The 230,686-nt window shown below is 40.9% G+C and carries 239 protein-coding genes, 5 pseudogenes, 2 riboswitches and 1 other annotated feature (2 of these 247 running past the window's edge); of the genes and pseudogenes, 189 read left to right on the top strand and 55 right to left on the bottom strand.

Features of this window, described 5'->3' with window-relative positions; all coding sequences use genetic code 11:
- The 15 genes from alaS to RCG24_RS01535 all read left to right on the top strand — a co-directional run.
- On the top strand, positions 1 to 1,000 hold the end of the coding sequence (gene alaS, locus RCG24_RS01465) for an alanine--tRNA ligase (protein ID WP_308078141.1). 1,640 nt of this gene lie to the left of the window's left edge; 1,000 of the gene's 2,640 nt are visible here — the last part of the coding sequence; its start codon lies off the left edge, out of view; the stop codon is at positions 998 to 1,000.
- A gap of 54 nt (positions 1,001 to 1,054) precedes the next feature.
- Positions 1,055 to 1,321, top strand: a complete 267-nt coding sequence (locus RCG24_RS01470) for an IreB family regulatory phosphoprotein (RefSeq protein WP_202652399.1) — start codon at positions 1,055 to 1,057, stop codon at positions 1,319 to 1,321.
- A 4-nt stretch (positions 1,322 to 1,325) separates the two neighbouring features.
- Positions 1,326 to 1,742, top strand: coding sequence for a Holliday junction resolvase RuvX (gene ruvX, locus RCG24_RS01475; protein ID WP_308078142.1), 417 nt, complete (start codon positions 1,326 to 1,328; stop codon positions 1,740 to 1,742).
- Between the two features lie 12 nt (positions 1,743 to 1,754).
- The gene (locus RCG24_RS01480; protein WP_308078143.1) at positions 1,755 to 2,063 is read left to right on the top strand and encodes a DUF1292 domain-containing protein; all 309 of its coding nucleotides are present in this window, start codon (positions 1,755 to 1,757) and stop codon (positions 2,061 to 2,063) included.
- Between the two features lie 206 nt (positions 2,064 to 2,269).
- Positions 2,270 to 3,394 (top strand): endolytic transglycosylase MltG, encoded by a 1,125-nt coding sequence (gene mltG / locus RCG24_RS01485; RefSeq protein ID WP_308078144.1) that lies wholly within the window; start codon positions 2,270 to 2,272, stop codon positions 3,392 to 3,394.
- Between the two features lie 217 nt (positions 3,395 to 3,611).
- Positions 3,612 to 4,262, top strand: a complete 651-nt coding sequence (locus RCG24_RS01490) for an O-methyltransferase (RefSeq protein WP_202652407.1) — start codon at positions 3,612 to 3,614, stop codon at positions 4,260 to 4,262.
- Positions 4,259 to 5,188 carry a peptidase U32 family protein gene (locus tag RCG24_RS01495; protein ID WP_202652409.1) on the top strand — a complete coding sequence of 310 codons (930 nt, stop codon included), beginning with the start codon at positions 4,259 to 4,261 and terminating at the stop codon, positions 5,186 to 5,188. The genes RCG24_RS01490 and RCG24_RS01495 overlap by 4 nt, the downstream gene beginning before the upstream one ends.
- 16 nt (positions 5,189 to 5,204) lie before the next feature.
- Entirely contained in the window at positions 5,205 to 6,476 is a 1,272-nt protein-coding gene (locus RCG24_RS01500; protein ID WP_202652411.1) for a peptidase U32 family protein, read from the top strand.
- Positions 6,476 to 7,111, top strand: coding sequence for a uridine kinase (udk, locus tag RCG24_RS01505; RefSeq protein ID WP_202652413.1), 636 nt, complete (start codon positions 6,476 to 6,478; stop codon positions 7,109 to 7,111). Before RCG24_RS01500 ends, udk begins: the two co-directional genes overlap by 1 nt.
- Before the next feature lie 162 nt (positions 7,112 to 7,273).
- Positions 7,274 to 7,750, top strand: coding sequence for a transcription elongation factor GreA (greA, locus tag RCG24_RS01510; RefSeq protein WP_202652415.1), 477 nt, complete (start codon positions 7,274 to 7,276; stop codon positions 7,748 to 7,750).
- Positions 7,751 to 7,806: 56 nt separating this feature from the next.
- On the top strand, positions 7,807 to 9,558 hold the full coding sequence (locus tag RCG24_RS01515; protein WP_202652417.1) for a peptidoglycan D,D-transpeptidase FtsI family protein: 1,752 nt from the start codon (positions 7,807 to 7,809) through the stop codon (positions 9,556 to 9,558).
- Positions 9,559 to 9,705: 147 nt separating this feature from the next.
- Positions 9,706 to 10,407: a YrrS family protein gene (locus tag RCG24_RS01520; protein ID WP_202652419.1), complete on the top strand. Its 702-nt coding sequence runs from the start codon at positions 9,706 to 9,708 to the stop codon at positions 10,405 to 10,407.
- A gap of 15 nt (positions 10,408 to 10,422) precedes the next feature.
- Positions 10,423 to 11,118 (top strand): 5'-methylthioadenosine/S-adenosylhomocysteine nucleosidase, encoded by a 696-nt coding sequence (gene mtnN, locus RCG24_RS01525; protein ID WP_202652421.1) that lies wholly within the window; start codon positions 10,423 to 10,425, stop codon positions 11,116 to 11,118.
- A gap of 488 nt (positions 11,119 to 11,606) precedes the next feature.
- Positions 11,607 to 11,747, top strand: a complete 141-nt coding sequence (locus RCG24_RS01530) for a YrzI family small protein (RefSeq protein ID WP_202652423.1) — start codon at positions 11,607 to 11,609, stop codon at positions 11,745 to 11,747.
- A gap of 28 nt (positions 11,748 to 11,775) precedes the next feature.
- Positions 11,776 to 11,916 (top strand): YrzI family small protein, encoded by a 141-nt coding sequence (locus RCG24_RS01535; protein ID WP_202652425.1) that lies wholly within the window; start codon positions 11,776 to 11,778, stop codon positions 11,914 to 11,916.
- Between the two features lie 604 nt (positions 11,917 to 12,520).
- Here the strand turns inward: RCG24_RS01535 and RCG24_RS01540 are convergent.
- Complete coding sequence (locus RCG24_RS01540) at positions 12,521 to 12,670, bottom strand: sporulation protein YjcZ (RefSeq protein ID WP_202652427.1); 150 nt, start codon at positions 12,668 to 12,670, stop codon at positions 12,521 to 12,523.
- Between the two features lie 154 nt (positions 12,671 to 12,824).
- Between RCG24_RS01540 and RCG24_RS01545 the strand changes: the two genes are divergently transcribed.
- Positions 12,825 to 13,793, top strand: coding sequence for a F510_1955 family glycosylhydrolase (locus RCG24_RS01545; RefSeq protein ID WP_308078145.1), 969 nt, complete (start codon positions 12,825 to 12,827; stop codon positions 13,791 to 13,793).
- 72 nt (positions 13,794 to 13,865) lie between these two features.
- Here the strand turns inward: RCG24_RS01545 and sigK are convergent, their stop codons facing one another.
- Together sigK and pssA are read right to left on the bottom strand one after the other, a co-directional pair.
- Positions 13,866 to 14,579: an RNA polymerase sporulation sigma factor SigK gene (gene sigK, locus RCG24_RS01550; protein WP_308078146.1), complete on the bottom strand. Its 714-nt coding sequence runs from the start codon at positions 14,577 to 14,579 to the stop codon at positions 13,866 to 13,868.
- Between the two features lie 178 nt (positions 14,580 to 14,757).
- Entirely contained in the window at positions 14,758 to 15,297 is a 540-nt protein-coding gene (gene pssA / locus RCG24_RS01555; RefSeq protein ID WP_202652442.1) for a CDP-diacylglycerol--serine O-phosphatidyltransferase, read from the bottom strand.
- 131 nt (positions 15,298 to 15,428) lie between these two features.
- Between pssA and RCG24_RS01560 the strand changes: the two genes are divergently transcribed.
- A complete protein-coding gene (locus RCG24_RS01560) occupies positions 15,429 to 16,226 on the top strand; it encodes a phosphatidylserine decarboxylase (RefSeq protein ID WP_308078147.1) in 798 nt (265 codons plus the stop codon).
- Positions 16,227 to 16,296: 70 nt separating this feature from the next.
- Here the strand turns inward: RCG24_RS01560 and RCG24_RS01565 are convergent, their stop codons facing one another.
- On the bottom strand, positions 16,297 to 16,437 hold the full coding sequence (locus tag RCG24_RS01565; RefSeq protein ID WP_202652446.1) for a sporulation histidine kinase inhibitor Sda: 141 nt from the start codon (positions 16,435 to 16,437) through the stop codon (positions 16,297 to 16,299).
- A gap of 432 nt (positions 16,438 to 16,869) precedes the next feature.
- Here RCG24_RS01565 and RCG24_RS01570 point away from each other — a divergent pair.
- From RCG24_RS01570 to RCG24_RS01605, 8 genes and pseudogenes are all read left to right on the top strand, one after another.
- Positions 16,870 to 17,384: pseudogene (locus RCG24_RS01570) on the top strand (YqeG family HAD IIIA-type phosphatase).
- Positions 17,385 to 17,387: 3 nt separating this feature from the next.
- Positions 17,388 to 18,497 carry a ribosome biogenesis GTPase YqeH gene (gene yqeH, locus RCG24_RS01575; RefSeq protein WP_202652450.1) on the top strand — a complete coding sequence of 370 codons (1,110 nt, stop codon included), beginning with the start codon at positions 17,388 to 17,390 and terminating at the stop codon, positions 18,495 to 18,497.
- An 18-nt stretch (positions 18,498 to 18,515) separates the two neighbouring features.
- Positions 18,516 to 19,355, top strand: coding sequence for a shikimate dehydrogenase (gene aroE / locus RCG24_RS01580; protein WP_308078148.1), 840 nt, complete (start codon positions 18,516 to 18,518; stop codon positions 19,353 to 19,355).
- Complete coding sequence (gene yhbY / locus RCG24_RS01585) at positions 19,349 to 19,639, top strand: ribosome assembly RNA-binding protein YhbY (protein ID WP_202652454.1); 291 nt, start codon at positions 19,349 to 19,351, stop codon at positions 19,637 to 19,639. Before aroE ends, yhbY begins: the two co-directional genes overlap by 7 nt.
- Positions 19,640 to 19,651: 12 nt before the next feature.
- The gene (locus RCG24_RS01590; RefSeq protein ID WP_308078149.1) at positions 19,652 to 20,221 is read left to right on the top strand and encodes a nicotinate-nucleotide adenylyltransferase; all 570 of its coding nucleotides are present in this window, start codon (positions 19,652 to 19,654) and stop codon (positions 20,219 to 20,221) included.
- Entirely contained in the window at positions 20,211 to 20,777 is a 567-nt protein-coding gene (gene yqeK / locus RCG24_RS01595; protein ID WP_308078150.1) for a bis(5'-nucleosyl)-tetraphosphatase (symmetrical) YqeK, read from the top strand. The genes RCG24_RS01590 and yqeK overlap by 11 nt, the downstream gene beginning before the upstream one ends.
- Positions 20,778 to 20,780: 3 nt before the next feature.
- A complete protein-coding gene (gene rsfS / locus RCG24_RS01600) occupies positions 20,781 to 21,137 on the top strand; it encodes a ribosome silencing factor (protein WP_202652460.1) in 357 nt (118 codons plus the stop codon).
- Complete coding sequence (locus RCG24_RS01605) at positions 21,134 to 21,901, top strand: class I SAM-dependent DNA methyltransferase (RefSeq protein WP_202652462.1); 768 nt, start codon at positions 21,134 to 21,136, stop codon at positions 21,899 to 21,901. Before rsfS ends, RCG24_RS01605 begins: the two co-directional genes overlap by 4 nt.
- A 70-nt stretch (positions 21,902 to 21,971) precedes the next feature.
- On the opposite strand, the gene comER is transcribed toward RCG24_RS01605, so the two are convergent.
- On the bottom strand, positions 21,972 to 22,796 hold the full coding sequence (comER, locus tag RCG24_RS01610) for a late competence protein ComER (protein ID WP_202652464.1): 825 nt from the start codon (positions 22,794 to 22,796) through the stop codon (positions 21,972 to 21,974).
- Between the two features lie 87 nt (positions 22,797 to 22,883).
- Between comER and RCG24_RS01615 the strand changes: the two genes are divergently transcribed.
- The 3 genes and pseudogenes from RCG24_RS01615 (at position 22,884) to RCG24_RS01625 (ending at position 26,530) form a co-directional block, all read left to right on the top strand.
- Entirely contained in the window at positions 22,884 to 23,531 is a 648-nt protein-coding gene (locus RCG24_RS01615) for a helix-hairpin-helix domain-containing protein (RefSeq protein WP_202652466.1), read from the top strand.
- Between the two features lie 132 nt (positions 23,532 to 23,663).
- A pseudogene (locus RCG24_RS01620) lies at positions 23,664 to 24,110 on the top strand (ComE operon protein 2); the annotation flags it as partial.
- Between the two features lie 92 nt (positions 24,111 to 24,202).
- Complete coding sequence (locus RCG24_RS01625; RefSeq protein ID WP_308078151.1) at positions 24,203 to 26,530, top strand: DNA internalization-related competence protein ComEC/Rec2; 2,328 nt, start codon at positions 24,203 to 24,205, stop codon at positions 26,528 to 26,530.
- Between the two features lie 80 nt (positions 26,531 to 26,610).
- Here the strand turns inward: RCG24_RS01625 and RCG24_RS01630 are convergent, their stop codons facing one another.
- The gene (locus RCG24_RS01630; protein WP_202652472.1) at positions 26,611 to 26,745 is read right to left on the bottom strand and encodes a YqzM family protein; all 135 of its coding nucleotides are present in this window, start codon (positions 26,743 to 26,745) and stop codon (positions 26,611 to 26,613) included.
- Between the two features lie 348 nt (positions 26,746 to 27,093).
- On the opposite strand from RCG24_RS01630, the gene holA reads away from it, so the two are divergent.
- Positions 27,094 to 28,110, top strand: coding sequence for a DNA polymerase III subunit delta (gene holA / locus RCG24_RS01635; protein WP_202652474.1), 1,017 nt, complete (start codon positions 27,094 to 27,096; stop codon positions 28,108 to 28,110).
- Positions 28,111 to 28,206: 96 nt separating this feature from the next.
- On the opposite strand, the gene rpsT is transcribed toward holA, so the two are convergent.
- Positions 28,207 to 28,467: a 30S ribosomal protein S20 gene (gene rpsT / locus RCG24_RS01640; RefSeq protein ID WP_202652476.1), complete on the bottom strand. Its 261-nt coding sequence runs from the start codon at positions 28,465 to 28,467 to the stop codon at positions 28,207 to 28,209.
- A 202-nt stretch (positions 28,468 to 28,669) separates the two neighbouring features.
- On the opposite strand from rpsT, the gene gpr reads away from it, so the two are divergent.
- From gpr to RCG24_RS01815, 35 genes are all read left to right on the top strand, one after another.
- Positions 28,670 to 29,788: a GPR endopeptidase gene (gpr, locus tag RCG24_RS01645; protein WP_202652478.1), complete on the top strand. Its 1,119-nt coding sequence runs from the start codon at positions 28,670 to 28,672 to the stop codon at positions 29,786 to 29,788.
- Between the two features lie 102 nt (positions 29,789 to 29,890).
- Positions 29,891 to 31,084, top strand: a complete 1,194-nt coding sequence (gene spoIIP, locus RCG24_RS01650) for a stage II sporulation protein P (protein WP_308078152.1) — start codon at positions 29,891 to 29,893, stop codon at positions 31,082 to 31,084.
- Positions 31,085 to 31,102: 18 nt separating this feature from the next.
- Positions 31,103 to 31,429 (top strand): DUF3679 domain-containing protein, encoded by a 327-nt coding sequence (locus RCG24_RS01655; protein ID WP_308078153.1) that lies wholly within the window; start codon positions 31,103 to 31,105, stop codon positions 31,427 to 31,429.
- 107 nt (positions 31,430 to 31,536) lie between these two features.
- Positions 31,537 to 33,372 carry a translation elongation factor 4 gene (gene lepA / locus RCG24_RS01660; RefSeq protein ID WP_308078154.1) on the top strand — a complete coding sequence of 612 codons (1,836 nt, stop codon included), beginning with the start codon at positions 31,537 to 31,539 and terminating at the stop codon, positions 33,370 to 33,372.
- Positions 33,373 to 33,455: 83 nt separating this feature from the next.
- Positions 33,456 to 34,598 (top strand): radical SAM family heme chaperone HemW, encoded by a 1,143-nt coding sequence (gene hemW / locus RCG24_RS01665; protein WP_308079082.1) that lies wholly within the window; start codon positions 33,456 to 33,458, stop codon positions 34,596 to 34,598.
- Positions 34,599 to 34,676: 78 nt separating this feature from the next.
- Complete coding sequence (hrcA, locus tag RCG24_RS01670) at positions 34,677 to 35,708, top strand: heat-inducible transcriptional repressor HrcA (protein WP_308078155.1); 1,032 nt, start codon at positions 34,677 to 34,679, stop codon at positions 35,706 to 35,708.
- 109 nt (positions 35,709 to 35,817) lie between these two features.
- The gene (gene grpE, locus RCG24_RS01675; protein ID WP_308079084.1) at positions 35,818 to 36,432 is read left to right on the top strand and encodes a nucleotide exchange factor GrpE; all 615 of its coding nucleotides are present in this window, start codon (positions 35,818 to 35,820) and stop codon (positions 36,430 to 36,432) included.
- A 30-nt stretch (positions 36,433 to 36,462) separates the two neighbouring features.
- On the top strand, positions 36,463 to 38,298 hold the full coding sequence (gene dnaK, locus RCG24_RS01680) for a molecular chaperone DnaK (protein WP_308078156.1): 1,836 nt from the start codon (positions 36,463 to 36,465) through the stop codon (positions 38,296 to 38,298).
- A 239-nt stretch (positions 38,299 to 38,537) separates the two neighbouring features.
- The gene (gene dnaJ, locus RCG24_RS01685; RefSeq protein WP_202652491.1) at positions 38,538 to 39,674 is read left to right on the top strand and encodes a molecular chaperone DnaJ; all 1,137 of its coding nucleotides are present in this window, start codon (positions 38,538 to 38,540) and stop codon (positions 39,672 to 39,674) included.
- A gap of 17 nt (positions 39,675 to 39,691) precedes the next feature.
- Positions 39,692 to 40,633, top strand: coding sequence for a 50S ribosomal protein L11 methyltransferase (gene prmA / locus RCG24_RS01690; protein WP_202652493.1), 942 nt, complete (start codon positions 39,692 to 39,694; stop codon positions 40,631 to 40,633).
- Positions 40,634 to 40,822: 189 nt separating this feature from the next.
- Positions 40,823 to 41,572, top strand: coding sequence for a 16S rRNA (uracil(1498)-N(3))-methyltransferase (locus RCG24_RS01695; RefSeq protein WP_202652495.1), 750 nt, complete (start codon positions 40,823 to 40,825; stop codon positions 41,570 to 41,572).
- Positions 41,573 to 41,581: 9 nt separating this feature from the next.
- Entirely contained in the window at positions 41,582 to 42,955 is a 1,374-nt protein-coding gene (gene mtaB / locus RCG24_RS01700; RefSeq protein WP_202652497.1) for a tRNA (N(6)-L-threonylcarbamoyladenosine(37)-C(2))-methylthiotransferase MtaB, read from the top strand.
- A gap of 142 nt (positions 42,956 to 43,097) precedes the next feature.
- The gene (gene rpsU, locus RCG24_RS01705; RefSeq protein WP_202652499.1) at positions 43,098 to 43,271 is read left to right on the top strand and encodes a 30S ribosomal protein S21; all 174 of its coding nucleotides are present in this window, start codon (positions 43,098 to 43,100) and stop codon (positions 43,269 to 43,271) included.
- A gap of 13 nt (positions 43,272 to 43,284) precedes the next feature.
- Positions 43,285 to 43,731: a GatB/YqeY domain-containing protein gene (locus RCG24_RS01710; protein ID WP_202652500.1), complete on the top strand. Its 447-nt coding sequence runs from the start codon at positions 43,285 to 43,287 to the stop codon at positions 43,729 to 43,731.
- Between the two features lie 125 nt (positions 43,732 to 43,856).
- The gene (locus RCG24_RS01715) at positions 43,857 to 44,492 is read left to right on the top strand and encodes an NfeD family protein (RefSeq protein ID WP_202652502.1); all 636 of its coding nucleotides are present in this window, start codon (positions 43,857 to 43,859) and stop codon (positions 44,490 to 44,492) included.
- A gap of 21 nt (positions 44,493 to 44,513) precedes the next feature.
- Positions 44,514 to 45,509 carry a flotillin-like protein FloA gene (floA, locus tag RCG24_RS01720; RefSeq protein WP_235887854.1) on the top strand — a complete coding sequence of 332 codons (996 nt, stop codon included), beginning with the start codon at positions 44,514 to 44,516 and terminating at the stop codon, positions 45,507 to 45,509.
- Positions 45,510 to 45,545: 36 nt separating this feature from the next.
- A complete protein-coding gene (locus RCG24_RS01725; RefSeq protein ID WP_308078157.1) occupies positions 45,546 to 45,989 on the top strand; it encodes a hypothetical protein in 444 nt (147 codons plus the stop codon).
- A 96-nt stretch (positions 45,990 to 46,085) separates the two neighbouring features.
- The gene (gene yqfC, locus RCG24_RS01730; protein ID WP_202652506.1) at positions 46,086 to 46,391 is read left to right on the top strand and encodes a sporulation protein YqfC; all 306 of its coding nucleotides are present in this window, start codon (positions 46,086 to 46,088) and stop codon (positions 46,389 to 46,391) included.
- Positions 46,388 to 47,584 carry a sporulation protein YqfD gene (gene yqfD, locus RCG24_RS01735; RefSeq protein WP_202652507.1) on the top strand — a complete coding sequence of 399 codons (1,197 nt, stop codon included), beginning with the start codon at positions 46,388 to 46,390 and terminating at the stop codon, positions 47,582 to 47,584. Before yqfC ends, yqfD begins: the two co-directional genes overlap by 4 nt.
- Positions 47,581 to 48,549, top strand: a complete 969-nt coding sequence (locus tag RCG24_RS01740) for a PhoH family protein (protein ID WP_202652509.1) — start codon at positions 47,581 to 47,583, stop codon at positions 48,547 to 48,549. The genes yqfD and RCG24_RS01740 overlap by 4 nt, the downstream gene beginning before the upstream one ends.
- A 365-nt stretch (positions 48,550 to 48,914) precedes the next feature.
- Positions 48,915 to 51,056: an HD family phosphohydrolase gene (locus RCG24_RS01745; protein ID WP_202652511.1), complete on the top strand. Its 2,142-nt coding sequence runs from the start codon at positions 48,915 to 48,917 to the stop codon at positions 51,054 to 51,056.
- Positions 51,053 to 51,523, top strand: a complete 471-nt coding sequence (gene ybeY, locus RCG24_RS01750) for an rRNA maturation RNase YbeY (protein ID WP_308078158.1) — start codon at positions 51,053 to 51,055, stop codon at positions 51,521 to 51,523. The genes RCG24_RS01745 and ybeY overlap by 4 nt, the downstream gene beginning before the upstream one ends.
- On the top strand, positions 51,507 to 51,896 hold the full coding sequence (locus RCG24_RS01755; protein WP_202652515.1) for a diacylglycerol kinase family protein: 390 nt from the start codon (positions 51,507 to 51,509) through the stop codon (positions 51,894 to 51,896). Before ybeY ends, RCG24_RS01755 begins: the two co-directional genes overlap by 17 nt.
- A 214-nt stretch (positions 51,897 to 52,110) precedes the next feature.
- Positions 52,111 to 52,512 (top strand): cytidine deaminase, encoded by a 402-nt coding sequence (locus RCG24_RS01760; protein WP_308078159.1) that lies wholly within the window; start codon positions 52,111 to 52,113, stop codon positions 52,510 to 52,512.
- Positions 52,502 to 53,425 (top strand): GTPase Era, encoded by a 924-nt coding sequence (gene era / locus RCG24_RS01765; RefSeq protein ID WP_202652518.1) that lies wholly within the window; start codon positions 52,502 to 52,504, stop codon positions 53,423 to 53,425. Before RCG24_RS01760 ends, era begins: the two co-directional genes overlap by 11 nt.
- A gap of 160 nt (positions 53,426 to 53,585) precedes the next feature.
- On the top strand, positions 53,586 to 53,729 hold the full coding sequence (locus tag RCG24_RS01770) for a YqzL family protein (protein ID WP_202652520.1): 144 nt from the start codon (positions 53,586 to 53,588) through the stop codon (positions 53,727 to 53,729).
- Positions 53,730 to 53,940: 211 nt separating this feature from the next.
- Positions 53,941 to 54,693: a DNA repair protein RecO gene (gene recO / locus RCG24_RS01775; protein WP_202652522.1), complete on the top strand. Its 753-nt coding sequence runs from the start codon at positions 53,941 to 53,943 to the stop codon at positions 54,691 to 54,693.
- Positions 54,694 to 54,742: 49 nt separating this feature from the next.
- Positions 54,743 to 54,919, top strand: a binding site (T-box leader).
- A gap of 63 nt (positions 54,920 to 54,982) precedes the next feature.
- The gene (locus tag RCG24_RS01780) at positions 54,983 to 56,365 is read left to right on the top strand and encodes a glycine--tRNA ligase (protein WP_202652721.1); all 1,383 of its coding nucleotides are present in this window, start codon (positions 54,983 to 54,985) and stop codon (positions 56,363 to 56,365) included.
- 25 nt (positions 56,366 to 56,390) lie between these two features.
- Positions 56,391 to 57,023: a transcriptional regulator CcpN gene (locus RCG24_RS01785; protein WP_308078160.1), complete on the top strand. Its 633-nt coding sequence runs from the start codon at positions 56,391 to 56,393 to the stop codon at positions 57,021 to 57,023.
- A gap of 33 nt (positions 57,024 to 57,056) precedes the next feature.
- Positions 57,057 to 57,866, top strand: a complete 810-nt coding sequence (locus tag RCG24_RS01790; protein WP_202652525.1) for a pyruvate, water dikinase regulatory protein — start codon at positions 57,057 to 57,059, stop codon at positions 57,864 to 57,866.
- Between the two features lie 633 nt (positions 57,867 to 58,499).
- Positions 58,500 to 60,308 carry a DNA primase gene (gene dnaG, locus RCG24_RS01795; protein ID WP_202652527.1) on the top strand — a complete coding sequence of 603 codons (1,809 nt, stop codon included), beginning with the start codon at positions 58,500 to 58,502 and terminating at the stop codon, positions 60,306 to 60,308.
- 40 nt (positions 60,309 to 60,348) lie between these two features.
- On the top strand, positions 60,349 to 61,482 hold the full coding sequence (gene rpoD / locus RCG24_RS01800) for an RNA polymerase sigma factor RpoD (protein ID WP_202652529.1): 1,134 nt from the start codon (positions 60,349 to 60,351) through the stop codon (positions 61,480 to 61,482).
- A 287-nt stretch (positions 61,483 to 61,769) separates the two neighbouring features.
- Complete coding sequence (cccA, locus tag RCG24_RS01805) at positions 61,770 to 62,135, top strand: cytochrome c550 (RefSeq protein WP_308078161.1); 366 nt, start codon at positions 61,770 to 61,772, stop codon at positions 62,133 to 62,135.
- 92 nt (positions 62,136 to 62,227) lie between these two features.
- Positions 62,228 to 62,950, top strand: coding sequence for a tRNA (adenine(22)-N(1))-methyltransferase (locus tag RCG24_RS01810; RefSeq protein WP_202652533.1), 723 nt, complete (start codon positions 62,228 to 62,230; stop codon positions 62,948 to 62,950).
- Positions 62,937 to 64,052: a Nif3-like dinuclear metal center hexameric protein gene (locus tag RCG24_RS01815; RefSeq protein WP_308078162.1), complete on the top strand. Its 1,116-nt coding sequence runs from the start codon at positions 62,937 to 62,939 to the stop codon at positions 64,050 to 64,052. Before RCG24_RS01810 ends, RCG24_RS01815 begins: the two co-directional genes overlap by 14 nt.
- A gap of 32 nt (positions 64,053 to 64,084) precedes the next feature.
- On the opposite strand, the gene RCG24_RS01820 is transcribed toward RCG24_RS01815, so the two are convergent.
- Positions 64,085 to 65,029: a 4-hydroxy-3-methylbut-2-enyl diphosphate reductase gene (locus tag RCG24_RS01820; protein ID WP_202652537.1), complete on the bottom strand. Its 945-nt coding sequence runs from the start codon at positions 65,027 to 65,029 to the stop codon at positions 64,085 to 64,087.
- Between the two features lie 186 nt (positions 65,030 to 65,215).
- Positions 65,216 to 65,908: a VrrA/YqfQ family protein gene (gene vrrA / locus RCG24_RS01825; protein ID WP_308078163.1), complete on the bottom strand. Its 693-nt coding sequence runs from the start codon at positions 65,906 to 65,908 to the stop codon at positions 65,216 to 65,218.
- A 333-nt stretch (positions 65,909 to 66,241) separates the two neighbouring features.
- Here vrrA and RCG24_RS01830 point away from each other — a divergent pair, with 333 nt between their 5' ends.
- Both RCG24_RS01830 and RCG24_RS01835 read left to right on the top strand, forming a co-directional pair.
- Positions 66,242 to 67,555, top strand: coding sequence for a DEAD/DEAH box helicase (locus tag RCG24_RS01830; RefSeq protein ID WP_308078164.1), 1,314 nt, complete (start codon positions 66,242 to 66,244; stop codon positions 67,553 to 67,555).
- 20 nt (positions 67,556 to 67,575) lie between these two features.
- Positions 67,576 to 68,469: a deoxyribonuclease IV gene (locus tag RCG24_RS01835; RefSeq protein ID WP_202652543.1), complete on the top strand. Its 894-nt coding sequence runs from the start codon at positions 67,576 to 67,578 to the stop codon at positions 68,467 to 68,469.
- A gap of 47 nt (positions 68,470 to 68,516) precedes the next feature.
- Here the strand turns inward: RCG24_RS01835 and RCG24_RS01840 are convergent, their stop codons facing one another.
- Positions 68,517 to 68,774, bottom strand: a complete 258-nt coding sequence (locus tag RCG24_RS01840) for a DUF2624 domain-containing protein (RefSeq protein ID WP_308078165.1) — start codon at positions 68,772 to 68,774, stop codon at positions 68,517 to 68,519.
- 160 nt (positions 68,775 to 68,934) lie between these two features.
- Between RCG24_RS01840 and RCG24_RS01845 the strand changes: the two genes are divergently transcribed.
- Genes RCG24_RS01845 through RCG24_RS01855 form a run of 3 tightly spaced genes read left to right on the top strand, consistent with a single transcriptional unit; the run spans position 68,935 to position 70,992 of the window.
- Positions 68,935 to 69,705, top strand: coding sequence for a metal ABC transporter ATP-binding protein (locus RCG24_RS01845; protein ID WP_308078166.1), 771 nt, complete (start codon positions 68,935 to 68,937; stop codon positions 69,703 to 69,705).
- Positions 69,705 to 70,574, top strand: a complete 870-nt coding sequence (locus tag RCG24_RS01850; RefSeq protein ID WP_308078167.1) for a metal ABC transporter permease — start codon at positions 69,705 to 69,707, stop codon at positions 70,572 to 70,574. The genes RCG24_RS01845 and RCG24_RS01850 overlap by 1 nt, the downstream gene beginning before the upstream one ends.
- Positions 70,564 to 70,992, top strand: coding sequence for a zinc uptake transcriptional repressor Zur (locus tag RCG24_RS01855; protein ID WP_202652551.1), 429 nt, complete (start codon positions 70,564 to 70,566; stop codon positions 70,990 to 70,992). The genes RCG24_RS01850 and RCG24_RS01855 overlap by 11 nt, the downstream gene beginning before the upstream one ends.
- 26 nt (positions 70,993 to 71,018) lie before the next feature.
- On the opposite strand, the gene RCG24_RS01860 is transcribed toward RCG24_RS01855, so the two are convergent.
- A complete protein-coding gene (locus tag RCG24_RS01860) occupies positions 71,019 to 71,609 on the bottom strand; it encodes a hypothetical protein (RefSeq protein ID WP_308078168.1) in 591 nt (196 codons plus the stop codon).
- Positions 71,610 to 72,016: 407 nt separating this feature from the next.
- On the opposite strand from RCG24_RS01860, the gene RCG24_RS21240 reads away from it, so the two are divergent.
- On the top strand, positions 72,017 to 72,340 hold the full coding sequence (locus RCG24_RS21240; protein ID WP_235887873.1) for a hypothetical protein: 324 nt from the start codon (positions 72,017 to 72,019) through the stop codon (positions 72,338 to 72,340).
- A 59-nt stretch (positions 72,341 to 72,399) separates the two neighbouring features.
- Here the strand turns inward: RCG24_RS21240 and ispG are convergent, their stop codons facing one another.
- The 6 genes from ispG to RCG24_RS01895 form a co-directional block, all read right to left on the bottom strand.
- Entirely contained in the window at positions 72,400 to 73,500 is a 1,101-nt protein-coding gene (ispG, locus tag RCG24_RS01870; RefSeq protein ID WP_308079085.1) for a flavodoxin-dependent (E)-4-hydroxy-3-methylbut-2-enyl-diphosphate synthase, read from the bottom strand.
- Between the two features lie 116 nt (positions 73,501 to 73,616).
- Positions 73,617 to 73,943, bottom strand: a complete 327-nt coding sequence (locus tag RCG24_RS01875) for a hypothetical protein (protein WP_308078169.1) — start codon at positions 73,941 to 73,943, stop codon at positions 73,617 to 73,619.
- Positions 73,944 to 74,027: 84 nt separating this feature from the next.
- A complete protein-coding gene (locus RCG24_RS01880) occupies positions 74,028 to 74,576 on the bottom strand; it encodes a DUF1189 domain-containing protein (protein ID WP_308078170.1) in 549 nt (182 codons plus the stop codon).
- A gap of 31 nt (positions 74,577 to 74,607) precedes the next feature.
- The gene (locus tag RCG24_RS01885) at positions 74,608 to 74,802 is read right to left on the bottom strand and encodes a DUF1189 family protein (protein WP_308078171.1); all 195 of its coding nucleotides are present in this window, start codon (positions 74,800 to 74,802) and stop codon (positions 74,608 to 74,610) included.
- A gap of 173 nt (positions 74,803 to 74,975) precedes the next feature.
- Positions 74,976 to 76,319, bottom strand: a complete 1,344-nt coding sequence (locus RCG24_RS01890) for an ISLre2 family transposase (RefSeq protein WP_308077453.1) — start codon at positions 76,317 to 76,319, stop codon at positions 74,976 to 74,978.
- A gap of 261 nt (positions 76,320 to 76,580) precedes the next feature.
- Positions 76,581 to 77,276, bottom strand: coding sequence for a Crp/Fnr family transcriptional regulator (locus RCG24_RS01895; RefSeq protein ID WP_202652726.1), 696 nt, complete (start codon positions 77,274 to 77,276; stop codon positions 76,581 to 76,583).
- 348 nt (positions 77,277 to 77,624) lie between these two features.
- Here RCG24_RS01895 and RCG24_RS01900 point away from each other — a divergent pair, with 348 nt between their 5' ends.
- Together RCG24_RS01900 and RCG24_RS01905 are read left to right on the top strand one after the other, a co-directional pair.
- Positions 77,625 to 78,233, top strand: coding sequence for a superoxide dismutase (locus RCG24_RS01900; protein WP_235887858.1), 609 nt, complete (start codon positions 77,625 to 77,627; stop codon positions 78,231 to 78,233).
- Positions 78,234 to 78,341: 108 nt separating this feature from the next.
- A pseudogene (locus tag RCG24_RS01905) lies at positions 78,342 to 79,564 on the top strand (MFS transporter).
- A gap of 157 nt (positions 79,565 to 79,721) precedes the next feature.
- Here the strand turns inward: RCG24_RS01905 and RCG24_RS01910 are convergent.
- Positions 79,722 to 82,136: an ABC transporter permease gene (locus RCG24_RS01910; protein ID WP_202652559.1), complete on the bottom strand. Its 2,415-nt coding sequence runs from the start codon at positions 82,134 to 82,136 to the stop codon at positions 79,722 to 79,724.
- Complete coding sequence (locus RCG24_RS01915) at positions 82,133 to 82,810, bottom strand: ABC transporter ATP-binding protein (RefSeq protein ID WP_202652561.1); 678 nt, start codon at positions 82,808 to 82,810, stop codon at positions 82,133 to 82,135. The genes RCG24_RS01910 and RCG24_RS01915 overlap by 4 nt, the downstream gene beginning before the upstream one ends.
- 491 nt (positions 82,811 to 83,301) lie before the next feature.
- Here RCG24_RS01915 and RCG24_RS01920 point away from each other — a divergent pair, with 491 nt between their 5' ends.
- The 18 genes from RCG24_RS01920 to RCG24_RS02005 all read left to right on the top strand — a co-directional run bounded on the left by RCG24_RS01920 (position 83,302) and on the right by RCG24_RS02005 (position 99,850).
- On the top strand, positions 83,302 to 85,344 hold the full coding sequence (locus RCG24_RS01920) for a peptidoglycan D,D-transpeptidase FtsI family protein (protein WP_308078172.1): 2,043 nt from the start codon (positions 83,302 to 83,304) through the stop codon (positions 85,342 to 85,344).
- A gap of 184 nt (positions 85,345 to 85,528) precedes the next feature.
- Positions 85,529 to 85,966, top strand: a complete 438-nt coding sequence (locus RCG24_RS01925) for a hypothetical protein (protein WP_308078173.1) — start codon at positions 85,529 to 85,531, stop codon at positions 85,964 to 85,966.
- A gap of 428 nt (positions 85,967 to 86,394) precedes the next feature.
- Positions 86,395 to 86,898 carry a penicillin-binding transpeptidase domain-containing protein gene (locus tag RCG24_RS01930; protein ID WP_308078174.1) on the top strand — a complete coding sequence of 168 codons (504 nt, stop codon included), beginning with the start codon at positions 86,395 to 86,397 and terminating at the stop codon, positions 86,896 to 86,898.
- Positions 86,899 to 87,436: 538 nt separating this feature from the next.
- Positions 87,437 to 88,363, top strand: a complete 927-nt coding sequence (locus RCG24_RS01935) for a phosphate ABC transporter substrate-binding protein (RefSeq protein WP_308078175.1) — start codon at positions 87,437 to 87,439, stop codon at positions 88,361 to 88,363.
- 79 nt (positions 88,364 to 88,442) lie between these two features.
- On the top strand, positions 88,443 to 89,366 hold the full coding sequence (pstC, locus tag RCG24_RS01940) for a phosphate ABC transporter permease subunit PstC (protein ID WP_308078176.1): 924 nt from the start codon (positions 88,443 to 88,445) through the stop codon (positions 89,364 to 89,366).
- A complete protein-coding gene (pstA, locus tag RCG24_RS01945) occupies positions 89,363 to 90,250 on the top strand; it encodes a phosphate ABC transporter permease PstA (RefSeq protein WP_202652569.1) in 888 nt (295 codons plus the stop codon). Before pstC ends, pstA begins: the two co-directional genes overlap by 4 nt.
- Before the next feature lie 15 nt (positions 90,251 to 90,265).
- Positions 90,266 to 91,087 carry a phosphate ABC transporter ATP-binding protein PstB gene (gene pstB / locus RCG24_RS01950; protein ID WP_374049114.1) on the top strand — a complete coding sequence of 274 codons (822 nt, stop codon included), beginning with the start codon at positions 90,266 to 90,268 and terminating at the stop codon, positions 91,085 to 91,087.
- A 12-nt stretch (positions 91,088 to 91,099) separates the two neighbouring features.
- Complete coding sequence (gene pstB / locus RCG24_RS01955) at positions 91,100 to 91,873, top strand: phosphate ABC transporter ATP-binding protein PstB (RefSeq protein WP_308078177.1); 774 nt, start codon at positions 91,100 to 91,102, stop codon at positions 91,871 to 91,873.
- Positions 91,874 to 91,878: 5 nt separating this feature from the next.
- The gene (phoU, locus tag RCG24_RS01960; protein ID WP_308078178.1) at positions 91,879 to 92,538 is read left to right on the top strand and encodes a phosphate signaling complex protein PhoU; all 660 of its coding nucleotides are present in this window, start codon (positions 91,879 to 91,881) and stop codon (positions 92,536 to 92,538) included.
- Positions 92,539 to 92,805: 267 nt separating this feature from the next.
- A complete protein-coding gene (locus RCG24_RS01965) occupies positions 92,806 to 93,285 on the top strand; it encodes a DUF4912 domain-containing protein (RefSeq protein ID WP_308078179.1) in 480 nt (159 codons plus the stop codon).
- Positions 93,286 to 93,305: 20 nt separating this feature from the next.
- A complete protein-coding gene (locus RCG24_RS01970; RefSeq protein ID WP_308078180.1) occupies positions 93,306 to 94,532 on the top strand; it encodes a glycosyltransferase family 4 protein in 1,227 nt (408 codons plus the stop codon).
- 43 nt (positions 94,533 to 94,575) lie between these two features.
- The gene (locus RCG24_RS01975; protein WP_308078181.1) at positions 94,576 to 95,211 is read left to right on the top strand and encodes a hypothetical protein; all 636 of its coding nucleotides are present in this window, start codon (positions 94,576 to 94,578) and stop codon (positions 95,209 to 95,211) included.
- A gap of 55 nt (positions 95,212 to 95,266) precedes the next feature.
- Entirely contained in the window at positions 95,267 to 95,416 is a 150-nt protein-coding gene (rpmG, locus tag RCG24_RS01980; RefSeq protein ID WP_004435679.1) for a 50S ribosomal protein L33, read from the top strand.
- A gap of 54 nt (positions 95,417 to 95,470) precedes the next feature.
- On the top strand, positions 95,471 to 96,037 hold the full coding sequence (locus tag RCG24_RS01985; protein WP_308078182.1) for a 5-formyltetrahydrofolate cyclo-ligase: 567 nt from the start codon (positions 95,471 to 95,473) through the stop codon (positions 96,035 to 96,037).
- Positions 96,034 to 96,822: a DUF92 domain-containing protein gene (locus RCG24_RS01990; RefSeq protein WP_308078183.1), complete on the top strand. Its 789-nt coding sequence runs from the start codon at positions 96,034 to 96,036 to the stop codon at positions 96,820 to 96,822. The genes RCG24_RS01985 and RCG24_RS01990 overlap by 4 nt, the downstream gene beginning before the upstream one ends.
- A gap of 98 nt (positions 96,823 to 96,920) precedes the next feature.
- Positions 96,921 to 97,874 carry an L-lactate dehydrogenase gene (locus tag RCG24_RS01995; protein WP_308079087.1) on the top strand — a complete coding sequence of 318 codons (954 nt, stop codon included), beginning with the start codon at positions 96,921 to 96,923 and terminating at the stop codon, positions 97,872 to 97,874.
- 105 nt (positions 97,875 to 97,979) lie between these two features.
- Complete coding sequence (locus RCG24_RS02000; RefSeq protein WP_308078184.1) at positions 97,980 to 98,174, top strand: hypothetical protein; 195 nt, start codon at positions 97,980 to 97,982, stop codon at positions 98,172 to 98,174.
- 113 nt (positions 98,175 to 98,287) lie between these two features.
- Positions 98,288 to 99,850, top strand: a complete 1,563-nt coding sequence (locus RCG24_RS02005; protein ID WP_308078185.1) for a rhomboid family intramembrane serine protease — start codon at positions 98,288 to 98,290, stop codon at positions 99,848 to 99,850.
- On the opposite strand, the gene RCG24_RS02010 is transcribed toward RCG24_RS02005, so the two are convergent.
- Positions 99,813 to 100,676, bottom strand: coding sequence for a hypothetical protein (locus tag RCG24_RS02010; protein ID WP_308078186.1), 864 nt, complete (start codon positions 100,674 to 100,676; stop codon positions 99,813 to 99,815). The genes RCG24_RS02005 and RCG24_RS02010 overlap by 38 nt on opposite strands.
- A gap of 367 nt (positions 100,677 to 101,043) precedes the next feature.
- Between RCG24_RS02010 and RCG24_RS02015 the strand changes: the two genes are divergently transcribed.
- The 3 genes from RCG24_RS02015 to RCG24_RS02025 all read left to right on the top strand — a co-directional run bounded on the left by RCG24_RS02015 (position 101,044) and on the right by RCG24_RS02025 (position 103,510).
- On the top strand, positions 101,044 to 101,253 hold the full coding sequence (locus RCG24_RS02015; RefSeq protein WP_308078187.1) for a YqgQ family protein: 210 nt from the start codon (positions 101,044 to 101,046) through the stop codon (positions 101,251 to 101,253).
- Between the two features lies 1 nt (position 101,254).
- On the top strand, positions 101,255 to 102,229 hold the full coding sequence (locus tag RCG24_RS02020; protein WP_308078188.1) for an ROK family glucokinase: 975 nt from the start codon (positions 101,255 to 101,257) through the stop codon (positions 102,227 to 102,229).
- Between the two features lie 144 nt (positions 102,230 to 102,373).
- A complete protein-coding gene (locus RCG24_RS02025) occupies positions 102,374 to 103,510 on the top strand; it encodes a YqgU-like beta propeller domain-containing protein (protein WP_308078189.1) in 1,137 nt (378 codons plus the stop codon).
- Between the two features lie 154 nt (positions 103,511 to 103,664).
- Here the strand turns inward: RCG24_RS02025 and RCG24_RS02030 are convergent, their stop codons facing one another.
- The gene (locus RCG24_RS02030) at positions 103,665 to 103,841 is read right to left on the bottom strand and encodes a DUF2759 domain-containing protein (protein ID WP_202652595.1); all 177 of its coding nucleotides are present in this window, start codon (positions 103,839 to 103,841) and stop codon (positions 103,665 to 103,667) included.
- A gap of 220 nt (positions 103,842 to 104,061) precedes the next feature.
- Here RCG24_RS02030 and RCG24_RS02035 point away from each other — a divergent pair, with 220 nt between their 5' ends.
- Both RCG24_RS02035 and RCG24_RS02040 read left to right on the top strand, forming a co-directional pair.
- Positions 104,062 to 104,700: an MBL fold metallo-hydrolase gene (locus RCG24_RS02035; protein ID WP_202652597.1), complete on the top strand. Its 639-nt coding sequence runs from the start codon at positions 104,062 to 104,064 to the stop codon at positions 104,698 to 104,700.
- Between the two features lie 187 nt (positions 104,701 to 104,887).
- A complete protein-coding gene (locus tag RCG24_RS02040) occupies positions 104,888 to 105,979 on the top strand; it encodes a class I SAM-dependent methyltransferase (RefSeq protein WP_308078190.1) in 1,092 nt (363 codons plus the stop codon).
- A gap of 219 nt (positions 105,980 to 106,198) precedes the next feature.
- On the opposite strand, the gene RCG24_RS02045 is transcribed toward RCG24_RS02040, so the two are convergent.
- The 12 genes from RCG24_RS02045 to RCG24_RS02100 all read right to left on the bottom strand — a co-directional run bounded on the left by RCG24_RS02045 (position 106,199) and on the right by RCG24_RS02100 (position 114,409).
- Positions 106,199 to 106,438 carry a DUF2626 domain-containing protein gene (locus RCG24_RS02045; protein ID WP_202652601.1) on the bottom strand — a complete coding sequence of 80 codons (240 nt, stop codon included), beginning with the start codon at positions 106,436 to 106,438 and terminating at the stop codon, positions 106,199 to 106,201.
- An 84-nt stretch (positions 106,439 to 106,522) separates the two neighbouring features.
- The gene (locus tag RCG24_RS02050; protein WP_202652736.1) at positions 106,523 to 107,218 is read right to left on the bottom strand and encodes a helix-turn-helix transcriptional regulator; all 696 of its coding nucleotides are present in this window, start codon (positions 107,216 to 107,218) and stop codon (positions 106,523 to 106,525) included.
- A gap of 305 nt (positions 107,219 to 107,523) precedes the next feature.
- Positions 107,524 to 107,712 carry a YqzE family protein gene (locus tag RCG24_RS02055; protein WP_202652603.1) on the bottom strand — a complete coding sequence of 63 codons (189 nt, stop codon included), beginning with the start codon at positions 107,710 to 107,712 and terminating at the stop codon, positions 107,524 to 107,526.
- A gap of 63 nt (positions 107,713 to 107,775) precedes the next feature.
- Positions 107,776 to 108,084: a competence type IV pilus minor pilin ComGG gene (gene comGG, locus RCG24_RS02060; RefSeq protein ID WP_308078191.1), complete on the bottom strand. Its 309-nt coding sequence runs from the start codon at positions 108,082 to 108,084 to the stop codon at positions 107,776 to 107,778.
- Between the two features lie 71 nt (positions 108,085 to 108,155).
- Complete coding sequence (gene comGF / locus RCG24_RS02065) at positions 108,156 to 108,629, bottom strand: competence type IV pilus minor pilin ComGF (RefSeq protein WP_308078192.1); 474 nt, start codon at positions 108,627 to 108,629, stop codon at positions 108,156 to 108,158.
- Positions 108,580 to 108,918 carry a hypothetical protein gene (locus tag RCG24_RS02070; RefSeq protein WP_308078193.1) on the bottom strand — a complete coding sequence of 113 codons (339 nt, stop codon included), beginning with the start codon at positions 108,916 to 108,918 and terminating at the stop codon, positions 108,580 to 108,582. Before RCG24_RS02070 ends, comGF begins: the two co-directional genes overlap by 50 nt.
- Positions 108,902 to 109,339, bottom strand: a complete 438-nt coding sequence (gene comGD, locus RCG24_RS02075) for a competence type IV pilus minor pilin ComGD (protein WP_308078194.1) — start codon at positions 109,337 to 109,339, stop codon at positions 108,902 to 108,904. Before comGD ends, RCG24_RS02070 begins: the two co-directional genes overlap by 17 nt.
- A gap of 1 nt (position 109,340) precedes the next feature.
- Complete coding sequence (comGC, locus tag RCG24_RS02080; RefSeq protein WP_308078195.1) at positions 109,341 to 109,670, bottom strand: competence type IV pilus major pilin ComGC; 330 nt, start codon at positions 109,668 to 109,670, stop codon at positions 109,341 to 109,343.
- A gap of 18 nt (positions 109,671 to 109,688) precedes the next feature.
- Positions 109,689 to 110,726, bottom strand: coding sequence for a competence type IV pilus assembly protein ComGB (gene comGB / locus RCG24_RS02085; protein WP_308078196.1), 1,038 nt, complete (start codon positions 110,724 to 110,726; stop codon positions 109,689 to 109,691).
- On the bottom strand, positions 110,707 to 111,762 hold the full coding sequence (gene comGA, locus RCG24_RS02090; protein ID WP_308079088.1) for a competence type IV pilus ATPase ComGA: 1,056 nt from the start codon (positions 111,760 to 111,762) through the stop codon (positions 110,707 to 110,709). Before comGA ends, comGB begins: the two co-directional genes overlap by 20 nt.
- A 186-nt stretch (positions 111,763 to 111,948) precedes the next feature.
- Entirely contained in the window at positions 111,949 to 112,740 is a 792-nt protein-coding gene (locus RCG24_RS02095; protein WP_308078197.1) for a YqhG family protein, read from the bottom strand.
- Positions 112,718 to 114,409 (bottom strand): DEAD/DEAH box helicase, encoded by a 1,692-nt coding sequence (locus tag RCG24_RS02100; protein ID WP_308078198.1) that lies wholly within the window; start codon positions 114,407 to 114,409, stop codon positions 112,718 to 112,720. Before RCG24_RS02100 ends, RCG24_RS02095 begins: the two co-directional genes overlap by 23 nt.
- A 154-nt stretch (positions 114,410 to 114,563) precedes the next feature.
- A riboswitch (glycine riboswitch) is annotated at positions 114,564 to 114,652 on the top strand.
- Positions 114,653 to 114,859: 207 nt separating this feature from the next.
- Between RCG24_RS02100 and gcvT the strand changes: the two genes are divergently transcribed.
- The 3 genes from gcvT to gcvPB are packed head-to-tail and all read left to right on the top strand — an operon-like array spanning position 114,860 to position 118,777.
- Positions 114,860 to 115,963 carry a glycine cleavage system aminomethyltransferase GcvT gene (gene gcvT / locus RCG24_RS02105; RefSeq protein ID WP_308078199.1) on the top strand — a complete coding sequence of 368 codons (1,104 nt, stop codon included), beginning with the start codon at positions 114,860 to 114,862 and terminating at the stop codon, positions 115,961 to 115,963.
- Between the two features lie 17 nt (positions 115,964 to 115,980).
- Positions 115,981 to 117,327, top strand: coding sequence for an aminomethyl-transferring glycine dehydrogenase subunit GcvPA (gene gcvPA / locus RCG24_RS02110; RefSeq protein ID WP_308078200.1), 1,347 nt, complete (start codon positions 115,981 to 115,983; stop codon positions 117,325 to 117,327).
- Complete coding sequence (gcvPB, locus tag RCG24_RS02115) at positions 117,320 to 118,777, top strand: aminomethyl-transferring glycine dehydrogenase subunit GcvPB (RefSeq protein WP_308078201.1); 1,458 nt, start codon at positions 117,320 to 117,322, stop codon at positions 118,775 to 118,777. Before gcvPA ends, gcvPB begins: the two co-directional genes overlap by 8 nt.
- Positions 118,778 to 118,866: 89 nt before the next feature.
- On the opposite strand, the gene RCG24_RS02120 is transcribed toward gcvPB, so the two are convergent.
- Positions 118,867 to 119,250, bottom strand: a complete 384-nt coding sequence (locus RCG24_RS02120; RefSeq protein ID WP_308078202.1) for a rhodanese-like domain-containing protein — start codon at positions 119,248 to 119,250, stop codon at positions 118,867 to 118,869.
- Between the two features lie 183 nt (positions 119,251 to 119,433).
- Here RCG24_RS02120 and RCG24_RS02125 point away from each other — a divergent pair, with 183 nt between their 5' ends.
- From RCG24_RS02125 to RCG24_RS02150, 6 genes are all read left to right on the top strand, one after another.
- Complete coding sequence (locus tag RCG24_RS02125; protein ID WP_202652629.1) at positions 119,434 to 120,270, top strand: lipoate--protein ligase family protein; 837 nt, start codon at positions 119,434 to 119,436, stop codon at positions 120,268 to 120,270.
- Positions 120,271 to 120,604: 334 nt separating this feature from the next.
- Positions 120,605 to 123,163 carry a vitamin B12-dependent ribonucleotide reductase gene (locus RCG24_RS02130; RefSeq protein ID WP_308078203.1) on the top strand — a complete coding sequence of 853 codons (2,559 nt, stop codon included), beginning with the start codon at positions 120,605 to 120,607 and terminating at the stop codon, positions 123,161 to 123,163.
- A gap of 189 nt (positions 123,164 to 123,352) precedes the next feature.
- Positions 123,353 to 123,799: a hypothetical protein gene (locus tag RCG24_RS02135; RefSeq protein WP_308078204.1), complete on the top strand. Its 447-nt coding sequence runs from the start codon at positions 123,353 to 123,355 to the stop codon at positions 123,797 to 123,799.
- A 134-nt stretch (positions 123,800 to 123,933) separates the two neighbouring features.
- On the top strand, positions 123,934 to 125,049 hold the full coding sequence (locus RCG24_RS02140; protein ID WP_308077077.1) for an IS4 family transposase: 1,116 nt from the start codon (positions 123,934 to 123,936) through the stop codon (positions 125,047 to 125,049).
- A 427-nt stretch (positions 125,050 to 125,476) separates the two neighbouring features.
- Positions 125,477 to 125,926, top strand: a complete 450-nt coding sequence (locus RCG24_RS02145; protein WP_235887859.1) for a C40 family peptidase — start codon at positions 125,477 to 125,479, stop codon at positions 125,924 to 125,926.
- Positions 125,927 to 126,113: 187 nt separating this feature from the next.
- On the top strand, positions 126,114 to 126,998 hold the full coding sequence (locus RCG24_RS02150) for a patatin-like phospholipase family protein (RefSeq protein WP_308078205.1): 885 nt from the start codon (positions 126,114 to 126,116) through the stop codon (positions 126,996 to 126,998).
- An 18-nt stretch (positions 126,999 to 127,016) separates the two neighbouring features.
- Here RCG24_RS02150 and RCG24_RS02155 read toward each other — a convergent pair whose 3' ends face one another.
- Both RCG24_RS02155 and RCG24_RS02160 read right to left on the bottom strand, forming a co-directional pair.
- The gene (locus RCG24_RS02155) at positions 127,017 to 127,406 is read right to left on the bottom strand and encodes an SA1362 family protein (RefSeq protein ID WP_308078206.1); all 390 of its coding nucleotides are present in this window, start codon (positions 127,404 to 127,406) and stop codon (positions 127,017 to 127,019) included.
- Positions 127,407 to 127,465: 59 nt separating this feature from the next.
- Entirely contained in the window at positions 127,466 to 128,410 is a 945-nt protein-coding gene (locus RCG24_RS02160; protein WP_308078207.1) for a DUF1385 domain-containing protein, read from the bottom strand.
- A gap of 208 nt (positions 128,411 to 128,618) precedes the next feature.
- On the opposite strand from RCG24_RS02160, the gene RCG24_RS02165 reads away from it, so the two are divergent.
- The 28 genes and pseudogenes from RCG24_RS02165 (at position 128,619) to RCG24_RS02300 (ending at position 154,697) form a co-directional block, all read left to right on the top strand.
- Entirely contained in the window at positions 128,619 to 129,116 is a 498-nt protein-coding gene (locus tag RCG24_RS02165; RefSeq protein ID WP_308078208.1) for a YqhR family membrane protein, read from the top strand.
- 79 nt (positions 129,117 to 129,195) lie between these two features.
- Entirely contained in the window at positions 129,196 to 130,257 is a 1,062-nt protein-coding gene (locus tag RCG24_RS02170; protein WP_202652745.1) for a M24 family metallopeptidase, read from the top strand.
- 21 nt (positions 130,258 to 130,278) lie between these two features.
- The gene (efp, locus tag RCG24_RS02175) at positions 130,279 to 130,836 is read left to right on the top strand and encodes an elongation factor P (protein ID WP_202652642.1); all 558 of its coding nucleotides are present in this window, start codon (positions 130,279 to 130,281) and stop codon (positions 130,834 to 130,836) included.
- A 167-nt stretch (positions 130,837 to 131,003) separates the two neighbouring features.
- Complete coding sequence (spoIIIAA, locus tag RCG24_RS02180; protein WP_308078209.1) at positions 131,004 to 131,927, top strand: stage III sporulation protein AA; 924 nt, start codon at positions 131,004 to 131,006, stop codon at positions 131,925 to 131,927.
- Positions 131,928 to 132,443 carry a stage III sporulation protein SpoIIIAB gene (gene spoIIIAB, locus RCG24_RS02185; protein ID WP_202652645.1) on the top strand — a complete coding sequence of 172 codons (516 nt, stop codon included), beginning with the start codon at positions 131,928 to 131,930 and terminating at the stop codon, positions 132,441 to 132,443. It begins immediately after the preceding gene.
- A gap of 11 nt (positions 132,444 to 132,454) precedes the next feature.
- A complete protein-coding gene (spoIIIAC, locus tag RCG24_RS02190) occupies positions 132,455 to 132,658 on the top strand; it encodes a stage III sporulation protein AC (RefSeq protein ID WP_007084610.1) in 204 nt (67 codons plus the stop codon).
- Positions 132,615 to 133,064: a stage III sporulation protein AD gene (spoIIIAD, locus tag RCG24_RS02195; protein WP_202652647.1), complete on the top strand. Its 450-nt coding sequence runs from the start codon at positions 132,615 to 132,617 to the stop codon at positions 133,062 to 133,064. The genes spoIIIAC and spoIIIAD overlap by 44 nt, the downstream gene beginning before the upstream one ends.
- 26 nt (positions 133,065 to 133,090) lie before the next feature.
- Positions 133,091 to 134,296: a stage III sporulation protein AE gene (spoIIIAE, locus tag RCG24_RS02200; protein WP_202652649.1), complete on the top strand. Its 1,206-nt coding sequence runs from the start codon at positions 133,091 to 133,093 to the stop codon at positions 134,294 to 134,296.
- A gap of 11 nt (positions 134,297 to 134,307) precedes the next feature.
- Positions 134,308 to 134,937, top strand: coding sequence for a stage III sporulation protein AF (spoIIIAF, locus tag RCG24_RS02205; protein ID WP_308078210.1), 630 nt, complete (start codon positions 134,308 to 134,310; stop codon positions 134,935 to 134,937).
- Positions 134,930 to 135,580: a stage III sporulation protein AG gene (gene spoIIIAG, locus RCG24_RS02210; RefSeq protein WP_202652653.1), complete on the top strand. Its 651-nt coding sequence runs from the start codon at positions 134,930 to 134,932 to the stop codon at positions 135,578 to 135,580. Before spoIIIAF ends, spoIIIAG begins: the two co-directional genes overlap by 8 nt.
- Before the next feature lie 15 nt (positions 135,581 to 135,595).
- A complete protein-coding gene (locus tag RCG24_RS02215) occupies positions 135,596 to 136,156 on the top strand; it encodes a SpoIIIAH-like family protein (RefSeq protein ID WP_202652655.1) in 561 nt (186 codons plus the stop codon).
- A 123-nt stretch (positions 136,157 to 136,279) separates the two neighbouring features.
- Positions 136,280 to 136,789: an acetyl-CoA carboxylase biotin carboxyl carrier protein gene (gene accB, locus RCG24_RS02220; protein WP_308078211.1), complete on the top strand. Its 510-nt coding sequence runs from the start codon at positions 136,280 to 136,282 to the stop codon at positions 136,787 to 136,789.
- Positions 136,790 to 136,804: 15 nt separating this feature from the next.
- Complete coding sequence (accC, locus tag RCG24_RS02225) at positions 136,805 to 138,160, top strand: acetyl-CoA carboxylase biotin carboxylase subunit (protein WP_202652659.1); 1,356 nt, start codon at positions 136,805 to 136,807, stop codon at positions 138,158 to 138,160.
- Positions 138,161 to 138,180: 20 nt separating this feature from the next.
- Positions 138,181 to 138,588, top strand: a complete 408-nt coding sequence (locus RCG24_RS02230) for an Asp23/Gls24 family envelope stress response protein (RefSeq protein WP_308078212.1) — start codon at positions 138,181 to 138,183, stop codon at positions 138,586 to 138,588.
- A gap of 162 nt (positions 138,589 to 138,750) precedes the next feature.
- On the top strand, positions 138,751 to 139,140 hold the full coding sequence (gene nusB, locus RCG24_RS02235) for a transcription antitermination factor NusB (protein ID WP_202652663.1): 390 nt from the start codon (positions 138,751 to 138,753) through the stop codon (positions 139,138 to 139,140).
- A 31-nt stretch (positions 139,141 to 139,171) separates the two neighbouring features.
- A complete protein-coding gene (gene folD, locus RCG24_RS02240; RefSeq protein ID WP_308078213.1) occupies positions 139,172 to 140,026 on the top strand; it encodes a bifunctional methylenetetrahydrofolate dehydrogenase/methenyltetrahydrofolate cyclohydrolase FolD in 855 nt (284 codons plus the stop codon).
- An 84-nt stretch (positions 140,027 to 140,110) separates the two neighbouring features.
- The gene (gene xseA, locus RCG24_RS02245) at positions 140,111 to 141,469 is read left to right on the top strand and encodes an exodeoxyribonuclease VII large subunit (RefSeq protein ID WP_308078214.1); all 1,359 of its coding nucleotides are present in this window, start codon (positions 140,111 to 140,113) and stop codon (positions 141,467 to 141,469) included.
- The gene (locus RCG24_RS02250) at positions 141,459 to 141,692 is read left to right on the top strand and encodes an exodeoxyribonuclease VII small subunit (protein WP_202652669.1); all 234 of its coding nucleotides are present in this window, start codon (positions 141,459 to 141,461) and stop codon (positions 141,690 to 141,692) included. Before xseA ends, RCG24_RS02250 begins: the two co-directional genes overlap by 11 nt.
- Before the next feature lie 2 nt (positions 141,693 to 141,694).
- Positions 141,695 to 142,588, top strand: a complete 894-nt coding sequence (locus RCG24_RS02255; protein WP_308078215.1) for a polyprenyl synthetase family protein — start codon at positions 141,695 to 141,697, stop codon at positions 142,586 to 142,588.
- A gap of 207 nt (positions 142,589 to 142,795) precedes the next feature.
- Entirely contained in the window at positions 142,796 to 144,691 is a 1,896-nt protein-coding gene (gene dxs / locus RCG24_RS02260; protein WP_202655284.1) for a 1-deoxy-D-xylulose-5-phosphate synthase, read from the top strand.
- Between the two features lie 3 nt (positions 144,692 to 144,694).
- Positions 144,695 to 145,528 carry a TlyA family RNA methyltransferase gene (locus tag RCG24_RS02265; protein ID WP_308078216.1) on the top strand — a complete coding sequence of 278 codons (834 nt, stop codon included), beginning with the start codon at positions 144,695 to 144,697 and terminating at the stop codon, positions 145,526 to 145,528.
- 211 nt (positions 145,529 to 145,739) lie between these two features.
- Positions 145,740 to 147,056, top strand: a complete 1,317-nt coding sequence (locus RCG24_RS02270; RefSeq protein WP_308077762.1) for an IS1380 family transposase — start codon at positions 145,740 to 145,742, stop codon at positions 147,054 to 147,056.
- Positions 147,057 to 147,538: 482 nt separating this feature from the next.
- Positions 147,539 to 147,988, top strand: coding sequence for a transcriptional regulator AhrC/ArgR (ahrC, locus tag RCG24_RS02275; RefSeq protein WP_308078217.1), 450 nt, complete (start codon positions 147,539 to 147,541; stop codon positions 147,986 to 147,988).
- A gap of 15 nt (positions 147,989 to 148,003) precedes the next feature.
- On the top strand, positions 148,004 to 149,692 hold the full coding sequence (gene recN / locus RCG24_RS02280) for a DNA repair protein RecN (RefSeq protein ID WP_308078218.1): 1,689 nt from the start codon (positions 148,004 to 148,006) through the stop codon (positions 149,690 to 149,692).
- A 113-nt stretch (positions 149,693 to 149,805) separates the two neighbouring features.
- The gene (gene spoIVB / locus RCG24_RS02285; RefSeq protein ID WP_374049115.1) at positions 149,806 to 151,101 is read left to right on the top strand and encodes a SpoIVB peptidase; all 1,296 of its coding nucleotides are present in this window, start codon (positions 149,806 to 149,808) and stop codon (positions 151,099 to 151,101) included.
- 286 nt (positions 151,102 to 151,387) lie between these two features.
- Positions 151,388 to 152,183: pseudogene (gene spo0A / locus RCG24_RS02290) on the top strand (sporulation transcription factor Spo0A).
- Between the two features lie 209 nt (positions 152,184 to 152,392).
- A complete protein-coding gene (locus RCG24_RS02295) occupies positions 152,393 to 153,736 on the top strand; it encodes an ISLre2 family transposase (RefSeq protein WP_308077365.1) in 1,344 nt (447 codons plus the stop codon).
- A 232-nt stretch (positions 153,737 to 153,968) separates the two neighbouring features.
- Entirely contained in the window at positions 153,969 to 154,697 is a 729-nt protein-coding gene (locus tag RCG24_RS02300) for a glycerophosphodiester phosphodiesterase (RefSeq protein ID WP_308078220.1), read from the top strand.
- A gap of 12 nt (positions 154,698 to 154,709) precedes the next feature.
- On the opposite strand, the gene RCG24_RS02305 is transcribed toward RCG24_RS02300, so the two are convergent.
- Positions 154,710 to 154,949 (bottom strand): DUF2627 domain-containing protein, encoded by a 240-nt coding sequence (locus RCG24_RS02305; RefSeq protein WP_308078221.1) that lies wholly within the window; start codon positions 154,947 to 154,949, stop codon positions 154,710 to 154,712.
- A 162-nt stretch (positions 154,950 to 155,111) separates the two neighbouring features.
- On the opposite strand from RCG24_RS02305, the gene RCG24_RS02310 reads away from it, so the two are divergent.
- From RCG24_RS02310 to RCG24_RS02365, 12 genes are all read left to right on the top strand, one after another.
- Entirely contained in the window at positions 155,112 to 157,184 is a 2,073-nt protein-coding gene (locus RCG24_RS02310; RefSeq protein ID WP_308079089.1) for a sigma-54-dependent Fis family transcriptional regulator, read from the top strand.
- A 130-nt stretch (positions 157,185 to 157,314) separates the two neighbouring features.
- On the top strand, positions 157,315 to 158,202 hold the full coding sequence (gene yqiS / locus RCG24_RS02315; protein WP_374049116.1) for a phosphate butyryltransferase: 888 nt from the start codon (positions 157,315 to 157,317) through the stop codon (positions 158,200 to 158,202).
- An 80-nt stretch (positions 158,203 to 158,282) separates the two neighbouring features.
- Positions 158,283 to 159,386 (top strand): branched-chain amino acid dehydrogenase, encoded by a 1,104-nt coding sequence (gene bcd, locus RCG24_RS02320; RefSeq protein WP_308078222.1) that lies wholly within the window; start codon positions 158,283 to 158,285, stop codon positions 159,384 to 159,386.
- 89 nt (positions 159,387 to 159,475) lie between these two features.
- Positions 159,476 to 160,609: a butyrate kinase gene (gene buk / locus RCG24_RS02325; RefSeq protein ID WP_308078223.1), complete on the top strand. Its 1,134-nt coding sequence runs from the start codon at positions 159,476 to 159,478 to the stop codon at positions 160,607 to 160,609.
- Positions 160,599 to 162,020 carry a dihydrolipoyl dehydrogenase gene (gene lpdA / locus RCG24_RS02330; protein ID WP_308078224.1) on the top strand — a complete coding sequence of 474 codons (1,422 nt, stop codon included), beginning with the start codon at positions 160,599 to 160,601 and terminating at the stop codon, positions 162,018 to 162,020. Before buk ends, lpdA begins: the two co-directional genes overlap by 11 nt.
- 127 nt (positions 162,021 to 162,147) lie before the next feature.
- Positions 162,148 to 163,140 carry a thiamine pyrophosphate-dependent dehydrogenase E1 component subunit alpha gene (locus tag RCG24_RS02335; RefSeq protein ID WP_308078225.1) on the top strand — a complete coding sequence of 331 codons (993 nt, stop codon included), beginning with the start codon at positions 162,148 to 162,150 and terminating at the stop codon, positions 163,138 to 163,140.
- Between the two features lie 14 nt (positions 163,141 to 163,154).
- The gene (locus tag RCG24_RS02340; RefSeq protein ID WP_308078226.1) at positions 163,155 to 164,138 is read left to right on the top strand and encodes an alpha-ketoacid dehydrogenase subunit beta; all 984 of its coding nucleotides are present in this window, start codon (positions 163,155 to 163,157) and stop codon (positions 164,136 to 164,138) included.
- Between the two features lie 39 nt (positions 164,139 to 164,177).
- Complete coding sequence (locus RCG24_RS02345; protein WP_308078227.1) at positions 164,178 to 165,485, top strand: dihydrolipoamide acetyltransferase family protein; 1,308 nt, start codon at positions 164,178 to 164,180, stop codon at positions 165,483 to 165,485.
- Between the two features lie 207 nt (positions 165,486 to 165,692).
- Positions 165,693 to 167,540 carry a methylmalonyl-CoA mutase subunit beta gene (locus RCG24_RS02350; protein WP_308078228.1) on the top strand — a complete coding sequence of 616 codons (1,848 nt, stop codon included), beginning with the start codon at positions 165,693 to 165,695 and terminating at the stop codon, positions 167,538 to 167,540.
- A complete protein-coding gene (gene scpA, locus RCG24_RS02355) occupies positions 167,521 to 169,719 on the top strand; it encodes a methylmalonyl-CoA mutase (protein WP_308078229.1) in 2,199 nt (732 codons plus the stop codon). The genes RCG24_RS02350 and scpA overlap by 20 nt, the downstream gene beginning before the upstream one ends.
- Positions 169,720 to 170,832 (top strand): methylmalonyl Co-A mutase-associated GTPase MeaB, encoded by a 1,113-nt coding sequence (meaB, locus tag RCG24_RS02360; RefSeq protein WP_308078230.1) that lies wholly within the window; start codon positions 169,720 to 169,722, stop codon positions 170,830 to 170,832.
- A gap of 183 nt (positions 170,833 to 171,015) precedes the next feature.
- On the top strand, positions 171,016 to 171,453 hold the full coding sequence (locus tag RCG24_RS02365) for a BrxA/BrxB family bacilliredoxin (RefSeq protein WP_308078231.1): 438 nt from the start codon (positions 171,016 to 171,018) through the stop codon (positions 171,451 to 171,453).
- 58 nt (positions 171,454 to 171,511) lie between these two features.
- Here RCG24_RS02365 and prli42 read toward each other — a convergent pair whose 3' ends face one another.
- Positions 171,512 to 171,610 carry a stressosome-associated protein Prli42 gene (gene prli42 / locus RCG24_RS02370; protein ID WP_202655302.1) on the bottom strand — a complete coding sequence of 33 codons (99 nt, stop codon included), beginning with the start codon at positions 171,608 to 171,610 and terminating at the stop codon, positions 171,512 to 171,514.
- 163 nt (positions 171,611 to 171,773) lie between these two features.
- Between prli42 and mce the strand changes: the two genes are divergently transcribed.
- The 4 genes and pseudogenes from mce to RCG24_RS02390 all read left to right on the top strand — a co-directional run bounded on the left by mce (position 171,774) and on the right by RCG24_RS02390 (position 176,409).
- The gene (mce, locus tag RCG24_RS02375; RefSeq protein WP_202655303.1) at positions 171,774 to 172,187 is read left to right on the top strand and encodes a methylmalonyl-CoA epimerase; all 414 of its coding nucleotides are present in this window, start codon (positions 171,774 to 171,776) and stop codon (positions 172,185 to 172,187) included.
- 5 nt (positions 172,188 to 172,192) lie between these two features.
- A pseudogene (locus RCG24_RS02380) lies at positions 172,193 to 173,741 on the top strand (acyl-CoA carboxylase subunit beta).
- A gap of 81 nt (positions 173,742 to 173,822) precedes the next feature.
- The gene (locus tag RCG24_RS02385) at positions 173,823 to 174,944 is read left to right on the top strand and encodes a M20/M25/M40 family metallo-hydrolase (RefSeq protein ID WP_202655305.1); all 1,122 of its coding nucleotides are present in this window, start codon (positions 173,823 to 173,825) and stop codon (positions 174,942 to 174,944) included.
- Between the two features lie 196 nt (positions 174,945 to 175,140).
- Positions 175,141 to 176,409 (top strand): DNA polymerase IV, encoded by a 1,269-nt coding sequence (locus tag RCG24_RS02390; RefSeq protein WP_202655306.1) that lies wholly within the window; start codon positions 175,141 to 175,143, stop codon positions 176,407 to 176,409.
- 39 nt (positions 176,410 to 176,448) lie between these two features.
- Here the strand turns inward: RCG24_RS02390 and zwf are convergent, their stop codons facing one another.
- A complete protein-coding gene (zwf, locus tag RCG24_RS02395; protein WP_308079091.1) occupies positions 176,449 to 177,918 on the bottom strand; it encodes a glucose-6-phosphate dehydrogenase in 1,470 nt (489 codons plus the stop codon).
- A gap of 213 nt (positions 177,919 to 178,131) precedes the next feature.
- On the opposite strand from zwf, the gene rnz reads away from it, so the two are divergent.
- Positions 178,132 to 179,055, top strand: a complete 924-nt coding sequence (rnz, locus tag RCG24_RS02400) for a ribonuclease Z (protein WP_308079092.1) — start codon at positions 178,132 to 178,134, stop codon at positions 179,053 to 179,055.
- Positions 179,056 to 179,403: 348 nt separating this feature from the next.
- Here the strand turns inward: rnz and namA are convergent, their stop codons facing one another.
- From namA to proC, 3 genes are all read right to left on the bottom strand, one after another.
- The gene (gene namA / locus RCG24_RS02405; RefSeq protein WP_308078232.1) at positions 179,404 to 180,423 is read right to left on the bottom strand and encodes an NADPH dehydrogenase NamA; all 1,020 of its coding nucleotides are present in this window, start codon (positions 180,421 to 180,423) and stop codon (positions 179,404 to 179,406) included.
- A gap of 66 nt (positions 180,424 to 180,489) precedes the next feature.
- A complete protein-coding gene (locus tag RCG24_RS02410; protein WP_308078233.1) occupies positions 180,490 to 181,644 on the bottom strand; it encodes a glycosyltransferase family 2 protein in 1,155 nt (384 codons plus the stop codon).
- Between the two features lie 73 nt (positions 181,645 to 181,717).
- Complete coding sequence (gene proC, locus RCG24_RS02415) at positions 181,718 to 182,551, bottom strand: pyrroline-5-carboxylate reductase (RefSeq protein ID WP_202655309.1); 834 nt, start codon at positions 182,549 to 182,551, stop codon at positions 181,718 to 181,720.
- Between the two features lie 464 nt (positions 182,552 to 183,015).
- Between proC and RCG24_RS02420 the strand changes: the two genes are divergently transcribed.
- On the top strand, positions 183,016 to 183,975 hold the full coding sequence (locus RCG24_RS02420) for an MBL fold metallo-hydrolase (RefSeq protein ID WP_308078234.1): 960 nt from the start codon (positions 183,016 to 183,018) through the stop codon (positions 183,973 to 183,975).
- Between the two features lie 18 nt (positions 183,976 to 183,993).
- A complete protein-coding gene (locus tag RCG24_RS02425) occupies positions 183,994 to 184,791 on the top strand; it encodes an SDR family NAD(P)-dependent oxidoreductase (RefSeq protein WP_308078235.1) in 798 nt (265 codons plus the stop codon).
- A 104-nt stretch (positions 184,792 to 184,895) separates the two neighbouring features.
- Here RCG24_RS02425 and RCG24_RS02430 read toward each other — a convergent pair whose 3' ends face one another.
- From RCG24_RS02430 to RCG24_RS02460, 7 genes are all read right to left on the bottom strand, one after another.
- Positions 184,896 to 186,017: an aminotransferase gene (locus RCG24_RS02430; protein WP_202655312.1), complete on the bottom strand. Its 1,122-nt coding sequence runs from the start codon at positions 186,015 to 186,017 to the stop codon at positions 184,896 to 184,898.
- A gap of 31 nt (positions 186,018 to 186,048) precedes the next feature.
- Positions 186,049 to 187,521 carry an arginine-ornithine antiporter gene (gene arcD / locus RCG24_RS02435; RefSeq protein WP_308078236.1) on the bottom strand — a complete coding sequence of 491 codons (1,473 nt, stop codon included), beginning with the start codon at positions 187,519 to 187,521 and terminating at the stop codon, positions 186,049 to 186,051.
- Between the two features lie 328 nt (positions 187,522 to 187,849).
- Positions 187,850 to 188,041 (bottom strand): YqzH family protein, encoded by a 192-nt coding sequence (locus RCG24_RS02440; protein WP_308078237.1) that lies wholly within the window; start codon positions 188,039 to 188,041, stop codon positions 187,850 to 187,852.
- 201 nt (positions 188,042 to 188,242) lie between these two features.
- The gene (locus RCG24_RS02445; protein ID WP_308079093.1) at positions 188,243 to 188,449 is read right to left on the bottom strand and encodes a CDGSH iron-sulfur domain-containing protein; all 207 of its coding nucleotides are present in this window, start codon (positions 188,447 to 188,449) and stop codon (positions 188,243 to 188,245) included.
- Positions 188,450 to 188,564: 115 nt separating this feature from the next.
- Positions 188,565 to 189,485, bottom strand: coding sequence for an alpha/beta hydrolase (locus RCG24_RS02450; protein ID WP_308078238.1), 921 nt, complete (start codon positions 189,483 to 189,485; stop codon positions 188,565 to 188,567).
- Positions 189,486 to 189,587: 102 nt separating this feature from the next.
- Positions 189,588 to 189,728 carry a hypothetical protein gene (locus RCG24_RS02455; protein WP_202655316.1) on the bottom strand — a complete coding sequence of 47 codons (141 nt, stop codon included), beginning with the start codon at positions 189,726 to 189,728 and terminating at the stop codon, positions 189,588 to 189,590.
- A 58-nt stretch (positions 189,729 to 189,786) separates the two neighbouring features.
- Positions 189,787 to 190,698: a hydroxymethylglutaryl-CoA lyase gene (locus RCG24_RS02460; RefSeq protein WP_374049117.1), complete on the bottom strand. Its 912-nt coding sequence runs from the start codon at positions 190,696 to 190,698 to the stop codon at positions 189,787 to 189,789.
- Positions 190,699 to 190,999: 301 nt separating this feature from the next.
- Here RCG24_RS02460 and RCG24_RS02465 point away from each other — a divergent pair, with 301 nt between their 5' ends.
- Entirely contained in the window at positions 191,000 to 191,245 is a 246-nt protein-coding gene (locus RCG24_RS02465; protein ID WP_202655318.1) for a YqkE family protein, read from the top strand.
- 23 nt (positions 191,246 to 191,268) lie between these two features.
- Here the strand turns inward: RCG24_RS02465 and RCG24_RS02470 are convergent, their stop codons facing one another.
- On the bottom strand, positions 191,269 to 192,180 hold the full coding sequence (locus RCG24_RS02470) for an aldo/keto reductase (RefSeq protein WP_308078240.1): 912 nt from the start codon (positions 192,178 to 192,180) through the stop codon (positions 191,269 to 191,271).
- A 65-nt stretch (positions 192,181 to 192,245) separates the two neighbouring features.
- Positions 192,246 to 192,377, bottom strand: coding sequence for a Z-ring formation inhibitor MciZ (mciZ, locus tag RCG24_RS02475; protein ID WP_308078241.1), 132 nt, complete (start codon positions 192,375 to 192,377; stop codon positions 192,246 to 192,248).
- A gap of 72 nt (positions 192,378 to 192,449) precedes the next feature.
- Here mciZ and RCG24_RS02480 point away from each other — a divergent pair, with 72 nt between their 5' ends.
- From RCG24_RS02480 to lysA, 17 genes are all read left to right on the top strand, one after another.
- Positions 192,450 to 193,004 carry an NUDIX hydrolase gene (locus RCG24_RS02480; protein ID WP_308078242.1) on the top strand — a complete coding sequence of 185 codons (555 nt, stop codon included), beginning with the start codon at positions 192,450 to 192,452 and terminating at the stop codon, positions 193,002 to 193,004.
- Complete coding sequence (locus RCG24_RS02485; RefSeq protein ID WP_308078243.1) at positions 193,001 to 194,167, top strand: endonuclease Q family protein; 1,167 nt, start codon at positions 193,001 to 193,003, stop codon at positions 194,165 to 194,167. Before RCG24_RS02480 ends, RCG24_RS02485 begins: the two co-directional genes overlap by 4 nt.
- 199 nt (positions 194,168 to 194,366) lie before the next feature.
- The gene (gene spoIIM, locus RCG24_RS02490) at positions 194,367 to 195,005 is read left to right on the top strand and encodes a stage II sporulation protein M (protein ID WP_202655323.1); all 639 of its coding nucleotides are present in this window, start codon (positions 194,367 to 194,369) and stop codon (positions 195,003 to 195,005) included.
- Positions 195,006 to 195,118: 113 nt separating this feature from the next.
- Complete coding sequence (locus tag RCG24_RS02495) at positions 195,119 to 195,580, top strand: ferric iron uptake transcriptional regulator (RefSeq protein WP_202655324.1); 462 nt, start codon at positions 195,119 to 195,121, stop codon at positions 195,578 to 195,580.
- 170 nt (positions 195,581 to 195,750) lie between these two features.
- Positions 195,751 to 195,981, top strand: a complete 231-nt coding sequence (locus RCG24_RS02500; RefSeq protein WP_308078244.1) for a YqzK family protein — start codon at positions 195,751 to 195,753, stop codon at positions 195,979 to 195,981.
- A 4-nt stretch (positions 195,982 to 195,985) separates the two neighbouring features.
- Entirely contained in the window at positions 195,986 to 196,879 is an 894-nt protein-coding gene (xerD, locus tag RCG24_RS02505; protein WP_308078245.1) for a site-specific tyrosine recombinase XerD, read from the top strand.
- A gap of 264 nt (positions 196,880 to 197,143) precedes the next feature.
- Entirely contained in the window at positions 197,144 to 198,328 is a 1,185-nt protein-coding gene (deoB, locus tag RCG24_RS02510; protein ID WP_308078246.1) for a phosphopentomutase, read from the top strand.
- Between the two features lie 39 nt (positions 198,329 to 198,367).
- Entirely contained in the window at positions 198,368 to 199,186 is an 819-nt protein-coding gene (locus RCG24_RS02515) for a purine-nucleoside phosphorylase (protein WP_308079094.1), read from the top strand.
- 25 nt (positions 199,187 to 199,211) lie between these two features.
- Complete coding sequence (locus RCG24_RS02520; RefSeq protein WP_202655328.1) at positions 199,212 to 200,516, top strand: pyrimidine-nucleoside phosphorylase; 1,305 nt, start codon at positions 199,212 to 199,214, stop codon at positions 200,514 to 200,516.
- 132 nt (positions 200,517 to 200,648) lie between these two features.
- Positions 200,649 to 201,821, top strand: a complete 1,173-nt coding sequence (locus RCG24_RS02525) for a D-alanyl-D-alanine carboxypeptidase family protein (RefSeq protein ID WP_202655329.1) — start codon at positions 200,649 to 200,651, stop codon at positions 201,819 to 201,821.
- Positions 201,822 to 201,957: 136 nt separating this feature from the next.
- A complete protein-coding gene (gene spoIIAA, locus RCG24_RS02530) occupies positions 201,958 to 202,308 on the top strand; it encodes an anti-sigma F factor antagonist (protein WP_202655330.1) in 351 nt (116 codons plus the stop codon).
- Entirely contained in the window at positions 202,309 to 202,749 is a 441-nt protein-coding gene (gene spoIIAB, locus RCG24_RS02535) for an anti-sigma F factor (protein ID WP_202655331.1), read from the top strand.
- Positions 202,750 to 202,761: 12 nt separating this feature from the next.
- The gene (gene sigF, locus RCG24_RS02540) at positions 202,762 to 203,520 is read left to right on the top strand and encodes an RNA polymerase sporulation sigma factor SigF (protein WP_308078247.1); all 759 of its coding nucleotides are present in this window, start codon (positions 202,762 to 202,764) and stop codon (positions 203,518 to 203,520) included.
- A 107-nt stretch (positions 203,521 to 203,627) separates the two neighbouring features.
- On the top strand, positions 203,628 to 204,248 hold the full coding sequence (locus RCG24_RS02545; protein WP_202655333.1) for a stage V sporulation protein AA: 621 nt from the start codon (positions 203,628 to 203,630) through the stop codon (positions 204,246 to 204,248).
- Complete coding sequence (locus RCG24_RS02550) at positions 204,238 to 204,660, top strand: stage V sporulation protein AB (protein ID WP_202655334.1); 423 nt, start codon at positions 204,238 to 204,240, stop codon at positions 204,658 to 204,660. Before RCG24_RS02545 ends, RCG24_RS02550 begins: the two co-directional genes overlap by 11 nt.
- 44 nt (positions 204,661 to 204,704) lie before the next feature.
- Entirely contained in the window at positions 204,705 to 206,186 is a 1,482-nt protein-coding gene (locus RCG24_RS02555; protein ID WP_308078248.1) for a spore germination protein, read from the top strand.
- A 174-nt stretch (positions 206,187 to 206,360) separates the two neighbouring features.
- A complete protein-coding gene (gene lysA, locus RCG24_RS02560) occupies positions 206,361 to 207,665 on the top strand; it encodes a diaminopimelate decarboxylase (RefSeq protein WP_308078249.1) in 1,305 nt (434 codons plus the stop codon).
- Positions 207,666 to 207,699: 34 nt separating this feature from the next.
- Here the strand turns inward: lysA and RCG24_RS02565 are convergent, their stop codons facing one another.
- Positions 207,700 to 208,563: a DUF1002 domain-containing protein gene (locus RCG24_RS02565; RefSeq protein ID WP_308078250.1), complete on the bottom strand. Its 864-nt coding sequence runs from the start codon at positions 208,561 to 208,563 to the stop codon at positions 207,700 to 207,702.
- Positions 208,564 to 209,025: 462 nt separating this feature from the next.
- On the opposite strand from RCG24_RS02565, the gene RCG24_RS02570 reads away from it, so the two are divergent.
- A complete protein-coding gene (locus tag RCG24_RS02570; protein WP_308078251.1) occupies positions 209,026 to 209,376 on the top strand; it encodes a GNAT family N-acetyltransferase in 351 nt (116 codons plus the stop codon).
- Between the two features lie 19 nt (positions 209,377 to 209,395).
- Here the strand turns inward: RCG24_RS02570 and RCG24_RS02575 are convergent, their stop codons facing one another.
- A complete protein-coding gene (locus tag RCG24_RS02575; protein ID WP_308078252.1) occupies positions 209,396 to 209,917 on the bottom strand; it encodes a DUF309 domain-containing protein in 522 nt (173 codons plus the stop codon).
- Between the two features lie 155 nt (positions 209,918 to 210,072).
- On the bottom strand, positions 210,073 to 210,174 hold the full coding sequence (locus tag RCG24_RS02580) for a YjcZ family sporulation protein (protein WP_202655340.1): 102 nt from the start codon (positions 210,172 to 210,174) through the stop codon (positions 210,073 to 210,075).
- A gap of 381 nt (positions 210,175 to 210,555) precedes the next feature.
- Between RCG24_RS02580 and RCG24_RS02585 the strand changes: the two genes are divergently transcribed.
- The 19 genes from RCG24_RS02585 to RCG24_RS02675 all read left to right on the top strand — a co-directional run bounded on the left by RCG24_RS02585 (position 210,556) and on the right by RCG24_RS02675 (position 230,375).
- The gene (locus RCG24_RS02585) at positions 210,556 to 211,326 is read left to right on the top strand and encodes a segregation/condensation protein A (RefSeq protein ID WP_308078253.1); all 771 of its coding nucleotides are present in this window, start codon (positions 210,556 to 210,558) and stop codon (positions 211,324 to 211,326) included.
- Positions 211,313 to 211,900, top strand: a complete 588-nt coding sequence (gene scpB / locus RCG24_RS02590) for an SMC-Scp complex subunit ScpB (RefSeq protein WP_308078254.1) — start codon at positions 211,313 to 211,315, stop codon at positions 211,898 to 211,900. Before RCG24_RS02585 ends, scpB begins: the two co-directional genes overlap by 14 nt.
- Before the next feature lie 79 nt (positions 211,901 to 211,979).
- Positions 211,980 to 212,405: a hypothetical protein gene (locus RCG24_RS02595; protein ID WP_308078255.1), complete on the top strand. Its 426-nt coding sequence runs from the start codon at positions 211,980 to 211,982 to the stop codon at positions 212,403 to 212,405.
- 117 nt (positions 212,406 to 212,522) lie between these two features.
- Complete coding sequence (locus tag RCG24_RS02600) at positions 212,523 to 213,419, top strand: superoxide dismutase (protein ID WP_308078256.1); 897 nt, start codon at positions 212,523 to 212,525, stop codon at positions 213,417 to 213,419.
- Positions 213,420 to 213,569: 150 nt separating this feature from the next.
- Positions 213,570 to 214,715, top strand: coding sequence for a D-alanyl-D-alanine carboxypeptidase family protein (locus RCG24_RS02605; RefSeq protein ID WP_308078257.1), 1,146 nt, complete (start codon positions 213,570 to 213,572; stop codon positions 214,713 to 214,715).
- Positions 214,708 to 215,298 (top strand): nucleoside recognition domain-containing protein, encoded by a 591-nt coding sequence (locus RCG24_RS02610; RefSeq protein WP_308078258.1) that lies wholly within the window; start codon positions 214,708 to 214,710, stop codon positions 215,296 to 215,298. Before RCG24_RS02605 ends, RCG24_RS02610 begins: the two co-directional genes overlap by 8 nt.
- A gap of 3 nt (positions 215,299 to 215,301) precedes the next feature.
- Positions 215,302 to 215,835: a spore maturation protein gene (locus tag RCG24_RS02615; protein ID WP_202655347.1), complete on the top strand. Its 534-nt coding sequence runs from the start codon at positions 215,302 to 215,304 to the stop codon at positions 215,833 to 215,835.
- A gap of 130 nt (positions 215,836 to 215,965) precedes the next feature.
- Positions 215,966 to 219,412: a S8 family peptidase gene (locus RCG24_RS02620; RefSeq protein WP_308078259.1), complete on the top strand. Its 3,447-nt coding sequence runs from the start codon at positions 215,966 to 215,968 to the stop codon at positions 219,410 to 219,412.
- Positions 219,413 to 219,634: 222 nt separating this feature from the next.
- Complete coding sequence (rluB, locus tag RCG24_RS02625) at positions 219,635 to 220,381, top strand: 23S rRNA pseudouridine(2605) synthase RluB (protein ID WP_308078260.1); 747 nt, start codon at positions 219,635 to 219,637, stop codon at positions 220,379 to 220,381.
- 137 nt (positions 220,382 to 220,518) lie between these two features.
- Positions 220,519 to 221,043 (top strand): thiol-disulfide oxidoreductase ResA, encoded by a 525-nt coding sequence (gene resA / locus RCG24_RS02630; RefSeq protein WP_202655350.1) that lies wholly within the window; start codon positions 220,519 to 220,521, stop codon positions 221,041 to 221,043.
- A 21-nt stretch (positions 221,044 to 221,064) separates the two neighbouring features.
- Positions 221,065 to 222,687, top strand: a complete 1,623-nt coding sequence (locus RCG24_RS02635) for a cytochrome c biogenesis protein ResB (RefSeq protein WP_308078261.1) — start codon at positions 221,065 to 221,067, stop codon at positions 222,685 to 222,687.
- The gene (ccsB, locus tag RCG24_RS02640; RefSeq protein ID WP_308078262.1) at positions 222,688 to 223,875 is read left to right on the top strand and encodes a c-type cytochrome biogenesis protein CcsB; all 1,188 of its coding nucleotides are present in this window, start codon (positions 222,688 to 222,690) and stop codon (positions 223,873 to 223,875) included.
- A 162-nt stretch (positions 223,876 to 224,037) separates the two neighbouring features.
- Positions 224,038 to 224,754, top strand: coding sequence for a response regulator transcription factor (locus RCG24_RS02645; RefSeq protein WP_202655353.1), 717 nt, complete (start codon positions 224,038 to 224,040; stop codon positions 224,752 to 224,754).
- On the top strand, positions 224,751 to 226,538 hold the full coding sequence (locus RCG24_RS02650; protein WP_308078263.1) for an ATP-binding protein: 1,788 nt from the start codon (positions 224,751 to 224,753) through the stop codon (positions 226,536 to 226,538). Before RCG24_RS02645 ends, RCG24_RS02650 begins: the two co-directional genes overlap by 4 nt.
- Positions 226,539 to 226,751: 213 nt before the next feature.
- Entirely contained in the window at positions 226,752 to 227,303 is a 552-nt protein-coding gene (sigX, locus tag RCG24_RS02655) for an RNA polymerase sigma factor SigX (protein ID WP_308079095.1), read from the top strand.
- Entirely contained in the window at positions 227,278 to 227,544 is a 267-nt protein-coding gene (locus tag RCG24_RS02660; protein WP_308078264.1) for a hypothetical protein, read from the top strand. The genes sigX and RCG24_RS02660 overlap by 26 nt, the downstream gene beginning before the upstream one ends.
- Positions 227,544 to 228,446, top strand: coding sequence for a hypothetical protein (locus RCG24_RS02665; protein WP_308078265.1), 903 nt, complete (start codon positions 227,544 to 227,546; stop codon positions 228,444 to 228,446). The genes RCG24_RS02660 and RCG24_RS02665 overlap by 1 nt, the downstream gene beginning before the upstream one ends.
- A 181-nt stretch (positions 228,447 to 228,627) precedes the next feature.
- Entirely contained in the window at positions 228,628 to 229,374 is a 747-nt protein-coding gene (locus RCG24_RS02670) for a peptidoglycan DD-metalloendopeptidase family protein (protein WP_308078266.1), read from the top strand.
- Positions 229,375 to 229,514: 140 nt separating this feature from the next.
- Positions 229,515 to 229,646: riboswitch (FMN riboswitch) on the top strand.
- 156 nt (positions 229,647 to 229,802) lie between these two features.
- On the top strand, positions 229,803 to 230,375 hold the full coding sequence (locus RCG24_RS02675; RefSeq protein WP_308078267.1) for an ECF transporter S component: 573 nt from the start codon (positions 229,803 to 229,805) through the stop codon (positions 230,373 to 230,375).
- A 111-nt stretch (positions 230,376 to 230,486) separates the two neighbouring features.
- On the opposite strand, the gene RCG24_RS02680 is transcribed toward RCG24_RS02675, so the two are convergent.
- Positions 230,487 to 230,686 carry the 3' portion of a 4Fe-4S domain-containing protein gene (locus RCG24_RS02680; protein ID WP_202655358.1) on the bottom strand. It continues 49 nt past the right edge of the window, so the window shows 200 of its 249 coding nt (coding positions 50-249); the start codon falls outside the window, past its right edge; it ends in the stop codon at positions 230,487 to 230,489.

Below are 230,686 nucleotides of genomic sequence, written 5' to 3' on the forward strand. Positions count from 1 at the left end.
GAATCAAAAGGTTACCGCTGCCGTTGATGCGGACAACCGTGCAAAAATCACCAAAAACCATACTGCCACACACTTGCTGCATCGCGCCTTAAAGGATGTGCTCGGAGAACATGTAAATCAGGCTGGATCTCTCGTTGAACCGGAACGGCTTCGTTTTGACTTTTCCCATTTTGGCCAAATTAAGCCGGAGGAACTGGAACAAATCGAAAGAATTGTCAATGAAAAGATTTGGAGCAGCCTTGAGGTGAACATCAGCCAAAAACCAATTGCAGAGGCGAGAGCAATGGGAGCAATGGCCCTCTTCGGTGAAAAATATGGGGAAATCGTTCGCGTTGTCAAGGTTGGCGATTACAGCCTTGAATTATGCGGCGGCTGCCATGTTCCTAACACAGCTGTGATCGGTTTGTTTAAAATTGTCTCCGAGGGTGGTATTGGTGCCGGTACCAGAAGGATTGAAGCGGTAACAGGCGAGGCGGCCTACAAAGCATTAAATGAACAGGTTGGCACATTAAAGGAGGCTGCTGAAAAGCTAAAAACAAGCCCGAAAGAAGTGCTGGGACGGATTGACGGGTTATTGGCTGAAATCAAGCAGCTGCAAAGGGAAAATGAATCTCTTGCCGCAAAACTTGGAAACATTGAAGCCGGCAATCTGGTATCAAAGGCTAAGAGCATAAATGGGGTAACGGTGCTTGCGGCAAAGGTTCAGGCGGCCGATATGAATAACTTAAGAAATATGGCCGACGACTTAAAGCAGAAGCTGGATTCTGCAGTGATTGTACTTGGCAGTGTTCATAATGAAAAGGTCAATTTAATTGCTGCGGTAACAAAGGATTTAAATGAAAAAGGGTTCCATGCCGGAAAATTAATTAAAGAAGTCGCAGCTAAATGCGGCGGTGGCGGCGGTGGACGCCCTGATATGGCCCAGGCCGGCGGAAAAGATCCGGAAAAACTTGATGCAGCGCTTGCATTTGTCGAGGAATGGGTAAAAACTAGTTTGTAATATGGACAAAGTAGTGTAAAATAAAGGTAACTATTCCATTCGAGGTGTACTTTTATGAGCTCATTTGACAAAACAATGAGATTTAATTTTCCTGAAGAACCTTTTGAACATGACGTTAATGATGTTCTTTTGCAGGTTTACGAAGCGTTAAAGGAAAAAGGGTACAATCCGATTAATCAAATTGTCGGTTACCTTTTATCGGGAGATCCGGCGTACATTCCTCGACATCGTGATGCCCGTAATATTATTCGAAAACTGGAACGGGATGAAATTATAGAGGAGCTAGTCAAATCCTATCTTAGACAACAACGAGAGGTTTAATAATATGCGTGTAATGGGTCTGGATGTCGGCTCAAAAACGGTTGGTATTGCCCTGAGCGATGAACTAGGGTGGACGGCACAAGGCCTTAAAACCCTTCATATCAACGAAGAAAAACAGGAGTTTGGTTTTAAGGAAATCGGTCAATTAATTAAAGAGTATCAAGTTAGTCAAGTTGTTGTTGGCCTTCCCAAAAATATGAACGGTACAATTGGCCCCCGGGGTGAGGCTAGTAAACAATATGCTGCAGAAATTGAACGGCGTTTTGGAGTTTCGGCAATTTTGTGGGATGAGCGGTTAACAACAATGGCTGCAGAACGGGTATTGCTGGAAGCCGATCTAAGTCGAAAGAAGCGAAAGAAAGTCATTGATAAAATGGCCGCAGTGATGATCCTGCAGGGTTATCTTGACAGTATAAAATAATGAGGTGAAGGAATGGGACACGAACATAAGTCTAATCATGAGGAAGAAGATCGTTATATTACCCTTATCAATGATAATGGCGACGAAGAATTATTTGAAATCCTGTTAACCTTTGATTCAGAGGATTTTGAAAAATCATATGTCCTATTTTATCCGGTCGGAGCATCCGAGGACGGAGAAGAAGGCGAAGTTCATGCATATGCCTATATTCCCACCGAGGACGGCGGCTTTGGCGAATTAATGCCAATTGAGACCGACGAGGAATGGGATATGGTTGAAGAAGTATTTAATACTTTTTTAGAAGACGAGGACGAAGACTAAAATGAAAGGAACCGGCTGCAAATGGCTGGTTCTTTTTTTGCTATTTGGACAAATTCATTGAGAAATTGACAATTTTCTATCAATATGCTGAAATAATTACATGCCAATTATACAGTGGAATGATATTAAGTTTTTTTTATTTAAGCAGAATACAGATGATTAAAAATGTTTTTTAATGTATGAATATCAAGGGAGGGGGGAATAAAATGACGACGGAAAAAAAGGACATTATTCGCCATAAATTGCTGGAATCTCAAAAAGAAGCAAAGGTTGTAAGAAAAATTGTAACAATTATATCACTAATCCTGGTCTTATTGATTCTTATTGTTGGCGGCGGAGGTTATCTCTACATAAAATCGGCATTAAATCCGATTGATCCAAACAGTAAAATTCATACAAAAGTTGCGATTCCAATTGGTTCCTCGGTCACAAGCATTGGTGAAACACTTGAAGATCATGGAATCATTAAGAATGCCAGGGTATTCAAATATTATGTAAAATTCAAAAATGAAGCCGGCTTCATGGCCGGCGAATACGAACTGAGTCCTTCTATGGATATTCCCGAAATTGTCAGCCGTTTGAAAACAGGAAAGGTTCTTGCGCAGCCAGCCGTTAAAATGACGATTCCTGAAGGAAAACAATTAAAAGAAATTGCTGCGATTATGGCAAAAGCGACGAAACAAAAAGAGGCAGATGTCTTTAAGCAAATCAATGATGCCTCGTTTGTAAAGAGTTTAATGACGAAATATCCCAATCTATTAACAAATGAAATCTTAAATACAGCAGTAAAGTATCCGCTTGAAGGATATCTATACCCGGCAACCTATTCATTTTATAAGAAAAATCCCACTGTCGAAGAAATGGTAGATGCCATGCTTGAAAAAACACAGTCAGTCCTGGCAAATTATTCAGAGGAAAGCAAAGAAAAGAAGCTGACTTTTCATCGATTATTAACGATGGCTTCCCTTATTGAAGAGGAGGCGACCAAAAAGGCCGATCGAAAAGCGATTTCGAGTGTGTTTTATAACAGATTGAAAAAAGGGATGCCGCTGCAAACTGATCCAACGGTCCTTTATGCCCAAGGGAAACATAAACAAAGAGTATATTATAAGGATTTAAAGGTAAATTCACCGTACAATACCTATAAACATCAAGGGCTGCCGCCGGGGCCAATTGCCAATGCCGGGAAAATTTCGATTGAAGCAGCGCTTGAGCCGGAGAATACTAACTATTATTATTTCTTGGCTGCCCCAGACGGCAAGATCATTTTTTCAAAAACATTAGAAGAACATAACATAGAGAAAGCAAAGCATATTTCCAACAAAAAGTAGCGGTTATTTAAGGGGGAATTGATAGCATTCCCTCTTATTTTGTGGTAAAATTGTTCAAGTGTTTAATAAGTAAACGATAGCGTTACTCACAGCAAATTTGTCTTAACGAGACGAACCGTGATTGAACGGTTGTACGTTTTTTCTGTGAACGCTTTTTTTCATGTCTAAAGAGCGGTGTTTTGGCAAGAATTGATTTAAGGATTGAGGTGAAGGCAGCTTGTTAAATGAGAAGCTGCATTTATATATTAACGGGTTAATTCCTGAACGCAATCCATTATTTATGGAAATGGAGCAGTTCGCCCAATTACATGGCATCCCTATTATGGAGCTGGCCGGAATCGAAACGATGCTGCAGCTGCTTCGGATTCAGCAAGCTAAGAACATCCTTGAGATAGGCACGGCGATCGGCTATTCGGCCCTTCGAATGGCAGAGACTCTTCCTAATGCTCGGATTGTGACGATTGAGCGGGATATCGAGCGGATTGGGCAGGCTCGAGAATTTATCCAACGTTCTAAGCATAGTCAGCAAATCAGCTTGATTGAAGGAGATGCGCTTGAAGTTGAACAGGAAATCAGTGGACATGCCCCATTTGATGCCATTTTTATTGATGCGGCTAAAGGACAATATAAAAAGTTTTTTCAGTTATATGCCAAGTATTTAAACAAGGACGGATTAATGATTACCGATAATGTATTGTTTAAGGGACTTGTGGCAGAACCAAAGATTGAAAACAAAAGAACGCGGAATCTTGTCAAGAAGATTGCTGAATTTAACCGTTGGTTGATGAACCATCCTGATTATGATTCCGTTATTCTGCCCGTGGGGGACGGTGTAACTGTAAGCAAAAGGAGAGGTGAGAGAAATTGACGAAACCGGAATTACTCGTGACACCCATTTCTGTTGATGATATAGTGCCATTAGTGGAGGCGGGTGCAGATGCTTTTGTTATCGGTGAACAAAGATATGGTTTAAGACTTGCCGGAGAATTTAACCGGGAAGATGTGGCAAAAGCGATTGCTCTTGCTCACGCTAACGGAAAAAAAGTCTATGTTGCCATGAATGCCATTTTTCATAACGAAAAAGTGGAGGAATTAGCTGAGTACTTACGATTTGTTTCCAGTGTAAACGCGGATGCCGTCATTTTTGGCGATCCTGCCGTATTAATGACGGCCCGGGAAGTTGCTCCGGAAATGAAGCTTCATTGGAGCACAGAAACAACAGGAACAAACTGGTATACGTGTAATTATTGGGGGCGTAAAGGTGCTAAACGTGCGGTACTAGCCCGAGAAATTAACATGGATGCCATTATCGAAACGAAAGAACAGGCAGAAGTGGAGATTGAGGTCCAAGTCCACGGAATGAGCTGTATGTTCCAATCAAAACGATCTTTGCTTGGCAATTATTTTGAATACCAAGGGAAAGTAATGGAAGTCGAAAATCATAAACAGCAAAAAGATATGTTTTTACATGATAAGGAACGGGGAAATAAATATCCGATTTTTGAAGATGACAATGGAACCCATATCATGAGCCCGAATGATATATGCATAATTGATGAACTTCAAGACATGCTCGAAGCAGGTGTTGATTCGTTTAAGATTGATGGAATTTTAAAGAGTCCGGGATATATTCTAGCTGTCACAAAGATTTATCGGGAAGCCATTGATTTATATTTCGAGAACCCCGATTTATATGAAGATAAAAAGGACGAGCTGCTTGAAAAAATTGAAGAAATTCAACCGGCTAACCGTCCGTTGGATACAGGATTCTTTTTCAAAGAAACAGTCTATTAAAAGGAGGGGCTCAACGATGAATACAGTGAAAGATCGGATTTCTGAAATGATTGATGGAAAGCGTGTGATTGTAAAGAAGCCGGAACTCCTTGCTCCAGCAGGCAATCTGGAAAAATTAAAAATTGCCGTTCATTATGGAGCCGATGCTGTCTTTATTGGCGGGCAGGAATATGGTCTCAGGTCCAACGCAGATAACTTCACATTAGAAGAAATCAAAGAAGGCGTAGAGTTTGCGAAACAATACGGGGCAAAGATTTATGTGACGACAAACATATATGCCCATAATGAGAATATTCCCGGCTTGGAAGAATACATGCTTGGCTTAAAAGAGGCAGGCGTGGCCGGAATTATTGTGGCGGACCCTCTTATTATTGAAACATGCCGCCGGGTGGCACCTGAAATTGAAGTTCACTTGAGTACACAACAATCGCTTTCCAATTGGAAGGCAATCCAATTCTGGCAGCAAGAGGGCTTGGAGCGGGTGGTGTTAGCTCGTGAAACAAGTGCTGATGAGATACGTGAAATGAAGGAAAAGGTAGACATTGAGATCGAAACCTTTATTCATGGTGCCATGTGTATAGCCTATTCCGGCCGTTGTGTCTTGAGTAACCATATGACTGCACGGGATTCCAACCGCGGCGGCTGCTGCCAGTCCTGCCGTTGGGATTATGATCTTTATCGTCTCGAAGGCAGTGATCAGGAGGTGCCTCTGTTTGCCGAAGGTGATGCGCCATTTGCGATGAGCCCGAAGGATCTGAATCTGATTCAGTCGATTCCGAAAATGATTGAGCTTGGTATTGACAGCTTGAAAATCGAGGGCCGGATGAAGTCGATTCATTATATTGCAACGGTTGTCAGTGTATACCGAAAAGTGATTGATACGTACTGTGCGGACCCCGACAATTTTGAGATTAAACAAGAATGGCTGAAGGAACTGGATAAGTGTGCTAATCGGGAGACGGCCCCGGCGTTTTTCGAAGGTGTCCCAGGGTATAAAGAGCAGATGTTTGGTAATCATAGCAAGAAGACTAGTTACGAATTTGTCGGTCTTGTGTTGGATTATAATCAAGAAACGCAAATGGTGACCTTACAGCAGCGAAATCATTTCAGACCGGGGGATGAAGTGGAATTCTTTGGACCGGAAATTGAAAACTTCACCCATGTTATCGAAAAAATTTGGGATGAAAAAGGTCAGGAACTGGATGCCGCCAGACATCCACTGCAAATCGTTCAATTTAAGTTAGATAAACCGGTTTATCCTAACAACATGATGCGAAAGGGGAACTAGTGATGCGTAAACCGGTGGTTATCGGTGTTTCCGGCGGCTCCGGCTCAGGAAAAACCAGCGTAACAAAGGCCATTTATGAAAGCTTTAAAGATCATTCGATTTTAGTGATTGAACAGGATTATTATTATAAGGATCAAAGTCATTTGCCGTTTGAGGAGCGGTTAAAAACAAATTATGATCATCCGCTGGCGTTTGATAATGATTTGCTGATAGCGCATATTAAGAAGCTGTTGCGTTATGAACCGATTGAAAAGCCAGTTTATGACTATGCCCTTCATACTCGTTCTAATCAAGTCATCCATGTGGAACCAAAGGAAGTTATCATTATTGAAGGGATTTTAGTTCTTGAGGATGAGCGGCTAAGAAATTTAATGGATATAAAACTATTTGTTGATACGGATGCTGATATTCGAATTATCCGCCGCTTAACCCGCGATATTAAAGAGCGCGGGCGCAGCTTTGATTCAGTGATCGACCAATATACGAATGTAGTAAGACCGATGCATAATCAGTTTGTGGAACCAACAAAACGATATGCAGATATTATTATCCCTGAGGGCGGTCAGAATCATGTTGCGATCGATTTGATGGTGACAAAAATTCAAACAATTCTTGAACAAAAGTCATTTTTGTGAAACAATAGCAAAAGATAAGAAAAAAGAATCCTTGAATGGATGATAAGCTTGCGCGCCCTGATGAAAAGGACGCGCACTATGTATTATGCTGATAAGCAAATAAATTCAGATTGATACCACAATTCTAATGGGGGATTGTGAAGACTAGAAGGAGTGAGGATTTTGGCTGCAGAAAAAGAATTTCCAATGACACAGGCTGGAAAAGAAAAACTTGAACAAGAACTTGAATATTTAAAAACAGTGAAGCGTAAAGAAGTAGTTGAAAGAATAAAAATTGCCCGGAGTTTTGGTGACCTATCTGAAAACTCCGAGTACGACTCTGCGAAAGAAGAACAAGCATTTGTTGAAGGCAGAATTACGACAATAGAAAACATGATTCGCAACGCCAAAATTATCGCTGAAGGTGAACTTGCCGGCGATTCGGTTACATTGGGCAGTTCTGTGACGTTTGTAGAGCTTCCGGATGGCGAAGAAGAGACTTATATCATTGTCGGAAGTGCCGAAGCGGATCCATTTGAGGGGAAAATCTCCAACGATTCGCCCATTGCCAAAAGCCTGTTGGGCAGAAAAGTAGGCGAAGAAGTTACCGTGCAAACTCCTGGGGGAGAAATGACTGTTAAAATTGTATCGATTAAATAAGGGAAGTTGTTTGAAAACAGGAAACCTCGTCAAAACTTTTGACGAGGTGTTTTTTTATGTGGCGAAGACGAACGCTGGGCTTGCTTTTTATCTTCAGCTTTATTTTTTTTCTATTCTTGGCTCGATTAATGCAAATTCAATTGTTCAAGACAGAAAATTTTTCGCAACATCATCTAAATTTACTTGAGGAAAGTGTCAAACAGCGGACCCAGGAATTGATGCTTGACAATGGCAGGGGAAATTTCTCTGATCGAAATGGTCAGCCGCTGACTCATAAACAGGCAAATGTGCTAGTTTTGTTTCCTTTTTTAAAAAAAATGGATTGGCAGGTGGAAAAGGTTGCTGAGATTACTAAAATCCCGGCAGATTCACTGTTGTCGGCTGTTAATTCAGCGAAAAAGCCGTTTGCTTACGGTGAACCGGATCCAATGGAGCTAACAAGTAGGCAAATGGATCAAGTGAACGCGTTAATGATCCCCGGCGTCTTTGCGGTTGAAAAAAAATATGAACGGACAAAGGTACCATCCGAACAGCTAATAGGACTTACAGGAGAAAATGCTGAGGAATTAAAAAAACGCTATCCTGATAAAGAACTTTCAGAGAAAACGTTAATCGGGATTTCAGGACTTGAAGAAAGCTTTGATGAATTTCTTCTTCCCGAAGGAAAATCGAAGCTGATTTTTCATGTGGATGGCGTTGGCGCACCGTTATTTGGGATCAATGTCAAGTATGTCGATCCGGCCAACCCCTTCTATCCGGTCAATATCCGCACCACTATTGATAAAACCATCCAGCAAAAAGCCGAGGAGCTAGTTGATCGATATCAGATAAAAAAGGGTGGTTTAGTCCTTCTCAATATAGAAGATAACAGTGTGCTGGCACTGGTTTCGCGGCCGGCAATCAACAAAAAGGATCCCTATAATGGTTCTGGATTAACGAATCAAATGTTAAAGCAGCAAATCCTCGGATCGGTATTTAAGACAGTGGTCGCCGCGGCAGCGCTCGAACATAATGTAGACAACCCCAACCGCCTTTTTAATTGCAGCCAAAAAATCAATGGCAAACCAGAGCGGAAATATCATTACGGACTATTGAATTTTACTGATAGCTTTGCCAGAAGCTGTAACCGGACCTTTGGAGAATTGGCCAAAGAACTGCAAAAAAAGGATCCGAATATATTAGAGGAATTTGCAACTAAGTTGTCCTTAACCGGATCAGTCGGATGGCGAGGAGATATTTATCATACAAGTGATTTTAAACAGTTGACGGATGAGGATAAGGGGCGTGTATTTTTGTCTGACGAGGCGAGAAAGGATGCCAACCTTGCAGCCATGTCGGGAATCGGCCAGCATGAAGTACGGGCTACTCCGTTGGCCGCTGCCAATATGATGGCCACGATTGCCAGAGGTGGTCAAAAAGAAATGGTGCGGGTTGTCTCCAAAATTGAATACAAAAACGGTACGACGATGGTGGATTTTTCAGAGAAAGATCTGGAAGGAGAAACCATCTCACCCTATACGGCAATGAAATTACAAAAATTATTACGTGAGGTGGTCGTTAATCCCAATGGTACCGGCAAATGGTTTAAAGGTCTGCCCTATGATGTAGCGGGGAAGTCGGGAACCGCTGAAACTGGGAAATATAAGGACGGAAAACAGCTCCATAACAAGTGGTTCGCCGGTTATTTTCCCTACCAACACCCGAAATACGCTTTAGTAACGGTTAATTTGGATGTAGCAGATAGTGAAGGTGGAGTCAATCTTTTGTTCGCTGATATGGTAAAAGCTCTATATGAAAAAGACAATTAAAACAAAGTTTAGTTGATAAAAAATGCTGCCGTTATGCTAACAAGCTTACGGCTTTTTCCATTTTCAGGACAAATGAAGGATATTCCTTCAAGTTCTGTGCAATTCATGTTAGAATATTCACAGCCTAGTTTTTAGGAGGAGAGTTACATGAATAATGATTTAAATCAACATTCACGTTCTGGCTACAGGGCTAAACGAAGAAAAACAAATCTTATTTTAAATAGCCTGATCATCATAGTACTCGCATTAATCATCTTTGTTGCTTATAATATTTTTGCTTCTGGTGATAGTGACAACACTTCCCAGCCAAAACAAAAACCAAAAACGGAACAAGTAAAAAATGAAAAAAAGACTGATGATACAGCGTTAAATCAAGAGTCTGCTAAAACAGAAGAGGCAGCGAAAGAAGATACCGGCGATGAAAATGAGACTACGCAAAATGATCAACAACAAAATAATGAACAAGCAGAAGAGGCCTCAACCGAGGGGACAGATTCTTCGCAGGCAGTTGTTTCTGACGGGGGCAGTTCCGCAAATGTCATCCGGACCATTGAAAATCCTGCATGGAAACCAGTTGGAACCTCGCAAACAGGTCAACATACGCCAGTGTACAATTCCAACTCAGTAGATTGGCAGGAAATGTTAAATGCAATTACTTATGCAACGGGTTTAGATCAAAACAATATGATTGTTTGGTTTTTAGGGAGAGATCGTAGTACGACAAATGCCTCAATCGGGACGGTCTCCTCTAAAGACAAGCAGCAAAAGTATAGGGTCTACATTAAATGGGTTGACGGGGAAGGCTGGGTCCCAACAAAAGTTGAAGAATTAGCCAAGATTGATAGATAACAGCGGAGGGTAACAATGAAAATTGCAATCATCGGAGCAATGGAAGAAGAAGTGAGCTTATTAAGAGATCATATCAAGGGACGATCTGAAGAAACGATAGCGGGCTGTGAATTTACCTTTGGAAAATTACATGAAACAGATGTCATTCTTTTGCGTTCAGGTATTGGCAAGGTAAACGCTGCCATGTCCACCACCATTTTACTTGAAAAATATAAGCCTGACTTAATTATCAATACTGGTTCGGCCGGTGGGACGAATCCGGAACTCAATGTCGGAGATGCAGTAATATCAACTGAGGTTCGCCATCATGATGTCGATGTAACTGCATTTGATTATGAATATGGTCAGGTTCCTCAGCTCCCTGCTGCCTTTTTGGCAGACGAGAAATTAATTTCGATCGCTGAAGCTGCAGCAAAGGAACTGGATCATTTTCAAGTCGTTAGAGGTTTAATTGCCTCGGGTGACTCCTTTATGGACGATCCTGAACGCGTAAAATTTATTCAAACGAAATTTGAGCATGTCCTGGCAGTTGAGATGGAGGCTGCAGCCATTGCCCAAGTAGCCCACTGCTTTGCTGTTCCATTTGTGATCATTCGCTCGCTATCAGATATTGCCGGCAAACAATCCGAGATCTCATTTGATCAATTTATTGATAAAGCAGCAACCAATTCCGCCACATTGGTGATGAAAATGGTCGCTGCGCTAAAATAGAAAACTAGTGGGTGTCAGGCACCAGAAAAATGTGCCTGACACCCCTTTTTTTAAGTTCACAAAAATACTTTTAAAAAAATGGTTTACAATGAGGTAAAAAGTGGTTATACTTACCGTAGTAAGTAAAAAATTCCAAAAGGAGGTCGAAGAAGATGATTTTAGTAAATGGCGTAACTGGAACTAATGGAACTGGTAAAACTTTATATTCGAAGATCACTCATTCGACCGGATTGGAATGGATTGCCTAAGCTTTTAGTTATTTTACATATCCATGCCGCAGGGAGAATGACGCCTTGCGGTATTTTTGTGTCTAAAAAACTGCCGCAGGGAGTGACTTCTTGCGGCTTTTTTGTGCCCTTTTGTTGGGAAAAGGGGGAGTATTGCTAAAAAGCAAATGATAGCTTACCAACTGGGGGGCTCAAAGGGATCCGCCTTGCATAAGCTGGCAATTGTAAATAAGTTGAAAGAATTTAAGGAGGTGATTCTAAATGACTCTGAACATTTTATTTTTCTCGATTACAATCAGAAAACGTAAAGTAAGTTATGAGGAAGCTATTCAGCAGGAAATGGTTGATAAGCTCTATGAGCAATACAGAGACCGTCAAATGTCCATTCATCATATTATGTAATGGCTTTGATTTAAAGGAAGTGATAAAAATGACCTTGAATATTTTATTTATGACGATCACAATTACAAAACGTAAAATAAGTCAAGAAGAAGCAATCCATCAGGAAATGGTGGAGAAACTCTATGAAGCGCATAAAGAGCGTCAAATGACCATGTATCGAATCATGTAATGTCCAACAAAATAAACGAAAGAAAGGTGGTTTTTATAATGATGTTTAAGTTGAAAGGCCGTGGAGATAGCATATGGGGTATGAAAGATACCACCTAGCCTAAGGAGAACTTACTGGGGGTGAATAAATAATGCCATTGCATATTTTATTATTATCCCTGATTTTTAAAGGGAAGAAAAAATACTAATACTATCATAAATTGTTCGGTTTGCTAAGAAATAAGACACTATGTTAACAAAATGTTCACATCTCCAAAAGGTAGATACTGTGAATATATGATAAATTTAAGGTACACAGGATCTGTCAAAGGGGTGGAGATATATGTTCTTAGTAGTGATGGCTTTCGTCATTACCGGAGTGATTGGATGTGTCATTTCGGCTGAGATCAGTGCAGAGGCATAGAAAGCACCCGTATTTTTATTGAAAATATGATCTGGAATAAGTAAAAGAGGCTGTCCGAAAGGTCATGGTGTCAGGCACCAATCAGGACAGTCTCTTTCCATTTATTCTTCAGTAAGTGTTACATGTAGGAATGATCAAAAAAATCTACAGCTAAATTTTGCCAAAATAATAGCTTATGCATACCGCATAAGCAGTAATGATGTTAATAAAAGGATGCATACCACCACCAGGCTCCAAAAATTACTAAAAGGATAAACAGAACGATGACGACTGCAATCCATATACCGCCCCACCCGCAGCCTCTATATGGTGCAAAGTAACCGTAGGAAGGGTACGGATATCCATAGGCCATGTGGAAACCCCCTCTCCCCCTTTCTTATTTCATAATATATGTAACTGGATATTAATTGCATAGGCTTAAGCGGAGAAAATGATTCGGATTATTTGACATCTGCAGCAATACTACGGTATAAGTGGAAGGATGAGGATTACCGGAGGGATTACAGGTGAAAAAGAGTTTACTGTTTAGTTTAATATCGATAGTCTTACTAATCGCTGCCGGCTGTACGAATAAAAGCGGGCAAGATTCTAAACCCGCTGGCGGCAATCATGCAAAAGCCAAAGTGAATTATGAAATAAAAGAAACGAAAGCGTTTAAGCTAAGCCGAATCTATGGCATCGGCTATCCCGGAAATGATGCAGGGCTTTATCTTGCCTCAAATGAAGGTTTAATCATATACAGGGCAGGAAAGTGGTTTGAATCAACGGCTAATCGACACCAGTATATTGGTTTTCAAGCGGTAAATACCGGGTTTATCGCAAGCGGCCACCCACAAAAGGGAACAGGCTATAAAGACCCGTTGGGCATTATGAAAAGCAATAATAAAGGAAAAAGCATGGAGCCAGTTGCATTTTATGGGAAGGCAAATTTTCACTTTTTAGCTGCTGGTTATGCAGGTCCTGATATTTATATGATAAATGAAAAACCGCTTGAACAGTTAAGCCAAGGGGTGAATTATTCCAAGGATAATGGTCAAAATTGGCAAGTGAGTAAGCTCAAAGGGTTTCAAGCGGATTCATTGGGAATGATTGCCGTCCACCCGGAAAAGGGGGATATAATCGCAATGGCTACGAGGTCAGGAATTTATTATTCAACCGACAATGGCAATACAATGAAACTTGTTACTGATCCATTTATGGTTACAGCTGTCACCTTTCTCGGCGATTCCCTGTTATTCTCCAGTGTCGAAGAGAATAAAATCCTGTTAAAAAGGTTAGATCCGGTAACAGGTAATCAAACAACGCTTAGCTTTCCATTTCTCGATTACGATAATCCGATTACTTATTTAGCAGTGAATCCGAAAAATAAAAAACAAATAGCCTTTTCAACTTATAAAAATGATGTCTATGAGTCAGTCGATGGTGGCGAAAAATGGATCAATCTTTTGAGCAATGGTAAAAAGGAGCTAGAATAATCTGGCTCCTTTTAATTCGAATCCAGCTCCACAAGGAATGCTTCGTCAGTGTAACCAAGGCGCTTGCGCTTTTTATTTTTTCTTTCGCTCTTTTTCAGCCCGGTAAAATTCATGGAACATTTTCATAAGAGCCCGCTTTTCAATTCTCGAAACATAGCTGCGGGAAATACCCAGTTCTTTGGCAATTTCCCGCTGTGTTTTTTCTTTTTGCAGGTCAAGACCAAAACGGCCAATAATTACTTCCTTCTCCCGATTATCGAGCACTTCGATATATTTTTTTATTTTTTCAAGCTCCATATTTAACTGAATCGTATCAATAACGTCCTCTGATTCCGATTTTAGCACGTCAATTAAGGAAATTTCGTTGCCCTCTTTATCCTGTCCGATTGGATCATGTAATGAAACATCTTTTTTTGTTTTCTTCAGCGCTCGTAAATGCATCAAAATTTCATTTTCAATACAGCGGGCAGCGTATGTGGCCAGCTTTGTCCCTTTACCTTCAGAATAGCTTTCAATCGCTTTAATCAGACCAATTGTCCCAATAGAGATCAGGTCTTCTGAATCTTCCCCGGTATTTTCAAACTTTTTGACAATATGCGCTACGAGGCGTAAATTATGTTCAATTAACATATTGCGGGCGTGCGGGTCCCCTTCTGCCATTAACCGTAAATACTTTCTTTCTTCTGCGGCGGATAGGGGCTGCGGAAAGGCATTATTCTTAACATACGATACAAGAAATAAAAACTCTTTCATTAAATAGCCAAGCGCCGTTAAGATTCCTGACATCCGTATCCCCCCCGTAACTTAGGTATTAGCCTAATATTAATTCCTATGAAAAAAACGGAAAATTGTGTCTGTCCCAGTAATTTTATTTAGGCAACTGTTTTAAAATAAAATAAAAGACCTACCAGGCACTGAAACCCAGTAAGTCTTTTTCAGGATAAGATTGAATAGCTGATTAAAATTAAACTTTTTTTAGCCTAAAGGTACTAACCATTAAGAAAGATAAAATGATAATCGTAAATAAGAACGTTTGGGGCGGAAGATAAGGTATCGCTAAAAAACTAAGGGTGGCAAGGCAGCCGGCAGCCGTGATTGGCAGCCCGGTAAAGTAACCATTACTTTCCGTAATATTAAATCTTGCCAGGCGAAAGGCACCGCAGCCAATGTAAAAAACAGTAAAGAATGAACCAGGTCCGCCGAATTCATGTAAAATTCCTTGGTAAAGTAATAGTGCAGGAGCTACTCCAAATGATATAATATCACTCATGGAATCCAGCTGCTTGCCAAGCTCGGATTCAATATTAAATTTGCGGGCAATCATTCCGTCGAATCGGTCAGCCAAGGCAGCAATAAAAATGAGCAACAAGCTTAACCGTAAGTTCCCATGTAAACCAAACACAATGGCAAATCCGCCTAACGATAAATTAATCAAGGTCATGACATTGGCCGTTTGTGATTTCAATTTTTTAATCGTTTGGTCCAATACATCCAATAAAAACACTTCTCCTAACCACTCCTTTCTTTACAGGGAGGGAAATATTTGGCAGTTTTGCTTTATTCTATATTATTTAATTCTAAAACTTTTATGTCTATTCGTAAAGAGTATTTTTACACTTTTTGGAGGGTCATTTCATGCTTCAGTTTTTTTATCGTCTTCTAATTGAATTAACCAATGGCAGGTGGTCATCGGCAATTTTAAAGAAATTCACCCGTTCTCGAATCAGCCGGGTGGTGGTACCGTCATTTGCGAAAGTATATCATCTGAATCAAGCGGAAATGGTGAAAGGTTTACGAGATTACCCTACACTCCATGATTTATTTATTAGACAGTTGAAAAAGGATGCCAGAGCGATTGATCAAACGATGGATTCAGTAGTCAGCCCCGTCGATGCCGTGATCGAAGATTTTGGGCGGATTACAGAAACAAACGAAATGATTGTCAAGGGAAAACCCTATTCTATCGAAGAAATGCTTAGTGACCGTGACGTGGTATCAAAATATCTAAATGGGACATATATGATCCTCTATTTAAGCCCGAGTCATTATCATCGGATTCATAGTCCTGTTGATGGTATTGTGACTAAGCAATGGACGCTAGGCAGAAAATCTTATCCGGTAAATAAATGGGGGATAAAATATGGCGTTCGTACACTGGCCAAGAATTATCGGGTAATTACCGAAGTTAAAACGTCGGCCGGCCATGTTGCCATTGTCAAAGTGGGGGCGATGTTTGTTAATTCTATTGAAACAACCTTTCGGGGTACTGAATTGCAAAAGGGTGAAGAAATAGCTTATTTTAGTTTTGGGTCAACGGTAGTTTTATTATTTGAGCCAGGAATCTTTCAGGTGGACCCATCCATTCGCACACCAAAAGAAATTAAAGTGGGCGAAAAAATGGGTACGTTACAGTTAAAGAAAGTGGAGCATTAAGACATGTATTAGTTTTTTCTTATAACATTGAAAGATGCGCCCAAAAAAAGAAGCGCCCTTTACGGGCAGCTTAGGAAGTTAGTTTTATTTTATGATATAAGGACCGGCGGCGAATTTCAGATTCAATCAGTTGAATAAAATCTTGGCTTAATTTTAGTTCTTTCGCTTTATAATAAGACTCGATTAATAATTCATCCGACAGTCTCTGCATGTCGGGGTTCACCTCCATTCATAAATTAAAGGTTCTAAAAATCGGAAAAGATTCATAAAATAGTACATTCCATTGGTGTACCCTTAATCTACCAAATTTATTCAACTAGAACAATCGTTCTAGTTATCCACAAAAGAAGGTGGATAACTTGTGGTTAAATTGTTTATAAACGGGTGAGATCTGTATGATTCAATGGGTATAATGTTAATAACTTTATCCACAGGTGATGAAAAGGATGATTTTTGTCGAAAAATTTTTTACAAAAATTCATAGAAATGCCATAATTAATTGGAATCCCGATTGCAAAGACAAATCGGGTGATGAAAAAAATTACACTGTTGATTAAAATGAACTATATCCTTTGAAACAGAGGATAAAATTGGATAGAATGGTACAAGAAATGTTTGACTTACATAATGAGGTGTAAACTTAGTGCTAAAACAATTTTTACCGAATGAACATTTTAAAAGTGTTCTTGATATATCACCAGAAAAATTAAAAGCAAGAGGAATAAAAGGAATCATTACTGATTTGGATAATACCCTGGTGGAATGGGACCGTCCAAGTGCGACACCACAGTTAGTGAAATGGTTCGATGAGATAAAGCAAAATAATATCATGGTTACAATTGTTTCCAATAATCATGAAGATCGGGTCAAGGCATTTGCTGATCCACTGCAAATTCCCTTTATCTTTCAAGCACGCAAACCTTTAGGAAGAGCGTTTAAGCAAGCCCTGGCTCAGATGGGGATGCAGAAGGATGAGGTCGTAGTTATCGGCGATCAATTGTTAACCGATGTTTTGGGCGGGAATCGGAGCGGTTTTCATACCATCCTGGTGGTGCCGGTTGCCCAGACCGATGGCTTGGCGACTAAATTTAACCGTTTTGTTGAACGCAGAATTATGAATTGGTTCCGAAAAAAGGTATGTTACGGTGGGAGGATTAAGCAGTGAGTAACCAGCAACATATTTGTATTGGCTGCGGCGTTACGATCCAGTCAGAAAATCCGGAAGAAATCGGCTATGCTCCAGCATCTGCGCTTGAAAAGGAAATGATTATTTGCCAACGCTGCTATCGCTTGAAGCATTATAATGAGATTCAAGACGTTCATTTAACCGATGATGATTTTTTAAAAATTTTACATGAACTAGGCAATAGGGAAGCACTTATTGTCATGATCGTCGATATATTTGATTTTAACGGCAGCTGGCTGCCTGGCTTACATCGCTTTGTCGGCAAAAATAAAGTCGTCCTGGTTGGAAATAAACTTGATCTATTGCCCAAATCGGTAAAGCATAACAAGTTAATTCAGTGGTTGAAGCATGAGTCAAGAGAACTTGGCTTAAGACCTGACGAAGTCTTCCTGGTAAGCGCCGGAAAAGGTTGGATGATGAAGGAAACGGCAGCATCCATCGATGAACTGCGCAATGGCAAAGATGTCTATGTGGTAGGCTGCACCAATGTGGGGAAATCGACGTTCATTAACCGTATCATAAAAGAGGTTACAGGTGAAGGGGATGTGATTACTACTTCTCATTTTCCGGGAACGACATTGGATATGATTCGAATTCCACTTGATGACGGCAGAGCCCTAATCGATACACCAGGGATTATTAACCATCATCAAATGGCCCACTTTGTCACAAAACAAGATTTAAAAGTGATAACACCTAAAAAAGAAATTAAACCTAAGGTGTATCAATTAAATGAAGGACAGACGTTGTTTTTTGGGGGATTGGCCCGGTTTGATTATATCAGTGGCGGTCCAAAAAGGTCCTTCGTTTGTTATTTGGCCAATGAATTAACGATTCATCGAACAAAAACAGACAAAGCAGCGGAGCTTTATAAAAATCATGTTGGGGAAATGTTAACACCTCCAGGGCGGGAACAAATGGATTCGTTTCCGGATCTGGTGAGGCAGGAATACATGATTAAAGAGGCAAAGACAGATATTGTCTTCTCCGGTCTAGGCTGGATCACGGTGAATGAACCGGGAACAAAGGTGGCTGCCTACGTTCCAAGAGGTGTGCAAACGGTATTACGGCGGTCATTAATCTAAAAATGGGATGGAGAATAAATGAAAAAACTATTTGCTGTTATCGGCGATCCAATTGGGCACTCAATGTCTCCTGTAATGCATAATGATTTATTTTCATTTTATCAAATAGATGCCACCTACGTCCCCTTTCAGGTCAAATCAGAAGATTTACAGGATGTCATGAAAGGACTGAAGGCAATGGGAGTGGGCGGCTTTAATGTGACCGTACCGCATAAGAGTGCAATCATTCCCTTCCTCGACGAGGTGGACGAATTAGCCGCCCGCATCGGTGCCGTAAATACAGTGGTCAATGAAAATGGCAGGCTAAAAGGTTATAATACGGATGGTCCCGGTTTTCTGGAGGGGTTAAAGACCCACATCTCTACAGTAGCTGGAAAAAAAGTTTTAATCATCGGGGCAGGCGGTGCTGCGCGGGCCATCTATTTTACATTGGCAAAAGAAAAACCTTTGGCGATAGATATGGCCAACAGGACAATTGAAAAGGCCGAACAGCTCATCGCAGATTGCCCATACACCGTTTCTTCAGCGGCCCTTAGCTTAGCAGAAGCAGGAAAAAATTCAGGGGAATATGATTTGATCGTTCAAACAACATTGATTGGTATGGCCCCAAAAACGGCAGAACAGCCGCTGCAATTAAGCAGTATAAAGAATCAATCGTTGATTTGTGATATAATATACAATCCGTTGGCGACTAAATTTTTAACGGCAGCCAAGGAAAAAGGAGCAAGTATCCAAAACGGAATTGATATGTTTGTTTATCAGGGAGCACTGGCTTTTGAAAAATGGACAGGAGTTTTCCCTGATGTACAAAGAATGCGAGCAAATGTTTTAAAACAACTAGGAGGTAATCCATGTTAACGGGTAAGCAAAAAAGATTTTTACGATCGAAGGCGCACCATTTAGATCCCATTTTTCAAGTGGGCAAAGGCGGAGTGAACGAAAATATGGTCAAACAGATTGCAGAGGCCCTTGAGGCAAGAGAGCTTATTAAAGTCAGTGTGCTGCAAAACTGTGAAGAAGATAAAACGATCGTTGCTGATGAACTGGCTGAAGGTTCGGGTGCAGAAATTGTCCAAATTATCGGGAATACGATTGTGCTATATAAGGAATCGGCCGAAAATAAACAAATTACTCTTCCATAAAGGGGGGCTGACATGAAGAAGGTTGGGATATTGGGCGGCACCTTTAACCCGCCACATTATGGGCATTTGTTAATCGCGAGTGAGGTCCAAGAAAGCCTCCACCTTGATAAAATCTGGTTTATGCCCAATCATGAGCCGCCGCATAAGCAAAAGCCGGAATCTGCCAATGATCAGAACCGACTGCAAATGTTGAAACTTGCTGTCAGCGGAAATCCTGGTTTTCAAATTCAAACGATTGAGCTCGAACGAGAAGGACCGTCTTATACGATTGATACGATGAAATTGCTCAATGAAAAGTATCGCGATCATCAATTTTACTTCATCATTGGCGCTGATATGATTGAATATTTGCCGAAATGGTATAAAATTGATGAACTTGTGAAGCTTGTGCAGTTTGTCGGTGTCGCACGGCCATCCTATAGCCGCCAAACAGATTATCCGGTTCAATATGTCGATGTTCCGGTAATCGATATATCGTCAAGTATGATTAGAGAGCGGCTTCATAACGGGAAATCCGTAAAATACTTATTGCCTGACAATGTTATTGCCTATATTAAGGAGAATCATTTATATGGAACGTGAAAAGGCTTTAAAGCTTGTAAAGGAACAATTAACTGAACATCGGTATCAGCATACGCTGGGGGTAATGGAAACGGCCATCTCCTTGGCGCGGCACTATCGGGCTGATGAAAAGAAGGCAGAGCTGGCGGCGATATTTCACGATTACGCCAAATTTCGTCCGAAAGAAGAAATGAAACGAATCATCATTGACCAAGGATTTCCCAGCGATTTACTTGAATATAATCCTGAACTATGGCATGCACCTGTTGGCGCTTATTTGACAAAAACAGAAGCGGGAATCACTGACCGGGAGATTCTTGACGCCATTCGCTACCATACATCTGGGAGACCGGGAATGACACTGCTGGAAAAAATCATTTACCTCGCTGACTATATTGAGCCGGGCAGGCATTTTCCCGGAGTTGACGAGGTCCGGAAATTGGCGCAGGAAAGCTTAAATCAGGCATTAATAAAATCACTCCAAAATACGATTATCTTTTTATTGAAAAAGAACCAAATGGTCTATCCGGAAACATTTCACACGTATAATGATTTGCTCAAAAAACAGGAGGCTTGATGAATGGAAAAACAGGAATTGCTTAAACTGACTGTAAAAGCTGCGGATGATAAACGCGCGGAAAATATTGTCGCTCTGGACATGCAAGGGATCTCCCTAATTGCCGACTATTTTATTATTTGCCACGGTAATTCCGATAAACAAGTACAGGCAATCGCCAGAGAAATCCGGGAAAAAGCGTTGGAAAAAGGTTATCAGGTAAACAGAATTGAGGGGTTTGAAGAAGCCCGCTGGGTGTTGATCGATTTAGGCGATGTAGTGGCCCATGTGTTCCATCGTGAGGAACGAATTTATTATAATTTGGAACGGCTTTGGGGAGATGCCCCCAGGGTAGATGTTCTTAGTGAGTTAAATTCATGAGCTATCAACAGTTTGCCTATCTTTATGATGAACTGATGAAAGAAGCCCCATATGATCAGTGGGTACAGTTTGTCAAAGAAAAACTTGCAAACTGCAATAATCTGGGATTTTCCAGCACTACAAGCCAACTGCGTTTACTTGATGTAGCCTGCGGTACCGGTGAGCTTTCCGTCCGCTTCGCTAAAGAGGGATTTCAGGTTACAGGTGTTGATTTGTCTGAGGATATGCTGGCGGTTGCCCAAGCAAAGGCAGCAGCAAATGGCATAGAGATTCCGTTTTACCAACAGAATATGGCGGAGCTTGAAGGTTTGGGGCAGTTTGATGTAGTTGGTATCTTTTGTGATTCGCTCAATTATCTGGAAACAGAAGAGCAGGTAAAGGACACCTTTTTACATGTTGCCGAGCATTTAAAATCTGGTGGGTTATTTATTTTTGATGTCCATTCCATTTATAAAATGACTAAAGTTTTTATTCGGCAAACCTTTGCCTTAAGTGACGAGCCGATATCTTATATTTGGAACAGCTTTCCTGGTGAATACGAGAATAGTGTGGAACATGAGCTAAGCTTTTTTGTTTTGGATGAATCCAGCGGTAAATATGACCGCTACGATGAACTCCATTTTCAGCGAACTTTTTCGCTTGAACAATACTCCTCCTGGCTCATGGAAGCTGGCTTTGAACTTTTGGATATTAACGCTGATTTTGAACATATCGCACCGCACGCTCAGTCAGAAAGAATATTCTTTGTTTCGGTAAAAAAATAAAAACCATCTTTTTTCGAAAAAGATGGTTTTTTGTCGTAGATCTTGCAGGAATTTCTCAAAAAAAGTCGAATTATAAGTTTGAGAATTGCATCTCAACTTTTTCAAGCTCTTCTTTAAACTTTTCCTGAGTTGCCTTGAAAAGGTGTTCAAAAACGTCTCCAAGCTCCTTCTCCAATACCTTTATACCTTCACCGGTGATACCGCCTTTAACACATACCTTTTCCTGCAGGGATGGCAAGGTGTAATGACCTTGTTTTAATAATTCCCCGAGACCGATCGTCATTTCACTTGCCAAAGTGGTTGCTGTATTTTCATCGATTTCCGTTACATTTACCGCAGCAATAATAAAGCGTTGCAGCAAATAGCTAAAGAAAGCAGGACCGCAGCTGACAATATCGGAGGCAACTCTGGTAATATTTTCATCAATCATTAATGGGACTGATATTTTCGATACTAAATCTGTAATTGTGGTCTTCCAATGTTCATGACAATTTTCCCCATATGTGATCAATGATATTCCCGCCAAAGCCCGATTGGTAATACTCGGAATGACTCTCGCCACTGAACAGGGTACTTTTGATTCGATTTGACTTGTATTGATAGGACTGGTAATCGAGACAAGACATTTTTCTTTCGTCAAAAAAGGCAGTATCTCATCAATTATTTTAAATACATCTAATGGCTTGACACAAATAAATAGTAAATCGGATTCTGCTGCAACCTCTATGGCATTTGCCCCGACTTGGATCTCTTCATATTTATCTTTAAGCACCATCGCTTTTGCAATCGTCCTATTTGTGATCATCATGGAAGAAGGGGAAATGGCTTTTCCATCCAATAAGGCCTCCACCAATATCCTTCCCATATTACCAGTACCGATGATCCCTATATTCATGATTCCCACCCTCCCTTACGTGCAGGTTTCTTTTATAACCATATGATTCTTAAGAATGAAATATACCTTTTGAAAGGATGGATTCCAATGAAGGACTGGATAATGGGGCACAAGAATTATTTATTTGCCGCCGTTTTGCTGCTTATTGGCGGTATTTATTACTTTACTAACAATAGTAATAAGGAGGATCAGCTGCTTTCGACTACTTCCACTGCCGAAGCGGAACTTGGTTCGGCCAATCAAGAATCAGGAAAGGAAAAACAAAAAGATGAATTGGAACAACCCGAATCCATTATGGTTGATGTAAAAGGACAAATCCATAAACCGGGGGTTTATCAAGCACATAACGGGGAGCGGGTCATTGATGTCATTAACCGGGCCGGCGGGGTAACCGAAAAAGCTGACAAAACCCAAGTGAATTTTGCCGAACATATTCAAGATGAAATGGTGATTTACATACCGGCAAAAGGAGAGGAAGGGCTAATGACACCTGCTCCATCAGCGGGTAGCGGAGTGACAGCAAATGGGTCCGCTAGTCAAGCAAAAATAAACCTGAATCAGGCAGATGCGACTGAACTGCAAAATCTTCCGGGAATTGGGCCGGCGAAAGCGGCGGCAATTATTGAGTACCGGGAAACAAGCGGTGCTTTTCAAACAGTTGAAGATTTAAAAAACGTCAGTGGAATTGGCGATAAAACATTTGAAAAGCTAAAGGATTTGGTGGATACTCGTTAATGCTTTCGATTGACCATCCACGCCGGGAACATTACACTAAAAGAAAAGTCCGCTTCTGCTTCGGTGAAGTATGCTATTGTTTAAACGCGGGTATTGGACAAACCATTTACATTTTTTCAGGGAGTGGGAATCATGGATCGAATATCATGGGATCAATATTTTATGGCTCAAAGCCATTTGCTTGCATTAAGAAGCACTTGTACAAGGCTGACAGTAGGGGCAACTATCGTTAGAGACAAGCGGATTATTGCGGGAGGCTATAACGGCTCCATAGCTGGCGGTGATCATTGTATTGATAAAGGCTGCTATGTGATTGATAATCATTGTGTCAGAACGATTCACGCTGAAATGAACGCCCTATTACAGTGCGCCAAGTTTGGGGTGCCAACGGATGGTGCCGAAATTTATGTCACCCATTTCCCGTGTCTCCAGTGCTGCAAGGCCTTAATTCAAGCGGGGATTAAAACGGTTTACTATGCACAGGATTATAAGAATCACCCTTACGCGATTGAATTATTTGAGCAGGCAAACGTTAAAGTGGAAAAAGTTGAATTGACCGAGCAGGTCATTGATTTTCGAAAAATAAGTCAATAACATCCCCTTATTTGCGCCGGTGCCATCACCGGCGTCCCCAATGCAAGTGCAAATAACTTAAATGGGAGAAGAGAATCATGACTGGAAAATATTTTTATTTTGCGTTGGCAGCATTATTAGCTGTTTTGGCTGCCGAAGTTAAATTCCTTCCCTTCTTTTTGTTAACCCTTCTTTATTTTTTTATGTTACATAGATATAAACATTTTAATTCTCCCCAATTATTGCTGGTTGCCGGGATTTCCATTATTTATTTGTTCTTGGGCCAAGCGGCAGCTTTACAACATAAAACCAACATCCCCGAGTCAACAACTACATTTATGATTGAATACCTTCAGCCTCCTAAAATCGATGGTGACCTGTTACAAGTAGAAGCGAGGGAGTTACACTATAAGGAAAAGTTAATCATTCGTTATAAAATAAAGTCAGAAGCAGAGAAAAAAGCACTGAAGCAGCAAAATTATTTTCAATATGTGTCCAAGGTGACAGGCACCATATCAAAGCCGAAAACAGCCAAAAACCCCAATAGCTTTGATTATCGAAAATATCTGGCAGCAAGAAGCATTTATTGGATTGTTGAACTGCAAGAATCCCCCTTTCAAGATTGCCTCAAAATTAAGCCTTCGCCTTTGACCATATTAAAACAGCTTCGGCATGATGGGATCCGTTATTTAGAGGGTCATTTTCCAGCGGAAGTTGCAGGACTATCCGCCGCATTAATTTTTGGCGACAGAAGTATGCTGGACCCTGGTTTATTGGGGGCATATCAAAGTACGGGAATTGTTCACCTGCTGGCAATATCAGGGCTCCATGTGTCACTGTTAGTCGGGATGTTTTTCGTCCTCGGAATTCGCTGCGGGTTCACAAGGGAATTCATGACCAATTTTCTGTTACTGTTGTTGCCAATCTACGTTGTTCTCACCGGTGCTTCTCCATCAGTAATCAGGGCGGCCTTAATGATTTTTCTTGTTTTGCTTACCGCTAAGTGGAAGCAATATTTAAAATTGCTGCCGATCGATGCTGTAAGTGCAGCTTTAATGCTGTATTTGTTGTTTAATCCGATGGTCATCTTTGATGTTGGATTTCAGCTTTCCTTTTCTGTAAGTGCAGCCATTATTTTAACGGCACGGCAGATCATTAATCGTTATAAAGAAAACAGCAAAAGAATCTTGGTTACTTCTATTACTGCCCAGTTGGCAGCGTTGCCTTTTTTGCTATACCACTTTTTTGAAATATCACTGATTGGTATTTTCGCCAATATGTTTTATATTCCGCTTTTTTCCTTTGTTTATCTTCCAGGGCTTTATCTGTTATTTTTTATGCAATTCCTATTTGGTATAACGCCGAAAATTTTGCTGCAATTGTTTTTATCTGTGATCAGCTTTTCAAATAAAGTGATTACGTTCCTTGCTGATTTTACGGTTTTCTCGTTCATCCCCGGGCGTCCCAGTCTATTTGAGTTGCTGATTTATATCTGCATAATCCTTGCTGTGTTCTATCTGTGGGAAGTAAGGACCTATCCAAAAAGAAAGCAGCGCCTGCTCCTATTGACAATAATACTATTTACATTCCAACCAATCTGTAATTGGTTAACTCCTTTTGGCGAGATTACGATGATCGACGTCGGACAGGGTGATAGTATTTTCATCCGGCTTCCGTTTGGAAAGGGAAATTACCTGATCGACACGGGAGGTACAATGAACTTTTCTAAGGAACCGTGGCAAATGCGGGCAAAAACTTATGAGGTGGGAAAAGACGTTGTTGTTCCATTCTTAAAAGGAAAAGGCATCACTAGAATAGACAAATTAGTCTTGACACATGGCGACATGGATCATATCGGTGGGGCTTTCTCCCTAATCAATGAAATGGAGGTTAAAGAAATTCTGCTGCCTGCAGTTGCTGAAACCACTGAGACGGAGCGGGCTATTGTGGAACAGGCTAAAAACAACGGCATTCCTGTTTTAAGGGTTGCAGCAGGTGACAAGTGGACAGTCAGGGGAAATGAATTTTCCATTCTTGGACCGGAAAGAAATTTCAGCGGTGAGATAAACGGAGGCTCGATTACCTTATATGCCAAGATAGGTGGACTAAGCTGGTTTTTTGGCGGTGATCTTGATCAAGAGGGCGAAGAGAAAATAATCAATCACTACCCCAAATTAACCGTTGATGTCCTTAAAACAGGTCATCATGGTAGTAAAACCTCCAGTGCCGACGCATTTATCCAGCAAATAGAGCCCAAGATTGCCCTCATATCAGTTGGCGAAAACAATCGCTATGGTCATCCGCATCAAGAAGTGTTGACACGCTTCCAACAACAGAATACGAAAATTTTCCGGACGGATAGGCAAGGAGCCATTACATACCGATTTTATCGTGGAAAAGGAACCTTTTCGACGTTTTTGCCATAAGATAAGGTAGATTCTTAAATAAAGAAAAAAGAGACCATTTCTAAGGATAGTCTCTTTGTTAGAAGTATGTAGCTGGTCACTTAAGCACCGACAAGCTTAACGACTGTTGCAATAATAAACATTGTTGCGAAAAAACCAAAAGATACGATAAAGCCAACCCCTGAATCAACTGCATCGTTACGCGTACATTGCGGATTTTTTTCAAATTCGTTCACAGTCCACCCCTCCTATTTCAACATATAGTATAAGCGATTTATCAAAAAAAATCTAGCCTGCCCACATCGTTTTCCTGTACTGACAAGAGTTGTCACAAATGTTTGAAGCCGATAAGGCTACAATAACATTAATAGCTTGGAGTCCCGCTTGATTTTCAGCAGTTCCTAGGGCTGCTGCATCAGGCGTTCATTATAGATCGGGAATTGGCTACTAGGATTCAGCTGCCAATTCCCTCTTTAATTGTCAGTAAAGAAAGCAGTCCCCCTTTTTCCTTGCTTTTAATACTTGTCAAATGGAGCAAGCTTCATTACGATAATAAGGAATGAATTTTTAGGGGAGCGCTGAAAATGGTATTAGAAGCTTGGCGGAGAATTGAACAAAAGGAAATAGCTCCTATTTATTTAGTATATGGAACGGAAGCCTTCTTAATCAATCAAACGAAAAACCTTATTTTAAATCAGATGTTGACAGAGGAAGAAAAAGATTTTAATTTTGCGGTCTATGATTTAGAAGAAACACCGATTGAAGTTGCTGTGGAGGATGCAGAGACTTTTCCATTTTTAGGAGAAAGGAAAGTAATTTTCTTACATAGTCCAACCTTTTTAACGGCTGAGAAGGCTAAGGAAAAGGTTGATCACAATTTAAAAAGATTTGAGGCCTATTTACAACAGCCCGCACCATATACGGTCATGGTCATCTCGGCACCATATGAAAAATTGGACGAACGAAAAAAGATAACCAAAGAGCTGAAACGAAAAGCAGAAGTCATTGAGGCAAAAAAATTAAATGAATTTGAACTCAAAAAATGGATAAAGGATCAAGCAATATCCCGCGGTCTGGAAATAGACGACAGGGCAATAGAGCAATTGCTTACACTTGTTGGTACAAATATGTTTATGATTGTAAGTGAACTGGATAAAATCACCCTATATGCAGCAGATGAGAAAAGAATTGATGTTAACCTGGTTGAAAAATTGGTGGCAAAATCACTGGAGCAAAATATTTTTACGTTAATTGAAAAAGTTGTCCAGCGCCGGCTCGATGAAGCATTAAGAATTTATTATGATCTGCTGAAACAAAATGAAGAACCGATTAAAATTTTGGCTCTCTTAGCGGGACAGTTTCGCTTGATTTATCAAGTAAAGGAATTATCACGCAGGGGGTATGGTCAGCAGCAAATTGCTGGCTTTCTAAAGACCCATCCTTTTCGGGTAAAACTGGCACTAGGACAGGCTGCTAAATTTACCGATGAGGAACTGATGAAACTAATGGCTCTTCTTGCCGATGCAGATTATCAAATGAAGACCGGCGGCATGAACAAGTCATTGTTGATTGAGATGTTACTATTTGGCATGAAAAAATAAAAACGATTCCTAAAAGCAGGAATCGTTTTTATTTAAAAGATTAAGAAAGTATAAATTTTCGACTTTGAGAATTGTCCAGCGCTTGCGCTTTTCTAATTACAAAGCATTTACCTTTTTGGTTAAACGTGCCTTTTTCCGGGCAGCAGCGTTTTTGTGGATTAAACCTTTTGCGGCAGCTTTGTCTAATTTGCTTGCAGCAGCACTTAGTGCTTCTTTCGCAGCAGCGGCATCATTTAGAGTAACGGCAGCTTCTACTTTTTTAACAGCAGTACGCATCGCAGATTTTTCCATTGTATTTTGAGCATTACGTGCTTCGCTAGTTTTTACACGTTTGATAGCAGACTTAATATTAGGCATTCCATTCACCTCCTAAAAAGAATCGAGACTATATGAACTCGACTTACACATTCATAAACGATTATTGCAACAAGAGATATTTTATCAAACAGAAACCCATATTGCAATATCGAATTCATTGGTTAAACGAGATTAACTTGCATGATTTACCTGAAAAAAGGTGAAAATAGAAGATAGTTTTATGCTTAGGGGTGATTCGTGAATGAAACAGTCGATTGACTTAAGTAACTATTCTGTACGGACAGATCTGGCGATTGAAGCCAGGGAAATGGTTCTGGAGCAAAACTCGGTTGACCAAGAAAAAAATCTCTCGAACATTGAAGGAGTCATCATTAAAGAAAAAGAAGTGGATAACATAAAAATTTCTTTAGTGGAAGTAACAAAACAGGGCGAACAGGCAATTGGCAAGAAATCAGGAAGATATTTAACTCTGGAAGTCCAAGGCATTCGGGAACAAGATACCGGCGTCCAGCAAAAGACAGGAGAAGTATTTTCCCGAGAATTTGCTCATTTCTTGGAAAGCATCGGAATTAAGAAAACCGATTCATGCCTAGTCGTCGGTCTTGGTAATTGGAATGTGACGCCTGATGCACTCGGACCGATGGTCTGCGAAAATCTGCTCGTCACCCGACATCTCTTTCAACTTCAGCCGGAAAATGTCGCAGATGGTTACCGCTCTGTCAGTGCTTTATCCCCCGGAGTGATGGGACTGACTGGGATTGAGACGAGTGATATCATTTTTGGAGTGGTGGAGAAAACAAAACCCGACTTTGTTATTGCCATCGATGCTCTAGCATCCAGGTCGATTGAACGGGTAAATTCCACGATTCAAATTTCCGACACCGGGATCCACCCTGGATCAGGGGTGGGGAATAAACGCAAGGAACTGAGTAAAAATACATTAGGGGTACCCGTTATTGCCATTGGAGTTCCTACAGTTGTCGATGCTGTTTCGATAACCAGTGATACGATTGACTTTATCCTTAAACATTTTGGTAAAGAGTTGAGAGAGGGAGACCGCCCGTCAAGAGCGTTGGCACCGGCGGGCATGACGTTTGGCGAACGCCGCAAATTAACCGATGATGATCTTCCGGACGAAGAACATCGCAAGACATTTCTGGGGATCATCGGGACATTAGATGAGGAAGAAAAGCGGAAATTAATCCATGAGGTGTTATCCCCATTGGGTCATAATTTGATGGTAACACCAAAGGAAGTGGATGTATTTATCGAAGATATGGCTAATCTCCTAGCCAATGGGTTAAATGCTTCGCTTCATGGCACAGTTAATCAGGATAATGCGGGATTTTACACAAGATAAGAAATAACAGCTAAAAAAAATCCTCTTAAAACATTCAAAACGGTTCTACCAATTCTAGTAATATCATAGTATTTACTAGAATCTGTTTTGCGGGGTGGGACCATGAAAAGAGCTTCAGGAACATTTGTCTTCGTTAAGGGGACAAGCTTACTAAAAGCCGCTGCAGCGCTGATACTCTTTATGCTATTGATTTTCTCGATTAGCGGCCTGTTAACTTCATTAAAGCCACAATACAGATTAACTTCTGCCTCTGTTAATCAAGCAGCAACTAATGTAAATGGCGAATTGCTTTATCAATTGATGGGCTGGGAAAATCACCATTTCTTATCGGTGAAGCCCAATACATCCGAGCCCAAGTTAACAAATATTGTCTTCAAGCTGGCAAGCAATATTAATTTGGATGATCCAAGAAGTCTGCTTGGTCGGGAATTGCCGGGATTCTTCCAATTTGATGGTCAGATTCTCGTAGCCGGTGAAGGAACCAATTATACAAACATGCCGATGGAGTCGGCACCACCACTGGAGATTATGAAAGCAGAACGCGAGGCAGCACTGCAGAATTTGGAGGATCTGGAAAAAACGGAAGAGAGAACGCCGATTACTCCGGGACAAACAACCGGTGGGCGGAAAGTGGTTTATCTGTATTTTTCACATAACCGGGAATCCTATCTGCCATATCTTAAAGGGATAAATAATCCGGACTTTGCTTATCATTCGAAAATAAATGTGACAAATATTGGTGATCGATTAAAATCTAGATTTGAAGAACAAGGAATTGGAACATATGTTGATAAAACAGATATACAAGGGAATTTGAATAAAAAAGGCTTGAATTATACTCAATCTTATCTGGAGTCCCGATCAGTTGTTCAAGCTGCAATGGCGGAGAATCGTGACTTACGATATATTATCGATATTCATCGTGATGCAAGCCGTAAACAGGCAACAACGGTCACGATAAACGGAAAATCGTTTGCAAGACTAGCCTTTATTATTGGAGGAAAAAACCCGAATTACGAAAAAAATTATAAACTGGCGGAAGAACTCCATAATCTTCTACAAAAAAAATATAAAGGGTTAAGTAGAGGAGTAATTTTGAAAAAAGGTGCTGGATCTAACGGTGTCTATAATCAAAACATATCTGAAAATGCGATATTAATCGAATTTGGCGGTGTTGATAACACTTTTGAAGAGTTAAATCGCTCAGCTGATGCACTCGCCGATGTGTTTAGTGAGTATTACTGGCAGGCAGAAAAAGTAAATAAGGATATGGAACAGTCAAAAAATAAACAATAGAAGTAAGGGATCGATCATATGAAGATGTTCATGCTAAAAAGTTTTCTATTAGCGGCATTAATGTTTATTGCCGTATTAACGGGGATGGAACTCGCCAATAATGGAATTCACAAAATGAAGGGGTATCATGACCCAAATTTTCAAACTCCTATTTCTATCAATGAAGACAACAGAGAATTTAATGCCACATTCATGGGAACAGACATCTCCAGTCATGACATCGAAGCGAAAAAAAAGCAGCTGGAAGAAATAAATGGATTTAATTTCTTTTCTTCAATGGGGAAAAAATTGTCTGGCGGATTGTCTAGTGCTTCGGAAAAATTGATTCAGCTGATAGCGAAGTAAAATAATTGCGGTCTATTTGGTGGCCGCTATTTTTATTGAATCTTGCAATTCGTGCTGATATAATCAAGAATAGTTTACGTGTGGCGTGTTTAGTAGGAGTGAACGACATGAATAGAGAAGGACGACTTAAAAGACAATCTAAAATTAGAAATTTTTCAATTATTGCTCATATTGATCATGGAAAATCAACATTGGCAGATCGTATTTTAGAAAAAACGAATGCCCTTTCATCCCGTGAAATGAAAGATCAACTGCTAGATTCGATGGATTTGGAAAGAGAACGAGGGATTACGATCAAGTTAAATGCTGTCCAATTAAGCTATAAAGCAAAAGATGGCGAAGAATATATTTTTCACTTAATTGATACCCCCGGGCATGTCGACTTCACGTACGAGGTATCCCGCAGTCTTGCTGCTTGTGAAGGGGCCATTCTCGTAGTCGACGCAGCCCAAGGAATTGAAGCACAAACATTGGCCAATGTATATTTAGCACTTGATAATGATCTGGAAATTTTACCGGTGATTAATAAAATTGATTTACCAAGCGCTGATCCGGAAAGAGTTCGCCATGAAATTGAAGATGTGATTGGCTTGGATGCATCGGAAGCTGTTTTGGCTTCGGCAAAAGCCGGCATTGGAATTGAAGAAATCTTAGAGCAGGTGGTTAAAACCGTACCTGCACCTACAGGAGATCCTGATGCCCCGTTAAAAGCGTTGATTTTCGATTCCTTATACGATGCGTATCGCGGCGTTGTTGCCTATATTCGTGTTGTCGACGGGACGGTCAGGGCCGGAGACAAAATCAAAATGATGGCCACCGGCAAAGAATTTGAAGTAACCGAAGTTGGGGTTCATAATCCAAAAGTGACCCCATGTGATGAATTAACCGTTGGGGATGTCGGCTATTTGACGGCGGCGATCAAACATGTTGGGGATACCCGTGTCGGGGATACGATCACAAATGCCAAAAATGGTGCAACCGAGCCCCTCCCTGGTTACCGCAAGCTCAACCCGATGGTTTATTGCGGGATGTATCCGATTGATACGGCAAAATTTAATGACCTGCGTGAGGCACTTGAAAAGCTGCAGTTAAATGATTCTGCGCTGCAATTTGAACCGGAAACCTCTCAGGCACTTGGTTTTGGCTTCCGCTGTGGCTTCTTAGGGCTGCTTCATATGGAAATTATTCAGGAACGAATCGAGCGGGAATTCAAAATTGACCTCATTACCACGGCACCAAGCGTTATTTACCAAGTTTACATGACGGATGGTACGCTGATTAATGTTGATAACCCGTCTAATATGCCGGAACAGGTAAAAATTGACCGCGTCGAGGAACCGTATGTTAAAGCCACAATGATGTCGCCAAATGACTATGTCGGGGCCATTATGGAGCTTTGCCAGCAAAAACGGGGAAATTTTGTGGACATGCAATATTTGGATGAAAATCGGGTCAGCATCATCTACGAGATTCCATTAGCTGAAATCGTTTATGATTTCTTTGACCAATTGAAATCAAATACTAGAGGATATGCTTCCTTTGACTACGAGCTGATCGGATATAAACCGTCGAAACTGGTGAAAATGGATATTTTGCTTAACAATGAAAAAGTGGATGCTTTAAGTTTCATTGTTCACAAAGATTTCGCCTATGACCGCGGCAAGATCATTGTTGAAAAATTAAAGGATTTAATTCCGAGACAGCAATTTGAAGTTCCGGTGCAGGCCGCTATCGGGACAAAAATTGTTGCCCGCTCGACAATTAAAGCCATGCGCAAAAACGTTTTGGCGAAATGCTACGGCGGTGACATTTCGCGTAAACGGAAACTGCTGGAGAAACAAAAAGAAGGTAAAAAACGGATGAAGCAGGTAGGTTCTGTTGAAGTACCTCAGGAAGCGTTTATGGCCGTCTTGAAAATGGATGATAACAACTCAAAAAAATAAACAAATGGGAGGTTGGACAAGCGGGATTTGGTGTCTAGCCTCTTTTTATTAATTCGAAAAAACCCGCAGGGAAGGTGAAACAGATGATGAAAGCAGCCTATCTTCATATCCCGTTTTGTGAACATATTTGCTATTATTGTGATTTTAATAAGGTATTCTTAAAAGGCCAGCCCGTCGATGAGTATTTACAAGCATTGGACGAGGAAATGAACATAACGCTTCAGGAGGTTCCTGCTGAGAAATTGGCAACGATATTTGTTGGTGGCGGCACGCCAACGTCATTAAACGAGCAACAGCTTGAGCGTTTTTGCCAGAGTATTAACAATCGTTTGCCAAAAGCCGAGGACAGTGAATTTACCTTTGAGGCTAATCCGGGGGATTTATCAAAGGGAAAACTACAAATATTAAAAGATGCCGGCGTCAATAGAATCAGCTTAGGCGTGCAAACCTTCAATGATGAATTACTGACTAAAATCGGACGTGTTCATCGGGCCAATGATGTTTTTTATACGATAGAAACGATCAAAACAGCCGGCTTTGATAACATTAGTATCGATTTGATGTTTAGTTTGCCGACGCAAACCCTAACAGATTTTAAACAAACATTAAATATCGCCTTTTCATTAGACCTGCCGCACTATTCTGCCTACTCGTTAATGATTGAGCCTAAGACCGTATTTTATAATTTACAGAGAAAAGGCAAGCTGCCTACACCGGGGGAAGAGATCGAGGCGCAAATGTATGAAGTCTTAATGGAGGAAATGGATAAGCATGGGCTCCGCCAATACGAAATCAGTAATTTTTCCAAACCAGGTTTTGAAAGCAGGCATAATTTAACCTATTGGAATAATGAACCTTATTTTGGTTTTGGTGCTGGGGCACATAGTTATATAGAGGGATTTAGAAGATCTAATTTTGGTCCGCTAAAAAAATATATCGAGTCTCTTGATAATCGTAAGCTGCCAATTTTCGAAACACACCGGGTAACACGTTCGGAACAAATGGAAGAAGAGATGTTTTTGGGATTGCGAAAGACAGCAGGTGTATCCATCTCCAAGTTTATTGAAAAATTTGGTCAAGACCCACGGCATTTATTTGCCGACGAAATCGCCGATTTAACGAGAAAACAGTGGATAGAAGTGACAGCAGATAATATATATTTAACAAAACAAGGCCGGCTTTTAGGAAATGAAGTTTTCCAAATGTTTTTAGGTGTGTTTGATTGACATCCTTAATACTTTTTTGATAATTTATTAGTATAATTAGCACTCGGGTAAGAGGAGTGCTAACAGAGGTGATGAATAATGTTAACCGATCGTCAATTGTTAATTCTTCAGGTGATTGTTGATGACTTTATTCGTTCCGCACAGCCCGTAGGCTCAAGAAGTTTGTCCAAAAAAGAGGGGATATCTCTTAGTTCGGCAACTATACGCAATGAAATGGCCGATTTGGAGGAAATGGGATATATTGAAAAAACCCATACTTCTTCCGGAAGAGTTCCATCCGTTAAAGGATATCGCTATTATGTTGATCATATGCTTTCACCGCAAAGGTTAACTCAGCATGATATTTCCATTATTAAATCCATTTTTGCTGAGAAAATTGTTGAATTTGAAAAGATTATTCAAAGATCAGCAAGTATCCTTTCTGATTTAACAAACTATACGTCAATCGTTCTCGGACCTGCTGTTAGTGAGAATAAGCTTAAAAGGATTCAGATCATTCCTGTAAACAAGGAAACGGCTGTGGCCATTTTTGTTACAGATACAGGTCATGTTGAGCACAAAATGTTTTCGCTCCCAGCATCAGTGAATCCCGGTGATATTGAAAAAACCGTCAATATTTTAAATGAACGATTAAACGGGGTTCCACTGGAAGAGTTAAACGATAAAATATATAAGGAAGTAGCTGTGCTGTTAAAACAGCATATTCAAAATTATGATTCAATGCTGCATACCTTTGCTCAGCTGTTAAAAATGCCAATTACCGAAAAATTATTCTTTGGCGGTAAGACGAATATGCTAAGTCAGCCGGAATTTCATGATATTGATAAAATACGTGACCTGATGATGATGATTGATCAGGAAGAATGGATTTCAAGTATCATCAGAAATAATACTAAAGGAATTCATGTGAGAATTGGCAGTGAGAACAATAATAAAATTATGGATGAATGCAGCTTGATTACGGCAACCTATTCTGTCGGTGAAGAAAAGTTAGGAACAATTGCTATCCTTGGTCCTACCAGGATGGAATACTCACGGGTTATTGGTTTACTGCAGTTTCTTAGCAGGGACCTAACAGCCGTGTTGACCAAGCTGTATCAAAATAATTAGCTCTGGTAATATTGAGTAAAGGTGAAATATTCCTTTTTATTTCACTCCTTTTACCCTGAAAAATTTCGCTTATTATATCGTTAAATCATTTGAGGGAGGTGAGCAAGTGATGAAAGATAACGGCCAGACAATGAATCAAGAAAATGAAGACGTAAAAAATGAAAATATTGAGATGACTGATGATAAAACTAATCAACAAGTTCTCGAGGAAACGGAAGCTGTTGAAAAAAATACAGCCGAAGAAGCGAATCCGGCTGAGCAGCTGGAAAAGCTCCAGAAAGAAATTGAACAGTTAAACAGCAAGCTGGAGGAAGCGAATAACCGCTACTTACGGCTACAAGCTGATTTTGACAATTTTCGCCGTCGCACACGGTTAGACCAAGAGGCAAGTGAAAAGTATCGCGCCCAAAGTATCGTAACAGATTTACTTTCTGTCTTGGATAATTTTGAACGAGCACTGCAAATAGAAGTTGATAATGAGCAAACAAAATCATTGCTTCAAGGTATGGACATGATTTACCGCGGTCTTTTAGATGCGTTGAAAAAAGAAGGTGTCGAGCCAATTGAAGCTATCGGGAAAGAGTTTGATCCGCACATGCACCATGCGGTTATGCAAGGATCGGATGAAAATTATGGTCCTGGTGTGGTAATCGAGGAGTTTCAAAAAGGCTATGTGTTAAAGGATCGGGTAATTCGTCCGTCCATGGTTAAAGTAAATCAGTAACCTACATATTTTTTCAAGGAGGAAAAGGGAATGAGTAAAATAATTGGTATCGACCTAGGCACAACGAACTCCTGTGTGGCTGTACTTGAAGGCGGCGAACCAAAGGTAATTCCAAACCCGGAAGGAAACCGAACCACTCCATCTGTTGTTGCCTTTAAAAACGGCGAGCGTCAAGTCGGCGAAGTGGCAAAGCGCCAGGCGATAACAAATCCTAATACGGTTATTTCGATTAAACGTCATATGGGTACTACACACAAAGAGGAAATTGAAGGGAAGCAATATACTCCCCAAGAAATATCAGCTATTATTCTTCAGTATTTAAAATCCTACGCCGAGGATTATCTTGGCGAGCCTGTGACGAAAGCAGTTATTACGGTACCAGCATATTTTAACGACGCACAGCGTCAAGCCACAAAGGATGCCGGAAAAATTGCTGGCCTCGAAGTGGAGCGAATCATCAATGAGCCGACGGCAGCTGCACTGGCTTACGGGCTTGATAAAACGGATCAAGATCAAACAATCCTTGTTTATGACCTTGGCGGTGGTACATTCGACGTCTCAATCCTTGAACTCGGAGACGGCGTATTTGAGGTAAAAGCAACCGCTGGTGATAACCGTCTTGGCGGTGATGATTTTGACCAAGTGATTATGGATTACCTAGTTGAACAATTTAAAAAGGAAAACGGTATTGACCTTTCACAAGATAAAATGGCTGTCCAACGTCTAAAGGATGCCGCGGAAAAAGCGAAGAAGGATCTGTCAGGTGTGTCTTCAACGCAAATTTCCTTACCGTTTATTACCGCTGGTCCTGCGGGTCCGCTACACCTTGATGTAACATTAACGAGAGCAAAGTTTGATGAACTAACAGCACATTTAGTTGAAAGAACGATGGGTCCGACCCGTCAGGCGTTAAGTGATGCTGGTTTATCACCTTCTGAAATCGATAAAGTCATTCTTGTCGGTGGTTCTACTCGTATTCCAGCCGTACAGGAAGCGATTAAAAAAGCAACCGGAAAAGAACCGCACCGCGGCGTTAACCCAGACGAAGTAGTGGCAATGGGTGCTGCAATCCAAGGCGGGGTTATTACCGGTGATGTTAAGGATGTTGTATTACTTGACGTTACACCGTTATCGCTTGGAATTGAAACAATGGGTGGCGTGTTTACGAAGTTAATTGAACGTAATACCACGATCCCAACTTCAAAATCACAAATTTTCTCAACCGCTGCCGATAATCAAACCGCTGTTGATATCCATGTGCTTCAAGGGGAGCGCCCAATGGCAGCCGATAATAAAACATTAGGACGTTTCCAATTATCGGATATTCCACCGGCACCACGGGGAATTCCACAAATTGAAGTAACATTTGATATTGATAAAAACGGTATTGTAAATGTTCGGGCCAAAGACTTAGGCACCAACAAAGAACAACAAATTACAATTAAATCTTCCACCGGCCTTTCTGATGAAGAAATTCAAAAGATGGTCAGAGAAGCGGAAGAAAATGCCGAGGCCGATAGGAAGCGTAAAGAAGAAGCTGAGCTTCGCAATGAGGCCGATCAGCTAGTCTTCACAACTGAAAAGACCTTAAAAGAACTTGAAGGTAAAGTAGACGCAGCCGAAGTTGCCAAAGCAAATGAAGCGAAAGAGGCATTAAAACAAGCGATTGAGAAAAACGACTTAAACGAAATCCGCGCCAAAAAGGATGCCTTGCAGCAAATCGTACAAGATTTGACGGTTAAGCTTTATCAGCAAGCACAGCAACAGGCTGATGCCGGGCAAGGTGCTCAAGATGCAGGAGCAACATCCGGTAAAGATGATAATGTCGTTGATGCCGAATTTGAAGAAGTTAAGGACGACAAATAAGCAGCGGAAATATACAGGCGAAAAAGTCAAAGTCAGACTTCCCGGCTTTGACTTTTTCTTTGGCAAATAGGAAAGCTAAATTCAACTAGGCCTCATGAACCGTCCTTAAGTACTTGCCAGTCGGCGAGTTTTCATTTAGGGAAATGCCAATTTAGCATATAGATAATGTATAATTATTGCCTTCTGCTTCTTTAGGGTGTTAAAATAAGCTTTATGTGAAAGATTCGGGAGTGGTAATCATGAGTAAACGGGATTACTATGAGGTGCTTGGCGTCAGCAAAAGTGCCTCAAAGGATGAAATAAAAAAGGCTTATCGCAAGCTATCAAAAAAATATCACCCAGATATTAATAAAGAGCCGGATGCTGCTGAAAAATTTAAAGAAATTACCGAAGCTTATGAGGTTTTAAGTGACGATCAAAAAAGAGCGCAATATGATCAATTTGGGCATACTGATCCGAATCAAGGCTTCGGCGGCTTTGGCGGCGGCGCGGATTTTGGCGGCTTTGGGGGTTTTGAAGACATTTTTAACACATTCTTCGGCGGCGGCACTTCCTCACGCCGGAGGGATCCAAATGCGCCCAGACAAGGAGCAGATCTGCAGTACACAATGACTATTTCTTTCGAGGAAGCGGCATTTGGTAAGGAAACTGATATTGAAATTCCACGCGAAGAAACATGTGAAACTTGTCATGGCTCTGGTGCGAAACCTGGAACCAAGCCGGAAACTTGTAAACATTGCCATGGAACAGGACAAATAAGTGTTGAGCAAAATACACCGTTTGGCAGAATTGTGAATCGCCGGACCTGTCATTACTGTAATGGAACAGGGAAGGAAATTAAACAGAAGTGTCCAACCTGCAGTGGCAGCGGCAAAGTGAAAAAGCGGAAGAAAATCCATGTAAAAATCCCAGCTGGTATCGATGATGGGCAGCAATTAAGAATGGCAGGGCAAGGGGAGGCAGGAATGAACGGCGGACCTGCCGGTGACCTTTATGTTGTTTTCCATGTCCGTCCACATGAATTTTTTGAAAGAGATGGCGATGATATTTACTGTGAGATGCCGATCACATTTGTCCAGGCTTCTTTGGGGGATGAAATTGAGGTACCGACGCTGCATGGAAAAGTGAAATTAAAGATTCCGGCCGGAACACAGACTGGCACCAAATTCCGTTTAAGAGGAAAAGGGGTACCCAATGTCCGTGGCTACGGTGTTGGCGACCAGCATATCAAAGTTCGGATTATTACACCGACAAAATTAACGGATAAACAGAAGCAACTGCTCCGTGAATTTGCGGAAATTAGCGGTTCTGCTCCACTGGGTGAACATGAGGATAGCTTCTTCTCGAAAGTAAAACGAGCCTTTAAGGGCGAGTAAGGATTGGAGTTGGTAGAATGAAATGGTCGGAAATAAGTATTCATACAACGAATGAAGCGGTCGAGCCGATTTCTAATATCTTGCATGAGGCTGGAGCAAGCGGTGTAGTGATTGAAGATCCTTTCGAGTTGACAAAGGAAAGGGAGGATCAATTCGGCGAAATCTACCAACTTAATCCAGATGATTATCCGGAAGAAGGCGTCATTGTGAAAGCGTACTTGCCGGTTAATAGTTTTTTAGGAGAAACAGTGGAAGCTATTAAGGATTCCATAAATAATCTCATTATTTATGATATTGATATTGGATTAAATAAAGTTACAATCAGTGAAGTAAATGAAGAAGAGTGGGCAACGGCCTGGAAAAAGTACTATAATCCAGTAAAAATTTCTGAAAGATTTACGATTGTTCCGACTTGGGAAATGTATACTCCTGTCAGCAGTGATGAATTAATTATTGAATTGGATCCGGGTATGGCCTTCGGCACTGGCACTCATCCGACAACCGTGATGTGTATCCAAGCTTTGGAGAGAACCGTCCGTCCCGGAGATCGGGTAATTGACGTTGGAACCGGATCCGGGGTTTTAAGCATTGCTGCTGCCATGTTGGGAGCAGAGGATATTAGAGCTTTTGATCTTGATGAAGTAGCGGTAACTCAGGCAAGATTAAATATTAAACTGAATAAGGTTAATCATGTTGTTACCGTAAACCAAAATAATCTGCTTGATGGTGTCGAGGAAGATTCAGCAGACTTAATTGTTGCCAACATTTTGGCGGAAGTCATTTTAAGATTTACCGATGATGCGGCGAAAGTCCTTAAGCCGGGAGGAACATTTATTGCTTCAGGCATAATCCAGCCGAAAAAAGACCAAGTCAAAGAAGGATTAATGGCATCGGGCTTTGAAATTACTGAAACCATCTTAATGGAAGATTGGGTTGCATTAATTGCGAAACGAAAATAACTAGTAGATAAAGGGGCCGCTTACAGGGGCCCTTGATTTGTTTTTCCGCATTGACAAGCAGTAAGCTACATAAATCGATAGTAAAAACAATGTGTTTAGATGGTGGATTCTGAAAACCCCGATTGATTGAAGTTTTATTTTATCTTTAGTAAAATAAGGAGAAAAACGTTTTAGAGAGGGGCAGGCAGCGTGCAGCGTTATTTTGTGAAGCATCGGGTAAATGACAATCGCTTTATGATTGAAGGCGATGACCGTCATCATATTGTCAACGTGATGCGGATGCAAACAGGGGATCAAATTGTATGTGTCGATGATGAAGGGAGACAGGCAATCTGCCGGCTTGCAGATATTACCGATGAAATAGTTGCTGCAGACGTTGTACAATGGAAAGAAGGGAATTCGGAGCTTCCGATTTCTGTTACAATCGCGAGCGGACTGCCAAAAGGGGACAAGCTTGAATGGATTATCCAAAAGGGTACGGAACTGGGAGCTCATCAGTTTCTGCCGTTTTCTGCTGCCCGCTCGGTGGTCAAATGGGACGAGAAAAAGGCAGCCAAAAAAATTGATCGATGGCACAAAATTGCTAAGGAAGCTGCTGAACAATCCCACCGGACAGTAGTTCCGGAAATTATTAAGCCGATGAGTTTTAACGCCATGCTGGAAAAAAGCAATGAGTTTTCATATAAACTGGCTGCTTACGAAGAGGAAAGCAAAGCTGGTGAAGCCTCCAACTTTTCTACATGTCTTAATCAAATGAAACAAGGGGATTCACTTCTCTTGGTATTTGGCCCTGAAGGCGGTTTAGCGGATAAAGAGATTGAAAAGCTAAAAAGCAGTGGATTTGTTCTCTGTGGTTTAGGACCGCGGATTTTAAGAACGGAAACAGCGCCATTATATACACTGGCGGCTATTTCCTATCATTTTGAATTATTGAGGTGAGTTTTACTTATGCCAACAGTTGCATTTCATACACTTGGATGTAAGGTTAATCACTATGAGACCGAGGCAATCTGGCAGTTGTTTAAGCAAGAAGGCTACGAACGGGTTGATTTCGAATCGACTTCCGATGTATATGTTATTAATACTTGTACGGTAACGAATACTGGTGATAAAAAAAGCCGTCAAGTGATTCGCCGGGCAGTCCGGAAAAATCCCGATGCCGTTATTTGTGTAACCGGCTGTTATGCGCAAACGTCTCCGGCTGAAATTTTGGCGATCCCAGGTGTGGATGTTGTCGTCGGCACGCAGGACCGGGTTAAAATGCTTCAATATATTGAGCAATATAAAAAAGAGCGCGAGCCGATTAATGGTGTCGCTAATATCATGAAAAACCGCGTTTACGAAGAGCTTGACGTACCTTCATTTACGGATCGGACACGGGCTTCATTAAAGATACAGGAAGGTTGTAACAATTTCTGTACATTCTGCATTATTCCATGGGCCCGTGGTTTGATGAGATCCCGAGATCCAAAAGAAGTCATCAAGCAGGCGCAGCAGCTTGTCGATGCCGGCTATAAGGAAATCGTTTTAACCGGGATTCATACCGGCGGTTATGGCGAGGATATGAAGGATTATAACCTGGCTATGCTTCTTCGCGACATGGAAGCGGGCGTTAAAGGATTGGAAAGGATTCGGATTTCGTCGATTGAAGCGAGCCAAATTACTGATGAAGTAATTGAAGTCATCAAGAATTCCCAACTTGTTGTTCGTCATTTGCATATTCCGATTCAATCAGGCTCTAATACTGTCCTGAAAAGGATGCGTCGTAAATATTCGATGGAGTTTTTTGCTGAACGGTTGGAACGATTAAAAGAAGTGCTTCCAGGCCTGGCAGTTACCTCTGATGTTATCGTTGGTTTTCCTGGAGAAACGGAAGAAGAGTTCATGGAGACCTATAATTTTATTAAAAAGCATAAATTCTCCGAGCTCCATGTCTTCCCATATTCCAAACGAACAGGAACCCCTGCTGCGAGAATGGAAGATCAGGTAGATGAGGAAATTAAGAGTGAGCGGGTCCACCGCTTAATCACCCTTTCCGATCAGTTAGCAAAAGAATATGCCTCTCAATTTGAAGGTGAAGTGCTTGAAGTGATCCCGGAAGAAAAATACAAAGAAGATCCGAATTCGGGCCTTTATGAAGGCTACACCGACAATTACATGAAGGTCGTCTTTCCTGCCAATGAGGATATGATTGGAAAAATCGTAAAGGTGAAAATTACCAAAGCCGGCTATCCATATAATGAAGGACAATTCGTTAAAATAAAGGAAGACCGTGCTTATTTAAAAGATGAAATTTTATCACATAAAGAAGCGGCAATGTAAAAAGCGAGTTGGTTGGATAAAAAATTATTTTGGTTATTGATTGATACATGAATTTCAGTTGACCTTGTTTCAAGGTTATATTATAATTGCAAGGTACATGGATTGATGTAAGTGTGTTGTGTTTCGGAGGGAGGGAAAGAGAATGTCTAAAACAATCGTTCGTAAAAACGAATCGCTTGATGATGCTCTTCGTCGCTTCAAACGTTCTGTATCAAAAACTGGTACTTTGCAAGAGGCAAGAAAGCGCGAATTTTATGAAAAACCAAGTGTAAGACGTAAGAAAAAGTCTGAAGCAGCTAGAAAACGTAAGTATTAAGAGGGTGTATTACATGAGTCTTCTTGAGCGTTTAAATAATGACATGAAACAAGCGATGAAGAATAAGGAAAAAGACAAGCTCTCTGTGATTCGGATGATCAAAGCTTCCATGCAAAATGAAGCGATAAAGCTTGGTGCAAAGGAACTTACCGAAGACCAAGAGTTAACCGTCCTATCTCGCGAACTTAAACAACGCAAAGACTCCCTCCATGAGTTTGATAAAGCAGGTCGCGAAGACCTGGTTGAAAAATTGCGTACAGAAATTTCAATTGTTGAATTGTATATGCCGAAACAGCTTTCTGAAGAAGAAGTTTCTGAACTCGTCAAACAAACAATTATTGAAACTGGCGCAAAATCAAAAGCTGATATGGGAAAAGTGATGTCTGCCATTATGCCCAAGATTAAAGGAAAAGCAGACGGTTCACTTGTTAATAAATTTGTACAACAACACCTTTCATAGTATTCTGACATAAAGGCCACAGTGAGAGAACTGTGGCCTTTTTCCATATTTAATAAATAATTGAAACCAAATTGTTATTTATTCGTATAAATAATAGCGGGCATTGAAAAGGGGGTGTTGCGCCTATGGCTGAGATTCTTACGGACCCAATTGTAGTAACCTTTCTCTTAACTATTGCGGGAGTTGGGTTTATCGTTCAACTATTTTCGCCGAAGTTTGGATTCGCGGGATTTGCTGGGTTAATAGCACTCGTTATCTTCTTTTTCGGTCATTTTCAAGCTGGATCGGCAGGAATTGGAACATTAACCTTATTTGTTGTTGGTTTATTGTTAATCTTTTCGGAAATATTTCTTCCTGGAGCTGTGGCAGGTACACTGGGGATTGGAGCATTAATTTGCAGCTTTTTTTTGGCTGGTGAAAATCCGTTACAAATGGGTATTTCCATTTTAATTGCCATCATTATTTCAATTATCGTTTTCTTTTTAATGATCAGGGTTTTAGGAAAGAAATTAGTTTTGTTTAATAAAATGGTTTTGTTTGATACTGCCAAGAAAGAGGACGGCTATGTCTCGAACGTAAACCGAACAGATTTATTGGGAATGGAAGGAAAGGCCTTGACGATTTTACGTCCAGCCGGAACCATCGTCATCAATAATGAAAGAATAGATGTTGTCAGTGAGGGCGGCTTTGTTGAAAAGAATGCAAAAGTGAAAGTAATCAAAGTAGAAGGTGCCCGAATTGTTGTGAGAGAAGTTCAATAATTTTATCAGGAGGACATATAGATGGATTTTATATCAGGTGGCACGTTGTTCCTTGTTGCCGTGGTCGTGGTCGTGTTAATCTTCTTTGGCATCCTACTATCGTTTATTCCGGTCATGCTGTGGATTTCGGCACTTGCAGCTGGAGTAAGAATCAGTATTTTCACGCTCGTGGGGATGAGATTACGCCGGGTAATCCCTGGAAGAGTAGTAAATCCTTTAATTAAAGCACATAAAGCTGGCTTAAATGTAACGACCAATCAGCTTGAAAGCCATTATCTTGCTGGCGGTAATGTTGATCGGGTCGTGAATGCGCTGATTGCTGCTCACCGCGCCAATATAGAATTAAGCTTTGAACGTTGTGCTGCGATTGACTTGGCCGGCCGCGATGTGTTGGAAGCTGTACAAATGAGCGTTAATCCGAAAGTAATTGAAACTCCGTTTATTGCCGGTGTAGCCAAGAACGGGATCGAAGTGAAAGCTAAGGCAAGAATCACCGTTCGTGCCAACATCGACCGGCTTGTCGGTGGTGCCGGAGAGGAGACGGTGGTTGCCCGCGTTGGCGAAGGCGTTGTCTCTACCATTGGGTCATCGGAAAGCCACAGCAAGGTATTGGAAAATCCTGATTTGATTTCGCAGACCGTCTTAGCTAAAGGACTTGATGCTGGTACGGCATTTGAAATTCTATCCATTGATATCGCTGATGTTGATATTGGTAAGAATATTGGGGCTGAATTGCAAACCGAACAGGCTGAAGCGGATAAGCGAATTGCCCAAGCAAAGGCGGAGGAGCGCCGCGCAATGGCTGTTGCGCAAGAACAGGAAATGAAGGCAAAAGTACAAGAGATGCGAGCAAAGGTTGTTGAGGCAGAGGCAACTGTTCCTTTGGCGATGGCAGAAGCTTTGAAGACAGGCAACATTGGTGTGATGGATTATTTAAACGTTAAAAATATTTCTGCAGATACAGATATGAGAGGATCGATAGGCAGAATAGCAGCTGATAAGAAGGACGATAAGTAAATATCCTCCTGTGGTTGAGCAGAAAGAGGTGGCGAAATGGAAAAGATTCTGTTTTTCATCATGTTAATGGGGATCCTCTCAAGTATTTTTGGCAAGGGTAAAACAAATCAGCAAAACCGCAGAAATAGACCTGTTTCTCGTGATCCTTTTAAGCAATTAAGGACATTTGTGCAAACCGAAAACCAAGCACCGAAGAGAAACATGATTCCAACGGAAGTAACTCGACCTAAACCAGCCAAAAAAGATTTAGTCCAACATTTTTCGGAAGCAAACTTGGAAATGGCTGATCCATTAATTAGTAAACCCGATCCTTCCACCGATACGGGAAAAGAGATTGCTACGGTTCAAGCGCCACGGCCGCCTGAGGTTAGTAATTTACCCGATAACCCGGATACGAATATGATTATTAACGGGATAATCTGGTCCGAAATTCTTGGTAAGCCCCGTTCAAAGAACCCCTACTTCACCGGAAAAAGGTAACTCAAAGACGGGATAGATGGTAAACAAAATGGAAAAAGATGTGCTAGAACCCCTCGTCATTTCATAAATATGAGATGAAAGGGGGTTCTTTTTTTTATGGCAAAAAATTGGGTCGGGCGAGTTCGCAGCTGGATGGCAAAAAATATGGATCTTCCACAAGATGTCATGATGGATTTACCCCGGATTACGATGATTGGTCAAATTCATGTTTATATTGAGAATCATCGCGGCTTGCTCACCTTTACCGATAAAGAACTCCGGCTTTTGCTAAAGCAGGGGCAATTGTTAATTAAAGGAAAATCCTTTGTGATTAAGACTATCTTACCTGAAGAAATTTTATTGGAAGGAAAAATTGATCAGGTTACTTATATAAATGATGATAAGCCGGGAGGAGAAAAATGAAGAACCAGTGGATCGTCTTTCTATTTGGCAGGGTTACGGTAAAGGTTACAGGCAGGGGAATTGAACGTTTTTTAAACGTTTTAACACGAAATGGAATACTCATATGGAATGTTAAGCGTCATGGCGCCAATACGATTACGTTTAAAATAAAGCTTCAAGATGCAATGAAAATAAGGCATTTTGCTAGAAAAAGTGAATGCCGAATTTCCTTTTTAAGAAGAAGCGGCATGCCGTTTTTACTAAAGCGAATGTTTAAAAACAGCGGCTTCTTGATTGGTGCAGGAATGTTCCTAGTCATTGTATTTCTTCTCTCAAATGTCATTTGGGGAATTGAAATAAAAGGAGCAAAGCCGGCAACGGAATATCAAATTCGCCAGGAATTGGACAAGATGGGGGTTAAAATTGGCAAGCTGCAATTTTTTGTCGATAATGAAGAAGGCATTCAACGAAAGTTAACCAACAACATTGGGGCTCTGACATGGGTTGGCGTGGAATTAAAAGGGACAACCTATCACCTCCAGGTGGTCGAAAAAAATGAACCGAAAAAACAAAAAAAGTTATCACCAAGAAATCTAGTTGCTAAAAAGAAAGCGATCATAGTAAGAATGGACATTGATGATGGCCAAAAGAAAGTCGATGTTAATGACTTTGTCGAACCGGGTCAATTGCTTGTTTCCGGGGAAATCGGCCAAGAGGGTCAAAAACCAAGGCTTGTCGCAGCTAAAGGAGAGGTTTGGGGAGAGATATGGTATAAAAGCCATGTGGAGCTGCCAATGAAAACGACATTTAGTGTCTATAATGGCAAGGAAAAACGAAAGTACTCCTTATTATTCGGAAAGCTTGAAATCCCTGTATGGGGGTTTGGCAAACATGGATTTAAGGATTACAAAACAGAAATAAATATTCATAAACTTCATTTCTTAAAATGGGAATTACCAATTTCTTATGTTGACCGGACGATTCGTGAAAGCAGGGAAGCGGTCAGAACCTATACAGTGAAGGAAGCGGAAGAGAGCGCCATCGAAGAGGCGAGAAAAGAAATAAAAAAGAAAATAGATGAGGAAGCAATCATTAAGGATGAAAAAATTTTACACAGGGATATAAAAAATGGTAAAGTTATACTTGACATACATTTTAAAATAATTGAAAATATTGCAGTCGGGCAACCGATTACCAAGGAGATTCATGAATGACAGAGAAGTTAACAACGATCAATGTACAACTTGAAAATCCAGCTGAAGCGATTACTTTACTTGGAAATTCCGATCAACATTTAAAAATAATTGAACAAGAACTAGGCGTGTCCACTGTCACGAGAGGTGAATCTGTCGGTTTATCAGGTGACGAAGAAAAGGTCGTCTTGGCCGGTCAGGTTATTGATAAATTAGTTCAAGTAATTAGAAAAGGAATTACCATTAGCGGAAGAGATGTTCTTTATGCGATTCAAATGGCCCAGAAAGGGACACTTGAATATTTTGTCCATTTGTATGATGAGGAAATTGGCAAAAATGTAAAAGGAAAAACGATTCGTATTAAGACACTGGGACAAAGGCAATATGTAACGGCGATTAAGAACCATGACCTTGTATTTGGAATTGGACCTGCCGGAACCGGTAAGACCTATCTTGCGGTTGTTATGGCCGTTAATGCCCTGAAGAATGGTCAGGTAAATAAAATTATTTTAACTCGTCCCGCTGTTGAGGCAGGGGAAAGCCTTGGATTTTTACCTGGTGACTTGAAGGAAAAGGTTGATCCTTATTTAAGACCTTTATATGATGCCTTACATGACGTGCTCGGGGTTGAACATACCCAGCGCTTGATTGAACGGGGAACAATTGAGATTGCTCCGCTTGCTTATATGAGGGGGCGGACATTGGATGATGCTTTTGTGATTTTAGACGAAGCGCAAAATACAACTAATCAGCAAATGAAAATGTTTTTAACCAGGCTTGGATTTGGCTCCAAGATGGTCATTAACGGGGATCAAACACAGATCGATTTACCAAAGGGAGCAAAATCTGGCTTGATTGAGGCTGAGAAAATTTTACAAAATGTCAGTGGTATCTCCTTTGTCTTTTTAGAGCAAAGTGATGTCGTCCGTCATCCGTTGGTAGCCAAAATTATTCAAGCCTATGGAAAGGTCGAAAAAACCTTATAAAGGTAACAAAAGGGATTTACCTGTCAGCCAGGTATCCCTTTTTTCGCTACTAGGAAATGATCCATTCAACTACGGCTCATGAACCGTCCTTAAGGACTCGCTAGTCGGCGAGGTTTCAGTATTTTATAAAAGGGTGAAAGTTCATCAAAAAACTGTTATATTTTACATAAAGTGAGTTGGAATTTCTACTTTGAGAATTGTCTAGCTCCAGCGCCTAGCAGCTAGTGTCTTTCACGCTCCGCCCTACGATAAGTCAACATCGAATTGCTATCGCTCTTCGTGTTTCCTTTATCTCAGTTGGAGCGCTCCAAGCCATACGCTGCTGACCAAGGCGCTTGCGCTATTCTCAGTTGGAGGGATGATCGTTGGATTTTCTGCAGCAACACTTCATACGGATACGAAAGCTTCTGGATATAACTTTTTTTCGGGTGCTGTTTTTTATCATCTTAGGGATTGTCTTATATACTGCAATGTATAATAATGTCAAACCGGAAAAACTGAATCTAAGCCTGTTTTCTATCGCGGAAAAAACGATTCGTTCTCCAGGAACTGTTGAGGATAAAAAAAGTACAGAAATCAAACGGAAAGAGGCTCGAGACCAAGTACAGGATGTCTATGCTGTCAAAAAGGAATATGCCCAAAATCGGGTTGATTTAATAACCTCTATTTTTGATACTGCTTCGGAATTAAATGATGAAACAGATCAGAAGAAAGCAGCGGATAAGAAAGAACCAAGTGTTTCCGAAAAAGTGGAAAGCTTGAAGGGTAAATTAACCTCTACTGTTAATAAAGATTTAAGTAATCAGGTTTTTTCATCTTTAGTCCAAGCGAGTAACCAGGAGTTATCCATTGCCAAGGATTTAACGGTGACGGCCATTAACAATGTGATGACAAAACGGATTCCTGCTGATGAAGTGGAAAACGCTAAAAAGCGGGTGGAGGAAGAATTAAAATATAGTACGTTAAATGATGATTTGCGCAGGGCTTCCATTGAACTGGGGAGATACGCCGTCATTCAAAACGAATTCTATGATCCGGCAGCGACCGAGGAGCTGCGCAGGCAAGCAGCAGAAAGCGTTGAGCCGGTTAAAATTCTCCAAGGTCAAATTATTGTGGAAGAGGGAAAATTAATCAATCGGGAAATTTATCGTCAATTAAAACTTGTCGGTCTGCTACAAACGGAAAAATCCTTTAGACCATTCATTGGCTTAACGGTTCTGATCCTTATCATTCTGTTGGGTTTCTATTATTATTTTTATCAAGTGAAATCTTCGCCGGAAAAAAGACAAACAGACATGTTGATGTTTGGGATCACTTTTGTCCTGTCTATTTTTATCATGAAAATAATCAGTTTGCTGCAGGTATTTAATTACTCCTGGATTGGCTATCTTTTTCCTGCAGCTATGGCGGGCATGCTAATCAAAATTTTGATCGATGAAAAACTGGCTATCCTTACATCTCTAGTACTTGCCGTCTGTGGAAGCATTCTGTTTAATGAAGGTGTTGCCGGTACTCTGAATTTTTCTGAGGGAATTTACATTTTATTTAGCGCCTTGGCAGGAGTGCTCGCCTTAAATAAACGAAACCAACGATCGAGGATTTTACAAGCCGGTTCATTCTCGGCACTTGTCAATTTGTTAACCATCGTGGCCATTATGTACTTGCCCAATGGACAATTTACCGGTTTGGAGTTTGTGTACTATATCATTACAGCGTTTGTATCTGGAATTGGGGCTGCTGTGTTAACAATTGGACTCCTGCCGTTTCTGGAAGCAAGCTTTGGAATTCTGTCAACTATAAGGCTGATTGAGTTGTCTAATCCGAACCATCCATTGTTAAGAAAGATATTAATGGAGGCACCAGGGACTTATCACCATAGTGTGATGGTTGCGAATTTAGCAGAATCTGCTTGTGAAGCGATTGGTGCCAACGGCCTTTTGGCGCGGGTAGGAAGCTACTACCATGATATTGGAAAAACACGGCGGCCGAACTTTTTTATTGAGAACCAAATGCACCACGATAATCCGCATGACCGCCTGCCTCCGGAGAAAAGTGCAAGTATCATTATTGCTCATGTTACTGACGGCTCAGAAATATTAAAAAAGCATCATTTGCCAAAGGAAATTATTGAGATTGCTGAACAGCATCACGGGACAACCTTATTAAAATATTTTTACCATAAGGCATTGCAAAATGATCCGGATGTTGATGAGGCGGCCTATCGCTATCCCGGTCCGAAAGCACAATCAAAAGAATCGGCGGTTGTCGGGATTGCCGACAGTGTCGAGGCAGCTGTACGTTCCATATCACAGCCCACACCAGAAGGAATTGAAACACTGGTAAGAAAAATAGTGACCGACCGCTTGGAGGACGGCCAATTTAATGAATGTGATTTAACATTTAAGGAAATTGACACCGTAACACATGCATTATGTGAGACATTAAAGGGGATATTCCATTCAAGAATAGAATATCCAGAAATGACAAAGAAGGTGAAACAGGCATGACCTTACTGATTGATACTATGGATGAAACGAAAGAATTGACGGAGCAGCAATTACTTGAAATCGAAAGGCTGTTAAATTTTGCAGCGCAAAAGCAAAATATTAAGGAGCATAGTGAGGTTTCCGTAACATTTGTGACGAATGAGCGAATTCAGGAAATTAACCGCGAATATCGCGATAAGGATGCCCCGACAGATGTTATCTCTTTCGCCATGGAAGAGATGGGAGAAGGAGAGGTTGAAGTGCTGGGGGCTGGGCTGCCCCGTGTCTTAGGGGACATTATTATTTCGGTACCAAAAGCGAAAGAACAGGCAGCGGAATATGGCCATTCTTTTGCCCGGGAACTTGGCTTCTTGGCAGTTCACGGTTTTTTGCATCTTCTAGGCTATGACCATATGAACGAGGCGGATGAAAAAGAAATGTTTACGCTGCAGAAGGAAATCTTAAACGAATATGGACTTACACGATAATCACAAATCTCATTCGGTTTTACGCTCTTTTTCTTTTGCGGTAAATGGCCTTTTTATCGGCCTTCTGCAAGAAAGAAACATGCGGATCCATTTGCTATGCTCGGTGGTCGTGGTGTTTATTTCTGTTTACTTTTCCATTTCGATAATCGAATGGATCGTCATTCTTTTTGCAATCGGAGGCATGTTTGCTTTAGAATTATTGAACAGTGCAATTGAAAGAGTCGTGGACCTGACAAGTCCGGAATATCATCCGCTGGCAAAGCAGGCAAAAGACATGGCAGCGGGAGCTGTGCTTGTATATGCTGTCCTCTCGATTATCGTCGGCGTCCTGATTTATTACCCGTATATTCGAAAGTTATTTATCCTGAATTAACAAGTAATAAAACGTGCTGATTGAAGTTTCACATGATATAGGTTTATTGAATGGCCTTTGATAAAATCATAGCAAATTATTTCAAGGACAAAATTAGACTTTTGTGAAAATTCCAATTTTTTTATTACTTTTTTGCTACAAGTAATGATTTTATCTGATTTTTAATGTAAAATATAGAAACAGCAGGCTTATTGCTGGAAAGGAAGTAAGACTAGTGAAAATCAAGCAACTAATTGAAGAAGCAAAAAAAGCTAGGGAAAAAGCATATGTTCCATATTCTAAATTTGGAGTAGGAGCTGCCCTGCTAACTGCGGATGGAAAAGTATATCATGGCTGTAATATCGAAAATGCTGCCTATAGCATGTGTAATTGCGGTGAACGGACTGCTATTTTTAAAGCGGTTTCAGAAGGCGACAGGGATTTTAAAATGATCGCTGTGGTTGCCGATACTCTTCGTCCATGCTCCCCTTGTGGAGCCTGCCGGCAAGTAATGGCTGAATTATGTCCTAAAGATATGAAGGTGATCCTGACAAATCTAAAAGGGGATATTTTGGAGCTAACTGTTGAGGATTTATTACCTGGTGCGTTCATGGCGGATGATTTAAATGGAAAATAATCGAACTGAAAGAGCTGCTTATAAATCGGGATTTATCTCCATCATTGGCCGACCAAATGTTGGGAAATCTACCTTCCTTAATCGGGTCATCGGTCAAAAGATTGCGATCATGAGCGATAAACCACAAACTACTCGGAATAAAGTACAAGGTGTTCTCACGCAGGAAGATGCCCAAATGATTTTTATCGACACGCCGGGTATCCATAAGCCAAAGCATAAATTAGGCGATTTTATGATGAAGGTGGCCCAAAACACTCTTAAAGAAGTCGATCTAGTTTTGTTTATGGTAAATGCTGAAGAAGGATTTGGACGTGGCGAAGAATTTATCATTGAAAAATTTCGCACGATCAACACACCTGTTTTTCTGGTCATAAATAAAATTGATAAGATTCATCCGGATGAATTATTGTCGATAATCGAATCATATAAAGAAAAATTTTCCTTTAAAGAAATCGTTCCTATATCGGCATTAGAGGGAAATAATGTCGAGCGTCTTTTGGAACAAATTAAAGGGTTTTTACCTGAGGGACCGCAATATTACCCGGCAGATCAAGTAACTGATCATCCAGAAAGGTTTATCATTTCCGAACTGATTCGCGAAAAAGCACTTCACTTAACCAGGGAAGAAATTCCTCATTCCTTAGCCGTAGTGATCGATAAAATTGAGCGGCAAGAGGGCAGGAATATTATTCATGTCATGGCCACAATCATTGTCGAACGCGATTCGCAAAAAGGAATCATTATTGGAAAAAAAGGCAGCATGTTAAAGGAGATTGGCAAGCGTGCCCGCGTTGATATTGAAAATCTGCTTGGTTCACAAGTGTTTTTAGAATTGTGGGTAAAAGTTCAAAAGGATTGGCGGAATAAAATGTCACAACTGCGCGAGTACGGCTTTAATGAAGATGAGTACTAATCCGTTCGCCCTATCTAGAATATTACTCAAGTTTTAAGAATATGCATGGACCGCATTTACAAAATTTACGTCTTATGATTTTAGTGTGGGCAGGCCAAGATAATTGTAAGCTTTAGGACCCAAAAATACGCTAGTCTAAAAATTGAAAGGTGGGGTTTTCGTGTTGGATTTAACGTGGAAAGTATTTACCCAGACCGGTAATATCGACACATATCTTCTCTTTAAAGAACTTGAGAAGGAAAACCAAGAAATACCCGGTAATTCGAATGAAGAGCTAGCACAAATGGATAATCCTATTTTCTAGTAGCCGCACACTTCTAATTGAAAAGGGGCGGAGCGCCGCATAAAGAAATTCATTCTAACCAGTTGTAGATATAAATAAACATTTTCTAATTTGAATGTAGTTTAGTTTAGCTCTTCTCACACCGCCTTATTGGCAAGGTGTGGGTTTCTGGATTAGTGTTTCTATAGTAAAAGGTGCCGTGCCCGGCTATTTAGTTTGGGATGGTGACATTATGCTTCAGAAGTGTGAAGGCATCGTCATTAGAGCAACTGATTATGGTGAAACCAATAAAATTGTCACTTTGTATACCAGGGAATGGGGGAAAATCGGCGTGATGGCCAGAGGGGCAAAAAAGCCGAACAGCCGTCTCTCCTCCATTACCCAGCTTTTTACTTACGGTTATTTTCTCATTCAAAAAGGAACCGGTTTAAGCGGTTTACAGCAAGGTGAAATCATCACATCTTTTCGTTCGATTGGTGAAGACATTTTTTTAACCGCCTATGCAAGCCTGATCGTTGAATTAACCGATAAATGTACCGACGAGAAGAAACCGAATCCATTTCATTTTGAGTTATTATATCAGACTCTAAATCTAATGAATGAGGGGTATGATCCGGATATTTTGATCGATATTTATGAAATGAAAATGCTAAATGTATTAGGATTATATCCGGTCTTAAACCAATGTTCTGTTTGCGGCCAGTCTTCCGGACATTTTTCTTTTTCCATTCGTGAAGGCGGGTTTATCTGCCATCGTTGTCTGGAGCATGACCCCTATCATTTTAAAATTTCACCAGCTGCTGTTAAATTGTTGCGGCTCTTTTATTATTTTGATTTGTCACGTTTAGGGAGCATCTCTGTAAAAGACACGACCAAAGCCGAACTCAAAAAGGTGATCGATGCCTATTATGACGAATATTCAGGACTGCATCTGAAATCGAAAAAATTTCTCGACTCAATGGCCCATTTTCGAAATCTTTTATAGAATTTGTTGACATTATTGTTTGTTTTGGTTATTATACTCAATAAAATTAATAATTGCGCTGAAGGAAAGTAGTACTTAGGCACAATCTATAAAAGCGAACCTAGGATGGTGTGAGCTAGGGTATAGAAGCTTAAGGAAGGCGTTCCGGAGCAATTTGATTACATGAAAAGAGGCCGGCAGCTGCCGGCAAATAGGGTGGAACCGCGGGTTAACTCTCGTCCCTATGCGTAAAAGCATAGAGGCGGGAGTTTTTTCATTGACTAATTCAATAAAAGGAGTTATCGAAAAAATGAATGTAACCATGGAACAAATCGTTTCTCACGCAAAGCACAGAGGGTTTATTTTCCCAGGCTCAGAAATTTACGGCGGTCTTGCAAACACTTGGGATTACGGCCCATTAGGAGTTGAATTTAAAAACAATATAAAGCAGGCCTGGTGGAAAAAATTCGTCCAACAGACGCCGTTAAACGTCGGCTTAGATGCAAGTATCTTAATGAATCCGAGAACATGGGAAGCTTCTGGACATATCGGCAACTTTAATGACCCAATGATTGATTGCAAGAATTGTAAAGCGCGGCATCGTGCCGATAAATTAATTGAAAATGCCCTTGAAGAAAAAGGGATCGAAATGGTTGTTGATGGTCTTCCATTTACGAAAATGGAAGAATTAATCAAGGAACATCATATTGCCTGCCCCGACTGCGGAAGTCATGATTTTACCGGCATCAGGCAATTTAATCTAATGTTCAAAACCTTCCAGGGAGTGACGGAAACTAGCACAAACGAGATTTTTCTGCGCCCTGAAACGGCACAAGGAATTTTTGTTAACTTTAAAAATGTCCAAAGAACCATGAGGAAGAAACTGCCGTTTGGTATCGCGCAAATTGGAAAAAGCTTTAGAAATGAAATTACACCGGGGAATTTTACCTTCCGTACAAGAGAATTTGAACAAATGGAGTTGGAGTTTTTCTGCAAGCCGGGAGAAGAATTAAAATGGTTTGACTATTGGAAGCAATTTGCCGAAAACTGGCTGCTTTCATTAGGCCTCAAAAAAGATAACTTAAGACTCCGCGATCACTCTGAGGAAGAACTTTCCCATTACAGTAATGCAACCACAGACTTTGAATATAAGTTTCCGTTCGGCTGGGGTGAGCTTTGGGGAATTGCTTCGAGAACCGATTACGATTTAAAACAGCATATGGAATATTCCGGTGAGGACTTCCACTACCTGGATCCCGACACAAATGAAAAGTATATTCCTTACTGTATCGAACCTTCACTTGGTGCAGACCGGGTTACCTTAGCCTTTTTAATTGATGCTTATGATGAGGAACAACTTGAAGACGGCACTTCCAGAACTGTTATGCATTTCCATCCGGCGCTTGCTCCATTTAAGGCTGCTGTTCTGCCATTATCGAAAAAGCTGTCTGAAGGAGCCAAGGAAGTTTTTGCAGCCCTTTCTGAGCATTTTAATGTAGATTATGATGAGTCTGGTTCCATCGGTAAACGTTACCGCCGCCACGATGAAATCGGTACACCATTCTGTATCACCTATGATTTTGATTCCATCGAGGACAAAATGGTAACCGTCAGAGACCGGGATACAATGGAACAAACTCGCCTGCCAATTACAGAGCTAATTAGCTTTTTGCATGAAAAGATCAGGTATTAAAATGAAACATTCAATGGTCTAATGGGTGGTGAGGACAATAGAACTAACAAAACGTCAGGAGCAGATATTGCAAATCGTCAAAGAAAGCGGCCCGATAACGGGAGAACACATTGCCGAGCAATTAAACCTAACTCGGGCAACATTGCGTCCAGATCTAGCCATTTTAACGATGGCTGGGTTCCTGGATGCTAGGCCGCGGGTTGGCTACTTTTACACGGGAAAATCAGGAACGCAATTATTAACTGAAAATCTGCAAAAAATTTATGTGAAAGAATACCAATCCATTCCGGTTGTCGTAAATGAAAACGTTTCGGTTTATGATGCCATTTGCACAATGTTTTTAGAGGATGTAGGGACATTATTCGTCGTAGACAAAGGTTCGCATTTAGTTGGGGTTTTATCCAGAAAAGATTTACTACGGGCCAGCATTGGAAAACAGGAACTGACAACCATTCCTGTACATATCATCATGACGCGTATGCCAAACATCACGATGTGTGAACGGGAGGACCTTTTAATTGATGTTGCCAAAAAGTTAATTGAAAAACAAATTGATGCCCTCCCGGTTGTTAAAAAGACAGATCACGGGTTTGAGGTAATCGGAAGAATAACGAAAACGAATATAACCAGGGCATTTGTTGCTCTGGGCGAAGAATAAAATGTTGCTTTTCAGAGGGGATGATGAAAGGGAATGAATACGTCAATTATTTATGTCGTATCCGATTCAGTTGGGGAAACAGCAGAATTAATGACGAAAGCAGCTATTAGTCAGTTTAACGGCTCCGGAATGACTTTGAAACGATTTCCCTATGTTGAAGATAAGGAACATATTGATGAAGTATTGTCCCTCGTCTCATTAGACAAGGGGATGGTCGCATTTACTCTGGTAAAACCAGAAATGCGCACATATATGCTAAAGCGGGCGGAAAAAGAGGGAATTGTGGCTGTTGACCTCATCGGTCCAATCATCGATAATATTCAAGCTTTTACCGGTAAGACGCCTTTATTTGAGCCAGGCCTTGTGAGAAAACTGGACGAGGATTATTTCAAAAAGATCGAAGCAATCGAGTTTGCCGTCAAATATGATGATGGCAGAGACCCCCGGGGAATTTTAAAAGCGGATATTGTGTTAATTGGCGTATCGAGGACCTCGAAAACGCCATTATCGCAATACCTCGCACATAAGCGCCTAAAGGTCGCCAATGTGCCGCTTGTGCCGGAGGTTGACCCGCCTGAGGAACTTTATCGGGTACCGAAAGAAAAGTGCTTTGGGTTAAAAATCAGCCCTGAAAAATTAAATCATATCCGCAGAGAGAGGTTAATTTCTTTAGGGTTAAATGATCAAGCAAGTTATGCCAATATCAATCGAATTCGAGAAGAAATAGACTTTTTTGAGCAGGTCGTGACCAAAATTAACTGTCCAGTTATCGATGTAACCAATAAGGCAGTAGAGGAAACAGCCAATGTTATTCTTAGCTATTTTTATAAAGGAAAAGCTTAACACATAATCTTTTGATTATGTGTTTTCTAATGAAAAAAGTAAGCAAAAGTTGTGGCAAATTGATCATAAATATACTATAATAAAAAATTGTGATAAAAATGAATCTTTTAGGTTTAGACTTGCATGGGAACGAATAAACTATTTACTGTCAGATGTCAAGTCAGATACCATATTTGTCTCTTAAAAAATTCGACATAAATCCTATCTCTCTTTTTCATGAAAACAAAAATGCTTATTAGATAAAATCCCCCTAAAATATGTCTAAACCACTCACTTGTTGTAATGTTTTCATGATAAAAATAGACATTAAAGAAGGAATATGCAGAGTAATGTAGAATTAATAAAAAGAAAAAAGCTGTTCCGACAATTTATATGGTTACTCCAAACCCTGTCCGGATAAGGCGGAAATTGTCGAACCTGTTTCAGGATATGAAGTTGGACTCTTAATGCGGCTTCCTATGATCATCAAGATGGGAGTACATAGGCCAACAGGAATATGTTAATACCTTAAAGAGACCAAATTCTTTTCAATCTGAAGATCGTTTGCGATTGACAATGAAATTTTGTCGAAAATTGAAGGGATTTAGCGGATGTATGTCGAATAAATGTTGTTAGCAAAATGGAGTTGTTTTCATGGCAGAACGTATTTCCGAAGAAAAGATAACCCAAATTCGTCAGGCTGTAGATATAGTTGAAATTATCAGTGACTATGTTCAATTAAAAAAACAGGGACGAAATTACTTCGGATTATGCCCCTTCCATGGAGAAAGTACTCCTTCTTTTTCGGTCTCACCCGATAAGCAGATTTTCCATTGCTTTGGCTGTGGTGCTGGTGGAAATGTTTTTACTTTCTTAATGGAGCTAGAGGGCATTTCATTTCAAGAGTCCGTAATCAAACTAGCCTCCCGGGCGAATATTGACCTTGAGATCAAGCTAAACATCGCACAAACGGAGAATAAACAGTCTAAAGAGCTGCAAGCAATGAAAGATGCTCATGAGCTGTTACGTAAATTTTACCATCATTTGCTGGTCAATACAAAAGAAGGTCAGCATGCGTTGGAGTATCTTTATCAAAGAGGTTTTAGCCGGGAATCAATCGATCAATTTCAACTAGGCTATTCGCTAAACTCTTGGGACTTTGTCGCCCATTTTCTTTTAAAAAGAAATTTCTCCGCTGAATTAATGGAAAAAGCAGGACTTATCATAAAGCGTGAGAGAGATGGAACATTTTTTGATCGCTTCAGAGATCGAATTATGTTTCCAATATTTGACCGAAATGGAAATACGATTGCTTTTTCCGGGAGATCGCTTGGGGGCGAAGACCCTAAATATTTAAATAGTCCCGAAACGGCAATCTTTAATAAAAGCAAAATTTTATACAATTATCATCAGGCAAAATCCAGTATCAAAAAATTGCGTCATGCCGTTTTATTTGAAGGCTTTGCCGATTGTATAGCAGCAAGTCGTGCTGGGGTCGAAAACGGCATTGCCACAATGGGTACATCGTTGACGGATGAGCATATTTCGCTGTTACGTCAAGGCGTCCAATCCGTGATTATTTGTTATGATTCCGATAATGCCGGGATTGAAGCGGCATATCGCGCAGGATTGCATTTACAGGATGCTGGTTTTGAGATAAAAGTTGCGCTGATGCCTGAAGGTATGGATCCGGATGAGTACATTAAAAAAAATGGCCCCGATAAATTTCGTCACGAAGTGATTGAGGCCAGTTTAACCTGGATGGGCTTTAAATTTCTTTATTTCCGCAGGGGAAAAAACCTGCAAAATGAAGGAGATAGGCTAAACTATATCGAAGAAATAATAAAAGAAATCAGCAAATTGCCAATGGCAGTGGAAAGAGATCATTATTTACGGCAGTTGGCGGATGAATTTTCTCTTTCATTAGATGCTTTAAAGCAGCAGCAAAAGCAATATTACTTTGCTGAAAAAAGGAAAGCCAAAGGAAAAACCGGGCAGCCATTTAAACCTGCTGTTATCCCTAGACAAGCAAAAGAATTAAAACCTGCCCATTATTCTGCAGAGCAATATATAATTGCTCATATGCTAAAAGATCGTGACATGGTATATAAAGTCCAGGATTTGCTTGCAGGAAATACATTTAATATTGATGAGCATCAGGCAATTGTCACTTATCTGCTGGAATTTTATGAAGAGCACTCACAACCAGATCCTGCTGCCTTTTTAACCTATATACAAGATGATAATCTTAGAAGAATGGTTGCAAATATTGAAATGTTGTCGATTAATGAAGAGTTAACCGACCAGGAATTATCTGATTATATCAAACAGGTGTTGAATTACAAAAAAATGTTAATGATAAAGGAAAAAGAGGAAAAACAGAAAGAGGCAGAACGGCAAAAGGATTATTTAAAAGCAGCTATTATTGCAAATGAAATTATTCAATTGCGTAAATCATTATAGATTTAGTTTACTGTCTTTGATTTTGGAAGGAGGGTTTCCTATGGCTGCTGAAAAATCAGCCCGGTCACAGGAGGTCGAGAATGAATTGACCTTAGAACAGGTGAAACAACAATTAACAGAAGTAGGAAAAAAAGTCGGCGTCCTTGCCTATGATGATATTGCTGAAAAAATGTCGCATTTTGATTTAGACTCACATCAAATGGATGAATTCTATGAGTTTCTTGGTGATCAGGGAATTGAATTAGTCGGTGATGGCGATGATGAGGATCCAAGCATCAAAGATTTAGCGAAAGAAGAAGACGATGATGAATTTGATTTGAATGATCTAAGCGTCCCGCCAGGTGTAAAAATTAATGATCCAGTTCGTATGTACTTAAAGGAAATTGGCCGCGTTAACCTGCTCTCGGCCGAAGAGGAAATCGAGTTGGCGCATCGTATTGAACAGGGAGATGAAGAAGCAAAGCGGCGTCTTGCGGAAGCAAATCTTCGCCTGGTTGTAAGTATTGCAAAGCGCTATGTCGGCCGGGGAATGCTGTTTCTCGATTTAATTCAAGAAGGAAACATGGGCCTCATTAAAGCCGTTGAAAAATTTGATTATCGAAAAGGATTTAAGTTTAGTACTTATGCTACATGGTGGATTCGTCAGGCCATTACCAGAGCGATTGCGGATCAAGCAAGAACCATCCGTATCCCGGTTCATATGGTCGAAACGATTAATAAACTTATTCGGGTACAGCGGCAATTACTGCAAGATCTTGGCCGTGAACCAACTCCGGAGGAAATTGCCGAAGATATGGATTTAACACCGGATAAGGTTAGAGAAATCTTAAAAATTGCTCAAGAACCTGTTTCATTGGAGACACCAATCGGTGAAGAGGATGACTCCCATCTAGGAGATTTCATTGAAGATCAGGATGCCACCTCCCCTTCTGAACATGCTGCCTATGAGCTATTAAAAGAGCAGTTGGAAGATGTCCTTGACACCTTAACAGACCGTGAAGAAAACGTCCTTCGTCTCCGGTTTGGTCTCGATGATGGCCGGACTCGGACACTGGAAGAAGTCGGAAAGGTATTTGGTGTCACCCGCGAGCGTATTCGGCAAATTGAAGCAAAGGCCTTGCGAAAACTGCGTCACCCTAGCCGCAGCAAACGCCTAAAAGACTTTTTAGAATAGACATGTATGGATCCAAAGTTTACTTCGGCAACGGAGTAAACTTTTTTGTCGTTTGTTATTAAGATTATTTTACTGAATTGTCTCTCACTTTGCAAATGGTCCCTTGAACTTTTTCCTAGATATTGTTTTTTTGGAAAATAGGGGCTGTTTTAGATATTTTTAAAAGATTATTTCAATTAAATAAGTTTAGGTCTTTTCCTTTGACAGCTTTTCAAGTAAAATAGATAGTGTTTGTGGGAGGATTTATATTTAAAGAACATGTTTACGTACATAAGGGAGGTTTTATCATGAAACGAAATCCAGTTGTTCCTTTCATTCTCATCATGGTCTTTGGGATTGCCCTGATGTTCTTGTTGTCATTCAAAGGTCTTGGTGATATGAAAGAAGTGGCCAAAGGTGAGGGGAAAAGTAGTCAGAAAACGGAAACGGCTGCTACAAATCCGGAGGACATTTACAAATCCACTTGTATCGGCTGTCATGGTGATCAATATCAGGGCGGAGTGGGTCCATCCTTAAAAGGTGTTGGAAAGAAGCTGTCAAAGGATGAAATTAAAGGTATCATCAAGAATGGTAGAAATAATATGCCAGCGCAAACTGCTGTTACAGCAGATCAATTAGATAAAATGGCTGAATGGGTATCAAAAATACAATAAACATAATCGCGTTTTCTACGCCATCCAAAAAGGTCCTTTGCATCTGTAAAGGACCTTTCTTATACTAGTATTTAAAAAGTGTGGTGGATTTGTTGAATACAGATAAATTATCAGCTAGGTTAGCAACGGTGGCTAAATATGTCCCCAACGGAGCCAAAGTGGCAGACATCGGTTCCGACCATGCGTATTTACCCTGCTATTTAGCGAAAAATAACGGCATTGCCTATGCAGTTGCCGGTGAAGTGGCAGTTGGTCCGTTTCAATCAGCGGAGAGGAATGTTAAGGCAGAAGGATTGTCTGGAGTGATTTCCGTCCGGCTGGGAGATGGACTTGATGTGATCCAGCCAGGTGAAGTTGATACTATCACAATTGCAGGAATGGGAGGAGCATTAATTACAAGTATTTTGGACAGGGGCAAGAAAAAGCTTACTTCTGTTAAAAGGTTAATCTTACAACCCAATATCGGAGCCATTTCGATTCGCAAATGGTGTTTGGACAATAGCTGGGTCCTCTGTGCTGAAGAAATTCTTGAAGAGGATGGGAAAATCTACGAAGTACTAGTCGCGGAACAAGGTGGAGAGCCTTTAGCTCCTTATGATAAAAACCTGGATGCGGGTTTGTTATTTGGTCCACATCTGGCGAAAGAAAAAAATTCTGTTTTTAGGAAAAAGTGGCTGGCTGAAAAGCAAAATTGGGAGCGCATTTATCACCAGCTTGAAAAAGCAGCGGAGACGCCTGAAACAATGAAAAAAAAGCAAGAATTAATACATAATATCAAATTGGCTGAGGAGGTTTTACAAGATGAAAATTCCTAATGGTCATGAAATTATTCAATTATTTGAAAAATTTTCCCCTAAAGAATTGGCAATGGAAGGAGATAAAATTGGTTTACAAATCGGACGACTCAACAGAAAGGTAGAGCGTGTCATGATTGCCCTCGATGTGCTGGAAAATGTGATCGATGAAGCCATCGAAAAAGATGTTCAATTAATCATTGCCCATCATCCACCCATTTTTCGCCCATTAAAAAATATTCTTACTGACACGGTTCAGGGCAGGATGATGGCGAAACTCATCAAATCTGATATCGCTGTCTATGCTGCCCATACCAATCTTGATATTGCCACCGGCGGAGTGAATGATTGGCTAGCGGAAGCGTTAGGTCTTGAAGAAACGGAAGTATTAGTGCCAACATTTGCTGAAAAGTATAAAAAACTGGTTGTTTTTGTTCCCCGAAGTCATGCAGAGCAAATTCGCCAGGTTCTTGGCGAAGCAGGTGCCGGCTTTATTGGAAATTACAGTCATTGTTCATTCTCTGCTGAGGGAACCGGCAGATTTATGCCGGGGGCTGAGACCCATCCTTTTATTGGCCAGTCGGGGAAGCTGGAAGCTGTTGATGAAGTTCGCGTCGAAACGATTGTTCCTGAGCCCCTGCTGAAGAAGACCCTTTCCATGATGATTAAAGCTCACCCGTATGAGGAGGTGGCCTATGATGTTTACCCGCTCGATAATAAGGGAGAGACATTAGGGTTGGGGCGAATTGGTAACATCCCAGAAATGACTTTAAAGGAATTTGCCGAAAAAGTTAAGACGGACTTAGAGGTTGAAGCAGTTCGTGTTGTCGGAGATTTAACGGCAAAGGTTAACAAAGTGGCTGTTTTAGGCGGTGATGGCAACAAATATTTCAGCCATGCCAAGTTTAAAGGGGCAGATGTCTACGTAACTGGTGATTTTTATTACCATACTGCGCATGATGCGATGATGCAAGGCTTAAATATTGTCGATCCTGGTCATAACGTGGAAAAGGTGATGAAGCAAGGGTTAACGAAGACACTTCAAAAAATGTGCCACGGTGCTGGCTATGAAGTCGAAATTTTTCCTTCTGAAGTAAATACCGACCCATTCCAATTTGTTTAAAAAAACCGGTCTGCGGACCGGTTTTTTGACTGTTAGTTAGCTGTTTTTACTTTTGGCAGAATCTTAGCAAGTGGCACCTTTTTCTGTCGTTCCCAGGTCGTTTCATCGTTTGGATCAAATTGTTCCAGGAACGATATCACTTCCTTTGTAATCGGCGTTGGGGTAGAAGCACCGGCGGTAACAGCCACCGTTTTTGCATCCTTGATCCAATCAATCTCCAATTCGGTAATATCGGCAATCCGGTAAGCTCTTGTATGGGCAATTTCTTCCGACACCTGGGCGAGACGGTTGGAGTTATTACTTTTTGGGTCGCCAACCACAATTGTCACATCTGCTTCCCCAGCCTGCTGGGCAACGGCCTCCTGACGTATTTGAGTGGCATGGCAAATTTCATTGTAAACCTCTACATGAGGATATTTTTCTTTTACCTTTTCCATTGTGTCATGAACATCCCATTGACTCATGGTTGTTTGATTCGTCACAATCAGCTTGTCATGGTCAATATTTAACGCCTCGACATCTTCAGGAGTTTGTACAAGATAGACCATGCCAGGTGCTACCCCAAGGGCTCCTTCAGGCTCTGGGTGTCCTTTTTTGCCAATATAAATGGTATAATAACCCTGTTTTGATTTCTCGAAAATAAGGTCGTGTGTCTTGGTGACATCAGGGCATGTTGCATCAAGCGTCACAAGCCCCTTTTTCTTTGCCAATTCCCGTACCTCCGGTGAAATTCCATGGGCCGTAAAAATAACCGTCCCTTTATCGACTTTTTCTAAAATCTCCTTGCGGTTATTTCCATCAAGGGTGATAATCCCTTCTTCGGCAAAAGCATCGGTCACATGTTTATTATGAACAATCATACCTAGAATGTAGATTGGACGTGGCAGGGTTTTATCCAATGCAGCATTACGGGCGATGACCATGGCGTCTACAACACCATAACAATAGCCCCGCGGTGAAATTTTAATCACATTCATTTATGGAATCCTCCTAAAAGGCAATTTTAGTAGTTTATATGTTTATTATATATAACTGGTATGAATATTACAAAGATACATTTTTCCTTTAAGCAAAAGCTTGCTGTTCATTACTCATCATCCGTCCTTATTTCGAGTTTTCTTAACAAAAAGAATACCGGTTCGTGGGATCCGGCATTCATTACACTAAATATATAATTTGGGTTTGGAAGAACCTCTCCGGTATAATGTCTCCGTTGCCGAACCCGTTTGATTACGGGTGTTCGATGTTTTAGGCTGGTTAGTGACTTTCCGCGTTGTTTTTGCGGTGGTGTTTTCCTTTTGCTTGGTGTCATGAGTCCTTGCATGGGCCGTCGTTTTTGGGGCTGTGGCAGAAGACTCTTCTTCAGTCGTATTAGGGGAATCTTTCATTCCGCGGTAAAGTTTCCAGAGCGCCGGAAGATTTCTAACCAACGGTCCATACTGTTGTACCATTGGACCGATTGCTTGTGCGGTTTTGATAACCTGCTGGGTATTATTCAAAAAGCCGACAAGGCCTCCACCACCTCCGGAACCGGAAAGAGATTGAAGCAATCCGCCGCCACCGGCTCTTCCAGCTCCCCCCATTAATCCTCCAGCTCCTTGCATTGGGCCCATCATTCCACCCGGCCCGCCGGTTGGGGCAGCTCTTCCCAATAGTCTTGAAAGTAATCCGCCGCCGCCTCTTCCCATTTGCGGAGCACCTCCACCCATCAATCCGCCAAATGGATTACCTTGCGGCCCCATCATCGGGGGGCGTCCGCCTCCAAATAAATTCAATCCGGGTCCCATAGGAGGTCTTCCGCCAAATAATCCCGGTCCCATTCCACCTTGCATCGGCATTCTTGGTCCTGGCAGCATCCCATTTTTCCTCCTTTCTAATCCTTTCCAATATGAATCGGGAAAGGTCTCTTATTCTTCTGTAAACCAAGGATCATCTTAAAAATATGAATGGCATCTGAAAGCCGAAAATTTCAGTTATACTCCTTGTTTTAAAGTATGCATTTATTTGTATTTTGCCTTAGGTAATCGACACAGAAGAAAGTATTAAAATGCTGTTGAAAAGTAAATGCTGATAACAAAAGATTACTGGCTGGAGATATGTGAGAAAGTTTATTATAATTGGATGATGGAACAAAAATGAAAACACTTGTACATTAGTATATTAGACTGGTCGTAATAAGGAGCCAACATATGAAAGAAAATCGATTTAACCGTTTTAAGTTTCAACCTTTTATTATCGAAGCCATTCAAAGGCTTGGATTTTACGAGCCTACGGAAATTCAGGAACGGATGATCCCAACTGTGTTAAAAAGGAAGAGTGCGATTGGCCAATCGCAAACAGGAACAGGGAAAACCTTAGCTTATGTCCTTCCGATTCTGGAAAAAATAAACCCCGGGCACAAACACGTACAGGCAGTGATCACCGCCCCAACGAGAGAGCTTGCCTCCCAGATCTATCAACAAATTATTAAAATAACCGAAGCTTATCCGCAGCAGCTCATTGTAACGAAGCTATTTGTTGGGGGAACGGATAAGCAGCGAACGATTGAAAAACTTAAGGTCCAGCCGCATATTGTGGTCGGGACTCCGGGCAGAATTAATGATTTGGTCCAGGAGCAGGCATTATTTGTTCATACAGGCGAAATTCTCGTTGTCGATGAAGCGGATATGATGCTTGATATGGGTTTTATTGAAGATGTCGATAAAATTGCAGCTAAAATGCCGGAAAACCTGCAAATGCTTGTTTTTTCAGCAACGATTCCTGAAAAATTAAAACCGTTCTTGAAAAAATACATGGAAAACCCGGAAATGATTCAGATTGAACCGAGAAGGAAAACAGCGGAAAATCTGCAGCATTTTCTCTTGCCTTCAAGACATCGTGATAAAAAAGAATTGGTTCATGACGTCCTCGTCAGCCTTAATCCCTATTTAGCGATTGTCTTTACGAATACGAAAAAGAAGGCCGAAGAACTGGCAGATTTTTTAAATGAAAAGGGATTAAAGGTAGGCAGAGTTCACGGTGATTTGACACCAAGAGAACGAAAAAAAATGATGAAGCAAATCCAAGACCTCGAGTTTCAATATATTGTTGCTACGGATTTGGCTTCTAGAGGTATTGATATCGAAGGGGTCAGCCATGTCATCAATTATGAGCTTCCTGCTGATTTAGACTTCTATATTCATCGTGTAGGCCGAACTGCCAGAGCAGGAAGTGCAGGGATTGCGTTGACCATTTATGAGTTATCGGACGAGGATGCCTTAATTCGTCTTGAAAAAATCGGAATACAGTTTCAAAATGTTGATTTAAAAAAAGGCGAATTACTTAAAATTGATGATCGAAATCGTCGAAAATCGCGAGTAAAGCAAGCTGACGAAGTAGATAAAATGGCAAAGTCGATGATCAAAAAACCAAAAAAGGTAAAACCCGGCTATAAAAAGAAAATGCAATCAGAAATGGAAAAGATCAAAAAACGGCAACGAAGAATAAATCAGAAAAAAGGATAACTGGATGGGGGAGAAAGACGATGTTGAAAATCGGCTCACATGTTTCCATGAGTGGAAAAGACATGCTCTTAGCCGCAAGTAATGAGGCGGTTTCTTATGGTGCCAATACATTCATGATTTATACCGGGGCACCACAAAATACGCGAAGAAAAAAAATTGAAGACTTAAATATAGAAGCTGGAAGAAAACACATGGAGGAGCATGGAATTACCGAAATCGTTGTCCATGCCCCTTATATCATCAATATTGGCAACACTGCAAATCCCAATACATTTGATTTGGGCGTACGGTTCCTGACTCAGGAAATTGAACGAACAGAGGCAATCGGAGCCAAACAAATTGTTTTGCATCCCGGTGCCCATGTCGGCGCCGGCCCTGAAGCCGGTATCAAGAAAATAGTAGAAGGGCTGAATGAAGTATTAACAGGGAAGGAACAAGTTCAAATTGCCCTGGAAACAATGGCCGGTAAAGGGTCGGAATGTGGAAAATCGTTTGAGGAACTGGCGATGATTATGGATGGAGTTCATTACAATGAGAAGTTATCGATTTGCTTTGATACTTGTCATACACATGATGCCGGCTATAATATTGTCGAAGATTTCGATGGGGTTCTCAACGAGTTTGACAAGATTATTGGGTTGGACAGGCTGAAAGTACTCCATATAAATGACAGCAAAAATCCAATCGGAATGCGCAAGGACCGTCATGAAAATATTGGCTTCGGTCATATTGGGTTTAAGACGCTAAATTATATTGTTCATCATCCACAATTAGAGGAGATCCCGAAAATCCTGGAAACACCATTTGTTGGTGAAGATAAGAATAATAAAAAAGCGCCATATCGATTTGAAATTGCCATGCTTCGCGATCAGAAATTCGATGAAGACTTATTGGAAAAAATCATGCAAAGTTAAAGAGCAAAAAGCTGTGCCTCGCTGCACAGCTTTTTTGGCTAAATTTGCTAGCTTTTTGCTAATTCCGTAAATAATTTGTTTACCTCTCGTGCGGTCTGCGGTCCGGCTGCTTTGGCGATTTCTCTAATTAATTTCGACCGCTCCCGATCATCGAATATATTAACATTTCTGCCTTTTAAGTATTCAGCAATTTTTCTTGCCTGCCCACGAGTAACTGAAATATTAAATTGATTCGCATACTTCATTAATTCTTCAGCAGTGATCGTGTTTATTTTATGATTGATAATGCTTTCGAAAATTTTCATCTTCATCACTCCCCCATGATAATGTATGAAGATACGGCGGGAGTGTGACACCGTATAATCAGGCAGCTCAGCCTGACTTTACAATCAGCGGCAGCTGTTGTATACTAACAAAAAAGTTAAATCGGAATGATTCTTAAAAATAAAGGTGAGAGTATAGTGTATGTCATCGATTATCGAAATAAATCATTTATTTTATCGTTATGAAAAGGATGTTGTCCTCGACGACATTAATTTAACCGTGCCGGAAGGGGCTTTTTTGGCGATTGTTGGCCCCAACGGTTCGGGAAAATCAACTTTATTAAAGCTTATTTTAGGGTTGTTAAAACTGCAAAAAGGCAAAATTCTTCTATTTGGTCAAGAAATCAGTAAATTTAAAGACTGGCAGCAAATTGGCTATGTATCCCAAAAGGCCAATTCTTTTAATACCGGTTTTCCTGCCACTGTTTTTGAGGTGGTGGCAAGCGGCTTAACCAAACGAATTGGCCTGTTTAAGTTTTTTAAAAAGGAACATGAGGTTAAAGTCAAAACGGCATTAGCAGCTGTTGGCATGGAGTTATTTTCTAATCAAAATATCGGTGAGCTATCAGGCGGTCAGCAGCAGAGGGTATTTATTGCGCGGGCCCTTGTAAGTGATCCGAAGCTGTTAATTCTCGATGAGCCGACAGTCGGAGTGGACGCCGAAAATGTCAATGCTTTTTACCAAATGCTAAGTGATTTAAATGCTAAACAGGGGATTACATTGCTGCTTGTCACCCACGATATTGGAACCATCTCAGATAAGGTGACGCATGTTGCCTGCCTTAATAAGCATTTGTATTTTCATGGGAAAGCGAAGGAATTCGAACAGATGAGAATGGAAGAGATGTCAAAAACATATGGTCATGATATTCAACTGATCACCCACCACCATGAACATGGGGGCGTCCGATAATGATTCAAGCCATTTTTCATTATGAATTCTTGCAAAATGCCTTTCTAACCGGGATCATGATTGGCTTTCTAGCACCATTATTAGGTGTTTTTATAGTAGTACGACGGCTGTCATTAATAGCCGATGCTCTCAGTCATGTAACCTTGGCAGGCATTGCTGCCAGTTTATTGATCGAAAAACAATTTACGGCATTGGCAGGATTAAACCCGCTTTATTTAGGAATGGTATTTTCTGTCGGTGGCTCATTATTTATCGAAAAACTGCGAAACGTCTATAAGCATTATCAAGAACTGGCGATTCCCATTATTCTTTCCAGCGGCATTGGTTTAGGGGTGATCTTTATATCCCTGGCCAACGGTTTTAATACCGATTTATTCAGCTACCTATTTGGCAGTGTAACGGCTGTAAGCAGAACTGATTTAGCGGTTATTTTCATCATCGGTATTTTTGTTGTCGCGGCCATTACTTTAGTTTATAAAGAACTGTTTATTTTATCCTTTGATGAGGAACATGCGAAAGCTTCGGGGATTCCTGCGAAATCGATCCATTTTATTTTTATCGTTATGGTTGCCTTGGTGATTGCTGCTTCGATGAGAATTGTAGGCATCCTATTGGTTTCCTCGTTGATGACTCTGCCTGTTGCTGCAAGCATTCGCATTGCGAAGGGGTTTAAACAGACGATTCTTTTCTCCATCCTGTTTGGGGAGATTTCCGTGTTAGGCGGGTTATTTTCTGCGTATTATTTAGACTTGGCTCCTGGCGGTACGATTGTCATGATTGCCGTATTGATTTTAATTTTGATGATTTTTTATAAAAAATTGATGATAAAAAGGCATGTGCAGAAGGAGATTCAGTACAATGAACGTTGATGAAGCGATTCAATATTTAAAAGAAAATGGATTCAAGCAAACCGGAAAAAGGGAAGATATGCTGCAGTTGTTTGCGGACAATGATAAATATTTGACGGCCAAGGATGTATTTGAACAGCTAAAGGACGATTATCCAGGTTTAAGCTTTGATACGATCTATCGCAATCTGGCATTGTTTGTCAATATGGGAATTTTAGAGATGACTGAATTATCGGGAGAAAAGCATTTTCGTTTTACCTGTACGGTACAGGAGCATCATCACCATTTTATTTGCCTATCCTGCGGTAAAACAAAGGAAATTGAAACATGTCCTATGGATGAACTAATCGAAAACTTAAAAGGATATGAAATTTCCGGGCATAAATTCGAGATTTATGGCCGATGTCCCGATTGTATTAACAAAAAACAGCTTGCATAGCACAAGCTGTTTTTTTCGTGGATATTTTAGGCATATCGATAGTAGTTCTCCGGCTGGCTTAACCAATTTTTAACCCAGAGGGAGGCTTCTGTCCAATTGTTTACGCGAATGACCCCTTTTGGGATTGGGTCCTGGTTGTAAGGAGTATCAAATAAAATGACAGGTATATGGCACTCCTCGTGAATGGCTACGGCATTATCATGTTTGTCCTCAAAAAAAATATCGATGCCGTATTTTTTGGTTATTTCAACCTTTTCATGTGAGCCAATTAATTCGATATGATCAAAACTGATGCCATGGTCAATGAACCATTTTTCCGTAACATTATAGAGACGGGGCCCGCGGGCACTAATAAAAAATAATTCATGTACTTTTTTCCACTTGTTTAATACCTTTCTTGCTCCGGGAGCTGTGGGTGACCCTTGATAAATAACTGGTTCATTTTCCGTAAACCAATGGGCAAAAACTTCTTTAGAGACATTAACAAAGGGTGTTAAATCATATTGATTAATTTCCCCATACGTAAGATTCAGGTTAAAGGCCTTATTAATAAAAGGAATTAGCGATGTTGGAGAAGTAACAGTCCCATCGATGTCAATACCAAATCTTTTTTTCATTTTTTGTTCACCTTCATATGCTCATTACATCAACTTTAATTTTACCAAAGAAAAATGAATGATAAAGGAAAGTTTAAGAAAAATTTTTGGAGAAAAGAAATAACTAACTATTTTAGACAAACATTAACATTGTAAAAGCAGGTGATTAGGAAACAATAATGAATGCTCCTATTACTGAAAGCGAGGGATGCTAATTGGCAGATGAGCGCAATAATGTCCAGGATGGATTTAAGGGTTCTTCTATTGGCGAAGGGATCCCCAGTTATCCTTCACAGCTGAAGGAGGATATTTCATCCGAAAACAACACACCTGTCCCAACACAGTCTCCAAGCTACAAGGAAGAAACGGCATCAGAATTGGGTGCCTCGGTTCCACCAAGAGTCTCCCTTAAAAAGGATGACCAGGTTTTGCCAACAGGAGCCTCGGTGCCGCTTCGTACAAGGGATAATCGGGAAGAAACGGCAGCAGAGATTGCTGCCCCGGTTCCAGTTGTCCGGGAAAAGGAACAAAATAATATCAGGGAACGTGCTGCTACTGGAACAGGCTTGGGTACCGTTGCATTAGCTTTATCAATCTTATCGCTGTTTGTATTGCCGATTCTGTTTGGTGCCGCCGGGATTGTTCTTGGCTTCGTTGCAAGACGGCGAGGCGCTGAAAGTCTTGGTGCATGGGCAATTGGTATTGGAGCAGTATCGATTATTGTCGGTATCTTTATTCTACCGTTTTTCTAAATAGGCCATAATGACGATGGCCAAAAGAAAACCCGGTACTCTTTTACCGGGTTTTCTGCTTATTTTGTGGCTTTTTCTTCTTCGGCCTTTTTACGGAAATATTCTTCCGCAACCTGGTCAATTTCTTTCTTCAATTCTTCCACCATTTGTGCTTCCGGAACCTTACGGACAATCTGACCTTTTCTAAATAACAGACCTTCACCCCGGGCACCGGCGATGCCGATGTCAGCTTCACGTGCTTCCCCAGGTCCATTAACGGCACAGCCAAGGACAGATACCTTAATGGGGGCTTTAATATTTTGGATATATTCTTCCACTTCATTGGCAATGCTGATAAGATCAATTTCAATCCGGCCGCATGTTGGGCAGGAAATCAATGTTGCGGCATTTGCAGATAAATGGAATACCTTTAACAGTTCACGAGCCACTTTTACCTCTTCTACGGGATCTGCACTTAAGGAGACACGAATGGTATTTCCAATTCCTTTACTAATAATTGCTCCTAAACCGGCTGCGCTTTTTACGGTTCCTGAGAATAAAGTACCTGATTCAGTAATTCCTAAATGTAATGGATAATCAAAGGTACGTGCAGCTTTTTCATATGCCTCAATGGCAAGATTGACATCAGATGCCTTCATGGAGACGATAATATCGTGAAAATCTAAGTCCTCAAGGATTTTGATATGATGCAGAGCACTTTCCACCATACCGTCAGCAGTCGGGTAGCCGTACTTATCAAGAATTCTCTTTTCAAGTGAACCGGCATTGACACCAATCCGAATTGGAATTCCCTTTTCTTTTGCCGCTTTGACGACCGCTTCTACTTTTTCCCGTCTCCCAATGTTGCCCGGGTTGATTCGGATTTTGTCAGCACCACCCTCAATTGCTTTGAGAGCAAGCTTATAATCGAAATGGATATCCACGACCAGGGGAATATTAATTCGTTTTTTTATTTCTGAGATGGCATTGGCAGCGCGCTCATCCGGACAGGCGACGCGGACGATTTGACAGCCTGCTTCCTCCAGCCGTTTGATTTGAGCAACTGTTGCCTCGACATCATGGGTCTTGGTCGTTGTCATACTTTGAATAATGATCTCGTTGTTACCGCCGATGGTCAAATTGCCAACCTTAACCGGACGGGTTTTTAAACGATGTATAATTTCACTCACGTGTAATTCGCCCCTTTAGCTGAATTAAAAAAACAGGGATAAAAAACAAACCATCTTTATTGTATCAGCGTTTCATTAATTTTGACAAGAATAAGGATTTTGTCACCTTATTTTGAGTAATCTGGAAAATGATAGGTTGAACCAATTTGGATTTTTTCCGGAGACAGTCCTTCGTTTAATGCTTTGAAATCATTAATAAGATCAGTGATAGATACAGGAAGCGATTTACCCAGCTGGTGTTCAACGATTGAAATGACGGTTTGCCCCGGTTTAACTTTGGAATCAAAATAGGCTCTGTCGGTTTGAGGTTTTTGGATAGTTTTATCTACAGCTGCGTGACTAACGGCAGAGGAGGGAAGGGTGCCGACAGTTAAATCGAAATAGATAACATAAATAACCAATACCGCCAATAATACTCCCACTAATTTTTTCATCGGACAAGCCCCCCTAAAGGAATTTGTACATACCTATGCTTGTCCACTTTTGAATAGAACTGAGAATTAAAAAACAAGCATCGCTTAGGATGCTTGTTTCGGCCTTGGAATCTCCTTGATTGCCAGTAGTAAGACAATTATGGCAACGAACCAATTAATAAAGAATGTGTTTGGAACAGTTGTTTTTAACGCTGCCATAATGGTAAAAAACAAGGTCGGCAGTGTTTCACTATAGGCGGCCATTCTCCACAAGTGCCGGTAAGTGAGCTTTCGGCCAGCAATATTTTTTAGTGCTAATCCGATTAAGGCAAGAATCGAAACTTCAATAAAACTTGCTGCGCTTGAGAATAAAAGAAGAAAAAGGGTAACTACAGGGATAATAATCCCTTTTAAACCACTTACACTATCAATTAAATTAACCGCTTCTTTTTTATTGATATTTAATCCTTCCACCATGGAGTATGGATATGTTTGAGTTTGACTTCCGGCTGCCACGACAAACTCATTCTTCAAGAGGGCGAAGGCATTCCCGGTATCCGCAACATCTTCAGCAGAAACGGTTCCTGTTGGGTCGAGAAAGAAAGTAAAGCCGTCATGATCAATCGTAACTGGAACCTTTGTTTCAGCTGACAACCTCCCATTTTTAATCGAGAATTCAGGTGCTTCATCTCTGAATAAATGATTTTGCCGTACTTAATCCGCTTGTTAATGCTGAACTTAAAAAAACAATGGAAGGCAAAATCGAAATAAAAGTTAACAGGAAAACGTAAAGAATTGTTTTTCCAATTCCTTGTAAGCGAAATAAAGCAATATCTTTAGGCGAATAAATACTTTTAACAAGCTGCTTAAATATGTTCATAGCGACCACCTTAAAATAGTTTCATCCTTCTATTTTAGCCTTTGTCCAGACTATATACAAGAAATGACCGTTATTGTTTGAGTCAAGTATTTGTGGGCAGTTTTTTTATCCCCACAGGAGTGAAAGCGGATTCACTTATTTAGAGTGCTCTCTTGATAGAAAATTTGTCTTTTTTAAAAACCGGCCAACTCTTTTAATGCTTTGTACACTGGAATATTCGCCTTGCCTTTTAGGTAAAGGATATTATCCCTTGTAGCTTCACCAATCGTGCTTTTCACCTTTTCCACATAATGTCTCGGGGGGTTCTTTTCTTCCTTGGTTTCTGTCCATCTTTCCACTCGCCCGAATAGTGTTCTCAAAGCTAAATTATCGAGGAATGCCACCAATCCGGTGATCATGGCACTTACGCCTTTTTCCACCCAACTACGCCCATTTTTGAGCCTTTTTGCGAAGACTCTCATTGTTCCCTCTGCACTTCCCATTGGTCTCATTCCAGATGTCTCAACCCCCTGCTCTTTAAGCCATTCTCGATAATCCCTGAGGGCTTCAGGGTACTTTTCGAGCTGACGAAGCAACTGGTCCAGCCGTTCTTCTTGTTCCCTCGTTTCAAGAGTTCCGACGGCATTATTTAATTCTGTAAGTAGTTTCTGACTGTCATAGGACGCGAGAGCCTTTTGCATTTGGCGATAGCGAGGGTGTTTACGGAACAGGCTGCGAATATCTCGTGCCACGTGAAATCGGTCAATCGAAAAGAAAGCCCTGTCCTTAAAATGCTCACGGCAGGCTGTGATCCAACTAGCACCATCACCGTTTATCACCAGTTTGTGGACAGTGGGGTCATACTCGAAATTCTCGATGAGAAAGTCCTCAAACGCCTCCCAAAAGGGCTGTTTCCCACGGTGAATAAAATGCCGTTTATCTTTTAGACTTACCCGTTTTCCGTTAATTTCCCAGCCTTGATGAACCGCTGCTATTTTTTCTTCCTTTCCTCTTTTTCCTTTTCCCTGACGTTTCACATATATACCGTCCACCTCTACAAATAACACTGAGCGGTGTATAGGCTGACGCTCTTTTGGAATACTGGCAACCTGTAACAGATGTTGACGTATAGCTTCGTGACTGATCACACGGTAGCCTAAAAGTGTTTCAAGCGATTCTGCGGCCTTTCGGTAAGAAGGCCCTGTAATGGCAAGCTCTAGAGCGGCTTCCTCAATAAGGGGACTGAAGGTACCTGCCCCTTCAAATTCCAAATAACGATCAAGGAGATAGACATATTCATTTTTCTCTCTATCACGGTAATAGTTCCGTTCAATCGTGATTTCCCCAAAAAGGCTGTCTAACGTGGTGGTACGCTTATCGAGTAGACGATAACGCTTTTTATTACGCTCTTCGGCAATCTGTTGGTCCATGTCCTCTAAAAGAGTCTTCATAACCCCTGAGAAGGTTTCCTGTAATTGCCTCCAAACTAATTGTTCAATCTGTTTTAAATTGGGATATATTGTGCTATTCTTTTGCATGAGGGCTTCCTCCTTTGGATTGGGTTTGGTCGACTATGATTCTACCAAGGAGTAGCCCTCTTTTTCATGTATTTAGCTTAGAACACTACCGCGCTTTCGCTTGGTGGCCCCTTCATTTGGTGAGCGATCTGACAATCCCTCACCAAATGAAGGGGTTAAATTTTGCCCACATTAATTTTACTCATACCCGTTATTTTTCGGTTGGAGGGGAATGTTTACAGCATAAAAAATACGCCACTCACAAGAAAGAGGGCGTACCTGTTAATTAATTCCACAGATCTCATAAGAACAGTTTTGACAGTCGACGGCTTCTCTTAAATAGCTTAATTTTTTTATCGTGAACCTTTGGTTTTCATAGGAGACCACATCTTTTTCGCGTAGTTCTTTCAAAGCACGCTGAATGACCTCCCTTGTCCCGAAAGTTAAATTAGCGAGTTCTTGGTGAGTTAATGGTACATCAATGAGGATCCCATCCTTTGTCACCACTCCGTATGAATTACATAAACGGATCAGGATGGAATATAATCCGCCTTTTTTTCCATTCATAATTAAGTCTTGACATTTCATTTGTGCCTTTAAGTATCGGGTACTTAACCAGGCGACAAATGCATTCATTGCTTCAGGATCTGTAGAAACATAATCTTCAAATTGTTCCCGTTTAATTGCTAAAAACTCACAGTCGGATAGTGTTTTGGCAAAAAATTTATATTGGGGGTGTGCCTTAAATAGCTGATATTCCACAATTAATTCTTGATCGTTGAGAATTTTTAAAATAAACTCTTTGCCGCGTACGTGCACCCTACCTAGAGCAATTCCACCTTTTAATAGTAAGTAAATATACCGAACTGGATCTTTCTCTTGAAACAAGACAGTTCCCGCTTTTACTTTTTGGACGGATTCGATTTTTTGAAAAAAATTTAATAATTTATCATAAATAGTAAAGCCTGCTTCACCCATATAACGCCACTCCTTCATACCCTTCTAGCTTGATTAAATGAAATTATTTAGCGAATGTCAATGCTGGTTTTACATAAAAAGGAAGCTAATGAAGCCTGGTATGACAAAAATCGTTGACAGAATGCTATTTTCGTGAATCATGACAAATTTTCGACAGGTTTCATTTAGGGAATATATTTTGGCAAAATGGATATTTTATATTAGGGTGAAACAGCCAGAGCATTTAATTTGAATCACGTCATTAACTTTGGTATCTTAGAATCAAAGCTTTAGAAATATTCTTAAATCATAATTGTTATAAGAATGGCTAAAGCGAATAAATAAAAGAGTACATAGGAGGAATGAATCATGGCTTTTGAATTACCAAAATTACCTTATGCAGAAGATGCACTTGAACCTTACATTGATAAAGAAACAATGAATATTCACCATACTAGACATCACAACACATATGTGACAAATTTAAACAATGCCCTTGCTGGAAATGACGAATTGCTTTCTAAACCAGTTGAGGAAGTGATTTCTAATCTGGATGCAGTTCCGGATGCTGCCCGCACTGCTGTCCGCAACAATGGCGGCGGTCATGCGAATCACTCCTTGTTCTGGACGATTCTATCTCCAAATGGCGGCGGCGCCCCAACAGGTGAACTAGCTGATGCCATCAACAAAAAATTTGGCAGCTTCGATGCCTTTAAAGATGAATTCACAAAAGCTGCAACTACCCGTTTTGGTTCCGGCTGGGCCTGGCTCTCAGTTAATCATGGTGAGTTAGAAGTATCCAGCACGCCAAATCAAGACTCTCCGTTGATGGAAGGTAAAACGCCAATCCTTGGGCTTGACGTTTGGGAACACGCCTATTACTTAAAATATCAAAACAAACGCCCTGACTACATTGCAGCATTCTGGAACGTAGTCAACTGGGATGAAGTAGCAAGACGCTATAACGAAGCAAAATAATCTAACAGAAGAAAAAGGCAGCTGCGGCTGTCTTTTTTATTCCCATAAAGTGAATAAGAACACCTGCCTTGTTAAAGACTACCTGTTAAGACAAAGGGGAGTTTTTTTATGGCAAAAAAATTTAAATTTTTGGGTGATGTTGCATTAACGAAGGACCTATCATTATTACTAATTATCGGTGGTTTATATTCCTTAAGTGCGGCTTTATCAAACACATTTGTGAACATTTATTTATGGAAACAAACCGGGAAATATTCCGATCTAGCCCTTTATAACCTTGCCATCGTCATCCTGCAGCCACTAACGTTTATTTTGGCAGGCAGGTGGGCCAAAAAAATAGATCGGGTTATTGTTCTGAGAATCGGTGTTATTTGTTTAGCACTTTTTTATTTGTCGGTATTAGTCGCTGGAACAAAGGCCTCTACCTATTTACTGCTATTAGGAGGATTGCTTGGTGTCGGCTATGGGTTTTATTGGCTTGCATACAATGTGTTAACCTTTGAGATAACCGAGCCCGAGACAAGAGATTTTTTAACGGCTTTTTGGGAATTTTGTCGTCCATGGGAGGGATGATTGGTCCAATTGCCGCCGGGATTATTATTACCAGATTTGCAAAGTTCACCGGTTATACGATTGTTTTCGGTATTTCTCTAGCCCTATTTGCGCTTGCGGTATTCTTAAGTTTCTCGTTAAAGCCGCGGCCGGCAAAGGGGAAGTACGATTTTAAACGGATTATGGAAGAGCGAAGGCAAAATGAAAATTGGCGCCTTGTCACTAATGCCCATTTTTTTCAGGGATTAAGAGAAGGGACATTTATTTTCGTCATTTCGGTATTTGTCTATATTTCAACAGGAAGTGAAATGGCTCTGGGGACATATGGTTTGTTGAATTCTGGAATTTCATTTGTTGCCTATTTTCTCGCTTCCAGGCTGATTAAAAAGAATTTCCGCAAAAAGGCGATTCTCATTGGCGGGCTGCTGCTGTATGCAGCTGTGATCTTGATTGTCTGGGAAGTGACCTATGCTAAATTATTGATTTACGCAAGTATCATTGCCATCGCCTACCCGCTTCTCCTTGTTCCCTATATTTCCACTACATATGATGTCATCGGCCAAGGGTGGAAGGCTGCAGAAATGAGAATTGAATACATTGTTGTCCGCGAGGTTTTCTTAAATATCGGCAGGGTCGTCTCGATTCTGACCTTTCTGGCCGCAGTTACTTTATTTAATGAAGAAAAAAGCATTCCCATTTTGTTATTACTTTTGGGAGCAGGGCATATATTCATTTATGTTTTTATGAAACGGGTTCAATTACCTCAAATATCTCGATAAGATTGATGAAATTCCCCTTTTTGTATCGGGTCTTTTACACGGGCAGAAGTTCTGCCATTTTTACTAAACTTAATGAGGAAAGAAACTGAAGAAATTATCACCTTTCTCCAGCTTCTCTCCTCAATCAGGGACAACATAACGCGTTCCTGTTTTCTTGTTAAGTTAGGTTAGACATTTTGCGTGTAAAAAGGATTATGGAAAAAATTAATGACATAACCACAAAAGAAATTCCTATTCCGATTAAAGACCACAAAATGGATACGCTTAATATCTTCAGAACAACTGTGCTAAATAAAATTCCAATGATGCTGGAAAAAACAAACCATGTGGCAGATTCTTTGAAAAGGTGCCTTAAAATTCTCCCTTTTGTCCATCCGATTACATGGTACATATTAAGTTCTTGTCTTCTTTCCACAAATAATGTATTAAGCCCTTCACTAAAAGCGATAATACACAAATACAGGACAAGGATCGTAACTGTCAATTCAAACCAATAGGTCTGATTCCCGATAAAAAGCCCCATTGTCGTAACTGATGATTTATTGAAAGAATCACCTAGTGCTGCAATCTGAATAGAGATTAATAACATTGAAAAACATAGAAGCAGCATCATCGGGATAATTAACCGTTTATAATAGAGAACAGAGGCAAATTTTTTATATTCTTCGATTCGATTGTTTTGTTTTTCAGTTTTATTTAATAGTAAATTGGTGATTACAATCGATATTATCCACAAAAACAACGTTATTCCATACATTATGGCTTCTACGTGGAGGAAGTTCAATAAAATAATAGACATCATAAATGCAATAGTTATGATGATATCTTGCTCTATACAATTCCGTAAAAAGATATTCCTTTTTTTCCAGCCTAAAACCGATAGTAGAGAGTTTTCTTGGATAAGAATATTCTTTTCAAACGTTAGCCGAATAACCAGCCAAAAAACCCCAAATGCAGTTAATAAAACTGTTGTGATCAAATTCATCAAGTTCCATGTTGCTGTCAATTCTTGAGCGACCCCTAAAGTAGTCCAAGGCTCTTTGACTTTTCCAATCCCTTCTACATCTAATGTCATTTCTTTAAAGGAAGAGCCAGCCACAATATCTACTTCATATCCCATTTGCAATAATTTAGTTGCCACTTTTTCTATTTTTTTCTGTGCTACTTCGTCATAGTTTGTGATCCCAGCAATTTTTACTCTAATGGCATCAATTGGCTTATCTCCTTTAATCAACTTTGCATTTTCAATGGTTGTCACCCCGCTGGCAGCAGAAGGGATAAAACTTCCGGGGATAGTAGTTGGGGTTAAAACTTTCCCATCTTCTGTTTTTGCTTTTACCTCTCCATATATACCTAATGGACTGGCAGCCAAATTATTGGCTATATTTGTTGGAGGTGTAAATGTGCCAACCTGGCTGATGATGAACGGTATTTCCTGTGATTTCTCCATTGAAACACCCTTTGACACCACCGTTTTATAGGAAGGGGGATTTCCTGGTTTCTTTATCGTTACAGCCGGTATCGTTTCAATGTTTTTATAGTCAATTTTTGAAGCAACAAAATATGTTGAGGTATCAAGACCAACCAGTGTTCTTTCTCCGATGGATGGTTCAAATTTATTATTTAAAGCTAATTCTGTTCCATCAAAAGGTTTTTGAAAATTGGATAAATTTATATTAAATATTTTCGACTCTTTTGGTTTCTCTTTTTCTAAATCTTTAAAAGCCAACTGAATTTTTTCTGCTGAACTCTCCATTAACCATTGTTGGTTCTTCAGACCGAGAATATCTAAATATTTATTCAATTTAACATCTAATTGGTCTACTTTTAATTTCAAATATATAGGAATATTAAAATCATTTCGTTGTAAAACTTTCATTACGGGCGGGTTATTATAATTTTCTAAAAAACTATCTAGAAATGGGTCTTCAATCTTCTTATTAAAGTCTGAGAAGTCAATACCAGTTAATTTAGTTTCGCTTTCTGGGTCAATAGCCACCAGAAGATTATAATTTGTTGGCATGAGAATCATCATGGCCGAGCTAGCAGTGGCTTCCCCCACATTATTTCTTAAAAATTGAATCGTGCCAGGATTAGATTGTTCGAAATACATAATAGATTCTTTTGAACCTAATGGGTACATTGATTTCCCATCCGATGTGTAAAATTGATAGGAAAACCTGGTAGGTTGACTCAATACAGGTAATTCAACGGAGGTTTGTTTTCCTCGAAAGTACCCAAGGGATGCAACTGGTGCTGCTACTTCTATATTTGGATCACCTTTTATTCTTTTCCATTCATTTATAGAGATACCGCCTTTACTATCTCCTATATAATTTTCCTCCACCATTCCAAGTTTCTTTTCAATCGATGTTCGGGATGACGGTGGACGAACTAAGAGATCGTAGCTTCCACGGCCATACTTTTTAATCGAATCATTAACGGTAGCAACAGTCGTTTTCGATTGCTCTAAACCTAATGGAACAAGCGTATAAATACTAATAAATGCCATCAGTATGATAAGGGTTGTTTTTTTTCGGTGTTTTAGACGCTCCCAAGCAAGGCGAATCATACTCTCACCTCGGATTGAGTAAGTGTGCCGTTTATTAACCGGTAAACCTCATCTCCACGGTCAGCAATCTCCATATCGTGAGTAACTAATACAATAGTTTTTCCTTGATTCTTTAGCTTTAATAATATGTCAACGATATTATCTCGATTTTCTCTGTCTAAATTACCGGTTGGCTCATCACAGATTAGCATTTGTGGGTTAGCAATTAGAGATCGTGCAATGGCCACCCGTTGTTTTTCTCCACCTGACAGGCCTTCTGGCAATCTTGAAAATAAAGCTTCAGAGATGCCAACCATATTTAAAAGTTCCTCTGCTCTTGCATAAAGCTGTTTTTTGTCTCTATCATAGTACAATGGCAAGATAACATTATCTAATATTGAATAATAGGGCAACAACTTAAAATCTTGAAAAACAAAACCAATTTCTTTTCTTCTTAATTCGCTACGTTCTGGGTCTGTTAGCTGGTATATATTTGTCCCATTAATTGATACATTTCCCGAATCTGGAGGTAACAATCCCGAAATAATATTTAATAAGGTTGATTTTCCTGAGCCGGAGGGCCCAACAATTGTCGTCCAAGAACCGGTTGGAACAGAAAAACTAACATCTGTTAGAATTTCGGTTGAATAGTATTTGTTTTTGAATACCTTATGTACATTTTTCAATTCAATCATGGCGGCTTCACTCCAAATCCATTACCCTAGTTTAGCGAGTAAACTAGGGTAATGTTCTATAGCATTTATTTATAAATCTTTTAAAGTAACACTACCAGATGCGGTAGCAGGTGTTTATTTTGATAGTGCTAGTATATAACATAAATACCACATTTTGTATATCATTTTTAAAAAAGTTAATTTTTTTCGTTTTTTGTAGAAAATTTATTGTTTCTATTTTAATTTTCCCAATTCTTTTTAATATCAACCTGTGTAGTTTTAAGATTGGTAGAATCTTTTTCGAACGAATTTTAAGCAAATGTACTTAATTTTATAAGCCTTTTAGAAATTCTAAAGTTAGTCCGAAAAAATTGGTAAGGGTTCATCATAGAAAAATACTGCTTAATCATTTAAAATAGAACATGTTATGAAATGCTTTGAAAAGGAAGTGTTGATAGACCTTGAGTAAAAAGAAGAAAAAGAAAAAATCACTTGTTCCTTTTCGCTTGAACATGTTATTTTTTGCTGTATTTTTACTATTTTCAATTTTAATCCTTCGCCTTGGGGAGATTCAAATCGTCTTCGGGGATGATTTCAAACGGGAACTGCAGCGGACGGAAGACGTTACCGTCAGCAACCCGGTTCCGCGCGGGAAAATGTTTGACCGCAATGGGAATGTCATTGTTGATAATAAGCCATTGAACGCGATTACGTATACAAAGCAACAGAATACAACGCAAAAAGAAATGGTGGAAACAGCTGAAAAGTTAGCGAAAATTATAAAGGTTGATACTTCCAAAGTTCGTGACCGTGATAAAAAAGATTTTTGGATCGTCCAACATCCTAAAGCAGCCAAACAGTTAATAACGAAAAAAGAGTGGACCCTATACGATAACAAAAAATGGGACTATAAGAAAATCTATCAATTGCAGCTTGATAGAATTAAAGATTCTAAGATTAATCATTATTCTAAACAAGACATAAGAGCCATCGCCATTTTCAAAAAAATGAACAACGGTTATGCACTAGCACCACAAATTGTAAAAAATAAAGGGGTAACCCCTCAAGAATTTGCCGCTGTCAGTGAAAATCTGGAAAACCTCCCTGGCGTCGATACAACAACGGACTGGGACCGCAAATATGTGCTTGGTGATACATTAAAAACAATTATCGGAAATGTTTCATTTGCAGAGGAAGGTCTGCCCAAAGAAAGTTTGGACAAATACATGGCCTTGGATTACAGCCGCAATGACCGTGTCGGCAAAAGTTATCTTGAATATCAATATGAAGATGTTTTACATGGAAAAAAAGCGAAAGTAATTAATAAGACGGATAAGGCAGGAAATGTCATATCCCAACAAGTTGTATCTGAAGGGGAGCGCGGCAAAGACCTGGTGTTAACGATCGATGCGGAACTTCAGAAGAAAGTTGAAAAAATTATTGAGAATGAAATGTGGAAGGCAAAAAGACAGTATTCCACTACGGGTCTGATGGACCGGGCCTTTGTTATTTTAATGGATCCTCACACTGGTGAAATCCTCTCTCTTGCCGGAAAACAGATTGTCCGCGATGAAGATACTGGAAGATTAAAAATGCAGGACTATGCCCAAGGGACGTTTACGACTTCATACAACGTGGGGTCTGCCGTGAAAGGGGCAACGGTTTTAACCGGTTATAAAACAGGAGCGATTCAGCCTGGAACTACTCAAGTTGACGAACCATTACGAATTCTTAACACTCCTGTAAAAAAATCGTGGAAAACGTTTGGAAGAATTAATGATCTTACAGCGCTTCAGGTATCTTCAAACGTGTATATGTGGAAAACGGTTATTGCCATGGCCCACTCCCATTATGTTCCGAATGGGCCGCTGCCAATCGACAAAACAGCCTTTGACACGCTCAGAAGATCCTTTAGCCAATTTGGCCTTGGAGTCAGAACTGGCATTGATTTGCCGAATGAAATGAGCGGATTTCCGGGTCCGGATCGAACATCTGGTTTACTTCTCGACCTTGCAATCGGACAGTATGATACGTATACCCCGATTCAACTGGCCCAGTATGTTTCGACAATTGCTAACGGAGGATACCGGATGCAGCCGCATCTGGTCAAAGAAATTCGTGAACCGGTGATGGATAAAGCTGAAGAAGGTCCGGTTATCGAGGAAATTCAACCGAACGTGTTAAATCGCCTGGATATGAAGGCAGAATGGATCAAACGGGTACAAGAAGGATTTAGGATGGTTATGCAGACCCGAAATGGAACGGCATACTCCTTCTTTCAGGGTGCTAAATACAATCCAGCCGGTAAAACGGGAACTGCTCAGGCGTTCTACTATGGCTCTGACCGAAGCAGGTGGGGGACACCTGTGATGAACTTGAGCCTTGTCGGTTTTGCCCCTTACGATGATCCGGAAGTAGCAATGGCAGTGGTCGTTCCATGGGCCTATCAGGGTACCGGTCCGGCAATTAATGATGAAATAGGGAAGAGAGTTTTAAACACATATTTTAATTTAAAGAAACAACGTTCCATGAAAAATACTACCGCTATTCAATAAACTGATAATTAGCGAATTTAAACACACTGTTTAAAGCACTTGTCTTAAATAAGACAAGTGCTTTTTATCGATAAAATATCGGAATTAATTGTTGGTATTTGGAAAAAATAATAATAGTTTCTAGGAAATGTATATATTTTCTAGTATAATAGAAAATATAAAAGAAAAGGAGATTGATATTATAATGAAAAAAATACCAAAAGTATTAACCACGTTACTACTTCTTTCAAGTTCATTAGCATTCCTTCCATTTAAAGCTGAGGCAGCTACATCTTCATGGTTTGGCATAGCGGACATACCAGGTTGTCAGGTAAGAATATGGACTGATGCAAATACGTACTATTCAGGTGCTAAAACTGTAGACACATACGCGGAAACTAACGGAAAATGTGGAACTCTTTACTACTCTGCTTTTATAGCGGATGCATATGGTACTATAAGTAAAGAAACATTTGATGGATCTTTTGCATTAAAATCACCAACTAAATCTTTTAATATAGATAATTTTATTTCACGTAATCGGAATCCAGTTAGTGCTAATGTTACATTTCTTTTGTATAAAAATTCGGGACATACCCGATTGCTTACGGGCGTAGAAAAGATTATTACTTATTATCAATAACTTTCCGAGAATATAACAATCAAAATCTGCTCGTAAATAGTGGGACTTTTAAATGAATATATTAGGAGAATTAATGGTACTTCTAATGCTCTTTATAAAAGAAAAGCGTACAATGTCAAATACTTTTTTCAAGTTTTAGGGCTAGAACGCTAACGGCATAGAATTCATCAAACAAAGAAGTTGAATTAAGAATTTAGTTCAGCTAGGATGGTTAAATATTTAGCCAAAAAGGGGCTTTCTAGAAAGTCCCTTTTTGAGTAAAAAGTACCGAAATAAAAACCCAAGAATGCTGTAAAAATGAACATTCTTGGGTTTTTCTGTTTTAAATTTTCGGGCTGAAAAACCACTTTTCGGATAGCCCCTTCTTACCTAATTAGTCAAGTATTTTTGAAAGAATTTGCGCATACCAAATAGACCTTACGCATATTGTGAAGGAAATCCGTGAACCAATCATGGATAATAAAGAATTAGGTCCGATTGTTGGAGAAATCCAGCCTAAGGTGTTAAACCGTGTCGATATGAAGGAAGAATGGATTAAGCGGGTTCAACTGGGTTTCCATATGGTTACACAACCTGGCGGTACAGCCTACAACTTTTTTAGAGGGGCTGCTTATGATCCCGCCGCAAAAACGGGAACTGCTGAAGCATTTTACTATGGCAGTGTCCGAAGCAGATGGGGAACACCTGTAATGAACTTGAGTCTCGTCAGCTTTGCTCCATATAATAATCCGGAAGTGGCGATGACGGTTGTTGTACCATGGGCATATCAGGGCAACAATGGCCCACCTATTAATGGTAAAATTGGCAAAAGAGTCATGGATGCCTATTTTGATTTAAAGAAAGAACGGCAGACGGATAAAACCAATAAGACCAAGAAGACAACAAAACAAACCACCGACAATAATAATGATACTACCCAATCGAACCAATAATATGTTTCTATAAAACCTGTCTCAAATTTGAGACGGGTTTTTCTTACTCAAGTTACTACGATCCAATTTGTCCCAAACTTTGTAAAAAAGAAGCGGGAATATGTAAAATTGTGCGTGAGTTATGTAAAAAAGCATCCCGGTTTTGTAAAATTATTTCATCGAACCAAGACGTGATCCAGTTAATTCCAAACTTTGTATAAAAGAAGCGTGAATATGTAAAATTATGCGTTAATTATGTAAAAAATCCCCTGATTTTTGTAAAATAAATACTTCACAAAAATAGAATTGAGATTACATAAATCGCCACTTGTCTTTTTGTCACAAAATATTCATAACCTTGTTCATAGAAGCATCCCCAAAGTACCTCATGATTCTCCTGAGTGAACTCAACTGCAGTTTCTTCCATTTACAAAATCTTAATATAGATTTACAGATGCTTTACAACCGATTAAAACGCTGTTTACAGTCGTCCTTTATTCTAAAGATGTAAGACAGATAATCATGATCAAAAAAATAAACCTTAGGGGGAATAAAGGAAATGAAAAGTTTAAAGAAGTTCGGCCTGCTGACATTATTAACTGCGTTAATTATTTTTTCAGCTGCCTGTGGAGGAAAAGGAACGAATGGCAGCAAGGAAGGTACAGATAAAAAAGATAATGCAGCGCAAAAAACGGAAGAGCTTTCAGGCTCACTAGTAATTTCCGGTTCATCCGCAATGCAGCCGTTGGTTGCAGCAGCTGCAGAGGAGTTTATGGCTGAAAATCCTAAAGTCGATATTCAAGTCAATGCCGGCGGTTCAGGAACAGGCCTTTCCCAGGTTGCTGAGGGATCCGTTCAAATCGGTAACTCAGATGTATTCGCCGAAGAAAAAGAAGGTGTTCCAGCTGACCAGCTTGTTGACCATAAAGTAGCGGTTGTCGGCATGACGGCTGCTGTAAACCCTAAAGTTGGCATTAAAGATATTAAAAAAGAAGATTTAATCAAAGTATTTACTGGCAAAATCACCAACTGGAAAGAACTTGGCGGAGAGAATCAAAAAATCGTTTTAGTCAACCGTCCTGATTCCTCTGGTACTCGTGCAGTCTTTAATCAATTTGCCCTTGACGGTGCAACTCCTGCTGAAGGAATTACGGAAGATTCTTCAAATACCGTTAAAAAGATTATCGGTGAAACGGAAGGTGCTATTGGTTATCTGGCATTCTCTTACTTCACTGACGACTCAGTAACACCGCTTGCCATTGATGGTGTGAAACCAACTGAAGAGAATGTTCAATCCGGTAAATTCCCAATTTGGGCCTATCAGCACTCTTATACAAAAGGTGAAGCGGAAGGATTAGCAAAAGCGTTCTTGGATTATCTGATGTCCGACGATATTCAAAATACTTTATTAAAAGAACAAGGCTATCTGCCTGTTACAAAAATGAAAGTAGAACGCGATGCTAAAGGCAACCAAAAAGATATTTGATGTAAAGGAAAAAATAACAGGGTAAATGCTCCTGTGCGTTTCCCCTGTTACGACGTATATAAGAGGAGTTTGATTGGATATGGAAAAACTTCTTCCAGCACAAGATAGATTACTTAAATCAAAGAGTAGCAGACTTGGTGGGGAATTTCGCGGGAAATTGTTTGTTATATTATGTGCTGTCATCATGATAACAGCCACAATTGCCATTACGATTTTTCTAAGCACGAAGGGACTGCAGTCATTTACCAAAAACGGGATCAGCATCATCGAGTTTCTCACAAGCAGTAAATGGAACCCCACCAATAAAGCAAATCCGGCATATGGTGTGCTGCCGTTTATCTTCGGATCCTTTGCTGTTACCATTCTCGCAGCTCTTGTTGCTGCACCGTTAGGGATCGGTGGTGCGATCTTTATGACGGAAATAGCCCCATCCTGGGGGAGAAAAATTCTCCAGCCAGTTGTAGAACTGCTCGTTGGAATTCCCTCAGTCGTCTACGGATTTATCGGACTGACTGTTTTGGTTCCCTTTATCAGGGAGCATGTCGGCGGATTAGGATTTAGCCTGCTTTCCGGAATGATTGTCCTTGCGATTATGATTTTACCTACGATTACGACAATCGCGACGGATGCCATGAGTTCACTTCCAAACTATTTGCGCGAAGGCTCCTATGCTTTAGGGGCGACAAGATGGCAGACGATTCGCAAAGTATTAGTACCAGCGGCGCTGCCCTCATTGTTAACCGCGATTATTCTTGGAATGGCCAGGGCTTTCGGTGAAGCCTTAGCCGTTCAAATGGTTATCGGCAATGTACGAGATATGCCGAATAGTATTCTGGATGCATCTGCAACATTAACGACTATTATTACCTTAAATATGGGACATACCACATATGGCAGCGTCGAGAATAACACGCTTTGGTCGATGGGGCTTATTCTATTAATCATGTCCTTCGCGTTTATCCTTCTGATTCGCTATTTATCCTCAAGGAGGAAGTTACGATGAATAGTAAAACAGCCGATCGTCTAGCGACAGGAGTTTTTATCACCATTGCGATTATGATAACGGCCATTCTCGCCGGATTATTTTTCTATATTTTCGTAAACGGGTTTAAGTATATTTCGTTTGACTTTTTAACAACTCCTTCAAGTAATGTAAGGGCTGGTGGCGGAATCCGTGACCAATTGTTTAATTCGTTTTATATTTTGTTGATTACGATGTTGATTACCGTTCCGATCGGGGTCGGCGGCGGGATTTATATGGCTGAATATGCAAAACCAGGGAAGATAACAGATCTCATTCGGACTTGTATTGAGGTATTATCCTCCTTGCCATCGATTGTCATTGGGATGTTTGGCTTATTGGTATTTGTCAACACCACCGGCTGGGGTTATACGATACTAGGCGGGGCATTGGCACTGACGGTATTCAATCTGCCGACGATGGTACGTACGACGGAAGATGCGATCAGGGCGGTGCCGCAAGATTTGAAAGAAGCAAGCCTTGCTTTGGGAATTACTCATTGGCATACGATTAAAACGGTTATTTTGCCAACGGCCTTTCCAGCGATTTTAACCGGGGCTATTCTTGCAGCCGGCCGAGTGTTTGGTGAAGCAGCAGCCCTATTATTTACAGCCGGGCTTTCGACACCAAGACTGGATTACACAAACTGGAATCCCTTTTCAGAACAATCACCATTGAATATTTTCCGCCCGGCGGAGACATTGGCGGTTCATATCTGGTCGGTGAATACCCAAGGGTTAATCCCCGATGTGGAAGCCGTTTCAAGCGGCTCTGCTGCTGTACTCGTTATTTCGGTACTAATTTTTAATTTAGCGGCCCGCTGGATAGGCAGGATCATTCATAAGCGGATCACAGCAACTAAATAAGAAGGTGGGAGTCGAATGGTAACAGCCTTAAAGGAGAGAACAACGATGGAAGCAACTGTACCGGTTCAGCAAATAAACCGGCAGGAAAATATTTTATCAGTTAACAATTTAGAGATTTTCTATGGTGAAAACCGGGCGGTAAATGGAATTTCCATGGAGATTGAAAAAAATGCCGTAACGGCATTAATTGGTCCTTCAGGCTGCGGCAAGTCCACTTTTTTACGCAGCATTAATCGGATGAATGACCTCATCCCCGGTGCTTTTGCAAAAGGAGAAATCATTTATGAAGGCCTTAATATTTTAGCTGAGAATATCAACGTGGTGGCGCTTCGCAAGGAAATTGGCATGGTGTTTCAAAGACCAAATCCTTTTCCCAAATCCATTTATGATAATATTACTCATGCCTTAAAATTTGCCGGCATTAAGAAGAAAAGCCAACTGGATGAGATTGTTGAGGAAAGTTTACGAAAGGCTGCTTTGTGGGATGAAGTCAAGGACAGGCTTGAAAAATCGGCATTCTCCCTTTCAGGCGGACAGCAGCAGCGGCTTTGCATTGCCAGAACGATTGCAATGAAACCAACTGTCATCCTGCTGGATGAGCCGTCATCTGCATTAGACCCGATTTCCAACGCAAAGGTCGAAGACTTAATTGTTGATTTAAAAAAGGATTATTCGATTATTATTGTCACCCATAATATGCAGCAGGCATCCCGTATTTCCGATAAAACCGCGTTCTTTTTAAACGGCGATTTAATTGAATATGACCACACGGAAAAAATCTTTACCAACCCATCTGTTCAAAAGACAGAAGAATACATTTCCGGACGGTTCGGATAAGGGGGAGAACTCATGGCAATCCAGACGTTAACAAGAAATATCTTTGATGTGAAGGATCTAAACCTGTGGTATGGTGACCATCACGCTTTAAAGGGGATCTATTTTCCGATTCAAAAGAAGGAAGTTACCGCGATGATTGGACCGTCAGGCTGCGGCAAGTCCACCTTTTTAAAAACCTTAAACCTGATGAATAAAATGATTCCGAATGTCAAAATAACCGGTGAAGTGAATTTTGTCGGGCAAAATATTTTACATTCCAAAACAGATTTAGTTGAATTACGTAAACATGTCGGCATGGTTTTCCAAAAGGGGAATCCGTTCCCACAGTCGATTTATGATAATGTCGCCTATGGACCAAGAATTCATGGAATCAAGAAGAAAAAGCATCTTGACGAAATGGTCATAAAAGCGTTAATGGATGTGGCGTTATGGAATGAAGTGAAGGATCGTTTAAACGCTCCGGCATTAGGATTGTCAGGGGGACAGCAGCAAAGGTTATGTATTGCGAGAGCGTTAGCGACAAAACCGGATGTGTTATTAATGGATGAGCCAACATCCGCGCTTGACCCAATTTCAACTTTGAAAATTGAGGAACTCATTTTTGAATTGAAGGAAAAATATACGATTGTCATTGTGACCCATAATATGCAGCAGGCAGCAAGGGTTTCCGATCGAACCGCCTTCTTCTTAATGGGAGAATTAATTGAGTTTGCGGAAACCTCTAAAATTTTCTCGACGCCAAAAGATTCGCGGACGGAAGACTATATTACAGGAAGATTTGGGTGATATAAATGAATACGAGAGCCAATTTTGATCAAAGTTTACAAGAATTAAAAACGCTGCAATTAAAAATGGCCGGGGAAGCAGAAACAGCCGTTAAAAATGCGATGCTGTCATTGTTAAACCGTGATGTTGAACTAGCAAATAAGGTTATTAATGGTGACAATCTTATCGATGACCTTGAATATGAAATTCATGAAAAAGCATTGATGCTGATTGCCCGCCAATCCCCGGTTGCAAAAGATTTGCGGAGGCTGCATGTGGCGTTAAAAGTCTCATCCGAGGTAGAACGGTTAGGGGATATTGCCGTAAACATTGCCAAATCAACCGTTCAAATCGGGAATGAGCAGCATGTGAAAGAACTAATCGATATCCCTCAGATGATGGAAGTAGCGTTAGAAATGCTGACTGATGCGATCACCGCCTTTTATTCCGAAGATCCTGCACTTGCCAAAAAATGCGCACAAAAGGATGATCAGGTTGATAAAATGTTTGGGGAGCTAGTACAAGAACTTTTAACCTATATCCCGAAAAACCCCGATTTTACCAATCAAATCATTCAATTAGCCTATGTCTGCCGTTATATTGAAAGAATTGCTGACCACGCTACGAATATAGCTGAAAATGTTGTTTATCTTGAAACAGGAAAACGATACAATCTCAATGGTTAATTAAATCCTATCATTCGAAAAATGAGATAAGCGCACTCTCATCTTTTTTACTTGAGGATGATCCCACTTGGTTTAAGCAAGTATTTTGACCTCATAATATTTAACCGTCCCTCGATACTTCCTTCACATTTCCAGTTAAAAAAAGCAGAATCCGACAATTTACGTTTATTGTCCAACTCTCATAATGATGGTACGATTATGTTGAAACAACAATTCATATTTTTTCCAATTAAGCATATACTAGTGATTTGGAAGTCGGAGGAAAACATGTCTGAGCAAAATATTAGTCTGAAACAGCCTTTACAAGGGGAACTTCATATCCAGTGGGTAACCGCCGATAAACTAGTTCTCTTATGGGATATTACCTTGATTACCAAAAAAGTAATCGAATCGTACTTTTCCGTTTGTTTTAGAGACCTTGTTGCACTGATAAGGATCTATGATGTAACTGACATCATCTTTGACGGAAAAAATGCCCATCATTTTTATGAAGTCAGCATTCCTTTAAACAATGGACAGTGGTTTATCAAAGGTTTAGCGGCAAATCGAAGCTATATAGCCGAATTAGCAGTACTCATTCCAACCGCTGATTATTTCCCCCTTTTTAGATCCAATTGTCTCCAAACTCCTAATCTTGACATGAAAAACAGCCAGGTAATCAAACAGCAGCCGGAAATGATCGCGAATCAAGTTCCTTTGCCAAAGTGGAGAAAATTGGTTAGTACCTACAGTTATTATGAAGACTAAAGATCCTTGGAGGGACAAAGATGGTCAATGCTATACCACAAAAGGCTGACATCGATCAAGGTTGGCTGCATAAGCGATGCTTAAAAATATTGCTGCTTAGCTGGGAGTATCCCCCAAATGTCGTAGGGGGGCTTTCAAGGCATGTTTATGGATTGGCCACTCGATTGGCGCGACAAGGCCATGAAATTCATGTGTTAACAGCGGGTGATCGGGAATGGCCGAACTATGAATGGAAAGAAGCGGTACATGTACATCGGGTTAGGCCGGTAAATGAACATGATGATCAATTTCTTGCATGGATCGGTGGACTTAATGTCGCAATGGCATTAAAAGGCGAATTTTTAGCTAGTGAGATTTCCTTTGACATCATCCATGCACATGATTGGCTTGTGGGGTCAGCCGCGATGGCTCTCAAGGAAGTGCTAAGCATTCCCCTTTTGACCACGATTCATGCCACCGAACATGGAAGAAATCAAGGAATTCATACAGAAATGCAAAAATTTATCCATGAGAGGGAGGTTCAATTAATATCGGCTTCAGATCACCTAATCGCTTGCAGCGAATATATGAAGGAATCGCTGATGACGCTCTTTCAGGTTGAAGAAAAAAAATTAGCAGTTATTCCGAATGGAATTCATCTTCCAATGATCAAAACAAGTGCCGCTAAGGTTTTCCCCGAATTGACGAGAAGGGAATATATTTTTTCAATTGGAAGAATCGTGAGGGAAAAGGGGTTTGAAACCATTTTAAAGGCTGCGGAGATCGCCAAAGCCATGAACCATGATTACTTTTTTGTGATCGCCGGGGAAGGCCCGATGCTTGAAATATATAGAAAACAGGTCATGGAAAGGAATTTAGCTCAATATGTTGCCTTTATTGGCTATGTGACCGAAGAGGAAAAATTCAGCTTGATCCAGGACTGTGAAATGATGGTGATCCCCAGCATGTACGAACCCTTCGGAATCGTTGCTCTTGAAGCATTGGCTCAGAAAAAACCCGTCATTGTTTCCAATATTGGTGGAATGAAAGGGATTATTACCCATTTACAAACCGGAATGATGATGAATCCTGGTGATCCCTTTAGCTTGCTTGAGCAAATTGAGTTCCTTCGCAAACATAGGCAGCTGGCAAAAAATATCGCGTTAAAAGGTCATGAAGTCGTTAGAAGTTTATATGATTGGGGACAGATTGCTTCTGACACGAGCGGGGTCATGAAACAAATGACATTGGAGATACCGGTGAGTTAAACCACTGCAATATAAATTAATTATTTAAAAGGTGAATAGTGCTATGGTGAATATGACCGAATTACAAAAATGTAAGCAGTTATTGAAACAAGAGCCAAGCGTTGGTAAGGTTCAATTTATTCCAGGTCTTTGGGTAAATGGTAAGTATTTCTGGCTGCCAAATCAGACAGAGAAAGTACTTTATGAGGAAGAATTGGTCATTAAAGTAACGGATAAGCAAATACACTCAAAAGTTGATTTTCATCATATATATATAAGCAATCACAGCCGTCAAACGAAAGACATAAAATTTTTGGCTTTGCACCACTTTCAGAATGTCAATCATGACTGCCTGACATTTGTATCGCCAACAGATCAGCGGATTTTCCATCTTGCTAATCAGACTGTGTGCTTAATGAACTTGCTGACAACTGGGGCAGGGAGGAAGGAATATACAACCGTTCCATTGTGGGATGTATTTAGCGATCAAATTTGGCATTCGGTTAAAACAGGAGAGTTAAAGTTTCAGCCTATGGCAAAAGGTTCGGCTGCCAGCATTCTCGCAATAAAAATGGCGATTGATCCAAAAAAGACCGAGAAAATAGCCACTTGGAGCATTTCGGGAAATAAGAAACACGATGTAGCGGCATTGGAACAAGCCCTTCTGAAAAATCCACTAGCATTTCCTATTGAAAAATGATATTATAGAAAAGTCGTATGAACGAACAAGCTTAATCGTTTGGAGGGAAATGAACATGCGTGTGAATATTACGTTAGCTTGCACTGAATGTGGAGACCGTAACTATATTTCAACAAAAAATAAACGTAACAATCCAGATCGTCTTGAGCTTAAGAAATATTGCCCAAGAGAAAAACGTACAACGTTACACCGTGAAACAAAGTAAACAGCAGGGAAATTCCTTGCTGTTTTTTTGTACTTTAATACAGGAGGGTTTGAAATGAACGATAAAAACTCAATTCGGAAACAAGTGATAGAGGTCCTTAACCGGATTCCGAAGCAGCTTTATGAGGATTATTCATATAAAATTGCTTCTAGACTATATGAATCAGAGGTATGGAAACAAGCTGATGTTATTGGAATCACCATTTCCAGACCCCCTGAAGTGGATACATACCAATTGATCCGTAAGGCATGGGAGTTGGGAAAAACCGTCGCTGTGCCAAAATGTAATCCCAACGATAAGCGCATGACGTTTAGAACGGTGACTGAATTTTGTCAACTTGAGTCTGTTTACTACGGATTATTAGAGCCAATTGTTGAAGTAACAACGGAAGTGGCCAAAGAGGAAATGGATTTGATGATTGTTCCCGGAGTAGCATATACAAGAAACGGTTTTCGAATTGGATTCGGCGGCGGCTATTATGATCGATATCTATCGGGATATTCCGGAAACACCATATCGCTTGCTTTTACCGAACAGCTGATTTCCGATTTTCCGGTTGGCGAATACGATCTTCCTGTTAGCAAAATTATTACTCCGAAAGAAGTTATAGAAATCATATGATCATAGCAATATTGTTTTTTTTCTTTATTGCAGGCATGGCCATTGCCGGATATTATTCCAAATCTTTAAGCCGTTCTGGTACCATTGCTGCGATCATTGTTGGCTGTGCTATCTATTCTGGGTTTGAAATGAAAGGCTTATTGCTGCTGGGGATTTTTTTTGCTTCGTCCAGTTATTGGTCAAAATACAAAAGCGCCTTGAAAATGAAAATGGAAGAAAAGCTGGCAAAAGGAGCAACAAGAGATTGGCGGCAAGTGCTTGCAAATGGAGGTGCGGCAGCACTATACAGCGTCCTCTATTTTTATCAACCATCCCCATTGTTTATCGTTGGATTTACGGCGGCCCTTGCCAGTGCTAATTCAGATACATGGGCATCAGAGATCGGCAGTTTAAGCAAACAAAATCCGCTCTATATCCGAACATGGAAACGAGTGGAAAAGGGCACATCAGGTGCGGTAAGCGGACTGGGAACAGTCGCGGCGATATTAGGTTCGTTATTGATCGCCTTGATGAGTATATTAGTTTTTAACCTGCCATTGCTGCTTGGATGGGTTATTTTTCTCTCTGGTTATCTTGGTAACGTGATTGATACTTTGATTGGGGCCTATTATCAACAGCTTTATGTTTGCCAGAATTGTGGAATAAAAACGGAGAAAACGGTTCATTGCGGTCTGCCAGCGGCACGCATCAAGGGAATTTCATGTGTTGATAATGATATGGTAAACTTTTTATCAGGTGCTTTCGCTTCCCTTTTGGCTATATTTCTTTATTTTCAAATACAGTAATTGATAAAATATGTTTTTCATTATAAAATATATTGCCTAAAAATGTACAATCTAATTTTGAAAGGTAAATATTGAGGCACAAATGAAGGGGGATTATGATGTTGAGTCGAGTGAATCGGGTAGCTGTAATTGGAACAGGGTTTGTTGGGTCAAGTTATGCCTTTGCGCTGTTAAATCAAGGAATAACGGAAGAATTGGTGTTAATTGATATAAATAAAGATAAAGCTGAAGGAGATGCGATGGATTTAAATCACGGACTTCCGTTTGCTCCTACAAGTACAAAAATTTGGTATGGCAGTTATGCCGATTGCGATGAGGCCGATATAGTCGTCATAACCGCAGGAGCTAATCAAAAGCCCGGTGAAACAAGATTAGACTTGGTTGAGAAAAATACCCGTATTTTTAAAGGGATTGTTGGCGAAATTATGGCCAGTGGATTCGATGGAATTATTGTTGTCGCAACGAATCCTGTCGATATCCTCACATATGCGGTCTGGAAATTTTCCGGTCTGCCTAAGGAAAGGGTCATTGGTTCCGGGACGATATTGGATACCGCCCGTTTCCGCTTCTTACTTGGTGATTATTTCGATGTGGATTCACGCAATGTTCATGCCTATATTATTGGCGAACATGGGGATACAGAACTGCCGGTTTGGAGCCATGCCGATATTGCCGGCACTTCGATTTCAGAATGGACGAAATATAAACATAAATATGATCAGGCGGATTTAGACGCTATCTTTTTAAATGTTCGCGATGCCGCCTATCAAATTATAGAGAAAAAAGGAGCAACCTTTTACGGGATTGCCATGAGTCTGTTAAGATTAACGAAGGCTATTCTCCATAATGAAAATGCCGTACTGACAGTTTCTGCCTATCTTGATGGCGAATATGGACAGAAAGATATTTTTATTGGTGTACCTGCGGTAGTAAATCGGGATGGTGTGAGAGAAGTGATTGAGATGGATTTAAATGATGAGGAAAAGCAAAAGTTTGAGCATTCAGTTAAAGTATTAAAGGAAACGATGGCTCCTGTGGTGGCAAATGATTGACGATAAGATTGGGGATTGGTTTCATTAATAGAAATCAATCCCTCTTTTACTAACTGTGGATAAAAATAAAGTTCTTTTCACAGAATAAGATCAGGAGGGATTGGGATGTCACGTATGATATCATCGATATTAATGATTGGGTCGATTGGCTATTTTATCTACCGCTATCGATTCAGAATCATGAACTTACTGCTTGCATCTACCTGGCTGCGCCGGCTTGCAGTTGCATCCATGATGGGGTTACCGGGAGTAAAAAACAAATTAATGCAGTCTGTATTTGGAAGACCATCTGAATGGTAAATGCCTCAGATGGTCTTATTTTTAATTGCTCTAATAAAGGATGTTTGTTTCATTTCTCTTCTTGTTTTCGATTATAATGAAAGAAAGGAAATATTGTAGAAAGCAGGAGAGAGATGAAGAGTAGAGAGGAATATATTTTTTGGAAACTGGCGCATAGTTTTATTGCAGACTATGGTTATCGGATTATTCAATTGTTTGAAAATCATCAGGAACTCTGGCTTGAAAAACTTGAAAATAAAGCAGTTCCGATTATTCGGCTTAGACTTCAGGATTTAGATTGGAGCAATGTTTTACAACGGGATATTGAGTTTACCGCTGCCAATGGTGAACGAATTCGGCAGCAGCTGAACCGGCGCGAATTGCCAATTTTAAACCTTTATATTAGTGAATATCCACCCGTTGATGAATATGAATTTCGGATTGAACACCCATATGTGCATCCTCAAGGAAATAAGACGACGGTACGGACCATTTTGTTGGCACAAGGTTTGATCGATCAAGGGTTTCAATTTCTATCAGAAGCAATGCAGCATCCAACTCAATTTCCTATCGCTGCGGAGTATACCGAGTATGACGTTCAGACGCTAAAGGCAGAAACTTTATCTTTAGCCATGAATAAAGAAAAAGCCGATAGAGCTATTCTTTTTAACAGCAAGCCCTTTTTTACATATGTGTTGATCGCCATTCAAGTAGCCGTATTTGTGTTGATGGAAATAAGCGGCGGGAGTACGAATACTTCCACACTTATTAAATTTGGAGCAAAAGTAAACCAACTCATTTATGATGGAGAGTGGTGGCGCTTTTTTACGCCAATTTTTCTGCATATTGGCTTCTTGCATTTACTGTTTAATACAATGGCCTTATATTATTTGGGAATCACCGTTGAACGCATCTTTGGCAAACTGCGTTTCTTGTTTATTTATATCTTTGCCGGGGTAATGGGGTTTATCGCCAGCTTTATATTTAGCACAAATTTATCTGCCGGTGCCAGCGGAGCGATTTATGGCTGTTTTGGGGCCTTGCTTTATTTCGGTATGATTTATCCCAAGTTATTTTCCCGAACAATGGGCATGAATCTGCTGGTTGTGCTGGGAATTAACCTGATTTTTAGCTTTACGGCGCCTAGTATTGACAATGCCGGTCATTTGGGCGGGTTAGCGGGCGGTTTTCTGGCTGCAGGTATTGTTCATTTTCCAAAGAGAAAGAAATGGCTGCTGCAAATGCTTTTCCTTATTATTTCCGCCGCGATAACGTGGGGAGCCCTGTCATACGGATATAGTCCGGCAGTCAAATCACAGGATGAAACTTCAGCCTTGATGATGGCCCAAGAATATCTTAAGCAAAAAAATTATGATGCTGCCTATCGTACGTTAAAAGATTTTGAAAAGAGTGCTGACCAGCCAACGGATAAGACGTATTTTCTGTTATCCTATGCAGAAATAAAAAAGGGACTGCTTCCCGATGCAAAAATACATTTACAAAAAGCGATTAACCTTAATCCAAAATTTCATGAAGCCTATTATAATTTGGCTCTAATCAATCTTGAACAAAATGATATGAATGCAGCGAAGATGAACGCCGAAAAGGCGGCAAAACTGAAACCAGATCGCAATGATTACAAAAACTTGGTACGGGAAATTAATCAACACCTTCAATCATCTGGCGCAGGAGAATAGGTTCACCTTTTGCTGTTTCGGTTAACACAAGTAAATGGGTTTTATCTTTTGCTATTAAAATGAGCGGGAGGGTACTGCCTTTGGGATCTATTATTGTACCATCCTGTTTCTTGATTCCAAGTAAATAATTTTTATACAGCCCTTCCCACAGACGGCCAATGAACATGGCTGTTTCTTCTTTGTTAAAACCGGGGAAGTGGTTGCTGGCCCTTTTGGAAAAAACATCCAACGGATAAACATCATATTCGTCTAGGTGAATGCGGTAGTGCCTGACACCTTTATTTAGACTGTATTGCAGCATTCGCCGCGTTTGTTCATCTAGGTTGGTTTTCCAACGGCTTTGGGCAGCCGTCTTGGGGGTATGGAAGCCAATATAGCTGTCTGAAGTTTGTTTGATTACGTATAGCTGATCCTGTGTCATCCGTTGTGCACTGAAAATGTCTTCGCCTTTTTCATGCAATTCAGCATGGTGGAAAGTGATTGCTTGCCACAAAGCGTTTTCTAAAGCGGAGATTGCTTTCGTTTGCGATAGGCTGTCCGTATGCTGCTTCCAGTCAGCTAACGTACCAATGAGCCGGCCGTTCGAATACAACAAGCCGGCATCTTGGCGTAAATAAGCTTGGCGGTCAAGTGTTGAGTGAATCCTCCATAAAATTTTTTGCCCGGTTAGGTTAAGTGAAGTACTGGCGGTTTTAAACGCAACATTTGTCGCGATTGGAAAGAAGGTAATACTTTCAAGTGCTTTCGGTTGTTTTAGGTGCTCTTTAACTGTATAAAACGCCGAGAAAAGAATCATCATCCCGACTAAAATGTAAACCCTTTTCATTTTTGCTTTCATCCTTCCCGGAACAGAGATGTGTTTGTCCTACTATTGTTATATGGGAAAATGAAGCGGCCAATGACAAGAAAAGGACAATTTCATAACTATTAATGTTTTTTGCCGATATCACATACATTCAACTAGCCTCATGAATGTCCTTAAGGACTTGCTAGTCGCTGAGTTTTCAATTAAAACATGAAAGAGCATATTGCCCTTGAGGATTCGTTTTGTCATAGGTTATACTTTGAATGGAAAGAGGGCTCAGTATTACGTTATTATCTTCAAGCTTTTTACGGGCGACCGCCAAAAAGGTCATTTGCTTCTCCGCTTTAAGGGCAACAAAGAAGAAATGAAAGGCAGGTGGCACATTTCAATGAAAACAATCTATGATATACAGCAGTATCTTAAACAATTTGGGACAATCATTTATATTGGTGATCGAATTGCGGACCTTGAATTAATGGAAGTGGAATTAAAGGAATTGTATCAATCACAATTAATCGAACCTTGTGAATACCAGAGCGCCCTTTTGCTGTTAAGACATGAAATCCAAATGGAAAAAGATAAAAGACAGGTGAAATAAGTTGACAAAACAATGGATAGCTGGTGTTGATTTAGGTGGCACGACCACTAAGATTGCTTTCATAACATTGGACGGAGAAATGATTGAGAAATGGGAAATCCCCACAGACAATACTGATAAAGGAAAAAATATAACGAGAAATATTGCTAATTCGATCAATGAGAAGCTGGGAAACCTGGGTCAGAAGAAGGATCAGCTGCTTGGTGTTGGAATGGGAGCACCGGGACCTGTGGATTATCAAACAGGTGTCATCTTAAATGCAGTAAACTTGGGCTGGCATGATAATTTTCCGCTAAAGGATTATCTTGAAGCAGCGACAGCGCTTCCGGCCATCATTGAAAATGATGCCAACTGTGCTGCTTTAGGTGAGATGTGGAAGGGTGCCGGGAATGGGGCAAAGGAACTTGTTTGTGTCACCTTAGGAACTGGGGTTGGCGGTGGTGTCATCACCAACGGAAAGATAGTCCAGGGAATGAATGGTGCTGCGGGTGAAATCGGTCATATTACCGTTATTCCTTCTGGGGGGGCTCAGTGTAACTGTGGAAAGACAGGCTGTCTGGAAACAGTGGCTTCGGCAACCGGAATTGTCAGGTTAGCGAAGGAGGTACTTGCAAAGTCGGCAATGGCAGGGGAACTTGCCGAAAAATATACAGCCAATGGCTATATTTCGGCAAAAGATGTCTTCGATTGTGCCCGAAATCAGGATGTATTAGCTAATCATGTTTTGGATGAGGTCGCTTTCTATTTGGGATTGGCATTGGCCAACATCGCTAATACCTTAAATCCAGAAAAAATCGTTCTGGGCGGCGGTGTTTCAAAAGCAGGCAATATCTTGCTGAAAGCTGTAAGAGAACAATTTGAACGTTTTGCCTTTTCAGCAGTACGCGCCTCAACAAAGCTGACACTTGCTACATTAGGGAATGATGCCGGAGTAATCGGTGCCGCCTGGTTGATAAAAGAAAAGATTGAAAGCTAAAAAGCCTGCCTCCTGCAGGCTTTTTATTTGGATGATCTTAAATTTAGGACTTATTTCCTATCTCTGAAATAATTCAGAAAAATTTGAAACATATTTGCCATTTTATTCGTATTAATAGATAGAGAAAATAGGGGGAGGGGGAAAATGCTTCGATTACATAAAAACTTGTCTGATTTGGCGATTCTTTTTGTTTTAATACCCCTGCTATTAAGTGCCTGCATGCAACAGGAACCGGAAAAACCAAAAGTGAATGTTTCGGTGGCAACTGAAAAAGCCAAAGACATTCCTGCTTCACATGTAAGGGAATGGAAATTACCGATTGCCATTCCAGAAGGTGAATTTGATAAAATTGCTGGCTGGCTTACAGATACCCAAATTCTTTACATAACCAATCTTCAGCAATCATCAAATGTCTATCGCTATGATCTTTTATCGGGAAAAAGTGAATTGATTTTTCATAGTGATCATCCTATCGTTTCCTTGCAGATCAGCCCCGCTAAAAAGTATCTGTTAATTCACTCTTCTCCTTCAACATACGAGGGAGTGGTCACAATTATTGATATGAATGGAACAGAGCTGCTTAAGAAAGTGCTTGTTTCTCATGAATTGGCATATGAATGGAATCCTTATGATGAGTCGAAAGTACTGATTACTGAATTTGCCGAGGATTGGACCTTTAAAGTACTATTAATGGATCTAAAAAATAATGAGACTACTAAGCTTTCCCTGTCACAGCCTTTTATAAAGTGGTTGTCTCAAACCCAACTGGCCTATGTAAATTGGGATAAGGAACAACCTGTATTAGTTGCCCCGCTGATCAGGAAGGACTTAAAGACAGGAAAAGAGACATCTTTGTTTAAGGATCTGATCCAATTCTCAGCATTTCCTCATCTGCTGCTGACAATAACAGTCAACGATCAACAACGATCCAATGCGATTTATTCCTTCTATGATCGAGAGTTTAAGCAATTATTTTCATTTTCAATTCCTCAATTGACAAGGTTTTCAGATTGGCTGGTTCCTTATTTTGATTATAACGAATCCAGTGGGAGCTTCATTACCCTCCAGCCAAAAAATAGTGGTGAGGCGGACACCTATACTGGCGGTTTTGACCTTGTGAAATATAATCTTAACAAAGAGGAAAAACAACTCATCATGGGAGGCTTGGAAAATGAGCCGGTAATTTTTGCTCCTTCCGGAGAAGCGCTTCTATACGGCAATCGTTTTGAAAAAATAATTGATCTTCATGAAAGAAAACTTTATCAGGCCTTAAAGGAATAAGGAGTTAAAAAAAGACTGTCGCTGGACAGTCTTTTTGCAGGAACAAGACCTATACCTGTTCCGAAGGCGCTTGCACTTTTCTTTCCTATGTCGCATAAATTCAACAACGCCTCATGAATCGTCCTTCAGGACTTGCCAGTCGGCGAGTTTTCATTTAATGAGTTCCTGTTGGAAATCCTGAATGAATAACAGTCATAACGGTAAACCAGCCAAAAACAGCAAATGAAGCAATTCCCCAAAATGCCCCTAAAAGATTTTTATTCTTTAGGGCAGTGAATGCACCAATTGCTGCAAGCAGCGTAACTAACCCAAAAATAATAACTAATCCCATGAATAATCCCCCTTTATGGCTATTGCCCATTGTTAGAAAAAATTATGTAACAATATTATATACATTCCTTTCCTATTTTATATTTTTTTCTGACATTTGTCGAGGATAAAAAAGTAAGATTCATAAGCGGCTTTGATTTAGCCATGATGATTTCTTTTTTTCTTTTGCTGAATAGTGTTAAAATAAGTATTATCGTCATTCCAATTTGGAGGTACCGTTCATGAAATGGCAACAACTTCCCTTAGGGAGCTTACAAACAAATTGCTATATCGTCGAGAATCCTGATCGCTCGTGTTTAATCTTCGATCCGGGCGGTGAAGCGAAGAAACTGATCAGTTTACTTCAATCCAGAAGCTTAAAACCGTTAGCAATATTATTAACCCATGCTCATTTTGATCATATCGGTGCTGTAGAAGAAATTCGCGAAACGTACCATATTCCAGTTTATGTTCATAAACAGGAGGAAAAATGGCTTTTGGACCCAGCTTTAAATGGATCGCAGTTTTTTTCTGTGATCGAACCTATTAAAGTGAATCCTGCTGATCAGCTGATTCAAAATGAAGGGAAAATGAAAATTGCTGACTTTACGATGACGGTTTTTCATACACCAGGCCATTCACCAGGAAGTGTCTCATATTATTTTGAGAATGAAGGAGTCGTCATCGCGGGGGATGCCTTGTTTCAAGGCAGTATCGGCCGTACCGATTTGCCGGGCGGAAATCAATCGATGTTGTTGAAGAGTATTCATGATAAACTTTTAACACTTCCGGAGGAAACGTATGTATTACCTGGTCATGGGGGAGTGACTACGATTGCCGCGGAAATGGATAGCAATCCGTTCTTGAATGGTTTTTTATAAAGAGGATCGCTAAGACTCCTGCAATCTGATAGGACCAAACTGCCAATAGAAAAGCCCTTCTTATGTGAAGGGCTTTTCTGGGGGATGTTCTATTCATGTAATGGGAGGGGATATTGTTAAGCTACTACATTTACAATATAATAAAGTTTTCACTATGTCAATAGTGTTAATGTAAAAAGGAGTATGTATGATTCCCTATTTAGAAAAGTTAATTTTAGATTCACCCGGTCATTTAATAACCTATGCTGACTTCATGTCCGCAGCCCTCTATCATCCGGAATACGGCTATTATATGAAAGCAAAACAAAAAATAGGCCGCCAAGGAGATTTTATTACTACCAGTAATATTTCTGATGTCTATGGAAGATTGATGGCTAAGTGGTTTGCTGCCCTGTGTAAAAAGACGAAGATTCCCTATTATTTTTGCGAGATTGGTGCCGGTAATGGCCGCTTTGCACATGCATTTTTGCAAGAGTGGACAGCCACGATCAAAACACCCATACAATACATAATCATTGAGACCAGTCCCTATCATCGAATGCTGCAAAAAGAATTGTTAGAACCATTTCCATTCGTTTCTCAATATGAACGTTTAGCTGATTTGAATTCAATGGAGGGGATGATTTTTTCTAATGAGCTTTTTGATGCATTACCGGTCCATGTCATTGAAAAAGAAAATGCCCAGCTGTTTGAAATCATGATTGGGATGAAAGCTGATCAGCTAATTGAACATAAAGTGCCTTTAACAAATCAAGAGATTATTTCTTTTTTGCAGGAAAATCAAATTTATTTACTAGAACGGCAACGGCTGGAGATTCCCCTAGCAATGAACGATATGCTGCAACAAATTGCCTCAGCTTTGATAAGAGGAATAGTGGTGACGGCGGATTATGGTTATACAAGAGAGGAATGGATGGATCCGCGGAGAGCGAGAGGGAGCTTAAGAGGGTTTTATCAGCATCAGCTGATTGATAACGTGCTTCTGCATCCCGGTGAAATGGATATTACCAGCCATATCCATATTGATCATTTGATTCAAAAAGGTAACGACCTCAATCTGCAATTTGTAACAAAGCTGAGACAGGATGAATTTTTGTTAAAAGCCGGAATTTTAAAGGAATTAGAGGATCATTATGACCCGAACCCGTTTTCAGAAGTGAGCAGGCGAAACAGGGCGATTCGCAGCCTAATTATGCCCGGTGGAATCAGTTCCTATTTTCAGATTGTTATCCAGCAAAAAGGATTAAAGAAAATAAGTGCTTGTTTGTTTGATGAATAAAATAAAAAACGTCGGAAGTATTATCCAACGTTTTTAGCACTAAAGAAATACAACTTTCGAGTCAGAAAATTGTCCAGCTCCAGCGCCTATCGCCTAGCAAACTTCAGGTCTCCTCCCTACGATAAGTCAACATCGATTTACTTCGTTTATCGTGTTTCCTTTATCTCAGTCGAAGCCCCTCCAGTTTGTACGGCGATAACCAAGGCGCTTCCGCTTTTCTTACTGTCCACCCAATGGCATCATGAACGTAGTCCAGTATGTGAAGCCCGCAAAGAAAATGGTCAGATAGGCCCCAAACACATACATATACATACGCTCAGAAAGTTTTAGATAGCTTAGCAGGACAAAGAAACCAGTTTGAGCTAAGAAAAGCATGGCTGTTTTATCCATACCACCTAGAAAAAACATGACCGTAAAAATGCCTGTCCAGAAACCACAAACTCTAAACATGCGATCCATATGTATCCCCTCCTTTTACCCTACGATACCATCAATACAATATTATAAAGTAAAAGTCGGCAGAATGTAAATAATGGTTTCGTATTAGTTTGTTACAAGTGCTTGATAGGAGCAAGTTTCGCATCCAGAAATGATATTTTCTTTTTCAACCAATTGGACAGAATCGAATAAGACTTCAAACATGCCCTTGAGGAATTCTTGGTGCATGCTGCAAACTGTTTCGTGCTCTTCTGCCACTTCTTTAAATGGGCAATTAAAAATTTGAAAATAAATTTTTGTTTTATCACCGTTGGCTTCAAATTCAGGGTAGAAGCCAGCTAGGGTAGCAGCATTTTGTAATAAACTTAACTTTTCATCAAAGTTTAATTCATCACTCAGTGATCTTTTTGCCTTTTCTTGTTCAATTAATTCAGCGCCAAATCGTTTCCCTGTTAAAAAAAGCGCCTGCTTTCCAGCCTCTCCAAGTGTTAGCATTGTTTGGATAGCTACCTTTGATAACAACATGTAATCACGGAATGGGAAATGAAGTTGGATCACGTCGTCGGATAAACGATATAATCTGCTGGGTCTTCCGCCTTTTCCGGTTTTCTTCGTTTCTGATACAAGCATATTGACATCTTCAAGTTTTGATAGATGCAACCGCGCCACATTCGGGTGGATATTAAAATTATCCGCTACTTCTTGAACTGTCACTTCTTTATGACGTTTCGTAATATACTGATAAATGTAGTATCGTGTTGGATCTGACAAAACGTTAGTAATCTTTAATGTTTGTTCCATCTGTCTCACCTCAGGCCACCTTTAATAATACACATTATAATACAGGAGAAGTAAAGAAGGAATGCGGTTTACAATATTAACACTATATGTTTAGAAAATGTTCACATTTGCTGTCGCTAGATTGTAACAATTGGGTGTTAAAATTAGAAAAATGAATCAAAATAACCCCAAGGGTCACAGTTCCCTTGGGATTCTATACATTTTATCCCGCCTTAACGGGCAGTGAGAGCCCCACCTCGATAGTACAAGTCTACAAGGAATCTAGGTGGGGGATGAAGAAAGCCCCCACTGATGGAAGTTTCACTTTATTTAAAGTTTCGTTTTCGCCTTACTGCGGAATAAAGAACATATGGAAGAATCCCGAACCAGCGGTACCAAAATGAACCTTTCATTTGTTTTCGTTCAAGCCGCTGTCTTTTTCGTTCTTCTCGCGGTTGATCGGCATATTTAACAAGAGTTTGGGTCATATATTTTATATAATCATTCGTTTTCATTAGAAACACCTGCCTTTATGAATACATTAAAAGTATATCCAGGCTTTCTAATCTCAAAACAACCTATTGCAACTCTGTCCATTTTATTAATTTCATCGTTTGCAGATCAAAAACCCCGCTGCCATAAGCCGTTATACCGGAATGAAGGCGAAGAGTGAAATTCACCTTTTGACTGTCACCTGTGGGTAATTCCGTTTTGTAATCCATAACGCCTTCTTGATAGGATATTTTCCCGTTTTTCGGTATGGACCCTGTTGCCTCAATGGTTTTTTCTATTTTCTTCACCGTGGATAGATAATAATATTCCTGCTGTAAAATGGTTTCGGTTTCATGAGCTACTTTTCGTTCAAATAGTAATCGCCCAACATTCATTGAAAAAAATAGTAAAAAAACAATCAATAGACATAAGGTTAAGGGATAAGTAAATCCTTTCTCATTTTTTTTCATGGGTCCGTCTTCCAATCGACTAATGAAAAGGCAATAACAGAATATTCCTTTCCTAAATTATTTTTAACGGTTACTTTTACAGCATTATTTAATAATTCGAAGGCGTGCTGTGATACATTTTGCAGCACAACTTCATGACCGGTAAAATTTACACGTCTGCGTAAATTCGTTTCGTATTTTTCATAAATAATCGAATCCTTGCCTTTTGTGAGGATCAATTGGCCAGACTCGACTTTTGCCTCGGTTGATAAACGAATTTCTTTTTTTAACTGGCTGCAAAAAACTTCCCATTCCATCTCCTGCAGTCTGATTTGGTTATCCCGATGATCAAGAATGATTTGAAAAATCGGTGCCAGCAAAAACACAATAATCGAAAAAATAGATAAAGCAAACAGCGCCTCGACTAATGTAAAGGCATTTTCATTCGAGTTTGCCGCAAACTTCAATTTTGCTGTGACGTGTTTTTCCATCAGCGCTTACGCAAACCTCCTTTGGGCCGTTTTCGTTACTATCGTTCCAATGAATTTGGTAATTGACGCCGTTTTGACTAAGCGATCCACTTGTGTAGGCTTGTGAGTCATTGAGTTTTGCCTGAAGTTCTTCATACATGATTTGCCGCGCCTTTTTCTCCATCTCCAGATTTATCGATTGCTCCCTTAGATCGATAAAAAGCGGAATCAAATAGATGCCAATCATGAACACGGCTGCCAAGGATAATAACAGTTCAAGCAAAAAAAATCCTTTATTGTTCTTTAACATAAAAACGTCCCCTGCCAATCAAAAAGGTTAACTTATATTTGTTATTTTTAGTATGAATCAGGATGGAACCAAAATCACTTACATTGCCATTGGGCAGGAATTTGATTGTTAATGGAAGGGAGCCTTCAGTAAGATAGATACTTTTTGAATAGCTTCTTACTAAAAAAGGCGGCAGTTCTGTACGTTCAGAAATTGTGTATTTATATTGGCTAGGGAGAAAAATAATCAAGACCTGATGCTGGTGGGCGATTGCATAATTTTGGGCAAAATAGAGGTCTGATTGTAATTGCGTTAAAAACGCCTCATCTTCCACCACAGACTGCTGTGGTTTTAAGGAAAAGACGGTTACCAAAGAAATAATCATAAAGATGGAGAGGACGAATAATGCCTCAACTAGCGTAAATCCTTTCTGTTTTTCCATTTTAAGAACCAGATGCTTGATTTTTTACCGTGACGTTGCCTTCTCCATCAATGACTATTTCATGACCGTCCGGGCATCCTTGGGTATCTTTTAAGTAACCATCTGATTTTAGATCTTGAAGTGATGGAATTTTATGTTTGTCCATTTGATATGCCTGGACTTCTGCCTCAACCATTTTAACGTAGGCCTCACAGCCTTTTTTATTGATGTTGGAGTTATGTTTGGCGACGTTTGGAATTGTGATGATTAACAGGATGGAAATGATCAGCATGACGATCATCATTTCGATTAAAGTAAAACCTTTTTCATTCCTGAATAATTTTGTCTTCATTTTCAGTACCTCCAGTCATTAAATCCCATCTAATAAATGAAACATGGGTAAAAGAATCGCTAAATACATCGATACAATCAGGAAGCCGATAAGTAAATATAGGATTGGCTGGATGGCTCTTATCCATTTTTCGATCAGCTCCTCCATGACGCTGATACAGTGCCTGCTGAAAAATAATAATTCCTGTTCCAATTTTCCATTCTCTTGACCGTGTTTCACGATCATTGGAAATTCAGATTCTAAGAAGTGGAATGATCCCAAAATTGATTCTAATTTTTCACCGGTAACCAGTTTTCTTTTTATTTCCTTGCCTAGTGCACTGTAAAAAGGCTGTTTTTTATTTTGTTCAAACAAGATCAGTGCTTCGGAAACGGATATTCCAGCGGATAACAGAAAGCTTAATTGAATGGAAAAGTAGTGGGTAAACAGCAATTTGAGGATCCTGCCGATCATAGGGAGGCGGGAAAGCAGTGCGCGCTGCTTTAAAATAGGTAATTTTCGGAAGCTGCCATAATAGTAGATTGCTGTTAACAACAGGAGGGCAAGAAGCAATTCCATACCGATCGGAAAATATTTGCCAAAAGCATAAATGACTTTTGTGAAGAAATTCACTTCCAGGCCTAAAGATGAAAATAGACCGGTAAACTTGGGAAGTAAGGTGTTCTGCACAAAGATAAAAAGAAAGCAGGTAATAATTATGAGTAAAATCGGATATTGCAGCATTTTTAATAATCTTTTTAAATCCCGATCTTTTAATAATGCGAGGCTGCTGCCCTCTTGAAGTGCCTCGGCAAAGCTGCCATGCCGTTCGGCAAAGTAGATATATCCGATTAAGTCTTGATGAAAACCCAGTGCTTGCAGGACCTCATGAAATGGAAGTCCCTTCCGTAATTTTCTTAAACAATCCTGTAATTCCAGCTTGCGATAAGCCGGTAAATGCAAAGAAATCGATTCAATTGCATCAGCGATTGGATAACCTCTTGCAAGCAGCTCGCCGATTCTTTTTAAGAAACTCGCCTGCTCATTTACCGACCATTTACGTTTCTTCATCATCATACACCAGCCGCTCATATTCAGATTCTTGAATGTAACCTAGCGCAATGCCTTTCTTGATCACTTCTTTTAACGTCTTATATTTTACTTTGACTGGTTCCCCCTTCGCTGCTCTCATCGTTGCGGTTAAATTTCTCCCCGATAAAAGTTCAAATACACTTGCGCGTTTCCATCTGCCGCTTGAATAACAATGTGGTGAACACTCGCCTTCACAATATGGACAAGTCAATTCCACTAATCTTTGAGCCGTAATCGCGATTAATGTTTGCTCTACCTCCAGCCAGTTGATCCCAAATTCATGGAGGCGGAATACCGCGCCTCTTGCATCTCGCGTATGCATCGTACTGAGTACCAAATGGCCAGTCAACGCAGCTCTTACGGCAATTTTTGCTGTTTCCGCATCCCTGATTTCCCCCACCATAATAATGTCCGGGTCATGACGGAGAATTGCTTTTAAGCCGGCTGCATAGGTAACACCAGCTTTTTCATTCACTTGGACTTGCAGAACGGAATCATAGTTTTTTTCAACCGGGTCTTCGAGTGTAATGACATTACGATGAAAGAGGTGTGCAGTTTCGTTTAATAACGAGTACAAGGTTGTCGTTTTACCGGATCCGGTTGGCCCGGTGAAGATGATTAACCCATGGGCATGCTTGAGCAGGGCTAATAATTTGCGCGTCATTGCCGGAAAGAGTGAGAGCTGGTGAAAAGGGATTTGTTCCTGCTGCGGTAACAGGCGGATCACGAGGCTTTCGCTGTTGTTTGAAGGAAGTGTGGATAATCTCAGGCCGATTAGTTGTCCGTTTACATTGCAAACAATCGCACCGCTTTGCGGGCGTCTGCGTTCACCGATATCCATATTGGCTGTAAATTTAAAGTGGGAAATGAGTTTGTTGCATTCAGCTTTTGGCAGTGATAATCGGGGAATGAGTTTGTTGTTTAAACGGATTTGCACTAGTGTATCGGTCTTGCGAGGAATAATGTGAATATCTGTCGCCTGGTTTCTTGCTGCATCCGAAATGATTCGGTCAGCTAACATTTCAATTTCACTTACAATCGGAAACACCACCTTTATTATTTTGTCCTTGTTCTTATTCGACACTATTCTCCTTTTTCCTTCTTTATTTTTAAAAAAATAAATTATTTTTGCCGAAATTTTTGTAGTTGACAAAAAACTAGGGTGTCAGGCACCCCTGCAAAGTCTGATTGGTGCCTGACACCGCCTTTAGATCAGTTTTTCTGTTAAGTAAAAGAGGCCGCCATTGATGAAAGAGATTTTTATTTTGGGTTCATACTGTTCTTGGAGTGCTTGTTTTTCTGTTTCGTAGTTTTCATTTTCTCCTTCGATATCTTCATAGAAGTGATCGAGAAGGCGCAAATCTTGTTCCCAGCGCTGTTTCGCTTCCTTTGCCCATGTATGGTCATCCTCCATAATCAGTGATTTTAGGTATTTTTCAATTCGGACAATGCCGCTTTTTGGCTTTATTAATGGCGATATGGTAAAGGAATAGTCAGGTATCTTAGGTGTTAACGGTATTTGCAACAGACGATCATGAAAATTTTCCACTAGGGCACCATGAATAAGCTGGAGACCAATTGATCGGAACTGATCGCGTTTCCGATCACATTGATAGGAAATTTTCACATTCATGCATAACCAGGGCAATAGCGGTGTTTGCTGTTTTCCTTGCTGATGATTTTCATATAAACGAATATATTTGGCTAAATTTTTAGTAGAAGCAAATATCTGGTGCAGCCGTGGTGAACCAAAATGAATAGATTCCCCTTTAAGATGATCCGGCGCTGCATTATGATCGGTTATCAAAGTCAGCTTCATAGGGTTGGGGATACCACCGGTCTTTTCTAAATAATGCCAATAGAACGGACGATTCATCAGCTCTTTATCCAGTTTGACGGTTAACTGGACCGTTATGTAGCCGGGTTTGTTTTCCAGAATGGGGCAATCGTTAGCCTGAAAATATTGTAAAAGAAAGTTATGTATTTCCTGCTGCTGCATGTTGTGATCCTCCCTGCTTCATACTATCGGCAAATTCAATCATCGAAGATAGATTTTCCATCTTGATTCTCATTTCACCTTCTGAACTGGACTCACCAAATATATCAATCAAGTGTTCCTCAATATTCCCAATGCCAAGCTTTGTTAAAATCTCATTTAGTTCGCCAATCACCCGCTCAAATAACTCGATTTTTTCATAAAGCAGTTTTAATATATGTTCTTCAACCGTGTCTTTTATCGCAAAATTATAGATTTTCACATCTTTTTCCTGGCCAAGGCGGTGGATTCGGCCAATCCGCTGTTCCAGCCTCATTGGATTCCAAGGTAAGTCAAAGTTGATAATATGATGGCAAAATTGCAAATTGATTCCCTCACCACCTGCTTCTGTGGCAATCAACACCTGGGCCTGCTTTTGAAAAAGCTCGCGCATCCAATCCTTCTTACCGCGCTTAAATCCGCCGCGAAAAGGAACAGAGGTGATACCATGTTGTTTTAAGTACCATTGAAGGTACAATTGGGTGGCGCGGTATTCTGTGAAAATGATCACCTTATCATGAATATTTTGGATCAATTCCAACGCTTTATCTGCTTTTGAGTTTGTTTGTACCGCTTCAACTTTTTTGATTAAAAGCTCGATTTGCTGTTGAAAGGCCACTGAAGGGTTTTCCCTTTTCTGGAGCATATTTTTTAATGTATAAAAAACGGCTTCTCTGCTGCTGCAAGCTTCCCGCTGCAGGGTCATCACCGAAAAAGCACTCGTTTGCAGCCAATCACCTTCATTTTTTAAACTGCAAATGGCTTCATATAATTCCCGTTCGCTTGAACTGAATTCAATCGCAATCGTTTCAACATGCCGCTTCGTCCATTCAATTCCCGTATCCGCACGGCGGTTGCGAATCATGACTTTATTGACTAATTCTTTTAAATGCTCATTATCATTTAAAGAACGGGAATCCCGCTTATATTTTTCATAAAAGGCCGTTTCACTGCCTAAGTGCCCCGGCTTTAGCAGCGAAACAAGGTTAAAAATTTCCTCTACTCTATTTTGAATCGGGGTAGCAGTCAACAGTAAGCAAAATTTCTTTTTAAGATTTTGCACAAATTCGTAGTTTTTTGTCTTATTATTTTTCAGTTTGTGAGCTTCATCGATAATAATTAAGTCATAATCCTGTTGATAAATTATATCCCGATGAGGACTTCGTTTAGCTGTATCAATCGAGGAAACCACCACATCGCATTGCTCCCAAACATAGCTTTTTTTCTGTGTAACAGCCGGGATAAAAAACTTGCTGTTGAGTTCTTGGCCCCATTGGGTGACAAGCGAAGCGGGGACAAGAATTAACACTTTTTTGACTAATCCGCGGATCATGTATTCTTTTAAAATCAGCCCTGCTTCGATTGTTTTTCCTAGTCCGACTTCATCCGCAAGGATTGCTTTGCCATTCATGTTTTCAATGACTTGTTTGGCGGTTTCGACTTGATGGGGAAGAGGAGTTAAATTAGGCAGGTGCTTTGGTGCCTGTAAGCCTTCAAATTCCGGGATGATTAAGTGTTTTTCCGCTTCAATAGCAAGTTTAAAAAGGTTCCAATCTCCCCATGGACCGTCATCGTCTATTTTTTCCAAAAAATCATCCTGCCAGGAGGAATCAAATTCAATTTCTACCTTCATTGTTTTCAGCCTCTTTTCCGAAAAAATGTTTGCTCAATATGCTGCTTAATGGTAGGATGATGTTAGCATTAGAATGTTTAAAATATTTGAAAATAACCTGGAATTTTTTTTAGTACATATAGTATGACCCAATTGGAAAATTTTATATATGCGAATGACAACAAGGGGAGAGACTACTTTTGTAGCGCCGAAGGAGCAAGCAATTCTTGTGAATCTCTCAGGCAAAAGAACTCTTGTTTGACGCAACTCTGGAGAGTGCTGCTTTAGGCAGCTACCCAAGGGGAAAGCCATTTAGGTTAAACTTTCAGGTAAAAGGACAGAGACTCCCTTATTTATAATAAAGGGGGAACTCTGTCTTTTTTTGGCTAAAGTTCTATTGAATAGGGTAATTATCTCTTTTATAAGAGGTTATTTCATTATACGATCATCGGAAAAAAGGGGGATTTCGTGATGGCAGAATTAAAACGTACTCCGCTGTTTCCTGTTTATAAGGAATACGGAGGAAAAACGATCGACTTTGGCGGCTGGGAGCTTCCTGTCCAATTTTCCAGCATAAAAGAAGAACATGAAGCTGTCCGCGCCAGAGCTGGTTTATTTGATGTTTCTCATATGGGGGAAATTGAGGTCAAGGGTTCTGACAGCTTAGCTTATTTACAGAAGATGATGACAAACGATATTTCCAAGGTGAATAATGGTGCTGCACAATATACAGCAATGTGTTATGAAACCGGCGGAACAGTTGACGACCTGCTTGTCTACAAATTGGAAGATGAACACTACCTTCTGGTTGTTAATGCTGCAAATCTGGAAAAGGATTACGAGTGGCTTAATAAGCATTTGGAAGGTAATGTGACGCTCAAGAACCTATCTGAAACCACTGCTCAGGTAGCCCTTCAAGGACCTCTGGCAGAGAAAGTTCTTCAAAAGCTGACGACATCGGAATTAAACACCATCGGCTTTTTCAAGTTTCGCCAAAACGTTGACATCGCTGGGAAAAAGGCACTTGTTTCCAGAACTGGTTACACCGGAGAAGACGGCTTTGAGGTTTATTGCGACGCCAATGACGTGGTTGAAATTTGGCACGCCATTCTGGCAGCGGGTAAGGAGGAAGGGGTTGTCCCGTGCGGCTTAGGTGCCCGGGATACGTTACGATTTGAAGCAAACTTACCACTTTATGGTCAAGAACTATCAGCGGAAATTTCCCCGCTTGAGGCCGGCATTGGGTTTGCCGTGAAGTTAAATAAAGAAACCGATTTTATTGGCAAAGCCGCCTTGGTGAAACAAAAAGAAAACGGTCTGTCAAGAAAAATTGTCGGGATTGAAATGATTGATCGCGGTATCCCGCGTCACGGTTACGCTGTCTATAAAGACGAGGAGCGGATTGGCGAGGTTACTACCGGAACCCAGTCACCAACTTTAAAGAAAAATATTGGGCTTGCTCTGATCTCTTCGGAGTATGCGCAGCTTGATACTGAAATAGAAGTGGAAATTCGTGGAAAAAAATTAAAAGCCAAAATCATTTCAGCACCTTTTTATAAAAGGGAAAAGAAATAACAGAAGGGGGCAGAAGCATGAAACATCGTTATTTACCGATGACTGAACAAGATCAAAAGGATATGCTTGAAACCATTGGTGTTTCCAGTATCGATGACCTATTCAGCGATATTCCGGAAAAAGTTAAATTCAAGGGGCAATACAATATTAAGCCGGCTAAATCTGAGACGGGTTTAATGAAAGAACTGTTTAAGCTGGCCAATCGGAATGCCGATCTAAAAGAAAATGTCTCATTCCTCGGAGCCGGGGTTTACGACCATTATATTCCAGTGATTGTTGATCATGTTCTCTCAAGGTCTGAATTTTATACGGCATATACACCATATCAACCGGAAATATCGCAAGGGGAGCTTCAAGCTATTTTTGAATTCCAAACGATGATCTGTGAATTAACCGGAATGGAAGTGGCAAATTCCTCGATGTATGATGGCGGCACTGCCCTTGCCGAAGCGGCGATGTTAAGCGCAGGCCATACAAAGCGCAAAACGATCGTTGTTTCCAGCGCTGTTCATCCGGAATATCGTGATGTTTTAAAAACATATGCAAAGGGTCAATATCTTGATGTGGTTGAAGTTCCTGTTCACAATGGGATAACAGATGTAGAGGCGTTAAAGAAATTGGTCAAAAGGGATGTTGCTGCAGTAATCCTTCAATATCCCAACTTTTTCGGAAGAATTGAGCCGTTAAAAGAACTGGAGGAAGTGATCCACGAACATAAAGCGCTGTTTGTTGTTTCTTCCAATCCATTATCATTAGGCGTGTTAACACCTCCTGGCAAGTTTGGTGCTGATATCGTTGTTGGCGATGCTCAGCCTCTCGGAATTCCAACCGCTTTTGGCGGTCCGCATTGCGGATATTTTGCTGTCACCAGCAAGTTAATGCGCAAGGTTCCAGGACGCCTTGTCGGCCAGACAACGGATGAAGCAGGGCGTCGCGGCTTTGTATTGACGCTTCAGGCGCGGGAGCAGCATATCCGTCGTGATAAGGCAACATCTAATATCTGTTCCAACCAAGCGTTAAATGCCCTGGCTGCTGCTGTTGCCATGACTGCACTTGGTAAAAAGGGGATTCGCGAAATCGCCGCTGCCAACCTGCAAAAGGCCCACTACGCCAAAAATGCTTTTAAACAAGCCGGCTTTGAAGTAGTATATGATGGCCATAGCTTTAATGAATTTGTGATTAAGTTAAATCGTCCAGTTAAAGAAATCAATCAAAAACTGCTGCACGAAGGGATCATTGGCGGTTATGATTTAGGCCGTGATTATCCGGATTTGGTTCATCACATGTTAATTGCTGTGACAGAGCAAAGAACGAAGGAAGAGATTGATACTTTAGTAAGAGAATTGGGGGATATGCATGCATAATCAAGATCAGAAGCTGATTTTTGAACTTAGCACACCGGGTCGAATTGGATACAGTCTTCCGGAAATGGATGTTCCGGAAACAGAGCTAAATGGTCTTCTTCCTGAAGGTTATCTGCGTGAAGAAGAGCCTAATCTTCCAGAGGTATCTGAACTTGATATCATGCGTCACTATACCGCTCTATCAAAAAGAAATCACGGCTTGGATTCAGGCTTTTATCCATTAGGCTCCTGTACCATGAAATACAATCCAAAAATCAATGAAAATGTTGCCCGCTTGAACGGGTTTGCCCATATTCATCCGCTTCAGGATGAGAGCTCTGTCCAAGGGGCACTTGAACTGATGTATGATCTGCAGCAGCACTTGAAAGAAATTACCGGTATGGACGAGGTAACATTGCAACCGGCTGCCGGTGCTCATGGAGAATGGACGGGTTTAATGTTAATTCGGGCTTACCATGAAGCAAATGGGGATGGGAAGCGTACAAAAGTGATTATCCCTGACTCGGCACACGGAACCAACCCTGCTTCCGCCACGGTAGCCGGATTTGAAACGATTACCGTTAAATCTAACGACAAGGGCCTTGTGGACTTGGAGGATTTGCGCAGGGTCGTGGGTGAAGATACCGCCGCATTAATGCTGACCAATCCCAATACGCTTGGATTGTTTGAAGAGCATATTGTTGAAATTGCCGAGATTGTCCACGCCGCTGGAGGAAAGGTGTATTATGACGGGGCGAACTTGAACGCTGTTCTTTCAAAAGCAAGACCAGGGGACATGGGCTTTGATGTCGTTCACTTAAATCTTCATAAAACCTTTACCGGTCCACATGGCGGTGGAGGTCCTGGTTCAGGCCCTGTAGGCGTTAAGGCTGACTTGATTCCATTTCTCCCTAAACCGCTTGTAACAAAACAGGGGGAACAGTACGTGCTTGATTATGACCGTCCGCAATCCATCGGCCGGGTGAAGCCTTTTTATGGGAACTTCGGCATTAACGTTCGTGCCTATACGTATATTCGTTCAATGGGACCTGACGGATTGAAGGCTGTCACTGAATATGCGGTGTTAAATGCCAACTATATGATGAGAAGGCTGGCTGACTATTACGATCTGCCATTTGACAGACATTGTAAGCATGAGTTTGTGTTAAGCGGCAGGCGTCAGAAAAAATTGGGGGTCCGGACGCTGGATATTGCCAAACGTTTGTTAGACTTTGGTTATCATCCGCCAACCATTTACTTCCCATTAAATGTGGAAGAATGTATCATGATTGAACCGACTGAAACGGAATCGAAAGAAACACTTGATTCCTTTATTAAGGCGATGATTCAAATTGCCAAAGAGGCAGAGGAAAATCCAGAAATGGTTCAAGAGGCACCACATACAACGGTTGTCGGCCGACTAGACGAAACAACTGCAGCCCGGAAGCCCATTTTGCGCTACCAAGCATAAAACAGAAAAAGGGGTGATTCGCTAGTGAATCATCCCTTTTTCTTCGAAAAATAAGAGAGCCCTGTATCAGAGCCTAATTATATGAGAATTTATTTTTTTGCTTTAACCTTGCCTGTCCACTTTTTAAATCCGCCTTGCAGTTGGGTTAGATCTTTATAGCCTTTTTTGTATAAAAATTGCGCCGCTCGGGCACTGCGCATCCCACTTTGGCAATATAAATAAACCGGGAGGTCTGGACGAATTTCCTTCATTCGCATTTTGAGCTGTGACATTGGAATGTTGCGTGCTCCTAAAATATGACCGGCATCAAACTCGTTTGGTTCACGAACATCGATGAGCTGTGCCTTTCTATACCCTTTTCGGAACTCCTCTTCGGTAACCGTCTTAACGATTTTCTTTTGATAGAAATAATTGAAAACGGTGTAAATAATGAGGGCGGCCAAAATAATTAATAAAACATAGAATGAACTCAATTTTTTTTCTCCTTTCAAGCATTACTACACTAGTTTTTATTATATAAGTCATTCTCCTAAAGATAAAGAACAATGATGAAAAATAATGTGGGTAAAATTATACCAAATACAAGATATTTTGCTTTAGCTTCTATTTTTGATAGACTAAAAAACGAAAAAAATTTGGGTAAACGGGGTTTTTGGATGGGAAAAGAAATTTGGTATTTTATTGATTCAGGAAGCTGTTCACCAGCTTTTAATATGGCCTTGGATGAAGCTTTACTTAACTGGCACAGTGAAGGAAAAATACCGCCGGTGATCCGCTTTTACGGGTGGAATCCGGCAACCCTATCAATTGGTTATTTTCAAAAGGTTGACAAGGAAATAGACATGGATGCTGTTAAACGATATCGACTTGGTTTTGTCAGAAGGCCAACCGGCGGTAGGGGTGTCCTCCATGAGCATGAGCTTACATATAGTGTCGTTGTATCGGAGGAGCATCCCAATATGCCTAAGACAGTAACAGAGGCCTACCGGGTCATTTCCGAAGGGATCTTAAAAGGTTTTCATTATTTGGGTTTAGAAGCCTATTTTGCCGTTCCAAAAACAATGGAAGAACGGGATGCACTGGAAAATCCACGATCAGCGGTTTGCTTTGATGCGCCGAGCTGGTATGAGCTTGTCGTTGAAGGCAGGAAGGTTGCCGGTAGTGCACAAACAAGGCAAAAGGGCGTTATTCTTCAGCATGGTTCCATCCTACTGGACTTAGATGAGGATAAGCTATTCAGTTTATTCAAATATCCAAGTAAGCGGATAAAGGAGCGAATGAAACGATCGTTTAAGGATAAGGCAGTTCCGATCAACGAAATCAGTCCAAGAAAAATTTCATTGGAGGAAGCAAAGCAAGCCTTCTCCAAAGGTTTTACCGAAGGGCTAAATATTGATCTTGAACCATTTCAACTATCTGAAAAAGAATTAGATTATGTTCATAGCCTGGCGCATAATCGCTATGAATCGGATGACTGGAATTTTAGAAGATAGGTATGGTATGATGAACGGCGTTTGCCGTTTTTTTATGTTTTTATGTAAAAAAAGAATCAACCTGCGAAATTTGTTAAATTTCGTCGTTTTTGGTAAATAACTTTGATAAAGCTTTTATTTTCTCTGAAATCTATTTAATTTTGAGTTTGACAAAATGAATGTTTTTTGCTCGACATACAATATATAGTGGCTATTTAAATTTATTTAACACAATATATTGATTTTTTCCGAGCTAATATGGTACGTTATGTATATCAAAGCAACTAGATTTAGCAAAATCAGACGAGAATCTAACAGGAAACAATAGATTTTATTTTTAGAAGGAGTTGTTCTCATGTCTGTTGTGTTTAGACAAAAATTGAATATTGATTTTGAAAGGTTGAATGAGGATATCCGTTTATTTCCTCAGGTACATCCGATTACCCCGGATATGAAAATAACCCACAAGGGTGTATCAAGATTAGTCATGTTGGATCGTTACACCTTTAAAGATACTGAAAAAATAACCCTTTCGAATGGCGATTTTGTTGTTTTAACGGTAAAAGAGGACCCAAAATTTCCGGCACGAGGTTTAGGAACGATCTTGGAAATCGATTGGGAAAAGAAAAAAGCCAAAGTTTTGATTGAAGAGGAATTCAGAGGAGTGTTGGATGATCCGGAAGAAGCCAAAACAGGAGTTATTTTGCGGTCGTTTGACGTGATTGAAAAACCGCTCGAGCTCTTCTATGAACAGATTGCCCGGCGTGTGGCTACAGGCCTTGCTGCGGTTGAGGAAACCGAAGAGAAGCGGAAAGAATGGACCGAGAAGTTCTATCAAGAGCTTGTCAGTTTGAACTTTATTCCGGCAGGACGCGTTCTTTATGGTGCTGGGGCTGACACCGAAGTAACCTATTTTAACTGTTATGTCATGCCTTTTGTTGCCGATTCACGTGAAGGAATTTCCGACCACCGGAAACAGGTCATGGAAATTATGAGCCGCGGCGGCGGTGTCGGCACAAACGGCTCAACACTGCGGCCAAGAAACACACTAGCCCGCGGCGTAAACGGCAAGTCATCCGGCTCGGTATCCTGGCTCGATGACATCGCAAAACTAACGCACTTGGTTGAGCAGGGTGGAAGTCGCAGGGGTGCGCAAATGATTATGCTGGCGGACTGGCATCCGGATATTATTGAATTTATTATTTCGAAGATGCAAAATCCGAGAATTTTACGGTTTTTAATTGAACACACGAATGATGATACCATTAAAAAGCTGGCAAAGGATAAGTTGAAATTTACACCGTTGACAGAGAAGGAAAGAGAGATGTATGAAGGAATTGTCCGTTACAAGGACTTTCCTGGAAATGGTGGCTTTTCTGAAGAAATTATCGAAGAAGCTGAAGAAAAACTGAAGGACGGAGGAAATTATTCTGTCCACAACCCGGAATTCCTGACAGGCGCAAACATCTCGGTTTGCCTGACGAAAGAATTTATGGAAGCCGTTGAAAATGATGGTGAATATGAACTTCGTTTCCCATATGTCGAACAATACGATGACGCGGAAATGAAGATTTATAATGAAGAATGGCACCAAATCGGCGATGTCCGAGAATGGGAAAAACTCGGACACAAAGTCCGTGTTTACAAGAAGATTAAGGCAACGCAACTGTGGAACTTAATTAACATTTGTGCTACCTACTCAGCAGAACCAGGGATCTTCTTTATTGATAATGCCAACGACATGACGAATGCCAAAGCATACGGACAACAAGTCGTCGCAACAAATCCGTGTGGTGAACAACCACTCGCACCATTTTCAGTCTGCAACCTTGCTGCTGTGAATCTGGCAGAAATGGCAGACAAGGAAAAGAAAACGGTAAATTACGAGAAATTAAAGAAGACTGTAGCCGTTGGAGTCCGTATGCAGGATAACGTCATCAACGCTACACCTTACTTCTTAGAGGAAAACAAAAAGCAAGCGCTAGGTGAGCGCCGTGTTGGTCTTGGTGTCATGGGCTTACATGACCTGTTAATCTATTGCGAAACGGAGTACGGCTCACCTGAGGGTAATAAACTGGTTGATCAAGTATTTGAAACCATTGCGACGACAGCATACCGTACTTCGATTGAATTGGCAAAAGAGAAAGGAAGCTTCCCATTCTTAACAGGTGAAACTCCAGATGAAACAAACCGCTTACGCCAAGCATTTATCGAAACAGGATATATGAAAAAGATGCCGGAAGATATTCGTCAAGCGATTTTGGAAAATGGGATTAGAAATTCCCATTTGCTAACCGTTGCTCCAACTGGAAGTACTGGTACAATGGTTGGCGTTTCCACAGGACTGGAACCATATTTTTCCTTTTCTTACTTCCGCAGCGGTCGTCTCGGAAAGTTTATCGAAGTAAAGGCCGATATCGTACAAGAATACTTAGACCGCCATCCGGAAGCGGATCCCGAAAACCTGCCAAAATGGTTTGTAACGGCAATGGAGCTGTCTCCGGAAGCACATGCTGATGTTCAATGTGTCATCCAGCGCTGGATTGACAGTTCAATTAGTAAGACGGTTAACGCACCAAAAGGATACAGTGTGGAACAGGTTGAAAAAGTTTACCAACGCTTATATCGCGGCGGTGCCAAGGGCGGTACAGTTTATGTTGATGGATCGCGTGATACTCAGGTATTAACTCTGAAGGCAGAAGAAAACACCAATGAGCAATTATCAATCTTTGACGAGAAGGAGATGCAGCATGTCGTACTAGTCGATACGATTACCGACCTTCGTTCAACAGATGTAACAATTGGCTCTGAGGTGGGCAATACATGCCCTGTCTGCCGCAAAGGAGAAGTCGAGGAAATTGGCGGCTGTAATACCTGCACGAACTGTGGTGCACAACTAAAATGCGGTTTATAAGATAGTGAAATGTGTGGAGAATGTAGCTTTGAAATAAAGTTGCGGTGTTAATAAAAAAGTTGCGAAGAAACACCTCTTTGGATATGCTAAAGGGGTGTTTTTTTATATCGAAAAGAATGAGAACATCTAAAAGAACACAGCATTAAAATGATTAAACTCTATTACAAAACTACTAAAGGGATATATGATATGATAAGAATTACTATTTTGGATGAAGATCATTCACTTGACGATATAAAAAGAGGTGAGATCCATTGGTCGAATATATGTGAGTTTGATGCATTGATTGAATTTGATTATGATAATCAAAATATTTGTGAATTTTATACCATGCATCATTTTATGTTATTACAAGATATGAGTGAAGCAATTTTGAATTTGCTTACAAAAGGGAAACAAGTGAGTTTTAGAGATTATGGGTATACTTATAATAAGCAACTTACTTTCAAAATGATTGATGAAGATGTGCATATTATGGTTTACCCTCAAAAAGAAAAAAACTCTGTTATTGTCTCACCTAAAGTTTTAGCATTAGATTTTTTAAGAGCATTAAAAGAAATACAAAATTTGTATTGCTCTTACAGAACTGATAATCTAAATGATAATGAGTTGAATGTTTTAAGAGAATATCACTAGTGTTGCATTAATTTAATTTCACTATTAGGAATACTCGAAATGTTTAATTTTATTATTTTCTGCAAAGAAAAAGTCCTTTATAATGGATAGGTCAGGTGGTAATCCGTCCAAATCCAATATAAAAGGACTAGCTCATGGACAAGATTACACGAAAAACTTCATTTGGACAATGGTTTTCACCAATAAATCTTCAATTATTTGAGGAACAGGTGAAAACGATGAAATTAGATTACTATACAAAGAAATTAACGACGGAGTCGTTCCTAAAATTACTTCTTTTTGCGCAGCTACAAGAAGTGGAAAGCCTTCATGCGCTTGGAGATTACCTTTTCGATGATCAGCTTCAAAAGGAAATTGACCTTGATTCTATTAGTATTTCTCAGCTGTCACGCCGTTTAAATGGGATGAATCCTGATCTATTCCAAAGGCTTTTTCTTGATTTGGTGTCCCAAATTCATGTCAAAACACATTACACAAAACTTGTGATGCCATTAAAAATCATCGATTCAAGTACCTTGCCACTCAATTTGACGAATCATAAATGGGCAAAATTCCGCAAAACAAAGGCTGGAGTAAAACTGCATTTGCGGCTTGTATTTATGGAAAAAGGCACTTCTTACCCGGAAAAAGCCGTTATGACTACGGCAAAAGAACATGATCGTGGCCAGCTTGAAATCATGGTAGATGACAAAGAATGCATGTATGTGTTCGACCGTGGTTACTTAGATTACGAACGTTTTGACCGCATGACCGATGATGGTTACTTTTTTCTTTCAAGGTTACGTAAGAACGCTGTTATACGGGAAGTTTACAACTTTAAACTACCGGAAAATTCTTCTGTTTTATCGGACCAAATGGTGTTGATTGGAACCACACAAAATCGTGCTGAAAATTATTTTCGACTGATAAAAGTTCTGGATTCAAAAGGAAATGAGCTCCATTTAATCACCAACCGTTTCGATTTGGAAGCTGATGAAATTTCAGAGATGTACAAATCACGCTGGGCCATTGAATTATTTTTCAAATGGATCAAACAGCACCTCAGCATAAAAAAGTTTTACGGTCAAAGCGAATGGGCGATTCAGAATCAAGTGTTCATTGCACTCATTGTTTTTTGCCTACATGTTCTAGCGCAAATTGAATTAAAAAGTAGTCGAAAAATCCTACAAATTAGCCGATATTTAAGGGCTGCACTATGGAAACCGGCGCATATTTGGCTTCGAAAGATTGAAGGAAAAGCTGTTCCTTAATAAGCAAATTTGTTGTCGTCCCACAGGTCTTCAGGTTTAACTGTAAATAAATTTCCAAATGGACAGAGCCACCTTTAAATGGGTATTTATCTTTTTGGCCCTAAAAGGGTGAAATATTTTAACTGAAAATTCCGATACTTTTTATGCAACACTAGTGAGAGAATATATAAAAAAAATAACTAAAACAGTAAGTCAAGTTAGTTAAAAAATGGAGGTAGGAATGAGAATATATCTTATCATTCCATTAAACCAACTAATATTAGATCCATCACTAAACAATCGGGTGCTTTCCTAATTTTTGAAAGTAATTCTAATATGAAAAAATAAAGTCGAATTTTGTAATAAAAATGTAATCTGACCGTCACGGTGATGTTACGCGTTTCTTGTATAGTAACAGTAACACAACTCACCAGGGGGATTAAACAAGATGTTGAAAAAAATCATAGCCATTTTCGCCATGACCCTAATTCTTAGCCCAATGCTTACTGCTATGGGAGGTAAAGCTGAAGCCGCTTATTATCATACTAAAGCCATTTCGGTAGCGAAAGCAAATTTGGGTGTTCCATACCGCTGGGGCGGAATATCACCAAGAGGGTTTGATTGCTCAGGTCTTGTTAAATATTCGTACGGAAAAGCAGGAAAAGTTTTACCACGGACTGCAGCAGACATGTTCTATACAAAAGGGTATCGTGTTAGTTCGTTAAAGGCTGGAGATTTGATGTTCTTTGCACCAAATAAAGCCAGCAGGCCTACACATGTTGCCATTTATATCGGTAACGGAAAAATGATTCAAGCAGCGTCTTCAAAAGGAGTTTCCATTTCGTACACAAGTAATAGCTATTGGAAGCCACGTTACATTGGCGCAAAGCGTATATAATAATGATAGGAAAGGGCATCGGGAAAGCCGATGCTCTATTATTTTTCCCTCCACCCCAGCTTAAATAATATGCCATCTTTTTCAATAACAGCCACCCATAATAAAAATTTTCTACTCGTCCGCTGTACTATTTTCTTATTAAGCCGCTTAAAGTGTAACAATGATATATCTTTAGGGGTGTGCTGCCATGAAGATAGATGGAGTTTTTTCCGGAGGAGGTATTAAAGCATTTGCGTTAATTGGGGCCTATGAAGAAATTGAGAAACAGGGTCTTGAATTTGTTCGAGTAGCTGGAACGAGTGCTGGATCAATTGTAGGAGCATTGATTGCTGCTGGCTATACGAGCAAAGAAATATATCAACTGGTTGGTGAATTGGATCCGCAAAAGCTGTTAGATGCACGAAAAACACTGATTCCCTTTAAATTTGCTAAATGGCTCTTGCTTTACTGGAGATTGGGTCTTTATAAGGGGAATGAACTTGAAAACTGGATTAAAGAAAAATTGGAGCTAAAGGGCTTAAGAACCTTTGCCGATTTGCCGCCGAAGGTACTCCGTGTGGTTGCCTCTGACCTTACAAATGGACAAATGGTTGTGCTGCCGGAGGATTTGGAGAAATACGGAATTTCCCCGAAGTCCTTCTCCATCGCCAGGGCCATTCGGATGAGCTGCAGCATTCCTTATTTTTTTGAGCCGGTGCGTTTGCGAACAGCAGGGGGAATGAATATTCTTGTTGATGGCGGTGTATTAAGCAATTTTCCTATGTGGCTTTTTGATAAAGACAATGTAAGAAAAAGCAGGCCTGTTCTAGGGATAAAATTGAGTGCCAATGAGTATGAGCATCGAAAGCATAAAATTAATAATGGAATTGAACTGTTTGGTGCCTTATTTGAAACGATGAAGGATGCGCATGATTCGCGATACATTTCCAAAAGGCATGCAGAAAATATTATTTTCATCCCTACAGAAGGAATCTTAACAACCGAGTTTCATTTAACAGAAGAAAAGAAAAAAGCACTGGTTCATTTAGGCCGGGAACACGCCAGGCAATTCTTGAACAGGTGGAGTTACTGACACAAAAAAAACGAGCGTTTATAATGACGCTCGATTTTTCTTTTTGCCCTTCTTACCATCAATAACGGTAAGATGTGCCGGAGGTTTCCTTTTGGTCTTCGGTTTCTTTAATGTGGAAATAGGGCCAAATGAGGAATTTTTCTGACCTGTGTCTCCGCTTCTTTGCTGCAACCGTTTTTTCGACTGCTTTGCCGCCTTCAAAAAGGCGCGCTGCTCTTTTTTTTGAGGGCTCGAATTTGAAAACTTCCGAACAAGGAAAAAGATGACCAAGACGATTATCGCCATGATGGCTATTTTTTGAATAAAACCAGCGGGATTAGCAGTGAACGAGCTCACAAGACCTAATAGGGCCAGAACGATAAGTCCTCCTACAATAAGGACGGATGTCCGATTTTTCAAGAAAGCCACCTCCCTCTATGAGCATCATAAGCATTTTTTTTATGTTTTAAACAAGTTTAAACAAAAATTTAGACAATTTCTTCACCTTTCATTCCAAATTCGCTTTCGGTCTCTTTTTTGAGCAATTCCTGAAAAGACAGAATCGCTACTTCCACCTGTTCATTTGTTGGTTCCTTGGTTGTTAATAGCTGGAGCCAGAGTCCAGGCAGCCCGAGGTATTTTAGAATTGGAATATTTCTCAGCTTATTTGTAAATTGGAGAACTTCAAAGGAAATTCCTAAAACAATGGGTATTAGCAAGATCCGGTCAACAATTCGCAGCCACAGCGGTGATGTTGGGACAAGCAAGTAAACAAACAGGCCGACGATGACGGTAAAAAGGATGAAACTGCTCCCACACCGGTAGTGAAGCCGAGAATGAGCCTGAACATTTTCGATTGTTAGCGCTGCACCAGACTCAAAAGTATTTATGACTTTATGTTCAGCACCATGATATTGAAACACCCTTTTAATCAGTGGTGTTAAAGAAACGAAATAAATATAGGAAAGCAGCAGTAATAGCTTAATCGTACTTTCAATGATAACTTGCATAAAATCTGATGGGAAAACGGACCTTGTTAATTCGGCTAATAAGGCAGGCACTAAAGTAAAAGCGAATTTACCGATGATAAAAGATAGTACCCCAATAACGGCAACCCCTAAATACATCGTTAATTTGGATACTTCTTTTTCCGTTAACGTTTCATCATCTTTAGGGTCAACATCATATCGTTCCGAGGAGAAATTTAAATGCTTTGAACCATTGGCACTTGACTCGATGATCGCGATAATCCCTCGAAGAAAGGGGATCTTTTTTAATTTGGCCAAAGCAGGGTTTGCTTTTCGCGGTAAATGAAAGTATTCAATCGAATTGTCTTTTCTTCTAATGGCTGTCACATAGTGATATTTACCGCCAAACATGACGCCTTCAACTACGGCTTGACCGCCATAAACGGGTTTTTGCGAATTAGACATATATTTGACACCAACCTATATACAAAGTTGCACATGATCAGAGGTTTGAGAAATCTGTATGTACTTAATTGTATTCTACTAGAAAAATAAAAAATCCTCTAGATTGACACACTATTCCTGTTAAAAAAATTCAGAAAAAAACATTTTGATGCAAGTGACGGGGATTGGAAGGACATAATAAAGTGAACAAATACTGGAGGTTGTTACAATGGCTAGTGATCAGCAAGCAGCAAATTACCCAAAAGCGATGTCCTTTCCAGTCATGGTCTTTTGGACTGGGTTATTTGCCGGACTATTATGGTCAACGATTGGCTTTTTGGCCTATTATCTAAGCTTTACTGAAATCCGTCCGAATTCCATTTTAATTCCTTGGACACTAGGAGATTGGAAATATGGATGGATCGGCACCATCATTTCCATTATCGTCATTGGAATCGTATCGATAGGGGTTGCTTTTATCTACTCAGCACTGTTCAAACGTTTCAATGGTTTATGGGTTGGATTTGGATATGGAGCCATCTTATTTTTCCTCGTTTTTTTAATACTTAATCCGCTGTTTCCCGCCAATAAACCACTTTTGAGTTTGTCCAGAAATACAATTATTACAACCGTTTGTTTATATATCCTCTATGGGATTTTTATTGGCTATTCCATCAGTTACGAGTATCAAAATAAAAAAGTTCAGGAGAAAGAAGCAGCTACATAAGTTTGTTATTAGTCGGAATAGGCCAGGTATGATAAAATAATTTTGTCCGTTTTTGGAATTGATAAGGAGAGTGGAAATGATGGAAAAATTAGCAAAACTAAGGAAAGCTTTTGGGGAACAAGGAATTGACGGGTTATTAATTACAAGTCCATATAATCGCCGCTACATTTCCAATTTTACAGGAACTGCCGGTGTAGTATTAATTAGTTTGGACCAAGCACAATTTATTACCGACTTCCGCTACATTGGTCAGGCTTCCAAGCAGTGCGAGGGTTTTGAAATCATTAGGTTTTCTGATACGATCCCAAAAGAAATCGCCCATCAGGTGAAAAAACTGGGAATAAAAAGACTTGGCTTTGAAGAAGATTATTTAACTTATTCTTTATTTAAAGTATATGAAAAAGAAGTGAAAGCTGAACTTGTACCGATTTCAGGATTAGTGGAAAAATTACGCTTGATTAAGACTGATGCAGAGATTAAGATATTAAAGGAAGCTGCCGATATCGCTGATGCTGCTTTTAAACATATTGTTGATTTCATCCGTCCAGGAAAAACAGAGATGGAAGTGTCGAATGAGTTAGAATTCTTTATGAGAAAAGCTGGAGCAACTTCTTCTTCATTTGATACCATTGTGGCTTCAGGAGTCCGTTCTGCGCTTCCACATGGAGTAGCAACTGACAAGGTGATTGAAAAAGGAGATATGGTTACCCTCGACTATGGTGCCTATTATAAAGGGTACGTATCTGATATTACCAGAACAGTCGCTGTTGGTGAGCCTGACAGTAGACTAAAGGAGATTTATCAAATCGTTCTCGATGCACAGCTGCGTGGACTGGATGGCTTTAAACCTGGCTTGACTGGCAAGGAAGCAGATGCCTTGACTAGAGACTATATTACGGAAAAAGGGTTTGGCGATAACTACGGACACTCAACCGGTCATGGGATCGGACTTGAGGTTCACGAGGGTCCGGCCGTTTCAGCCAAATCGGATATCGTTCTTGAACCAGGTATGGTGGTTACATGTGAACCAGGTATTTATGTTCCAGGACTTGGTGGAGTTCGTATTGAAGACGATACTCTTATCACAAAAGACCACAATGAAGTCCTTACACATTCAACAAAAAATTTACTTATACTGTAAAGTCTTAGGAGGAATTTTAGTATGATTTCTGTCAACGATTTTCGTACAGGATTAACCATTGAGGTAGACGGAGGCATTTGGCGTGTCCTGGACTTCCAACATGTTAAACCTGGTAAAGGAGCGGCGTTTGTTCGTTCTAAGCTGCGCAACCTTCGCAATGGCGCGATTCAGGAAAAAACCTTCCGCGCTGGTGAAAAAGTGGAAAAGGCTCAAATCGATAACCGTAAAATGCAATACTTATATGCAAGTGGTGACCAGCATGTATTCATGGATATGGAATCCTATGAGCAAGTTGAACTTCCAGCAGCAAGCATTGAGTATGAACTGAAGTTTTTAAAAGAAAACATGGAAGTTCATATTATGATGTATCAAGGTGAAACGCTTGGGGTTGAATTACCTAACACCGTGGAATTGGTGGTAACTGAAACAGAGCCTGGTATTAAAGGGGATACTGCTTCAGGCGGTACCAAGCCGGCCACTCTTGAAACAGGACTGATTGTGCAAGTTCCTTTCTTTGTAAACGAAGGGGACAAATTAATCATTAATACCACTGAAGGAACCTACGTTTCAAGAGCATAGTTTAAAACAAGCCTGTTTGTAATAGAAGCCTGAATTCTATAATATTTAGAATTCAGGTTTTTTATTTTCCCCTATTATCATTGATAAAGAAACTCCCTTTGCAAGTCATATTGTATCCAAGCGGGCATACATTTTAATTAATGAGACAGGCATGAGGAGGAAAAACAATGGAAACGATCTTGAGCTTCTTACCAAAAAAAATTGCCGAACAAATTAATCAACTCCCGCCTAACATAAAAGAAGAATTGGAAGAGATTCGCATCCGGATCAGTCGACCGATTGAACTGACGGTAAAAGGGACGCCCCGGTTTCTACGATATATTATACAGCCGGAAGATGCCTTTCACTTAATGAATAAAATCAGTCATTTCTCTATTTATGCGTTGGAAGAAGAACTAAAGCGCGGTTATATAACCGTTTCGGGAGGACACCGAATTGGACTAGCCGGGAAGGTTATCCTAGAAGCCGGGAATGTCAAAGCAATTCGGGATATTGCTTCCTTTAACATTCGTATCGCTCGCGAAAAAATCGGTATCGCTGAATCGATTATTCCCTTTATTTTTCAAGGAAAATGGCTGAATACAATGGTCATCGGACCACCGCAAACAGGAAAAACAACCTTACTGCGTGATCTTGCCAGAATCATTTCAACCGGGAGTGAAGCAAACGGTATACCGGCTAACAAGGTTGGAATTGTCGATGAGCGAAGCGAGATAGCCGGTTGTATCAATGGTGTTCCCCAATTAACCTTTGGATACCGTCTGGATGTATTGGATGCCTGCCCAAAGGCAGAGGGCATGATGATGATGATTCGATCGATGAGTCCAGAAGTCCTAATCGTTGATGAAATAGGCCGTAAAGAGGATGCAGAAGCGATTCAAGAAGCAGTCCATGCCGGTATTAACTTGATGATGACAACCCACGGGTCAAATTTTGCAGAAATCAGCAAACGACCAACATTACAGGCCATTGTGAAACAAAAAATCTTTCAACGGTATGTCGTTTTGAGCAGAAACTCAGGACCAGGTACGATTACCGATATTTTAGATGAGAATGGCAGAGAAATACAAGTAAAAGTGAGTGTGACCTAAATGGTTAAGTTAATCGGTGCCCTATTTATTATGGCAGCAACCACCGTTATCGGATTTGAAGCCTCAAGGCACTTAAGCGACAGACCGCAGCAACTAAGGGCACTAAGGTCTGCCCTGCAGTCGCTGGAAGCAGAAATAATGTATGGGCACACCCCATTGCATGAAGCCTCCAGGAGATTGGCGGCCCAGTTGTCAAAACCGCTTTCAACCTTTTTTGACAGCTTCGCCAAGAAATTAACGGATACAGAAACAACCGTGAAAGAAGCTTGGGTAGCAAGTTTACATGAAGTTTGGAAAGCAACGGCTTTTAAAAAAAGTGAATTTGAAATCATGAGACAGTTTGGTGAAACATTAGGACGCCATGATCGCTTTTCCCAACAAAAGCATATCATGCTGACTCTTTCTCATCTCGAAAGGGAAGAAGCAAATGCCGTACAAGCACAAATGAAATACGAAAAAATGGTAAAGAGTCTTGGATTCTTGTCTGGCCTGCTACTGATTATTTTATTATTTTAGGGGGAAAAGCAATGGGTTTAGAAGTCGATATTATTTTTAAAATTGCCGGAGTTGGAATTGTTGTTGCCTTTTTGCACACGGTTCTCGATCAGGTTGGTAAGAAAGAATATGCCCAGTGGGTAACGTTATTCGGGTTTATTTATATATTGTTTCAGGTTGCTTCCATTGTCGATGACCTTTTCCAAAAAATCAAATCCGTATTTTTATTTCAATAGAAAGGAGGGCTTTGCGATTGAAATTATTAAGATTGTCGGGGTTGCCCTCATCGCCACCTTCTTGGCGCTGATAATAAAGGAGCAAAAGCCTAATTTTGCTTTCCTCTTAACCGTCTTTGCCGGCTGTGTGATTTTTCTTTTTTTAGTGGACAAGATCTTTGAAATTATTCATATGCTGGAGAGGCTGGCCATCAATGCAAAAGTAAATTTGATTTATGTTGAAACCATTCTAAAAATTATTGGAATTGCCTATATTGCTGAGTTTGCTGTCCAAATTACCAAGGATGCGGGCCAAGGAGCGATCGCTTCAAAGATAGAATTAGCTGGAAAAGTTATTATTCTCGCAATGGCCATCCCTATCCTTACCGTATTGATTGAGACCATTATCAAACTTATTCCGAGCTAATAATCGTTGTAAATGAGGTGTGAAATATGAAGCGGCGTTTGCAGACAATTCCAATGATTGTTGTTATCATCTTTTTTTGCTTTATTCCTAGTGTACAAGCCAACCAAGGGACTGAAGAGTCTAATCGAACTTTATCAACATCGCCGCAGGAACTGGTAGATAAACAGTTAGAGACATTAGATTTAACCGAGTTAAAACAATTCTGGGAGGATATATCCAATAAATACGGCGGCTTTCTTCCGGAGAGTCAGAAAGGAAGTCTATATGATTTTATTAAAGGTGATAAACACTTTTCTTTTAAAGAATGGGGCAAGGGATTTTTAAAGTTTGCCTTCCATGAATTCGTGGCAAATGGGAAATTGCTGGGTTCATTAATTATGTTAGCCATTTTTAGTATGTTTTTGCAGTCGATGCAAAATGCTTTTGAACAAAGCAATATTAGTAAAATTGCCTATGCGATTATTTACATGGTTCTGGTGATCATCGCTTTAAACAGCTTCCATGTTGCCGTTAGTTATACAAATGAAGCAATTGGCACAATGATTGCGTTTGTGTTAGCACTGGTACCACTCTTGCTTGCCTTGATTGCTGCTTCAGGAGGAATCGTCTCCGCCGCTTTTTTTCATCCGGTGGTTTTATTTTTAATGAATATGAGCGGAATGTTTATGCAGTATATTATTTTGCCGCTGTTGTTTTTAGCCACCTTGTTAAGTATTGTCAGTACGATGTCAGATCAGTATAAAGTGACACAATTGGCTGCGCTTTTACGAAACTGGAGCATTGGCTTAATGGGGCTTTTCCTGACAGTTTTCCTCGGCGTTATCTCCGTTCAGGGGGCATCAGCCGCGGTTACAGATGGAGTCGCTATTAGGACGGCAAAATTTATCACCGGCAACTTTATCCCAGTCATTGGCAGGATGTTTACCGATGCTACCGATACCGTGATTGGCGCCTCGGTTCTGTTAAAGAATACAGTTGGGATTGCTGGGGTGGCGATTCTGATGATCATCGTGGCATTTCCGGCAATAAAAATATTGCTGATTTCCTTTATCTATAAATTTGCGGCAGCGATCCTTCAGCCGCTTGGGGGCGGGCCGATTATTACCTGTCTTGATATTATCAGCAAAAGTGTCATTTATGTATTCGCTGCCCTTGGGATTGTCTCATTTATGTTCTTTTTAAGTATTACGGTCATTGTAGCGGCTGGCAACCTGACAATGATGATGAGATAGGGGGGCAAAAAATGGAATTTATCACTGAGTGGGTCACAAATATTATTCTTTTTATTCTTTTAGCCACGGTCATTGATATGCTGCTGCCAAACTCAAGTATGCAGAAATATACAAAAATGGTCATGGGGCTGTTATTAATTGCGATTATTCTAACCCCAATCCTGAAAATCATCTCCAAAGATTTTGAAGCCGCATTAACATCGATAAATTTTCAACAGCCATCGGAAGATAAAAATATGAAAAATTTAATAGATTTAAAGAAAAAAGAAATACAAGCCTCCCAGCATGCATATATTTTAGAAGAATTGGCTGGCAGGCTGAAAAAGGACGTGAAGGAGGAGTTGATGAAACAATACGGATTGGAGATAGCAGATATTGATGTAGAAGTGAATACGAAAAGTGACCAAGCAACGCTTAAAAACCTCCAAAAGGTAATGGTTCTTCTATCGCGGCCAGACACAGGCGTGAAGACAGTCGAAGCGGTTAAACCGATCGTCATTGACACAGAAACACCTCTTCCATCTAAAAAAGCAACAGAAGAAGCAAAACAAATTGCTGCATTTCTATCAGAGAAATGGAATGTAACGGAAGACACGGTTGAAGTTCAGATTGAAGGGGGGGGCAATAATAAAAATGGATAATAATAAAGGTCCATTGTCATGGTTGAAAAAACTGCTCAACTTGGACAAAACTTCTGAAAAAAAAACGGGAAAGTACCAATATATGCTGCTTGTTCTGTTAATCGGTGCAGCCTTTATGATTGTCGGAAATAGTGTTTTTAAGACAGATTCAAATTCAACTGCCATTCCGGCAGCAGCCAATGAAAAGACAAATTCAAAGGATGTCGCCGTATTTGGTCAAAAAAAGTCCTCCGGAAACAAGACCATTGCTGAATATGAAGAAAAGTATGAGACACAGCTTAAAAAAGCGCTGGAGGAAATGCTCGGTGTGGATGATGTTACCGTTATTGTCAACCTCGATTCAACCGATCGTAAAGTTTTGGAAAAAAATAAGAATACTAAATCACAAACAACGGAAGAAGGAGATCGTGAAGGCGGGCAGCGAAAGGTTCAGGAGGTTTCCACGGATGAACAGCTTGTGATTATTCGTAAGGGTGATAAAGAAGTGCCGATTGTGATTGAAACAAAGAAACCCAATGTTCGCGGCGTGCTCGTAGTAGCAAAGGGCGCTGATAATATTGAAGTGAAAAAATGGATAAAAGAAGCTGTGATAAGGGTCTTGGGAGTTCCCAGTCATCGAGTTTCAGTTATGCCTAAAAAATAAAAGGGGTGTGTTATCATGTTATTGAAAAAACAAACAGTATGGTTGTTAACAATGCTGAGTCTTGTGGTGGTATTGTCGGTGTATTACCTTACATCCCCAGAACAACAGAAAAGCGATCTAGCGGCAGTTGAGGAAAAAGCAAAGGACAAAGTGGAGAAGAACCAGGCAACACAAAAATCCAAAGCAACTGAAGAGAAGAAGGTCAATTCCACGATTGCCAGTGATGCCGAATTTGATGAATTACGAATGGACCTTCAAGATGAGCGCAGTCAAAAGGAAGAAGAATTAACGATGGAGATGGCTGCAACGAATCTGCCGGCAGATGAAAGAAGTAAAATTAAGGATCAAATGGATGAGTTACGAGAAACAGCCCATAAAGAAGAAATCCTCGAAACGATGATTAAAACAATGGGTTATGAGGACGCTCTCGTTCGTGCTGACGGTGAGAATGTAAAAGTAACGGTAAAAGCCAAGAAAAAACCATCAGCTCAAGAGGCGAATAAAATTATTCTTGAAGTAAAAAAAGAAATCGATCATGCCAATTTTGTTGCCGTAACGTACCAGCCATCTAAATAACGTTTTTAAAGGAAAGCCAGGGGCTTTCTTTTTTTCGTCTATCATTATTGAACTTTTACAGGGTATTATCGTATAGTATTAATAGTTAGTCATAATAAAAAGTCGGACAAGGGGTGTAACCTAGTGTTAAAAGTTCAAGAAATTCGTGAGTTGATTAAGTTAATCGATCAGTCCAGTATTGATGAATTTGTGTATGAAAACGAAGGTTCAAAAATCAAAATGAAAAAAACAGGCAGCGTGACGATCGCTGCCGCCCAGCCGACAGGACAAACTGTCCCCGTTGAGCCACAAACAGTTCCTGTTGAATCTGTTGTGGTACCTGCTGCAGCAGTTCAAGAAGTGAAGCAAGAAGCTCCCAAGGCAGAACCAGTTGTGGAAGAAAACACAGAAAATCTACATAAGATTACTTCGCCAATGGTCGGGACATTTTATGCCTCACCAAGCCCGGATGCGGATCCATATGTCACGGCAGGCTCAAAGGTTTCGAAGGATTCCATTGTTTGTATCGTGGAAGCAATGAAACTATTTAATGAGATTGAAGCAGAAGTAAATGGTGAAATTGTCGAAGTGCTTGTGAAAAATGGACAATTAGTGGAATATGGGCAGCCTTTATTTTTAGTTAAGCCTGAATAAGGAGCGGTAAACGGAATGATAAAAAAACTGTTAATTGCAAACAGGGGAGAAATAGCCGTTAGGATTATTCGTGCCTGCCGCGAGATGGGGATTGAGTCCGTAGCTGTGTATTCTGAGGCAGATCGCGACGCACTGCATGTCCAGCTTGCGGATGAAGCCTACTGTATCGGGCCGACATCGTCAAAGGATAGTTATTTAAACGTGACAAATATTATTAGTGTAGCAATCGCGACAGCTTGTGACGCGATTCACCCGGGATATGGTTTCTTGGCCGAAAATGCTGATTTTGCCGAGCTTTGCCGGGAATGTAATATTACTTTCGTAGGCCCGAGTCCAGAAGCGATAACGAAGATGGGGACAAAAGATATTGCCAGGGAAACGATGCGTGAAGCCGGCGTGCCAATTGTACCCGGTTCTCAAGGAATTATTCAAACGATTGATGAAGCACTTGAACTTGCTGAGAAAATTGATTATCCAGTGATTATAAAGGCTACCGCCGGCGGTGGCGGTAAAGGGATCCGCGTTGCCAGAAATGAGCAAGAATTAATTAAAGGGATCAACATAACCCAGCAGGAAGCGTTAACAGCGTTTGGCAATCCTGGCGTGTATATTGAAAAATATATTGAGGATTTTCGCCATGTTGAAATTCAAGTACTTGCCGATAATTATGGTCATGCCATCCATTTAGGGGAAAGGGATTGTTCCATTCAGCGAAGACTGCAGAAGCTGCTCGAGGAAACTCCTTCGCCTGCTCTTGATGGAGAAATTCGTGAAGAGATGGGAAATGCAGCAGTCAAAGCGGCAAAAGCGGTTGATTATTCTGGGGCCGGAACGGTAGAATTTATTTATGACTACCGTAATCGGAAATTTTATTTTATGGAAATGAATACAAGGATTCAGGTAGAGCATCCAGTAACAGAAATGGTGACAGGGATTGATCTTATCAAGGAACAGATTCGCGTAGCCAACGGTGAAAAATTATCGTTAACACAAGCTGATGTCACCTTTAATGGCTGGGCTATCGAATGTCGGATTAATGCCGAAAACCCGGAAAAGAATTTTCTTCCTTCTGCCGGTAAAATCAAAATGTATCTACCTCCTGGAGGGCTCGGTGTCCGTGTGGATTCTGCTGCTTATCCGGGGTATACAATTCCACCTTATTACGATTCAATGATTGCCAAGGTGATTGCTTATGGCGCCAGCCGTGATGAGGCGATTGCGAGAATGAAGCGGGCACTGGGTGAATTTGTCATTGAGGGAATCCATACAACCATTCCGTTCCATTTAAGACTGCTTGATCATGAAGCTTTTGTCGAAGGGAATTTCAATACCAAATTCCTTGAATTACACGATATAATGAAATCAGAATAAAAAAACTCGAGGTGTTTTAAATGAGTGAATTCAGCATTTTAGAAATGGATCAAGGAAATAACAGCCATGGGAAAATAGAAATTGCTCCTGAAGTCATTGAAGTCATTGCCGGCATTGCTGCTTCCGAGGTGGAAGGTGTGACCGGAATGCGTGGCAATTTTGCCGCTGGGGTTGTGGAACGGCTAGGGAAAAAAAACCACGGCAAAGGTGTCAAGGTTGAACTGACAGAATCGGGAATCATCATTGATGTGTATTGCCTAATGAAATTCGGTATCTCCATTCCTGCTGTTGCCGGGAAGATCCAGGAAAATATCCGTCAGGCACTGCTTAATATGACTGCTCTTGATCCAGAAGAAGTTAACATTCATATTGTTGGAGTTCAATTTGAAACACAGAAACAAGAACCGGTTGTTGAGGAAGAAGTCTAACATGCTAGCCAAAGGAGCCTATCCTTTGGTTTTTATTTTTAAAGAAAAGCCGTTTTTGTCGTGCAGTGGAAAAATAGTTATGCTATTATCGTTTTGATAAATACTATAGGATGAAAGGAAAATAAAAAAATCAGGTCTATCTTTAAAGGAGAAAACAGAATAATGAATAGAAGAACAGCGAGAGAAAAGGCATTACAGGCTCTTTTTCAAATTGACATAAGTCATAATGACCCATCTTCCGCCATTGAACATGTTCTTGACGGGAAGGCAGGTAACGATTTTTTATCAAAGCTTGTTTTCGGTGTAGTAGAGCATCAGTCGGAAATTGACCGTGTAATCAGCGAAAACCTTGAAAAGTGGTCGCTTGAGCGGTTGGCAATTGTTGACCGCAACTTGTTAAGATTAGCAGTTTATGAATTAAATTTTTTACAGAATGAGATACCAAAAAATGTAATTTTAAATGAAGCCATTGAAATTGCAAAAATATATGGGGATGACCAGTCGAGCAAGTTTGTTAATGCTGTTCTTTCAAAGATAAAGGAAAAGCTTTAGCGATTGGTCTTAAGGGGAGGATGAATGTAAAATGACCGCAGAAATTATCAGTGGTAAGGAAATTGCTGCAAAAAAAAGACTGGAGCTTGCCAAGGAGGTCGAAAAGCTCAAAGCTCAGGGGATAACCCCGGGTTTAGCCGTTATTCTTGTCGGTGATAACCATGCTTCCAAGACTTACGTCAGGAATAAGCAAAAAGCTTGTCACGAGCTAGGAATGTATTCATTACTCATTGAATTGCCTGAGGAGGTTTCCGAAGCGGAACTGCTGAAGAAAATAGACGAATTAAATCACGATCCTGTCATCCATGGTATTTTAGTCCAACTACCGCTGCCAAAACATATCGATGAGAAAAAGGTAATTGATACTATTTCTCCAACAAAAGATGTTGATGGTTTTCATCCAGTAAATATTGGAAAAATGATGACTGGAGAGAATGGTTTTCTTCCATGCACACCGTTTGGCATCATCGTGATGCTTGAGGATACAGGAATATCTGTTGCCGGAAAACATGCCGTAGTAGTTGGGAGAAGCAATATCGTTGGTAAACCCGTTGGCCAGTTATTATTGAATCGACATGCGACGGTCACTTATTGCCATTCCAAAACGGAAAACTTAAAGCAATATACAAAGACAGCTGATATCTTGGTGGTTGCAGTGGGCATTGCCAATTTTATTAAAGCAGACCACATAAAAGAGGGGGCCGTGGTGATCGACGTTGGTATGAATCGTAATGAGGCCGGCAAACTTTGTGGTGATGTCGACTTTGAGGAAGTAAGCAAGAAAGCTGGATACATAACGCCGGTACCCAATGGGGTTGGTCCGATGACGATTACAATGCTGATGTACAATACAGTAAAAGCGGCGGCTGAAAGCATCAACCGTTAACATCTTAACATGTCCTTATCATTCATGTTTCAATTCAATTGGTAAGGACAGATTTTTTTAATCGGTCACTAGGAAGGGGTTTTTATGAAGGAGCAGCGATTTTTAACTGTCAGTGCCTTAACTAAATACATAAAACGAAAATTTGATGCCGACCCACACTTAAGTGACATCCATGTCCGCGGCGAGATATCAAACTTTAAGCAGCATTCCAGCGGTCATATGTATTTTACCTTAAAGGATGAAAAAGCCCGTATTCTTGCCGTCATGTTTGCCAGCCATTCCCGAGCAATGAAGTTTTCCCCAGAAAACGGGATGAAAGTGATCGTTAGAGGCGAAATCACAGTTTACGAACCAAGCGGTCAGTATCAGATCTATGTTAAACAAATGCAGCCTGACGGGATAGGTGAATTGTTTTTAGCATTCGAACAATTAAAACAGAGATTAGAAATGGAAGGCTTGTTTGCCCCGGATAAAAAAAAGCCGCTCCCGCCCTTTCCAAAAACAATCGGCGTGATTACGTCGCCAACTGGTGCAGCAATAAGGGATGTCATTACCACTATTAAACGGCGCTATCCGATCGGCAATATCCTCGTATTTCCGGTTCTAGTTCAAGGAGACCAAGCTGCACCTTCCATTGCCAAGGCAATTGAAAAAGCCAATAATCGTACGGATATCGATATTTTAATAGTTGGGCGCGGCGGCGGTTCGATAGAGGAATTGTGGGCATTTAACGAAGAGATTGTTGCCCGCGCCATATATACGTCAACGATCCCTGTTATTTCAGCAGTAGGGCATGAAACGGATGTTACGATTGCGGATTTTGTTGCCGATTTAAGAGCTCCTACGCCGACAGGTGCTGCCGAACTGGCAGTTCCGCATATTGAGGAGTTAATGGATCGGATTTTGCAGCGCCAAACCAGGCTGATCCGAATCATGCAGGAGAAATTTCGTTTTGAAAAAGAACGCTTGCAGCGGGTACAGAAATCCTATGCCTTCCGCTATCCGCACAGGCTATATCAGCAAAAGCTCGAACAGGTTGATAAAGTAACTGAAAGGTTAGTCCGCGGAACTTCACGGTTAGCTTTATTGAAGCAGAATCAGCATGACGTTCTGTTCAAACGCTTGCAGCGCAGCCATCCGAACGAAGCGCTACAGGAAGCGGTTCTTCGTTCAGACCGGATGCAAAAAGAGTTAAAACGATCGATGACACAAATTTTCACCAAAAAACAAACAGAATTTGAACGAATGATTGCAACTTTACAAGCTCTAAGTCCATTAAAAATTATGGAGCGGGGCTATAGCTTGACTTACAATAAAGAAAAACGGCTTGTAAAAAGTGTAACGCAAATAAAGCTAGAAGATACCGTACAAATTCAATTTACTGACGGCAATGTTTTTTGTAAAGTGGAAGAAATAAAGGAGAGCAGAGTACATGACGACTGAGAATAATTTAACATTTGAAGAGGCGATGACGAAGTTGGAGGAAATCGTCGAAAAGCTTGAAGAGGGCGATGTTCCTTTGGAAGAAGCAATCATTTATTATAAACAGGGCATGGAACTATCCAAGCTTTGCCATGATAAATTGAAAAGTGTGGAAGAACAGTTAACCCAAATTATTACAGAGGATGGACAGACGGAAAGTTTTTCAATTAACGAGGAGGAGTAGCATTGGAAACTCAAGCTTTAGACTCATTTGCGAAAAAATATAAACAATTGCTTGATGTTGAGCTGCGGAATGTAATTGAAGAACTGAATGCTCCGGCTATCATAAAAGAATCAATGATTTATTCGCTTGAAGCCGGCGGAAAAAGAATTCGCCCTTTGTTATTATTTGCGACTCTTAACGCATTTGGAATTGATCCTCGAAACGGACTGCAGGTAGCTGCGGCGATTGAGATGATCCATACGTATTCACTCATTCATGATGATCTGCCGAGCATGGATAATGATGATTTCCGCAGAGGAAAGCCGACAAATCATAAAGTGTTCGGTGACGCTATTGCTACTTTAGCGGGTGATGCATTGTTAACCTACAGCTTTGAAGTGATTGGCAAAATTCCAACAGAAACAGCCTCATCAGATACAAAATTATCATTAATTGTGGAAATGGCCCAAGCTGCAGGTGCGGAAGGCATGGTTGGCGGCCAGGTTGCCGATATGGAAGGCGAGAACAAGACATTGACCCTTGAGGAGCTTGAATACATTCATATTCATAAAACAGGTAAACTGTTAAGGTTTAGTGTTATTGCAGGGGCGATTTTGGCCGGCGCACATAAAACCCAATTGGAAAACCTATCTTTATTTGCCCACCACCTTGGCCTGGCTTTTCAAATTCAGGACGACATCCTGGATTTAACAGGGAATCAACAAATATTAGGGAAGCCGGTCGGCAGCGATACGGCCAATCATAAAAGCACTTATCCACAGCTGCTTTCATTGGAAGGGGCGAAAGCGGCCTTACAACAGCAAATTCATCAAGCAAAAGATAAGCTGATCAAGACGGGCTTGGAGATCCATCTTCTTCTTGAATTAACCGACTTAGTGGCAACAAGAAACCATTAAACAACGGATGTTTGAGACAATGAGCTCACTGTGATATAATAACTTTTACGCAGAAAACGTTGTCAGGGCCGTTGCACAATGTGTAAGCGGCTATTTTTTAAGATGAAGGTCGGCGGCTATGTCTTTATTAGCTTAGGACAATGAAGCTTATTTATCCGCTGTTCCGTCTTTTTTCCCTAGAAAATGTATGAAAGTGAGTGATCCTTTATGGATCTATTATCAATAAAAGACCCGTCTTTTTTAAAAGGAATGTCAATCAAAGAGCTGGAGGTATTAAGTCAGGAGATCCGTCAATTTCTGATTGAAAAACTTTCTGTGACCGGTGGACATATTGGGCCTAATTTAGGAGTAGTCGAATTAACGATTGCTTTGCATAAATGTTTTAACAGTCCGAAAGATAAAATAATCTGGGATGTCGGGCATCAATCTTATGTCCATAAGATTCTTACAGGAAGGGCAAGTCAATTTGATACTTTGAGACAGTTTAAAGGATTGTGCGGTTTTCCGAAAAGAGCTGAAAGTGAGCATGATGTTTGGGAAACCGGTCACAGTTCAACTTCCTTGTCTGCGGCAATGGGAATGGCCATTGCCCGTGATTTAAAAAGGGAAAAGCATTATGTTGTACCAGTTATTGGCGATGGGGCATTAACAGGTGGAATGGCGCTGGAAGCATTAAATCATATCGGGCATGAGAAAAAAGATATGATTGTGATTTTAAATGACAATGAAATGTCCATTGCACCAAATGTCGGAGCGCTGCACAATATTCTCGGTCAATTGCGCACGGCAGGCAAATATCAATGGGTGAAGGATGAGCTTGAAGTATTGTTGAAAAAGATTCCTGCTGTTGGCGGGAAGTTAGCAGCTACTGCCGAAAGAATAAAGGATAGTCTTAAATATTTATTTATTTCCGGAATGTTCTTTGAAGAACTCGGCTTCACTTATCTTGGACCGGTGGATGGACATCATTTTGAAGCCTTATTGGAAAATCTCAGCTATGCGAAGAAGACAGACGGCCCTGTCCTGCTTCACGTTATTACCAAAAAAGGGAAAGGGTTCCGTCCAGCTGAAACTGATAAAAAAGGGACTTGGCACGGTACAGGGCCCTATAAGATGGATACCGGTGATTTCGTAAAACCGGCTAAAAAGCAGCCGCCGGCATGGAGCAGCCTTGTGAGTGAAACAGTTCGCAAACTGGCGCGAAGCGATAATCGAATTGTTGCGATTACACCAGCGATGCCGGTAGGGTCAAAGCTTGAGGGGTTTGCCAGTGAATTTCCCGACCGCATGTATGATGTAGGAATTGCCGAGCAGCATGCAGCAACCGTTGCTGCAGGATTGGCAACCGAAAACATGAAGCCATTTTTAGCGATTTATTCGACCTTTTTACAACGGGCATATGATCAAGTCGTTCATGATATTTGCCGGCAAAATTTAAATGTTTTTATTGGCATTGATCGTGCCGGGCTGGTTGGGGCCGATGGTGAAACCCATCAAGGTGTGTTTGATATTGCTTTTTTACGGCATGTGCCGAATATTGTCTTGATGATGCCAAAGGATGAAAATGAAGGGCAGCATATGGTTTACACGGCTTTAACTTATGATGATGGCCCCATTGCCATGAGATTTCCCCGCGGCAACGGCCTCGGAGTACCGCTTGATCAAGACCTTAAAGCGATACCAGTGGGGACATGGGAAGTGTTGAAGGAAGGCTACGATGCAGCCATTTTAACCTTTGGGACGACCATTCCAATGGCCCTGGATGCAGCGCAAATCCTTGGAAAACAAGGCATTTCCGTGAAAGTCATTAATGCCAGATTTATTAAACCGTTAGATGGCAAAATGTTAACGGCTTTATTTAACGAAAATATTCCGATTCTAACGATTGAAGAAGCAATCTTACAAGGTGGATTTGGAAGTGCTGTGCTGGAGTTTGCTCAATCCCAAGGATTTTATCATCAATATATCGACCGAATGGGAATCCCCGACCATTTTATTGAACATGGGGATGTAGCCTGCCTTTTAGAAGAAATCGGTTTAACTACTGAAGAGGTTGTTAAACGAATTTCCATCATGGCAAGGAAAAAACAACAAAGGGCGTAAAACATGAAAAACAAAGAACGTTTAGATGTTTTACTGGTAGAGAAAGGCTTGTTTGACACAAGGGAAAAAGCAAAACGAGCGATCATGGCAGGACTTGTCTATACTAATGAAGAACGCTTGGATAAACCGGGAGAAAAAGTAAAAGTTGACACTCCGCTTGTTGTAAAAGGTAATGTCTTACCATATGTCAGCCGTGGCGGTTTAAAATTGGAAAAGGCCCTGAAAGTTTTTGATGTCAATGTAACAGATAAAGTTCTGTTGGATATTGGGGCCTCAACCGGGGGGTTTACTGACTGTGCCTTACAAAATGGGGCAAAACGGTCGTATGCCCTTGATGTCGGTTATAATCAGCTTGCTTGGAAGCTGCGGCAGGATGAGCGTGTCGTGGTGATGGAGAGAACTAATTTTCGTTACGTTACACCTGCTGATCTTACGGGAGAGATGCCAAATTTTGCAACCATCGATGTTTCTTTTATCTCGCTAACGTTAATTTTACCGGTATTAAAAACACTTCTCGTTCCCGGAAGCGATATTATTGCCTTAGTAAAGCCACAGTTTGAGGCTGGCCGGGAACAAGTTGGTAAAAAAGGGATCGTCCGGGATCCTAAGGTGCATCTCCAAGTCATTGAAAAGATCATTCATTTTTCGATTGCTCAAGGATATATTGTCCGTGATTTATCATATTCTCCGATAACTGGCGGGGATGGAAATATTGAATTCCTGCTGCATCTTAGATGGGATGGGGAGAAGGAAACCGGAGTTAATCAGCTGCCAGTAACTCCTCATGAAATTGTTTCTCAAGCACATGCAGAATTTCATACGAAACAGGATAAATAGGGTAAGTGAAAAGCTTATCCTATTGTGTGTTTTTTATATTTACCGAAACCAAATAATAACCTGAATTATTCACAGTTTTTTTGAAATAGGCTGCTTTCTCCTATTTAATCAGCTTTTCAGTCGATTTTTAATGCACTTAATAAATGAAAAAAGAATCCATTTCTGATAAGGTTAAAACAACTACGAAATAACCACAGAAAGGATTCTTATAATGGCTACTTTACCGCAATTAACCCTAAATTTCAATCGTCAAATTAAATTGTCAAATGATGGAGGTTCCCTTTCTTCTGATACCGGTGAATTCATTTTTAGAGAATTCGATGAGAAAATAGGGTTTTCAGAGACATTAACTAAATACCTACAACTAAAAGACGAAAGACTCTACTTTTTTCATTCGAATGAAAACTTGCTTCGTCAAAAGATTTATCAAATCGTTGCTGGATATTCCGAAGATGATGCAGCTGATCAATTAACGAAGGATCCCGTGTTTACGCAAATCATTGGAACAGAAGCATTAGCTTCCCAACCTAGCTTATCCCGCTTTTTTGCACGGTTTGATAAGGAATCTATTGTGCAATTAAATCAAGCTAATCAAGCACTTTTAGACAAAGTGAATCAAATTAGAGAGTCTAAGGCACTTATTATCGACTTGGATTCTACACATGCCGATACGTATGGAAAACAGGAATCCACATCTTACAATTCTCATTACGGAACAGTTGGTTTCCATCCATTGGTTGCTTTTGATGGAATAACTGGTGATTTTTTAAAGGCCCAACTAAGACCGGGAAATGTCTATACTTCCAACGGTGTCGTGGAATTTGTCAAGCCTCTTATCGAACATTATAATGAGAAATTCCCAGCGATTGTCCCATTCCTACGAGGGGATAGTGGCTTTGCTGTTCCAGCTTTGTATGATTTGTGTGAGGAAGAGTCGGTTTATTATGTGATTCGTTTAAAATCAAATGCCAATTTGCAACGTCTCGCTGATGAACTACATCCTGCCTCCATTCCAGCCGATACAACAAAACCAGAGATTTATTATGAGGAAACCGAATATCAAGCAAAATCATGGTCTAAGCCTAGAAAAGTTATCATCCAATCTGTTCGCCCTGCGGGCGAATTGTTTTTCACGAATTCATTTTTTGTAACGAACTTGATAGACGCATTTTCCCCGAAGGATATCGTGAATGCGTACAAAAAAAGAGGCACAATGGAAAACTATATCAAGGAAGCTAAGAATGGATTTGGTTTGGATAAAATGAACAGCCATTCTTTTCAAGTAAATGAATCCAAGATGATGTTGAGCTTGTTGGCATATAACCTAACAAATTGGCTTCGTACGCTTTGTTTTCCAGAGGGACAAAAAAGCATACAAATCGAAACCATTCGAACAAGACTGATAAAGGTCGCAAGTAAATTAGTGAAATCAGGACGATCACTTTACTTTAAGTTGTCTTCCAGTTTTGTGTACCAAGAATTCTTTTGGAAAGTATTACAGAGAATTCAACTGCTAAAGCTGGAATAAAACTTATCTGCTATCTAATTTGGGCTGTGTTAATGTGCGATTTTGATTTTTACACACTGTTGATTGAAGTGGAGGGCGCTTGACTCCTGCGGGATGTAGAGGAAAAGTCGAGACCCCACAGGCGGAACGCCGAGGAGGCTCGACTTCCTCCCTGCGGAAAGCAAGCGCCCGGAACGGAAATCAACAGACAAATGTAATGCAGCCAATATTTAAAAACAACTTTCAAGACCAAGGGAGTAGTATGCTCAAAAACCTAACATTTTAAGACATGCCACTTAGCGATTTCCATGAATAGGTAACTTACAAATAAATTAATGGCAATTGTGCACCAAATTGAATTTCTAGATTTCTTTTTATTGACTAATGTGCAGGTATGAATAATTCAGGAATAAATATACAATTTCGGGAAAATGGGCTAACATAAAGATGAAGCGGCCTTTATCGCCGAAGCGCTATAAAAATACGTTGGGGTGACAAAATGAATGAATAAAGGACAACGACACATCAAAATTAGGGAGATTATTGCCAGCCAGGATATCGAAACGCAGGATGAGTTAGTCGATGCATTAAAGGCAGAGGGCTATAATATTACCCAGGCTACCGTCTCCCGTGATATTAAAGAATTACATCTTGTGAAGGTTCCTTTAAGTGATGGACGTTATAAATATAGTTTGCCGGCAGATCAACGATTTAATCCATTACAAAAATTAAAAAGAGCACTTATTGATGCGTTCGTTAGACTTGATTCGGCTGGTCATTTATTAGTCATGAAGTGTCTTCCTGGCAATGCAATGGCGATCGGTGCCTTAATTGATCATTTAGATTGGGAAGAAATCCTTGGAACGATATGTGGTGACGATACGATTCTGATTATTTGCCGGACGTCTGAGGATATTGAAATCGTTTCGAAACGGTTCCTAGAGATGCTTTAATGGGGGGAGTGTTCCTTGCTAGCAGAACTTTCAATTAAAAATTTTGCAATCATTGAAAAGGTATCGATTTCCTTTGAAAAGGGGCTGACCGTGTTAACCGGCGAAACCGGTGCCGGGAAGTCAATTATTATCGATGCCATTCATTTGTTGACAGGCGGGAGAGGATCGGCAGAATTTGTCCGGCATGGGGAGGATAAGGCTGAAATAGAAGGCTTATTTCAAATTGATAATCCCAATCATCCTGTTTACGGCAAGACGCTCGAATTTGGCATCGATATCGAAGAAGGAATGGTTATCTTAAGGCGTGATATTTTTCGTTCGGGAAAAAGTGTCTGCCGGATCAATGGCAAGTTAGTAACGATCTCCATTCTTCGCGAAGTGGGGGCAACACTGGTTGATATTCACGGGCAGCATGAACATCAAGAACTAATGGATGAGACAAGACATTTACCGTTACTTGATCAATTTGGTGCCGGGGAGATTGCAGCTTCCTTGCAGGAGTACCAGCAAATATTTCATCGCTTTGAACAGACGCAAAGCCGGTTAAAGGCGCTGAGCGAAAATGATCGGCAAATGGCACATAGGCTGGATTTAATCCAATTTCAATATGATGAAATCCAAAAGGCAAATTTAAAGCTCAATGAGGATGAAGAGCTGCTTGAAGAAAAAAGGAAACTGGCGAATTTTGAAAAAATTTATGAAGCGATTCAATTAAGCTTTTCCGGCCTGCAAGGTGAACAAAGAGGGCTGGATTGGATCGGCCTGGTTATGGGACATATGGAAAATGCCGCCTCGCTGGATGCATCTTATAAGGAATTATATGAGGCAGTTGCCAACAGTTATTACCAATTAGAAGATACTGCCCGATCATTAAGAAATCAATTGGATATTTTAGAGTATGATCCGCAAAGGTTAAATGAAATTGAAGATCGCTTAAATGAAATCAACCAGTTAAAGCGAAAATACGGGAAAACAATTCCGGAAATATTAGAATATGCAGCCAAAATTGAAGAGGAAATCGAAACCATTCAAAATAAAGAAACACATATAACTGAATTGGAAAAGGAACTGAACTCCATTAAAAAAGATTTGAGAATTGAAGCCAAACAGCTGACAGAACTTCGCCATAAATGGGGAGAAAAGCTGACAGGATTGATACATAAAGAACTAAAAGATTTGTATATGGATAAAACCGTTTTTGAAATACGCTTTGAAACGGAACAGGATCATTTTTCCAGAAATGGCGCAGACCATGTTGAATTTTATATTTCGACCAATCCTGGTGAACCATTAAAGCCTTTAACAAAAATTGCCTCGGGTGGCGAATTGTCTCGGATTATGCTGGCATTAAAAAGTATTTTTTCCAAGCACCAGGGTGTTACCTCGATAATATTTGATGAGGTGGATACCGGAGTAAGCGGCAGGGTTGCTCAGGCCATTGCTGAAAAGATTTATAAAGTGGCGCTCGATTCTCAGGTCTTATGCATTTCCCATTTGCCTCAGGTTGCTGCCATGGCCGACACCCATTTGTTTATATCTAAGATGATTAAAGAAGGTAGAACATCAACGGCTGTAACCGCATTAACTGAACAAGAGAAAATTAAGGAAATCAGCCGGATGATTTCCGGAGTAGAAATTACCGATTTGACAAAGCAGCATGCAGAGGAGCTACTTCATCTGGCAGCGGAAACAAAAAGAACTTGAAAAGCTATCCAACTTGGGTAGCTTTTTTATATCAAACGAAGTTATAAATGGCTGTTAAGGAGGCAAAATTAATGATGTAGCCATTTTTTTAGCAGCAAATAGAAGCGAGGAGAGTGAAAAGTTTGAAGCTAGAGATTATTAGAAAAATTATTGGTGGAATTCTCCTTGTTTCATTAATCAGTATTATTTTTTTTCACCCATTGCGGCAATATGTAAGTATCCCAAAGACATTGTTTCTGTTTGAGGGACAGAAATATAGCCTAAACAAGGCTGCTCCGGTTACAGCCAGACTAGCATCTAATTCAAATATTTCACTTAATCAGGAAAAACATTCGGTCTCTTTACTGGCAATGGAAACAGGCAAAAATGAAATGCTGTTGGAATATGCCGGGATTCCGATTAAAAAGGTCGATGTAAATGTATTAAAAGATTTTCGGGTATTTCCAGGCGGCCAGTCGATCGGTGTTAAATTAAATACAGTTGGCGTCTTAGTGGTTGGTCACCACTTAGTGAATACACCAGAAGGAAAAAAATCTCCAGGTGAACTGGCTGGAATCAAAGTTGGAGATATTATTACCGAAATAAACGGAAACAAAATTGAAAAAATGACAGATGTTGCCCCATATGTGCAGGCTGCAGGTCAAAACAAGAAAGCCTTGAACTTGGTCATCAGCAGAGAAAATGGAAAATTCTCAACAAAGCTAACCCCATTAAAAGACAAGACCGAAAATTCCTATAAACTGGGATTATATATTAGGGATTCGGCAGCAGGAATTGGTACCATGACTTTTATTCACCCACAAACCAAAAAATATGGAGCCCTTGGCCATGTGATTTCAGATATGGATACAAAGCGGCCCATTGTAGTGGAAGATGGACAAATTGTTCGATCAACTGTTACCTCCATTGAAAAAGGGAGTAATGGCGACCCGGGAGAAAAACTCGCCCGTTTCTCCAATGATCGTGAAATTGTCGGAAGCATTAATAAGAATAGCCCCTTTGGGATATTTGGAAAATTAAATCGGGATTTGTCCAATGGCATCATGGATAAGCCGCTGCCTATTGCATTATCTCATCAAGTTAAAGAAGGTCCGGCGAAAATTTTGACGGTCGTAAATAATGACAAGGTGGAAGAATTTAATGTGGAAATTGTCAGTACAATACCGCAAAAGTTTCCTGCTACGAAAGGCATGGTCATAAAAATAACCGACCCTAAGCTTTTAGAAAAAACAGGTGGAATTGTTCAAGGGATGAGCGGCAGTCCGATTATTCAAGATGGAAAGCTGGTTGGTGCTGTCACTCATGTGTTTGTCAATGATCCAACTTCGGGGTATGGGGTCCATATTGAATGGATGCTGAATGAAGCAGGAATTAATATATATGAAATGTCAAAACATAAAGCGAGTTAATTCAAAAACAGCACAGAAAGCAAAATAGGTCTTATTTCCTATTTTGCTTTTTGATTTAGCAGTGAATATTCGACAACGAGTTTGCGGATTTATAGGAAATCTGCGATTTACGTCGAAATAAAGAGAAATACGAAGAAAAGATAAGATTTTTTCCCTATTTTAAGAAAAATAAAAAAAATGAAAGGAATTTTAATTGCATTGTCGAATTTCTAATTTAGAATAGTAGGTAAGAAAGAAAACAGTCATGAATAATTAGAAATTGGATATACTTGAGGAGGAACTGAAGTTGAAGAAGATCAAAGTCTGTGTCGTGGATGACAATAGAGAACTAGTAGGATTGTTAGAGGAATATATTTCCTCTCAGAGATGATATGGAAGTGGCAGGAACCGCTCATAATGGTCAAGAATGTTTAGAAATGCTTAAAACCACTGACCCTGATGTGTTAGTTTTAGATATTATTATGCCACATTTGGATGGCTTAGCCGTTCTTGAGCGACTTCGTGAAATGAAAAAAGGAATACTGCCAAATGTCATCATGTTAACAGCGTTTGGTCAGGAAGATGTGACGAAAAAGGCAGTCGAACTAGGTGCCTCCTACTTTATTCTAAAACCATTTGATATGGAGAATTTAGGCAATCACATTCGCCAAGTCAGTGGTAACAGCCAATCGATGACGGCTCGCAAAGGTTCATCACCAACCTATCGTTCCCAAACGGAATCGAAGCCGAAAAATCTGGATGCCAGCATTACCAGCATTATTCATGAAATCGGTGTTCCGGCACACATTAAGGGCTATTTATATTTACGTGAAGCCATTGCCATGGTTTTTAACGATATTGAGCTGTTAGGGTCAATTACAAAAGTTTTATATCCGGATATCGCTAAAAAATATAACACCACTGCCAGCAGGGTTGAACGGGCAATCCGTCACGCAATCGAAGTAGCCTGGAGCCGTGGAAATATTGATTCAATCTCTTCTTTATTTGGATATACTGTCAGCATGTCTAAAGCAAAACCAACAAACTCCGAGTTTATTGCCATGGTAGCAGATAAATTGCGCTTGGAACATAAAGCTTCTTAAAAGTCAAAAAGCCTCATGGTTGGTATGAGTAAAATTAATGTGGGCAAAATTTAACCCCTTCATTTGGTGAGGGATTGTCAGATCGCTCACCAAATGAAGGGGCCACCAAGCGAAAGCGCGGTAGTGTTCTAAGCTAAATACATGAAAAAGAGGGCTACTCCTTGGTAGAATCATAGTCGACCAAACCCAATCCAAAGGAGGAAGCCCTCATGCAAAAGAATAGCACAATATATCCCAATTTAAAACAGATTGAACAATTAGTTTGGAGGCAATTACAGGAAACCTTCTCAGGGGTTATGAAGACTCTTTTAGAGGACATGGACCAACAGATTGCCGAAGAGCGTAATAAAAAGCGTTATCGTCTACTCGATAAGCGTACCACCACGTTAGACAGCCTTTTTGGGGAAATCACGATTGAACGGAACTATTACCGTGATAGAGAGAAAAATGAATATGTCTATCTCCTTGATCGTTATTTGGAATTTGAAGGGGCAGGTACCTTCAGTCCCCTTATTGAGGAAGCCGCTCTAGAGCTTGCCATTACAGGGCCTTCTTACCGAAAGGCCGCAGAATCGCTTGAAACACTTTTAGGTTACCGTGTGATCAGTCACGAAGCTATACGTCAACATCTGTTACAGGTTGCCAGTATTCCAAAAGAGCGTCAGCCTATACACCGCTCAGTGTTATTTGTGGAGGTGGACGGTATATATGTGAAACGTCAGGGAAAAGGAAAAAGAGGAAAGGAAGAAAAAATAGCAGCGGTTCATCAAGGCTGGGAAATTAACGGAAAACGGGTAAGTTTAAAAGATAAACGGCATTTTATTCACCGTGGGAAACAGCCCTTTTGGGAGGCGTTTGAGGACTTTCTCATCGAGAATTTCGAGTATGACCCCACTGTCCACAAACTGGTGATAAACGGTGATGGTGCTAGTTGGATCACAGCCTGCCGTGAGCATTTCAAGGACAGGGCTTTCTTTTCGATTGACCGATTTCACGTGGCACGAGATATTCGCAGCCTGTTCCGTAACCACCCTCGCTATCGCCAAATGCAAAAGGCTCTCGCGTCCTATGACAGTCAGAAACTACTTACAGAATTAAATAGTGCCGTCGGAACTCTTGAAACGAGGGAACAAGAAGAACGGCTGGACCAGTTGCTTCGTCAGCTCGAAAAGTACCCCGAAGCCCTCAGGGATTATCGAGAATGGCTTAAAGAGCAGGGGATTGAGACATCTGGAATGAGACCAATGGGAAGTGCAGAGGGAACAATGAGAGTCTTCGCAAAAAGGCTCAAAAATGGGCGTAGTTGGGTGGAAAAAGGCGTAAGTGCCATGATCACCGGATTGGTGGCATTCCTCGATCATTTAGCTTTGAGAACACTATTCGGGCGAGTGGAAAGATGGACAGAAACCAAGGAAGAAAAGAACCCCCCGAGACATTATGTGGAAAAGGTGAAAAGCACGATTGGTGAAGCTACAAGGGATAATATCCTTTACCTAAAAGGCAAGGCGAATATTCCAGTGTACAAAGCATTAAAAGAGTTGGCCGGTTTTTAAAAAAGACAAATTTTCTATCAAGAGAGCACTCTAAATAAGTGAATCCGCTTTCACTTCTGTGGAGATAAAAAAACTGCCCACAAATACTTGACTCAAACTCATGGTTGAGGCTTTTTGACTTTTAGCAAGATTTAATTTTTAATGAGAATAAACAGGCGCATATGCATAATCTGTTCTATAGGAAATTTTCAATAGGAAGTCAGTTCCCTATTTAAAGTTAGGAAGTGAAGGAATGACACAAATATTAGCTCATCGAGGATACTCCGCTTCTTTCGCTGAAAATACCATGAGTGCCTTTATGGGAGCAGAAAAAGCCGGTGCAGATGGTTTAGAGCTTGATGTTCAATTAACCAAAGATGGTGAAATTGTCGTAATCCATGATGAAAAAGTTGATCGCACCACGAATGGACATGGATTTGTGAAAGATTATTCATATAAAGAAATTAGAAAACTAAATGCCAATAAAAAAGGAGTAAAAAGGGAACCAATTCCTTCGTTGGTGGAAGTTTTTGAATGGCTGAAAACGAACAAATTATTATGCAATATTGAAATGAAAAATGGCTTGTTTCCATATGAAGGTATGGAAGAAAAAGTGATTGAGCTTGTATATAAGTATGATTTGGCCGATCGGATTATTATTTCCTCGTTTAATCATTACAGCATCGTTTATAGTTACCGGCTGGCTCCAGAAATTGAAACAGCTCCCCTCTTTTTGGAAGCCATTTATATGCCGTGGGTTTATTCGCAATCGATTCGGGCGAAAGGAATTCATCCAAAGCATTCAACCATTCCTGATCATATTATCACGACAACCATGGAAAATGGAATTGCCGTACGCCCCTATACCGTTAACAGAGAAGCTGATTTAAAGCGGATTTTTAAGCTGAATTGCACTGCTGTCATTACCGATAATCCTGTCAAGGCTTTAAAAGTTAAAAAACAATATGAAAAGAGGCCGTAATAATAGCCTCTTTTATCTTTTTTGTTTAAATCTAGCCTGGACTTTATTTCTTTTGCGGTCGCGGTGAAGAATAAATCCGCCAATGAAGGCTAAACCGATGACAAAAAATAATAAACCACCAATAAATTGGATCCATAAATTAGGAAATGGCGGTTGCAGCACTCCAAAGATCATGTCGCGCATTAATTTGATTCCCAATGCAGCTAAACAGCCTGGGATTAAGAGAATGAAGAGGGCAATGATTCGTGTCATATGTATTTCCTTCCATTGTTATTTACATCCACTATTATCCACTTAAAAAAATAATATTACATAGAAGGAATTTGTCAAGAATTCAGTTTAACGCTACAATTTATTATGAAAAATATTGCAAAATTCCAATGAAAAAAATTTCCAACTAAAAGGGGTGGAATGATGCAAAACGTTATGATTGTAGGTGCAGGTAAAGGCGGCACGGCAATTTTTAAAATATTAAAGGAATCTGAAGTACTAAATGTTTTTGCGGTCATCGATCGAAATACAAAGGCATCAGGAATTTTATTGGCACAACAGCAAGGGATTAAAACCGGAAGCGATTGGAGGCCGTTATTAAACGAAAATATCGACATCATCATCGAGGTAACTGGTGATGACAATGTATTTCAACAGCTGCGAAACGAAAAAAAGAAAAAAACAATTTTAATTCCGGGGAGTGTCGCCTTTCTATTATCAAGGCTGATGGAAGAGAAAGAAGAATTAATCAGGAAGCATCAATATGAATCATATCTGCAGGAGTTGATCTTTAACTCTACGAATGACGGAATGGTTGTCATTGATCATAACGGGTTTGTTATTTTGTTTAATAAACGGGCTGAAGAAATGATGGGGGTTAGGAAATCAGAGGTAATCGGAAAACATGTAACGGAGATCATCCCCGAAAGCCGGCTTCCGATTATTCTTAAAACCCGAAGGATTGAGACAAACCAAGAAATGGTGCTGGGCAATGGTCGAAAAATTATTACATCGCGTATTCCTATTGTGGAAGCGAACGGATCATTAATCGGGGCCGTTGCCGTCTTTAAAGATATTACTGAAGCGGTAAAACTTGCTGAGGAGATCACTAATTTAAAGGAAATTCAAACGATGCTGCAAGCAATTATCCATTCTAGCGATGATGCGATTTCTGTCGTCGATGAAAATGGCCGGGGGATTTTGATAAATCCCGCCTATACCCGAATAACCGGTCTCTCCGAGGAACAGGTGATTGGTCAGCCGGCAACAGCTGATATTTCGGAAGGCGAAAGTATGCATATGAAGGTGTTGCAAACAAGACGTGCAGTGCGTGGAGTACCAATGAGGGTGGGCCCGAATAAAAGGGAAGTCATCGTCAATGTGGCCCCTATCATCGTCAATGGTAAATTAAAGGGCAGCGTCGGTGTTATTCATGACATGTCGGAGATGAAATCGCTGAGTCGAGAATTAAATCGGGCCCGGCAGTTAATTCGAAAGCTTGAGGCAAAATACACGTTTGAGGATATTATTGGTAAATCGGATGAAATGGCACTGGCCATTGAACAGGCTAAACTTGGCGCGAAGACGCCGGCTACCGTTCTATTGCGCGGGGAGTCAGGGACGGGAAAAGAGCTATTTGCCCATGCAATCCATAATGCCAGCGACCGAAAATACAATAAATTTATTCGCGTAAACTGCGCCGCCATTTCAGAATCCTTGTTGGAAAGTGAATTATTTGGCTACGAGGAGGGGGCCTTTTCCGGTGCCTTAAGAGGCGGCAAAAGAGGGTTATTTGAAGAAGCAAATCACGGAAGTATTTTCCTTGATGAAATCGGAGAACTTTCAGCCAATACACAGGCAAAGCTCTTGCGTGTCCTTCAGGAAGGAGAAATCATTCGTGTCGGTGGTACAAAGCCGATCACCATTGATGTAAGGGTAATTGCTGCGACAAATGTCAACCTGGAAAAAGGGATTGCGGGCGGAACGTTTAGGGAAGACTTATATTACCGTCTTAATCGGATGCCCATTCATATTCCGCCGCTCAGAAACCGCAAAGAAGAGATTCCGGCATTATGTGAGCGACTGATTCAAAAAATAAACCGCGATTATGGGAGAAATGTGGAGGGGATTACCGAGGCAGCTTTAACTCAGTTAATCGAGTATGACTGGCCGGGAAATGTCAGGGAATTAGAAAATATTCTTGGCAGAGCGATGATTTTTATGAGCAATTATGAGTTGCTAATCGATGTCCATCATTTACCGGAATTGAAAAACAACACTCATCACAAAGAAGATGTGCAAGCCAGCCACCAACCGCTTGGCATAGGGCGTAGCTTGGCGGATTTGCTGGATGAATATGAAGCTAGAATTATTCAGCAAACTCTCTCAAGATTTAATGGAAATAAAACATTAACGGCTAAAACACTTGGCTTATCCGTAAGAAATTTATATTACAAGCTCGAAAAATATAAATTTGAAAACAATAGCATGCAATAAATTTCATAGTGTGAAATTTATTGCATCATATATACGGAAAAGTTAAAGCGTTTTCAAAAATATTTTTGGCACAATACTTGCATTTAAAAATATTAGAGTTCGAGTTAAGGAGGAAAGGGTTGATGACAACTTGTTGCTGGAATCACTTATCGAAAGAGCAGCCCAAATAAACACCAAAACAGTCGCAGTTGCCGAAGCAGAGGACTCTGAAGTGATCAAGGCGGTGATTGAGGCATCTGAACGGAATTTAGCACGTTTTATTCTTTACGGAAATCAGGAAAAAATCAAGGCATTATTAGATACAACGAAGTATGATATTAAAATTGTTCATACAGATTCAAGTGCTTCTGCAGCAGAATGTGCCGTCAAGGCAGTTTCTAGCAAGGAAGCCGACGTTTTAATGAAGGGCAATCTCGCGACAAATATTATTTTAAAAGCAGTGTTAAATAAGGACTTCGGTTTACGAACTGGTAATATTCTATCGCATACAGCCGTTTTTGAGATTCCGGAAATTGATCGCTTGCTGATTGTTACCGATGCGGCGATGAATATTTCACCGGATTTGGAACAAAAACGGCAAATTATCGAGAACGCGGTATTGATTGCCCAATCAATTGGCATCGACCATCCAAAAGTTGCTCCAATTGCTGCAGTGGAAACTGTGAACCCTCTAATGCAAGCTACATTGGATGCAGCCGCTTTAACGATGATGAATAAGCGTGGACAAATTGACGGATGTTCCATCGATGGACCGCTGGCATTAGATAACGCCGTGTCCAACCTGGCAGCGAAACATAAAGGAATTCACAGCGAGGTTGCTGGTAATGCTGATATATTATTAGTTCCAACCATTGAAGTTGGAAATGTTTTATATAAATCACTCGTTTATTTTGCCAAAGCAAAGGTTGCAGCGGTCATTTCCGGTGCCAAAGCGCCGATTGTTTTAACTTCAAGAGCTGACAGTTCCGAAAGTAAGCTGCATTCTCTCGCCTTGGCCTTATGTTGTGCTACTGAATAGCATTGTTTGCTGATCTTAATTCGAATGTTTCTTGACTGATAAGGTGCGGCCTGCTGCAAAATTTAGGAGGAATGAACAATATGGAAATCTTTAACTACCTAGAAAAATATGATTATGAACAGCTTGTATTTTGTCAAGATAAACAATCTGGTTTAAAGGCGATTATTGCCATCCATGATACCACTCTTGGCCCAGCACTCGGAGGAACAAGAATGTGGACTTATGCTTCTGAGGAAGCAGCCATTGAAGATGCCCTTCGTTTAGCAAGAGGGATGACGTATAAAAATGCCGCAGCCGGATTAAATCTTGGCGGTGGTAAGACAGTCATTATCGGTGATCCGCGAAAGGATAAAAACGAAGAAATGTTCCGTGCTTTTGGTCGCTATATTCAAGGACTAAACGGCCGTTATATTACCGCGGAGGATGTCGGAACAACCGTAGCCGATATGGATCTAATTCACGAAGAAACCGACTATGTTACCGGTATTTCACCGGCGTTTGGTTCGTCAGGCAATCCTTCTCCAGTGACAGCATACGGAGTCTATCGCGGAATGAAGGCAGCGGCAAAAGAAGCCTTTGGGTCTGATTCATTAGCAGGAAAGACAGTTGCCATTCAAGGTGTTGGCAATGTCGCTTATACGCTTTGCCGTTACCTGCATGAAGAAGGCGCACAATTAATCGTAACAGATATTAATAAAGAAGCAGTGAAGCGGGCAGTAGACGAATTTTCTGCCAAGGCTGTCGATCCGGACGAAATTTACAGTGTAGAATGTGATATTTATGCCCCCTGTGCACTCGGGGCGACCATCAATGATGAAACGATTCCCCAGTTAAAAGCAAAAGTAATTGCCGGTTCAGCCAATAATCAATTAAAGGATGCACGCCACGGAGATATCATTCATGAATTAGGCATTGTTTATGCCCCTGATTATGTGATTAATGCCGGTGGAGTCATTAATGTTGCTGACGAATTATATGGCTATAATCGCGAACGGGCCATGAAAAAGGTAGAAACGATTTATAACAGCATTGAAAAAATTATTGAGATTTCAAAGCGTGACGGTATCCCAACCTATGTAGCAGCGGATCGGATGGCTGAAGAAAGAATAGAAAGAATGCGAAATTCAAGAAGCCAATTTTTACAAAATGGACATCACATTTTAAGTCGAAGAAGATCAAGATAAGGACTTGAAGAAACTAAAGGCAAAGTACTGAATCCGGGGAATTCAGTGTCTTTGCCTTTGTTAAAGTAACTGTTTTGGAGGTTATCGTATTGCCGGAAACTGTGTATCGAATACTTACGATCAATCCTGGTTCAACATCTACAAAGATTGGAATCTTCGATAACGAACTGCTGCTACTCGAAAAAATAATTCGCCATGACGCCGACATGCTTCATTCCTTCACTAATATTATCGATCAATACGAATTCAGAAAGAAGATAATTCTTGAAATACTTGATTATGAGGGAATCAATATTTCAAAATTTAGTGCTGTTTGTGGGCGCGGCGGTCTTCTCCGGCCGATTGAAGGGGGGACTTATGCTGTCAACGAATTAATGCTGCAAGATTTACGGGCCGGTTATTCAGGCCAGCATGCCTCTAATCTTGGTGGAATCATTGCCCATGCGATTGCTTCTGGTTTAAATATTCCTTCCTTTATTGTTGATCCAGTCGTAGTTGATGAGCTTGAGCCCATTGCCAGATTTTCGGGATTCCCCTTGATTGAAAGGAAAAGTATCTTTCATGCTCTGAACCAAAAAGCAGTTGCAAGAAGAGCTGCAAAGGAATTAGGAAGAGATTATAGCGAATTAAATCTTATCGTTGCCCACATGGGCGGGGGAATTACAGTTGGTGTCCATAAACATGGTCGGGTGGTCGATGTGAATAATGGACTTCATGGTGAAGGTCCGTTCAGCCCGGAACGTGCTGGTACAGTGCCTGCGGGAGACTTAGTGTCGATTTGTTTTTCTGGAGAATATTACAGGGAAGAAATTATGAAAATGCTTGTTGGCCGAGGCGGACTGGCTGGTTATCTTGGAACAAATGATGCCCTAAAAGTGGAAGCGCGCATTGCCGCTGGCGATGAAAAGGCCAAACAGGTCTATGAAGCTATGGCCTATCAAGTTGCCAAGGAAATTGGTTCTGCAAGTGCGGCACTTTCCGGTAAAGTAGATGCGATTATTTTAACAGGTGGTTTGGCCTACGGGAAGGATTTTGTCACGGCCATTTCGAATAGAATTAATTGGATTGCAGATGTGCTGGTCCACCCGGGAGAAAATGAACTTCAAGCATTAGCGGAAGGAGCCTTAAGGGTTTTACGTGGAGAGGAGGAAGCAAAAGTATATCCTGGGAAATATATAGAATCTAAAATATCAAATTCAGGAGGAACGAAAAGTGGCACATGAGTATGATGTAGTAATTTTAGGCGGGGGCACTGGCGGCTATGTTGCAGCGATACGGGCATCACAACTAGGTTTAAAAACAGCAATTGTCGAAAAAGGAAAGCTTGGGGGGACATGTTTACATAAAGGCTGTATTCCTAGCAAGGCTTTGTTAAGAAGCGCCGAAGTATTTGCCACGGCAAAGCGAAGTGAAGATTTCGGCGTCATGACTGGTGATATATCGGTAAATTTTGGAAGAGTCCAGGAAAGAAAAGAAAAAATTATCACCCAGCTTCACAAAGGGGTTCAGCATCTTATGAAGCAGGGGAAAATTGATGTTTACGAAGGGATTGGCCGGATTCTCGGTCCATCGATATTCTCACCAATGCCGGGAACGATCTCGGTTGAAATGAATAATGGGACTGAAAATGAAATCCTTATCCCGAAAAATGTGATTATTGCTACCGGCTCAAGACCAAGGAGCCTGCCGGGTCTGGAAATTGACGGAGAATATGTCATGTCGTCCGACGAGGCCTTGGAAATGAAAACCTTGCCTGATTCTATCCTTATAGTCGGTGGTGGAGTTATTGGGGTTGAATGGGCCTCCATGCTTTCTGATTTCGGAGTGAAAGTAACTATTATTGAGTATGCGGATCGAATTATCCCCACGGAGGATCATGATATTTCTAAGGAAATGCAGCGGATCATGAAGAAAAAGGGAATAGAAATGATCACGGGTGCTAAGGTCTTGCCCGAAACATTGGTTAAGGATCAAGGTGTTACCGTATCTGCAGAGGTTAAAGGAACAGTAAAAGAATTTAACGCTGACAAGCTGCTTGTTTCTGTAGGACGACAGGCAAATACAGAAGGGATTGGTCTTGACAATACGGAAATTCAAGTTGAAAAAGGGTTTATTGTCACCAATGAATTTTTTCAAACAAAGGAATCTCACATTTATGCCATTGGCGATGTGATCGGCGGCCTTCAATTGGCACATGTTGCATCACATGAAGGAATTATTGCGGTGGAACATATAGCTGGGAAAAATCCATCGCCGCTTGATTACCATCTGGTTTCCAGATGCATATACAGTAATCCGGAGGTTTCCAGTGTCGGAATGACTGAACAAGAGGCAATTGAAACAGGAAAGAAAGTGAAGGTTGGCAAGTTTTCCTTCAGAGCAATTGGCAAGGCCCTTGTTTTTGGAGAATCGGATGGTTTTGTAAAAATGATTGCCGATCAAGAGACGGATGATCTATTAGGCGTGCATATGATTGGCCCGCATGTGACAGACATGATATCAGAAGCTGGGCTGGCCATGGTATTAAATGCTGTACCTTGGGAAATTGCCCATACAATTCATCCTCATCCAACGTTGTCAGAGGCTATTGGGGAAGCGGCGCTGGCTGTGGATGGAATCGCAATTCACGGTTAAGTTTAAAGGGATACTTTTTTGACTAAAACAGAAGATATATTGAGAATCTGGCGATTTGCTGAATTAATCTGGACTATGAGTAACTGCTGTTACATGTTGGATAAAAAATGACGAGAGGATGAACTAAATGGTAGAGAAGCGTCATGAAGCGTTAGGTTTAAGCGACGATAAAGTGTTGGAGATGTATGAAACGATGCTTTTAGCCCGTCGCATCGATGAGCGAATGTGGCTGTTAAATCGTGCCGGGAAAATTCCATTTGTCATTTCCTGTCAAGGGCAGGAAGCCGCTCAAGTCGGCGCCGCTTTTGCTTTGGATCGTAACAAAGATTACGTGCTCCCATACTATCGGGACATTGGAGTGGTTTTGACATTCGGAATGACCCCAAGAGAACTTATGCTGTCCGGATTTGCCAAGAAAGAGGATCCTAACTCTGGGGGAAGGCAGATGCCTGGCCATTTCGGACAAAAGAAGAATCGAATCGTAACGGGATCATCCCCTGTAACAACACAGGTTCCACATGCAGTCGGGATTGCCCTGGCCGGAAAAATGGAAAGGAAGGATTTCGTCTCCTTCGTCACATTTGGAGAAGGATCTTCCAACCAAGGGGACTTCCATGAAGGTGCTAATTTTGCCGGTGTTCACAAACTTCCTGTTATTTTCATGTGTGAGAATAATAAATACGCTATCTCCGTACCAATTGAAAAACAATTAGCTTGTGAAAAGGTATCTGACCGGGCGATTGGCTATGGTATGCCAGGTTTCACGGTAGACGGAAACGATCCTTTAGAGGTTTATAAGGTTGTCCGTGAAGCGGCAGATCGGGGGCGCCGCGGCGAGGGACCTACTTTAATTGAAACAGTTTCCTATCGCTTGACTCCACACTCCTCTGATGATGATGACCGCTCCTATCGGGCCCCGGATGAAGTGGCAAAAGCGAAAACGCAAGACCCAATTATCACCTTTGGGGCCTATTTGAAAGAAACGGGTGTGATGACAGAGGAAACAGAAAGGGAAATTAATGACCGCGTCATGAAAGAGGTAAATGAAGCTACTGAATATGCCGAAAATGCTCCGTATGCAGCGCCGGAGGATGCATTGAAACATGTTTATGGGAATTGATGGGAGGATGAAACATGGCAGTCATTTCTTATATTGATGCTGTAACAATGGCCATTCGCGAAGAAATGGAAAGGGACCCCAAGGTTTTTGTCCTAGGGGAGGACGTCGGGAAAAAGGGCGGCGTCTTTAAAGCAACGCAAGGTTTATATGATCAATTTGGTGAAGAAAGAGTCATCGATACACCGCTTGCGGAGTCGGCTATTGCCGGTGTAGGCATTGGTGCAGCCATGTACGGCATGCGTCCAATAGCGGAAATGCAATTTGCTGATTTTATCATGCCGGCCGTTAACCAAATCATTTCGGAGGCTGCAAGAATTCGTTATCGATCCAATAATGATTGGAATTGTCCGATTGTTATTCGAGCACCGTATGGCGGCGGTGTTCATGGCGCCCTCTATCATTCCCAATCTGTTGAAGCAGTATTTGCGAATCAGCCGGGCCTCAAAATTGTCATGCCGTCAACACCTTATGACGTGAAAGGACTGTTAAAAGCAGCAATTCGCGATAATGATCCCGTTCTTTTCTTCGAACATAAGCGGGCCTACCGCTTAATTAAAGGGGAAGTTCCTGCTGAAGACTATACACTGCCAATTGGCAAAGCGGATGTAAAACGCGAAGGAGAAGATATCACGGTTATCACTTATGGACTTTGTGTTCACTTCGCCCTTCAGGCGGCAGAAAAATTAGCTAAAGACGGAATTTCAGCACATATTCTTGATTTGCGTACCGTTTATCCCCTGGATAAAGCAGCGATTATTGAAGCGGCCTCCAAAACAGGAAAAGTTTTACTAGTAACGGAGGACAATAAAGAAGGCAGTGTCATGAGCGAAGTAGCGGCAATCATTGCAGAACATTGCTTGTTTGAATTGGATGCTCCGATCAAACGACTGGCAGGCCCAGACGTTCCGGCAATGCCATACGCTCCGACAATGGAAAAATTCTTTATCATCAATCCAGATAAGGTTGAAAAAGCAATGCGGGAATTGGCTGAATTCTAACTGGTCCTGAAGAAATAATCGCATAGGAGGTATAGACCATTGGCAGTAGAACAAATAAAAATGCCGCAATTGGGTGAAAGCGTAACGGAGGGTACGATTAGTAAATGGCTGGTGAAACCCGGAGATAAGGTAAATAAATATGACCCACTGGCCGAGGTCATGACAGATAAAGTAAATGCAGAAATACCCTCGTCCTTTACAGGCGTCATTAAAGAGCTGGTAGCGTCCGAGGACGATACCCTGGCTGTGGGAGAAATTATTTGTACGATTGAAATCGAAGACAGCCGCGACCCTGATGCCAAAGTAATCGCTTCTAATGATAAGCAAAAGGTGTCAACGGCAGCAGAAAATATTGCCGCAGCCAACCATGTAAATAAATCCCGTTATTCTCCTGCAGTATTGAAGCTTTCTCAGGAACACGGCATTGATTTAAACCAGGTGTCAGGCACCGGTCTCGGTGGACGGATCACCAGAAAAGATTTATTGAAATTAATCGAGTCGGGTAATATTCCAATTGCCGGTCAAACAGCAGTATCCGCAGCTACGCAGGCTGTTGACGAAGCGGTCGTTCCATCTGAGCTGCCAGGTCAAGCGGCCGGAGCACCAGTTCAACCCGCACCTGCTGTCAATATTCCGGTCTCTTCCGGGGATATTGAAATTCCGGTGACAGGTATCCGTAAAACAATTGCGGCCAATATGCTGCGCAGCAAGCATGAGGCCCCACATGCATGGACAATGGTGGAAGTGGACGCTACGAATCTGGTGGAATATCGTAACTCAATTAAGACCGAGTTTAAGAAAAAAGAAGGATTTAATATTACGTACTTTGCCTTCTTTGTAAAAGCTGTGGCACAAGCACTGAAGGAATTTCCACAAATCAATTCAATGTGGGCAGGAGATAAAATAATCCAGAAAAAAGATATCAATATCTCCATTGCCGTGGCTACGGATGATGCTTTATTTGTTCCTGTAATTAAACAGGCAGATGAAAAAACGATTAAAGGAATTGCCCGTGAAATTTCTGAACTGGCTGAGAAGGTTAGAGCCGGCAAGCTGCGACCCGAAGATATGCAGGGCGGAACCTTTACTGTTAACAATACGGGCACATTTGGCTCTGTTCAATCCATGGGTATTATCAACTATCCGCAGGCAGCTATTCTGCAGGTTGAATCAATTGTTAAACGGCCGGTTGTGATGAGCAATGGCATGATTGCAGTTCGTGACATGGTGAACCTTTGTCTGTCACTTGACCACCGTGTCTTAGACGGTCTGGTTTGCGGGCGCTTCCTGGCAAGATTAAAGGATATTATCGAAAATATCTCTAAAACAACAACTTCAATTTATTAACAGTTGTTGGAAAGCCGCCAATTGTATTTTTCATTGGCGGCTTATTTTTTCCTAAAAGGCCAGGATAATACAGCTCCACCTCTGTCTTCGTGCTTATGGACTCGCCAATCGGAAGTTTTCATTTAGCTAAATATTCTGTTTTCATTGCCTGATTGTTCATTGTATCCTAAAATAAAGTTATAAGCAGACGGAAGGGGGAGAAGAAGCTTGGATCAAATAAGGAGTCAGAATTTTCCAATTAAATCTTTAGACGATTGGATTGAGAAAGCTGAATTATCATTAAAAGGGAGAAAGATAGAATCCCTGCAAAGTAATACATATGAAACTATTACTTTAAAACCGCTTTATACTCGGGAAGATGAAAGGCCGGTATCGAATTATCCGGGCGGGACCGATTTCCGGAGGGGGATTGATCCATTAGGTTATCTTATTAATGAATGGAAGGTTGCCCAGCGAATTTCCTATGAAACAGTAGGAGAGCTTACACAGAAGCTGGAAGAAGCTTTCAAGCGAGGACAAACCGCTATTTCCTTTGAGGTTTCGGAAGAGGTTGTTCCCCATTTATCGGAATTACCAACTGAAATAATTCAAAACTATCCTTTTGCAATTAATTCTAAATGGCACCAAGCCGCGCTATTAAATAATCTTGCCGCTTTGTCAATCGATGGCACACAGCTAACCGGGTATATTGCCAATGATCCGATTGCCTTGTTTGCTGAGGAGGGGGTCTTAACAGAGACAGTCTTTAAAGAATGGTCAGTAGACGTAATGCAAGCTGAAGATCGTTTTCCTAATTTACGCACGATCCTCATCGATACAACTTCTTATCATAACGGCGGGGCCAATGCGGTTCAGGAGTTAGCAATTGCTGCAGCTACAGGTGTATTTTATTTGGAGAAACGGACAGAATACGGGATCGAACCGGAGAGAACACTGTCAAAAATGATATTTCAGTTCGCAATCGGTTCAAACTTCTTTATGGAACTGGCAAAGCTTCGCGCGGCAAGAATCTTGTGGAACCGCATCAGTGAACTTTATCGTGCCGAAGAAAAAGCACGGGGTATGCAGATTGCGGCTGTTACATCCAGCTTTACAAAAACAGTTTTTGACCCGCATGTCAATCTGCTTCGTGGCGCAAATGAAGCCTTTGCGGCTGTTTTAGGCGGTGTTCAGTATTTGCATGTCGAACCCTTTGATCAGCTTACCGGTTCCAGTCCGTTTTCAGAGCGAATTGCCCGAAATACGCAGCTGATCTTAAAAGAGGAAGCCCTTTTACAGAAGGTAGTTGACCCTGCTGGTGGTTCTTGGTATATAGAAGCCTTAACAACAGAGTTGGCAGACAAGGCGTGGGCGCTCTTTCAAACAATTGATGCCAAGGGCGGAATCCTTGAGGTTTTAAAAACAAATTGGCTGCAGCAGGAAATAGCGGCCGTTTTTGCACAAAAGAGGATCGACATCGAGACCAGAAAACAAAGCATCATTGGAACGAATGTTTATGCCAGACCGGATGAAACAGCTCTTTATAAAACGTCTCTTCACGATAAGCAAAATAAAAATATAGCGGCAATACCGCAGCGCAGACTAGCGGAGCCTTACGAAAAACTTCGTAGCAAGGCAAAAAAACTAGCGGAACAAAAAGGAGCGGCTTTGACTGTAGGACTTCTATGCCTTGGCGAATTAAAGCAGCACAAAGCAAGAGCTGATTTTATGAAAGGGTTTCTTTCAGCAGGTGGGATTAAAACTGTTGACAGTCCTCCAATTGGAACCGTTGCTGAGGCCAGACAGTATTTAACAGAGTTACCATCGCCGTTCGTTGTCTTTTGCGGAACAAATGAGCAATATGAACAGCTTGGTCATAAGCTGTTAACGACTTTAAAACCAGAATTTCCAAAGCTGAAATTTTTCCTGGCAGGACTTCCTGATAAAGAAAATCAGAGCCAGTGGCTTGCGGATGGAATAACACAGTTTATCCATGTGAAAAGCAATTGCTATGAAACTCTTGCGGGAATGCTTGAAGAATGGGAGGTGACCTTCGATGAATCACAACAAGCCTGATTTTCAACATATAACATTGTCTGATCATCAGCCACTAATGACGAAAGAGGAGTGGCAGAAAAAGGCGGAGCAGGAATTGGAAGGCTCTATTGAAGAACTGCTGTTTGAAACAAATGAGCATATTAAATTAAAACCACTTTATACAGGAGAAGATCGCGAAGGCATTGAGCATCTTGATCATCTCCCGGGACTGCCGCCATATACAAGGGGCCCCTATCCCACCATGTATGTAAATCGTCCTTGGACAGTCAGACAGTATGCCGGATTTTCAACTGCGGAGGAAAGCAATGCTTTTTACCGCCGCAACCTGGCGATGGGACAAAAAGGCTTATCGGTCGCCTTTGACTTGGCGACACATAGGGGCTATGATTCTGATCATCCGCGTGTCGTCGGCGACGTCGGGAAAGCAGGGGTAGCGATTGATTCTGTTCTTGATATGAAAACGTTATTTGCCGGAATTCCGCTTGATCAAATGTCTGTCTCGATGACGATGAACGGGGCAGTACTTCCGGTTCTTGCCTTCTTTATTGTCACGGCCGAGGAGCAGGGGGTCAGTCAAGAAAAGCTATCTGGAACAATTCAAAATGATATTTTAAAAGAATATATGGTCCGAAATACGTATATTTATCCGCCAGAGATGTCGATGAAAATCATTGCTGATATTTTTGAATATACCTCGAAGTATATGCCGAAATTTAATAGCATCAGTATTTCCGGCTATCATATGCAGGAGGCTGGAGCACCAGCAGATTTAGAATTAGCCTACACCTTGGCGGATGGCTTGGAATATGTAAGAACCGGACTTAAAGCCGGCATTGATATCGACTCATTTGCCCCAAGGCTGTCGTTTTTCTGGGGAATTGGCATGAATTATTTCATGGAAGTTGCCAAAATGCGGGCCGCCAGATTGATTTGGGCTAAAATGATGAAATCCTTTAACCCGAAAAATGAAAAATCAATGGCGCTCCGGACTCATTCGCAGACATCAGGCTGGAGTTTGACGGAGCAGGATCCATTTAATAACGTTACGAGGACGCTGATTGAAGCTCATGCCGCGGCAATGGGGCACACGCAATCCTTACATACCAACGCGCTTGATGAGGCAATCGCACTGCCGACAGATTTCTCCGCCCGGATAGCCCGCAATACCCAGTTATTCCTTCAAGAAGAGGCAGGAATTACCAAGGTAATCGATCCATGGGCTGGTTCTTATTATGTTGAAAAATTAACCGATGAATTGATTAAGCGTGCCTGGAGCCATATCGAGGAGATTGAAAATCTTGGCGGTATGGCCAAAGCGATTGAAACCGGGCTGCCAAAGATGCGAATTGAAGAGGCTGCTGCGAGAAGACAGGCACAAATCGATTCCGGCAAGGAAACCATCATCGGGGTCAACCGCTATCGCTTGGAAAAGGAAGAACCGATTGATATTTTAGATATTGATAATACCGCTGTCCGGTTAAAACAGATCGAGAAATTAAACGCCCTAAAAATGAGCCGTGATGATCAAAAGGTGGAAGAGGCATTGACAGCCCTGGCTCAAGCTGCGGCAACTGGTGAAGGGAATCTGTTAGAGTTTGCCGTTAGGGCAGCACGTGCACGGGCGACCCTTGGAGAAATTTCCGATGCGATTGAAAAGGCTGCCGGCAGACATAAAGCAGCCATTCAATCCATCAGCGGTGTCTACAGTTCGGCCTTTAGCAATGAAGAGGAAATTAGAATTGTCAAAGAAATGTCCGATGAATTCCTTGACAATGAAGGAAGAAGACCGCGAATATTAATAGCTAAGATGGGGCAGGATGGTCATGACCGCGGTGCCAAGGTCATCGCTACGGCGTTTGCCGACCTGGGCTTTGATGTGGATATCGGTCCACTATTTCAAACACCGGAAGAGACGGCACGACAAGCGGTTGAGAACGATGTCCATGTGATCGGGATGAGTTCGCTTGCTGCTGGACACAAGACATTGTTGCCCCAGCTGGTTGATGAACTGAAAAAGCTGGGCCGTGAGGATATCTTGGTGGTTGTCGGCGGCGTCATTCCGGCACAGGATTACCAATTTTTATATGAACATGGGGCTGCTGCCATCTTCGGACCAGGGACGGTAATTCCGGTAGCGGCACAAAAGGTCATCAAGGCGATCTATCAGCAGCTCGGTTATGAGGAAGTGTCAAATTAAATGACAGCTGATTATAAACCTGAATGGAACGACCCGAAGAATCCGGAGCTCTGTTCAAGTGTGGTAAGAAAGGGGGAGGAGCTTGAAGTTCAAGCATCCCTTAAAAAAAACAGTCGCTTTGCCAAACGCAGTGCACTTGAGCCTTCAGTTAATCAATTATTTGATGGTGTTTTAAACGGTAACAGAGGTCTGCTTGCACGGGCGATTACGTTGATTGAAAGTAACGCGGAGCAGCATTTTCAAAAGGCGCAGGAATTGTTGCGAAGGCTTTTGCCATTCAGCGGTCATTCGATTCGTATTGGCATAACCGGTGTCCCGGGAGCCGGGAAGAGTACCTTTATTGAAGCGTTTGGGATGCATCTTTGCAGCCTGGGATTGAAGGTGGCGGTATTAGCTATTGATCCGAGTTCAAGCATCAGCGGCGGCAGTATCCTTGGTGATAAAACCAGAATGGAGCAGCTGTCGAGGGATCCGCGGGCATTTATCCGCCCCTCTCCTTCCGCCGGCAAGCTGGGCGGAGTCCATCGAAAGACTAGAGAAACGATGCTTGTTTGTGAAGCGGCCGGTTTTGATGTGATTTTGATTGAAACTGTTGGGGTCGGGCAAAGTGAAGTGATTATCAGGGACATGGTTGATTTCTTCATGCTCCTGGTCTTAACCGGTGCCGGTGATGAATTGCAAGGGATGAAGAAAGGGATCATGGAGCTTGCCGATGCGATTATTGTCCATAAGGCAGATGGCGATAATTTACCGAAGGCGGAAAAAACGAGGCATGAGTACAATCGAATCCTTCATTTTTTGCAGCCAGCTACCAAAGGCTGGGTCACAAAGGCACACACCTGCTCATTTTATACCAAGGAAGGCATCAGCGAAGTCTGGAATGTAATTAAAACCTTTGAAGCCAAAGGGAAAGCTTCAGGAATCTTTGACGAAAGAAGAAAAGTGCAATCACGGGAATGGCTGCATGCATTAATTGCCGACCAGCTGCACTATCACTTTTATCATCACCCAGATATTAAAAATCTCCTGCCAAAATTGGAGAATGAAGTGATTGCCGGGGAAAAAACAGTGGCCTCAGCGGTGGAAATCCTATTTGAAAAATTTTTATCATAATTTATCTTAGAAGAAAAGATATAGAAAATTACCACGCTGCAGTGTACGGTGTAATGACTAGACAGGGATCAATAGGCTCTCTGTCTTTTAATTTCATTCCAAGAAAATAAGAATTATTATTTGTAATAAGATTATTTTTACTGTTAATATGTAAATATAGGATTTATAAAGGAGTGAGAAGATATGAGTATGGATTTTAATTTTTTCATGAATGATGTTGTCCGCCAAGCACGGCAGGAGATTGCCGAAGCAGGGTATGAAGAATTAACCACTCCTGAGGAAGTGGAAACAGCACTTGAACGTAAAGGAACAACTTTAGTGATGATAAATTCGGTTTGTGGCTGTGCCGGCGGTGTTGCCCGCCCGGCAGCGGCGCATGCGATTCATTATGATAAGCGTCCAGATCATCTTGTGACCGTGTTTGCTGGTCAGGATAAAGAAGCAACGGAGAAGGCAAGAAGCTATTTTACTGGCTACCCGCCATCCTCACCATCATTTGCCCTATTAAAAGACGGTAAAATCTGTACCATGGTGGAACGTCATCAAATCGAAGGGCATGATCCGGCAGCTGTTGTGGCAAAACTGCAGCAGGAATTTGATAAATATTGTGAAGAAATTTAACTGTCTACTCAAAAAGGCCAATCTCATTTCAGAGATTGGCCCCTTTTTAGACAATTTTTTAATAAAGAAATTTGGCGATCCCCAAAAGGAGTGTAGAGGCCAGCATCGCAAACAACATTAAATAAACGATAATCTTTTGTGTTTTTTTCTTAGACAACTGAGCAAACCTCCCTTACAACCTAAAGTTTTAACTCCATTTTACAGGGAAAAACCAAAATGGACAACCGGAAACTACTGTTCATTTTAGGAAGGATTTATGACATTTATCACGAATACAATAAATGTCGAAAATTATAATAATTTGAACAAGAGGGGTATAAATGATTAAAAAAGTCGACCACATTGGAATTGCTGTTAAATCTCTGGAAGCAGTGTTGCCTTTTTACACGGAAGTACTAGGAATCCCTTTGTTAAGGGTCGAGGAGGTAGAAAGTCAAAAAGTGAAAGTTGCTTTCATGCAAGCAGGGGAAACAAAATTAGAGCTGCTTGAGCCGATGTCTCCGGAAAGTACGATTGCCAAATTTATCGAAAAACGTGGCGAAGGCATCCATCACGTCGCACTGGGCGTTGAATCAATTGAAAAGAGAATTGCTGAACTAAAAGAAAAAGGGATTCGCATGATTGATGACAGTCCAAGACCTGGAGCAGGAGGCGCCGATATTGCCTTTATGCATCCAAAATCAGCTTCAGGTGTGTTATTCGAGCTTTGTGAAAAGAAAGTAAAGAAGGGGTAATTGGGATGGATATCTATGAAAGAATCAATGAGTTATATGACAGGCGCAGAGAGGTAGAACTGGGCGGTGGCGATGAACGAATCGATAAACAGCATGAAAAGGGAAAATTAACCGCTCGCGAGCGAATTGACTTGTTAGTTGACAAAGGAACGTTTGTGGAACTGAATCCTTTTATTGAGCATCGCACCAATGATTTTGGCATGGATGGGCAAAAAGGACCTGGTGACGGGGTTGTAACCGGGTACGGAAAAGTCAATGGCCGGCCGATTTATTTGTTTTCACAGGATTTTACTGTGTTTGGCGGTGCTCTGGGAGAAATGCATGCGAAGAAGATTGCTACGGTTATGGATTTAGCGGCAAAAAACGGGACACCGTTTGTCGGACTGAATGACTCAGGGGGCGCGCGGATTCAGGAAGGTGTTGTTTCCCTCGATGGATATGGACACATCTTTTACCGCAACTCGGTTTATTCCGGTGTCATCCCGCAAATCTCCGTGATTATGGGACCATGTGCTGGCGGGGCAGTTTACTCACCGGCCATTACTGACTTTGTCTTCATGGTGGAGAAAACTAGCCAGATGTTTATTACCGGACCAAAGGTAATTGAAACCGTTACCGGAGAAAAAATTTCTGCCGAAGACCTTGGCGGTGCAAATGTTCACAATACCATTAGTGGGAACGCCCATTTTCGTGCGAAGACGGAAGAAGAAGTTCTCCATCAGGTTCGCAAACTATTAAGCTATTTACCTCAAAATAATCAAGAGAGACCGCCAGTTGCTGCCGTGGAGGAATCAGAATGATTATCGTCCAGACTTGACTGATGTGATTCCCTTTGATGCGGTGCGGCCATATGATGTCAGGGTGGTAATTGAACAGGTTGTTGATCATGACTCCTTTTTGGAGATTCAAAAAGATTTTGCGAGAAATATAGTTGTTGGATTTGCAAGAATAAAAGGGGAGACGGTCGGCCTTGTTTGCAACCAGCCAAAGGTAATGGCCGGCGGCCTGGATATCGATTCCTCCGATAAAGCGGCCCGGTTTATTAGAACCTGTGATTCCTTTAATATCCCAATTATCACCTTTGAAGATGTCACCGGCTTCTTTCCGGGAGTAAAACAGGAACATGGCGGGATCATTCGTCACGGGGCGAAAATATTATATGCCTATTCGGAAGCAACCGTACCGAAGCTAACGGTTATTTTACGCAAAGCATACGGCGGGGCCTATGTGGCATTAAACAGTAAATCAATTGGCGCTGATCTTGTTTTCGCCTGGCCAAATGCGGAAATCGCCGTCATGGGCCCACAGGGGGCAGCCAATATTATTTTTGCGAAAGAAATTCAGAACAGTGAAAATCCGGAGCAAACAAGACAGCAGAAAATTGAAGAATATCGTGATAAATTTGCCAATCCGTATGTAGCAGCTGCAAGAGGGATGGTTGATGACGTCATCGACCCTCGCGAGACAAGAATCAAAATCATCCAAGCTTTAGAAATGCTTCGTCATAAGAAGGAAACCCGGCCATATAAAAAACATGGAAACATTCCACTATAATTTTATCTATCTCCCTGATTTGAAGCGGGGAATCGGTAAAGGTATACTGATATAGTGAGTACATATTATGGAGGGACAACAATGGTGAATCAAGAACGTTTGTTAAAGGAATTTTTAGAGCTTGTACAAATTGATTCAGAAACAAAATACGAAGCAGAAATTGCCAAAGTTTTAAAACAAAAATTTACCGATTTAGGTCTTGAAGTTTTTGAAGATGATACAACCGCAGTAACAGGACATGGAGCCGGGAATTTAATTTGCACGCTTCCGGCTTCGAAAGAGGGCGTCGACCCGATTTATTTTTCCTGTCATATGGATACCGTTACACCTGCGAAAGGTGTGAAGCCATCGATTAAAGACGGCTTTGTTGTGACAGACGGAACGACCATTTTAGGTGCTGATGATAAAACCGGGATTGCCGTTATGCTGGAAACGATCCGCTTGCTGAAGGAACAAAATCTGCCGCATGGATTAATTCAATTTGTGGTCTCTGTTGGTGAAGAGTCCGGCCTGCAAGGGGCGAAGGCAATCGACCCGTCGCTGTTAAAAGCTAAATACGGCTATGCACTTGATAGTGACGGCTTAGTTGGGAACGTCGTAGTCGCAGCGCCAACACAAGCAAAAGTGACAGCGACCATTTACGGAAAAACGGCGCATGCCGGGGTTGCTCCTGAAAAAGGGGTTTCTGCAATCACGATCGCTGCCAAAGCGATAGCAAAAATGCCGCTGGGAAGAATTGATCAGGAAACAACGGCGAATATCGGTCGTTTTGCAGGCGGACAGGCAACCAATATCGTTTGTGACCGCGTCGATATTTTAGCGGAGGCTCGTTCGCTTGTTCCGGAAAAAATGGAAGCCCAGGTAAGGAAAATGAAAGAAGCATTTGAATCGGCTGCTGCGGAAATGGGTGGAAAAGCAGAAGTGAATGTGGAAATCATGTATCCTGGCTTCAAATTTGGCGATGGTGACCAAGTCGTTGAAATCGCCAAGAAAGCAGCGGCAAAAATTGGGCGCAGTTGTGAATTGCAGCAGAGCGGCGGCGGCAGCGATGCCAATGTTTTTAATGGCTTCAATATTCCAACTGTTAACCTGGCTGTTGGTTATCAAGAAATTCATACGACCAATGAGCGGATGCCGCTTGAGGAATTATACAAGCTGGCAGAAATGACGTTGGCAATCATCGATGTCGTGACAAATCAATAATTTGCTGGAGAGCCCGTACACTTAGGGCTCTCTTTTTTGGATTAATAGGGAAGAAAAATTTTTGCTAATTTTATCCTTCCTATGTCGCATCCATTCAACTACGTCTCATGAACCGCCCTAACGGACTCGTCAATCGGCGAGTTTTCATTTAATATTAATATAATGGAAAGAGATTATTTTGTAAGGAAGTGTCGGCATGAAAGAGATGTATCCGAAAAACGGACGAGTCATTTTACATGTTGATATGAATAGTTTCTATGCCTCGGTGGAGATGGCCTATGACCCAACCCTAAAGGGGAAACCGCTGGCGATTGCCGGCAATCCTGAAGAACGGAGAGGTATCATTGTAACCTGCAGCTATGAGGCTAGGAAATTTGGAGTGAAAACAACAATGCCGCTGTGGGAAGCGAAAAAGCTCTGTCCGCAGTTGATTGTTAGAAAACCAAATTTTGAGCGTTACCGGAAGGCTTCAATGGCGATGTTTGGAATTTTACGGAATTATACCCCGCTTGTTGAACCTGTTTCCATTGACGAAGGATATATGGATATTACCGAAAGCTTTGAGCTTGGAACGCCGCTTGAAATTGCCGAAAGCATTCAAAAGCGGATTCTTGAACAGCTTGATTTACCTTGCAGCATTGGAATTGCTCCAAATAAATTTTTGGCCAAGACGGCCTCGGATATGAAAAAACCGCTCGGAATTACCATTCTTCGTAAACGTGACATTCCTACTGTACTCTGGCCGCTTGCGACGAACCAAATGCATGGGGTTGGTAAAAAAACGGCGGAGAAGCTTGCCACGATTGGAATTCATACAATTAGAGATTTAGCCAGTGCGAATGATCTCCAGCTTAAATCTCTTCTTGGCATCAATGGACTTCGTTTAAAAGAGCGGGCAAATGGAAAGGACCAACGGCCTGTTGACCCGGAAGCTATTGAGGAATTTAAAAGTATTGGCAACTCTACGACTCTTCCCAAGGATGTTAGCAATCAACAAGAACTTTTCCATGTACTGGAATCACTGTCTGAAACGGTTTCGGTCAGACTCAAGCGAAAAAATGTCTTCGCAACTACTTTGGCCATAACCATTCGCTATAAGGACCGAAAAACAATAACCAGAAGTAAAAAACTTGCCAATCCAATTCAACTTCCAGAAGATGTGGCATCCATCGCCAAAGAGCTTCTAATCAAGAATTGGAATGGAGACCCGGTTCGGTTGTTAGGGATCACTGGGTCCGATTTGATTGAGCAAGATCATGCTTATAAACAGTTGGATTTATTTTCCTACGAGAAAGATGCCAAGCAAGAGCCGTTACTGCATGCCCTTTCAAGTTTAAGGGAGAAATATGGAAAAAATATTATTGAATCGGCTGGTTCCCATAAAGTCGATCCAAATCATACAATTGGTACCGCAACCAGCTTTAATAAAGATTTCCTGCGCCGTCGTGAACCCGAAAAAGAATAAAAGCTCTACTTGCTGGCAAATCAGCATGTAGAGCTTTTTTTATCTACAATTATCAACATCTAAATTATTTATAGGCCACCAGAAAAAGCCGTCCTTTTCCAGCAGTTCATCGGCCGCTTTTGGTCCCATTGTGCCTGCAGCATAGTTTGGAAAGTCTCCCTTCGTTTGGTCCCAAACCTTCGAGATTTCATCCACAAAGGCCCAGGAATAGGCCACTTCATCCCAGTGGGTAAAATTCGTGGCATCGCCGCGCATGCAGTCGAATAGCAGTTTTTCATAACCCTCCGGGGTGTTCATCGCATATGTGCCTGTATTTGAAAAGCTTAATTTCACTTCCTGGGCATCAAGGTGACTGCCAGCCTTCTTGGCATTCAAATGCAACGTAATACCTTCCTCCGGTTGAATATGAATCACCAGCAAGTTTGGGCTTAGCTCTTTTTCCGGCCGATAATATAAATTCATCGGAATATCTTTAAATTGAATGACAATTTTTGTCGATTTCGTTTCCATTCTTTTTCCTGTTCGGATGTAAAATGGTACGCCAGCCCAGCGAAAATTGTCAATCATCACTTTTCCGGCAACAAATGTTTCGGTATTGGATTCATTGTTAACCATTGGTTCATCACGATATTTAGGAACCTTTTTTTGATCAATTTCTCCTTCCCCGTACTGTCCGCGGACGAAATAATCATTGACTGCTTCACCTTTGATGGTGCGAAGTGAGCGAAAGACCCTTACTTTTTCCAAACGGATCTCTTTTGTCGTCAGGCTGATTGGCGGCTCCATTGCCAACAGTGCGACGATTTGCATCATATGGTTTTGCAGCATATCACGCAATGCCCCACTCGATTCGTAATAGCGCCCCCGTTCTTCAACCCCAAGGGTCTCACTCGAAGTAATCTGAATGTTGGAGATATAGCGGTTATTCCAAAGCGGCTCAAAAATCGCATTGGCAAAACGGATTACCTCAATATTGCGAACCATTTCTTTTCCTAAATAATGGTCAATCCGATAAATCTCCTCTTCGGAGAAGGCTGTTCTAATTTGTTCGTTTAATTCCTTAGCCGATTCCAAGTCATGCCCGAATGGTTTTTCAATGACCAGGCGTTTGTACCCCTTAACGTTTGTTAACCCGTCTGCTTTTAAATGCAGGGCAATCGACCCGAAAAACTCCGGTGCCATTGCGAGGTAAAAGATGCGATTGCCTTCAAGATGATTGTGGGTATCGATCTCATCGGCAAGCTTTTTTAAAGCAATATAGGAGTTGGAATCTGTTACATCATGTGACTGATAGTAAAAATGGGAAGCGAATTGATCTAGGTTCTGCTTTGCTCCTAATGCCGATGTGACTGAGTCCTTTACTGATTGTTGAAACTGATCATTCGAAAGAGGCCTTCTGGCAACACCAATTACGGCAAATCGGTTCGCTATTCGGCCTCGTTCAAATAGACGGTATAGAGATGGAAAAAGCTTGCGCTTAGCTAGATCACCCGTTGCTCCAAAAATCATTATCAAGGTCGTCATGTTTTGTTCCAAAATGTTGTTACCTCTTTTCATGCAGCAAAACTTGCCTATGTATTTTATGAAACAAAATAATACTATCGGTTTATTTTAGATTTCTCAAATATATTGCTTTGCATGTATCCATTTAAAAGATTTAGGCAATTGATTTCGTTTATGCTATATTATCCATATTGAGTGATTGGAACGGAGGCTTTCATGATGGATATTTTTTTCTTGGGAACCGGTGCCGGGATGCCTGCAAAACTGCGTAATGTTACTTCAATAGCATTAAAGCTGCTGGAGGAACGGGGGGCGGTATGGCTGTTTGATGCTGGTGAGGCTACTCAGCATCAAATATTACATACAACAATAAAACCGCGGCGAATTGAAAAAATTTTTATTACGCATCTCCATGGTGACCATATATATGGTTTGCCAGGGCTTTTAGCAAGCCGCTCTTTTCAAGGCGGAGAATCAGAGGTTACTGTTTATGGTCCCAAAGGCATTAAAGAATTCTTGCAGGTAAGTTTGTCTATCAGCCAGACCTATTTGAAATATCCGTTAAAGATAATTGAAATAGAGGAAGGACTTGTGTTTGAAGATGAGCAATTTTCAGTGGAAGTCCGCCTGCTTGACCATGGAATCCCGTCCTTTGGTTACCGGATTGCCGAAAAGGACCGGCCGGGTACATTGCTGGTTGATAAGTTGATAGCAGCCGGTGTACGGCCGGGGCCCGTTTTTAAAAAAATTAAGAATGGCGAAGCCGTAACGTTAGAGGATGGCCGGGTACTTAATGCAGGGGAATTTGTCGGTCCTCCGCAGAAAGGGAGAGTGGTGACAATTCTCGGAGATACCAGGTATTGTGAGAACGCGATTCTGCTGGCGAAAGAGGCCGACCTGTTAATCCATGAAGCAACCTTCTCGAAGGGGGAGGAGAAGCTTGCTTTTGATTATTTTCATTCCACTACCTACCAGGCGGCTGAAGTGGCCAAACAAGCGGGATGCAAACAGTTATGCCTAACTCACATCAGCTCTCGTTACGATAAAGCTGCTTGGTTGAAATTAGTGGTGGAAGCTCGTGAAATCTTTTCTAATACCGAAATTGCCGAGGATTTTAAGGAGATTACGATTCCTTACAAATAGCCTGATTTTTTAGACAAAATTGCTTAAAGTTCGCTGCAAATGTCGTAAAGAAGTAGGATGTGGGACAAACCGAGGTGAAAATCTGGCTGAAATGTCTTTCATCAAGGGGATGAAGGACAAACCAAGGTGAAAAACCGATCGAAATGTCTTTCATCAAGGGGATGAAGGACAAACCGAGACGAAAAACTGGTCGAAATGTCCTTCATCGAGGGGATGAAGGACAAACCGAGACGAAAAACTGGTCGAAATGTCCTTCATCATAGGTGAACGTGATGAAAAATTGTGAGAAATGCAGCCGTATCAAAACGAAAAAATAGTCCCGGATTTCTCCAGGATCATTTTGCTATATTACAACCACCCGCGCTCGTACTGCTTAGGTGCTTCAATTTCGACTCCAAGTTCTTTTGCGGCTGTCCGCGGCCAGTACGGGTCGCGCAGCAATTCCCGTCCTAAAAAGACCAGGTCAGCACGATCATTTTGTAATATTTCTTCCGCCTGAATTGGGGAGGTAATTAATCCTACTGCACCGGTTGCAATTCCGGCCTCGTTCCTGATGATTTCTGAATAAGGCACTTGATAGCTGGGAAAGGCATGGATGTGTGCCGGAACAACAGCACCGGAGCTGACATCAATTAAATCAACACCTTGTTCCTTCATCCACTTAGAAAATATTATGTAGTCTGCCGGCGTTAATCCATTCTCATGATAATCATTCGCGGAAACACGAACAAATAGCGGACCATCCCAAACGGTTTTCACTGCATCAATCACTTCACGAAGGATCCGGTAGCGGTTTTCCGCTGTCCCGCCATATTCATCGTTCCTCTTGTTCGAAAGCGGGGATAGGAACTGGTTGATTAAATACCCGTGGGCGCCGTGAATTTCAATCACATCAAAGCCCGCTTTCTTAGCGCGCTCGGCCCCTTTTTTAAAGGCTTCAACGGTTTCTGCAATCTCTGTTTTTGTCATCTCTTTAGGTTTTTTTGATTGTTCGTTAAAGGCAATCGCTGATGGCGCGACGATCTCCCCTTCCAGCACGGCTTTTCTACCGGCATGGGCGAGCTGAATTCCAATCCTGGCACCATGCTCTTTCACAAGGCCGACAAGCTCCTGGAACCCGTCAATATGCTCATCGCCCCAGATGCCTAAATCCTGTGGTGAAATTCGTCCTTGCGGTGTCACGGCTGTTGCTTCCACAATGATTAAGCCCACTTGTCCGACCGCTCTGGACGTATAGTGGGTACGATGCCAATTTTGTATATGTCCATCCTCATTATGGCTGGAATACATGCACATCGGTGACATTACGATACGATTTTTTAAGGTAACATCCTTAATCGTATAAGGAGAAAATAATTTTGTGGTCATTTCGATACCTCCTTGATAGATTGAACCACTTTTAGTATAGCAAATGACCTCAAAATAATGTGCAATTTAGCTTTTGTCTTGTTCCCTCAGTTCACTTAAACGGTAGGTTGTTCCGCGCCAAACTATTCCACCGCGTTTAAAGGTGAGAAAGCTCGCCCGGACAATTGAATAGATAAACAATAAAGCAGTAATTGGCAAGACGAGAAACAGGAGAGGGGAGAAGCTCGTCATTCTTTTTATGATGAAAAAGTAATGAATCCCGCTTAAGATAATATTTCCTAAGCTCAAAAGGGCGATAGCTTTATTGCTGGAAAAAACCATGATAAATGGAAGCACATTGGTGGCAAAAACGCCGAATATTGCAAAAAACACCATGCCAATGCGATAATTTAACCCCGCAAACGTATTTTTCTCAAGTCCGACAAATGCTTCTTTAAGACTGCCGTACCACTCCACTTCAATTAATCGCTGTGCGGTAACAATTCGCTGCCGGAAACCCGCCTTTTTCAACTTCATTCCCAGCTGCAGGTCATCATCGGGGCGCATTTTGATTTTTTCATGAGTGCCCAATGCCTTGTAGGCCGATTTCCTCACAAGATTAAAGGCCCCGATTCCAGTGCCATTTTTTGATTTAGGGTTATTAGCCATCCATGGCCGTTTATAAAAAGAAAATCCAAACAGGAAGTAGGCAACAAATGTCTTCAGCCAAAACTTTTTGGCATTTAGGTTTGGTGCGGCCGTTAAATGGTCGAGTTGGTGCCTTTCAAAGTAATGCAGTGCTTTGGCAAAAGCCTTCGGCTGGTAATTGACATCGGCATCGGTAAATAGCAGCCACTTTCCGGAAGCATTTAAAGCTCCTGTATATAAGGCATGGTTTTTGCCGAGCCAGCCTTCCGGTAAGCTTTTAATATGAATCACCGTAATGCGTGAATCTATTAATGCCAATTCATCCATGATTGCCCCAGTACGGTCGGTAGAGCGGTCATTGATGAGGAGCCATTCTACATTTTTATAGGTTTGCTTTAGCTGGGTTAAAATACTTGGTTTAATATGTTTTTCTTCATGTCGCGCTGCAACAATGACAGATAATAGCTCTCCGGTTTCCAGTTCTTGCTGCGTCTCTAACTCATCCAAATTTTTAAGTCCTATTAAGGCGTCTGCCAAAAAGGCAAGCCATACAATCATGCCGATAGTGAATAAAACGATAAGTATGATTTCCATCTTTCCAATTCCTTTTTCGCAGTATTACTTTCAGTATATGAAAGATAGAGGTGAAGTAGCAGGCATGCATCAACTAATAAACTTTCAGTTCTGAGGATAAAGCATCCCCCATTTTTTTAGACTGTGTGGCGGCTGCTTTAATACAGGAAATAAACGCTTGCCGAACCCCATTTTCTTCAAGAATCCGCACTCCAGCCTCTGTTGTGCCGCCTGGACTGGTTACTTCCCGCCGCAACTCCTCAGGCGGTTTGGCCGAACTTCTAACCATTTCTGCTGCCCCAATAAGTGTTTGAACAATCAGTTGTTTTGCTATTTGTTTTTCGAGTCCAATTTCCACAGCACTGTTTTCCATCGCCTCAATCAAATAGTATATATAGGCTGGGCCGCTTCCGGACAATCCGGTTACAGCATCTAGCTGCTCTTCCTCAACAAATGTTGCCAAGCCAACTGTTTCGAACAGCTTCCGTGTGGTTTCTAACTGACTCTTTGACACACGTTCATTCACGGCAATCGCCGTTGCAGATTTTCCCACAGCTGCAGATGTATTAGGCATCGCTCTAACAACCGCCAGTTGCTTACCCGCGATCCTTTCAATGGTTTGCAGCGAAACTCCCGCAAGTACTGAGACAATTAGCATTTGTTCCGATAAATGGCCACGTATTTTGGCAATTGCCTGGGCCGCGTCCTTGGGCTTCATGGCCAGAATGACAATGTCAGTCCCGTCAAAAAGCGTTTGTAAATCATATGTCCCATTGATGCCGTAGCGTTTCTCCAAATATTGTAATCTCTCCTGATTGGACTGGTTTGTTACCCAAACATTCTTTTGCTTCACAAAGCCATTTTCAAGTATTCCCGAAATAATCGCTTCAGCCATTGAACCGCCGCCGACGATAGTCATTTTTTTCATCGAACATATCCCCTTTCCGTTTTAAAAATATAAAAAGACCTTTCATCCGTAAAGGACGAAAGGTCTTAGCTTCCGCGGTACCACCTTCATTTACCTCAAGCAACAGCTGCTGCATGAGGTTCTCTCAACTTCCGTTAACGCCGGAATACGTTAGGTTTGCCTAACTGCTCATAAGGTAGGTTCAATGATCAAGAGGGCGGTGAAGCCTTTCAGCCTGGTTGAGCCTCACTCTCTTTCGCCGTTTCTCATTTACTGGCCTTACTCATCGCAAGAAAACGAATCAAAGTTTTAATAGTGATTATGCTGGATAGACAGTCCATCTGTCAAGAGGTAAATTTCATAATTTTCGATTTTTTAGAAAATAATCGTATAAAAATAATGACAACTTTAGAAAAAATCGTTACACTTTAAACATATATTTACAGTATCGAACTATTTAACAATAATATTGAGGGGTTTTTACTTTGATAAAATGGAATGATGGGATTGCCAAAATTACGCTGCCGACTCCTTTTCCAGTCGGAGATGTAAATGTTTATTTGATTAAGGGAGAACGGTTAACACTTGTCGACGCCGGACCGAAAACGAAAGAGTCTTGGAATCTGCTGCAAAACCAATTAGCTGAATTCAATATTCAAATGAAAGACATCGAACAGATCATCCTTACCCATGATCATCCTGACCACGCCGGGATGCTTGAGTTTTTCCCTGATTCGGTGGAGGTTTGGGGTCATCCGTTAAATGAGCGCTGGATCAATCCAAAAGAAGCCTTTATCCGCGAACTTGAAGATTTTACAAAAAACCTGTTTGAAAAATCTGGTTTGCCGGCGGCCTATTTGCCGTATGCTGCTAACGTAAAGAAGATGTTTAAGGCTTCCTGTTGTCGCTCTTTGACCGGCCATCTTTATGAAGGTATGACACCGCCGGGACTTTCAGACTGGAAGGTGATTGAAACACCGGGGCATGCCCAAAGCCAGATCGCGCTTTTCCGGGAAAAGGATGGAGTACTGATTGGCGGCGATGTTGTTTTAGCTCATGTTTCCCCGAACCCGTTGCTGGAGCCGCCATTACCCGGTGAGAAGGAAAGGCCAAAGTCGCTGCTGCAGCATAATCAATCGATGATCAAGCTATTATCCTACCCTGTTCAAATGGTTTATACCGGACATGGGGCAGAGATTTTTGAATTAAAGCAATTGGTTGAAAAACGGCTGAACCGCCAGCATGAGCGGGCAATGACCGTTAACAGCTGGCTGAAAGAAGAGCAGCTGACGGTTTTTGAAATTTGTCAGCGGTTATTTCCGTTTGTGTATCAGCGCGAATTGTTCTTGACGATCTCGGAAACGATTGCCCAGCTTGACTATTTGACTTCCATCGGAGAAATTATTAGTGAGGGAAATCAGCCAATATTATTTCATGCTAAGTAACTCAACCGAGGTGGTCATATGATTAGGGAACGATTAACAGGGAAGAATATTGTCATCACTGGGGCATCAGGCGGGATAGGTGCGGAGATTGCCAAGCTGTGCGCAGCAAGCGGAGCCAATCTTGTCTTGCTTGCCCGCAGCGCCGACAAGCTTGAACAGCTTAAAATGGATCTTGAAGCAAGGCATCATGTACAAGTAGCTGCCTTTCGGCTTGATGTTGCCGATACAGATCAAGTACAGGAGGTTTTTCGGCAGATTTTTGAGACAATCGGCGATATAGATGTCCTGGTTAATAATGCCGGGTTTGGTATTTTTCGCGCGGCCCATGAGGCATCCATCGCTGAAATAAAACGCATGTTTGAGGTAAATGTTGTCGGGTTAATGGCCTGTACCAGCATGGTACTGCCAAAAATGCGTGAACGACGGTACGGTCAGATTATTAATATTGCGTCCCAGGCTGGAAAAATCGCGACCCCGAAATCGAGTGTCTATTCGGCCACGAAGCATGCGGTGCTTGGTTACTCCAATGCGCTGAGGATGGAACTATCAGACGATAACATCCAGGTAACAACGGTGAATCCGGGTCCGATTGCGACTAACTTTTTTACGATTGCGGATGAACAGGGGACGTATGTAAAAAATGTCCAGCGGTTTATGCTGAAGCCGGAGTATGTTGCCCAGAAAATTGTTGCCAGCATGCTCACAAAAACCCGCGAGATTAACCTGCCGCGCTGGATGAATATGGGCAGCGTAGTTTATGTTTTGTTTCCACGGCTGTTCGAACGGATCGGCAAACGGGTGCTGAATAAAAAGTAACGGCACTGCTCCCGCGTTTAACAAGGGGAGGTTCTTCCTGTCAATTTCAATAGCGCAAAAAAAGGAGTACTGACGGATCAGTACTCCTTGACGCGTTCTGAAGATTATTCATCAAATTTACGCAGGTACGCCGACAATTCCGCTAATCCTTTTTTTAGCGTCTCCGTATGGGCACAGTACCCCAGACGGGCATGCTTTGGAATATCAAAGCGGTTTCCAGGCACTAATAAGACACCTTTTGTTTTTAATAAGTCGATACAAAATTCTTCAACATCAATTGGAATATCCAATTTAATAAACGATGTCGAAACGGCTTTAGGAAATACCAATGAGACACGTGGTTCATTTTCCACCCATTCTTTGACAATTGCCAGGTTTTCAAAAACAATTTCACGATTTCGTTTTAATACTGCTTCTTTGTTTTTTAATGTATGAACCGCAATATAGTCATCAATGACCCCCGCGCAAATCATCGTATAGTCGCGGTATTTTCTGAATAGATCAGCCACTTCCCGATTGCTGGCGGTCCAGCCAACGCGTACACCAGGTACGGAGAAAGTTTTTGATAAGCTATTCGTCGCAATTCCTTTATCATATAAATCGACAATCGATGAAACGTGCACGGTCGGATCCAATGGCTTGTACACTTCATCCACTAAAATATAAGCGCCTACTTCTGAAGCAATCGCAACAATCTCTTTTAACATCGTGTCATCAAGGACCGTTCCCGTCGGATTGTTGGCATTATTTAGGCAAATCATTTTCGTATTAGGACGAATGATTGATTTTAGTTCCGCAATATCCGGCATCCAATCATTTTCTTCATATATTTCCCATAACGTTACCTCAGCCCCTAATGAACGAGGAATATCAAACAATTGTTGGTAACTCGGGTGCATGGCAATCACATGATCACCTGGCTCAACTAAGGAATAGATTGCCAATAGATTGGCACCTGTTGCCCCGTTGGTTTGTAAAATATTTTCCGGAGGCATGTTTTTGTATAATTTGCTTACCTCTTGTTTAAATTCAGGTGACCCCTCAATCCAGCCATAATTCATCTTAAAGTTTAACATTTTTTCATAGAATTCCTTAGGGTCTGTTCCATCAATTCCGATGATTTCCTCCAGTGTAAAGGAAGCAATGGAACTTCCTGCAATGTCGTAAATAGCGTCATTTTCCCATACATTTAACCATTCTTCGACTCCAAAATTAGCAATTTTCATGTTCAAGGCCTCTTCTCTATTCTATTCTCTACTAAATTTGTACCTGACCAGTAGCAATTAAGAATACGGCTGCGATCGCTCCAACGGTAATAACCGCTGCTGCCACCCATTCATTTTTCGATAAGGCTTTAGTTGCTCCGTGTTCTTTACGAGCTTTGATAAAGAAAAAGATTCCTGGGATATATGCCATGAAGCATAGCAAAGTATAAGAAAGGCCGGAAGATAGTATCGCCCAAACCTGAAATACTAGAGCACAAATCCCAATAATTAATTGACCGATTTCGCCTTTTTGACTGCGATTTTGATACGATAATTTCACTTGATATAAGGCTACAAAAAGATAGCAGATTAAAATGGCTGCTGTACAAAGTGAGTAGGCAAAATTATAAGCCTTCTCGGTAAATAGGAAAGTAAATACAAATACTTGAATCAGTGCAGCTGTAACGACTAATGAAAACGTTGGTGCATTGGCTTTATTTGTTTTTCCAAAAACTTTTGGCAATAACTCTCTCTTAGACATTAATAACGTTGTTTCTCCAGGGAGCATGGTCCATGATAACCAGCAGCCAAGCAATGAAATAATTAAACCGAGATTAATCAGGGCAGCCCCCCAAGGGCCAACGACTTTTTCAAAAATAAAGCCGATTGATGGCTGGTCAAGAGCTGCAATATCACTTTGGTTCATCAACCCGTATGGAATAATCGACGCCAGAACATAAATAACTAATAATCCAATTAGACCTAAGACGGTCGCTTTTCCGGCATCAGATTTCTTTTTCGCCCTCGCTGACAGGATGGATGCCCCTTCAATCCCGACGAATACCCACATCATCACCATCATGCAATTTTTTACTTGATTGAAAATACTGCCATTGTCAATATTTGCTGTAACATGCCCCCAAAAGTTGGCGGTGAAAATATCAAATTTAAAGGCAAAGATTCCAATAATAATAAATACAAACAGGGGAATTAATTTGCAAATTGTGATAATGGTATTTAAAATTGTTGCGCTTTCGACACCGCGATTAACAATGTAAGTTAAGCCCCACATAATCATACTTGCGGCAATAATCGAAGGAACATTTTGGCCGCCTTTAAAAATTGGAAAAAAGTAGCCGAAGGCACTCATGATCATGGTTGCAAAGGCAACGTTGCCAAGCCATGCTGAAAGCCAGTAGCCCCAGCCGCTGATAAATCCGCCAAATTTGCCAAAGCCCTCTTCCGCATAACTGAAAATACCTTCTAAATCCGGCCGCTTTTTCATTAAATTATTAAAACAGAGCGATAACATTAAGATTCCAAAACCTACGATCGTCCAGGCGATTAATGCAGGACCAGGTGCGGCACCAGATGCTAAGTCGGACGGTATTCCGAAAATACCACCCCCAATTGAAGAACTGATTACTAGTGCTGTTAATGGAAGGAGACCAATCTTTTTAGTTTGTCCTGTAGCTTGTCCCGCTTCTGCACTTTGGCTTACGGGAGTCTCCGTTGTATTACTCATTTTTTTTCCTCCTTATATATGAAATCCTTGCCATAACTTTATTTTAAGTAAAGGAGGAGGGGCATTTTGTTAAATGCATCATTGTTGGACTGTGAAAATGATTACACTTTTTTGTTGATTACATAAGTAAATATGTATATTTATTGGCTGATTTTGCTGAAAACGGCTAATTTAAAGGGGGATAATGAATAATTATTGTATGTCATATTATGTTCACAGATAATGTTTGAAAATTAAAAAAGCTACTTAAGGAGGAAACTTCTTTTTTGGCGGGGTCAAAGAATTGCTAAGGGTATACGGGGAACTGATAGGAACATGCCAGCTCGCCTTAATCTATCATAAACTCATACACGATATCATTCACTACCTCATACAAATTTGTTGCAGGCTCTTCCTGTTTTATAGATAGAATTCGATTTGCCAACTGTTCCAGTTCTTGATTTCCGATGGGAATGGAATCCTCCTCATAATACTGTTTAAAACAATTTTGAATCATTTTAACAATGAATTTTTTTTCCATAGGAGTTCACCTCATCCAATATTATACTGGTTTCTTGCCGAATCGAAAAAATCCGCTATTGGGATTAACTGGAACAGAGGCTTCTTGTTGTTGATCGGTTTGAAGCAGTACACCGGATTCCGATTGAAGCGATTGCCGATATTCGGCTGACGGATAAGTGAAAGAGCGGCTCTAAACTAAAAAACCGCTCTTTGAAAAGTTTTAGTCTGCTTTTGGTACGCGGACTTGGGATTGAAAATGTCCTTTGTGGGAGCCGTCACAAAATGGTTTGTTATTTGACCTTCCGCAGCGGCAGAGCGAGAACGATGGTTTTGTCGTGTAAACATTCCCCTCGCCATCTAACAGCTCCACATCACCGGTGATTCGCAGTGAACCATTATCGTTTACCTTAATTTGCACCTTTGACATCATAGCACCCCTTTTTTAAAAAATCTATATTACTTTGAGATTAACTGGAATATTAAGAAAATGCAAATAATAGGCTGCGAGCAAATGGGAAACAGTTCAAAAAGGTCAGTCTGTATTAACTTGGTGAAGCCTGTTCAACATAAGTTTCTAAAAACTCATCGACAACCCGCTCATAATCGGCCCGGTTTTCATTGAAAGACTGGGCATGCTTGCCTTTTTCGGCGATATACAGCATCTTCGGGCCCTTTTTATGTTCAAACAATTCCTTTGTCATCGACGGTAAAATAAAATCATCTTTGCGGCTATGGATAAAAAGGACAGGATGCTTAATATTTTCAATTGCTGAAATTGGCGATACATGCTGAATCGAATATTTGTCACGCAGGCGCAAGAACAGATCCCCAAGCGGCAGCAAAAGTCCGGGCTTGATTTTGAAATCCTTTTTGATCACATGGGCCAGCTGCTGTTTAAAGTCGGAAAAGGGGCAGTCGGCAATATAAAAATCAGCGCCATCCTCAAGCAGGCCGGCATAAAGCAGCAACGTTGCCGCTCCCATCGATTCCCCGTGAATCCCTAATAAGATATCTTCGCCTTTCTCGTTTTTCAGCCAATCAACCACTGCCTTTAAATCGAATTTTTCATAGTGGCCAAAGCTGGTGGTTTTCCCGCCGGATTCCCCATGGCGGCGGTGGTCATAAATTAACGTATTAAAGCCGCGCTCAAGAAAAAGATTGGCATATTTAATCGAATTGACTTTCGTTTCAGTTACACCGTGAGCGATAATCACATAGCGGTTCGTTTGATATGGCTCGACAAGAACGGCTTTAATCGAATAGCCAAAGGGCGATTGAATATCAACATGCCGCCTTGGCAGTGTTTTTAAGGCTTTAGGATCCACCCTGCCAGCCTCTGTTTCCCGCTTTAAAATGAAATCCTCGTCCTTCTTTTTCATATACATCAGGCGGTTGGTGAAATAGATCCCCAATGCCAGCCAGAAAAATAATAGGATAAACAAGGAGCGAAATGCCTTTTTCAAACTGGGCACCTCCAAAGCAACGTTTAAATAGATTGATTAGTTAATTTTACCATAAGAAAAGCCGCTTATCCTAATGAGCGGCTCCTCGCATAAAGTCCGATATTATTGTTCTGAATTTTGACGCTTCGTTGGATGGATGGCTTTTTCCACTTCTTCGGCAGAAATCATCCGCTTGCCAGTGCCCGCTGTTTCCGCGTAGTTTTTCCCCGCTGAACTGTATCCTTTTTCCCGTTTTTGACTCATAGAAAAATCCCCCTTTAAGAAAGTTTCATCTGATTAAGATGCATGGAGGAACAAGCAATTATTCATGGCTTTGGACGGTTTGCCGATGCAGACGGTAATAACCGCTGTCAATCTGTCGCGATAGATGCGGGCGGACCGTTTCAATCGCAGCTAAAAGCTTTGAAAGATGAATCCCGGTTTCGATTCCCATTCGTTCCAGCATATAGACGACATCCTCTGTTGCTGTATTGCCGCTCGCGCCAGGGGCAAATGGACAGCCGCCAAGCCCGCCTGCGGAGGTATCAAAACGGTCAATCCCGGCTTGAAGACAGGCAAAAATATTGGTCAGCCCGAGCTTTCGGGTGTCATGAAAATGCGCCGTAAGAAGGGTATTCGGAAACGCGGCTTTTAATTTTGTAAATAAGGAATAGGCTTCATGTGGCGCTGCCATACCAATTGTATCCGCAACGCTCAATTCATCGACGCCGCAAGCAACAAATTGCTGGCAAAGTTCGATTGTATCCTGCTCCATTATTTTTCCTTCAAAAGGGCAGTAAAAAGCTGTAGAGATACAGGCTCTGACGAAGTATTGCTTTTCTTTTAATTCCCGGATGATCGGCTTTAGTTCAGCCATGCTGTCTGCAGTCGACTTATTGATATTTTTTTTATTAAAGCTGTTACTGACTCCCACAAATACGGCAATCGCCCTGCAACTGGTGGAATATGCTCTGTCAATCCCTTTACGGTTTGGCGCAAGGACAATGTTTCTTGTGTTTTCATCATCACAGTCATCAATAATTTCAGCGGCATCCGCCATTTGCGGGACCCACTTTGGCGAAACAAACGATGTTAGCTCCATTTCCTTAATTCCGGCATTCCGCAGTTCCCTGATAAATTGTTTTTTAATCGCAGTTGGGACAAATAGCGTTTCATTTTGCAGGCCATCGCGCGGTCCGACTTCAATAATCGTTACTTTTTTAGGTAGTATCATCCGCATTCCCCTTTACGGTTTTATCATTTTATCCCGCCTTAACGGGCAGTAAGACCCCCACTGATGGAAGTTTTACTTTATTGTAGTAGGATTAATTTCAAAAAATCAAGAATAAACGGAATTTTATTAAAATTATCAGACCTTTGTATCGGCAGCGGTCAGAGAGCGGCGGCCATTGTAGAACTGGATAAATAAATGGCAAAGGGCAGGCTGCATCTCTTGAACAGCCTGCTTTTTACATGATTTTCGCGGGCAGTGGTTGTATAATAGGAACAAGATCTTCTTTAAGGAGAGTAACCAAATGAAGAAAAAACAGCACAAACCCACACCGAAAAAAGACGATTCTGCTTTAACACTTAAGGATATGATTAATCCGGATTTACTCAAACAATTAAAAAACCAGCAGGAGCAGTTAAAGGCTGAGGAAGAGAAAAGACAAGAGCTGGAAGAACACAGAAAGCGGGAAGAAAGAAGATTGAAGGAAAAAAATAAATCGTTTGAAGAGCTGTTAAACGAAAGCAGTATGAACTGGAAGGAATTTAAATAAGAGAGCCGTATAATGGCTCTCTTTTAACGATGTTCCTGATAAACATTTGCTTTCGTGATTTCTTTAATTAGAGCAATTTCTTCAGCCGTTAACGGCTGGCTCCTCACCGCTGCAGCATTTTGCCGGATTTGCGCAACACTGCTGGCACCAGCGACAACAGAGGCAACGGCCGGGTCAGCCAAATTATATTGTAAGGCAACCTCTGTCAACGATCTTGATGCCGCTGCCTTTTCCTTTAATAATGGTAAGACTTCGCTTAATTCTTCATAGCTGTAATCCAAAAATCCTTTATTTGCCGCCTTTTCCAACAGCTTGTCAGTCAATAGTCCCTTCGCAAGCGGACCGCGGGTCACCACGCTAATGCCATGTTCAGCCAAAAGCGGCAATGCTTCCTCTTCAGGACGGCGGTCCAGGATGCTATACTGTATCATGACCGAGACAATATTTGCTTTCTCTGCATATTCCCTAATAACATTCGGCCGAATTGAAGAAATGCCGTAATAGCGGATAAACCCTTCCGCCTTTAATTCCTCAAACGCTGCAATGGTTTCGTCTATGGGATCGTGAATGGTGCCGCCGTGCAGCTGATACAAATCAATATAATCAGTTCCCAGCCGCTTCAAGCTGTTTTTTACCGCTTCTTTTATATATACTTTGGAAGGATCCCATGTCCAGCCGCTTTTGTCGGCTTTCCAGCGGTTGCCGGCCTTTGTGGCAATGATGACCTTTTCCCGGACATGCTTTAATGCTGCTCCAACGATCTTTTCATTTTCGCCAAAATCATATAAGTCCGCCGTGTCAAAATAATTGACCCCTTCTTCAAGGGCTGCTTCCATGATTTCGCGGGCTGCCTTTTCTTCTGTCCCAAGCGACATGCAGCCAAGTCCTAATTCCGTCACATACAAATCAGATTTTCCCAGCCTTCTTTTTTGCAAAAAAACCACCTCCGCCCTTTTCTACAATTTTAGTAAAATTTAGGGCAGACTACAAACAGCAAGTTTTAATCCTGCTGAACCTTTTGCACCCAATCAGCGACGGTGGTGTATTCCCGATTATATTCCTTTAGCTTTTGCAGCACTTCCCAGCCTTTGCCGACCAAGATAATCCCCTTCCCATGAACATACAGCTTCATCCCATACCCCTCCAAATAAAGTATGGTAAAATGTATGACGGGAAGTACGGAATAGAACAGGAGTTGACAAGTATGAATAATTTAGAGGAAAAAACGCTCCATAGCGAGGAAATATATTCAGGGAAAATCATCACTCTCGAACTGCACGAAGTCGAGCTGCCTAACGGCAAACAGTCCAAACGGGAAATTGTGAAACATCCGGGAGCAGTCGCTATTATCGCTTTAACCGATGATAATAAAATGGTAATGGTGGAACAATACCGTAAAGCGTTAGAAAGAACGATTGTTGAAATCCCTGCCGGCAAGTTGGAAAAAGGCGAAGCACCAGCAAGCTGTGCCCGCCGTGAATTAGAGGAGGAGACCGGCTATGTTTGTGAATCTTTGGAGCTCATCAGCTCTTTTTATACATCGCCCGGCTTTTCTGACGAAATCATCCATGTATTTTTAGCAAAAGGGCTGACAAAGAAAGAAAACGCCGCTGCCATGGATGAGGATGAGTTTGTCAATTTGGAGGAATTGACCCTTAAAGAAGCGTTACAATATGTCAAAGAACAAAAAATTTTTGATGCCAAGACAATCTATGCAGTCCAATACTTACAATTACAAGAGGCGTTGACAACTAAATGAATCGCTATTATGTAGATTTACATATTCACATTGGCAGGACGTGGACGGGCAAGCCGGTGAAAATTACCGGAGCCAAGTCTCTCACGTTTACCAACATCATTGAACATGCACGAAACGTAAAAGGGCTTAATATGGTTGGAATTATCGACAGCCATTCGCCGGAAGTCATTCTTGAAATGGAAAGCTTAATTGAAAGCGGGGAAATTTACGAGCATCCCGATGGCGGTCTTGTTTTTGGAGATTTAACTATCATCCCCGGTTCAGAATTAGAAATCTATGATGAAGGAACTAACGGCCCGATCCATCTGCTTTGTTTTATGCCCAATCTATCAGCTATGAAGGATTTCTCAAATTGGCTTTCCGGCCATTTGAAGAATATCCAGCTTAGCTCACAGCGCGTTTATATAACGGGGCTTGTTTTACAAAAGAAGGTCAAAGAGATGGGCGGCATCTTTATACCAGCCCATGTATTCACTCCATTTAAAAGTTTATATGGGAAAGGTGTAAACCGTTCTCTCGCGGAAGTGCTTGATCCCGAACTGATCGATGGGATTGAACTGGGCCTGAGTTCCGATACGGAGATGGCCGACCAAATCGGTGAAATCCATCCATACACTTTTGTGACGAATTCTGATGCTCATTCGTTGGCAAAGATCGCAAGGGAATATCAAGTAATCGCCATGAAGGAGCCGACATTTACTGAATTGGGAAAAGCATTGAGAGGGGAAGACGGAAGAAAAATTATCGCCAATTATGGTCTTGATCCTTTGCTCGGTAAATACCATAAGACTGTTTGCGCTCACTGTTTTCACCCTGCTCACGAACAAGATCAAGTATGTCAACATTGTGGCAGTAAAAAAATTATAAAAGGGGTGGCTGATCGGATTCTTGAATTGAAGACAGCTGATACCAGCCCATTATCAAGGCCGCCCTATGTTCATCAAGTACCGCTGGAATTTATCCCCGGTCTGGGGCCGCGGCTGCTGGAAAAATTAGTCGATCATTTTGGCAGCGAAATGGCTATTTTGCATGAAGTTCCACATGATGCTTTGCTGGAAGTAGTGCCTGAAAAAATCGCTGATCTTATTTTGAAAGCAAGAGAAGGAAAAGTCATCTTGGCGGCAGGCGGCGGTGGCAAATACGGAAAAATTGCCGAACCATAAGGAATCAAACCCGACAGTGAAAGCTGCCGGGTTTTTTAGCTGAAAGAAAAGCAAAAATTCAACTACACCTCATGAACCGTCCTTACGGGCTTGCCAATCGGCGAGTTTTCATTTATACAGAATCTATCAAAATTAATCATAGACTTGCTAGACTGGCATAGACTGTAGTAATCGATTGAAAATGTAGGAGGAACTAGAGATGAAAAAACGATTATACCAGTCCGTTATCGCCAGTTATTTCCGCGAACATTCCTCAATTTTTTTATTTATTGTTGTTTTATTTTTAATGGGTGTGATTTTTGGTGCCATCGTAGTCAATAGTATGAGCTTTACCCAGAAAGAAAACCTATTTTACTATTTATCGCAATTTTTTGGCGAAGTTTCAGATGGGAAAGTAGCCGAGGAAAACGACTTGTTTATCCAAAGTTTTTTTCACAATAGTAAATTTATCGGGCTGATCTGGATTCTCGGCATTTCGATTATTGGGCTTCCGGTGATTCTCATTCTATTATTTGTAAAAGGAATGGTTGTCGGTTTTACCGTCGGTTTTCTTGTCAGCCAAATGGGGTGGAAGGGATTTATGCTTGCGGTAGTTTCCATCTTGCCGCAAAACTTGATTATCATTCCTATTTTTATTATTATGGCATCATTATCAGTGATCATTTCATTAAAGATGATTAAAAAGCAATTTATGAAGAAATTTGCCCAACCCGTATTGCCATTATTCAAGGGGTATATTTTTGCTTTAATTGCAGCGGTCATCCTCATTTCGGCAGCTTCCGGAATTGAGGCTTATTTATCCCCTTGGCTCATGAAAACAGTTATAAGTTCAATTTAATTAAAATGATTATTAAATGATAATTAATGTATAATGTTATTTATAATAATTTTATTTTGACACCACCCTTCCATCTGTTATAATGAGAATTAACAGTGGGGAGGGACGTCAGAATGGAAACAAGACTTGAACGAATAAAAAAACAACTGCATTCAGCCAGTTATAAACTCACACCTCAGCGCGAAGCAACCGTAAAAGTTTTACTAGAAAATGAAGAGGATCATTTAAGTGCAGAAGATGTGTACCTCCTCGTGAAAGAAAAATCGCCTGAAATTGGTTTGGCAACTGTTTATCGAACTTTGGAATTATTAACGGAATTGAAAATAGTAGATAAAATAAATTTTGGCGATGGCGTATCCCGTTACGATCTGCGGCAGGAAGGCGCAGCTCATTTTCATCATCATCTTGTCTGTATTGAGTGTGGGGCTGTTGATGAAATTCAGGAGGATTTGCTGGAAGATGTCGAAGCGATTGTGGAACGCAAGTGGAATTTTAAAATAAAAGATCACCGTCTTACCTTCCATGGCATTTGTCATCGCTGCCAGGATAAAGTGAACGGAGACCATATCGAGTAATTCAAGGCCTTTTTTAAAGGTCTTTTTTTAGCTTTCGTTATAATCCTATTTAATTAGGTATAAATCTTGTCCATTTTGGCATACCTTTTTACTAGGAAACAAATGCCGTATGGAGCACAGATATCAATGGCAGAATTTTTCTGATTAAATAGGAGTTTGGGGGAAATAGAATGATTTCCTTTATCAAGGCCATCCTGCAGACCTTTAAGGTTTTTCTCATCTTCACGGGATGCACGATTCTTTTTTATTATGGTATCATGTGGATATCTGAAGAATATCAAAACTATCATCGCTATGATGAGCCGGAAGGGACAGCACTGAAAGTTTCCAATCCGGTAGTAAAAGAGGATAACTCTACCTGGTACGATCGGTTAATGTTGTTTTATTTAAATGGGGAGTAGGGCGATGGAAGCACAAATACAACGTTTTTTACATTTTTTAATTGCCGAAAAAGGCTTGGCGCAAAATACCATTTCATCTTATGAGCGCGACCTGAAAAGCTATCTTCATTATTTAAAAGAGCTGGAATTAACAGCGAGCTTGAATGAAATCCAGCGGGTCCATATCGTTCATTTTCTAAAATATTTAAAAGAGCAGGGGAAATCTCCCAAAACACTAGCAAGGCATATAGCTTCAATCAGGGCCTTTCATCAATTTTTACTGAGGGAGAAAATAGCGGAACAGGATCCGACGGTTCAACTTGAAATACCCAGGTCAGAAAAGACGCTGCCCAAGGTATTAAGCGTGCAGGAAGTGGAGACGTTATTGGAGACCCCCAAACCGCATGACCATTATGGGTTAAGAGATAAAGCGATGCTGGAGCTGCTTTACGCCACCGGAATCAGAGTGAGCGAATTAATCGGCATGAATATTCATGATGTTCATATACCAATGGGCTTTGTCCATTTTATTGGCAAGGGTAATAAGGAAAGGATTCTTCCGATTGGAGGGATAGCGGCCAAGGCCATTCAGCAGTATTTAGATGCTGGCCGGCCGTTATTTAACACAAAACATCATGAGGATCAGGCGCTGTTTTTAAATCATCAGGGAAAGCGCTTATCAAGGCAGGGCTTTTGGAAAATATTAAAGAAATTAGCACAGGAAGCTGGGATAGACAAAGAATTGACGCCGCACACTCTCAGGCACTCTTTTGCCACACATTTATTAGAAAACGGTGCGGATTTACGGGCAGTACAGGAAATGCTGGGCCATGCTGATATTTCCTCAACGCAAATTTACACCAATGTAACAAAAACAAAAATAACGGATGTTTATCGTAAATTTCATCCCCGAGCTTGATAGAATAGAAGTTTAGGAAAAAATGGGAAAAGAGTTCAAAAAGCTGCCAAAAATGAGGCAGCTTTTTTCTTGTAATTTTACCACCATTTAGTACAATAAAGATGTCAGACTTCTGACAATTAATCAGTTTTATTGGTTAAATCGTCCTATAAAGGGAATCATATGATTTGCATTGTTGCGATTTTCTGGAAACGTTATCAAAGGATTCAGAAACTAGTTCTGGAATCTGGGGTACCTTAACAGCATGGAAAAGGAGGAAAAAGAATGACGTTGGATACCTACAAACGTATTTTTATCATCGTAATGGATTCAGTTGGAATAGGTGAAGCACCGGATGCTGAAAAGTTTGGCGATCAAGGGGCGGATACACTTGGTCATATCGCGGAACAAATGAATGGTCTACATATGCCAAACATGGGTAAGCTTGGTTTAAGTAATATCCGTGAATTAAAAGGAATTGAAAAGGCAGAGAAGCCGTTAGCTTTTTATACAAAAATGAGGGAAGCGTCAAACGGAAAGGACACGATGACCGGGCATTGGGAAATCATGGGGTTAAATATTAAAACTCCGTTTCAAGTCTTTCCGGAAGGATTCCCGGAGGAACTGATTTCTCAATTGGAGGAACGAACCGGCCGTAAAGTCATCGGCAACAAACCGGCAAGCGGTACGGCAATCATTGATGAGCTTGGTGAAGAGCATATGAAAACCGGGGCAATGATTGTTTATACATCGGCTGACTCCGTACTGCAGATTGCAGCTCATGAAGAAATCATTCCGCTGGATGAGCTGTATCATATTTGTAAAATAGCCAGGGAGTTGACGCTTGATGAGAAATATATGGTAGGACGGGTCATCGCCCGGCCGTTTATCGGAAAGCCCGGCAGTTTTACCCGTACACCAAACCGTCATGATTACGCCTTAAAACCATTTGACCGGACTGTCATGAGTGAGCTTAAGGATGCGGGGTTTGACGTGATTGCAATCGGAAAAATTTCTGATATATATGATGGGGAAGGCGTAACGAAGGCACTGCGAACCGTCTCAAATATGGATGGCATGGATAAGCTTCTTGAGACCTTTAAAATGGATTTTACTGGCATCAGCTTTTTAAACTTAGTTGATTTTGATGCCTTATATGGGCACCGCCGCGATCCCCAAGGCTATGGGAAAGCCCTGGAGGAATACGATTCCCGGCTGACGGAAGTTATTGCTGAAATGAAGCCGGATGACTTGTTAATGATTACGGCTGATCATGGGAATGACCCGACGGCGCCCGGTACTGACCATACACGTGAATATGTGCCGCTGCTTGTGTATTCCAAACGAATGACGGAAGGAAAAGAATTGCCGCTCCGGGAAACATTTGCAGATCTGGGGGCAACAGTTGCGGAAAACTTCCAGGTAAAAATGCCGAAGTACGGCAACAGCTTTTTAAAAGAATTAAAATAATCTTATATTTTTTGGATTGGGTTACAAGGGGGGAACATGATGAAGTTTGAAAGTATTGAAAAGACAGCGGGCTTTTTAAAACAAAAATATCCTGCTGCACCAAAAATCGGGCTTATCTTAGGCTCAGGGCTTGGGGTGCTTGCCGATGAAATTGAACAGCCTGTAAAAATTCCTTATCATGATATTCCTGATTTTCCGGTTTCCACTGTGGAGGGGCATGCCGGACAGCTTGTTTTTGGCGTTTTGAACGGTGTCGAGGTTGTCGCGATGCAAGGGCGTTTTCACTTCTATGAAGGCTACGATATGGAAAAGGTGACTTTCCCTGTCCGCGTTATGAAACAGCTTGGTGTCGAAATATTAATCGTTACCAATGCAGCCGGAGGAGTAAATGAAAGTTTTTCACCGGGAGACTTAATGATTATTAAGGATCATATTAATAATATGGGCACCAATCCTTTAATCGGGCCAAATGATGTAAAGCTGGGCGAACGGTTCCCGGATATGTCTGAGACCTATTCAAAAGAATTGCGGGTAATCGCCAAGGAAGTTGCCGCTCAATTAAAGATACCCGTGAAAGAAGGCGTCTACTTTGCAAATCCAGGTCCAGTTTACGAAACTCCGGCAGAAATTCGGATGATTCGTACTCTTGGCGGTGATGCTGTAGGGATGTCGACCGTGCCGGAGGTAATCGTCGCGAGGCACAGTCGAATGAAGGTTTTAGGTATTTCTTGTATATCCAATATGGCCGCAGGGATCTTGGATCAACCGCTGGCACATGAGGAAGTTATCGAAACGACCGAAAAGGTAAAAGCAGACTTTCTTCGATATATAAAAGCAATTATTAGCAGGTTTGGATAATGTTTTGGTAAAGTGGTGAATAAATATGAGAATGGTCGATTTAATTGAAAAAAAGCGCGATGGTCAAGAATTATCGACAGCAGAAATCAATTTTATTATTAGCGGATATACAGATGGTTCGATTCCTGATTATCAGATGAGCGCACTCACAATGGCTATTGTTTTTCGTGGTATGACCGAAAGGGAGCGCGCCGATTTAACGATGGCAATGGTAAGGTCAGGGGAGCAAATTGATTTGTCACAGATAGAAGGAATAAAAGTTGATAAGCATTCTACCGGCGGAGTTGGTGATACAACAACTCTTGTCTTGGGGCCGCTTGTTGCAGCAGTGGGTGTTCCGATCGCCAAAATGTCCGGACGCGGCCTGGGACACACAGGCGGCACGATTGATAAATTAGAATCGATTAAAGGCTTCCACGTGGAAATAGACAATGCTGAGTTCATCGAGCTTGTGAACAAAAATAAGATTGCCGTCATCGGGCAAAGCGGTAATTTAACACCTGCTGATAAAAAACTCTATGCACTCAGAGATGTGACAGCAACAGTTGAAAGTATTCCGCTGATTGCCAGCTCCATTATGAGCAAAAAGATCGCTGCCGGGGCCGACGCGATTGTTCTTGATGTAAAAACCGGAGCCGGCGCTTTTATGAAGACGCTGAAAGATTCACGGGAATTAGCACACGCAATGGTGAGGATTGGAAATGCTGTCGGCCGCAAAACGATGGCAGTAATTTCTGATATGAGTCAGCCGCTTGGGTATGCGGTCGGCAATGCCCTTGAGGTAAAGGAAGCAATTGATACCTTAAAAGGAGAAGGTCCTGCTGATTTAACCGAGCTATGTTTAACGCTTGGCAGTCATATGGTGTATTTAGCGAAGAAAGCAGCATCATTAGCGGAAGCGCGACAGGCGCTTGAGAAAGCGATCAACGACGGTTCAGCATTGGAAAAATTAAAAGTATTCTTAAGTTCTCAAGGTGGTGATGCCACGGTCGTCGACCATCCCGAGAAACTGCCGCAGGCGAAATACACCTTTGAACTTGAAGCAAAAGCAAATGGCTATGTAGCTGATATCGTCGCTGATGAGGTTGGAACAGCCGCAATGCTGCTTGGGGCCGGAAGAGCAACGAAAGATTCTGTCATTGACTTAGCCGTCGGTCTTGTGCTACGAAAGAAAATTGGCGATCAAGTGAAAATAGGTGAATCACTCTGCACCATCTACAGCAATGCTGAAAATGTAAACGAAGTAAAGCAAAAGCTATATGAAAATATCAAGATTACTCCTGAAAAGGTAAACCCGCCAACCCTCATTTACGAGGAAATTACAGATTAAAAGGTGTCGGGGATCATGTGAACGATCACATGACCCCTAACACCTATTTTTTTATTTAATTACTGGAAATGACTGTATAAAGTAATTAATTTTGGAAAAAATGTTGGCTATAAAGAATGGAGGGTTATCTGGATGAAACGACTGTTTTCTATCACAGCAATATTAGTTTTGCTTATCAGTTTACCAATTTCTTCTGCTTTCGCTGCTGAAGAAAAGAAGAGTACTGAAATGATCGCCAACGTTAGATCCGCAATTTTATTAGAGCGGGATACTGGGAAAGTCCTCTTCGAGAAAAATAGTAAAGAAGAACTGCCGCCTGCCAGTATGACAAAAATCATGACCATGCTGTTAATCATGGAGGCCATTGATAAAGGAAAACTTTCCTGGAACGAAAAAATTCGTGCAAGTGAATATGCTGCTTCAATGGGTGGATCACAAATTTTCCTGGAGCCTGGTGAAGAAATGACGGTAAAAGACATGTTGAAAGGGATTGCGATTGCCTCGGGAAATGATGCTTCCGTAGCGATGGCGGAAAGGATTGCCGGTACTGAGGAAGCATTTGTTGACATGATGAATGCCAAAGCAAAGGAACTGGGATTAAAGCATACTTTCTTTAAAAACACAACTGGACTGCCGGAAAGCGGTCATTACAGCTCAGCCTATGACATGGCGATCATGGCAAAAGAACTGCTAAAATACGAAGACATTACAAAATTTACCGGGATGTATGAAGGGTATTTAAGAGAAAATACCGACAAAAAATTTTGGCTCGTTAATACCAATAAATTAGTTCGTTTTTATCCCGGAGTGGATGGCTTAAAAACTGGTTTTACCGCAGAGGCCAAATATTGTCTGACGGCAACTGCTCAAAAAGACGGAATGCGGGTGATTGCTGTTGTGTTCGGCGCTCCAACATCTAAGGAGCGCAATGCCCAGGTGAGCAAAATGCTCGACTATGCCTATAGTCAATACCAAACACATCCGATGTATAAGCGTAATCAAACAATAGGCCTGGCTAAGGTTAGTAAAGGTCAAGATAAGACAGTTGCGGCGGTAACCAGTGAGTCTTTATCTTTATTGACGAAAAAAGGTGAAAAAACGGCAGATGTTAAGCAGAAGGTCTTGTTACAGAAAAATTTAAAGGCCCCAATTCGAAAAGGTGACAAGGTGGGAACCATTAAGCTCATCAGAAATGGAGAAGTGGTGCTAGAAAGCCCGCTAGTAGCCAAGAATACCGTAAAGAGTGCCAGCTGGTGGACACTTTATAAGCGTTCGTTTGGAATGTTTACGAAAGCTGGTAAATAAAACTTTTTCAGCAGTGTCGAAAGCCGAAGCATCCGGACTTCTTTTAGCGAAAATCGACTAGTTTTGTATTTGAGAAGGAAAATAAAACCTAAAAATCGAATTGACTCACTAGATCAGAAAAAGGAGGACCAGGATAGTGAGTCTTACGATTGAATTCAAAATCAAACAGGATGTTTTATGCATCCGTCTTAACGGCGAATTAGATCATCATACGGCAGATGAACTTCGTGAAAAAGTTACAGCTGTTATTGAGGAAAAAGCAATCCGTCATATTGTCTTGAATCTTGAACAGCTTACTTTTATGGACAGTTCAGGTTTAGGCGTTATTTTAGGCAGATATAAGCAAATTAAACAGCTGCACGGTGAAATGGTTGTTTGTGCCATTACCCCTGCGATTCAACGATTATTCGATATGTCGGGTCTGTTCAAGATCATTAAAATGGAGCCGACAGAAGAATTTGCGTTACAAAAATTGGGGGTGGCCTGAATGAAGAATGAGATGAGCCTGCAGTTCAGTGCCTTAAGTCAAAATGAATCCTTTGCCCGTGTTACAGTAGCTGCTTTTATTGCCCAATTAGACCCAACGATGGATGAGCTTACCGAGATAAAAACCGTTGTGTCCGAAGCTGTAACCAATGCCATTATTCATGGATATGAAAATGACCCGGAAGGTATTGTTTATATTACTGTGACAATTGACGACAATTTCATTGAGATGACCATTAAAGATACTGGCGTCGGAATTACAGATGTCGATGAAGCCCGCCAGCCATTATTTACAACAAAGCCGGAATTGGAACGTTCCGGCATGGGTTTTACGATCATGGAAAATTTTATGGATGAGGTTGAGGTTTTAACTAAGCCAGGCAGCGGAACCGAGGTTAGACTACGAAAGCATTTACAATCTCGCAAAATGCTTTGCAATTAAGGAGACTTGCCAATGGATGTGGAGGTCAAAAACAATAAAAATCAGACATATTTAAAGGATCATGAAGTCAAGGAACTTATAAAAAGAAGCCAGACAGGTGACCAGGAAGCAAGAGATCTTCTTGTGGAAAAAAATATGCGGCTTGTTTGGTCGGTGGTCCAACGGTTTCTAAATAGGGGATACGACCCCGATGACTTGTTTCAAATTGGCTGTATCGGGTTATTAAAATCAGTTGATAAGTTTGACCTATCCTATGATGTAAAGTTTTCTACCTATGCCGTTCCAATGATTATTGGAGAAATCCAGCGATTTATTCGTGATGATGGAACCGTCAAGGTCAGCCGGTCACTGAAGGAAATGGGGAATAAAATCCGTAAAGCGAAGGATGAACTGTCGAAAACGCTGGGCAGAGTTCCCACTGTTAATGAAATCTCTGAGCATCTTGACCTTCCTTTGGAGGATGTCATCCTTGCCCAAGAAGCAAGCAGGTCCCCGTCATCCATTCATGAAACCGTTTATGAAAATGATGGTGATCCGATCACATTATTGGACCAAATCGATGATGGTAATGAAGGAAAGTGGTTTGATCAAATTGCTTTAAAGGAAGCCATCCGTGAGCTAAATGAACGGGAACGGCTGATTGTCTATCTAAGGTATTATAAGGATCAGACACAATCAGAAGTTGCCGGAAGGCTGGGAATTTCTCAGGTTCAAGTATCAAGGCTGGAAAAAAAGATATTGCAGCAAATGAAAGACCGTATGGATGTGTAGACTCCATACGGTCTTTCATTTTACAAAGTACTTAACATTTTTTTATAAAAAACCATTTTTTACACATACTACTGTTATCAGAATTTTGCTGTGTGGGAAGTGAGATTTTGGAACAAACCATCTACATTCGCATGCGACACCGCGTTCAATCTTGTCCCCGCCAGACGATTTATTTAAAGGACGCTGCGCAAATCATTGCTGATGAAAGCAAGCTTATAAAGCTTCAACAAATGATCATTCATCAATTAACAGAAAACGACGGTAACATTGTTGTGATTGATATTATGAAGGTGATCCAGCTGATAACCAGCCAATTTGGGGACATAGAAGTTCAGACAATCGGCCCTGCCCAAACCATTATTGAAGTAGTGTCCAAGCAAAAAGGAGTCTCGATTCCTTTTTTTCTTTTAATATGGTTCCTATTATTTTTTGGTTCGGCGTTAACGCTGATGAATTTTCATGATGATGTCAATATGCGGAGTGTTCAGGAAAAGATTTATACCATTATTACCGGCAGGCAGGAAACAAAACCACTATTGTTTCAAATTCCCTATTCGATTGGGCTTGGCCTTGGGATGATTTTATTTTTTAACCATGTCTTTAAGAAGCGGATTAACGATGAACCGAGCCCGCTTGAAGTCGAAATGTTTAATTATCAGATGGATTTGGATAATTACGTCATCCTGCATGAAAATAAAGAGAGTATGAAACGGATACATGACGATTAAAATAATCCTTACCATTTTTTTAGGGGTTGCAAGTGGATTATCTGTTGGTGCCGGTTTTGTTGCCTTTCTAACTGTACTGGGCATTATTCCTCGATTGACTCAACTAACGAAAACGATGAAAATGATCCAATCCTATGAGTGGGCCGTTGTCATCGGGGCGCTTACAGGAGTGTTCGCAAGCTTAAGAGACCCATCGCTGAACCAGTCTCCTTACCTGTTAATTCCCCTGGGGATTACCGGTGGAGTCTTTATCGGAATGTTAGCAGCCGGTCTTACAGAAGCCTTAAATGTATTTCCGATTCTTGCAAAAAGAATTCGTTTAGACGGAGAGATTGTGATTTTAATCATGGCCATTGTATTAGGTAAAATATTTGGTTCCATCTTTCAATGGCTATACTTTGTTCATCATTAACTACTTTTTAGAGATAAATTAAATTTTTGAAAGGAGTGGTTTTTTTGACACAAAAGCAGGTGGAAAAATGGCCAATTCCGAAATCAGTGAATGAAATTGAACATTATATGAAACAGCGGGTAGGACTGGGGGTAAGTTTTGACATTGGTGTCCGCAAATTGAAAATATTAAGATGCGATGTCCACATTTATTATATCAATGGTTTAACGGACACGATGTATATTATTCAACTAATAAGAGAGTTACTTGGAATTAATAACCGTGAAAAACTATCTTCCGACATATTTACACTTGTTGAAAATAGGCTGGCCAATCAATCGGTGGAAAAAACCCAGGAATTGGATCAATTAGTTACTGAGGTTTTATCCGGCCTTATTGGGGTCGTAGTGGATGGGGCGGACACGGCATTTATCATTGATGTAAGAAATTATCCCGGCCGGATGCCAATGGAACCTGATACCGAAAAAGTTGTCCGGGGCGCCCGCGACGGTTTTGTCGAAAATATCGTGATAAATACGGCATTAGTCAGAAGAAGAATCCGTGATGAACGGCTTCGCTTTGAAATGCATAAAGTCGGCAGACGGTCTATAACCGATGTGGCTCTTGCATACATAGAGGATGTTGCTGACCCTGATTTATTAAATATTTTAAGACAAGAGCTAAAGGCGATTGATATTGATGGAATCCCGATGGCCGATAAAACTCTTGAGGAGTTTATTGTGAGACAGGGGGCCAATCCCTATCCAATTGTGCGATATACGGAAAGAGCGGATGTCGCAGCGGCCCATATATTGGAGGGCCATGTAGTGATTTTTTGCGACACCTCGCCGAGTGTGATTATTACTCCAACTACTTTTTTTCATCATGTTCAACATGCCGAGGAATTTCGCGAAGCGCCGGCCATGGGGACCTTTGTCCGCTGGACGCGTTTTTTAGGGGTATTTACCTCGATATTTCTGTTACCGCTCTGGCTTTTATTTGTCCTGGAGCCATCGTTACTGCCGGAAAAACTTTCCTTTATCGGGCCTAACAAACAAACAAATATTCCCATTGTTGTTCAGCTATTTATGGCTGATTTTGGGATAGAATTTTTACGGATCGCTGCCATACATACACCGACACCGCTTTCAACCGCGATGGGCTTGATTGCAGCTGTGCTAATCGGGCAAATTGCCATCAGTGTTGGACTATTTGTCCCAGAGGTTATTCTTTACGTAGCGGTTGCCGGGATTGGAACCTTTACCACGCCAAGTTATGAATTAAGTGTTGCCAATAAAATTGCCAGGATGCTATTGATGTTAGCCGTAGCCTTTTTCCATCTGCCGGGGTTTGTCATCGGTTGTACCTTATGGTTTATTTTCCTAGCTAATATGAGGGCGCTGAATACGCCATATTTATGGCCGTTTCTGCCATTTGAGCCTAGAGGATTTATGCAGATTATTTTCCGCCAGGCGATCCCTGGGTCTGCATTGAGGCCAAGTATCGTTCACCCAAGAAATCGGTTCAGGCAGCCCCCTGAAGGGTAAATTTTTAAAGAAAAAATTGCAGAATAGCTGCAGTTATGCTAAAGTAATTTTAATTAAATAAAGAACTAAGCATAAAAATAGGCAGTATCTTTTGCGGATTCTGTCTATTTGTTTATTATTTAATAGGTTTGTCTACATAGACTGTAGTGAGTCATTACGGAGAGAGGGAAGAAAATGTATTTTTACGGAACAACTGGAGTAAATAAACAAGGACATTTGGAAATAGGCGGTGTTGACAGCCTTGAGTTAGCAAAAAATTTTGGCACCCCTCTGTATGTATATGATGTTTCCTTAATTAGAGAAAGAGCTTCCGGATTTAAACAAGCGTTTGCGGAACAAAATGTAAAAGCTCAAGTAGCCTATGCCAGTAAAGCATTTTCGACGGTGGCAATGGTGCAGCTTGCAGAGGAGGAAGGTTTATCTTTGGATGTAGTATCCGGCGGTGAATTGTATACGGCCTTGGCTGCCGGCTTCCCCGCGGAAAGGATTCATTTTCATGGTAATAATAAAAGCAGAGAAGAATTGGAAATGGCATTAGCTAACCAAATAGGCTGTATTGTCATTGACAACTTTTACGAAATAGAGCTGTTAAAAACCATTTGCCTAGAAAAGTCAGCCAAAGTAAATGTTCTGTTACGAGTCACGCCCGGAATTGAAGCACATACACATGATTACATTTTAACCGGGCAGGAAGACTCAAAGTTTGGCTTTGACCTACAAAACGGTCAAGCGGAAAAAGCACTTGCTGCTGTAATGGCATTTGAATCTTTCGATGTCCTTGGTCTTCACTGCCATATTGGTTCACAAATATTTGAAACAACCGGCTTTTTGCTGGCGGCCAGAAAAATTGTGGAGAAGCTGGCGGAGTGGAAAGCAAAGGTCGCCTTTGAAGCAAAGGTATTAAATTTAGGCGGAGGCTTTGGAATTCGCTATACGAAAGAGGATGAACCGATTCCGCCATCCCAATATGTCAGTGCGATTATCAAGGAAGTCAAACATCTAATTGAACAATACTCCCTTGAAATGCCGGAGATCTGGATCGAACCTGGCCGTTCGCTTGTGGGGGATGCAGGAATGACTTTGTATAAAATTGGCTCCTCCAAGGATGTTCCGAACGTAAGAAAATATCTGGCGGTCGACGGCGGGATGAGCGATAATATTCGTCCTGCCTTATACCAGGCAAAATATGAAGCGGTCTTAGCCAATAAACCATTAGCACAAAACACTGAAACGGTTTCAATTGCCGGGAAATGCTGTGAATCAGGTGATATGTTAATTTGGGATCTGCCTTTACCAAGGGCGGAAGAGGATGATATTTTAGCTGTTTTTTGTACCGGGGCCTATGGCTATTCGATGGCGAACAACTATAATCGGATCCCCCGGCCGGCAGTTGTGTTTGTGGAAAATGGAAACGCCACTCTCGTTGTAGAAAGGGAAACCTATGAAGATTTAATCAAGCACGATCTGCCATTAAAATAAGAGCTGCCGGCTTCCCGGCGGCTCTTTATGCGTTTTAGGAGAAGAAGGACTTAATTGTATCAATTAACCAGCTGAAGAATTGTTTGATTTTTTCAAGAAACCCTTGCCCCTCGTCTGATTGAAGGTATTTAGAGATTCGGTCCTTTGCTTTATTGAGCTGATCGCTAACTTGATTCCAGTTAATATCAAGGTTTTTTAATTTGTTGAATAAGTTAATCAATCGTTGCATTTGCTGATCTGTTAAAGTAACATTTAAGTCTTTAGCAGCTTGTTCGATAATATTTCGCAATTCCTCGTCGTTTTTTGGTTTCTTTTTGGCGATTTCCTCTTTAACTTTGGCGATAAGGGCGGTGGCGTTCTCATTACCAATCGAATCCCCAAGCTTTGCAGTTTCAACCATTTCCTGGTTTGCTGCCTGCTTCACATCTTCCGGGATTGTTTTATCGGCGGAAATTTCATAAGCTTTGATAATCCCGGTAAGGGCAGCAGTTCCAGATACAGAAATGGGAGCCGTTACATAGATGTTTGCATCTTTGACACCTGCGGTTATAAGGGCGTTAACATACATTTCATCGGTAACCCAATTAATATTTTTGGTTTTCACCGTTATGCCAGATCCCTTAGAGGCAATTGTGATGGCTGAAGATGAAATGGCCCTTGTCCCAATGAAAGACTTGGCAATATATTTCCCCAGATATTGATGTTCCTCCTGATTGGACACAGTGACGATTTGAACATCTTTTGGTGCCCCCATTTCCTCTAACAAGCTGTTTTTTTGCGTCTCTGATAAATTTTCGCCTAAAGTGACAATCATATCACCTTCGGCCATATCAGCAAGACTATGTATCGGAAAAAGACACAAAACCAGACATAGCAGCAGTATTAATCGTTTTTTCATCGAAATTCTCTCCTTGTTTGTTATGTTTATAATATATCCGATTCTAATATAATTAACGAAAAAAACAAATTTGGAGTTTCATATAAAAATTAATAGTTTTTAATTTTTTCTGGAAAATGGATTATTTTTGATATTTGTTGTAGAATGTAGCCAGTAACAACTTCGGATACGGTATACTTGTTTTGGAGGATAGTTTTCCATGAAAAAAAGTAATTGGGCCTTATTTGGCATTCTTATTGCCATTTCTTTGATATGGGGGGCAATCTATTGGATGTTTATTGTACCGAAATAATAGATATTTTTTCGCACTTTTAGACTTCGATTTACGGTGTATGCTTGAAACATTATCATCTTACGTACATATGATAAATAAATGGTTTATTATTTGATTCTTTTGGGAAAAATATACTATTGTTAAACCAAATAACTAGATTGGTTTATTTTATTTAATGAGGGATCTAAATGTTAATTCGTTATAAAAAAACATTCGAAAAAATTGCCATGGGTTTAATGTCATTTATGCCGAATGAGAAGGACTTAAAGAAACTCCAGCAAACAATGAAGGAATATGAGACAGAAGACACAAGGCAGCTGTTTTTATGGAAAGAGGAAGATATTATCGGGCTCCTTGGTGTTGTTTTTCATTCTGAGCGGAATGCAATTGAAATCCAACATATTTCCGTTAACCCCTCCCATCGATTCCAAGGAGTGGGAAAAAGAATGGTGAAGGCGCTTAAGGAAATGTATCCTGAAAAGGAAATAATCCCAAATGACGAGACTGCTGGATTTATCGAAAAATGTGATATCTGCTGAATAAACAAAAAGGCAACTTTTATAAGTTGCCCTTTTTTGCTAATAGCATTCGGTTTCTTTCTTCAATCACACTCGTTCTGTCCCGTAACTTATGGCGGTGAATTAGATCATCATTCGTTACATCACTTGCTTTTCCCCATTCTAATCCACGCTGTTGACAAATTTTGAGGCATTCCTCCATTAACGCCGAATCAATGATCGGCAGTGAAAAGCTGGTATAGAGATGGTTTGCTTCAATGGCCAGAAGACGCTCGTTTAAAACATTTATCAACTCCCCACTGTCAATGCCAAGTTTCACTAAAGAATCAGCCTGTGTTTCAAATATTTTAATTGCTTTTTCCAGTGTTCGTTTGGCACCGGCGAAATTTTCTCTGCGGTGGTGATATGCGGATACAGCCATTAAAATGAGACCAACCCAAATGGAATCCTTGTTCCCCGGATCGGACTGTTTCCAATAATCCTCCAAAATTTCGTGGCATTCAAAATAATCTCGATCACCATGAAAATGAATTAAATAGTCAATGTATGCTGTTGGATACAATGGAGTCCCCCCATTCCTTATAACTCCATTTTACCATATCAAGATGCTGGAAACTGTATAAAAACATGAATAAAAGACCCGAAGATCCGGGTCCTTTTTTATCGGCGATATGAAGGCTATTTAATCTCTGTTTATGGGCATACCTCAGTTTCCATTTACCATACCCAAGCCGCACCAACGATAATTAACAAAATAAACAATACTACGATTAACGCAAATCCGGCTCCGAAACCGCCAACGCCTACGCCATCAGCCATATCTAAAACCTCCTAAAATTTTTTCCTCCTCTAGGGTAGAATGGCTGTTGTAAATTCTAAAATAGCCATCAAAACCAAGCCAATACCTAGAGAGGACGCCAAGCGGCGTGTTTTCTCTAATATCATATGAAGGGTATTTGTCCATTGTTATGGGCGAATGTCATCACTGCCTTAAATGCATTAATGATGAAATGATTTACTATTGAGATAAACTGACAAAATCCCTATACTAAGAATAGTTATTTTTGAAAAAGCGGAGTGAAAGAAATTCTTCCTTTTTTCCAAAAGTCAGATTATATCCATTTTGTGTCATGAATGATGCTGATTGATTACCATTCAACAGCGGTAATAAATTAATTTCAGGAATTTTGGTGAAAAGTAATGCCTTATCAGGTAAAGATCGACGTATTTGAAGGTCCATTGGATTTACTGCTCCATTTAATTAACCGGCTGGAAATTGATATTTACGATATTCCGGTCGCGCAGATTACAGAGCAATATTTATTATATATACATACAATGAAGGAGTTAAAACTGGATGTAGCCAGTGAGTTTCTTGTCATGGCTGCTACCCTTTTGGCAATTAAAAGTAAAATGCTGTTGCCAAAGCATGATGAGGATCTTTATGACGAAGATCAGGAAATGGCCTTTGAAGAAGACCCAAGGGATGAGCTGGTCGAGCGCCTAATTGAATATCGCAAATTTAAAGAAGCAGCCCAGGGCTTGAAATCAATGGAAGAGGAACGTGGGTTAATGTACTCAAAGCCGCCGAGTGATATGTCTGATTTTGTGAAAGATATTGAGCCCCCCAAGGCAGAATTACAAGTTTCGCTTTATGACATGTTAGCTGCTTTTCAAAAATTGTTACGCCGAAAGAAACTTCAGCGTCCATTGGCGACGAAAATAGCCCGTCAGGAAGTCTCAATTGAAGCAAGAATGACAGAAATATTGGCTGATTTAAAAGAAATTAATGGGCGGATGAACTTTAATGAATTATTTCCACAACCAACAAAAGACCATATTGTTGTCACCTTTTTGGCTATTTTAGAGCTGATGAAAAGGAACGAAATTGATGCCTGGCAGGACGAGAATTTTGGTGAGATTTTTGTCGAAGCTGCTAAGAAAGGAGCTGATTCGGTTGACCATTATTAACTGGACAAGCATACTTGAGAGCTTGTTATTTGCTGCCGGGGATGAGGGGTTAACGTTAAAACAAATAGCTGAGGTTTTAGAAATAGACGAGCTGGAGGCAAATGATGTTATTGAGGACCTCAGGCAAGAGTATGCTGCAAACGAAAATCGGGGGATTATCATCGTTCAGCTGGCTGGAACGTATCAGTTGGCCACTAAGAAAGAAAACGCCGATTATTTAAAAAAACTCGTGGATTCCCCCAATACCTCAACTCTGTCGCAGGCAGCGCTGGAAACCTTGGCGATTATTGCCTATAAGCAGCCGATTACTCGGGCGGAAATTGAAGAAATTCGTGGAGTAAAGTCGGAAAGGCCGTTACATACGCTTATGGCAAAAGCATTAATCAAAGAGGTCGGCCGTGCAGAAGGGACTGGAAGGGCCATTCTTTATGGGACGACGAAGGAATTCCTTGATTATTTTGGATTAAAAAGCCTGGAGGAGCTTCCGGCACTTCCAGATAAGGTGGAAGATGAATATATTCAAGAGGAAGCCGATTTATTTTTTGAGAAATTTCAAGAAACCATCCAGTCATAAGCCGCAAATTGATGCTTGATTTATGGTAAAATAGTGGTATGTTTTTGATATTGCGCAATTGAGTAAGGAGCGGATTACGTTGCTAATTAAAGAATGCAAAGGGTATGAATTGGAGAAGGCAAAATCAAATACCTCCGAGGACTTTTTTAACAGAAGCGAACTGACCTATATCGACGATGGGGTTGAAAAAACGCTACATGTTCTATACGTACGTTATTTTGATGATTTATTCCCTGAATTTACTCCGTTTGAAGCAGATCCCGTTTTTGTCCATGACGGCTTCGAAGTAAAGTTTAAAGACATTGTTGCCCTGGTTTGTTTCCTGAAAAATCCCGGGTTAAGAGAACGGAAACGTCTCTATATCAATTCAAAACAGGAATTTGCTGCTTATTTTCAGGATATTAATTTTGAAAAAATAAAAGAGATTTTTACATCGCTTCACCAAAAGCAAGGGTATGAGCTGCGTTCTCCAATAGAATTTATGATGCAGCCACAAGTAAAATAAATTACCGTTCATTTCCAGGACTGTCCTTTTAAGAGGGCAGTCTGTTTGTTTTTTTGGGTCTTAATAAATTCGTTGATACATACCATTTAGAAAAGATTGTTGGGAGAGTGGCAACGAATGGACCATTTTAGCCAATATGTCAGTGAACTATTTAAATGGAATGGTCAAATGAGGCAGTTTCTCGAGTCTAATCAGGTAAGGCAAGATTCTGAATTATGGGAAAAGCTTGATCAATTTGCTGATTTGATAGAGCATACCAACCGTGATTTATCCGATGAAGAATTGCTGCAGTTACAGGCTAAGGCAGAACATATTCACGAGGAAATGGAGTCTTACTTTAACCGAAAACAGGAAAATATGGTGGGAACCATAATGGTGACGGAAAAAAGCTTGCCGCCGGGTGGACATACACTGCCCGATCTTCCATATCCTTATGATGCTCTGGAACCCTATATTTCAAAAGAGATTATGAGGCTTCACCATGACCAGCATCATCGTACGTATGTGGAGGGGTTAAATCACGCCGAGCTCGAAATGAAAAAGGCGAGAGAGTCTAATGATTATACCATGATTAAACACTGGTCACGTGAGCTTAGTTTTCACGGATCGGGCCATTATCTCCATTCCATTTTTTGGAGAAATATGAGTCCAAATGGCGGCGGCGCCCCCCAGGGGTTGCTAAAAATGGAGATAGAAAATTATTTTGGCAGTGTCAAGGCCTTTAAAAAACATTTTTCAGAAACGGCAAAACAGGTGGAAGGTGTCGGCTGGGCATTGCTCATTTGGTCGCCAAGAGCTAAACATTTGGAGCTATTACAAACGGAAGGTCACATGCTCATGACGCAATGGGATACAATACCGCTGCTTGTTCTTGATGTATGGGAGCACGCCTACTATCTCCAATATAAGAATAAACGATCCGATTACGTGGATAATTGGTGGAATATCGTCAATTGGCATGATGTTGAAATGAGATTTGAAAAAGCAGCCGATATCAACTGGCCTTTTGGATAGAAAAGGTATCAGACGTTTAAGGGGAGGTAAAAAATTTAACTGCTTATATCGACGCCCCCTTATTGAAAAAGCCAAGCAGCAGAGTTTTTGTCATATCACACCTTGTCCCGCATAAAATTTAATAAATAATGAGAAGGACGAGGTATACCAATGAAAATAATAAGAAGGCTCATGTTTCTTTCACTTATGTTTACTATATTCATTGTCAATATTCCTCATAAGGTTGATGCATCATTGGGGGTAAGTGCAGCAAGCGCTGTTTTAATGGAACAGAAATCGGGACGTATCCTTTTAGAGAAAGAAGCCTATACGAAAAGAAGAATCGCCAGTATAACGAAAATAATGACCGCGATTCTTGCGATAGAATCCGGCAAGCTGGATAAAACTGTGACGGTGAGTGAAAAAGCAGTCCGGACAGAAGGTTCATCCGTTTATTTAAAACCCGGACAAAAAATAAAGCTTGAGGATTTAGTCTATGGATTAATCCTCCGGTCGGGGAACGATACAGCTGTGGCCATTGCCGAATATATCGGTGGCAGTGTTGACGGGTTTGTTTATTTAATGAATCAAAAAGCCAAGGAGATCGGTATGGTCAGCACCCATTTTGCTAATCCACATGGACTTGATGATCATGAAAACCATTATTCCACTGCTTATGATATGGCACTCTTAACCCGTTATGCTATGCAAAACAAAACTTTTCAGAAGATCTTTGGGACAAAGGTGCACCGTGCACCAAATCCAAATGAGGCTTGGGATTACAAATGGACGAACAAAAATCGCCTGCTGACAAAATATAAATATTGCACTGGCGGGAAAACCGGTTTTACTAAACGGGCCAAGAGAACGCTCGTTACAACAGCAACAAAAGGAGATATGGATCTCATCGCCGTCACCTTAAATGCTCCCGACGATTGGAATGACCATATATCCATGTATGAGACGGGTTTTATAAATTATGATATGGCTGAGGTTATATCAAAAGGGAAAATCGCGATTGGAAAAAATAAATATTATAAAAACGATCAATTATATATTAAAAAATCAATTCTCTACCCGGCAACGAAAGAGGAAATGGGCTTATTTAGCGTCAAATACAAATTGAACAAGCCCGAAAAAAAGTGGCTTTCGAAACATCAAGAGCATGTTGCCGGAAAAGCAGTTGTTTATTTAGATGGAAGAGCAGTTGAGGAAACACCCATTTTTTATCAAAATGAAACCGCAAAAAAGAAAGGTTTCTTTGATTTTATGAAGGAAATATTTCTTTCGATTATGGGTGTGAAGCTACATGGTTAATTATATTTGGGTTGGAATGACGATTATTGGCATTATTTTCGCGCTGGTAAATGGAACAATGGATGAGGTCAACAAGGCGGTGTTTGACGGTGCCAAAGAAGCGGTGACCATTTGTATTGGGTTGATTAGTGTGCTTGTCTTTTGGCTGGGAATGATGCGAATTGCCCAAGAATCAGGTTTGCTTGAGAAATTATCGAGACTGTTCCGTCCGCTCGTTAAAAAGATCTTTCCTGAGGTTCCGGAAAATCATCCTGCAATGGGGTATATGCTGTCAAATATGATTTCAAATATGTTTGGCCTGGGAAATGCTGCAACACCGCTCGGTATCAAAGCAATGGAAGAATTAAAAAAGTTAAATGACGGCAAAAATTCAGCCTCCAGGTCAATGGTTACTTTTTTGGCGATGAATACTGCCAGCATAACACTTATCCCGACAACGGTCATTGCCATTAGAATCAACTATCATTCTGCATCACCCACTGAAATTGTCGTACCGACGATCATTACGACTGTTTTATCGGCAATTGGGGCCATTCTCATTGATCGCTATTTCTATTATCGAAGAAGCCGAAAAGGAAGATGATACATGTCGCTTTCGACGATCTCCATCACATTTATACCACTATTAATCGGTTTTATCCTGCTCTATGGCACATTTAAACAAGTACCCACATATGAAAGTTTTGTAGAGGGCGGAAAAGAGGGGATCAAAATTGCCGTACAAATCATTCCATTTTTAGTAGGAATGCTTGTTGCAATATCCATTTTTCGGGCATCCGGCGCCCTAGAGGCATTAACAAATCTCCTCCGCCCGTTGATGAAAGCAATCGGAGTCCCAGTGGAAATTGTACCGCTATTATTTATTAGACCGATCTCGGGAACAGCCGCTCTCGGTATGACAAGTGATTTGATTGCTAACCATGGACCAGACTCTTTTATCGGCCGACTTGCTTCGATCTTACAGGGGAGTACGGATACGACCTTTTACGTATTAACCGTTTATTTCGGGGCCGTCGGGATTAAAAAAATGGGTGACGCCTTAAAGGTGGGACTATTGGCCGATGTCGTTGGAATTGTCATTTCCATAATAGTAGTAAGTGTCATTTTTGGGGCTAAATAGGATGAAATGATATCGAAATAGAGCAGGTTTTCATTGAAAGGCCTGTTTTTAAATTTGTCGATAATTTTTGGTATCCAATCTCTGTAAAAATGTGTATAATATTGCTAGTTTAATAGAAAAGAGGGATCCTATGAAATCTATCTGGAAAAAGATTAGTACCATCGGTATTGGTGCAGTGTTGATGACATCGACAATTTTTGCCTCTACCGCCCAAGTTACTGCAGCGGGCAAACAAGGAATGAACAAATCGGCAATTCAAAAAAAACTCGCCCCAATTAAGCAGAAGATCAAAGAAAGCAAAGCCTCCTTACTAAGTGATGATACCCTCATTATTAAGTACAAGCAGCCGATTAATCAAGGGGAAGTAAAAGGAGTAAATAAAGACTTTATTATCACGCAAAATGTCAAGCAATTAGGATATTTAGTCGTTAAGCTGCTTAAGAAAAATAATCTGCAAAAAGTCACCCAGGCATTCCAAAAAAACAGCAAGGTGCTTTCGGTTGAAAGAAGTGTAATGTATAAAACATTTTCGGTCCCGGCAGACCCGAAGGTGAAGGATGAATACCATTTATCCATGTTAAATATCGCAAAAGCACAGCAATTAGCTGGAAAAAAGAAAGTAAAAGTTGCCGTCATCGATACGGGAATTGATCAAAACCATCCGGAATTAAAAGGAAAAGTGCTGCCAAGCTATAATGTCATTAATCCGATGAATCATGGCGCACCTGATCTCCATGGTACCCATGTAAGCGGGATAATTGCCGCTGCGAAAGGGAATGGAATCGGCGGTTATGGTATAAACCCGAATGTGGAAATTTTGCCGATTGATGTCTTTGACCGAGATGGCCTGACGACAGATTATACAATTGCCCAGGCGGTTCTCTATGCAGCAAGCCACGGTGCAAAAGTGATTAATATGAGTCTTGGTTCACCATTCCCATCGACAATTCTTAAAGAAGCGGTTGATACAGCGATCCAAAAAGGCGTCACCGTTGTGGCTGCTGCCGGCAATGACGCCGAAGCGTATCCAAATTATCCGGCAAGCTATGAAGGCGTCATTGGTGTCGGGGCAGTGAACAACAAGAAACAGCTCAGCTGGTTTTCTTCCTATGGCCCGTCGGTAGACCTTGTGGCCCCGGGAGAAGATATTTATGCTCCTATTTATGATTATGAGAAAAAATCTTCCTTTGAGATGCTAAGCGGAACGTCGATGGCCTCTCCGATGGTGGCAGGGGTCGCTTCACTGCTCTTATCCAAGCATCCAAACCTGAAGCCTGCTCAAGTGGAGTACATACTTGAACATTCTGCAAAAGACTTAGGAGCAAAAGGATACGATATAAAATACGGGAATGGACTCGTCGACCCAGTCGGTGCATTAAACTATAATATTAAGAATCTACCTTCCTTCGTTACGGCGAAGTGGACGAAAAAGGATATTTTACAAAAAGCAACCACATTATCGTTCGCAGATTCAAAAGAGCTTACGGGAAACTTTACAAAACCGTCGGAACAGAAGTGGTATCAATTCCCTGTGAAAAAAGGTGAATATATCCAAACAGCTTTAAACGGCCCAAGTCAATATGACTATAAAATGACACTAAATATCTACTCTGACGATCAGACATTTTCTGTAGATGTCAATAAGCAAGAAGCCGGAAAAACGGAAGGAAAGCTCATCCAGGCTCCTTTTACCGGAACAATGGCAATCGGGATCAGTGATATTAATGGGAATTATGATGAATCACCGGCCAAACGGTCAACCTTCCGTCTAGCGATCCAGCGTTCCGCCGAAATGCCGGGGGATGAATCAACGATGGAAGCGCCGATTGAGGTAAAAACATTACCATATACATCGGAAGCACTCACCTTTATGGGAGAAAATGGCGATGATGATTATTTCCGTTTTAAAACGGGTGATGAAACAGCCGCAAGAGTAACCTTATCGGGGATTGCCGGAATTGATTCCAATATTCAAGTCTATGATTTGTCAATGTCAAACGGAGCTGGCCAGCAAGGAGAATCCGGAGCGGCTGACAACAGTTCTAATCAGCCTAATCCAGACACCCTTCCGGTTGATCAACTACCGTCTGTTGCGCAAATGGATCGAAATGGGATTGGCGCTGGGGAAAAACTATCATTTGCAGTTACCCCAAATAGGGAATATCTCGTAAAGGTATCAAGCAAACCGATGCTGCAAAACGAATTCGACATGGGGATGACGATTTTCGATCAATCAAGTGAGGAAACTCATTCCTCTTTACTGCCATATACGGTGAAAATTGAAGCAAAGGTTCTTCCGCAAGACGAAGATAATATCGGGAATGGCGAGTCTAGCGGCGATGAAGATTATTCCGCTTATTTACAAACAATCTTGGATAATGCCATTCCTAGTAATATCGGACAATCGATTAAAGGATATATTCAAACTCCTGGTGATGAGGATTGGTACAAAATCAAACCAAGCCAAACAGGAATCTATCAATTTAGTTTACCGAATGATGACTCAGACAAGCCGTATGTTGAAATAATCCAAGTCATCAATAGTAAAGATGAGTATGGAAAGCCGATCCTTGATTTTTCGAATATCGGAAGTAATGAAAGTGACAATTGGTTCACAGGCGAATTGAATGGGACGATGTATACCGGATTGAAGAAAAACGAAACGTATCTCATTCATTTTACGGGTAATCCAATGATGGATATGGGTGTCTCCATTGACCAGTATAATTTATCTTCAAAACTGTTAATCGCAAACCCGGGGGATCAATATGAAGATAATGATGCAACAGAAAATATAAAAGATCTTCCAGCGTCCGTTGTCCATGGCAATTTTGCCATGCCGAATGATGTCGATAATTTTTACTTAAAAGGGAACAAGACGCAAATTTACAGTCTGTTATTTGAAAGCGGAAAAGCTAGCGAGACTATGCTGAAAAAATATCCAAAGGAATTGTTTAGCCGAATCTATGGAGTCGCGATCGTCTTCAAGGATATCAACAAAAACCGAAAAATTGATGACGCCGATAGTGAAATGGCCAGCATCATGATCAAAGGTTTATTTGAAGGTGCTTCCAACAACTACGGTTCGTTTAAGGTCGAAAAAGGCCAAAACTATATTATCTCGATTATTGGTCTGACGGATAGTTGGGTCCAACAATTCTCTTTAGTCCCGTATCAATTATCCGTTGCTCCGGTTCCGACAAAGGATGAAGACAGTAAGTCGAAAGTAAAAAATAATATTCCAACCAAGCCGATTAGCCTGAAAAAGAAAGATTCCCATACGCTTTACGCCACCGGCCATTTAAATAGTGGTATTGGCTATGGCGACGAAGACTGGTATGTGGTCAATGTGAAAGACAAACTAAACGGATATATTTCCTTTGAATCGGGAAATGAAGTGGATGGAGTTATTTCCCTCTATAAAAATGGAAAACTTATTTCAAAAGCCGATTACTATGGAGCCGGACAAACAGAAATGATGCGGGTTCAGTTGAAAAAAGGCAAGTATCACATTAAAGTGAAAGATGTATTTGGCAATTCCACGATTAAACCTTACACAATTAAAATTACGAATTAGATGAAAGCTAAAAATCAGGCGCCACGCGAAACATTCGCATGGCGCCTGTTAATGATTGCAATTCACCGGGCAGTGGCTGCTCGGTTTTCTTATTTTATTTAATGGAGCCGTTGCTTTGAAAAGTCAGCAATTTATGTCATAATTCAGTAGGAAGAATGAATATATGAGTTTTTAGAATTGAATCGACAATTGATTTTTGAAATAATATTGAGGTGGAATTAGATGGAACGATTACAAAAAGTGATTGCCCGTGCTGGCATTGCATCCAGGAGAAAAGCTGAAGAGTTAATTATCGCCGGCAAAGTGAAGGTTAATGGAAAAATGGTCACAGAGCTTGGAGTTAAGGTTTCTCCTTCCGACCGGGTAGAAGTCAATGAAATTCCAATCGAGCGGGAAGAACCGGTTTATTTTCTTCTATATAAACCTAGAGGTGTGATCTCAAGTGTCAGTGACGATAAAGGAAGGAAGGTTGTTACTGATTTCTTTGCTGATTTGAAGGAAAGAATTTTTCCAATTGGCCGGCTCGATTATGATACATCTGGATTATTACTGCTGACAAACGATGGGGAATTTGCCAATTTACTGATGCATCCCAAAAATGAAATTGAAAAGGTTTACGTTGCCAAGGTTAAAGGAATCCCCTCAAAGGAGAATTTGAAGAAATTAGAAAAAGGGATTCAGCTTGAAGACGGCAAAACAGCACCTGCTAAAACCAAAGTCCTTTCCATTGATAAGAAAAAACAAACAGCCATTGTTGAATTAACAATCCATGAAGGAAGAAATCGCCAGGTGAGAAGAATGTTTTCTGCAATCGGTCATGATGTGTTGAAACTGAAGCGAGAGCGTTATGCTTTCTTAACATTAACCGGATTAAGGGCCGGTGAAGGAAGAGAATTAACCCCGCATGAAGTGAAGCAATTAAGAGCAGCTGCGCTGGAGAACGGGAACAAAAAATCGAAAAAAGGATAGCCTTGGGAAGGGTATCGATTGCTATTATAAAAAATTCATAGAAACGTCACAATTTTGTTCTTCGATAAACACTATGCTAATAATGAAAAATGGTATAATTTAGCTTAACTGTTTCATGTTTTAATGGAGGGGTTTTGATGAAAAAACGGCGATTAATAATCAGAACGGTGATTCTGACAATCCTGGTAGCGGCCGTTGCTTATACACTATATGCGAATTTTATGCAAGACCATAAACAAAAGGTGGCCGTAGGAGACCAGGCCCCAGATTTTGTTTTGACTGATATGCAGGGAACCAAACATCGCCTTTCTGACTATAAAGGACAAGGGGTTTTTTTGAATTTTTGGGGAACGTGGTGCCCGCCCTGCAAAAAGGAAATGCCTTATATTAATAACCAGTATCATCAATTTAAAGACCAGGGTGTACAGGTGTTAGCTGTTGATATTCAGGAATCGGAACTTGCGGTCAATCAATTTGCGGCTCACTACAAGCTGGATTTTCCAATCATGATTGATACAAACAAGGAAGTTATGACTACATATGGCGTAGATCAACTGCCGGCCACATTTTTAATCGATAAAAGTGGAAAGGTTGTCAAGTATCATACCGGTGAAATGACGGAAAATGATGTTAGGGAATTTATGGAGAAAATAAAACCTTAGCGGTTATGGGGAGTTTTTACAATGAAAGATGTCAAATGTGAATGCGGTCACGTCAATCCACATGGAACTGTACTGTGTGAAGCTTGTGGAAAAATACTTGACGAGCAGGAAACGAATAAGCAATTGCTTGATATGCGTTATGAGGGCAGTGCCCGCCGCTCCCAAACGTATAATAAAACAATGATTGATAAAGTATGGAACTTCTTCTCCTCTGTTAAAGTTGGTGTCTGGCTGATTGTCATTACGTTAATAGCATCCATTATCGGAACGATACTGCCGCAGAAAATGTACATAGACCTGCCGCCTGAAGTTTACTATGAACAAGAATACGGCACATTCGGAAAGTTATATTATCAATTGGGCTTCGATAATCTATATGGATCATGGTGGTATTTATTATTAATTGCCTTGATTGGTGTATCGCTTGTGATTTGCAGCCTTGATCGAGTGATCCCCTTATATAAAGCGCTAAAGGCACAGCGTGTTACCAGACATGAAGGCTTTTTAAAACGGCAGCGCGTTTTCGGGGTTACCCAAAATGCTGAGAAAAAAGACTTGGCCATTTTAAAGCAGCATCTCGTACAAAAACACTATCATGTTCGTGAGGAAAATGGTAATTTACTAGCAGAGAAAGGCCGGTTTTCACGCTGGGGTCCATATGTGAATCATGTTGGGTTGATTATAGTTCTATTTGGCGGCATGCTTCGTTTTGTCCCAGGAATGTATGTGAATGAAAATCTTTGGATCCGTGAAGGCGAAACGGCCTTGGTTCCGGAAACAGGCGAACAATTTTATTTGCATAATAATCAGTTTATATTGCAGCACTATGATAAGAATAAAAATAAAAAATTTGAAAAGGCGCTTGCAAAAGCCGGAAACGTTGTGAAGAACTATCAATCAAACGTTGTTTTATATAAACGTATAGGAGAAAAAATTCCCGGGGAAAAGCCAAAACTTGAGAAAGTGAAAGAGTATAAGGTTCGGGTTAATCATCCGTTAACATTTGAAGGCTACTCCGTTTATCAGTCATCGTTCAGAAGTGAAATGAATGCGATGAGATTTGCCCTCACTAATAAAAAAACAAACCAATCTTATGGAGAGTTAACAATAAATCTGCGTGATCCAAAGGAAAAATATGATTTGGGTAATGGATATTCGGTTAAAATCCTTAATTATTTTCCCGATTTTGAGTTTGGAAAAGATGGAGAACCCACGACAAAATCACGGGTACCCAATAATCCTGCATTTGTTTTCCGCATGTATTCTCCGGAAAAACCAAAAGGGGAGACAAGTTTTGTGGCGATTAGACAAACGATTGAACCATTTGGAAATAATACCTATAAAATGGCGTTTAGAGGTATCGAAACAAAAAATGTTTCCGGTTTTATCGTTCGGAAAGATTCATCCCTATGGTTAGTTATTTTGGGTGGCATTTTATTCATGATTGGTGTAGTTCAAGGGGCCTATTGGAATCATCGCCGGATTTGGGTACAAAACAAAAATGGGGAAATTTGGATAGCGGCGCATACGAATAAAAACTGGTATGGGTTAAAAAGGGAACTAGAAAAAGTCCTTGAAGAGACAAACATAAACATGCCCGAGGATCAACTTCAGCGGGAAGAGACGGATAAGGAGGGAGTATAGTTGGTTACAATAAGTAGTAATTTACTGTTTGCTGCTTTTATTCTTTATTTAGTTGCAACCGTGTTTTATGGCGGCTCAATTAAAGCAAAGAAAGATGTAAATGAAACAAAGAAAACAAATAAATGGGGTAGTATTGCTGTATTTTTAACCATTATTGGCTTTATTTCACAGCTAGGCTACTTTATTACAAGATGGATTGCGGCCGGACATGCTCCAGTTAGCAATATGTTCGAATTCACCACTTTTTTTGGCATGGCTCTTGTGGGTGCCTTTATTGTGATTTATTTTATTTATCGAAGTACGTTGCTTGGATTATTTACGATGCCAATTGCTATTTTGGTGATTGCTTATGCAAGTATGTTTACAAGGGATGTTACGCCATTAATTCCGGCACTGCAAAGTTATTGGCTAAGTATTCATGTTACGACTGCAGCTATCGGGGAAGCTATTTTAGCCATCAGTTTTGCCGCAGGTCTTATCTATTTGGTTAAGGCGATTGATCAAACAAAATCGAATAAACGAACTTTTTGGCTTGAGATCGTCATGTTTGCATTAGTAGTTGTACTTGGTTTTGTTGTTGTTTCAACTGCTTTTTCCGCCATCGGCTATCAGGAGAAATTTACTTGGGTAGATAAACACGGTAACGAAGCGAATCTTGAATATACAATGCCTGCCTTGACTGGACCTCATGAAGGTAAATTATTGACAAATGATGGATTCAAACCATTAGTTGAAATGCCGGCATTGATTAATGCTAAAAAGTTAAATACGGTTATTTGGTCGTTTTTAGCTGGATTTGTTCTTTATGGTGCGATCAGACTTATCCTTAGAAAACGGATTGCAGCTGCGCTTAAGCCAATGGTAAAAAATATTAAACTTGATTTCGTCGATGAAATCAGCTACCGTTCCGTGTTAATTGGGTTTCCGGTTTTTACATTAGGCGCCTTGATTTTTGCGATGATCTGGGCACAGGAGGCATGGTCCCGCTTTTGGGGCTGGGATCCTAAGGAAGTATGGGCTTTGATCACGTGGCTGTTTTATGCTGCCTTCCTGCACCTGCGATTGTCCAAAGGCTGGCATGGTGAAAAGTCAGCATGGCTTGCTGTCATTGGCTTCGTTATTATTATGTTCAACCTGGTTGCGGTCAACCTTGTAATTGCCGGCCTTCACTCTTATGCCGGTTCTTAAAAGACAAACGCATAGCCTTCACTGTAAGTGAAGGCTTTTATAAAATTATTAAACATTTTTCACATTGTCATATTATTGACACTTTTTAAGCCATTTATTGACATTGAACATATGGCAAAAATGTAAACCATTTTGTAAAATAATCATCATGGGGGGATTACAATGGAAAAAGAAGTGAAAATTTTAGTTGTTGATGATGAAGAACGGATTCGCCGTTTATTAAGAATGTATTTGGAACGAGAAGATTTTATTATAGATGAAGCTGAAGATGGGAATGAAGCACTATCAAAAGCAATTTCCAACGACTATGATGTTATTCTCCTCGACCTGATGATGCCGGGCAAGGATGGCATTGAAGTTTGCCGTGAACTTAGAGAAAAAAAGGCAACACCGGTTATTATGCTAACGGCAAAAGGTGAAGAAGTGAATCGCGTTCAAGGCTTTGAAGTTGGAACCGATGACTATATTGTAAAACCTTTTAGCCCGCGCGAAGTTGTCTTACGGGTAAAGGCAATCTTGCGAAGAGCGTCGCGGACCACTTACCTGCAAACAGAAACAACAACAAAGGATGTTATTGTATTCCCACATCTCACAATTGATAATGATGCCCATCGAGTAATGGCTGATGGGAAAGAAGTAAGCTTAACGCCCAAGGAATATGAACTGCTCTATTTCCTTGCCAAAGCACCGGATAAAGTGTTTGATCGTGAACAATTATTAAAAGAAGTTTGGCATTATGAATTTTTTGGCGATTTACGTACAGTTGATACCCATGTGAAACGTCTTCGTGAAAAATTAAACAAAGTTTCCGAACAGGCTGCCAGGATGATTGTAACAGTTTGGGGTGTAGGCTACAAGTTTGAGGTAACAAATGAATGACCTTTTTACGAAGTGTTGTAGGTAAACTTTGGTTTACCATTCTTTTATTAGTTTCATTTGTTCTGTTTATTTTAACGGTAATGCTTCTCGAATTTTTTCAAAACTATGCGATTGAGAAAACCCAGGATGATTTAACCAATACAGCCGAAAAAATCGCTCGGATATTAGAAGAACACCCCAATGAGGAATTGCCAATTGGTTTAGAAATATCATGGGAAGTGATCGACAAAGTAACGAAAGTGGTCATCATTAAAAATGACCATGAAGTCTATTACTCACCCAACACGGGGAACGATCAAAAATTAACACTTAATGATATTAAGAATGATCCGGAATTATCACAAGTACTCCATAAAAATAAAACAGTTGAAAAAGTGTCCAACTTATCCACCAAGAATAATGCCAATAATAAGGATGCTGATTATTCCATTATCGGCGTACCACTGCATCTTTCAGGAGAAAATGGTGGAGTTTTTATCTATCAATCTCTGGAAGTCATGAAGGATACTTCTCAGTCAACAACAAAATTTATCTTACTTGTTGCTGGTGTAGCGATTATTTTAACGACTATTTTCGCCTTCTTTTTGTCTACCAGAATTACGGCTCCGTTAAGAAAAATGCGGGAAGCTGCTTTTGAAGTGGCAAGAGGAAAATTTGATACAAAAGTGCCAATCCTCACCCATGATGAAATTGGAGAACTGGCAACAGCTTTTAATCAAATGGGGCGGCAGCTAAAATTCAATATGAATGCTCTTAATCAAGAAAAAGAGCAGCTGTCCAGTATTTTAAGCAGTATGGCAGATGGAGTGATCACCTTTAACCGTGATGGGGCCATCCTGATTTCAAATCCCCCGGGTGAACGCTTCCTTCAGTACTGGTATTATGAAAAAGGAGAAGGTGCAGAATCGGAGGCGATTCCCTCCCAAGTAATGGAACTGTTTCACAAGGCAGTTGAAACGGAAAAAGAACAAATGGGAGAAATATCGCTTCAGGGACGACATTGGGTCATTATTGTCACACCGCTTTACAGTAATCGATTTGTCCGCGGGGCAGTAGCCGTATTAAGAGATATGACCGAAGAAAGGCAATTGGATAAAATGAGGAAGGACTTTATTGCCAATGTGTCCCATGAGCTTAGAACGCCTATTTCCATGTTGCAGGGCTACAGTGAAGCGATTGTTGATGATATTGCGGAATCTCAAGAAGAGAAAAAGGAAATGGCTAAGGTAATTTATGATGAATCCCTTCGTATGGGCCGCCTTGTCAATGAACTGCTTGATCTTGCACGCATGGAAGCCGGACATCTTCAATTGACGAAGGAAAAAGTAAATGTTTCTACTTTTATCAATCGAATTATTCATAAATTTCAGGGGCTGGCAAAGGAAAATGAAATTTATTTGAATACAGAAATTGAAGCTGGAATCGATTTCTTCTACTTCGACCCTGATCGAATCGAACAGGTTCTGACGAATCTAATTGATAACGCCATCAGGCATACACCAAAGGGAGGCTCTGTTGTACTAACGGTTGCTCCCGATGACAAAGGAATGAGAATGGAAGTAAGAGATTCGGGATCAGGGATTCCAGAGGATGACCTGCCCTTCATTTTTGAACGTTTTTATAAGGCAGATAAAGCAAGAACACGTGGAAAGTCCGGTACAGGACTTGGACTCGCGATTGCCAAAAATATCATTGATGCCCATAAAGGAACGATTTCGGTTCACAGCAAGCTTGGTCAAGGAACGACATTTTCCTTTCTTTTGCCGCGAAATAAGGCAGATTAAACTACTTCTTGCCGATTGTTCTTGATTCACGGGAAACATTCATTCGTGGATCAACATTTTCTTAGGCTCTTCCAGATTATTTGGATGGGCCTTTTTTATTTTATTCTTTGCTAAAAATTCCCTTTCATTTTATTGGAAAACAGTCTATATTTATTAGGGTGAAACTTTTCCTACTGAAATAGCGACTAATTCAATGAACGGGGAGGGGAAATGATGGACTCCGTTTTCGATGAACTATATAAAAAATATCACCATGATGTCTTTCAATTTTTGTTTTATATGGTCAGAAACAGGGAACAAGCAGAAGATCTAGTTCAAGAGGTCTATATTAGGGTGTTCAAGTCCTATACTCGCTTTGAGGGCAAAAGCAGCGAGAAAACTTGGCTTTTTTCGATTGCCAGAAATGTAGCCATTGATTATTTTCGCAAGCAAAAGGGCTGGAAGGACAAACTGATGGAGAAGTTTGATTGGTCTACGAATCAAGTAAAAGATGACTATCCAATTCCCGAAGAAATTACCATTCAAAAAGAAGAAATTCAATGGATATATAAATGCTTGGAATATTGTACGGTGGATCAACGTGCAGTCGTCATTTTAAGGTTTATACATGATTTATCGATCGCGGAAACAGCAAAGGCTTTGGGATGGACTGAAAGTAAGGTAAAAACAACGCAGCATCGTTCGTTAAAGATTATCAAAAAGCATATGGAAGCCTTTTATGAAAAGGAGGGAATGCATAGTGAAAAAGTCAGAGTGGAGCGATAGAGAGATTGAAGAATTATTGCGTAAAATGCCCAAAATACAAGATTATCGCGATCCTCGTGACATTTACCAAAATCTTTCCTTTAAAAGGCGAAAATCGCCTTCTTGGGTGTTGCCAAGCATTGCAGCAGCTGCGGCTCTTTTTCTAGTGCTTGTTCTTGGACCCAAACTTTTCGATGGAGGGGGGCGCAGTTCTCTCTTGATAAAGCTGGAGGAGAAAAAACAGTTGAAGACAAAAGTCTGATGAGAAAAAATGAGACTCGAGCCAATAAAATTACCATGTCAAGTATAGAGAAGCATTCTGAGAAACGGGCTCCTGAGCTGATGAAGTCTGCTGTTTATGAAGAGGAGGTTGGAAACGGGAAGGTAATTACCTATTGGATCCCGGATGATCAGATCCAAAACCTCATTCCAGTGTCCATGATTATTAAGGATCCGCAAAACAAGTCATGGCTGGATTTGTTTAACGAGCAGATGGAACGCTTAAATGAAGATGGCTGGGGATTAACTGATTATTACCCAATAAAAGCAAAATTTAGCCTGGATAAAAAGAATCAAACTCTTGACGTTAATGTTCCGAGTGACCATCCATACGGTCAGGGTGCTGCTAATGAGAAATTTATCGACATTCTTAAAAAAGATATAGCATCCAATAGTAATTTGAAAAAGGTTAGATTGTTTACGAACGGGAAGCCTGGGATTGAATTCGGAAATTACGGAAATATCCCAGAACTTACGATCGAACCTGAAAAAAATCACGCCTTTTTGTTTTATTATCCGAATAAAAACGAATCTCCTTTTCTCGTTCCAACTATTGAATCATTTAAAACGATTAAGGATGCGCTCATTGCCATGAAGAAAGATCTGCCAGATTATGGACTTAAAAAATCAATGATGTTTGAACTGCAGGAAAAGGATTTGGCGGTTCGAAATAAAACATTACATGTATCAGTGAAGAAAGATTCGAAAATAAAGGATGATCAGCAAACCTTGTTTTCGTATGAGGCCCTATTATTAACCGCTAAAGAATTTGGTTTGGAAAAAGTGGTAATAAATGATGCACCTTTGAAACAAATTGGCCCATTTCATTTTTCTGAAGAAAACAAGGTACCAATTGCTCCTAATCTGCGTAATATAGATTATTAATCGTAATCAACCTTTTTGGTTGATTTCTTTTTTTGCTCTAAAACCTATTTTTTGGTATAAAATGACCGCCGTCTCCAAAATATAACAAATATGTTTGTTCCACCTCCACAATATGTTCTAAAAATGAAGGGGATTACATATCGTGAGGAGGAGAGTTTCGATAAGGAGGAAAAGGGAAAAAATGCGTGACTACATAAAGAGGTTTTTAATTGCCATTATTATGGCACTTTGTGTAAGTTTATTGTTTTTAGGAGGGAAACATTCGGAAGCTGCAGGTGTCACAAATAAAGGGGAGAATGGGCATTGGCTTTGGCCTACGGACGGTATCATTACTGATACCTATGGAACAAGGCTGGGAAAACATAAAGGAATTGACATTGCCGGGGGAATGGAAACTCCAATTATTGCTGTTCAAGATGGTATAGTGGAGAAGTCCTATTTCTCCGATACATATGGAAATGTGGTTTTTATCAAGCATGTAAATAATATCGTTGCCGTCTATGCTCATTTAAACAAACGCATGGTTCATAGGGGCCAGCATATCAAACGAGGACAACTCATCGGAAAAATGGGTAAGACTGGACAAGCTACCGGTACACATCTTCATTTTGAAGTACATAATCGGGAATGGCGTTACGATAAGAAATTTGCCTTTAATCCGGAAAAATTATTAGGCAGTACTGAAGTAGGTGAAGTTGTTCCGGTCGGAGTTGCCCGAAATCGAGCATTGACCGCCAGTTCCTATGTGCGATCACCCAAGAGAGGGAATGTACGGAATACTGGGCCGGCCAATCAATACGTGGTCCGTCGTGGTGACACATTATCTTCCATTGCCTTAAAGAAAAAGGTACCTGTCGCCAAAATCAAGAAAATGAACGGTCTGAATTCAGACTTCATAGTTCCTAATCAAGTTTTAATCCTAAAGTAAAAAAATCGACCCACTGTCATATCAAAGACGGTGGTTTTTTTGCATTTATTTACTATATTATGAACAAAAAGTTAATCTTTTTTTCTTTCACTTAACAAAGTGAATTTTTTTCAGTATAATGTAGTCATAAAAAAATATCGATCTATCTTCGGGGCTGGGTGAGATTCCCGACCGGCGGTAATGGAGCAATGCTCTTAAGCCCGCGAGCCGTTTTGGCAGGATTTGGTGCGATTCCAAAGCCGACAGTAAAGTCTGGATGGGAGAAGATGGAGGTTCTGCAGACGTTTGCAAAAAATTTACATAGCAAACGTTTATTGAACATGCCTAAAAACTCCCTCAAATCAATTTATTGAGGGAGTTTTTTAGTGGGATGTCCGAATGCTGAACCTCTCTTCCTAAATGATGGATCAAAAGGAGAGAGGAAGAAGATGAGAAAGAAACACTCAAAGGTGAAAGTAATGGTATCCATTGGGATGCTGAGCAGTATTGCGTATCTATTAATGGTACTGCAGTTCCCATTACCGTATTTTCCAAATTTCTTATTTGTCGATTTCAGCGACATACCTGCCATGCTTGCCACTTTAATTTTCGGTCCAGTTGCTGGAATACTGGTCGAGCTGTTAAAAAATGTATTAGACTATGTTGCAACCGGAAGTCAAACCGGAATTCCGGTTGGCCATATTGCCAATTTCTTTGCCGGTATTATATTTATCCTGCCAACCTACCTTGTTTATACCAGAATCAAATCAAGGAAGGGAATGACGTTGGGATTGATTGTCGGAACGGTGATTATGGCTGTGGTCATGAGCATATTAAATTATTTCATCATTTTGCCGGCTTACACGGCGTTATTAAATATGCCTGATATGCGAAGCTATGTCATTCCCTTTATTTTACCATTCAATATCATTAAGGGGATCATGATGTCGATTATTTTCATGCTGCTATTTATTCGCATGCAGGCATGGATCAATAAATTTTCTGTTGTGAATAATGCTTAATCAAATGAAAAGCAGCCTGATAATAATGGCTGCTTTTTTCATTTATCATATAAAAAATAACCCCCGCTTTGAAAGAAGCGGGGGTAGTAGCTTAATCTTTAAATTGAAAAATTACTCAAATTTGTTTGGATCTCCATCAAAAGGCTCATCTGCAACTTTAATAGAATCAGTTGGGCAGCCTTCGAAGGCATCCATCATATCATCGATTAATACATCAGGAATTTCAACGATTCCTTCATTATCGTCAAGGGTTACAAATGCAATCCCGTCATCATCATAATCATAAATGTCTGGAGCAGCTGCACCGCATG

Origin of the sequence: Neobacillus sp. OS1-32 (genome assembly GCF_030915425.1) — a bacterium.
Taxonomy (GTDB): domain Bacteria; phylum Bacillota; class Bacilli; order Bacillales; family Cytobacillaceae; genus Neobacillus; species Neobacillus paridis.

What these genes read in the sequence shown, in the direction of transcription:
- RCG24_RS01520 (WP_202652419.1), top strand. Translation starts at nt 9,706, where the DNA reads ATGAATAATGATTTAAATCAACATTCACGTTCTGGCTACAGGGCTAAA.
- RCG24_RS02045 (WP_202652601.1), bottom strand. Translation starts at nt 106,438, where the DNA reads ATGGATCGCATGTTTAGAGTTTGTGGTTTCTGGACAGGCATTTTTACG.
- RCG24_RS01530 (WP_202652423.1), top strand. Translation starts at nt 11,607, where the DNA reads ATGACTCTGAACATTTTATTTTTCTCGATTACAATCAGAAAACGTAAA.
- RCG24_RS02000 (WP_308078184.1), top strand. Translation starts at nt 97,980, where the DNA reads ATGTCACGTATGATATCATCGATATTAATGATTGGGTCGATTGGCTAT.
- RCG24_RS02145 (WP_235887859.1), top strand. Translation starts at nt 125,477, where the DNA reads ATGTTGAAAAAAATCATAGCCATTTTCGCCATGACCCTAATTCTTAGC.
- RCG24_RS02365 (WP_308078231.1), top strand. Translation starts at nt 171,016, where the DNA reads ATGAGTATGGATTTTAATTTTTTCATGAATGATGTTGTCCGCCAAGCA.
- RCG24_RS02485 (WP_308078243.1), top strand. Translation starts at nt 193,001, where the DNA reads ATGAATCGCTATTATGTAGATTTACATATTCACATTGGCAGGACGTGG.
- comGB (WP_308078196.1), bottom strand. Translation starts at nt 110,726, where the DNA reads ATGATGATGAAGAAACGTAAATGGTCGGTAAATGAGCAGGCGAGTTTC.
- zwf (WP_308079091.1), bottom strand. Translation starts at nt 177,918, where the DNA reads ATGATTTTTGGAGCAACGGGTGATCTAGCTAAGCGCAAGCTTTTTCCA.
- aroE (WP_308078148.1), top strand. Translation starts at nt 18,516, where the DNA reads ATGAAAAAACTATTTGCTGTTATCGGCGATCCAATTGGGCACTCAATG.
- RCG24_RS02565 (WP_308078250.1), bottom strand. Translation starts at nt 208,563, where the DNA reads ATGAAAAAACGATTAATACTGCTGCTATGTCTGGTTTTGTGTCTTTTT.
- spoIIIAF (WP_308078210.1), top strand. Translation starts at nt 134,308, where the DNA reads ATGGAATTTATCACTGAGTGGGTCACAAATATTATTCTTTTTATTCTT.
- RCG24_RS01815 (WP_308078162.1), top strand. Translation starts at nt 62,937, where the DNA reads ATGAAAATTCCTAATGGTCATGAAATTATTCAATTATTTGAAAAATTT.
- RCG24_RS02230 (WP_308078212.1), top strand. Translation starts at nt 138,181, where the DNA reads ATGAGTGAATTCAGCATTTTAGAAATGGATCAAGGAAATAACAGCCAT.
- RCG24_RS01480 (WP_308078143.1), top strand. Translation starts at nt 1,755, where the DNA reads ATGGGACACGAACATAAGTCTAATCATGAGGAAGAAGATCGTTATATT.
- mce (WP_202655303.1), top strand. Translation starts at nt 171,774, where the DNA reads ATGATTAAAAAAGTCGACCACATTGGAATTGCTGTTAAATCTCTGGAA.
- gcvPA (WP_308078200.1), top strand. Translation starts at nt 115,981, where the DNA reads ATGAAACATCGTTATTTACCGATGACTGAACAAGATCAAAAGGATATG.
- namA (WP_308078232.1), bottom strand. Translation starts at nt 180,423, where the DNA reads ATGACCACAAAATTATTTTCTCCTTATACGATTAAGGATGTTACCTTA.
- RCG24_RS01780 (WP_202652721.1), top strand. Translation starts at nt 54,983, where the DNA reads ATGAATGTAACCATGGAACAAATCGTTTCTCACGCAAAGCACAGAGGG.
- RCG24_RS02160 (WP_308078207.1), bottom strand. Translation starts at nt 128,410, where the DNA reads ATGTCTAATTCGCAAAAACCCGTTTATGGCGGTCAAGCCGTAGTTGAA.
- dxs (WP_202655284.1), top strand. Translation starts at nt 142,796, where the DNA reads ATGGATCTATTATCAATAAAAGACCCGTCTTTTTTAAAAGGAATGTCA.
- mtaB (WP_202652497.1), top strand. Translation starts at nt 41,582, where the DNA reads ATGCCAACAGTTGCATTTCATACACTTGGATGTAAGGTTAATCACTAT.
- RCG24_RS01820 (WP_202652537.1), bottom strand. Translation starts at nt 65,029, where the DNA reads ATGAATGTGATTAAAATTTCACCGCGGGGCTATTGTTATGGTGTTGTA.
- RCG24_RS02310 (WP_308079089.1), top strand. Translation starts at nt 155,112, where the DNA reads ATGCAAAACGTTATGATTGTAGGTGCAGGTAAAGGCGGCACGGCAATT.
- prmA (WP_202652493.1), top strand. Translation starts at nt 39,692, where the DNA reads ATGAAATGGTCGGAAATAAGTATTCATACAACGAATGAAGCGGTCGAG.
- RCG24_RS02515 (WP_308079094.1), top strand. Translation starts at nt 198,368, where the DNA reads ATGAAGTTTGAAAGTATTGAAAAGACAGCGGGCTTTTTAAAACAAAAA.
- yhbY (WP_202652454.1), top strand. Translation starts at nt 19,349, where the DNA reads ATGTTAACGGGTAAGCAAAAAAGATTTTTACGATCGAAGGCGCACCAT.
- RCG24_RS01995 (WP_308079087.1), top strand. Translation starts at nt 96,921, where the DNA reads ATGTTGAGTCGAGTGAATCGGGTAGCTGTAATTGGAACAGGGTTTGTT.
- RCG24_RS02040 (WP_308078190.1), top strand. Translation starts at nt 104,888, where the DNA reads ATGATTCCCTATTTAGAAAAGTTAATTTTAGATTCACCCGGTCATTTA.
- RCG24_RS02165 (WP_308078208.1), top strand. Translation starts at nt 128,619, where the DNA reads ATGGCTAGTGATCAGCAAGCAGCAAATTACCCAAAAGCGATGTCCTTT.
- RCG24_RS01970 (WP_308078180.1), top strand. Translation starts at nt 93,306, where the DNA reads ATGGTCAATGCTATACCACAAAAGGCTGACATCGATCAAGGTTGGCTG.
- RCG24_RS02025 (WP_308078189.1), top strand. Translation starts at nt 102,374, where the DNA reads ATGCTTCGATTACATAAAAACTTGTCTGATTTGGCGATTCTTTTTGTT.
- RCG24_RS02095 (WP_308078197.1), bottom strand. Translation starts at nt 112,740, where the DNA reads ATGCAGCAGCAGGAAATACATAACTTTCTTTTACAATATTTTCAGGCT.
- RCG24_RS01755 (WP_202652515.1), top strand. Translation starts at nt 51,507, where the DNA reads ATGGACTTACACGATAATCACAAATCTCATTCGGTTTTACGCTCTTTT.
- vrrA (WP_308078163.1), bottom strand. Translation starts at nt 65,908, where the DNA reads ATGCTGCCAGGACCAAGAATGCCGATGCAAGGTGGAATGGGACCGGGA.
- rpsT (WP_202652476.1), bottom strand. Translation starts at nt 28,467, where the DNA reads ATGCCTAATATTAAGTCTGCTATCAAACGTGTAAAAACTAGCGAAGCA.
- spoIIP (WP_308078152.1), top strand. Translation starts at nt 29,891, where the DNA reads ATGAAAAGAGCTTCAGGAACATTTGTCTTCGTTAAGGGGACAAGCTTA.
- RCG24_RS02300 (WP_308078220.1), top strand. Translation starts at nt 153,969, where the DNA reads ATGACACAAATATTAGCTCATCGAGGATACTCCGCTTCTTTCGCTGAA.
- RCG24_RS02440 (WP_308078237.1), bottom strand. Translation starts at nt 188,041, where the DNA reads ATGGAAAAAAAATTCATTGTTAAAATGATTCAAAATTGTTTTAAACAG.
- hemW (WP_308079082.1), top strand. Translation starts at nt 33,456, where the DNA reads ATGATGAAAGCAGCCTATCTTCATATCCCGTTTTGTGAACATATTTGC.
- rsfS (WP_202652460.1), top strand. Translation starts at nt 20,781, where the DNA reads ATGGAAAAACAGGAATTGCTTAAACTGACTGTAAAAGCTGCGGATGAT.
- pstA (WP_202652569.1), top strand. Translation starts at nt 89,363, where the DNA reads ATGAATAGTAAAACAGCCGATCGTCTAGCGACAGGAGTTTTTATCACC.
- dnaG (WP_202652527.1), top strand. Translation starts at nt 58,500, where the DNA reads ATGGCAGAACGTATTTCCGAAGAAAAGATAACCCAAATTCGTCAGGCT.
- RCG24_RS01740 (WP_202652509.1), top strand. Translation starts at nt 47,581, where the DNA reads ATGACAGAGAAGTTAACAACGATCAATGTACAACTTGAAAATCCAGCT.
- rnz (WP_308079092.1), top strand. Translation starts at nt 178,132, where the DNA reads ATGGATATTTTTTTCTTGGGAACCGGTGCCGGGATGCCTGCAAAACTG.
- rpsU (WP_202652499.1), top strand. Translation starts at nt 43,098, where the DNA reads ATGTCTAAAACAATCGTTCGTAAAAACGAATCGCTTGATGATGCTCTT.
- RCG24_RS02035 (WP_202652597.1), top strand. Translation starts at nt 104,062, where the DNA reads ATGAAATGGCAACAACTTCCCTTAGGGAGCTTACAAACAAATTGCTAT.
- RCG24_RS02215 (WP_202652655.1), top strand. Translation starts at nt 135,596, where the DNA reads ATGTTATTGAAAAAACAAACAGTATGGTTGTTAACAATGCTGAGTCTT.
- recO (WP_202652522.1), top strand. Translation starts at nt 53,941, where the DNA reads ATGCTTCAGAAGTGTGAAGGCATCGTCATTAGAGCAACTGATTATGGT.
- grpE (WP_308079084.1), top strand. Translation starts at nt 35,818, where the DNA reads ATGAAAGATAACGGCCAGACAATGAATCAAGAAAATGAAGACGTAAAA.
- nusB (WP_202652663.1), top strand. Translation starts at nt 138,751, where the DNA reads ATGAATAGAAGAACAGCGAGAGAAAAGGCATTACAGGCTCTTTTTCAA.
- phoU (WP_308078178.1), top strand. Translation starts at nt 91,879, where the DNA reads ATGAATACGAGAGCCAATTTTGATCAAAGTTTACAAGAATTAAAAACG.
- ahrC (WP_308078217.1), top strand. Translation starts at nt 147,539, where the DNA reads ATGAATAAAGGACAACGACACATCAAAATTAGGGAGATTATTGCCAGC.
- RCG24_RS01830 (WP_308078164.1), top strand. Translation starts at nt 66,242, where the DNA reads ATGAAAGAAAATCGATTTAACCGTTTTAAGTTTCAACCTTTTATTATC.
- RCG24_RS02585 (WP_308078253.1), top strand. Translation starts at nt 210,556, where the DNA reads ATGCCTTATCAGGTAAAGATCGACGTATTTGAAGGTCCATTGGATTTA.
- spoIIIAD (WP_202652647.1), top strand. Translation starts at nt 132,615, where the DNA reads ATGACCTTTTCCAAAAAATCAAATCCGTATTTTTATTTCAATAGAAAG.
- RCG24_RS01540 (WP_202652427.1), bottom strand. Translation starts at nt 12,670, where the DNA reads ATGGCCTATGGATATCCGTACCCTTCCTACGGTTACTTTGCACCATAT.
- RCG24_RS01935 (WP_308078175.1), top strand. Translation starts at nt 87,437, where the DNA reads ATGAAAAGTTTAAAGAAGTTCGGCCTGCTGACATTATTAACTGCGTTA.
- spoIIIAG (WP_202652653.1), top strand. Translation starts at nt 134,930, where the DNA reads ATGGATAATAATAAAGGTCCATTGTCATGGTTGAAAAAACTGCTCAAC.
- RCG24_RS02305 (WP_308078221.1), bottom strand. Translation starts at nt 154,949, where the DNA reads ATGACACGAATCATTGCCCTCTTCATTCTCTTAATCCCAGGCTGTTTA.
- RCG24_RS02010 (WP_308078186.1), bottom strand. Translation starts at nt 100,676, where the DNA reads ATGAAAAGGGTTTACATTTTAGTCGGGATGATGATTCTTTTCTCGGCG.
- comGC (WP_308078195.1), bottom strand. Translation starts at nt 109,670, where the DNA reads ATGAAGACAAAATTATTCAGGAATGAAAAAGGTTTTACTTTAATCGAA.
- gpr (WP_202652478.1), top strand. Translation starts at nt 28,670, where the DNA reads ATGAAACAGTCGATTGACTTAAGTAACTATTCTGTACGGACAGATCTG.
- RCG24_RS02140 (WP_308077077.1), top strand. Translation starts at nt 123,934, where the DNA reads ATGGACAAGATTACACGAAAAACTTCATTTGGACAATGGTTTTCACCA.
- rluB (WP_308078260.1), top strand. Translation starts at nt 219,635, where the DNA reads ATGGAACGATTACAAAAAGTGATTGCCCGTGCTGGCATTGCATCCAGG.
- arcD (WP_308078236.1), bottom strand. Translation starts at nt 187,521, where the DNA reads ATGAGTAATACAACGGAGACTCCCGTAAGCCAAAGTGCAGAAGCGGGA.
- RCG24_RS01840 (WP_308078165.1), bottom strand. Translation starts at nt 68,774, where the DNA reads ATGAAAATTTTCGAAAGCATTATCAATCATAAAATAAACACGATCACT.
- gcvPB (WP_308078201.1), top strand. Translation starts at nt 117,320, where the DNA reads ATGCATAATCAAGATCAGAAGCTGATTTTTGAACTTAGCACACCGGGT.
- spoIIIAA (WP_308078209.1), top strand. Translation starts at nt 131,004, where the DNA reads ATGGAAACGATCTTGAGCTTCTTACCAAAAAAAATTGCCGAACAAATT.
- RCG24_RS02430 (WP_202655312.1), bottom strand. Translation starts at nt 186,017, where the DNA reads ATGAAAATTGCTAATTTTGGAGTCGAAGAATGGTTAAATGTATGGGAA.
- RCG24_RS02610 (WP_308078258.1), top strand. Translation starts at nt 214,708, where the DNA reads ATGGTTAATTATATTTGGGTTGGAATGACGATTATTGGCATTATTTTC.
- RCG24_RS01790 (WP_202652525.1), top strand. Translation starts at nt 57,057, where the DNA reads ATGAATACGTCAATTATTTATGTCGTATCCGATTCAGTTGGGGAAACA.
- spoIIIAB (WP_202652645.1), top strand. Translation starts at nt 131,928, where the DNA reads ATGGTTAAGTTAATCGGTGCCCTATTTATTATGGCAGCAACCACCGTT.
- yqfD (WP_202652507.1), top strand. Translation starts at nt 46,388, where the DNA reads ATGAAGAACCAGTGGATCGTCTTTCTATTTGGCAGGGTTACGGTAAAG.
- deoB (WP_308078246.1), top strand. Translation starts at nt 197,144, where the DNA reads ATGACGTTGGATACCTACAAACGTATTTTTATCATCGTAATGGATTCA.
- spoIIIAE (WP_202652649.1), top strand. Translation starts at nt 133,091, where the DNA reads ATGAAGCGGCGTTTGCAGACAATTCCAATGATTGTTGTTATCATCTTT.
- RCG24_RS02055 (WP_202652603.1), bottom strand. Translation starts at nt 107,712, where the DNA reads ATGAAAACGAATGATTATATAAAATATATGACCCAAACTCTTGTTAAA.
- RCG24_RS02295 (WP_308077365.1), top strand. Translation starts at nt 152,393, where the DNA reads ATGCAAAAGAATAGCACAATATATCCCAATTTAAAACAGATTGAACAA.
- RCG24_RS02100 (WP_308078198.1), bottom strand. Translation starts at nt 114,409, where the DNA reads ATGAAGGTAGAAATTGAATTTGATTCCTCCTGGCAGGATGATTTTTTG.
- xerD (WP_308078245.1), top strand. Translation starts at nt 195,986, where the DNA reads ATGGAAGCACAAATACAACGTTTTTTACATTTTTTAATTGCCGAAAAA.
- yqfC (WP_202652506.1), top strand. Translation starts at nt 46,086, where the DNA reads ATGGCAAAAAATTGGGTCGGGCGAGTTCGCAGCTGGATGGCAAAAAAT.
- RCG24_RS01715 (WP_202652502.1), top strand. Translation starts at nt 43,857, where the DNA reads ATGGCTGAGATTCTTACGGACCCAATTGTAGTAACCTTTCTCTTAACT.
- proC (WP_202655309.1), bottom strand. Translation starts at nt 182,551, where the DNA reads ATGAAAAAAATGACTATCGTCGGCGGCGGTTCAATGGCTGAAGCGATT.
- RCG24_RS02605 (WP_308078257.1), top strand. Translation starts at nt 213,570, where the DNA reads ATGAAAATAATAAGAAGGCTCATGTTTCTTTCACTTATGTTTACTATA.
- spoIIAB (WP_202655331.1), top strand. Translation starts at nt 202,309, where the DNA reads ATGAAGAATGAGATGAGCCTGCAGTTCAGTGCCTTAAGTCAAAATGAA.
- RCG24_RS01560 (WP_308078147.1), top strand. Translation starts at nt 15,429, where the DNA reads ATGCTTCAGTTTTTTTATCGTCTTCTAATTGAATTAACCAATGGCAGG.
- RCG24_RS02250 (WP_202652669.1), top strand. Translation starts at nt 141,459, where the DNA reads ATGACGACTGAGAATAATTTAACATTTGAAGAGGCGATGACGAAGTTG.
- pstB (WP_308078177.1), top strand. Translation starts at nt 91,100, where the DNA reads ATGGCAATCCAGACGTTAACAAGAAATATCTTTGATGTGAAGGATCTA.
- scpA (WP_308078229.1), top strand. Translation starts at nt 167,521, where the DNA reads ATGAATCACAACAAGCCTGATTTTCAACATATAACATTGTCTGATCAT.
- RCG24_RS01965 (WP_308078179.1), top strand. Translation starts at nt 92,806, where the DNA reads ATGTCTGAGCAAAATATTAGTCTGAAACAGCCTTTACAAGGGGAACTT.
- RCG24_RS02170 (WP_202652745.1), top strand. Translation starts at nt 129,196, where the DNA reads ATGGAAAAATTAGCAAAACTAAGGAAAGCTTTTGGGGAACAAGGAATT.
- sigK (WP_308078146.1), bottom strand. Translation starts at nt 14,579, where the DNA reads ATGTCAGGAATCTTAACGGCGCTTGGCTATTTAATGAAAGAGTTTTTA.
- RCG24_RS02410 (WP_308078233.1), bottom strand. Translation starts at nt 181,644, where the DNA reads ATGGAAATCATACTTATCGTTTTATTCACTATCGGCATGATTGTATGG.
- resA (WP_202655350.1), top strand. Translation starts at nt 220,519, where the DNA reads ATGAAAAAACGGCGATTAATAATCAGAACGGTGATTCTGACAATCCTG.
- RCG24_RS02525 (WP_202655329.1), top strand. Translation starts at nt 200,649, where the DNA reads ATGAAACGACTGTTTTCTATCACAGCAATATTAGTTTTGCTTATCAGT.
- RCG24_RS01500 (WP_202652411.1), top strand. Translation starts at nt 5,205, where the DNA reads ATGAATACAGTGAAAGATCGGATTTCTGAAATGATTGATGGAAAGCGT.
- dnaK (WP_308078156.1), top strand. Translation starts at nt 36,463, where the DNA reads ATGAGTAAAATAATTGGTATCGACCTAGGCACAACGAACTCCTGTGTG.
- accC (WP_202652659.1), top strand. Translation starts at nt 136,805, where the DNA reads ATGATAAAAAAACTGTTAATTGCAAACAGGGGAGAAATAGCCGTTAGG.
- RCG24_RS01895 (WP_202652726.1), bottom strand. Translation starts at nt 77,276, where the DNA reads ATGGGTGAAGCAGGCTTTACTATTTATGATAAATTATTAAATTTTTTT.
- RCG24_RS01885 (WP_308078171.1), bottom strand. Translation starts at nt 74,802, where the DNA reads ATGAACATATTTAAGCAGCTTGTTAAAAGTATTTATTCGCCTAAAGAT.
- RCG24_RS02550 (WP_202655334.1), top strand. Translation starts at nt 204,238, where the DNA reads ATGACGATTAAAATAATCCTTACCATTTTTTTAGGGGTTGCAAGTGGA.
- RCG24_RS02465 (WP_202655318.1), top strand. Translation starts at nt 191,000, where the DNA reads ATGAAGAAAAAACAGCACAAACCCACACCGAAAAAAGACGATTCTGCT.
- rpmG (WP_004435679.1), top strand. Translation starts at nt 95,267, where the DNA reads ATGCGTGTGAATATTACGTTAGCTTGCACTGAATGTGGAGACCGTAAC.
- sigX (WP_308079095.1), top strand. Translation starts at nt 226,752, where the DNA reads ATGGACTCCGTTTTCGATGAACTATATAAAAAATATCACCATGATGTC.
- RCG24_RS02070 (WP_308078193.1), bottom strand. Translation starts at nt 108,918, where the DNA reads ATGTTAAAGAACAATAAAGGATTTTTTTTGCTTGAACTGTTATTATCC.
- RCG24_RS01710 (WP_202652500.1), top strand. Translation starts at nt 43,285, where the DNA reads ATGAGTCTTCTTGAGCGTTTAAATAATGACATGAAACAAGCGATGAAG.
- meaB (WP_308078230.1), top strand. Translation starts at nt 169,720, where the DNA reads ATGACAGCTGATTATAAACCTGAATGGAACGACCCGAAGAATCCGGAG.
- RCG24_RS01515 (WP_202652417.1), top strand. Translation starts at nt 7,807, where the DNA reads ATGTGGCGAAGACGAACGCTGGGCTTGCTTTTTATCTTCAGCTTTATT.
- RCG24_RS02600 (WP_308078256.1), top strand. Translation starts at nt 212,523, where the DNA reads ATGGACCATTTTAGCCAATATGTCAGTGAACTATTTAAATGGAATGGT.
- RCG24_RS02050 (WP_202652736.1), bottom strand. Translation starts at nt 107,218, where the DNA reads ATGGAACAAACATTAAAGATTACTAACGTTTTGTCAGATCCAACACGA.
- RCG24_RS02335 (WP_308078225.1), top strand. Translation starts at nt 162,148, where the DNA reads ATGGTAGAGAAGCGTCATGAAGCGTTAGGTTTAAGCGACGATAAAGTG.
- RCG24_RS02480 (WP_308078242.1), top strand. Translation starts at nt 192,450, where the DNA reads ATGAATAATTTAGAGGAAAAAACGCTCCATAGCGAGGAAATATATTCA.
- lysA (WP_308078249.1), top strand. Translation starts at nt 206,361, where the DNA reads ATGTATTTTTACGGAACAACTGGAGTAAATAAACAAGGACATTTGGAA.
- RCG24_RS02005 (WP_308078185.1), top strand. Translation starts at nt 98,288, where the DNA reads ATGAAGAGTAGAGAGGAATATATTTTTTGGAAACTGGCGCATAGTTTT.
- RCG24_RS02135 (WP_308078204.1), top strand. Translation starts at nt 123,353, where the DNA reads ATGATAAGAATTACTATTTTGGATGAAGATCATTCACTTGACGATATA.
- sigF (WP_308078247.1), top strand. Translation starts at nt 202,762, where the DNA reads ATGGATGTGGAGGTCAAAAACAATAAAAATCAGACATATTTAAAGGAT.
- RCG24_RS01855 (WP_202652551.1), top strand. Translation starts at nt 70,564, where the DNA reads ATGAACGTTGATGAAGCGATTCAATATTTAAAAGAAAATGGATTCAAG.
- RCG24_RS02425 (WP_308078235.1), top strand. Translation starts at nt 183,994, where the DNA reads ATGATTAGGGAACGATTAACAGGGAAGAATATTGTCATCACTGGGGCA.
- RCG24_RS02390 (WP_202655306.1), top strand. Translation starts at nt 175,141, where the DNA reads ATGAAAGAGATGTATCCGAAAAACGGACGAGTCATTTTACATGTTGAT.
- RCG24_RS02635 (WP_308078261.1), top strand. Translation starts at nt 221,065, where the DNA reads ATGAAAGATGTCAAATGTGAATGCGGTCACGTCAATCCACATGGAACT.
- ybeY (WP_308078158.1), top strand. Translation starts at nt 51,053, where the DNA reads ATGACCTTACTGATTGATACTATGGATGAAACGAAAGAATTGACGGAG.
- RCG24_RS01860 (WP_308078168.1), bottom strand. Translation starts at nt 71,609, where the DNA reads ATGAAAAAAAGATTTGGTATTGACATCGATGGGACTGTTACTTCTCCA.
- pstC (WP_308078176.1), top strand. Translation starts at nt 88,443, where the DNA reads ATGGAAAAACTTCTTCCAGCACAAGATAGATTACTTAAATCAAAGAGT.
- RCG24_RS02455 (WP_202655316.1), bottom strand. Translation starts at nt 189,728, where the DNA reads ATGAGTCAAAAACGGGAAAAAGGATACAGTTCAGCGGGGAAAAACTAC.
- bcd (WP_308078222.1), top strand. Translation starts at nt 158,283, where the DNA reads ATGGAAATCTTTAACTACCTAGAAAAATATGATTATGAACAGCTTGTA.
- RCG24_RS01910 (WP_202652559.1), bottom strand. Translation starts at nt 82,136, where the DNA reads ATGATTCGCCTTGCTTGGGAGCGTCTAAAACACCGAAAAAAAACAACC.
- dnaJ (WP_202652491.1), top strand. Translation starts at nt 38,538, where the DNA reads ATGAGTAAACGGGATTACTATGAGGTGCTTGGCGTCAGCAAAAGTGCC.
- comGG (WP_308078191.1), bottom strand. Translation starts at nt 108,084, where the DNA reads ATGAATGTTGGGCGATTACTATTTGAACGAAAAGTAGCTCATGAAACC.
- RCG24_RS01625 (WP_308078151.1), top strand. Translation starts at nt 24,203, where the DNA reads ATGACTGGAAAATATTTTTATTTTGCGTTGGCAGCATTATTAGCTGTT.
- RCG24_RS02500 (WP_308078244.1), top strand. Translation starts at nt 195,751, where the DNA reads ATGATTTCCTTTATCAAGGCCATCCTGCAGACCTTTAAGGTTTTTCTC.
- hrcA (WP_308078155.1), top strand. Translation starts at nt 34,677, where the DNA reads ATGTTAACCGATCGTCAATTGTTAATTCTTCAGGTGATTGTTGATGAC.
- RCG24_RS01615 (WP_202652466.1), top strand. Translation starts at nt 22,884, where the DNA reads ATGAAGGACTGGATAATGGGGCACAAGAATTATTTATTTGCCGCCGTT.
- mciZ (WP_308078241.1), bottom strand. Translation starts at nt 192,377, where the DNA reads ATGAAGCTGTATGTTCATGGGAAGGGGATTATCTTGGTCGGCAAAGGC.
- efp (WP_202652642.1), top strand. Translation starts at nt 130,279, where the DNA reads ATGATTTCTGTCAACGATTTTCGTACAGGATTAACCATTGAGGTAGAC.
- gcvT (WP_308078199.1), top strand. Translation starts at nt 114,860, where the DNA reads ATGGCAGAATTAAAACGTACTCCGCTGTTTCCTGTTTATAAGGAATAC.
- RCG24_RS02615 (WP_202655347.1), top strand. Translation starts at nt 215,302, where the DNA reads ATGTCGCTTTCGACGATCTCCATCACATTTATACCACTATTAATCGGT.
- floA (WP_235887854.1), top strand. Translation starts at nt 44,514, where the DNA reads ATGGATTTTATATCAGGTGGCACGTTGTTCCTTGTTGCCGTGGTCGTG.
- comGF (WP_308078192.1), bottom strand. Translation starts at nt 108,629, where the DNA reads ATGGAAAAACACGTCACAGCAAAATTGAAGTTTGCGGCAAACTCGAAT.
- RCG24_RS01590 (WP_308078149.1), top strand. Translation starts at nt 19,652, where the DNA reads ATGAAGAAGGTTGGGATATTGGGCGGCACCTTTAACCCGCCACATTAT.
- holA (WP_202652474.1), top strand. Translation starts at nt 27,094, where the DNA reads ATGGTATTAGAAGCTTGGCGGAGAATTGAACAAAAGGAAATAGCTCCT.
- RCG24_RS01725 (WP_308078157.1), top strand. Translation starts at nt 45,546, where the DNA reads ATGGAAAAGATTCTGTTTTTCATCATGTTAATGGGGATCCTCTCAAGT.
- RCG24_RS01470 (WP_202652399.1), top strand. Translation starts at nt 1,055, where the DNA reads ATGAGCTCATTTGACAAAACAATGAGATTTAATTTTCCTGAAGAACCT.
- RCG24_RS02495 (WP_202655324.1), top strand. Translation starts at nt 195,119, where the DNA reads ATGGAAACAAGACTTGAACGAATAAAAAAACAACTGCATTCAGCCAGT.
- spoIIIAC (WP_007084610.1), top strand. Translation starts at nt 132,455, where the DNA reads ATGGGTTTAGAAGTCGATATTATTTTTAAAATTGCCGGAGTTGGAATT.
- RCG24_RS02675 (WP_308078267.1), top strand. Translation starts at nt 229,803, where the DNA reads ATGAGAAAGAAACACTCAAAGGTGAAAGTAATGGTATCCATTGGGATG.
- rpoD (WP_202652529.1), top strand. Translation starts at nt 60,349, where the DNA reads ATGGCTGCTGAAAAATCAGCCCGGTCACAGGAGGTCGAGAATGAATTG.
- RCG24_RS02620 (WP_308078259.1), top strand. Translation starts at nt 215,966, where the DNA reads ATGAAATCTATCTGGAAAAAGATTAGTACCATCGGTATTGGTGCAGTG.
- RCG24_RS01975 (WP_308078181.1), top strand. Translation starts at nt 94,576, where the DNA reads ATGGTGAATATGACCGAATTACAAAAATGTAAGCAGTTATTGAAACAA.
- RCG24_RS01985 (WP_308078182.1), top strand. Translation starts at nt 95,471, where the DNA reads ATGAACGATAAAAACTCAATTCGGAAACAAGTGATAGAGGTCCTTAAC.
- RCG24_RS01920 (WP_308078172.1), top strand. Translation starts at nt 83,302, where the DNA reads ATGTTATTTTTTGCTGTATTTTTACTATTTTCAATTTTAATCCTTCGC.
- RCG24_RS02015 (WP_308078187.1), top strand. Translation starts at nt 101,044, where the DNA reads ATGAAAACAATCTATGATATACAGCAGTATCTTAAACAATTTGGGACA.
- RCG24_RS02670 (WP_308078266.1), top strand. Translation starts at nt 228,628, where the DNA reads ATGCGTGACTACATAAAGAGGTTTTTAATTGCCATTATTATGGCACTT.
- RCG24_RS01845 (WP_308078166.1), top strand. Translation starts at nt 68,935, where the DNA reads ATGTCATCGATTATCGAAATAAATCATTTATTTTATCGTTATGAAAAG.
- mtnN (WP_202652421.1), top strand. Translation starts at nt 10,423, where the DNA reads ATGAAAATTGCAATCATCGGAGCAATGGAAGAAGAAGTGAGCTTATTA.
- RCG24_RS02150 (WP_308078205.1), top strand. Translation starts at nt 126,114, where the DNA reads ATGAAGATAGATGGAGTTTTTTCCGGAGGAGGTATTAAAGCATTTGCG.
- RCG24_RS02665 (WP_308078265.1), top strand. Translation starts at nt 227,544, where the DNA reads ATGAGAAAAAATGAGACTCGAGCCAATAAAATTACCATGTCAAGTATA.
- RCG24_RS02645 (WP_202655353.1), top strand. Translation starts at nt 224,038, where the DNA reads ATGGAAAAAGAAGTGAAAATTTTAGTTGTTGATGATGAAGAACGGATT.
- comGA (WP_308079088.1), bottom strand. Translation starts at nt 111,762, where the DNA reads ATGTTAGCTGACCGAATCATTTCGGATGCAGCAAGAAACCAGGCGACA.
- RCG24_RS02385 (WP_202655305.1), top strand. Translation starts at nt 173,823, where the DNA reads ATGGTGAATCAAGAACGTTTGTTAAAGGAATTTTTAGAGCTTGTACAA.
- RCG24_RS01890 (WP_308077453.1), bottom strand. Translation starts at nt 76,319, where the DNA reads ATGCAAAAGAATAGCACAATATATCCCAATTTAAAACAGATTGAACAA.
- spoIIM (WP_202655323.1), top strand. Translation starts at nt 194,367, where the DNA reads ATGAAAAAACGATTATACCAGTCCGTTATCGCCAGTTATTTCCGCGAA.
- ruvX (WP_308078142.1), top strand. Translation starts at nt 1,326, where the DNA reads ATGCGTGTAATGGGTCTGGATGTCGGCTCAAAAACGGTTGGTATTGCC.
- RCG24_RS02030 (WP_202652595.1), bottom strand. Translation starts at nt 103,841, where the DNA reads ATGGGATTAGTTATTATTTTTGGGTTAGTTACGCTGCTTGCAGCAATT.
- RCG24_RS01565 (WP_202652446.1), bottom strand. Translation starts at nt 16,437, where the DNA reads ATGCAGAGACTGTCGGATGAATTATTAATCGAGTCTTATTATAAAGCG.
- RCG24_RS02340 (WP_308078226.1), top strand. Translation starts at nt 163,155, where the DNA reads ATGGCAGTCATTTCTTATATTGATGCTGTAACAATGGCCATTCGCGAA.
- RCG24_RS01835 (WP_202652543.1), top strand. Translation starts at nt 67,576, where the DNA reads ATGTTGAAAATCGGCTCACATGTTTCCATGAGTGGAAAAGACATGCTC.
- mltG (WP_308078144.1), top strand. Translation starts at nt 2,270, where the DNA reads ATGACGACGGAAAAAAAGGACATTATTCGCCATAAATTGCTGGAATCT.
- RCG24_RS02520 (WP_202655328.1), top strand. Translation starts at nt 199,212, where the DNA reads ATGAGAATGGTCGATTTAATTGAAAAAAAGCGCGATGGTCAAGAATTA.
- RCG24_RS01535 (WP_202652425.1), top strand. Translation starts at nt 11,776, where the DNA reads ATGACCTTGAATATTTTATTTATGACGATCACAATTACAAAACGTAAA.
- RCG24_RS02265 (WP_308078216.1), top strand. Translation starts at nt 144,695, where the DNA reads ATGAAAAACAAAGAACGTTTAGATGTTTTACTGGTAGAGAAAGGCTTG.
- pstB (WP_374049114.1), top strand. Translation starts at nt 90,266, where the DNA reads ATGGTAACAGCCTTAAAGGAGAGAACAACGATGGAAGCAACTGTACCG.
- RCG24_RS02270 (WP_308077762.1), top strand. Translation starts at nt 145,740, where the DNA reads ATGGCTACTTTACCGCAATTAACCCTAAATTTCAATCGTCAAATTAAA.
- RCG24_RS02130 (WP_308078203.1), top strand. Translation starts at nt 120,605, where the DNA reads ATGTCTGTTGTGTTTAGACAAAAATTGAATATTGATTTTGAAAGGTTG.
- RCG24_RS02570 (WP_308078251.1), top strand. Translation starts at nt 209,026, where the DNA reads ATGTTAATTCGTTATAAAAAAACATTCGAAAAAATTGCCATGGGTTTA.
- RCG24_RS01655 (WP_308078153.1), top strand. Translation starts at nt 31,103, where the DNA reads ATGAAGATGTTCATGCTAAAAAGTTTTCTATTAGCGGCATTAATGTTT.
- xseA (WP_308078214.1), top strand. Translation starts at nt 140,111, where the DNA reads ATGAAGGAGCAGCGATTTTTAACTGTCAGTGCCTTAACTAAATACATA.
- era (WP_202652518.1), top strand. Translation starts at nt 52,502, where the DNA reads ATGGAAAATAATCGAACTGAAAGAGCTGCTTATAAATCGGGATTTATC.
- yqeK (WP_308078150.1), top strand. Translation starts at nt 20,211, where the DNA reads ATGGAACGTGAAAAGGCTTTAAAGCTTGTAAAGGAACAATTAACTGAA.
- RCG24_RS01875 (WP_308078169.1), bottom strand. Translation starts at nt 73,943, where the DNA reads ATGAAAAAATTAGTGGGAGTATTATTGGCGGTATTGGTTATTTATGTT.
- RCG24_RS01605 (WP_202652462.1), top strand. Translation starts at nt 21,134, where the DNA reads ATGAGCTATCAACAGTTTGCCTATCTTTATGATGAACTGATGAAAGAA.
- RCG24_RS01900 (WP_235887858.1), top strand. Translation starts at nt 77,625, where the DNA reads ATGGCTTTTGAATTACCAAAATTACCTTATGCAGAAGATGCACTTGAA.
- RCG24_RS02125 (WP_202652629.1), top strand. Translation starts at nt 119,434, where the DNA reads ATGGGAAAAGAAATTTGGTATTTTATTGATTCAGGAAGCTGTTCACCA.
- comGD (WP_308078194.1), bottom strand. Translation starts at nt 109,339, where the DNA reads ATGGAAAAACAGAAAGGATTTACGCTAGTTGAGGCATTATTCGTCCTC.
- folD (WP_308078213.1), top strand. Translation starts at nt 139,172, where the DNA reads ATGACCGCAGAAATTATCAGTGGTAAGGAAATTGCTGCAAAAAAAAGA.
- RCG24_RS02650 (WP_308078263.1), top strand. Translation starts at nt 224,751, where the DNA reads ATGACCTTTTTACGAAGTGTTGTAGGTAAACTTTGGTTTACCATTCTT.
- cccA (WP_308078161.1), top strand. Translation starts at nt 61,770, where the DNA reads ATGAAACGAAATCCAGTTGTTCCTTTCATTCTCATCATGGTCTTTGGG.
- RCG24_RS01990 (WP_308078183.1), top strand. Translation starts at nt 96,034, where the DNA reads ATGATCATAGCAATATTGTTTTTTTTCTTTATTGCAGGCATGGCCATT.
- lepA (WP_308078154.1), top strand. Translation starts at nt 31,537, where the DNA reads ATGAATAGAGAAGGACGACTTAAAAGACAATCTAAAATTAGAAATTTT.
- RCG24_RS01850 (WP_308078167.1), top strand. Translation starts at nt 69,705, where the DNA reads ATGATTCAAGCCATTTTTCATTATGAATTCTTGCAAAATGCCTTTCTA.
- RCG24_RS01925 (WP_308078173.1), top strand. Translation starts at nt 85,529, where the DNA reads ATGAAAAAAATACCAAAAGTATTAACCACGTTACTACTTCTTTCAAGT.
- RCG24_RS01915 (WP_202652561.1), bottom strand. Translation starts at nt 82,810, where the DNA reads ATGATTGAATTGAAAAATGTACATAAGGTATTCAAAAACAAATACTAT.
- comER (WP_202652464.1), bottom strand. Translation starts at nt 22,796, where the DNA reads ATGAATATAGGGATCATCGGTACTGGTAATATGGGAAGGATATTGGTG.
- RCG24_RS02580 (WP_202655340.1), bottom strand. Translation starts at nt 210,174, where the DNA reads ATGGCTGATGGCGTAGGCGTTGGCGGTTTCGGAGCCGGATTTGCGTTA.
- RCG24_RS02460 (WP_374049117.1), bottom strand. Translation starts at nt 190,698, where the DNA reads ATGATACTACCTAAAAAAGTAACGATTATTGAAGTCGGACCGCGCGAT.
- RCG24_RS02445 (WP_308079093.1), bottom strand. Translation starts at nt 188,449, where the DNA reads ATGTCAAAGGTGCAAATTAAGGTAAACGATAATGGTTCACTGCGAATC.